The sequence below is a fragment of the Pseudomonas sp. USHLN015 genome (assembly GCF_037153275.1).
Taxonomy (GTDB): Bacteria; Pseudomonadota; Gammaproteobacteria; order Pseudomonadales; family Pseudomonadaceae; genus Metapseudomonas; species Metapseudomonas tohonis.
This window is the reverse complement of the sequence record NZ_JBBCKP010000003.1, coordinates 167,127-389,806: the sequence shown is the minus strand read 5'-3', so window position 1 is coordinate 389,806 and position 222,680 is coordinate 167,127. Positions and strand designations below refer to the sequence as shown.

At 67.5% G+C, this 222,680-nt stretch carries 210 protein-coding genes and 1 pseudogene (1 of these 211 only partly in view); 106 read left to right on the top strand and 105 right to left on the bottom strand.

Annotation, left to right across the window (positions count from 1 at the left end):
- Positions 1–75 precede the first annotated feature (75 nt).
- Positions 76–801 (bottom strand): peptidoglycan editing factor PgeF, encoded by a 726-nt coding sequence (pgeF, locus tag WFQ67_RS07990; protein ID WP_263152755.1) that lies wholly within the window; start codon positions 799–801, stop codon positions 76–78.
- Positions 801–1,772 carry a 23S rRNA pseudouridine(1911/1915/1917) synthase RluD gene (rluD, locus tag WFQ67_RS07985; protein WP_373874029.1) on the bottom strand — a complete coding sequence of 324 codons (972 nt, stop codon included), beginning with the start codon at positions 1,770–1,772 and terminating at the stop codon, positions 801–803. Before rluD ends, pgeF begins: the two co-directional genes overlap by 1 nt.
- Positions 1,773–1,920: 148 nt before the next feature.
- Between rluD and WFQ67_RS07980 the strand changes: the two genes are divergently transcribed.
- From WFQ67_RS07980 to WFQ67_RS07965, 4 genes are all read left to right on the top strand, one after another.
- On the top strand, positions 1,921–2,940 hold the full coding sequence (locus tag WFQ67_RS07980; protein WP_173173376.1) for an outer membrane protein assembly factor BamD: 1,020 nt from the start codon (positions 1,921–1,923) through the stop codon (positions 2,938–2,940).
- 180 nt (positions 2,941–3,120) lie between these two features.
- Entirely contained in the window at positions 3,121–3,357 is a 237-nt protein-coding gene (locus tag WFQ67_RS07975; RefSeq protein ID WP_213628481.1) for a PP0621 family protein, read from the top strand.
- Positions 3,347–4,939: a sensor histidine kinase gene (locus tag WFQ67_RS07970; protein WP_244862983.1), complete on the top strand. Its 1,593-nt coding sequence runs from the start codon at positions 3,347–3,349 to the stop codon at positions 4,937–4,939. The genes WFQ67_RS07975 and WFQ67_RS07970 overlap by 11 nt, the downstream gene beginning before the upstream one ends.
- A 2-nt stretch (positions 4,940–4,941) precedes the next feature.
- Entirely contained in the window at positions 4,942–6,273 is a 1,332-nt protein-coding gene (locus tag WFQ67_RS07965; RefSeq protein ID WP_213628479.1) for a sigma-54-dependent transcriptional regulator, read from the top strand.
- A gap of 12 nt (positions 6,274–6,285) precedes the next feature.
- On the opposite strand, the gene thiO is transcribed toward WFQ67_RS07965, so the two are convergent.
- Entirely contained in the window at positions 6,286–7,383 is a 1,098-nt protein-coding gene (gene thiO / locus WFQ67_RS07960) for a glycine oxidase ThiO (protein WP_337056556.1), read from the bottom strand.
- Between the two features lie 45 nt (positions 7,384–7,428).
- Between thiO and WFQ67_RS07955 the strand changes: the two genes are divergently transcribed.
- The 8 genes from WFQ67_RS07955 to WFQ67_RS07920 all read left to right on the top strand — a co-directional run bounded on the left by WFQ67_RS07955 (position 7,429) and on the right by WFQ67_RS07920 (position 15,608).
- Positions 7,429–7,938, top strand: a complete 510-nt coding sequence (locus tag WFQ67_RS07955; protein ID WP_337056555.1) for a GspH/FimT family pseudopilin — start codon at positions 7,429–7,431, stop codon at positions 7,936–7,938.
- Positions 7,939–8,052: 114 nt separating this feature from the next.
- Positions 8,053–8,571, top strand: coding sequence for a GspH/FimT family pseudopilin (locus WFQ67_RS07950; RefSeq protein WP_337056554.1), 519 nt, complete (start codon positions 8,053–8,055; stop codon positions 8,569–8,571).
- Positions 8,558–9,133, top strand: a complete 576-nt coding sequence (gene pilV / locus WFQ67_RS07945) for a type IV pilus modification protein PilV (protein ID WP_337056553.1) — start codon at positions 8,558–8,560, stop codon at positions 9,131–9,133. The genes WFQ67_RS07950 and pilV overlap by 14 nt, the downstream gene beginning before the upstream one ends.
- Positions 9,130–9,939, top strand: coding sequence for a PilW family protein (locus WFQ67_RS07940; protein WP_337056552.1), 810 nt, complete (start codon positions 9,130–9,132; stop codon positions 9,937–9,939). The genes pilV and WFQ67_RS07940 overlap by 4 nt, the downstream gene beginning before the upstream one ends.
- Positions 9,940–9,948: 9 nt before the next feature.
- Positions 9,949–10,491, top strand: a complete 543-nt coding sequence (locus WFQ67_RS07935) for a pilus assembly PilX family protein (protein WP_337056551.1) — start codon at positions 9,949–9,951, stop codon at positions 10,489–10,491.
- A 15-nt stretch (positions 10,492–10,506) separates the two neighbouring features.
- Positions 10,507–10,851, top strand: coding sequence for a hypothetical protein (locus WFQ67_RS07930; protein WP_337056550.1), 345 nt, complete (start codon positions 10,507–10,509; stop codon positions 10,849–10,851).
- Positions 10,852–10,866: 15 nt separating this feature from the next.
- Positions 10,867–15,171, top strand: a complete 4,305-nt coding sequence (locus WFQ67_RS07925; protein ID WP_337056549.1) for a pilus assembly protein PilY — start codon at positions 10,867–10,869, stop codon at positions 15,169–15,171.
- Entirely contained in the window at positions 15,171–15,608 is a 438-nt protein-coding gene (locus WFQ67_RS07920; protein WP_337056548.1) for a type IV pilin protein, read from the top strand. Before WFQ67_RS07925 ends, WFQ67_RS07920 begins: the two co-directional genes overlap by 1 nt.
- 56 nt (positions 15,609–15,664) lie before the next feature.
- Here WFQ67_RS07920 and ispH read toward each other — a convergent pair whose 3' ends face one another.
- The 6 genes from ispH to murJ all read right to left on the bottom strand — a co-directional run bounded on the left by ispH (position 15,665) and on the right by murJ (position 23,047).
- The gene (gene ispH / locus WFQ67_RS07915) at positions 15,665–16,612 is read right to left on the bottom strand and encodes a 4-hydroxy-3-methylbut-2-enyl diphosphate reductase (protein ID WP_271105043.1); all 948 of its coding nucleotides are present in this window, start codon (positions 16,610–16,612) and stop codon (positions 15,665–15,667) included.
- Between the two features lie 49 nt (positions 16,613–16,661).
- Positions 16,662–17,114, bottom strand: coding sequence for an FKBP-type peptidyl-prolyl cis-trans isomerase (locus WFQ67_RS07910; RefSeq protein WP_173173384.1), 453 nt, complete (start codon positions 17,112–17,114; stop codon positions 16,662–16,664).
- Entirely contained in the window at positions 17,107–17,613 is a 507-nt protein-coding gene (lspA, locus tag WFQ67_RS07905) for a signal peptidase II (protein WP_337056547.1), read from the bottom strand. The genes WFQ67_RS07910 and lspA overlap by 8 nt, the downstream gene beginning before the upstream one ends.
- Entirely contained in the window at positions 17,606–20,440 is a 2,835-nt protein-coding gene (gene ileS / locus WFQ67_RS07900; RefSeq protein ID WP_337056546.1) for an isoleucine--tRNA ligase, read from the bottom strand. Before ileS ends, lspA begins: the two co-directional genes overlap by 8 nt.
- A gap of 15 nt (positions 20,441–20,455) precedes the next feature.
- The gene (gene ribF, locus WFQ67_RS07895; protein WP_213628470.1) at positions 20,456–21,394 is read right to left on the bottom strand and encodes a bifunctional riboflavin kinase/FAD synthetase; all 939 of its coding nucleotides are present in this window, start codon (positions 21,392–21,394) and stop codon (positions 20,456–20,458) included.
- A 117-nt stretch (positions 21,395–21,511) separates the two neighbouring features.
- Positions 21,512–23,047: a murein biosynthesis integral membrane protein MurJ gene (gene murJ / locus WFQ67_RS07890; RefSeq protein WP_271105039.1), complete on the bottom strand. Its 1,536-nt coding sequence runs from the start codon at positions 23,045–23,047 to the stop codon at positions 21,512–21,514.
- A gap of 252 nt (positions 23,048–23,299) precedes the next feature.
- Here murJ and rpsT point away from each other — a divergent pair, with 252 nt between their 5' ends.
- On the top strand, positions 23,300–23,575 hold the full coding sequence (gene rpsT / locus WFQ67_RS07885; RefSeq protein WP_111259741.1) for a 30S ribosomal protein S20: 276 nt from the start codon (positions 23,300–23,302) through the stop codon (positions 23,573–23,575).
- Between the two features lie 118 nt (positions 23,576–23,693).
- Here rpsT and WFQ67_RS07880 read toward each other — a convergent pair whose 3' ends face one another.
- The 5 genes from WFQ67_RS07880 to rplU form a co-directional block, all read right to left on the bottom strand.
- Complete coding sequence (locus WFQ67_RS07880) at positions 23,694–24,152, bottom strand: CreA family protein (RefSeq protein ID WP_111259740.1); 459 nt, start codon at positions 24,150–24,152, stop codon at positions 23,694–23,696.
- A gap of 12 nt (positions 24,153–24,164) precedes the next feature.
- On the bottom strand, positions 24,165–25,283 hold the full coding sequence (gene proB, locus WFQ67_RS07875) for a glutamate 5-kinase (RefSeq protein WP_337056545.1): 1,119 nt from the start codon (positions 25,281–25,283) through the stop codon (positions 24,165–24,167).
- Positions 25,284–25,363: 80 nt separating this feature from the next.
- Positions 25,364–26,584: an Obg family GTPase CgtA gene (gene cgtA / locus WFQ67_RS07870; RefSeq protein ID WP_213628469.1), complete on the bottom strand. Its 1,221-nt coding sequence runs from the start codon at positions 26,582–26,584 to the stop codon at positions 25,364–25,366.
- A 141-nt stretch (positions 26,585–26,725) separates the two neighbouring features.
- Positions 26,726–26,983, bottom strand: coding sequence for a 50S ribosomal protein L27 (rpmA, locus tag WFQ67_RS07865; protein ID WP_111259737.1), 258 nt, complete (start codon positions 26,981–26,983; stop codon positions 26,726–26,728).
- Between the two features lie 25 nt (positions 26,984–27,008).
- Positions 27,009–27,320 carry a 50S ribosomal protein L21 gene (rplU, locus tag WFQ67_RS07860; protein WP_021219380.1) on the bottom strand — a complete coding sequence of 104 codons (312 nt, stop codon included), beginning with the start codon at positions 27,318–27,320 and terminating at the stop codon, positions 27,009–27,011.
- Between the two features lie 244 nt (positions 27,321–27,564).
- Between rplU and WFQ67_RS07855 the strand changes: the two genes are divergently transcribed.
- Together WFQ67_RS07855 and WFQ67_RS07850 are read left to right on the top strand one after the other, a co-directional pair.
- Entirely contained in the window at positions 27,565–28,533 is a 969-nt protein-coding gene (locus tag WFQ67_RS07855) for a polyprenyl synthetase family protein (RefSeq protein ID WP_213628468.1), read from the top strand.
- 207 nt (positions 28,534–28,740) lie between these two features.
- Positions 28,741–28,989: a PA4570 family protein gene (locus WFQ67_RS07850; RefSeq protein ID WP_213628467.1), complete on the top strand. Its 249-nt coding sequence runs from the start codon at positions 28,741–28,743 to the stop codon at positions 28,987–28,989.
- A 135-nt stretch (positions 28,990–29,124) separates the two neighbouring features.
- On the opposite strand, the gene WFQ67_RS07845 is transcribed toward WFQ67_RS07850, so the two are convergent.
- The 5 genes from WFQ67_RS07845 to WFQ67_RS07825 form a co-directional block, all read right to left on the bottom strand.
- Positions 29,125–29,742, bottom strand: coding sequence for an FKBP-type peptidyl-prolyl cis-trans isomerase (locus tag WFQ67_RS07845; protein WP_111259734.1), 618 nt, complete (start codon positions 29,740–29,742; stop codon positions 29,125–29,127).
- Positions 29,743–29,815: 73 nt separating this feature from the next.
- Positions 29,816–30,121, bottom strand: a complete 306-nt coding sequence (locus WFQ67_RS07840) for a DUF6482 family protein (protein WP_111259733.1) — start codon at positions 30,119–30,121, stop codon at positions 29,816–29,818.
- Between the two features lie 133 nt (positions 30,122–30,254).
- Positions 30,255–30,749: a TIGR00645 family protein gene (locus WFQ67_RS07835; protein ID WP_173173406.1), complete on the bottom strand. Its 495-nt coding sequence runs from the start codon at positions 30,747–30,749 to the stop codon at positions 30,255–30,257.
- Positions 30,750–30,944: 195 nt separating this feature from the next.
- Entirely contained in the window at positions 30,945–31,286 is a 342-nt protein-coding gene (locus tag WFQ67_RS07830; protein ID WP_173173407.1) for a PA4575 family protein, read from the bottom strand.
- A 211-nt stretch (positions 31,287–31,497) separates the two neighbouring features.
- Positions 31,498–34,011 (bottom strand): Lon protease family protein, encoded by a 2,514-nt coding sequence (locus WFQ67_RS07825; protein WP_337056544.1) that lies wholly within the window; start codon positions 34,009–34,011, stop codon positions 31,498–31,500.
- 265 nt (positions 34,012–34,276) lie between these two features.
- Between WFQ67_RS07825 and WFQ67_RS07820 the strand changes: the two genes are divergently transcribed.
- Complete coding sequence (locus WFQ67_RS07820) at positions 34,277–36,082, top strand: Lnb N-terminal periplasmic domain-containing protein (protein WP_337056625.1); 1,806 nt, start codon at positions 34,277–34,279, stop codon at positions 36,080–36,082.
- Here WFQ67_RS07820 and WFQ67_RS07815 read toward each other — a convergent pair.
- The 3 genes from WFQ67_RS07815 to WFQ67_RS07805 all read right to left on the bottom strand — a co-directional run bounded on the left by WFQ67_RS07815 (position 36,076) and on the right by WFQ67_RS07805 (position 39,540).
- On the bottom strand, positions 36,076–36,999 hold the full coding sequence (locus tag WFQ67_RS07815; protein ID WP_337056543.1) for an SMI1/KNR4 family protein: 924 nt from the start codon (positions 36,997–36,999) through the stop codon (positions 36,076–36,078). The two genes, WFQ67_RS07820 and WFQ67_RS07815, sit on opposite strands and share 7 nt — an antisense overlap.
- Positions 37,000–37,324: 325 nt before the next feature.
- A complete protein-coding gene (rtcR, locus tag WFQ67_RS07810; protein ID WP_213628464.1) occupies positions 37,325–38,929 on the bottom strand; it encodes an RNA repair transcriptional activator RtcR in 1,605 nt (534 codons plus the stop codon).
- A 2-nt stretch (positions 38,930–38,931) separates the two neighbouring features.
- Positions 38,932–39,540 (bottom strand): YiiX family permuted papain-like enzyme, encoded by a 609-nt coding sequence (locus WFQ67_RS07805; RefSeq protein ID WP_337056542.1) that lies wholly within the window; start codon positions 39,538–39,540, stop codon positions 38,932–38,934.
- Between the two features lie 242 nt (positions 39,541–39,782).
- Between WFQ67_RS07805 and WFQ67_RS07800 the strand changes: the two genes are divergently transcribed.
- From WFQ67_RS07800 to WFQ67_RS07750, 11 genes are all read left to right on the top strand, one after another.
- Entirely contained in the window at positions 39,783–41,333 is a 1,551-nt protein-coding gene (locus tag WFQ67_RS07800; protein ID WP_337056541.1) for a TROVE domain-containing protein, read from the top strand.
- Between the two features lie 802 nt (positions 41,334–42,135).
- Positions 42,136–43,359 carry an RtcB family protein gene (locus WFQ67_RS07795; RefSeq protein ID WP_337056540.1) on the top strand — a complete coding sequence of 408 codons (1,224 nt, stop codon included), beginning with the start codon at positions 42,136–42,138 and terminating at the stop codon, positions 43,357–43,359.
- 54 nt (positions 43,360–43,413) lie between these two features.
- Entirely contained in the window at positions 43,414–43,992 is a 579-nt protein-coding gene (locus WFQ67_RS07790; protein WP_337056539.1) for a hypothetical protein, read from the top strand.
- A 21-nt stretch (positions 43,993–44,013) separates the two neighbouring features.
- Entirely contained in the window at positions 44,014–44,811 is a 798-nt protein-coding gene (locus tag WFQ67_RS07785) for a nucleotidyltransferase domain-containing protein (protein WP_044410443.1), read from the top strand.
- A gap of 29 nt (positions 44,812–44,840) precedes the next feature.
- Entirely contained in the window at positions 44,841–45,752 is a 912-nt protein-coding gene (locus tag WFQ67_RS07780; protein WP_337056538.1) for a hypothetical protein, read from the top strand.
- 182 nt (positions 45,753–45,934) lie between these two features.
- Positions 45,935–46,960, top strand: coding sequence for an RNA 3'-terminal phosphate cyclase (gene rtcA / locus WFQ67_RS07775; RefSeq protein WP_337056537.1), 1,026 nt, complete (start codon positions 45,935–45,937; stop codon positions 46,958–46,960).
- A 112-nt stretch (positions 46,961–47,072) separates the two neighbouring features.
- Positions 47,073–47,444 carry a hypothetical protein gene (locus WFQ67_RS07770; protein ID WP_213628454.1) on the top strand — a complete coding sequence of 124 codons (372 nt, stop codon included), beginning with the start codon at positions 47,073–47,075 and terminating at the stop codon, positions 47,442–47,444.
- Between the two features lie 732 nt (positions 47,445–48,176).
- A complete protein-coding gene (locus WFQ67_RS07765; protein ID WP_337056536.1) occupies positions 48,177–49,016 on the top strand; it encodes a sugar phosphate isomerase/epimerase family protein in 840 nt (279 codons plus the stop codon).
- 14 nt (positions 49,017–49,030) lie between these two features.
- On the top strand, positions 49,031–50,083 hold the full coding sequence (locus tag WFQ67_RS07760) for an isopenicillin N synthase family dioxygenase (protein ID WP_173173420.1): 1,053 nt from the start codon (positions 49,031–49,033) through the stop codon (positions 50,081–50,083).
- A 35-nt stretch (positions 50,084–50,118) separates the two neighbouring features.
- Positions 50,119–50,919: an ABC transporter substrate-binding protein gene (locus WFQ67_RS07755; protein ID WP_173173421.1), complete on the top strand. Its 801-nt coding sequence runs from the start codon at positions 50,119–50,121 to the stop codon at positions 50,917–50,919.
- A gap of 84 nt (positions 50,920–51,003) precedes the next feature.
- Positions 51,004–52,539: an amino acid ABC transporter permease/ATP-binding protein gene (locus tag WFQ67_RS07750; protein WP_337056535.1), complete on the top strand. Its 1,536-nt coding sequence runs from the start codon at positions 51,004–51,006 to the stop codon at positions 52,537–52,539.
- 88 nt (positions 52,540–52,627) lie between these two features.
- Here the strand turns inward: WFQ67_RS07750 and gdhA are convergent, their stop codons facing one another.
- Positions 52,628–53,962: an NADP-specific glutamate dehydrogenase gene (gene gdhA / locus WFQ67_RS07745; RefSeq protein WP_337056534.1), complete on the bottom strand. Its 1,335-nt coding sequence runs from the start codon at positions 53,960–53,962 to the stop codon at positions 52,628–52,630.
- Positions 53,963–54,315: 353 nt separating this feature from the next.
- Between gdhA and WFQ67_RS07740 the strand changes: the two genes are divergently transcribed.
- A complete protein-coding gene (locus WFQ67_RS07740; RefSeq protein ID WP_173173426.1) occupies positions 54,316–54,720 on the top strand; it encodes a hypothetical protein in 405 nt (134 codons plus the stop codon).
- 84 nt (positions 54,721–54,804) lie between these two features.
- Here the strand turns inward: WFQ67_RS07740 and ettA are convergent, their stop codons facing one another.
- On the bottom strand, positions 54,805–56,472 hold the full coding sequence (gene ettA / locus WFQ67_RS07735; protein ID WP_111259709.1) for an energy-dependent translational throttle protein EttA: 1,668 nt from the start codon (positions 56,470–56,472) through the stop codon (positions 54,805–54,807).
- Between the two features lie 329 nt (positions 56,473–56,801).
- Between ettA and WFQ67_RS07730 the strand changes: the two genes are divergently transcribed.
- The 3 genes from WFQ67_RS07730 to WFQ67_RS07720 all read left to right on the top strand — a co-directional run bounded on the left by WFQ67_RS07730 (position 56,802) and on the right by WFQ67_RS07720 (position 62,058).
- The gene (locus tag WFQ67_RS07730; protein WP_337056624.1) at positions 56,802–60,923 is read left to right on the top strand and encodes a bifunctional diguanylate cyclase/phosphodiesterase; all 4,122 of its coding nucleotides are present in this window, start codon (positions 56,802–56,804) and stop codon (positions 60,921–60,923) included.
- A gap of 345 nt (positions 60,924–61,268) precedes the next feature.
- Complete coding sequence (locus tag WFQ67_RS07725) at positions 61,269–61,646, top strand: hypothetical protein (RefSeq protein ID WP_213628448.1); 378 nt, start codon at positions 61,269–61,271, stop codon at positions 61,644–61,646.
- Positions 61,647–61,686: 40 nt separating this feature from the next.
- Complete coding sequence (locus tag WFQ67_RS07720) at positions 61,687–62,058, top strand: hypothetical protein (RefSeq protein ID WP_111259707.1); 372 nt, start codon at positions 61,687–61,689, stop codon at positions 62,056–62,058.
- Between the two features lie 74 nt (positions 62,059–62,132).
- On the opposite strand, the gene WFQ67_RS07715 is transcribed toward WFQ67_RS07720, so the two are convergent.
- A complete protein-coding gene (locus WFQ67_RS07715; protein ID WP_213628447.1) occupies positions 62,133–62,777 on the bottom strand; it encodes a DUF6348 family protein in 645 nt (214 codons plus the stop codon).
- A 186-nt stretch (positions 62,778–62,963) separates the two neighbouring features.
- On the opposite strand from WFQ67_RS07715, the gene WFQ67_RS07710 reads away from it, so the two are divergent.
- The 3 genes from WFQ67_RS07710 to glyA all read left to right on the top strand — a co-directional run bounded on the left by WFQ67_RS07710 (position 62,964) and on the right by glyA (position 67,227).
- The gene (locus WFQ67_RS07710; RefSeq protein WP_337056533.1) at positions 62,964–63,659 is read left to right on the top strand and encodes a DUF4241 domain-containing protein; all 696 of its coding nucleotides are present in this window, start codon (positions 62,964–62,966) and stop codon (positions 63,657–63,659) included.
- Positions 63,660–63,992: 333 nt separating this feature from the next.
- Positions 63,993–65,873 carry a hypothetical protein gene (locus tag WFQ67_RS07705; RefSeq protein WP_337056532.1) on the top strand — a complete coding sequence of 627 codons (1,881 nt, stop codon included), beginning with the start codon at positions 63,993–63,995 and terminating at the stop codon, positions 65,871–65,873.
- 100 nt (positions 65,874–65,973) lie between these two features.
- A complete protein-coding gene (gene glyA / locus WFQ67_RS07700) occupies positions 65,974–67,227 on the top strand; it encodes a serine hydroxymethyltransferase (RefSeq protein WP_173173438.1) in 1,254 nt (417 codons plus the stop codon).
- Positions 67,228–67,632: 405 nt separating this feature from the next.
- On the opposite strand, the gene WFQ67_RS07695 is transcribed toward glyA, so the two are convergent.
- The 7 genes from WFQ67_RS07695 to WFQ67_RS07665 form a co-directional block, all read right to left on the bottom strand.
- Complete coding sequence (locus WFQ67_RS07695; RefSeq protein WP_337056531.1) at positions 67,633–70,020, bottom strand: TonB-dependent receptor; 2,388 nt, start codon at positions 70,018–70,020, stop codon at positions 67,633–67,635.
- Between the two features lie 65 nt (positions 70,021–70,085).
- Positions 70,086–71,033: a FecR domain-containing protein gene (locus WFQ67_RS07690; RefSeq protein ID WP_337056530.1), complete on the bottom strand. Its 948-nt coding sequence runs from the start codon at positions 71,031–71,033 to the stop codon at positions 70,086–70,088.
- A complete protein-coding gene (locus WFQ67_RS07685) occupies positions 71,030–71,545 on the bottom strand; it encodes a sigma-70 family RNA polymerase sigma factor (RefSeq protein ID WP_213628442.1) in 516 nt (171 codons plus the stop codon). The genes WFQ67_RS07690 and WFQ67_RS07685 overlap by 4 nt, the downstream gene beginning before the upstream one ends.
- Before the next feature lie 89 nt (positions 71,546–71,634).
- The gene (yjiA, locus tag WFQ67_RS07680; RefSeq protein WP_337056529.1) at positions 71,635–72,609 is read right to left on the bottom strand and encodes a GTPase; all 975 of its coding nucleotides are present in this window, start codon (positions 72,607–72,609) and stop codon (positions 71,635–71,637) included.
- Between the two features lie 164 nt (positions 72,610–72,773).
- The gene (locus tag WFQ67_RS07675) at positions 72,774–72,977 is read right to left on the bottom strand and encodes a YbdD/YjiX family protein (protein ID WP_021218787.1); all 204 of its coding nucleotides are present in this window, start codon (positions 72,975–72,977) and stop codon (positions 72,774–72,776) included.
- Positions 72,978–72,990: 13 nt separating this feature from the next.
- Positions 72,991–75,057 carry a carbon starvation CstA family protein gene (locus tag WFQ67_RS07670; RefSeq protein ID WP_173173448.1) on the bottom strand — a complete coding sequence of 689 codons (2,067 nt, stop codon included), beginning with the start codon at positions 75,055–75,057 and terminating at the stop codon, positions 72,991–72,993.
- A gap of 878 nt (positions 75,058–75,935) precedes the next feature.
- Positions 75,936–76,442, bottom strand: coding sequence for a DUF3015 domain-containing protein (locus WFQ67_RS07665; protein ID WP_213628440.1), 507 nt, complete (start codon positions 76,440–76,442; stop codon positions 75,936–75,938).
- A gap of 219 nt (positions 76,443–76,661) precedes the next feature.
- Between WFQ67_RS07665 and WFQ67_RS07660 the strand changes: the two genes are divergently transcribed.
- Genes WFQ67_RS07660 through WFQ67_RS07650 form a run of 3 tightly spaced genes read left to right on the top strand, consistent with a single transcriptional unit; the run spans position 76,662 to position 80,450 of the window.
- Positions 76,662–77,870, top strand: coding sequence for a DUF3142 domain-containing protein (locus WFQ67_RS07660; protein ID WP_337056528.1), 1,209 nt, complete (start codon positions 76,662–76,664; stop codon positions 77,868–77,870).
- Positions 77,857–80,028 (top strand): hypothetical protein, encoded by a 2,172-nt coding sequence (locus WFQ67_RS07655; RefSeq protein ID WP_337056527.1) that lies wholly within the window; start codon positions 77,857–77,859, stop codon positions 80,026–80,028. Before WFQ67_RS07660 ends, WFQ67_RS07655 begins: the two co-directional genes overlap by 14 nt.
- Positions 80,029–80,081: 53 nt before the next feature.
- Positions 80,082–80,450 (top strand): PilZ domain-containing protein, encoded by a 369-nt coding sequence (locus tag WFQ67_RS07650; RefSeq protein WP_173173454.1) that lies wholly within the window; start codon positions 80,082–80,084, stop codon positions 80,448–80,450.
- 3 nt (positions 80,451–80,453) lie between these two features.
- Here the strand turns inward: WFQ67_RS07650 and radA are convergent, their stop codons facing one another.
- The 3 genes from radA to WFQ67_RS07635 all read right to left on the bottom strand — a co-directional run bounded on the left by radA (position 80,454) and on the right by WFQ67_RS07635 (position 82,483).
- Positions 80,454–81,815 carry a DNA repair protein RadA gene (gene radA, locus WFQ67_RS07645; protein WP_021218793.1) on the bottom strand — a complete coding sequence of 454 codons (1,362 nt, stop codon included), beginning with the start codon at positions 81,813–81,815 and terminating at the stop codon, positions 80,454–80,456.
- 43 nt (positions 81,816–81,858) lie between these two features.
- Positions 81,859–82,140, bottom strand: a complete 282-nt coding sequence (locus WFQ67_RS07640) for a DUF465 domain-containing protein (protein WP_111259694.1) — start codon at positions 82,138–82,140, stop codon at positions 81,859–81,861.
- Between the two features lie 103 nt (positions 82,141–82,243).
- Positions 82,244–82,483: a YdcH family protein gene (locus WFQ67_RS07635; RefSeq protein WP_111259693.1), complete on the bottom strand. Its 240-nt coding sequence runs from the start codon at positions 82,481–82,483 to the stop codon at positions 82,244–82,246.
- A gap of 155 nt (positions 82,484–82,638) precedes the next feature.
- Between WFQ67_RS07635 and WFQ67_RS07630 the strand changes: the two genes are divergently transcribed.
- A complete protein-coding gene (locus WFQ67_RS07630) occupies positions 82,639–82,926 on the top strand; it encodes a DUF1272 domain-containing protein (RefSeq protein WP_173173458.1) in 288 nt (95 codons plus the stop codon).
- 63 nt (positions 82,927–82,989) lie between these two features.
- Complete coding sequence (gene mscL / locus WFQ67_RS07625; protein ID WP_173173459.1) at positions 82,990–83,412, top strand: large-conductance mechanosensitive channel protein MscL; 423 nt, start codon at positions 82,990–82,992, stop codon at positions 83,410–83,412.
- 54 nt (positions 83,413–83,466) lie between these two features.
- Here the strand turns inward: mscL and WFQ67_RS07620 are convergent, their stop codons facing one another.
- The 3 genes from WFQ67_RS07620 to WFQ67_RS07610 all read right to left on the bottom strand — a co-directional run bounded on the left by WFQ67_RS07620 (position 83,467) and on the right by WFQ67_RS07610 (position 87,465).
- A complete protein-coding gene (locus WFQ67_RS07620; protein WP_213628436.1) occupies positions 83,467–85,029 on the bottom strand; it encodes a TerC family protein in 1,563 nt (520 codons plus the stop codon).
- A 286-nt stretch (positions 85,030–85,315) separates the two neighbouring features.
- Complete coding sequence (locus tag WFQ67_RS07615) at positions 85,316–85,798, bottom strand: DUF934 domain-containing protein (RefSeq protein ID WP_213628435.1); 483 nt, start codon at positions 85,796–85,798, stop codon at positions 85,316–85,318.
- Entirely contained in the window at positions 85,795–87,465 is a 1,671-nt protein-coding gene (locus tag WFQ67_RS07610) for a nitrite/sulfite reductase (protein WP_337056526.1), read from the bottom strand. Before WFQ67_RS07610 ends, WFQ67_RS07615 begins: the two co-directional genes overlap by 4 nt.
- Positions 87,466–87,753: 288 nt before the next feature.
- Here WFQ67_RS07610 and ccoN point away from each other — a divergent pair, with 288 nt between their 5' ends.
- Positions 87,754–89,178, top strand: coding sequence for a cytochrome-c oxidase, cbb3-type subunit I (ccoN, locus tag WFQ67_RS07605; RefSeq protein WP_213628433.1), 1,425 nt, complete (start codon positions 87,754–87,756; stop codon positions 89,176–89,178).
- Positions 89,179–89,188: 10 nt separating this feature from the next.
- Positions 89,189–89,434, top strand: a complete 246-nt coding sequence (locus WFQ67_RS07600) for a cbb3-type cytochrome c oxidase subunit 3 (RefSeq protein WP_173173469.1) — start codon at positions 89,189–89,191, stop codon at positions 89,432–89,434.
- A gap of 165 nt (positions 89,435–89,599) precedes the next feature.
- On the opposite strand, the gene WFQ67_RS07595 is transcribed toward WFQ67_RS07600, so the two are convergent.
- Together WFQ67_RS07595 and WFQ67_RS07590 are read right to left on the bottom strand one after the other, a co-directional pair.
- Entirely contained in the window at positions 89,600–90,376 is a 777-nt protein-coding gene (locus WFQ67_RS07595) for a ferredoxin--NADP reductase (protein ID WP_337056525.1), read from the bottom strand.
- An 84-nt stretch (positions 90,377–90,460) separates the two neighbouring features.
- Positions 90,461–91,453: a TRAP transporter substrate-binding protein gene (locus WFQ67_RS07590; protein ID WP_173173473.1), complete on the bottom strand. Its 993-nt coding sequence runs from the start codon at positions 91,451–91,453 to the stop codon at positions 90,461–90,463.
- A 327-nt stretch (positions 91,454–91,780) separates the two neighbouring features.
- Between WFQ67_RS07590 and WFQ67_RS07585 the strand changes: the two genes are divergently transcribed.
- Positions 91,781–92,905: a class I SAM-dependent methyltransferase gene (locus WFQ67_RS07585; RefSeq protein ID WP_337056524.1), complete on the top strand. Its 1,125-nt coding sequence runs from the start codon at positions 91,781–91,783 to the stop codon at positions 92,903–92,905.
- A gap of 265 nt (positions 92,906–93,170) precedes the next feature.
- Here the strand turns inward: WFQ67_RS07585 and WFQ67_RS07580 are convergent, their stop codons facing one another.
- The 8 genes from WFQ67_RS07580 to WFQ67_RS07545 all read right to left on the bottom strand — a co-directional run bounded on the left by WFQ67_RS07580 (position 93,171) and on the right by WFQ67_RS07545 (position 102,447).
- Positions 93,171–93,317 carry a DUF2474 domain-containing protein gene (locus WFQ67_RS07580; RefSeq protein ID WP_173173477.1) on the bottom strand — a complete coding sequence of 49 codons (147 nt, stop codon included), beginning with the start codon at positions 93,315–93,317 and terminating at the stop codon, positions 93,171–93,173.
- Between the two features lie 17 nt (positions 93,318–93,334).
- On the bottom strand, positions 93,335–94,342 hold the full coding sequence (cydB, locus tag WFQ67_RS07575) for a cytochrome d ubiquinol oxidase subunit II (RefSeq protein WP_173173479.1): 1,008 nt from the start codon (positions 94,340–94,342) through the stop codon (positions 93,335–93,337).
- Between the two features lie 2 nt (positions 94,343–94,344).
- Positions 94,345–95,790 carry a cytochrome ubiquinol oxidase subunit I gene (locus WFQ67_RS07570; RefSeq protein ID WP_213628430.1) on the bottom strand — a complete coding sequence of 482 codons (1,446 nt, stop codon included), beginning with the start codon at positions 95,788–95,790 and terminating at the stop codon, positions 94,345–94,347.
- A 377-nt stretch (positions 95,791–96,167) separates the two neighbouring features.
- Positions 96,168–96,755: a nucleotidyltransferase family protein gene (locus WFQ67_RS07565; RefSeq protein WP_337056523.1), complete on the bottom strand. Its 588-nt coding sequence runs from the start codon at positions 96,753–96,755 to the stop codon at positions 96,168–96,170.
- A gap of 129 nt (positions 96,756–96,884) precedes the next feature.
- Entirely contained in the window at positions 96,885–97,856 is a 972-nt protein-coding gene (locus tag WFQ67_RS07560) for an XdhC family protein (protein ID WP_285962522.1), read from the bottom strand.
- Between the two features lie 2 nt (positions 97,857–97,858).
- Positions 97,859–99,082, bottom strand: coding sequence for a cytochrome c (locus WFQ67_RS07555; RefSeq protein WP_337056522.1), 1,224 nt, complete (start codon positions 99,080–99,082; stop codon positions 97,859–97,861).
- A 1-nt stretch (position 99,083) separates the two neighbouring features.
- Positions 99,084–99,623 carry a (2Fe-2S)-binding protein gene (locus WFQ67_RS07550; RefSeq protein ID WP_173173490.1) on the bottom strand — a complete coding sequence of 180 codons (540 nt, stop codon included), beginning with the start codon at positions 99,621–99,623 and terminating at the stop codon, positions 99,084–99,086.
- On the bottom strand, positions 99,616–102,447 hold the full coding sequence (locus WFQ67_RS07545; protein WP_337056521.1) for a xanthine dehydrogenase family protein molybdopterin-binding subunit: 2,832 nt from the start codon (positions 102,445–102,447) through the stop codon (positions 99,616–99,618). The genes WFQ67_RS07550 and WFQ67_RS07545 overlap by 8 nt, the downstream gene beginning before the upstream one ends.
- Before the next feature lie 280 nt (positions 102,448–102,727).
- Between WFQ67_RS07545 and WFQ67_RS07540 the strand changes: the two genes are divergently transcribed.
- A complete protein-coding gene (locus WFQ67_RS07540; RefSeq protein WP_337056520.1) occupies positions 102,728–103,945 on the top strand; it encodes an MFS transporter in 1,218 nt (405 codons plus the stop codon).
- Here the strand turns inward: WFQ67_RS07540 and WFQ67_RS07535 are convergent, their stop codons facing one another.
- From WFQ67_RS07535 to WFQ67_RS07525, 3 genes are read right to left on the bottom strand one after another with little or no spacing between them, the layout of a single operon-like run.
- Positions 103,946–106,153, bottom strand: coding sequence for a xanthine dehydrogenase family protein molybdopterin-binding subunit (locus WFQ67_RS07535; RefSeq protein ID WP_337056519.1), 2,208 nt, complete (start codon positions 106,151–106,153; stop codon positions 103,946–103,948).
- Positions 106,150–107,139, bottom strand: a complete 990-nt coding sequence (locus tag WFQ67_RS07530; RefSeq protein WP_213628423.1) for an FAD binding domain-containing protein — start codon at positions 107,137–107,139, stop codon at positions 106,150–106,152. Before WFQ67_RS07530 ends, WFQ67_RS07535 begins: the two co-directional genes overlap by 4 nt.
- On the bottom strand, positions 107,136–107,666 hold the full coding sequence (locus tag WFQ67_RS07525; RefSeq protein WP_043244520.1) for a (2Fe-2S)-binding protein: 531 nt from the start codon (positions 107,664–107,666) through the stop codon (positions 107,136–107,138). The genes WFQ67_RS07530 and WFQ67_RS07525 overlap by 4 nt, the downstream gene beginning before the upstream one ends.
- Before the next feature lie 292 nt (positions 107,667–107,958).
- Here WFQ67_RS07525 and WFQ67_RS07520 point away from each other — a divergent pair, with 292 nt between their 5' ends.
- A complete protein-coding gene (locus tag WFQ67_RS07520) occupies positions 107,959–109,251 on the top strand; it encodes an NCS2 family permease (protein WP_213628422.1) in 1,293 nt (430 codons plus the stop codon).
- Positions 109,251–110,345, top strand: a complete 1,095-nt coding sequence (gene trmA / locus WFQ67_RS07515; RefSeq protein WP_337056518.1) for a tRNA (uridine(54)-C5)-methyltransferase TrmA — start codon at positions 109,251–109,253, stop codon at positions 110,343–110,345. Before WFQ67_RS07520 ends, trmA begins: the two co-directional genes overlap by 1 nt.
- A 347-nt stretch (positions 110,346–110,692) precedes the next feature.
- Here the strand turns inward: trmA and ilvA are convergent, their stop codons facing one another.
- The 4 genes from ilvA to WFQ67_RS07495 all read right to left on the bottom strand — a co-directional run bounded on the left by ilvA (position 110,693) and on the right by WFQ67_RS07495 (position 114,265).
- Positions 110,693–112,219 (bottom strand): threonine ammonia-lyase, biosynthetic, encoded by a 1,527-nt coding sequence (ilvA, locus tag WFQ67_RS07510; protein WP_337056517.1) that lies wholly within the window; start codon positions 112,217–112,219, stop codon positions 110,693–110,695.
- Positions 112,216–112,632, bottom strand: a complete 417-nt coding sequence (locus WFQ67_RS07505) for a YybH family protein (RefSeq protein WP_213628419.1) — start codon at positions 112,630–112,632, stop codon at positions 112,216–112,218. The genes ilvA and WFQ67_RS07505 overlap by 4 nt, the downstream gene beginning before the upstream one ends.
- Positions 112,633–112,827: 195 nt before the next feature.
- Positions 112,828–113,649 (bottom strand): HDOD domain-containing protein, encoded by an 822-nt coding sequence (locus WFQ67_RS07500; RefSeq protein ID WP_043244530.1) that lies wholly within the window; start codon positions 113,647–113,649, stop codon positions 112,828–112,830.
- A 94-nt stretch (positions 113,650–113,743) separates the two neighbouring features.
- On the bottom strand, positions 113,744–114,265 hold the full coding sequence (locus WFQ67_RS07495) for a DUF4345 domain-containing protein (RefSeq protein ID WP_213628417.1): 522 nt from the start codon (positions 114,263–114,265) through the stop codon (positions 113,744–113,746).
- Positions 114,266–114,404: 139 nt separating this feature from the next.
- Between WFQ67_RS07495 and WFQ67_RS07490 the strand changes: the two genes are divergently transcribed.
- The 4 genes from WFQ67_RS07490 to ypfJ all read left to right on the top strand — a co-directional run bounded on the left by WFQ67_RS07490 (position 114,405) and on the right by ypfJ (position 117,526).
- Positions 114,405–114,914 (top strand): DUF4136 domain-containing protein, encoded by a 510-nt coding sequence (locus tag WFQ67_RS07490; RefSeq protein ID WP_173173513.1) that lies wholly within the window; start codon positions 114,405–114,407, stop codon positions 114,912–114,914.
- A gap of 322 nt (positions 114,915–115,236) precedes the next feature.
- Positions 115,237–115,674: a DUF411 domain-containing protein gene (locus tag WFQ67_RS07485; protein ID WP_173173515.1), complete on the top strand. Its 438-nt coding sequence runs from the start codon at positions 115,237–115,239 to the stop codon at positions 115,672–115,674.
- Positions 115,675–115,733: 59 nt separating this feature from the next.
- Complete coding sequence (locus WFQ67_RS07480) at positions 115,734–116,588, top strand: PhzF family phenazine biosynthesis protein (protein ID WP_337056516.1); 855 nt, start codon at positions 115,734–115,736, stop codon at positions 116,586–116,588.
- Between the two features lie 68 nt (positions 116,589–116,656).
- On the top strand, positions 116,657–117,526 hold the full coding sequence (gene ypfJ / locus WFQ67_RS07475; protein WP_173173519.1) for a KPN_02809 family neutral zinc metallopeptidase: 870 nt from the start codon (positions 116,657–116,659) through the stop codon (positions 117,524–117,526).
- A 136-nt stretch (positions 117,527–117,662) separates the two neighbouring features.
- Here ypfJ and WFQ67_RS07470 read toward each other — a convergent pair whose 3' ends face one another.
- The 7 genes and pseudogenes from WFQ67_RS07470 to WFQ67_RS07445 all read right to left on the bottom strand — a co-directional run bounded on the left by WFQ67_RS07470 (position 117,663) and on the right by WFQ67_RS07445 (position 124,232).
- Entirely contained in the window at positions 117,663–118,253 is a 591-nt protein-coding gene (locus WFQ67_RS07470) for an HAD family hydrolase (RefSeq protein ID WP_213628414.1), read from the bottom strand.
- 248 nt (positions 118,254–118,501) lie between these two features.
- Positions 118,502–119,281 (bottom strand): annotated as a pseudogene (locus tag WFQ67_RS30335) (spore coat protein U domain-containing protein); the annotation flags it as partial.
- Positions 119,282–119,304: 23 nt separating this feature from the next.
- Positions 119,305–121,713, bottom strand: a complete 2,409-nt coding sequence (locus WFQ67_RS07465; protein ID WP_337056515.1) for a fimbria/pilus outer membrane usher protein — start codon at positions 121,711–121,713, stop codon at positions 119,305–119,307.
- Positions 121,714–121,738: 25 nt separating this feature from the next.
- Positions 121,739–122,500, bottom strand: coding sequence for a fimbrial biogenesis chaperone (locus tag WFQ67_RS07460; protein ID WP_213630407.1), 762 nt, complete (start codon positions 122,498–122,500; stop codon positions 121,739–121,741).
- A 40-nt stretch (positions 122,501–122,540) separates the two neighbouring features.
- Positions 122,541–123,089, bottom strand: a complete 549-nt coding sequence (locus WFQ67_RS07455) for a Csu type fimbrial protein (RefSeq protein WP_213628411.1) — start codon at positions 123,087–123,089, stop codon at positions 122,541–122,543.
- Positions 123,089–123,616, bottom strand: coding sequence for a Csu type fimbrial protein (locus WFQ67_RS07450; RefSeq protein WP_337056514.1), 528 nt, complete (start codon positions 123,614–123,616; stop codon positions 123,089–123,091). Before WFQ67_RS07450 ends, WFQ67_RS07455 begins: the two co-directional genes overlap by 1 nt.
- 76 nt (positions 123,617–123,692) lie before the next feature.
- Positions 123,693–124,232 carry a Csu type fimbrial protein gene (locus WFQ67_RS07445; RefSeq protein WP_213628409.1) on the bottom strand — a complete coding sequence of 180 codons (540 nt, stop codon included), beginning with the start codon at positions 124,230–124,232 and terminating at the stop codon, positions 123,693–123,695.
- A gap of 711 nt (positions 124,233–124,943) precedes the next feature.
- Here WFQ67_RS07445 and WFQ67_RS07440 point away from each other — a divergent pair.
- Complete coding sequence (locus tag WFQ67_RS07440) at positions 124,944–125,426, top strand: BRO-N domain-containing protein (protein WP_337056513.1); 483 nt, start codon at positions 124,944–124,946, stop codon at positions 125,424–125,426.
- Between the two features lie 376 nt (positions 125,427–125,802).
- Here WFQ67_RS07440 and tesB read toward each other — a convergent pair whose 3' ends face one another.
- A complete protein-coding gene (gene tesB / locus WFQ67_RS07435; protein ID WP_173173537.1) occupies positions 125,803–126,672 on the bottom strand; it encodes an acyl-CoA thioesterase II in 870 nt (289 codons plus the stop codon).
- A 246-nt stretch (positions 126,673–126,918) separates the two neighbouring features.
- The gene (locus WFQ67_RS07430) at positions 126,919–127,476 is read right to left on the bottom strand and encodes a GNAT family N-acetyltransferase (protein ID WP_213628407.1); all 558 of its coding nucleotides are present in this window, start codon (positions 127,474–127,476) and stop codon (positions 126,919–126,921) included.
- 93 nt (positions 127,477–127,569) lie between these two features.
- Here WFQ67_RS07430 and WFQ67_RS07425 point away from each other — a divergent pair, with 93 nt between their 5' ends.
- The 3 genes from WFQ67_RS07425 (at position 127,570) to WFQ67_RS07415 (ending at position 130,526) form a co-directional block, all read left to right on the top strand.
- Positions 127,570–128,490, top strand: a complete 921-nt coding sequence (locus tag WFQ67_RS07425) for a histone deacetylase family protein (protein WP_337056512.1) — start codon at positions 127,570–127,572, stop codon at positions 128,488–128,490.
- A gap of 201 nt (positions 128,491–128,691) precedes the next feature.
- A complete protein-coding gene (locus tag WFQ67_RS07420) occupies positions 128,692–129,204 on the top strand; it encodes an NINE protein (protein WP_337056511.1) in 513 nt (170 codons plus the stop codon).
- A gap of 89 nt (positions 129,205–129,293) precedes the next feature.
- Entirely contained in the window at positions 129,294–130,526 is a 1,233-nt protein-coding gene (locus tag WFQ67_RS07415) for a TIGR03862 family flavoprotein (protein WP_337056510.1), read from the top strand.
- 1 nt (position 130,527) lies between these two features.
- Here WFQ67_RS07415 and WFQ67_RS07410 read toward each other — a convergent pair whose 3' ends face one another.
- Genes WFQ67_RS07410 through WFQ67_RS07400 form a run of 3 tightly spaced genes read right to left on the bottom strand, consistent with a single transcriptional unit; the run spans position 130,528 to position 134,146 of the window.
- Positions 130,528–131,439, bottom strand: coding sequence for a LysR substrate-binding domain-containing protein (locus tag WFQ67_RS07410; protein WP_337056509.1), 912 nt, complete (start codon positions 131,437–131,439; stop codon positions 130,528–130,530).
- A gap of 32 nt (positions 131,440–131,471) precedes the next feature.
- On the bottom strand, positions 131,472–133,682 hold the full coding sequence (locus WFQ67_RS07405; protein WP_337056508.1) for a xanthine dehydrogenase family protein molybdopterin-binding subunit: 2,211 nt from the start codon (positions 133,680–133,682) through the stop codon (positions 131,472–131,474).
- Positions 133,679–134,146 carry a (2Fe-2S)-binding protein gene (locus WFQ67_RS07400; protein WP_213628402.1) on the bottom strand — a complete coding sequence of 156 codons (468 nt, stop codon included), beginning with the start codon at positions 134,144–134,146 and terminating at the stop codon, positions 133,679–133,681. The genes WFQ67_RS07405 and WFQ67_RS07400 overlap by 4 nt, the downstream gene beginning before the upstream one ends.
- A gap of 122 nt (positions 134,147–134,268) precedes the next feature.
- Here WFQ67_RS07400 and WFQ67_RS07395 point away from each other — a divergent pair, with 122 nt between their 5' ends.
- The 12 genes from WFQ67_RS07395 (at position 134,269) to WFQ67_RS07340 (ending at position 146,424) form a co-directional block, all read left to right on the top strand.
- A complete protein-coding gene (locus WFQ67_RS07395; RefSeq protein WP_337056507.1) occupies positions 134,269–135,168 on the top strand; it encodes a LysR substrate-binding domain-containing protein in 900 nt (299 codons plus the stop codon).
- 494 nt (positions 135,169–135,662) lie between these two features.
- A complete protein-coding gene (locus tag WFQ67_RS07390; RefSeq protein ID WP_021217540.1) occupies positions 135,663–136,592 on the top strand; it encodes an amidohydrolase family protein in 930 nt (309 codons plus the stop codon).
- 4 nt (positions 136,593–136,596) lie between these two features.
- Positions 136,597–137,502: an amidohydrolase family protein gene (locus WFQ67_RS07385; protein ID WP_337056506.1), complete on the top strand. Its 906-nt coding sequence runs from the start codon at positions 136,597–136,599 to the stop codon at positions 137,500–137,502.
- Positions 137,503–137,620: 118 nt separating this feature from the next.
- On the top strand, positions 137,621–139,018 hold the full coding sequence (locus tag WFQ67_RS07380) for a UbiD family decarboxylase (RefSeq protein WP_337056505.1): 1,398 nt from the start codon (positions 137,621–137,623) through the stop codon (positions 139,016–139,018).
- On the top strand, positions 139,015–139,638 hold the full coding sequence (locus WFQ67_RS07375) for a UbiX family flavin prenyltransferase (protein WP_337056504.1): 624 nt from the start codon (positions 139,015–139,017) through the stop codon (positions 139,636–139,638). The genes WFQ67_RS07380 and WFQ67_RS07375 overlap by 4 nt, the downstream gene beginning before the upstream one ends.
- Positions 139,635–140,681: a CobW family GTP-binding protein gene (locus WFQ67_RS07370; RefSeq protein WP_337056503.1), complete on the top strand. Its 1,047-nt coding sequence runs from the start codon at positions 139,635–139,637 to the stop codon at positions 140,679–140,681. Before WFQ67_RS07375 ends, WFQ67_RS07370 begins: the two co-directional genes overlap by 4 nt.
- Before the next feature lie 103 nt (positions 140,682–140,784).
- Positions 140,785–142,125, top strand: a complete 1,341-nt coding sequence (locus WFQ67_RS07365; protein WP_213628397.1) for a nucleobase:cation symporter-2 family protein — start codon at positions 140,785–140,787, stop codon at positions 142,123–142,125.
- 21 nt (positions 142,126–142,146) lie between these two features.
- Positions 142,147–143,523, top strand: a complete 1,377-nt coding sequence (locus WFQ67_RS07360; protein WP_337056502.1) for an amidohydrolase family protein — start codon at positions 142,147–142,149, stop codon at positions 143,521–143,523.
- A 121-nt stretch (positions 143,524–143,644) separates the two neighbouring features.
- The gene (locus WFQ67_RS07355; protein ID WP_337056501.1) at positions 143,645–144,247 is read left to right on the top strand and encodes a GNAT family N-acetyltransferase; all 603 of its coding nucleotides are present in this window, start codon (positions 143,645–143,647) and stop codon (positions 144,245–144,247) included.
- A 245-nt stretch (positions 144,248–144,492) separates the two neighbouring features.
- Complete coding sequence (locus tag WFQ67_RS07350; RefSeq protein WP_173173563.1) at positions 144,493–144,858, top strand: VOC family protein; 366 nt, start codon at positions 144,493–144,495, stop codon at positions 144,856–144,858.
- Between the two features lie 87 nt (positions 144,859–144,945).
- On the top strand, positions 144,946–145,953 hold the full coding sequence (locus WFQ67_RS07345; RefSeq protein ID WP_111261460.1) for a response regulator: 1,008 nt from the start codon (positions 144,946–144,948) through the stop codon (positions 145,951–145,953).
- A 3-nt stretch (positions 145,954–145,956) separates the two neighbouring features.
- On the top strand, positions 145,957–146,424 hold the full coding sequence (locus tag WFQ67_RS07340; RefSeq protein ID WP_337056500.1) for a PAS domain-containing protein: 468 nt from the start codon (positions 145,957–145,959) through the stop codon (positions 146,422–146,424).
- A 323-nt stretch (positions 146,425–146,747) separates the two neighbouring features.
- Here WFQ67_RS07340 and WFQ67_RS07335 read toward each other — a convergent pair whose 3' ends face one another.
- The 8 genes from WFQ67_RS07335 to yedA form a co-directional block, all read right to left on the bottom strand.
- Positions 146,748–148,217 carry an aldehyde dehydrogenase family protein gene (locus tag WFQ67_RS07335; RefSeq protein ID WP_213628393.1) on the bottom strand — a complete coding sequence of 490 codons (1,470 nt, stop codon included), beginning with the start codon at positions 148,215–148,217 and terminating at the stop codon, positions 146,748–146,750.
- A gap of 18 nt (positions 148,218–148,235) precedes the next feature.
- On the bottom strand, positions 148,236–149,048 hold the full coding sequence (locus tag WFQ67_RS07330) for an ABC transporter permease (protein ID WP_263152640.1): 813 nt from the start codon (positions 149,046–149,048) through the stop codon (positions 148,236–148,238).
- A 1-nt stretch (position 149,049) separates the two neighbouring features.
- Positions 149,050–149,961, bottom strand: coding sequence for an ABC transporter permease (locus WFQ67_RS07325; protein WP_337056499.1), 912 nt, complete (start codon positions 149,959–149,961; stop codon positions 149,050–149,052).
- Between the two features lie 106 nt (positions 149,962–150,067).
- Positions 150,068–151,207, bottom strand: a complete 1,140-nt coding sequence (locus tag WFQ67_RS07320) for an ABC transporter substrate-binding protein (RefSeq protein ID WP_213628390.1) — start codon at positions 151,205–151,207, stop codon at positions 150,068–150,070.
- 86 nt (positions 151,208–151,293) lie between these two features.
- Positions 151,294–152,412, bottom strand: a complete 1,119-nt coding sequence (locus WFQ67_RS07315; protein WP_337056498.1) for an ABC transporter ATP-binding protein — start codon at positions 152,410–152,412, stop codon at positions 151,294–151,296.
- Positions 152,413–153,073: 661 nt separating this feature from the next.
- Complete coding sequence (locus WFQ67_RS07310) at positions 153,074–153,904, bottom strand: LuxR C-terminal-related transcriptional regulator (RefSeq protein ID WP_337056497.1); 831 nt, start codon at positions 153,902–153,904, stop codon at positions 153,074–153,076.
- A gap of 208 nt (positions 153,905–154,112) precedes the next feature.
- Entirely contained in the window at positions 154,113–155,438 is a 1,326-nt protein-coding gene (locus tag WFQ67_RS07305; RefSeq protein ID WP_337056496.1) for a DEAD/DEAH box helicase, read from the bottom strand.
- A gap of 88 nt (positions 155,439–155,526) precedes the next feature.
- Positions 155,527–156,432, bottom strand: coding sequence for a drug/metabolite exporter YedA (yedA, locus tag WFQ67_RS07300; protein WP_213628387.1), 906 nt, complete (start codon positions 156,430–156,432; stop codon positions 155,527–155,529).
- Between the two features lie 159 nt (positions 156,433–156,591).
- Here yedA and WFQ67_RS07295 point away from each other — a divergent pair, with 159 nt between their 5' ends.
- Entirely contained in the window at positions 156,592–157,065 is a 474-nt protein-coding gene (locus WFQ67_RS07295; RefSeq protein WP_111261469.1) for an Lrp/AsnC family transcriptional regulator, read from the top strand.
- 367 nt (positions 157,066–157,432) lie between these two features.
- Here WFQ67_RS07295 and WFQ67_RS07290 read toward each other — a convergent pair whose 3' ends face one another.
- A complete protein-coding gene (locus WFQ67_RS07290; protein ID WP_337056495.1) occupies positions 157,433–158,035 on the bottom strand; it encodes a 3'-5' exonuclease in 603 nt (200 codons plus the stop codon).
- Between the two features lie 34 nt (positions 158,036–158,069).
- On the bottom strand, positions 158,070–158,543 hold the full coding sequence (locus WFQ67_RS07285) for a LabA-like NYN domain-containing protein (protein ID WP_337056494.1): 474 nt from the start codon (positions 158,541–158,543) through the stop codon (positions 158,070–158,072).
- Positions 158,544–158,763: 220 nt separating this feature from the next.
- Here WFQ67_RS07285 and WFQ67_RS07280 point away from each other — a divergent pair, with 220 nt between their 5' ends.
- The 4 genes from WFQ67_RS07280 to WFQ67_RS07265 all read left to right on the top strand — a co-directional run bounded on the left by WFQ67_RS07280 (position 158,764) and on the right by WFQ67_RS07265 (position 161,069).
- Entirely contained in the window at positions 158,764–159,336 is a 573-nt protein-coding gene (locus WFQ67_RS07280) for a cysteine hydrolase family protein (RefSeq protein WP_173180326.1), read from the top strand.
- Complete coding sequence (locus WFQ67_RS07275; RefSeq protein WP_337056493.1) at positions 159,333–159,851, top strand: metal-dependent hydrolase; 519 nt, start codon at positions 159,333–159,335, stop codon at positions 159,849–159,851. The genes WFQ67_RS07280 and WFQ67_RS07275 overlap by 4 nt, the downstream gene beginning before the upstream one ends.
- A gap of 77 nt (positions 159,852–159,928) precedes the next feature.
- The gene (locus WFQ67_RS07270; RefSeq protein WP_337056492.1) at positions 159,929–160,591 is read left to right on the top strand and encodes a hypothetical protein; all 663 of its coding nucleotides are present in this window, start codon (positions 159,929–159,931) and stop codon (positions 160,589–160,591) included.
- A 46-nt stretch (positions 160,592–160,637) separates the two neighbouring features.
- Positions 160,638–161,069: a VOC family protein gene (locus tag WFQ67_RS07265; protein WP_213628381.1), complete on the top strand. Its 432-nt coding sequence runs from the start codon at positions 160,638–160,640 to the stop codon at positions 161,067–161,069.
- Here the strand turns inward: WFQ67_RS07265 and WFQ67_RS07260 are convergent.
- Positions 161,063–161,866 (bottom strand): substrate-binding periplasmic protein, encoded by an 804-nt coding sequence (locus tag WFQ67_RS07260; protein ID WP_213628380.1) that lies wholly within the window; start codon positions 161,864–161,866, stop codon positions 161,063–161,065. The two genes, WFQ67_RS07265 and WFQ67_RS07260, sit on opposite strands and share 7 nt — an antisense overlap.
- A 252-nt stretch (positions 161,867–162,118) precedes the next feature.
- Here WFQ67_RS07260 and WFQ67_RS07255 point away from each other — a divergent pair, with 252 nt between their 5' ends.
- On the top strand, positions 162,119–163,201 hold the full coding sequence (locus WFQ67_RS07255; protein ID WP_337056491.1) for an endonuclease/exonuclease/phosphatase family protein: 1,083 nt from the start codon (positions 162,119–162,121) through the stop codon (positions 163,199–163,201).
- 268 nt (positions 163,202–163,469) lie between these two features.
- Positions 163,470–163,910: a CopD family copper resistance protein gene (locus WFQ67_RS07250; protein ID WP_337056490.1), complete on the top strand. Its 441-nt coding sequence runs from the start codon at positions 163,470–163,472 to the stop codon at positions 163,908–163,910.
- A gap of 9 nt (positions 163,911–163,919) precedes the next feature.
- On the opposite strand, the gene hrpB is transcribed toward WFQ67_RS07250, so the two are convergent.
- Entirely contained in the window at positions 163,920–166,451 is a 2,532-nt protein-coding gene (hrpB, locus tag WFQ67_RS07245) for an ATP-dependent helicase HrpB (RefSeq protein WP_337056489.1), read from the bottom strand.
- A 129-nt stretch (positions 166,452–166,580) separates the two neighbouring features.
- Here hrpB and WFQ67_RS07240 point away from each other — a divergent pair, with 129 nt between their 5' ends.
- From WFQ67_RS07240 to WFQ67_RS07210, 7 genes are all read left to right on the top strand, one after another.
- The gene (locus tag WFQ67_RS07240; RefSeq protein ID WP_111261479.1) at positions 166,581–167,000 is read left to right on the top strand and encodes a polyribonucleotide nucleotidyltransferase; all 420 of its coding nucleotides are present in this window, start codon (positions 166,581–166,583) and stop codon (positions 166,998–167,000) included.
- On the top strand, positions 167,000–167,503 hold the full coding sequence (locus tag WFQ67_RS07235) for a DinB family protein (protein WP_337056488.1): 504 nt from the start codon (positions 167,000–167,002) through the stop codon (positions 167,501–167,503). Before WFQ67_RS07240 ends, WFQ67_RS07235 begins: the two co-directional genes overlap by 1 nt.
- Positions 167,500–168,393, top strand: coding sequence for a cation diffusion facilitator family transporter (locus WFQ67_RS07230; protein WP_213628377.1), 894 nt, complete (start codon positions 167,500–167,502; stop codon positions 168,391–168,393). Before WFQ67_RS07235 ends, WFQ67_RS07230 begins: the two co-directional genes overlap by 4 nt.
- A gap of 97 nt (positions 168,394–168,490) precedes the next feature.
- Complete coding sequence (locus tag WFQ67_RS07225; RefSeq protein WP_213628376.1) at positions 168,491–168,910, top strand: MAPEG family protein; 420 nt, start codon at positions 168,491–168,493, stop codon at positions 168,908–168,910.
- Positions 168,911–169,357: 447 nt separating this feature from the next.
- Positions 169,358–169,837 carry an Lrp/AsnC family transcriptional regulator gene (locus WFQ67_RS07220; RefSeq protein ID WP_111261483.1) on the top strand — a complete coding sequence of 160 codons (480 nt, stop codon included), beginning with the start codon at positions 169,358–169,360 and terminating at the stop codon, positions 169,835–169,837.
- Between the two features lie 189 nt (positions 169,838–170,026).
- On the top strand, positions 170,027–170,230 hold the full coding sequence (locus tag WFQ67_RS07215) for a DUF2788 domain-containing protein (protein ID WP_021221994.1): 204 nt from the start codon (positions 170,027–170,029) through the stop codon (positions 170,228–170,230).
- Positions 170,231–170,304: 74 nt separating this feature from the next.
- A complete protein-coding gene (locus tag WFQ67_RS07210; protein WP_173178501.1) occupies positions 170,305–170,697 on the top strand; it encodes a globin in 393 nt (130 codons plus the stop codon).
- 16 nt (positions 170,698–170,713) lie between these two features.
- Here the strand turns inward: WFQ67_RS07210 and WFQ67_RS07205 are convergent, their stop codons facing one another.
- On the bottom strand, positions 170,714–171,283 hold the full coding sequence (locus WFQ67_RS07205) for a pseudouridine synthase (protein WP_213630401.1): 570 nt from the start codon (positions 171,281–171,283) through the stop codon (positions 170,714–170,716).
- A gap of 152 nt (positions 171,284–171,435) precedes the next feature.
- Here WFQ67_RS07205 and WFQ67_RS07200 point away from each other — a divergent pair, with 152 nt between their 5' ends.
- Complete coding sequence (locus WFQ67_RS07200; RefSeq protein ID WP_337056487.1) at positions 171,436–172,491, top strand: MBL fold metallo-hydrolase; 1,056 nt, start codon at positions 171,436–171,438, stop codon at positions 172,489–172,491.
- 226 nt (positions 172,492–172,717) lie between these two features.
- Here the strand turns inward: WFQ67_RS07200 and amn are convergent, their stop codons facing one another.
- The gene (gene amn, locus WFQ67_RS07195; RefSeq protein ID WP_173178499.1) at positions 172,718–174,199 is read right to left on the bottom strand and encodes an AMP nucleosidase; all 1,482 of its coding nucleotides are present in this window, start codon (positions 174,197–174,199) and stop codon (positions 172,718–172,720) included.
- A 144-nt stretch (positions 174,200–174,343) separates the two neighbouring features.
- On the opposite strand from amn, the gene WFQ67_RS07190 reads away from it, so the two are divergent.
- Positions 174,344–175,069 (top strand): hypothetical protein, encoded by a 726-nt coding sequence (locus WFQ67_RS07190; protein WP_337056486.1) that lies wholly within the window; start codon positions 174,344–174,346, stop codon positions 175,067–175,069.
- Between the two features lie 58 nt (positions 175,070–175,127).
- Here the strand turns inward: WFQ67_RS07190 and WFQ67_RS07185 are convergent, their stop codons facing one another.
- The 3 genes from WFQ67_RS07185 to WFQ67_RS07175 all read right to left on the bottom strand — a co-directional run bounded on the left by WFQ67_RS07185 (position 175,128) and on the right by WFQ67_RS07175 (position 179,923).
- Entirely contained in the window at positions 175,128–176,777 is a 1,650-nt protein-coding gene (locus WFQ67_RS07185) for an acyl-CoA dehydrogenase family protein (protein ID WP_337056485.1), read from the bottom strand.
- A gap of 10 nt (positions 176,778–176,787) precedes the next feature.
- Complete coding sequence (locus WFQ67_RS07180; protein WP_213628371.1) at positions 176,788–177,423, bottom strand: TetR/AcrR family transcriptional regulator; 636 nt, start codon at positions 177,421–177,423, stop codon at positions 176,788–176,790.
- 106 nt (positions 177,424–177,529) lie between these two features.
- Complete coding sequence (locus WFQ67_RS07175) at positions 177,530–179,923, bottom strand: hybrid sensor histidine kinase/response regulator (protein ID WP_337056484.1); 2,394 nt, start codon at positions 179,921–179,923, stop codon at positions 177,530–177,532.
- A 299-nt stretch (positions 179,924–180,222) separates the two neighbouring features.
- On the opposite strand from WFQ67_RS07175, the gene WFQ67_RS07170 reads away from it, so the two are divergent.
- The 4 genes from WFQ67_RS07170 (at position 180,223) to WFQ67_RS07155 (ending at position 183,699) form a co-directional block, all read left to right on the top strand.
- Positions 180,223–181,020, top strand: a complete 798-nt coding sequence (locus WFQ67_RS07170; RefSeq protein WP_213628370.1) for a hydroxymethylpyrimidine/phosphomethylpyrimidine kinase — start codon at positions 180,223–180,225, stop codon at positions 181,018–181,020.
- Positions 181,017–181,646 (top strand): thiamine phosphate synthase, encoded by a 630-nt coding sequence (thiE, locus tag WFQ67_RS07165; RefSeq protein WP_213628369.1) that lies wholly within the window; start codon positions 181,017–181,019, stop codon positions 181,644–181,646. The genes WFQ67_RS07170 and thiE overlap by 4 nt, the downstream gene beginning before the upstream one ends.
- Before the next feature lie 38 nt (positions 181,647–181,684).
- The gene (hemL, locus tag WFQ67_RS07160; RefSeq protein ID WP_111261493.1) at positions 181,685–182,974 is read left to right on the top strand and encodes a glutamate-1-semialdehyde 2,1-aminomutase; all 1,290 of its coding nucleotides are present in this window, start codon (positions 181,685–181,687) and stop codon (positions 182,972–182,974) included.
- A gap of 176 nt (positions 182,975–183,150) precedes the next feature.
- The gene (locus tag WFQ67_RS07155) at positions 183,151–183,699 is read left to right on the top strand and encodes a tetratricopeptide repeat protein (RefSeq protein ID WP_111261494.1); all 549 of its coding nucleotides are present in this window, start codon (positions 183,151–183,153) and stop codon (positions 183,697–183,699) included.
- A gap of 201 nt (positions 183,700–183,900) precedes the next feature.
- Here WFQ67_RS07155 and WFQ67_RS07150 read toward each other — a convergent pair whose 3' ends face one another.
- A complete protein-coding gene (locus WFQ67_RS07150) occupies positions 183,901–184,230 on the bottom strand; it encodes a DUF1820 family protein (protein ID WP_111261495.1) in 330 nt (109 codons plus the stop codon).
- A 128-nt stretch (positions 184,231–184,358) separates the two neighbouring features.
- On the opposite strand from WFQ67_RS07150, the gene miaB reads away from it, so the two are divergent.
- The 5 genes from miaB (at position 184,359) to lnt (ending at position 189,748) form a co-directional block, all read left to right on the top strand.
- On the top strand, positions 184,359–185,699 hold the full coding sequence (gene miaB / locus WFQ67_RS07145; protein WP_213628368.1) for a tRNA (N6-isopentenyl adenosine(37)-C2)-methylthiotransferase MiaB: 1,341 nt from the start codon (positions 184,359–184,361) through the stop codon (positions 185,697–185,699).
- A gap of 90 nt (positions 185,700–185,789) precedes the next feature.
- Positions 185,790–186,812, top strand: a complete 1,023-nt coding sequence (locus tag WFQ67_RS07140) for a PhoH family protein (protein ID WP_337056483.1) — start codon at positions 185,790–185,792, stop codon at positions 186,810–186,812.
- Positions 186,805–187,263, top strand: coding sequence for an rRNA maturation RNase YbeY (gene ybeY, locus WFQ67_RS07135; protein ID WP_337056482.1), 459 nt, complete (start codon positions 186,805–186,807; stop codon positions 187,261–187,263). The genes WFQ67_RS07140 and ybeY overlap by 8 nt, the downstream gene beginning before the upstream one ends.
- 22 nt (positions 187,264–187,285) lie before the next feature.
- On the top strand, positions 187,286–188,125 hold the full coding sequence (locus WFQ67_RS07130) for an HlyC/CorC family transporter (RefSeq protein WP_173178490.1): 840 nt from the start codon (positions 187,286–187,288) through the stop codon (positions 188,123–188,125).
- A 102-nt stretch (positions 188,126–188,227) separates the two neighbouring features.
- A complete protein-coding gene (gene lnt / locus WFQ67_RS07125; protein ID WP_337056481.1) occupies positions 188,228–189,748 on the top strand; it encodes an apolipoprotein N-acyltransferase in 1,521 nt (506 codons plus the stop codon).
- Between the two features lie 56 nt (positions 189,749–189,804).
- On the opposite strand, the gene WFQ67_RS07120 is transcribed toward lnt, so the two are convergent.
- Both WFQ67_RS07120 and WFQ67_RS07115 read right to left on the bottom strand, forming a co-directional pair.
- A complete protein-coding gene (locus WFQ67_RS07120; RefSeq protein ID WP_213628364.1) occupies positions 189,805–190,566 on the bottom strand; it encodes a YdcF family protein in 762 nt (253 codons plus the stop codon).
- 28 nt (positions 190,567–190,594) lie between these two features.
- Positions 190,595–191,038, bottom strand: coding sequence for a hypothetical protein (locus WFQ67_RS07115; RefSeq protein WP_337056480.1), 444 nt, complete (start codon positions 191,036–191,038; stop codon positions 190,595–190,597).
- Between the two features lie 241 nt (positions 191,039–191,279).
- Here WFQ67_RS07115 and leuS point away from each other — a divergent pair, with 241 nt between their 5' ends.
- The 6 genes from leuS (at position 191,280) to lipA (ending at position 198,470) form a co-directional block, all read left to right on the top strand.
- Complete coding sequence (gene leuS / locus WFQ67_RS07110) at positions 191,280–193,901, top strand: leucine--tRNA ligase (RefSeq protein WP_337056479.1); 2,622 nt, start codon at positions 191,280–191,282, stop codon at positions 193,899–193,901.
- Positions 193,902–193,961: 60 nt separating this feature from the next.
- Entirely contained in the window at positions 193,962–194,567 is a 606-nt protein-coding gene (locus WFQ67_RS07105; protein WP_337056478.1) for an LPS-assembly lipoprotein LptE, read from the top strand.
- A 44-nt stretch (positions 194,568–194,611) separates the two neighbouring features.
- Entirely contained in the window at positions 194,612–195,649 is a 1,038-nt protein-coding gene (gene holA / locus WFQ67_RS07100; RefSeq protein ID WP_337056477.1) for a DNA polymerase III subunit delta, read from the top strand.
- Positions 195,650–195,724: 75 nt separating this feature from the next.
- The gene (arfA, locus tag WFQ67_RS07095) at positions 195,725–195,877 is read left to right on the top strand and encodes an alternative ribosome rescue factor ArfA (protein WP_044410741.1); all 153 of its coding nucleotides are present in this window, start codon (positions 195,725–195,727) and stop codon (positions 195,875–195,877) included.
- 56 nt (positions 195,878–195,933) lie between these two features.
- A complete protein-coding gene (locus tag WFQ67_RS07090) occupies positions 195,934–197,235 on the top strand; it encodes a lytic murein transglycosylase (RefSeq protein ID WP_337056476.1) in 1,302 nt (433 codons plus the stop codon).
- A 182-nt stretch (positions 197,236–197,417) separates the two neighbouring features.
- On the top strand, positions 197,418–198,470 hold the full coding sequence (gene lipA / locus WFQ67_RS07085) for a lipoyl synthase (protein ID WP_111261507.1): 1,053 nt from the start codon (positions 197,418–197,420) through the stop codon (positions 198,468–198,470).
- A 101-nt stretch (positions 198,471–198,571) separates the two neighbouring features.
- Here the strand turns inward: lipA and lipB are convergent, their stop codons facing one another.
- From lipB to WFQ67_RS07030, 11 genes are all read right to left on the bottom strand, one after another.
- Positions 198,572–199,192 carry a lipoyl(octanoyl) transferase LipB gene (gene lipB / locus WFQ67_RS07080; protein ID WP_213628358.1) on the bottom strand — a complete coding sequence of 207 codons (621 nt, stop codon included), beginning with the start codon at positions 199,190–199,192 and terminating at the stop codon, positions 198,572–198,574.
- Positions 199,192–199,473 (bottom strand): DUF493 domain-containing protein, encoded by a 282-nt coding sequence (locus WFQ67_RS07075; RefSeq protein WP_111261509.1) that lies wholly within the window; start codon positions 199,471–199,473, stop codon positions 199,192–199,194. The genes lipB and WFQ67_RS07075 overlap by 1 nt, the downstream gene beginning before the upstream one ends.
- 94 nt (positions 199,474–199,567) lie before the next feature.
- The gene (locus WFQ67_RS07070) at positions 199,568–200,731 is read right to left on the bottom strand and encodes a D-alanyl-D-alanine carboxypeptidase family protein (RefSeq protein ID WP_173178480.1); all 1,164 of its coding nucleotides are present in this window, start codon (positions 200,729–200,731) and stop codon (positions 199,568–199,570) included.
- A 58-nt stretch (positions 200,732–200,789) separates the two neighbouring features.
- Positions 200,790–201,785, bottom strand: a complete 996-nt coding sequence (locus WFQ67_RS07065) for a septal ring lytic transglycosylase RlpA family protein (protein ID WP_371921689.1) — start codon at positions 201,783–201,785, stop codon at positions 200,790–200,792.
- 12 nt (positions 201,786–201,797) lie between these two features.
- The gene (mltB, locus tag WFQ67_RS07060) at positions 201,798–202,802 is read right to left on the bottom strand and encodes a lytic murein transglycosylase B (protein ID WP_213628357.1); all 1,005 of its coding nucleotides are present in this window, start codon (positions 202,800–202,802) and stop codon (positions 201,798–201,800) included.
- Between the two features lie 14 nt (positions 202,803–202,816).
- A complete protein-coding gene (gene rodA / locus WFQ67_RS07055) occupies positions 202,817–203,920 on the bottom strand; it encodes a rod shape-determining protein RodA (RefSeq protein ID WP_173178514.1) in 1,104 nt (367 codons plus the stop codon).
- A 38-nt stretch (positions 203,921–203,958) separates the two neighbouring features.
- Positions 203,959–205,860 carry a penicillin-binding protein 2 gene (mrdA, locus tag WFQ67_RS07050; protein ID WP_173178478.1) on the bottom strand — a complete coding sequence of 634 codons (1,902 nt, stop codon included), beginning with the start codon at positions 205,858–205,860 and terminating at the stop codon, positions 203,959–203,961.
- A 9-nt stretch (positions 205,861–205,869) separates the two neighbouring features.
- Positions 205,870–206,337, bottom strand: coding sequence for a 23S rRNA (pseudouridine(1915)-N(3))-methyltransferase RlmH (gene rlmH / locus WFQ67_RS07045; RefSeq protein ID WP_173178477.1), 468 nt, complete (start codon positions 206,335–206,337; stop codon positions 205,870–205,872).
- A 12-nt stretch (positions 206,338–206,349) separates the two neighbouring features.
- Positions 206,350–206,703: a ribosome silencing factor gene (rsfS, locus tag WFQ67_RS07040; RefSeq protein WP_111261536.1), complete on the bottom strand. Its 354-nt coding sequence runs from the start codon at positions 206,701–206,703 to the stop codon at positions 206,350–206,352.
- 21 nt (positions 206,704–206,724) lie between these two features.
- Positions 206,725–207,369 (bottom strand): nicotinate-nucleotide adenylyltransferase, encoded by a 645-nt coding sequence (nadD, locus tag WFQ67_RS07035; protein WP_111261516.1) that lies wholly within the window; start codon positions 207,367–207,369, stop codon positions 206,725–206,727.
- Positions 207,369–208,634, bottom strand: a complete 1,266-nt coding sequence (locus WFQ67_RS07030) for a glutamate-5-semialdehyde dehydrogenase (RefSeq protein WP_173178476.1) — start codon at positions 208,632–208,634, stop codon at positions 207,369–207,371. The genes nadD and WFQ67_RS07030 overlap by 1 nt, the downstream gene beginning before the upstream one ends.
- Before the next feature lie 299 nt (positions 208,635–208,933).
- On the opposite strand from WFQ67_RS07030, the gene WFQ67_RS07025 reads away from it, so the two are divergent.
- Positions 208,934–210,160: an alpha/beta fold hydrolase gene (locus tag WFQ67_RS07025; protein WP_337056475.1), complete on the top strand. Its 1,227-nt coding sequence runs from the start codon at positions 208,934–208,936 to the stop codon at positions 210,158–210,160.
- A 252-nt stretch (positions 210,161–210,412) separates the two neighbouring features.
- Here the strand turns inward: WFQ67_RS07025 and WFQ67_RS07020 are convergent, their stop codons facing one another.
- A complete protein-coding gene (locus tag WFQ67_RS07020; protein ID WP_337056474.1) occupies positions 210,413–211,264 on the bottom strand; it encodes a class I SAM-dependent methyltransferase in 852 nt (283 codons plus the stop codon).
- Positions 211,265–211,378: 114 nt separating this feature from the next.
- Here WFQ67_RS07020 and WFQ67_RS07015 point away from each other — a divergent pair, with 114 nt between their 5' ends.
- Together WFQ67_RS07015 and WFQ67_RS07010 are read left to right on the top strand one after the other, a co-directional pair.
- Positions 211,379–212,089 (top strand): DNA-3-methyladenine glycosylase, encoded by a 711-nt coding sequence (locus tag WFQ67_RS07015; RefSeq protein ID WP_337056473.1) that lies wholly within the window; start codon positions 211,379–211,381, stop codon positions 212,087–212,089.
- Positions 212,086–213,405, top strand: coding sequence for a bifunctional DedA family/phosphatase PAP2 family protein (locus tag WFQ67_RS07010; RefSeq protein WP_173178472.1), 1,320 nt, complete (start codon positions 212,086–212,088; stop codon positions 213,403–213,405). The genes WFQ67_RS07015 and WFQ67_RS07010 overlap by 4 nt, the downstream gene beginning before the upstream one ends.
- 50 nt (positions 213,406–213,455) lie before the next feature.
- Here WFQ67_RS07010 and WFQ67_RS07005 read toward each other — a convergent pair whose 3' ends face one another.
- The 3 genes from WFQ67_RS07005 to WFQ67_RS06995 are packed head-to-tail and all read right to left on the bottom strand — an operon-like array spanning position 213,456 to position 215,132.
- Positions 213,456–214,046, bottom strand: coding sequence for an LON peptidase substrate-binding domain-containing protein (locus WFQ67_RS07005; RefSeq protein ID WP_173178471.1), 591 nt, complete (start codon positions 214,044–214,046; stop codon positions 213,456–213,458).
- 10 nt (positions 214,047–214,056) lie between these two features.
- Positions 214,057–214,767 (bottom strand): LrgB family protein, encoded by a 711-nt coding sequence (locus WFQ67_RS07000; RefSeq protein ID WP_337056623.1) that lies wholly within the window; start codon positions 214,765–214,767, stop codon positions 214,057–214,059.
- A gap of 2 nt (positions 214,768–214,769) precedes the next feature.
- A complete protein-coding gene (locus WFQ67_RS06995) occupies positions 214,770–215,132 on the bottom strand; it encodes a CidA/LrgA family protein (protein WP_337056472.1) in 363 nt (120 codons plus the stop codon).
- Between the two features lie 245 nt (positions 215,133–215,377).
- Between WFQ67_RS06995 and WFQ67_RS06990 the strand changes: the two genes are divergently transcribed.
- The 7 genes from WFQ67_RS06990 (at position 215,378) to WFQ67_RS06960 (ending at position 220,779) form a co-directional block, all read left to right on the top strand.
- Entirely contained in the window at positions 215,378–215,833 is a 456-nt protein-coding gene (locus tag WFQ67_RS06990; protein ID WP_111261524.1) for a MaoC family dehydratase, read from the top strand.
- Between the two features lie 115 nt (positions 215,834–215,948).
- A complete protein-coding gene (locus WFQ67_RS06985) occupies positions 215,949–216,161 on the top strand; it encodes a TM2 domain-containing protein (RefSeq protein WP_021221502.1) in 213 nt (70 codons plus the stop codon).
- A 90-nt stretch (positions 216,162–216,251) separates the two neighbouring features.
- Complete coding sequence (locus tag WFQ67_RS06980; protein WP_337056471.1) at positions 216,252–217,979, top strand: C13 family peptidase; 1,728 nt, start codon at positions 216,252–216,254, stop codon at positions 217,977–217,979.
- Positions 217,980–218,007: 28 nt separating this feature from the next.
- Positions 218,008–218,649: an oxidoreductase gene (locus WFQ67_RS06975; protein ID WP_213628350.1), complete on the top strand. Its 642-nt coding sequence runs from the start codon at positions 218,008–218,010 to the stop codon at positions 218,647–218,649.
- Positions 218,650–218,748: 99 nt separating this feature from the next.
- Positions 218,749–219,360 carry a class I SAM-dependent methyltransferase gene (locus tag WFQ67_RS06970; protein WP_173178468.1) on the top strand — a complete coding sequence of 204 codons (612 nt, stop codon included), beginning with the start codon at positions 218,749–218,751 and terminating at the stop codon, positions 219,358–219,360.
- Positions 219,361–219,419: 59 nt separating this feature from the next.
- Positions 219,420–220,286: an MBL fold metallo-hydrolase gene (locus tag WFQ67_RS06965; protein WP_337056470.1), complete on the top strand. Its 867-nt coding sequence runs from the start codon at positions 219,420–219,422 to the stop codon at positions 220,284–220,286.
- A 25-nt stretch (positions 220,287–220,311) separates the two neighbouring features.
- Entirely contained in the window at positions 220,312–220,779 is a 468-nt protein-coding gene (locus WFQ67_RS06960) for a YbaK/EbsC family protein (RefSeq protein WP_173178466.1), read from the top strand.
- Between the two features lie 132 nt (positions 220,780–220,911).
- Here WFQ67_RS06960 and WFQ67_RS06955 read toward each other — a convergent pair whose 3' ends face one another.
- The 3 genes in view from WFQ67_RS06955 to mpl are tightly spaced (at most 10 nt apart) and all read right to left on the bottom strand, a layout consistent with a single transcriptional unit that may run on beyond the window.
- Positions 220,912–221,211, bottom strand: coding sequence for a YceK/YidQ family lipoprotein (locus WFQ67_RS06955; protein ID WP_337056469.1), 300 nt, complete (start codon positions 221,209–221,211; stop codon positions 220,912–220,914).
- Positions 221,204–221,836 (bottom strand): flavin prenyltransferase UbiX, encoded by a 633-nt coding sequence (gene ubiX, locus WFQ67_RS06950; protein WP_173178464.1) that lies wholly within the window; start codon positions 221,834–221,836, stop codon positions 221,204–221,206. The genes WFQ67_RS06955 and ubiX overlap by 8 nt, the downstream gene beginning before the upstream one ends.
- A gap of 10 nt (positions 221,837–221,846) precedes the next feature.
- On the bottom strand, positions 221,847–222,680 hold the 3' portion of the coding sequence (mpl, locus tag WFQ67_RS06945) for a UDP-N-acetylmuramate:L-alanyl-gamma-D-glutamyl-meso-diaminopimelate ligase (RefSeq protein WP_337056468.1). It continues 519 nt past the right edge of the window; 834 of the gene's 1,353 nt are visible here — the last part of the coding sequence; its start codon lies off the right edge, out of view; it ends in the stop codon at positions 221,847–221,849.

The following is a 222,680-nucleotide window of genomic DNA, read 5'->3' as shown; positions in this document are numbered from 1 at the left end:
GGGCGATTCAAGCCAGCGGACCTTGACTCGGGTCAGTCCGCGACAGCCGGCGGCGGGGAGAAACGCCGGTGGGGATCAGTCGGCGAGCCAGACGAGGCTGGCGAAACGGCCGGTGCGGGAGGCGCGGCGGTAGGAGAAGAAACGCGGGTCGCTGACGGTGCACAGGCCACCACCGTAGACGGCGGTCACACCGCGCGCGGCAAGGCGGATGCGCGCCAGGGCATAGATGTCGGCGATCAGCCGGCCTTCATTGTGGCTGGGGCGGAAAGCGGCTGCGGCCTGTGGATGCTGGGCGACGAAGGTGTCGCGTACTTCCGGGCCGACCTCGAAGGCGTCGACGCCGATGGCCGGGCCAAGCCAGACCAGTACCTGCTCCGCCGGGCGGTCGAGGGCATCGAGGGTCGCTTCGAGCACGCCGTTGGCCAGCCCGCGCCAGCCGGCATGGGCGGCGGCGACACGGGTGCCGGCGCGGTCGCAGAACAGGGCGGGCAGGCAATCGGCGGTCATCACCAGGCTCGCGATGCCGGGCGTCGAGCTCCAGCTGGCGTCGGCCACCTCGACACGCGAAGGGTCGGCCTCGACCACGCGCACGCCGTGCACCTGGCTGAGCCAGGCGGGCTGGCAGCCGAGGGCGCTGACCAGTCGGGCGCGGTTGTGCGCCACGGCGGCGGGATCGTCGTCGACGTGATCGCCGAGATTGAAACTGTCGAAGGGTGCCTGGCTGCACCCGCCGGCACGAGTGGTGACGCGGGCACGAACCCGCGCGGGGGCGGGCCAGTCGGGCGTCAGCCAGTCATCCATCAGGTGAAGGACTCGTGGTCCTGGCGCAACAGGGTCAGCAGCCAGACCATGTCGTCGGGCAGCGGCGATTCCCACTTCATGCGCGCGCCGGTCACCGGATGATCCAGTTCGAGGAAGCGGGCGTGCAGGGCCTGGCGGGGGAAGTCCTTGAGGGTCTGGACCAGCGTGGGGCTGGCTGCGGGCGGGATGCGGAAGCGCCCCCCGTAGACAGGGTCGCCCACCAGCGGGAAGTTCACGTAGGACATGTGCACGCGGATCTGGTGCGTGCGGCCGGTCTCCAGCTTGACCCGGGCATGGGTGTGCGAGCGGAACCGCTCCAGCACGCGATAGTGGCTGACCGCAGGCTTGCCGCCGGCCACCACGCCCATGCGCTGGCGCTGCTGCGAGCTGCGACCGATGGGGGCGTCGACCTTGCCGCCGGCGGTGATCACGCCGACCACGATGGCCTCGTAGATGCGGCTGACGGTGCGGGCCTGGAGCTGCGCCACCAGCTTGGTGTGCGCTTCCAGGGTCTTGGCCACGACCATCAGGCCGGTGGTGTCCTTGTCCAGGCGGTGCACGATGCCGGCACGCGGCACGTTGGCCAGGTCCGGAACGTGGTGCAGCAGGGCATTCAGCAAGGTGCCATCGGCATGCCCCGCAGCGGGGTGGACAACCAAACCAGCAGGCTTGTCCAGCACCAGCAGCTGGTCGTCTTCGAAGACGATGTTCAGCGCGATGTCCTGGGCCACCCACTCGCCCTGGGATTCCTGCTCGGCATTGAGCTCCAGCAGGGAACCGCCATGGACGGTGTCGCGCGGGCGCAGCACCTGGCCGTCGACCGTGAGCAGCCCGTCCTTGATCCAGGCGGACAGGCGCGAACGCGAATGCTCGTCGAAGAGTTGGGCAGCGACCTGATCGAGGCGTTGCCCGCCCAGTTCGGACGGCACCTCGGCGCTGAGTTGAATAACCTGCTTGATGATTGGGGACATGCTCGAAAACGGCGGGGGCGCAGCCTTTGGTTTCGGCCACGCGCTTGTGGTTAAATACGGCGTCTTTGTCCTGGGGGAGCCCAGGGCGCCCATCATAACAGGACGGCTCCGCCCAAGACAGCCAGCCGTCACAGGGACGCAAGCCGCTATGCAAGTGAAACACCTGCTGCTGATCGCCATTCTCGCCCTAACCGCCGCCTGCTCCTCCAAAGAAGTGGTGGACGAGAACCTGAGCGAGTCCGAGCTGTACCAGCAGGCTCAGGCCGACCTGGACAACAAGAGCTATACCAGCGCCGTATCCAAGCTCAAGGCCCTCGAGTCCCGCTATCCGTTCGGTCGTTATGCCGAGCAAGCCCAGCTGGAACTGATCTACGCCTACTACAAGAACGTCGAGCCCGAGGCCGCCAAGTCCGCCGCCGAACGTTTCATCCGCCTGCATCCGCAACACGCCAACGTCGACTACGCCTATTACCTGAAGGGCCTGGCCTCCTTCGACCAGGACCGTGGCCTGCTCGCCCGCTTCCTGCCGCTGGACATGACCAAGCGCGACCCGGGTGCGGCCCGCGACTCCTACAACGAGTTCGCCCAGCTGACCACCCGCTACCCGCACAGCCGCTACGCGCCAGATGCCAAGCAGCGCATGATCTACCTGCGCAACCTGCTGGCCGCCTATGAAATCCATGTCGCCCACTACTACCTGACCCGCCAGGCCTACGTCGCCGCCGCCAACCGTGGTCGCTACGTGGTGGAGAACTTCCAGGAAACCCCGTCCGTCGGTGACGGCCTGGCCGTGATGGTCGAGGCCTACCAGCGCCTGAACCTGAACGACCTGGCCGCGACCAGCCTGGAAACCCTGAAGCTCAACTACCCCGACCACCCGAACCTGGTCGATGGCCAGTTCGTGCCGCGCGAGGAAGAGGCCGACAACCGCTCCTGGCTGGCCAAGGCGACCCTCGGCCTGATCGAGAGCGAGCCGCCGCTGCCCCCGGGCGAGACCCGCGCCAACCAGGACGTGATCAAGCAGTACGAAGACGCCCAGGAAGAAATCCCGGACGAGCTGAAGCCCGAGAACCAGCAGGAAGTGCAGGAAGAGCAGCACGAAGCGGAAGCCAACAGCAGCGGCGACCGCTCCTGGTTCAGCTACATGACCTTCGGCGTTTTCGACTGAGAACGCCCAACGTGATCGAAGAAGAGGCCTGCGGGCCTCTTTTTTTGTCCCGACGAAAGCGCCCCTCCCGCTCCGGGCAATGCCAGGGGACCTGACGCACAGCTCGCAGCCTCCCCGCTGTGCGCGGACCACCGGCTTGGCTAAACTGCGCTCCTTTCAATGACAAGTGAGCTCGCCGGGATGATCCGCCTGCTGTTCTGGATTGTTGTGATCTTCGCCGCTGTCTGGGTCTGGCGCCGGATGAAGGCACCACCAGCCCCGCGCCCGCAGAAACCCGCGGAGGAGGCTGCCAGCCCGATGGTGCGATGCAGCCAGTGCGGCGTGCATGTGCCGCAGGCCCATGCGCTGGCCAATGGCGAGCGCTGGTACTGCAGCCGCGCCCACCTGGAACAGGACACCACCAGCGGTGAGCGGTGAGTCGACGGTCCTGGGCGGGCAGCCGGCGCGGCGCATCTTCCGCCTCTACAACCTCTACCGGCTGATCATCGGCCTCGCGCTGGTCGGGCTGATCTCCAGCGAGCTGGACAGCGAACTGCTCGACCTCGCCCGCGCGCAACTGTTCCGCAACGCCTCCTGGTTCTACCTGCTGCTGAACATCCTGATCGCCTTGATGGTCCGCCATCCGAAGCACATGCTGCAGGTGTTCAGCCTGGCACTCGTGGACGTGATCCTGTTGTCCTGCCTGTTCTACGCGGCCGGCGGTACGCCCAGCGGCATCGGCAACCTGGTGATAGTCGCGGTGGCCATCGCCAACATCCTGCTGCGGGGCCGGGTCGGCCTGCTGATCGCCGCCGTCGCCACCATCGGCATGATCTACCTGACCTTCTACCTCAGCCTCAGCCGCCCGGAAGTCGCCAACCAGTACGTACAGGCCGGTGCGCTCGGCGCCCTCTGTTTTGCGGCCGCACTCTTCGTCCAGGGCATCAGCAAACGCCTGCAACTGAGCGAGACCCTGGCGGAAAAGCGCGCCGCCGACGTCGCCAACCTCGAGGCACTCAACGCCCTGATCCTGCAACGGATGCGCACCGGCATCCTGGTGCTCGACGCGCAACACCGCGTGCTCCTGGCCAACCAGGGCGCCCAGACCCTGCTGGGCCGCGATGACCTCGCCGGGCGCATCATCGACCCGCAGAGCCCGGAACTGGTCAAGCGCCTCCAGCAGTGGATGGACAACCCCGCCCTGCGCCCGCAGAGCCTGCAGGCCATGCCCGAAGGCCCGGTGTTGCAACCCAGCTTCGTACCGCTGCAACGGGGCGAACAACGCGACACCCTGATCTTCCTCGAAGACATCTCGCAGATCGCCCAGCAGGCGCAACAGCTCAAGCTCGCCTCCCTCGGCCGCCTGACCGCCGGCATCGCCCATGAGATACGCAACCCCCTGGGCGCCATCAGCCATGCCGCGCAGCTTCTGCAGGAGTCGGAAGAGCTGACCGGCCCGGACCGACGCCTGGCGCAGATCATCCAGGACCAGTCGCGACGCATGAACCTGGTGATCGAGAACGTCCTGCAGCTGTCACGCCGTCGCCAGTCAGAACCCCAACTGCTCGACCTGAAGTACTGGCTGCACCGCTTCGCCAGCGAGTTCCGCAATGCTTCCGGCCCCGGCCAGACACTGCACATCGAGACCAACAGCGGAACGATCCAGACCCGCATGGACCCGCACCAGTTGACCCAGGTACTGACCAACCTGGTACAGAACGGTCTGCGCTACAGTTTTCAGAAGAACAAGGTCGGACAGGTCTGGCTTCGCCTATTCCGTGATCCGGAAAGCGACCTGCCCATCCTGGAGATCATGGATGATGGAGCCGGCGTGCCGCCCGAGCAGGTGCAGCACATCTTCGAACCCTTCTACACGACTGAAAGCAAGGGTACCGGGCTCGGCCTGTATATCTCGCGCGAGCTGTGCGAGAGCAACCAGGCCCGCCTCGACTACCGCCCACGCGAAACCGGCGGCAGCTGTTTTCGCATTACCTTTGCCCACCCGCGCAAATTGAGCTGACCATGACCAGACAGAGAGCACTCATCGTCGACGACGAGCCCGATATCCGCGAGCTGCTGGAGATCACCCTCGGCCGGATGAAGCTGGATACCCGCAGCGCCCGCAACGTCAAGGAAGCCCGTGAACTCCTCGCCGCCGAACCCTTCGACCTGTGCCTGACCGACATGCGCCTGCCGGACGGCACCGGCCTCGACCTCGTGCAGCACATCCAGCAGCGCCATCCGCAGGTCCCGGTGGCGATGATCACCGCCTACGGCAGCCTGGACACCGCCGTCAACGCACTGAAGGCCGGCGCCTTCGACTTCCTCACCAAGCCTGTGGACCTCGGCCGGCTTCGCGAGCTGGTCGCTGCGGCCCTGCGCCTGCGCACCAGCGGCAGCGGCGACACGCCGATGGACAACCGCCTGCTCGGCGACTCGCCGCCGATGAAGGCGCTGCGCAACCAGATCCAGAAGCTCGCGCGCAGCCAGGCCCCCGTCTACATCAGCGGCGAGTCCGGCAGCGGCAAGGAACTGGTGGCACGCATGATCCACGAGCAGGGCCCGCGCCACGAAGACCCCTTCGTACCGGTCAACTGCGGCGCCATCCCCTCGGAACTGATGGAAAGCGAATTCTTCGGCCACAAGAAGGGCAGCTTCACCGGCGCCATCGAAGACAAGATCGGCCTGTTCCAGGCGGCCCATGGCGGCACCCTGTTCCTGGACGAAGTGGCAGACCTGCCCCTGCCCATGCAGGTGAAACTGCTGCGTGCCATCCAGGAAAAGGCCATTCGCACCATAGGTGGCCAGCAGGAAGTGGTGGTGGACGTACGCATTCTCAGCGCCACCCACAAGGACCTGGCTGCCGAAGTGGCGGCCGGACGCTTCCGCCAGGACCTCTACTACCGCCTGAACGTCATCGAACTCAGCGTCCCCCCGCTGCGCGAGCGCCGCGAGGACATCCCGCAACTGGCCGATGTGATGCTCAAGCGCCTGGCTGCGGACAGCGCCGCGGCCAGCATCACCCGCGACGCCATGGAAAAGCTCAAGAGCTATCGCTTCCCCGGCAACGTCCGCGAGCTGGAAAACATGCTCGAGCGGGCCTACACGCTCTGCGACAACGACCAGATCCAGCCCGAGGACCTGCGCCTGGCCGACGCGCCCTCCCCGTCGGAAAGCGGCGAGGCCGACCTTGCGCAGGTCAGCAACCTCGAGGATTACCTGGAAGAGATCGAGCGCAAGCTCATCATGCAGGCCCTGGAAGAAACCCGCTGGAACCGCACCGCCGCAGCCCAGCGCCTGGGCCTGACCTTCCGCTCGATGCGCTACCGCCTGAAGAAACTGGGGATCGACTGATCCCCGGCGGCATCAGGCCAGCGGCTTCAGGCGCGCTCCCGGGGCATAGGGCGCGGGATCGACGATGGGCTCGCGCCCCAGCATCAGGTCGGTGAGCAGCCGGCAGGACGCGGGCGCCAGCACCAGCCCATTGCGGTAATGACCGCAGTTCAGCCAGAGCCCATCGAAACCGGGCACAGGCCCGATGAAAGGAATGCCGTCGGGAGACCCCGGCCGCAATCCGGCCCAATGGCCGACCACCTCGGCCTCCGCCAGCGCCGGCAGCATCTCGATGGCCGACACCCTCAGGCTTTCCAGTGCGGCCTCGGTCGGCGTCTTGTCGAAGCCTTCATGCTCCAGGGTACTCCCCACCAGGATGTGGCCGTCGCGCCGCGGGATCGCATAGCGCCCCTTGGCCAGCACCATGCTCGGCAGGAAATCCTCGGCGCATTTGAACAGGATCATCTGTCCCTTCACCGGCTCCACGGGCAAGTCGAGCCCCAGCGTCGCGAGCAACTCCCCGCTCCAGGCGCCGGCACAGAGCACCACGCGATCCGCACGCACCTCTCCCTGCGAGGTACGAACCCCGACGACACGCCCGCCTTCCTGGATGAAGCCATCCACGGCGCAATCTTCCCGGAGGGTGACATTGGGCAATTGAAGCAGGGCCTCGCGCAGCGCACGGGTGAGGCGCGGGTTGCGGACGTTGGCGACGTCGGCCATGTGGATGGCGGTTGAATAACCGGCGGCCAGCGGGGGAACCGCTGCCTTGACCAAGTCGATAGATACGCGGGAAATCGGGCGCTTGCGCCCTGCGGCCCACGCCAGGGCTTGCGCTTCATCGTCGAGGTCGAGCCAATACAGACCGGTTCTGTGGACTTCGGGATCGATCCCGGTTTGCCGCAGCAATGCCTGACCAAGGGGCGGGTAGAAATCCTGCGACCAATGAGCCAGAGCCGTCACTGCATCGCTGTAACGCCACGGATAGAGCGGCGATACAATTCCACCACCCGCCCAGGACGACTCCCTTCCAACCCGTTGACGCTCGATGAGCACGACACGCTCTTGCTCAACGAGCTCAAGGGCAGTCAACAGCCCTATGGCCCCACCACCAACGATCAGGACAGACACCACAGCCTCCTCTTAGAAGCTCCAGGGAAATGGAGAGTAAAAAACATGGATGTACGCAAGCACCACGGACTCAGCCTGCTCGAACAACTCATCTGCCTGACCAGCGCAGCCACCTTGCTCACCCTCGGCGTGCCAACGCTCAATCGCATGCACCACCAGCACAAGCTGTCTTCCTTCGCCAGTGAACTCGCCCACTCCATCCAGTTCGCTCGGCACCACGCCTTCGCGCACAACATCCGCACCACCCTGTGCCCACTGGATGCCGACAATCAATGCTCCAGGGACTGGAGCGGCACCCTGAGCATTTTCGAAGACGAAGCGGGCAAGCGAGAGTTGCGTAGCGAGCAGGACCTCATGCGGATTCTCGAGCTGCCGGAGGGGCTGGAACTCACCTGGCGAGGCATGGGCGGTGGCCATGCACTTCACTTCAATGCCCAGGGACAGACCTACGTGAGCAATGGCACATTTCTCATGAAATCAATCGCATCCGGCACGAGCAGGCGAATCGTCGTTAACCGCCAAGGCCGTGTACTTCTTAAAGAGACAGAAGAATAGTCTGAATGGTCGGCCAGGAATACCGCTCGTGCCCGACTCATTGCCGACCATCCCAGGATGTTTGAGCTTGCATCCCCGGCTCGTTAGCTTACAGGCTGAGCAGAGGGAGCTTTCATGGAACGTACACGCGGGTTCAGTTTGATCGAGTTGATGGTGACCGTCATCATCCTGGGGATAGTGGCCGCCATCGCCCTCCCCAACCTTACGGGCTTCATCATCCGCCAACGCGTAGGGGGGCAGGCGAGCGAATTGATGAATGCGCTGGTTTTCGCTCGCGTGGAAGCCACCAAGCTGAATGCCAATGTGGTCGTCCTGCCAGCAGCGAACAACGAAGACGGCTGGACCAACGGCTGGTGTGTCGGCACGACCGCGATCAACAACTGCAGCGACTCTGACGTGATCCGCAGCTTCCAGGGATCACCTAGCGACGTACAGATCAACTCACCCTATCTCCAGGCCACCAACCGGCTGACATTCCGCCGCGACGGCACCCTGTTGTCCGGCATCAGCGCCCAGGCATTCAAGGTCACCTCCAGCAAACTCAAGGCCGACGACGCCACCGCACGCTGCGTCTACGTGAACGCCATGGGCAAAGCCTCCATCAAGAAGGTCAATCGCGATGCAGATTGCTAATCCCGCACGCCAGCAACTGGGCGTCTCGCTGATCGAGGTGTTGATCGCACTGGTGATTTTCGCCGTTGGCCTGCTCGGCTTCGCGGCCTTGCAGCTCAATGCGCTGCAAAGCTCCGGAGACAGCAGTCAGCGCACTCAAGCTACCTGGGTGGTACAGGAGCTTGCGGAACGCGTTCGCTCCAACCCGGAGGCTGCGCTGACGAACTACACCTCTGCGCCCAACTGCAGCAACCTCCCGGCCCAGCGCTGTGCCGACTACTACGACCCCATCAGTGGCGCAAAGGTCAACGCGACCAACTGCACAGCTGCGCAAATGGCCGCCTACGACCGCTGGGAAGCCCAGTGCCCCTACAGTGGCAACAGCACCTACACAGCCAACGCAACCGCTCGTGAGGGCCGCTATGGCAGCCGGGACTTCTTGGCGCAAGCAGCAAGCGGCACACAACCTCTGACCGTGGTTGCATCTGGAACTCAACTTACAATCACTGCGAACTGGCAAAGCAAAGCCGAGAAGAACTCCAGCGGGCAGAACCTGTCCGGAAGCGTACAGGTGCAACGATGAATCACAAGAGCATCAACAACCTACCCAAGTGCCAGGCAGGTCTAAGCTTGGTCGAACTAATGATCGGCCTGACTCTTGGGTTGATTCTCCTGCTAGGCGTCATCCAAGTGTTCATTGCCAGCAAGCAGACCTTCGCCACCAACGACGCCATGTCCAAGCTGCAGGAGAATGGCCGCTTCGGACTGGAATTCATCAGCCAGAGCGCCAGACTGGGCGGCTACCTATCTCCGGGCGCCCCGCTGGATCGTCCACTACCCATCGAGAAGGAGGGCTGTGGCGTCGGTAACTCCAGCAATAACCCTTGCGCTCTGAACGGCAGTGCCAGCGCGTCGGACATCGTCAGTTTCACGTTCGAGCCCCCGATCATCGAAGGGGTAAAACGCGACTGCACCGGAGCTACCGTCCCCGATAACAACCTGGTTACCAACACCTATTTTATTCTCGCCGCAGACGCCGATAACCCACTGCCTTCATTGGCTTGCAAGTCGTTCAACAGGACGACCAACGCCGTCCTCAGCCCGCAACAGCGGCTCATCGACGGCATCGATGCTCTACAGGTGCAGTATGGCGTGGATACCGCCGGGGACTCCAAGAGCGTCAATCAATTCGTATCCTCGGACCGCGTAACCAACTGGACCAAGGTCATCGCCGTTCGCATCGCCCTGCTAGCCAATTCGGTCGATGTCCTGAACCCGGCACCGCCGCAGCGCAACTTCTACCTGCTGGATGCGGCTCCGCTCTCATTCAACGATGGGCGGGCGCGGCAAGTGTTCACCACCACCATCCAGTTCAAGAACAACTACTGAGGCCTGACGATGAAAGCAGTCTCCCCGCTCGCCTCCCAGGCCGGCGCCACCCTCATAGTGGCCCTGGTGTTCCTGGTGGTACTGACCGCTGCCGGAATCACGGCCGTTCGCTTTGCAACGAACGATGAACGCATGGCCAGCAGCAATCAGTTCCGCAATACGGCCTTCCAGGCAAGCCAGACGGAAATCCGCGCCCAACTCCTGCGTTTCAACGTCGTAGCCAATCGTCAGCCCTTGATGTCCGCAATGGAAGCAACCGCCGTCACCAGCCCCTCCAGCTCGCCCAATGGCGAGTCCAATGCGACCATCATCGCGCGCTTCCCCAATCTTCGTGAACTGCAGACCCTGACGACGCGGACCGCGACGAGCGCGATATCTCAAACGCCCAAGCTACGCAGCATGGGTGATCTGGATTGCGCCAGTTTCGGCCAGGGCTATTCCTTCGGTAACTACACCTGCCGCCAGTATGAAGTGAGAAACGTCGCGGCCATCGGTACCAGCGGCGCCTTTTCCGACCAGACCCAGGGCCTGGTCTTCTTCAACCTCAAATAAGCTTCGGGGCCAGATATGAACCTGTACAGAACGCTGAGCACCGTTGCCTTATTGGCAGCCACCTTCGCGACATCGACCTTTGCCGATAAAACTCAAGAAGCACCGCCAAAGTACATCGAAAGCGCGGTCATCATTCTCAACCTGACCAATAAGACCGATGAAGGGGTCTCAGGCTTCCTTCTAGCGACGCCTTGCACCGGGTGCGAGCCGCTGAAGATGCAAGTGACAAGTCAGACCGCCCTTTACCTTCAAGGCAAACCCAGCAGCTTTTCTGAACTGGGCATGAAAATCGACTGGCAAGGCTCAGTGTTCTATGTGCCCGGCACGCCACCGGTCGTCACCGAACTTTTCCTGAATTAAGTCCGAGGTACCACCATGAGCATCAAGCGACAACTCAGCGTAGGCGCCTCGGCCTTTACCTATCTGGCTCTATCTCTTACTACGGCGATGGCGGATGACACCGAGATCTATACAACACGCGAATTGCCAGCGGATCAGCGTGTACGCCCCAATATTCTTTTCGTAATCGACACTTCCGGCTCCATGCAAAGCGGCGTCCCTGGTACGAACTGCAACTCCCTGACGCCCCTCGATAGGACCGCTGACGGCATACCCCGCAACTGGTGCACCAGCACAGAGGCCAGGACAAACCGCGCGAACAATGGCCAGCTCACCCGCATTCAAGTGGTGAAGGAAGTCGTCAACCAACTCGTCGACGAGCTGGCTCTATCCAACGACTCAAATATCGGCTTGGTCCGCTTCAGTTCCGACAACGAAGGCGGCTTCGTCAATGTGCCGGTACAGCAAGCTGCGACTGTGGCCAACACATTCAAAACGCAACTGAATAGCTATTACGCCAGTGGCTCCACTCCGCTGCTCGAAAGCTACCATGAGGCAGCCCAGTACATGCGTGGTGCCGCCTTGATTTACGGCAACAGCTCCCGCGGTGTCATAGAGAACGCCAAGGGCTCCAGCACACGCAACCCCTGGAACAGCGCAACGACTTCCTACTCGGGCGGCAGCTATCTGTCACCGATCCAGAACTCTTGCCAGAAATCCAACATCATCGTACTGACCGACGGCTTGCCAAACGACGATAGCAGCAGCAACACGGCAATTCGGGACCTGACCCGTACGGCAACAGCGAACACCAACTACACCTCCTGCAACCGAGGCTATCCGACCGACGGCGAAGCCAATGCCGGGTGCTGGATGCCAGGTCTGGCAGAATGGCTGGCCAACAACGACAACGGGCCGGCATCGGTCGCTGGCAAACAGACCATTTCCACTTACACCATCGGCTTCGGCAATATCGCCGACACTCGATTGCTCAGCGATACTGCAGCCTTGGGCCAAGGCAAGTTCTTCACCACCAATGACACATCTGGCCTTGTCACTTCGCTGAAGTCGATCATCGTCGACATCCTCGCCGAGAACACCACCTTCACCACCCCTACGGTATCGGTTAGCGCCTATAGCAACTTCGGCTATCGCAATGACCTTTACTATGCGCTGTTCCGCCCCGCCAAAGGTGCGCGCTGGCTAGGTAACATCAAGAAGTACAAGGCCACTTCTGACAGCAGCGGCAACCTTGTCGTGACCGATGCCAACGGCAACAACGCCGTCGACTCCAGCACCGGTTTCTTCGCTGACAGCGCGCAGAGCTACTGGAGCGCATCGGCGGACGGCAAGAACGCAGGCCTGGGAGGTGCGGCCAGCCGTTTGACGGACCCGGCCAACCGCAAGCTCTACACCTATACCGGCAGCAACCTTGAGCCGCGCACCAATGCTGGTAGCACATCGGTCAACCTGACCGGGTCCGCTCACCTGCTACTCAACAGCAACACAGCCTTGACCAAGACAATGCTGGGCGACGCGAGCATGACCGACGCCTACAAAGGCAACCTCCTCACCTGGGCACGCGGCACCAACCCAGCAGATAGCAGCATTCGCGCGCAGATCGCGGACGTACTGCACAACGCTCCCAAGGTCGTTGCATACACCAGCGATGAAGACATCGCGCGTATCTCCGCCGGCACGACACAGGACAAGCTGGCGCTGTTCTATGGCACCAATGAAGGCTTCATCGGCGCGATCAATCCCGCCAATGGCAACGAACTCTTTTCGTTCATCCCCAAGGAACTGCTGGGCAACCTGAAGTCCTACTACGACGATCCCCAGGGCAGCATCAACAAGAAGTACGGGATCGATGGCCAGTTCGACCTCAAGGTGACCTACGGCACTCGCGACACCACCACCAACCTTCGCGCCGTCAGCGGCGTCACCCTGTATGCGGGCATGGGGCGTGGCGGTCGCAACTACTATTCGCTGGATATGACGCCGACCACTGCCGGCGATCCGGCAACAATCCAGCCCAAGCTGAATTGGGTCATCCGCGGCGGCTCCGGCGGCAGCACCGGTTTTTCGCGCCTTGGCCAGACCTGGTCGACCCCCAAGGTGGCCAAGGTCAAGTGGAACGGTACAGTAACCGACGTACTGATTTTCACCGGTGGCTACGATACCAACCAGGATAACGATGCCACGCCGGACAACCCGAAAAACGACTCCTACGGCAACGCCCTCTACGTGGTGAACGCGAGTACGGGCCAAAAACTGTGGATGGCGGGCCCCAGTGGCGATACCGACGCCAACCTCACGCTTTCCAGCATGACCAACAGCATGCCGGCAGACCCGGCACTGGTAGACCTCGGCGGCGACGGCCTTATCGATACCATCTTCACCTCGGATACCCGCGGGCAGATCTTCCGTTTCGATATCAACCAAAGCAACACCAGCGCCAGCAACTTCGCGACCGGCAACCGTATCGCCAACATCGGTGGTACCGACGCGACAAACAACCGCCGCTTCTACAACCAGCCCGACGTTGCGCTGATCAAGGAGCGTGGTGGCCAGTCGTACTACACCATCAGCATCGGCTCCGGTTATCGCGGCCACCCGCTGAGCGAGGCTGCGCTGGACCGCTTCTATGTCATCCGGGACAAGAACGTATACTCGGCCCCCACTTACTGCTCCGCGACGGTCACCACCAACTGCACCGCGTCGATCACCGAAAGCAATCTGGTCGATGTAAGCAGCGTCAACCTGACCAGCGCGCAAGCCCAGGACATCCAGGACCAGATAAACACCAAGCGAGCGGAGATCGACGCACTCACGGCAGCGGAAACCAACGCGCGCAATGCATTGACCGCCTACCAGACCAGCATCGGCTATACGACCAAGCTCAACACCCTGGTGGAAACCAATACGACGATCAACCAGAAGCAGAGCGCGATCGACACCATCCTGCGGAACGATCCCTATGTGAAGGATCATGCGTCTGAAACCGACAGCCGTACGCAGTCCCACAGCCTGGTGGTATCGGCTCAGAACGCCCTGGTCCAACTCAATGCACAGACCCCGACAACCGGCGCGGCCAGCAGCTTCAAGGCTGCGGAACTGGACAATGCCCAGGGAACGGATGTTGGCGCGCTTCAGGCAAGGATCACCGCAGCGCTGAACGACAGCAACCTCTCCAGCCAGTATGCAGCCATCATCGCCAAGCAGAACCAGATCACGGCGACCAAGGCAGCGGGGGGCGATGCCAGCGCCCAGGAAAGCGACCTGAGTACCCTGACGGAGGCCTACGAATCGTCGGCGGCCTATCAGACTCGCCAGACACTGCTGACCAACCTGAACGGCATCAACGACAAGATCATCCAGATCGCGGCACTGCAGGCGCAGATCATCGCCGCCTACAACCTGGGTACTCCTGCAGGAGATAGCGATGCCGCAAGCAAGCTGACACAGCTCGACGCGGCCAAAGCATCGCTTACGAGCCTCCTGCCCAGTGGGCTCCCGGCGACTCCTGCCGGCACCACCAACGGTGATCTGATCGCTCGTACCGAAACCCAGAACCAGACCAACCTCGAGGCTATCAGCTCCCCGCTCGTGACCCAGGCCAATCTCCTGACTAGCCTCGAAGGCGAACGCCTGACCCTGGCAGGCCAGGCATCGACCCTGCAATCCGAGTTGCAAGCACTGGCCAACCAGGCTTACAGCGCCAGCAGCAACCTGCTGAACGCAACCCAACTCGCAGAGGCCACGGCGCAGGATCCAACGCCACCGCTCACCCAGTTCGACGCCTACAACTATCTGATCAGCAAGGCCCAGGCTGCAGCCGTTGCCGGTATCCCGACCAAGCGCCAGGAAATCAACACGCTGTATGCGCAACTGACCCCGGGTGATAGCTACACGCCCAACCCGACCCTGTTGGCGAACAGCAGCGGCTGGTTCATCCGATTCCCCTCGGGCGAGAAAGTCCTGTCCAGCTCGACCAGCTTCGCAGGTTCCGTACTCTTCACCACGTTCCGCCCCAGCGGCCAGCAAACGACCACCTGTGGGCCGGACGTAGGGCGTGGCCGTTTCTACGCACTGAACCTGATCGACGCCAGCGCAGTGTTCGCACAGACGGTGAGTGGCACCAAAACACCGGTACGCAGCTTCGACCTGGCCCACGGCGGCATTCCCCCCAAGCCGGCGACGATCCTGCGCGACGACAATCGTGTAGGCTTGCTCTGCGGTGCCGAAGGCTGCACACCGCCTGACACAGCATGCATGGATGGCGCTCAGATATGCGAAACCAACAAGGCGATACGCGACCTCTACTGGAGAGAGAACTGATGCTCAAGCAGAAGGGGTTCACCCTGATCGAGCTGCTTATAGTCGTGGCAATCATCGGCATCCTTGCCGGAATTGCCTATCCCAGCTATCAGAACTACGTGATGCGCACGGGGCGCAGCGACGGCCAGGCCTGGCTGATGCAGATCATGCAGGCCCAGGAGCGCTACTACTCGCAGAATCAGAGCTACACCGACAACCTGGGCACGGGCGGGCTTGCTTATCGCAACGCCGCAGGTACTGCCATCGCGGCGAATGGAGCGGTCATTTCGGAGAATGCCCGCTACAGCATCAACGCGGCAGCCTGCACCGGCACCACCATCGATAAATGCGTGATTCTCACAGCCACCCGCCAGGGAGCCCAAACTTCGGACTCCTGCGGAAACCTGACCCTGGATAGCCGTGGAAACAAAGGGGCCGCGACTGCCAACTGCTGGTAGCGCAGCTCCGATAAAAAAGCCCGGCATCAGCCGGGCTTTTTCTTGAGCGTCAGAAGCTACTTGATCTCGACGACCCGCAGCTCCTTCGGCATCGAGAACGTCACATTTTCCGGCCGGCCATCCAGCTCCATAGCAACCTCAGCGCCCCAGGCGCGGAGTTGCTCGATCACTCCCTGCACCAGTACTTCCGGTGCCGAGGCGCCGGCGGTGATGCCGACGCGGGCGACGCCTTCGAACCATGCCTGCTGCATGTCCTCGGCGCCGTCGATGAGGTAGGCCGGGGTGCCGATGCGTTCGGCGAGTTCGCGCAGGCGGTTGGAGTTGGAGCTGTTGGGGCTGCCGACCACCAGGACCACATCGCTCTCGTCGGCGAGCTGCTTGACCGCGTCCTGGCGGTTCTGGGTGGCGTAGCAGATGTCGTCCTTGCGCGGGCCACCGATGCTGGGGAACTTGCTGCGCAGGGCGTCGATGACGCGGCTGGTGTCGTCCATGGAGAGGGTGGTCTGGGTGACGAAGGACAGCGCCTCGGGGTTGCGTACCACCAGGCGCTCGACGTCGGCCTCGTTCTCCACCAGGTAGATGGCGCCGCCATTGCTGGCGTCGTACTGGCCCATGGTACCTTCCACCTCCGGGTGCCCGGCATGGCCGATGAGCACGCACTCGCGGCCGTCACGGCTATAGCGCGCGACTTCCATGTGCACCTTGGTCACCAGCGGGCAGGTGGCGTCGAAGACCTTCAGGCCACGGCGGTCGGCTTCCTGGCGCACGGCCTGGGAAACGCCGTGGGCACTGAAGATGACGATGACGTTGTCCGGCACCTGGTCCAGTTCCTCGACGAAGACGGCGCCACGGGCGCGCAGGTCCTCGACCACGAACTTGTTGTGTACGACTTCGTGACGCACGTAGATCGGCGGGCCGAAGACTTCCAGTGCGCGGTTGACGATCTCGATGGCGCGATCGACGCCGGCACAGAAGCCGCGGGGGTTGGCGAGTTTGATTTGCATGCTGTCTACCTCTGGGCCTTGCGGCCGCCCTCCCCTGCGGGAGATGAAATCAGGCCGGCTTGACCGCCAGGATCTCCACCTCGAAGCGCAGCGACTTGCCGGACAGCGGGTGGTTGAAGTCGATGGTCACGTGGCTGTCATCGAAGGCTTTGACCACGCCGGGCAGTTCGGTGTTGGCGGCGTCGTTGAAGATGATCAGCAGGCCCTCGGAAAGCTCCATGTCCTGGAACTGGCTGCGCGGCATCACCTGCACGTTCTGCGAGTTGGGCTGGCCGAAGCCCTGCTCCGGGTCGATCGGCAGCACGCGCTTGTCACCGGCCTTGAGGCCGAACAGGGCGCCCTCGAAACCGGGCAGCAGGTTGCCGTCGCCGACCTTGAAGGTAGCCGGTTGCTTGCCGAAGGTGCTGTCGACGACATCGTCGTTCTCCAGCCTGATGGCGAAATGCAGGGTGACTTCCGTGTCCGGGCCGATGCGCGAGACGCTGGCGAGAGACTCAGTCATGAGCGGGTTCTCCGGACTTCTTCGACTTGAACATATCCAGCGCCAGCATGATGGCGCCCAGGGTGATGGCGCTGTCGGCCAGGTTGAACGCCGGGAAGTACCAGCGATCCTGCCAATGCACCAGGATGAAATCGACCACGTGGCCGAGCACCACGCGGTCGTAGAGATTGCCCAGCGCGCCGCCGAGCACCATGGCCAGCGCGATGGCCAGCCAGGTTTCGTCGGCCTTCAGGCGCTTGAGCCAGACCACCAGCACGCCGCTGACCACGAGGGCGATCAAGGCGAAGAACCAGCGCTGCCAGCCGGAGCTGTCGGCGAGGAAGCTGAAGGCGGCGCCGGTGTTGTACACATGGATCCAGTCGAACCAGCCGGGGATGACGGTGATCCGCTCACGGAACGGGATCGACTCCAGCACCACCCATTTGGAACCTTGGTCCAGCAGGAACACCAGCACGCTCAGCAGCAACCAGCCGAGACGGCCAAAACGGGCCTCAGGCATAGTGGCGGACCTCACCGGCGCCTTCGATGTTCTCGACGCAACGGCCGCACAGCTCGGGGTGCGCGGCGTTCACGCCGACATCGGCGCGGTGGTGCCAGCAACGCCCGCACTTGGCGTGGACGGACTTGAGGATCTTCAGCTTCAGGCCCGGCACCTCGGTTTCCACCGCATCGGCCGGCGCTGCGGCCAGCGGCTGCACGTCGGCGGTGGAGGTGATCAGCACGAAGCGCAGTTCGTTGCCCAGCTTGGCCAGCTTGGCAGCCAGGGACTCCTCGGCGAAGACGGTAACCTCGGCCTGTAGGCTGCCGCCGATGGCCTTGGCGGTGCGCAGGTTCTCAAGCTCCTTGTTCACCGATGCCTTGACCGCGACCACGTCTTCCCAGAAGGCATTGCTCATCTCGAAACCTTCCGGCAGCTCGCTCAGGCCCTGGTACCAGGTGTTGAGCATCACCGACTCGTCGCGCTCGCCCGGCATGAACTGCCAAATTTCCTCGGCCGTGAAGGCCAGGATCGGGGCGACCCAGCGCACCAGTGCCTCGACGATGTGGAACAGCGCGGACTGGCAGGAACGACGCGCCAGGCTGTCGGCCTGGGTGGTGTACTGGCGGTCCTTGATGATGTCGAGGTAGAAGCCGCCCAGTTCCTGCACGCAGAAGTTGTGCACCCGGGAATAGACGTTCCAGAAGCGGTACTCGCCGTAGGCCTCTTCCAGCTCGCGCTGCAGCTGCAGGGTGCGGTCGACGGCCCAGCGGTCAAGCGCCAGCATATCCTCGACCGGCACCAGGTGCTGCGCCGGGTCGAAGCCGGTGAGGTTGGAGAGCATGAAGCGCGTGGTGTTGCGGATGCGGCGATAGGCATCGGCGCTGCGCTGCAGGATCTGCTGGGACACGGCGATCTCGCCGGAGTAGTCGGTGGACGCGACCCACAGCCGCAGGATATCGGCGCCCAGGGTGTCGATCACGGTCTGCGGCACCACGGTGTTGCCCAGGGACTTGGACATCTTGCGGCCGGACTCGTCGACGGTGAAGCCGTGGGTCAGCAGTTGGCGATAAGGCGCATGGCCGTCGATGGCGCAACCGGTGAGCAGGGACGAGTGGAACCAGCCACGATGCTGGTCGGAGCCCTCCAGGTACAGGTCGGCGGCCGGGCCGCTGGCGTGGGCCAGCTCCGCATGGGAGCCGCGCAGCACGTGCCAGTGGGTGGTGCCGGAATCGAACCACACGTCCAGGGTGTCGCTGATCTTGTCGTATTGCGAAGCCTCGTCGCCCAGCAGCTCGGCGGCGTCCAGCCTGAACCAGGCCTCGATGCCCTCCTGCTCGACGCGCTTGGCCACCTCTTCCATCAGCTCGACGGTGCGCGGGTGCAGCTCGCCCGTGGCCTTGTGCAGGAAGAACGGGATCGGCACGCCCCAGTTGCGCTGGCGCGAGATGCACCAGTCCGGGCGACCGGCGATCATGTTGTGCAGGCGCGCCTGGCCCCACGCGGGAATGAACTCGGTCTGCTGGATGCCCGCCAGTGCGCGCTCGCGCAGGGTGGCGCCTTCGTTGGGCTGCTTGTCCATGCCGACGAACCACTGCGCGGTGGCGCGATAGATCAACGGGGTCTTGTGGCGCCAGCAGTGCATGTAGCTGTGGTTGATGCTCTCGTGCTTGAGCAGAGCGCCTACTTCTTCCAGCTTGGCGACGATGGCCGGGTTGGCCTTCCAGATGAACTGGCCGCCGAAGAACGGCAGGTCCTGGACATAGACGCCGTTGCTCTGCACCGGGCTGAGGATGTCGTCGTTGCTCATGCCGTAGTGCTTGCAGGAGCGGAAGTCGTCCTCGCCATAGGCCGGCGCGGAGTGAACGACGCCCGTGCCGGCGCCCAGCTCGACGTACTCGGCCAGGTAGACGGGCGAGAGGCGCTCGTAGAACGGATGGCGGAAGCGGATGTGCTCCAGCGCCTCGCCCTTGGCGGTAGCGACGACCTGGCCTTCGAGGCCGAAGCGCGCCAGGCAGGATTCCACCAGTTCCTCGGCCAGCAGCAGCAGGCGCGACCCGGTGTCGACCAGGGCGTAGGTGAATTCGGGGTGGACGTTCAGCGCCTGGTTGGCGGGGATGGTCCACGGAGTGGTGGTCCAGATGACGATGGCGGCGGGCTTGGCGAGGCTCGACAGGCCGAAGGCGGCAGCGAGCTTGTCGGCATCCTCGACGAGGAAGGCGACGTCGATGGCATCGGACTTCTTGTCCTGGTACTCGACCTCAGCCTCAGCCAGGGCGGAGCCGCAATCGAAGCACCAGTTGACCGGCTTCAGGCCCTTGAACACGAAGCCCTGCTTGACCATCTCGGCCAGCGCGCGGATCTCGCCGGCCTCGTTGGCGAAGGCCATGGTCTTGTAGGGGTTGTCCCACTCGCCCAGCACGCCCAGGCGGATGAAGTCGGCCTTCTGCCCCTCGATCTGCTCGGCGGCGTAGGCGCGGCACAGCTCGCGGGTCTTGTCGGCAGGCAGGTTCTTGCCGTGGGTGGTCTCGACCTTGTGCTCGATCGGCAGGCCGTGGCAATCCCAGCCCGGCACGTAGGGGGCATCGAAGCCGGCCAGGGTCTTGGAACGGACGATGATGTCCTTGAGGATCTTGTTGACCGCATGACCGATGTGGATGCTGCCGTTGGCGTAGGGCGGGCCGTCGTGCAGGACGAACTTCGGACGACCCTCACCGATCCGGCGCAGCTTCTGGTAGAGCCCGATGGAATCCCAGCGCTGCAGGGTCTCCGGCTCACGCTGGGGAAGACCGGCCTTCATCGGAAATGCCGTTTCCGGCAGGTTGAGGGTCGCTTTGTAATCGGTCATGTCAGTCCAGGCTCATCATTGAATGGGGATGCCCTGCCAGTAGGCACGGGCGGCGGCGACGTCCGCGTCGATCGCCGACTTCAACGCCTCCAGGGAAGCGAAACGCTGCTCTTCACGCAGCTTGTGGTGGAAGGTCACGCTGATGCGCCGGTCATACAGGTCGGCGGAATAATCCAGCAGATGCACTTCCAGGTGGGCCTTGCCATCCCCCTTCACGGTGGGACGCACGCCGATGTTGGCAACGCCGGGACGACGCGCGCCATCCAGTTCGACGCTGACCAGGAAGACCCCGGAAAGGGGAACGCGCCGACGCTTGAGCTGCACGTTGGCCGTGGGCGTACCCAGCTGGCGCGCCAGCTTCTGCCCATGCAGCACCCGGCCGGTGATGGAGAACGGCCGGCCAAGGAGGCGCTCGGCCAGCGGGAAGTCGGCGGCGGCCAGTGCCTGGCGCACCCGCGTGCTGCTCACCCGCACACCATCCAGCTCGACGGTGGCTGCCGCTTCGACACTGAAGCCCTCGGCAGCACCGGCCATCTGCAGGAAGGCGAAGTCACCGGCGCGATCGCAGCCGAAGCGGAAGTCATCACCGACTTCCAGATGCTTGACCCCAAGCCCCTCGACCAGCACGGCGTGCACGAACTCGGCGGCGCTGAGCTCGCGCAGGCGGCGGTTGAAGGCCAGGCAGAGCACCCGGTCGACGCCTTCGGCTGCCAGCAGCTCGAGCTTGTCGCGCAGCCGGGTCAGGCGCACCGGCGCCGTGTCGGGGCCGAAGAATTCACGGGGCTGCGGCTCGAAGATCACCACGCAGCTGGGTACGCCCAACTCGCCTGCGCGCTCGCGCAGGCGTTTGAGAATGGCCTGATGGCCACGGTGTACGCCGTCGAAATTGCCGATAGTGGCAACGCAGCCCCCAAGTTGGGGCCGCAGGTTGTGGAGGCCTCGGACCAGCTGCATAGCACACGTCTTGTTCACAAAGTGGCCGATTATACGCACACCCGCGACCAGACAACAGGCGTCGCTGACGTGTCGCAGACGGGCCGTGACGGGAGCCTTCCTGGTGCCCGGCCAGGCTCAGAGCGCGCGCCGGGCGAAGTGACGCAAGCGGAAGCCGAGCAAGGCCAGGGTGGCGAAATAGCCGAGGGCGCCGGCTGTGACCAGCGCCCCGAGACGCAGCAGGCGCAGCAGCATGTCGCCCTGGTCCCAGGCGGGCAGCAGCCACATGCCGCCGACAAGCACCGCCGTCATCACCGCGACCGCCAGCAGCAGCTTGGCGAGGAACGTCGGCCAGCCGGGCTGCGGCTCGAACAGCTTCTGCCGGCGCAACTGCCAATACAGCAGCGCGGCATTGAGGCACGCCGCCAGGCCGATGGCCAGCGCCAGGCCGGCATGCTGCAGCGGACCGATGAAGACGAGGTTCATCGCCTGGGTCGCGACCAGGGTGAACAGCGCGATACGCACCGGCGTGCGCAGGTTCTGCCGCGCATAGAAGCCCGGCGCCAGCACCTTGACCAGGATGATCCCGAGCAGCCCCGCCGAATAGGCGATCAGCGCGCGCTGGGTCATCTCGGCGTCATGGGCGCTGAACTTGCCGTACTGGAACAGCGAGACCGTCAGCGGCTCGGCGATCAGCGCCAGCGCCAGCGCGCAAGGCAGCACCAGCAGGAAACACAGGCGCAGCCCCCAGTCCAGCAGTTGCGAATAGGCCTGGCGGTCATCGCTGGCGTAGGTCTTGGCGAGCGACGGCAGGAGGATGGTGCCCAGAGCGACGCCGAGCACTCCGGACGGCAGCTCCATCAGGCGGTCGGCGTAGTACATCCAGGACACCGAGCCGGCGGCCAGGAAGGACGCGAAGATGGTGTTGATGATCAGCGAGATCTGGCTGACCGAGACGCCGAAGATCGCCGGCCCCATCTGCTTGAGTACCCGCCAGACGCCGCTGTCGCGCAGGTTAAGGCGCGGCAGCACGAGCATGCCGATGCGCTTCAGGTGCGGCAGCTGGTAGAGCAACTGGGCCAGGCCACCCGCCAGCGTCGCCCAGCCCAGGGCCATCACCGGCGGGTCGAAGTAAGGGGTCAGGAACAGGGCGAAGACGATCATCGCCACGTTAAGCAGGGTCGGCACGAAGGCCGGCACGGCGAAGCGGTTCCAGGTGTTGAGTACCGCCCCGGCGAGGGAGGACAGGGAAATGAGGAAGATGTAGGGGAAGGTCACCCGCAGCAGCGAGGTGGTCAGCTCGAATTTTTCCGGCGTATCGGCGAAGCCCGGCGCCGTGGCCCAGATCACCCAGGGCGCGGCGAGCACGCCGAGGGCCGTGACCACCGCCAGCACCAGCGTCAGCAGGCCTGACACGTAGGCCAGGAAGGTGCGGGTCGCCTCCTCCCCCTGCTGGGTCTTGTACTCGGCCAGGATCGGCACGAAGGCCTGGGAGAACGCACCCTCGGCAAAGATCCGCCGCAGCAGGTTGGGCAGCTTGAAGGCCACGAAGAAGGCGTCTGTGGCCACGCCGGCGCCGAAGATGCGCGCCACGATGGTGTCACGGACGAAGCCGAGAACCCGCGAAAGCATGGTGATGGAACTGACGGCGGCCAGCGATTTGAGCAGATTCATGGAGGTCGGAGGCTTGTGCTCGTTGGAAGTCCCGCCAGGCGGAAAACGCTGCCGCCGGGCCGAAAGCGCCCTGCTTTCGAAGGCGGCGAGTGTAGAGCCGGCACGAAAATAAATCACGCCACGGTCCGGTATGAGGTACGCTCGTCGCCCCTTTGCAGGGAAGCCACGCCTGCCCTTGACATTGATTCATCGCATCGGCATGATTCGCGGCCTTATTTGTTTGTATCCCCCCAGTTTTCGAGGAGCTTGACGGTGGCCAATACACCTTCTGCCAAAAAACGCGCAAAACAGGCTGAGAAGCGTCGTAGCCATAACGCCAGCCTGCGCTCCATGGTCCGCACCTACATCAAGAACGTCGTCAAGGCGCTCGATGCCAAGGACCTGCCCAAAGCCCAGAACGCCTACACCCTGGCTGTTCCGGTAATCGACCGCATGGCCGACAAGGGCATCATCCACAAGAACAAAGCTGCTCGTCACAAGAGCCGCCTGAACGCCCACATCAAGGCGCTCGGCCAGGCTGCTGCCTAAGCTTTGCTTTTGATGAAAGACCGGCCCCAGGGCCGGTTTTTTATTGCCTGCGAAAAAGCCACGCCGATCGGCAGGCACAAAAAAGCCCGGCGAACCGGGCTTCGATGCGCGCCAGGGCTCATTTCGCCCAGGGCAGGATCGGGATCGCCGTGACCGCGTTCTGCGGGCTGCCTTCGATCACTCGATCGCTGTACACCAGGTACACCAGCGTATTGCGCTTCTGATCGAAGAAACGCACCACCTGCATGGTCTTGAACACCAGCGAGGTGCGCTCCTTGAACACCTCCTCGCCATCCTTCAGCTCACCCTTGAAATGGATGGCGCCGACCTGACGACAAGCGATGGACGCTTCGGCACGATCCTCGGCCAGCCCGAGCCCACCCTTCACGCCGCCGGTCTTGGCCCGGGACAGGTAGCAGGTCACGCCCTCCACCTTGGGGTCATCGAAAGCCTCGACGACGATCTTGTCGTTCGGCCCCACCCACTTGAACACGGTGGAAACCGAGCCGATCTCCTCGGCGGACGCCAGCAGAGGCGCGCACAGAGCCAACGCCACCCATCCCTTGATCATGCGCATTCGAACGCTCCTTCAGACCAGAACCAGATTGTCCCGATGCACCAGCTCGGGCTCGTCGACGTAGCCGAGCAGCTTCTCCACCTGCTCGGAGGACTGCCCGATGATCTTCTGCGCTTCCAGAGCGCTGTAGTTGACCAGCCCACGGGCGACTTCACGCCCATCCGGGCCGACGCAGACCACCATCTCGCCACGGCGGAAACTGCCCTGCACCGCCTTCACGCCGACCGGCAACAGGCTCTTGCGATCGTCACGCAGCGCCTTGACCGCACCCGCATCCAGCACCAGGGTGCCACGGGTCTGCAGATGGCCGGCCAGCCACTGCTTGCGCGCCGCCAGCATGCCGCGCTCCGGCGCCAGCAGCGTACCCAGGCGCTCGCCGGCCTTGAGGCGGTCCAGCACGCGCTCGATACGCCCACCGACGATCACCGTGTGCGCACCGGAACGCGCAGCCAGGCGCGCCGCGCGCAGCTTGGTCTGCATGCCGCCGCGCCCCAGCGCACCGCCAGTGCCGCCCGCGACCGCATCCAGGCTCGGATCATCCGCACGGGCTTCGAATATCAGTTGCGCCTCGGGATTGTGGCGCGGGTCGGCATCGAACATGCCGTCGCGATCGGTGAGGATCACCAGCAGGTCGGCCTCGACCAGGTTGGCCACCAGGGCCGCCAGGGTGTCGTTGTCGCCGAAGCGGATCTCGTCGGTGACCACCGTGTCGTTCTCGTTGATCACCGGGATGGTGCCGAGTTCGACCAGCGTGCGCAGCGTGCTGCGCGCATTGAGGTAACGCTTGCGGTCGGAAAGATCGTCATGGGTCAGGAGGATCTGCGCGGTATGCCGGCCATGCTCGCCGAAACTCGACTCCCAGGCCTGCACCAATCCCATCTGCCCCACGGCGGCGGCCGCCTGCAGCTCATGCATCGCCTTGGGCCTGGCGCTCCAACCCAGGCGACTCATGCCCGCCGCCACGGCGCCGGAAGACACCAGCACCAGCTCGACCCCCGCATTGCGCAGGGCAACCATCTGCTCGACCCAGACCGCCATGGCGTCGCGATCCAGGCCGCGACCATCCGCCGTCAGCAAGGCGCTGCCGATCTTCACCACCCAGCGCTGCGCGCCCGTCACCTTGTCCCGCATATCTTCCAACCTTAGCTAGAAAGCCGTGCGGCCCATGGCGCACAGCCTATGGCGATCATCTGCGCCGAGCGGCGCACTCATCAGGGTACGTAGAAGATTTCCGGACCGTCGCCGTCGTCTTCGTCATCCTCGAAGTCATCATCGTCATCCTGCGCACCGGCGCTCTTCAGTCCGGCGCGGCGCAGGGCCCGCTGATCGTCCAGCGCCTGCAGACGGGCACGCGCCTCGTCCTCGATGCGCTGGTCGAGCTCGGCGAGCTCCTCGGCGTAGGCCGGCTCCTCGCTGATGCGCAGGGCGCGCTCGTCGAGGTAGCGCATGATGTCCTGGGACAGCGCCTCGGTGCCCTCGCGCTCCAGCGCGGAGATCACATAGACAGGGCCTTCCCAACCCAGACGCTCGATCACCGCCTTCATGCGCGCCTCGCGATCCTCGTCGAGCAACTGGTCGGCCTTGTTCAGCACCAGCCAGCGATCACGCTCGGTGAGCGCCGGACTGAAGCGCCCCAGCTCCTCGATGATGGTGGCGGCGGCCTCGGCCGGATCACTCTCGTCCAGCGGCGCCATGTCGACGATGTGCAGCAGCAGACGGGTCCGCGCCAGGTGCTTGAGGAAACGGATACCCAGGCCGGCGCCTTCCGCAGCCCCCTCGATCAGGCCAGGGATGTCGGCCACGACGAAGCTCTTGTAGCGACCGACACTGACCACGCCCAGGTTCGGCACCAGCGTGGTGAAGGGGTAGTCGGCGACTTTCGGCTTGGCGGCGGAGACCGAGCGGATGAACGTGCTCTTGCCGGCATTCGGCAGGCCCAGCAGGCCGACGTCGGCCAACACCTTGAGCTCCAGCTTGAGATCGCGGGACTCGCCCGGCTTGCCGTTGGTGGTCTGGCGCGGCGCGCGGTTGGTACTGGATTTGAAACGGGCGTTGCCCAGGCCGTGCCAGCCACCCTGGGCGACCATCAGGCGCTGACCGGGCTTGGTCAGGTCGCCGATGATCTCCTGGGTGCCGGCATCGATGACGGTCGTTCCCACCGGCACGGGGAGAATCAGGTCCTCACCCTTGTGCCCGGTGCAATCCTTGCTGCCACCGTTCTGGCCACGCTGAGCATCGAAACGGCGGGTATAGCGATAGTCGACCAGGGTGTTCAGGTTCGGATCGGCCTCCATGTACACGGAACCACCGTCACCGCCGTCGCCACCATTGGGGCCACCCTTCTCGATGAATTTCTCGCGACGGAAACTCATCAGGCCATTGCCGCCATCACCCGCTTTTACAAAGATCGATACTTCATCGACGAATTTCATCAGGACGCCTCCCGCCACGCGGGACGGGTTGAAAGAAAAAAGAACACAAGGATACAGGGAAGCCCGCGCAAATCGGAGTTTCCATCTATCAGAAACAAAAAAGCCCCGTCGCAAGACAGGGCTTTTGCAGCGGGGTCGCGATCAGGCCGCGACGACGCTCACGTACTTGCGACCGAAAGCGCCTTTGACCTCGAACTTGACCACGCCATCCACTTTCGCGAACAGGGTGTGGTCTTTGCCCAGGCCAACGCCGTAGCCGGCGTGGAACTTGGTGCCGCGCTGACGCACGATGATGTTGCCGGCCTTGATGGCCTGGCCGCCGTACAGTTTCACGCCAAGGCGTTTACTTTCTGAGTCGCGGCCGTTGCGGGTAGAACCGCCAGCTTTTTTGTGTGCCATGAGTCAAATCCTCCAAAAAGGAAATTTAGGCCTGGATGCCGGTGATTTTGATTTCAGTGAACCACTGGCGGTGGCCCTGGCGCTTCATGTGGTGCTTACGACGGCGGAACTTGATGATGCGCACTTTGTCGTGACGGCCTTGAGCGACCACTTCAGCGACTACTTTGGCGCCATCAACGACCGGAGCGCCGATTTTCACGTCGTCGCCATTGCCGATCAGCAGAACGCGATCGAAGGTCACGGATTCGCCGGTGGCGATCTCGAGTTTCTCGATCTTCAGGAATTCACCTTCAGCGACTTTGTATTGCTTGCCGCCGGTAACGATAACTGCGTACATGGATTTTCTCCGTTAAACCTGCTCACCCGACGCTTTATAGGAAGAAGAAGGGGTCGGCATGGCTGCATGGGGCCGGAACTGGAACCCATGCAATTGCGTAAGGCAGGAAAATGCCCAAGGAAGTTCAGGGGCCGCGATTGTACGCAAGCCGTGATTGCCGCGCAAGCACCGTCGGCGCTTGCCTTGACAGCCCCCACCCTGCCCCCTAGCATGCCGCGCAACCTCAAAGGAGCACCCCTCGCTGATGCAACCCCAGGCCTTCTACCGCGTGGTGGCGGACGATTTTACCGCAGTCGACGACATCATCCGTCGGCAACTCACCTCCCGCGTTCCCCTGGTGGAAAAGATCGGCGACTACATCGTCTCTGCCGGCGGCAAGCGCCTGCGTCCGCTCCTGGTCCTGCTCAGCGGCAACGCACTGGGCTTCGGTGGTGACCAGCTGCGCCTGCTCGCCGCCACCATCGAGTTCCTGCACACCTCCACCCTGCTGCACGACGACGTGGTCGACGCTTCCGGCCTGCGCCGCGGCCGCTCCACCGCCAACGCGCTGTGGGGCAACGCGCCGAGCGTGCTGGTCGGCGACTTCCTCTATGCCCGCTCCTTCGAAATGATGGTCGAGCTCGGCTCCATGCCGGTGATGCGCATCATTTCCCAGGCCACCCGGGTGATCGCCGAGGGCGAGGTGCTGCAGCTGTCGAAGATCCGCGACGCCAGCACCACCGAAGAGACCTATATGGAAGTCATCCGCGGCAAGACCGCGATGCTCTTCGAGGCCTCCACCCACAGCGCCGCCGAACTGGCCCAGGCACCGGCCGAACAGGTCGAGGCCCTGCGCACCTTCGGTGACTACCTGGGCATCGCCTTCCAACTGGTGGATGACCTGCTCGACTACCGCGGCGACGCCACCACCCTGGGCAAGAACGTCGGCGACGACCTGGCCGAAGGCAAGCCCACCCTTCCGCTGATCGCCACCATGCGCGACGGCACCGCCGAGCAGGCCGCCCTGGTCCGCCAGGCCATCCAGCAGGGCGGGAGCCAGGACCTGGAAAGCATCCGCGCCGCCGTGGAGGCCGCCGGTGCGCTGGACTACACCGCCCGCCTCGCCCGCGACTACGCCGAGCGCGCCATCGCCTGCCTGGACGTACTGCCGGACAACGAATACCGCGACGCCCTGATCGAACTCACCCGCTTCGCCGTCGCCCGCACGCACTGATCCACCCGCCGTATCCGAAAGCCCGTCCTCGCGACGGGCTTTTTCGTTGCGCGCCCCTAAAGGCTGAGCAGGAGCAGCCTCCAGGCCAGGTTCGAGCCCGGCAACGGCATGACCTGGATCAAGCAGACGACGAAAGGCGGCGATTGCCTCTTGTTATTTTGATAATAGGAATTATTCTCATCTCACTGCTTTTCAAGGAGATGAGCCATGACCTACCTGATCGATGCCTGGCTGGATCGCCCGCACCCCTACCTGCGCATCCTCCACCGTGAAACCGGCGAAGTGTGCGCCATCCTCGAAGAGGACGCGCTCGACGAGTTGCGTGATCAGGGGGATCTCGACCTTGCCGGCCTGACATCCAGCGAGCCCGTGATACTCAAGGAGCTGGTGCGCAGCCTGTTCCTCTTCTGCTATGCGCGGGCGCTGCGTCCGCACAACGAGGTCCAGCTGCACTGAAGGGTTCGGATGACGCAGGACGCGTCATCTGCATGGCCGGCGCCCGGGGCTCCGGCCGTGTATGCGGAGGCAGAGGCGCCTCCGCCGGCTCCCGGGCCGTCAGGGACGACGCGCCCGGCGATCACTCCGAAAGACTCAGAGGATTTCCAGCAGCTCGACGTCGAACACCAGCACGCTGTGCGGCGGGATGCTGCCGACGCCCTGGGCGCCGTAAGCCAGCTCGCTGGGCACGTGCAGGCGCCATTTGCTGCCGGCGTTCATCAGTTGCAGGGCCTCGACCCAGCCGGCGATCACGCCGCCCACCGGGAATTCGGCCGGCTCGCCACGGTTGTAGGAGCTGTCGAACACGGTGCCGTCGATCAGGGTGCCATGGTAATGGGTGCGCACGGTGTCTTCAGCGGAAGGCTTGGCACCCTCGCCCGCGACCAGCACTTCGTACTGCAGGCCGGACGGCAGCTGGGTGACGCCCTCGCGCTTGGCGTTCTCCACCAGGTAGGCACGACCTTCGCCAGCGGCGGCATCGGCCTTGGCCTGGGCTTCGGCATGCATGCGCTCGCGGATGACCTTGAAGGAGGCGGACAACGCGGCACCGTCGACACGGCTCTCGATGCCGGCGAAGGCATCGCGCAGGCCGGCGACGACAGCGTCGATGCTCACGCCGGGCGGGGGATTGTCACGGATCTGGTCGCCCAGTTGGCGGCCGATACCGTAGCTGACGCGGGTTTCATCGGTGGAAAATTCGAGTTCGGACATGGCCGGGGCTCCGCTCCGGAAAAAAGGCCGGCCAGACTAGCACAGCCCCCTTCCCGGCCCTATCCCCCCGCCATCAGTGCCGGGCGCCCATCGACAACGGCACCCGCAGCGCACCGCGATCATCCGGGGCGATACCGCACATCTCGTCATGCACCGAGGCGTGCACCAGGTAGAACGGCATGCGCGGCAACTCATGCAACAGCCCCCGTGCATGCTCCACCGAGCGCAGCTGCATCGCATGGCCACGGCCATCGTCCAGGGTGTGGCAACGCCCCTCGATATGGGCCTGCAACAGGTAGATGCCCCCCTCCATGGAGATCAGGTCGAGCCCATCGACATGCCCGGCGCGGGCTTCGCTGGAAAGTGTCTGCAGGTTCATGGCGTCACCTCGGCGGGATCTGTACAGGGAAAAGTTAAATACAGTTTCCGTACAGGATCAAAACCGCCGGGCAGAAACACGACCGCCCGCGAGCGGGACGCTGACGGGCGGTCATGGTGGAGCGGCGGCGCGATCAGTGATCGTGCTTGGTCATCTTGTCCAGGTAACCCATGGCGAATGCCGAGATCACGAAGGTCATGTGCAGGACCACGTACCACATGATCTTGGTGTTATCGATGTTCTGCGCATCCATGAACACCCGCAGCAGGTGGATAGAGGAGATCGCCACGATGGACGCGGCCACTTTCATCTTCAGCGAGCCGGAGTCCATCTTGCCCAGCCAGCTGAGCTTCTCCTTGCCCTCGTCGATGTCCAGCTGGGAGACGAAGTTCTCGTAGCCCGAGATCATCACCATCACCAGCAGCCCGCCCACCAGCGACATGTCGATCAGCGACAGGAGCACCAGGATCAGCTCCGCCTCGGTCTTCTCGAAGACGTGCGGAAGGACGTGATAGACCTCCTGGAAGAACTTCAGCGACAGCGCCAGCAGCGCCAGGGACAGGCCGAAGTAGATGGGCGCCAGCAACCAGCGCGCCGCATACATCGAGTTTTCCAAAAAGCGTTCCATGAAGCCTCGCATCCAGAGTCAAAACTGGCGGCGAGTATAGCGAGCACATTCCTACAGAAAAACAGGCACGTAATGCCTCGAAATATCCCCAGGAGCTGTGGATAACCCTGTGAATTGTCTTGGGAAGGATGGCGCTGCCCAGCGTTCGCCGGGGCTCGCCGCAGGCTGCGCAAAAGCTGCACAGCCGATGCCCGCTCAGGTCTCCGGCCGGGACAGGAACGCGCCCGGGCTGCGAGGGCGCTCACCATTGAGCCGACGCAGTTCACCCTGCACATGGAGGCGCCAGATCAGCGGGTCCTCGCATGCGCAGTAGCCCAGCTCGGCCAGGCAGGAAGCAATCGCCGAAAGCACCGATTCAGCGACGAAAGGCCCGTGGAATGGGCCCTGCGCCTTGATCGCCGACGGCTGCGCTCCCGAAATCCCGGCAGCGCAGATGAGTGTCCAGAGTCCATTCCCTCCGGCCAGCGGCAGAATCACGCACTCGATGCGGGTGACCATGCCCAGGCATTGACGGGTGAGGCAGAGGTTGCGGGACATGACGACGTTCCTCGCGAAGACCTTGGGCCAGCCTACACCTGACAGGGGCCCTGGGAAAGCGAGGAAATCTTATCCACGCCAGCTGTGGATAAGCCTGTGGATGCCGTGGTGAAAAGTCTGTCGGACCAGCGCCAGCGCTGAGCGGCTCTACGCCGCTTAATGACTGACCAGCCACGGCACCCGCGCGGCGCCGTGACCGGTCATCGCCTGGTCATGCCGGGCCCTGGACCTTGTCGTCGGGCGGGGTCTTCTTGCCGGGTTCCTTCTTCGGGCCCTTGCGCGGCGGCTTGGCGGGTGCCGGCGCCTTCTCCAGGGCGGCGGCCACCTCCTTGGCGGCGTCGGGCTTCTCTTCCTCCTCCATGCCCATCTCGGCGATCTCGCGCAGGCGCTCGACCACCCGGGCGTTGACGCTGCCCTTGGGGAAACGGCCCTTCTCGTCCGGGCTGCCGGCAGCCTCGCCCACCAAGAGGCTCAGCGCCTCATCGGCCTGACGCACCGCGTAGACATGGAACTGGCCATTGCGCACGGCCTGCAGCACGCGTTCATCGAGCATCAGCGTGGCGACGTTGGCCTGCGGGATGATCACCCCCTGCTCGCCGGTCAGCCCGCGCGCTTCGCAGAGGCGGAAGAAGCCCTCGATCTTCTCGTTGACCCCGCCGACCGCCTGCACCTCGCCGAACTGGTTGATCGAACCGGTGATGGCGAAGCACTGCTTGAGCGGCGTGCGCGACAGCGCCGAGATCAGGGTGCAGACCTCGCCCAGGGACGCGCTGTCGCCGTCGACGTAGCCGTAGGACTGCTCCAGCGCGATGCTCGCCGAGATTTCCAGCGGAAACTCCTGGGCGTAGCGGCTGCCGAGGTAGCCGGTGAGGATCATCACGCCCTTGGAGTGGATCGGCTGGCCAAGGTTGACCTCGCGCTCGATGTCGACGATGCCCGAGCCCCCCGGGTACACGGTGGCGGAAATCCGCGCCGGCACGCCGAATGCCGAGTCGCCCACCTCCAGTACCGTGAGGCCGTTGCACTTGCCCACCGCTGCGCCGTCGGTGTCGATGAGGATGATCCCCGCCAGCATGTCGTCGAGGATGCGCGCCGAAACCCGGCCGGTGCGCGTGGCCTTGGATTTGAGCGCACGCTCGATGTGCTCGGCGTCGGTCACCTTCTCGCCGGCCAGCTGGCGCACGAAATCGGCTTCGCTGAGCAACTGGAACAGGTCGCCGATCTTCGCCGAGAGGCGCTTCTGGTTTTCCGCCAGGCGCGCGCTGTAGGTGGCCAGGCGCGCCACGGCAGCGGCGGAGAGCGGCGCCATGCCCTCTTCCGAGGTGCGGGTCTTGAGCAACTGGGCGAACTGCTCGAGGGTCTCCTCCGACAGCGGGATCTCCTCGTCGAAGTCCACCAGCACGCGGAACATCTCCTGGAAGTCCGGATCCAGGTCCTGCAGCGTGTAATACAGCTGGCGCGAACCGATGATCACCACCTTCAGCTGCAACGGGATCACCTGCGGCGTCAGGGTCACGGTGGCCAGGCGCCCCAGCTCGGCCAGCGGCGACTCCATCTTCAACTGGCGCGAATGCAGCGCGCGCTTGAGCGCGTCCCAGACGAAGGGCTCGCTCAGCAGCTTCTCCGCCTCCAGCACCAGGAAACCGCCGTTGGCACGGTGCAGCGCCCCCGGGCGCAGCTGGCGGTAGCTGGTGTAGAGCGCGCCCTGGTCGGTGCCGTACTCGATGCGGCCGAACAGGTTGTCGTAGGTCGGGTGCGACTCGAAGACCACCGGCGCACCGCCGCTGGCGGGGTTGCCGACCACCAGGCTCGGGCAGTACTGCTCTTCGAGCATCTCGCGGCGCTGCAGGTCCGGCTTGTCGTCGAGCATCTGGTCGACCACGGTCTTCAGCAGGTTCACCTGCATGGCCTGCAGGTAGGCGATCACCCCGGCGTTCTCCGCGTACTTCTCGGAAAGCGGCGCCAGCAGCGGCTGCAGGGCCTGGGTGATGGTCTCCTCGTTGAGCTGGCGCAGCAGGTTGCTGGACTCGCGCTTCCACTGCGGCAGGCTGGCCAGCTCCTCGTTGAGGCGCTCCTCCAGGCTGGAGATGTCCTCGTGGAAACGCTCGCGCTCGGCTTCGGGCAGCTGGGCGAAGTCGGCCTCGTCCAGCGCCTTGCCATCCTTCATCGGAGTGAAGGCGATGTTGGCGCTGTCCCGGTAGAGCGCGACGTCCTTCTCCAGCGCCAGGCGCTCGATCACATCCAGGGCGCGGTCGTAGCGCTGGTTGAAGCCACGGTCGATGGCGCTCTTCTTCTGCTGGAAGGTCGGCGTCTCGAACACCGCCGGGAAGGTGGCCAGGAGGTTATCCACAAGCTGGCCGATATCGGTACTGAAGGCGCTCGCCTCGCCGGGCGGCAACTGCAAGGCGCGCGGCTCGCGCGGCTCGTCGAAGTTGTTGACGTAGACCCAGTCCATCGGCGTGGCCAGGCGCTTGCCCTCGGCCTTGAGGTAGCGCTGCACGAAGGAGAAGCGACCGGTGCCGGGCTCGCCCATCACATAGACGTTGTAGCCCGGGCGCGGCATGGCGACGCCGAACTGCAGGGCCTCTACCGCGCGCTCCTGGCCGAGCACGCCACGGAAGGGTTCGAGATCGTCGGTGGTGGCAAAGGCGAACTGCTTGGAGTCGAAGGGGCGGGTCAGCGCATCGGGCGCCAGGCGCAGGGAGGCGACGAGAGGATCGGGCATCGGAAATCCTTATTGGCGACGCGGAAACATGGCCGCATTCTGGCGCCGCCTTCGTCCGCGTTGCAAGGCGTTCCGCCCTTGGCGGGGCGCGGCGCGAGGCGCTTCGCAAAAGCGTGCGAGGGCTTGCGCAATCGTCCTTTCTGACCTTGCTTGACACCCGTGGCGGGCATCGCCAAAGCTCGCCCATCCCACTCCAAGGCGAAAGCGAGCAGCGCTGTTGAAACGGACCTTCTCCCTCCTGGCCCTCTGTACCTGCACGCACCTGATGGCGGCCCCCGCCATCCCCCCGCAAACCCTGCAGCGCCTGGCCAAAGACCCGTACTGGATCGCCCTCGGCCACTACGAAACCGGCAAGCTCGGCGGCTGGCGCAGCTACGTCGACGACGAACGCTTCTTCCTCGCCGAGACGGGCGACAGCGACCCCGCGGCCGAACTCACCGCCACGGTCGCGGCCCTGTACCAGGACGCCAGCCTCGGCGACCGCCACCCGCAATGCCGCTACCCGGCGCGCACGCGCTGGCTCCGCGAACGGCTGCAGCTCACCGACCTGCCGGCCCCTGCCTGCAGCGAATTCGCCAGTTGGTACCACGACATCAATCCCCACAGCACGGTGCTGATCTTCCCGGCGGCCTACCTCAACAGCCCCTCGTCCATGTTCGGCCACACCCTGCTGCGCATCGACCAGCCCGACGTACAGGAGAACAACACCGCCCTGCTCAGCTACGCCCTCAACTTCGGCGCCTTCATCGAGGGCGCCGACAACAGCATCCTCTATGCCTGGAAGGGCCTGATGGGCGGCTACCCCGGGCTCTTCGCCCTGGTGCCCTACCGCGACAAGCTCAAGGAATACAGCCGCTTGGAGAACCGCGACCTCTGGGAGTACCGCCTCAACCTCAGCGCCGAGGAAACCGGGCGCATGGTCGAGCACGTATGGGAGCTGCGCCAGGTCCGCTTCGACTACTTCTTCTTCGACGAGAACTGCTCCTACCGCCTGCTGGAACTGCTGGAGATCGCCCGCCCCGGCATCGAGCTCACCGAGCAGTTCCCGCTGACCGCCATCCCCACCGACACCGTGCGTGCCATCAAGCATGCCGGGCTGGTGGAGCGGATCGACTACCGCCCCTCGCGGGAAAAGGAACTGATGGCCCGCGCGGCGCCGCTGGACAGCGACGAGCAGGATTGGGTCCTGCGCCTGGCCGACGACGAGAGCCTGCTGGACGACCCGGCCTTCCGCGCACTGCACGCCCCGCGCCGCGCGCAGATCCAGGACGCCGCCTTCCGCCTGGAGCGCTACCGCTCCACCGGCGAGGAACGCAGCGGCGCACGGGCGCAGCGCAGCTTCCAGCTGCTGCGGGCGATCAACCAGAACCCGCCCCCCGCACTGCAGGCCGAGCGCCCGCCGCTGCCCGAGGAAGGCCACGAATCACGCACCTGGCAACTGGGGCTCGGCAGCCGCGAGGACCGCGCCTTCGCCGAGTACGGCCTGCGCATGGCCTACCACGACCTCAACGACAACCTCGCCGGCTTCCCCCTCGGCGCACAGATCGAGATCCTCCAGCTCAAGCTGCGCCAGTACGAGCAGAACCACTGGCAGCTGCAGCAGCTGGATTTCGCCACCATCCGCTCGCTCACCCCGCGCACCCAACTGCTGCAGCCCTGGTCCTGGCAGGTGGCCGGAGGCCTGGAACGGGTGCCCGGCAAGGATGGCGACGAGACGCTGGTGAGCCATCTCAACGGTGGCGTGGGCGGCAGCTGGCAATGGGGGGACGACACCCTCTACTACGCTCTGGCCACCGCCCGCGTGGAACACAACCCGGACTTCGGCGCCTTCGTCGCCGGGGCCGGCGGCTTCGACACCGGGCTGCTGTGGCGCAACGGCCTGGGCACCCTCAGCCTTGAGGCGGCCGGCGACTACTTCCACAACGGCGAGGTGCGCCGGCGCCTGTCACTCAACCAGCAATGGGAGCTGGGCACCGACCTGGGCCTGCGACTTTCCGCCGAACGCTCGTTCAGCCAGCTCGGCGGCAACGACAACCAGGTGATGCTGCAACTGCGCTGGTACCACTACTGATCGCGCTGGCGCTCGGCGATGCCGTGCCCGGCGAACCAGGCCAGCAACGCTTCGCGCTTGAGCAGGCGGGCGTAGACCGGCGCATTCACCCCACCCCGGATCAGTTGCCCAAGGTCGACACCCTCGCCCGCCAGGCGCGCCAACAGCGCCTCGTCGTCGTGCTCGACCGCATGCTCAAGGGCCAGGCGCTGCAAGGCCGGCTCGACCGATAGCCGGCCGTCGTCCAGGGCGCCGCGCCAGTCCTGCACCAGCGCACTCATCCCCGCCCGCAGCCGTTGCGCCAGAGCGGCGTCCTCGATGGCCAGCGGGTCCAGCGCCTCGTCCAGCTCCAGGCCGGTGCCATCGGCACCCTCTTCGAAGGGGTCGCGGTAGTACACCAGCTGGGCGAACAAGCCTTCGAAATCATCCGCCACCCGCGTGAAGGAGTCCTCGTGCAGGCGCATGGACCAGGCCGGCGGCAAGCCCTGGCTCCAGGCATAGACGGCACCGAAATCCTCGCCCGGCTCGACACGGACGTAGATGCGCTCCAGGTACTCGAAGCCGCCCACGGGCAGGAACGCCAGCCGCCCGTCCCACTCGCGGCCCTCGTGCTCGGCGAACGCCCGGGCCCCCTCCTCCTCGTGCTCGATCCAGCCCCAGAGGTCGTTGTAGCCATCGCTGCCGGGGAAGAACAGCTCGCTCAGGGAGAAGGCGTGCAGGTGGCCCTGGTAGTCCACCTGGAAGTCGTAATCGAGCCGGCCGCCATAGGCGACACGCCACAGCCGCACCAGGGAGGGCGGCAGCGCGCGACCCAGGCGCGCCTCCACCTCCGCCAGCTCTGCATCGGTGATCGGCGGCCGCGCCTGGTGGATGATCCGCCCGGCGAAGGGCGCCAGTTCATGCTGGCGCAGGCGTTGCAGTTCGTCGTGGGTGAACATCAGGCCTGCCCTCCCAGCTGCTCGCGCGCAACCGGAACCGGAACCGGAACCGGGCCGATGCCCCGCAACGGGTCCAATGCGCGCGAGGGATAAACGCAGGGTTCTCCCACCGCGCAACAGGTGCGCAGCGGCTCGGAGGATTGGGTAAGGCTCATGGGCGGTCCTTGCTCGGCGGGGTTGCGAAAGGCGCAAAGGATAGCCGAGCCCAACTGAAGTCGCGCCTACACATGCGTCCCCACCGAATGGGCATGACCGCTGCGTAGGGTGGAGGTCGCTTTTTACCTCCACCAAGCGGAGTCGAGGCTGGCACGACGATCAAGCCACCTCAGCCGGCGGCCAGGTCCTTCCACTCCAAGCCGAACCGCCCCAGGTATTTGCGCAACCGGTCCGCGTCATTGGGCTGCGCCTTGGCCTGCCGTGATACGTCATAAAGCAGCCGCCCCGCTTCGGACAGGCTGCTCGCCTCGCGGCACACCGCGACCACCGCCGCCAGTTGCAGGCGGTCGAAGCGGTCCAGTTCCACCAGCCGCTCGCCGAGCAGCGTCGCCAGGCCGTCATCCGCCTGCCCCTGGGCGCCCCAGGCGTAGCGCAGGCGGTCGATCTCCTCCTGCACCAGCGCCTCGTCGATGCGACCGCTGTCGGCCAGGGTCGCCATGCGCGTGATGGAGGCCGACAGCTCGCGGAAGTTGCCCGCCCAGCGCGCCTCCGCCGAGCAGGCGAAGGCCAGGTAACGGCGCCGCGCCTCGGCGTTGAAGCGCACCATGCGCCCCTGCTCGCGGGCGTGGCGCTCCAGTTCGAAATCGATGTTCGGCTCGATGTCCTCGCGGCGCCCGGCCAGGCCCGGCAGCTCGAAGGTCCAGAGGTTGATGCGCGCGTACAGGTCCTCGCGGAACAGCCCCTCGGCCACCCGCGTACGCAGGTCACGGTGGGTGCCGGCGATCAGCAGGAAGTCGCTTTCCACCTCGCGGTCGGCACCCATGGGGAAGAAGCGCTTCTCCTCGATGGCCTTGAGCAGCATCGCCTGCTCGTCGAGGCCCAGCTCGCCGATCTCGTCGAGGAACAGCATGCCGCCATCCGCCGCGCGCAGCAGGCCATCGCGGGCGTTCTGCGCCCCGGTGAAGGCCCCCTTGATGTGGCCGAACAGCGCCGACATCGCCCCGTCGCCGCGCAGGGTCGCGCAGTTCACCTCGACGAAGCGGCCCTTGATCTGGTGACGCGCATCCTTCAGCTCGAAGATTCGCCGCGCCAGGAACGACTTGCCCGCCCCGGTCGGCCCCACCAGCAGCATGGGTGCGCGGGAGCGCAGTGCCACCCGCTCGATCTGCTCGATGCTGCGGTTGAACGCCGTGTTGCGCGTGGCGATGCCGGACTTGAGCAACGCCAGGCTCTCCAGCTGTTCGCGCTGGAAGCGCGAGGCGATGCGGTCGTAGCGCGACAGGTCGAGGTCGATCAGCGAGTGGGTGCCGATGGCGTGCCGGTCCTCGTCGCGACGACGGGCCGGGGAGGTCTGTACCAGGCGCGCCGGCAGGTAGCGCGCCTCGGTAAGCAGGAACCAGCAGATCTGCGCCACGTGGGTGCCGGTGGTGATGTGCACCAGGTAGTCCTCGTGCTCGGTATCGAAGCGGTAGGCGCTGACGAAGTCATGCAGCGCGCCATACACCTCCTCGAAGTCCCAGGGGTTGCGCAGCGGCATCTCGTGCAGGCGCACCTCGGTCTGCGGCGACACCTGCTCAACGTCGCCCTTGATGCGCTGGGACAGCCCCAGGTCGCGGGCATCGCTGCCGTGGATCAGCTCCAGGCGGTCCACCAGCAGGTCCGGTTGCTGGCACAGGCCCACGCTCGGGCGCCACTTGTTCCAGCGCTCGGCGCCCTTGCCCATGCGATCCAGGGTGGCGCCGACGAAGCCGATGGCGACGGTCTTGCGGGCCATGCTCACTCCTGCGCCACGGTGATCAGCTGCGGCGACTCGAAGATCGCCACCGGCGAGATCACGGTCTCATCCAGCGGGATGTCCTGGCCGTAGCGCTCGCGCATCTTCGCCTTCACCACCGGCGAGCTCAGGTCGAAGTCGCGGATGCGCTGCAGCTCGCCCAGGCGCAGGCCGAGGGTGCGCTCGTAGAGCTTCCACACCAGCTCCGAGCAGTACAGCCGCTGGTCGTTCCACTCGAAGGCCAGGTCATAGCGACGCCCGCGCATGCCCTCCGCCAGCTCGCGCATGCGCACCAGCGCGTCATGGGTCAGCAGTTCATCCGCGCGGGCCAGGCGCTTGATCACGTAATGGCCGCCCTCGCCCCGGGCGATCCAATGCTGCAGCGGCACGTACTGCACCTTCGCGCCGGCCTCGAACACCTGCAGCGTGCCGTTGCGCGCCAGCACCAGCCCCATGTGGCTGTAGCGCGAATGGGTGGCCTGCTGCACCGCCAGGCTCTGCGCCGAGCGCGACTGGTGGAAGATGATGTCGCCCTCGTGCACCTCGGGCAGTGGCGCGGCCTGGGCCAGGCAGGCGAACAGGCTGGAGATGAGGAAAAGTGAAAAGCGCATGGCATGTCCTTGTCGATGGCGCATCGGTGGCGGCGAGTTTATCTAAAAATATAAATTCGTATATCCACGAATATGGATATCTTTATCGAAGCCCGCTGGGCAAAATCCTTGAATCACCCGCCGTAAAAATAAAATCTTTAAAAATCAATTGCTTGAAAAATATTTTCATCCTCATCAACGAAACTGGCACGCCGCTCGCTATATCCCTGTCAACGAAAGGACCAACAGAGCGAGACGCCACGATGGCCAACACCGCCCTCTTCAACACCCAGGCAGCCACCCTGCCGCAAGTGGATACGTACAACCGCAGCAAGGCCGGCGCCTACGCCCTGCAACCGAAGCACAAGCTGGCGCAACTGGCGATGACCGGTTGCCTGAACCAGACCTTCTACGCCGACGCCCCCGAGCAACTGGCCGAGGTGCTGGCCCTGGTGGCCCAGCTGGACGCGGCCTTCGTGGCGAAGACCGCCGTGTACGCCCGCCGTGCCGGCCATATGAAAGACATGCCGGCCCTGCTGGTGGCCGCCCTGGCGGCACAACGCTCCTCCCTGCTGCCGGCCGTCTTCGGCCAGGTAGTAGACAACGGCAAGATGCTGCGCAACTTCGTGCAGATCCTGCGCAGCGGCGTGACCGGTCGCAAGTCGCTCGGTACGCAGCCCAAGCGCCTGGTGCAGGACTGGCTGAACAGCGCCAGCGAGCGCCAACTGCTGCAGGCGGCGATCGGCAACCAGCCGTCCCTGGCGGACGTGCTGAAGATGGTCCACCCGAAACCGAGCGAAGCCTGGCGTGAAGCCTTCTTCGCCTGGGTACTCGGCAAGCCGGCGGATGCCGACGCGCTGCCGCCGCTGACCCGCGCCCTGCTGGCCTTCCGCAGCGGCGCCAGCGACGAGCTGCCGGACGTGCCCTTCCAATTGCTGGGCGACCGCCAGCTGAGCGCCGCGCAATGGCTGGAACAGGCACAGCGCATGGGCTGGCAGGCCCTGCGGATGAACCTCAACACCCTGGCACGCCACGGTGTGTTCCAGTTGCCTGGCGCGGCCTATACGGTTGCCGCGCGGCTGGCGGACCGGGAAGCGGTGGCCAAGTCACGGGTCTACCCGTACCAGTTGCTGGCCGCCTACACGATGGCCGGCAACGACGTACCGGGACCGGTGCGCGAGGCGCTGCAGGACGCCCTGGAACTGTCGCTGGCCAACGTGCCGGCGCTGAGCGGCAACGTGGTGGTGTGCCCGGACGTGTCCGGCTCCATGCAGAGCCCGGCCACCGGCTACCGCCCGGGCGCCACCAGCACGGTGCGCTGCATCGACGTGGCGGCCCTGGTGGCGGCGGCGGTGCTGCGCAAGCAGCCGGCGGCGCGGGTGATGCCGTTCGAGAACCATGTGGTGGACGTGCGCCTCAACCCGCGTGACAGCGTGATGAGCAACGCACAGAAGCTGGCCTCGATCGGCGGCGGTGGCACCAACTGCTCGGCACCGCTGGCGCAGTTGGTGAAGGAGAAGGCCAAGGTGGACACGCTGATCCTGGTTTCGGACAACGAATCCTGGATCGACGCCAAGCGGCGCGGCGCCACCGAAACCATGCTCCAGTGGCAGCAGCTGAAGCGGCTGAACCCGAAGGCGAAGATGGTCTGCATCGACATCCAGCCCTACGGCACCACCCAGGCGCAGGAGCAGGCGGACATCCTCAACGTCGGCGGTTTCGGCGATGCGGTATTCGATGTGATCGCCCAGTTCGCCAGTGGCGAATACGGCGCGCGGCACTGGGTCGAGCTGATCGAGGCGACCGAGCTGTAGCGATACGGAGTAATCAAGGGCCCCGCAATGGGGCGGGGCCCGCAATGTGTTGAGGCGCGAGACGGCGAATGCAGCCGGGACTACATCACCGATGTCCCTGCACACCCTTGTCACCGTAGCGCGCGGCACGAATGCAGGTGGCTGTACATCGGTTGAGCCGGTTCGATTCCGGCCCGCGGCAACGCGGAACAGTCACCTTCCCTTGTCGTGCCACCTTGAGTTTTGCGACGAATGCCGGTGGAACTACACCCTTCCACGGTCGAGATGCGGGTTCGAATCCCGTCGGCTCCAATACTGCGGGGCCGTAGTTCAACGGTAGAACACGAAAACGTTTCACCACCTTTTGTCGTCGCACCTGTTTCACCACGGCCCGCAAGGGCGCCTCAAAAACGTAGGCGAGGCCGCCAGCGCAAGGCAAAAACAGGCGAAAAAGCGCAGTTTACGCGGTGTAAATGAGCATTTTGAGTGTGTTTTTAACGCCGCGATGGCAACGCAGGTAGTTTTTGAGGTGCCCGCAAGGGTCGGCAGCGAATGCAACGGGCATTACATGTGTCGCGGGTTCGAGCCCCGCCCCGGCAACGGGTAGCTCAGCGGGTAGAGCAATTCATGTCCACATCCCTTGTCGCTGCACCTCGGCCGCCCAGGCGGCCAACCGAATTTGCCCGGCGAATGCCGGTGGAACTACAGGACGTCGTGGTTGCGGGTTCGACTCCCGCCGGCTCTCCGGGGCCGTAGCTCAATCGGAAAGAGCGCGATGCCGTTTCACCTGACTTGTCGCCGTTTTGAAAGGAAAGAAGGAACCATGGAAAAGCACTACAACCTGCTGGAAGTCGCCGACGGCAAACCGATCAAGCTCTGGACCCAGGGCGTACCGGTGGAGGACGACGCGCGCAAGCAACTGATCAACACCGCGAAGATGCCCTTCATCTTCAAGCACCTGGCCGTGATGCCGGACGTGCACCTGGGCAAGGGGTCGACCATCGGCAGCGTGATCCCCACCGTTGGCGCCATCATCCCGGCCGCCGTGGGCGTGGACATCGGTTGCGGAATGATCGCCGCGCGCACCTCGCTGACCGCCTCCGACCTGCCGGACAACCTGGCCGGCCTTCGTAGCGCCATCGAGAAGGCCGTGCCCCATGGGCGCAGCGTGTCCCGCGGTGGTCGAGACAAGGGCGCCTGGGAAGACGTGCCGGAGCTGGCGGACCACGCCTGGTTGGCCCTGGCCGGGCGCTTCAAGGTGATCACCGACAAGTACCCGCGCCTGGAGAAGACCAACAACCGCAAGCACCTGGGAACCCTGGGAACCGGCAACCACTTCATCGAGGTCTGCCTGGACGAGGCCCAGCGCGTCTGGTTCATGCTCCACAGCGGATCGCGCGGTGTGGGTAACGCCATCGGCAGCCTGTTCATCGAACTGGCCCAGGCCGATATGCGCCAGCACATCGCCAACCTGCCGGACCGCGACCTGGCCTACTTCGAAGAAGGCAGCCAGCACTTCGACGACTACGTGGAGGCCGTGGGCTGGGCCCAGGACTTCGCCAAGCAGAACCGCGCACTGATGATGCACGCCGTGATCGCGGCGGCGCGTACGGTGATCAAGAAACCCTTCGAGGCCAACCTGGAAGCGGTGAACTGCCACCACAACTACGTGCAGAAGGAGCGGCACTTCGGCCAGGAAGTCCTGGTGACCCGCAAGGGCGCGGTATCGGCGCAGAAGGGCCAGCTGGGCATCATCCCGGGGTCCATGGGCGCGCGCAGCTTCATCGTGCGCGGCCTGGGTAACGAGGAAGCGTTCTGCTCCTGCAGCCACGGCGCCGGCCGCACCATGAGCCGCACCAAGGCGAAGAAGCTGTTCACCGTGGACGACCAGATCCGCGCCACCGCCCATGTGGAATGCCGCAAGGACGAGGACGTGATCGACGAGATCCCCATGGCCTACAAGGACATCGACGCCGTGATGCATGCCCAGCGCGAGCTGGTGGAAGTGGTGCACACCCTGCGCCAGGTGGTCTGCGTTAAAGGATGAAGAATGATCGGCGTTGCCCCGCCAACGCCTTTCGACCCTGAGGGAGAGCGACTGATGTTGCAGAAACTGGAAAGCCGTCGGGTGAAAGAACTCCGGGCCCGCCTCGACGAAGCCGGCAGCGTCTTCGACTTCGTCGTGCTGGGCCTGGACGTGACCGCCCGCCCCGGCGAGGCCGAGCACAAGGATGCGCTGCGGGTGCTGTTCGAAGGCATCCGCGAACGCGCCCAGGAATGGCGCCGCAAGCTGGTGGAACAACACCCGCAGTACGCCAACCATCCCTGGCCGGAGCTGATCCCGGACCTGGAGCAGGCCCGCCCGCAGGCCCTGGATGCCGCGCGCATCGAGGAACTGGCCCGCGACGACGGGCCGCTGTACCGGGCCCTGGTCGGCCCGCCCTACGGCACCGCGCTGCAGGTGGAGGACTTCCGCGAATGGCGCGAGGTCCTGCGCCTGCACGCCGATGAGGGGATGCAGGTGCTGGACTGGGTCGGCAACGCCGACGACGAACCCCAGCGCAGCGCCTGGAGCAGCTACTTCGATGACGGCAAGGAATGGTGGGGCATCTGGTGCCTCACCCTGTACAACCCGAGACGACGAACACTCAGCGCGCTGGCCGCCAGCGCCACCGATTGAAGCAGTAAGGGAACAAACGAAATGACCAGCGACCACCGCCATCCCCTCCCCGCCGCCATGCGCGAGCGGGTGCTGGAGGAACTGCAACGGGTCGAGCGCGAGCGCAACGTCACCGTGCTCTACGCCTGCGAATCCGGCAGCCGCGCCTGGGGCTTCGCCTCCAGCGACAGCGACTACGACGTGCGCTTCGTCTACGTCGAGCAGCCCGACTGGTACCTGCAGGTACGCGAGCCGCGCGACGTGATCGAGCGCCCGCTGGACGACGAACTGGATGTGAGCGGCTGGGAGCTGCGCAAGGCCCTGCGCCTGCTGCGCAACTCCAACCCCACGCTGCTGGAGTGGCTCGACTCGCCCCTGGTCTACCGCCAGGACGACGCCGCCACCGCCCGCCTGCGCGAACTGGCCGAAGCCTTCTGGTCGCCCCGGGCCGTGCGCCACCACTACCTGTCCATGGCCAAGAAGAACTTCCGCGGCTACCTGCAAGGCGACGAGGTGCGTTTCAAGAAGTACCTCTACGTCCTGCGCCCGCTGTTGGCGGTACGCTGGCTCGACCAGGGCCGTGGCCGCCCGCCGATGCCCTTCGAGGACCTGCTGGTGACCCTGGACGACCCGGCGCTGCTGGCGGAAATCGACGAGCTGCTGCAGCTCAAGCGCGCCGCCACCGAAGCCACCCACGGCCCGCGCCGCGAGGTGCTGCACGCCTTCATCGAGGCCCAGCTGGCCAGCGCCGGCGAAGCCCCGCAACTGCCACGCGGCCAGGGGGACGACGCCTTGCTGGATGAATTCATGCGGCACTGCGTGCACACCCACGCCACCTGAGGCCATCGCATCAATGGAGAACAGCTGAAATGGACTTCAAACCCTTCGCCGGCCTGCTGCTCCTGGGCCTGGCCAGCGGCCTCGCCGCCCAGGAGCGCCAGGTGCTGGACACCCTGCCTCTGGACTCGGCGACGGCCTACGAGCTGTCGCTGCCCGCCTGCACCACCGCGCCCTGCCCGTTCGAGCTGCGCCTGTTGAAAGACGGCCGCCCACACGGCACCACGGTGGTGCTGCACTGGGCAGCGACAGCGGCACCCGCCAGCCAGGCAGCGCCCGATCCCCTGTACGGCGCCGGCACGCCCCTGGGGGCTGGCGCGGCGCCCAGGGTGTGGATAACCGGCGAGGAAGAGGGGCAGGTCAGCGCGGCCGCTCGCCTGCTGCGGCTGGCAGATGGCACACCCGCGTTGCTGGTCAGCCAGATGGGCGGCTTCGAGCACCCCAAGCGCCATCACGCCCTGTACCTCGCCACGCCCCAGGGCCCGCACCTGGCCTGGTCCCACGACGAAGCCCCGGGGCCGAACCAGAGCTGGGTGCTGGCACCCACGGGCGACGGCCCGGTGCTGCTGGTGCACGAGCGTGCCGCCGCGATCGACGCAGCGGACCGCCTGGAGACGCGCCGCCTGACCTGGCACCCGGATCGCACGGCTTTCATCGAGGCGATGGCACCGCCCTCGCCGGCCCTGCGCGCCGTGGTCGCCGAACGCTACCCCAGCGCCATGGCCGCCCAGGCGGCCCGGGACCAGCAGGAAGGCTGCCTGGCAGCCTATGCGGTCATCGATACCGGCGCATCGGGAGCGGCCCGCTACGCCCTGGCACAGGTGGCGGAAAGCGACGCCGAAGCCCGGGCGGAAACCACCCGCCTGCACACATGCGCAGCGACCCTGCGCCCGGAGACCGTGCCGCTGGCACAGCTATTGACCACGCCCGCACCGACGCAGTAAGCCGGCGGGAGGCGGATGGGACGAAAGGCCCAGGTACTGGTATGTCCACGCCCCATAGAAAGCCTCGAATGGACGCAACTGGCTGACTTCTCCGGCGAGCACCCGGAACCCGTACAACCGACTGAAATGGCCATGACCTGGCCAGACAGCCAGGCAAGAACAACTGATTGGAACACCGAACCATGAAAACGGATTTCCTCGAACTCGACGGCGCCATCGGCGGTGGCCAGATCCTGCGCAGCGCGCTGAGCCTGTCGATGATCAGCGGGCGGGCCTTCCGCATCCGCAATATCCGCGCGAAGCGCAGCCGCCCGGGCCTGTTGCGCCAGCACCTGACGGCCGTGCTGGCAGCGGCCGAGGTCAGCGGCGCCGAGGTGGAAGGCGCGGAGCTGGGCTCGCAGACGCTGCGCTTCACGCCCGGCACCATCCGCGCGGGTGACTACCGCTTCGCCATCGGCAGCGCGGGCAGCTGCACCCTGGTGCTGCAGACCCTGCTGCCGGCGCTGCTGTTCGCCGAGGGGCCGAGCACGCTGGAAGTCAGCGGCGGCACCCATAACCCGCTGGCGCCGCCGGTGGACTTTCTCCAGCGCGCCTGGCTGCCATTGCTGCGCCGCATGGGCACCGAGGTGGAGCTGGAACTGCTGCGCCATGGCTTCATGCAGGCCGGGGGCGGGGTGGTGCGGTTGCGCATGGCGCCCGGCGAACTGCGCCCGCTGCACCTGGAGCCGCCAGGGGCCGTACTGAAACGCCAGGCCCGTGCGCTGCTGGCCGGGGTGCCCGGGCATGTCGGCGAGCGCGAGCTGCAACGGGTGGCCAAGCGCCTGGGCTGGCGTGACGACGAGCTGTGCCTGCAGTTCATCGACAATGACCAGGGGCCGGGCAACGCGCTGTTGCTGGAGCTCGCCTGCGAGACGCTGACCGAGGTGTTCTGCGCCTTCGGCCAGCCTCGCGTCGGGGCCGAACGGGTCGCCGACCTGGCGGTGGACGAGGCCCGCGCCTGGCTGGCCAGCGGTGCGGCCGTGGGTGAACACCTCTCGGACCAGTTGCTGCTGCCCATGGCGCTGGCCGGCGGCGGCAGCTTCAGCGCCCCGGTGCTCAGCGAGCACCTGATGAGCAACATCGAGGTGATCCAGCAATTTCTTCCCGTCCGTTGTCAGATCAGGAGCGAGCGGCAGGATTTCCACGACATCGCCATCACGGCGGTTTGACGAATCCACGACATCCTCCCGCCGATACTTGCGCCAGGCCGTCCAATCCGGGTGGCCGCCGCAATGAAATCCGCGCATGTGCGCCCAGCGAACGGGCGCACGGGAGTCGAACATGGCGTCATTCCGCGCCGCCCTTGCCATCCCCCTCGTCCTCGGCGGCGCCCTGCTGGCAGGCTGCGAGAGCACCCACCAGCACCTGATAGCCGAGGGCTACCCACCCGCCTTCGCCGACGGTTTCAGTGACGGCTGCAGCAGCGGGCGCCAGGCGGCGGGTGTGATCACCGGCGCCTTCCGCAAGGACGTGCCGCGCTACCTCAAGGAGCGCACCTACGCCGAAGGCTGGGGCGACGGTTTCGAGCAGTGCAAGGAACAGGTGCGCAGCGAAGAGCTACGCGAGTTCCACGAGCAGATCTCCAAGGACCGCGACGAGGACTGGGAGCGCGACAAGCGCCGGGCCATGGATCGTGCCTTGATCGGGCATTGAGACGACGTATCGCCCCGTCATGGGAGCCCGCCAGCCAACGCGGCAATTCCTTCGGGCCGTCCATGGCCCATCGCGGCTCTCGCGACATCCATGTCGCTCAACCCCTGAAACGACGATTGCGCTCGGCCTCCTGAAAGGGGCGTTTGGCCGCTGCTCCAACGTCGAGGCTCACGACTTCACATTGATGTGCGCATCACCACTGGGTGCTCGCTGCGGCTGACGCCTTTCGTAGGATGGTGTAGAGCGAAGCGAAACCCATGCGGTGGGCGTGACAGGGAGCCATGAATAACCGGAAGCACCGCGCTTGAGGCTTCGCATCGAGTGCACAACAGCTAGCGCAGACCGCCCCGTCCGCGCAGCACGCCGTCATCCTTTCGGCCCCCTGTTAGTTTCGGATTTCCTGAACTAAGTATTTGGCCTTTCCTATTCTTTCGCGGTCCGCGCGCGCCACAGAATCGCCCATCGCGCCGCAGAGCGCGCGGCCCCTCCCCGGGCCACACGTGATTCCTTTGACTGCCCAAGCCCGCCACAGCCGTGGCGTAACCACAAGAAAGGGTCGGCCCAGCCGCCCCGACCGAGCTTGTCAGAGGAACGCCCATGCGCCGTGCATCACGCCCCCGCCCGTTGCATCTCTCCCTTCCGGCTCCGCTGACGACAATCGCCTGACCGCCCGGCACGCCCGCCGCGCCCGTCGGCCTGCGTGCCGGGTGCGTCCCTGACCGGGATACGCCCATGCGACTCGAACTCTTCCGTACCCTCTGGGGCTACACCGCGCCCCGTGCCCAGGCCCTCGAGGAACTGCGCGCCGCCGGCTTCGACGGCATGGAAGCGCGCCTGCCGCTGGACGCTGCCGAGCGCCGCGCCTTCGCCGGCCTGCTGCGCGACAACCAGCTGGCCTACATCTGCACCCTGTTCACCGCCTACGACGTGCTGCCGAAGCAGGCCGCACAGCCCGATGAGCACCTGGAGGACCTGGCCCGCAAGCTGGACCTGGCCGCCGAGCTGCAGCCGCGTTTCGTCAACCTGCTGGCGGGCAACGACCGCTGGCCGCTGGCGATGCAGGTGGACTTCTTCGGTCGCGCCCTGGAGATCGCCGCCGACCAGGGCCTGGCCTGCTGCTTCGAGACCCATCGCGCCCGCTCGCTGTTCAATCCCTGGGTCACCCTGGAGCTGATCCGCCAACTGCCGGAGCTGCGCTTCACCAGCGACATCAGCCACTGGGTGGTGACCTGCGAGCGCCTGCTGGACGACCCCGAGGACGACCTCGCCCCCTTCGTCGAGCGTGTGCATCACATCCAGGCGCGGGTCGGCTACGACCAGGGGCCGCAGGTGCCCCATCCCGCCGCCCCCGAACACGCCGCCGCGCTGGACTTCCACGAGCGCCACTGGGAAGCGGTGTGGCGATCGCAGCAGGCGCGCGGCTACGCCGTGACCACGCTGACGCCGGAGTTCGGTCCGGACGGTTATCTGCATCACCTGCCCTTCACCGACATGCCGGTCGCCGACCTCTGGTCCCTCAACCAGTGGATCGGCCAGCGCCAGCGCCAGCACTTCCACCGCCTCTTCGGCTGACACGGAGCCACGACATGCACGCACAGGACACGGCCAGCAGTGCCTTCACCTCGATCCCGGTCATCGACATCGCCGGGCTGTTCAGCGAACGCCTGGAGGACCGCCAGGCGGTGGCGCAGGCCCTGGGCAAGGCGGCCCGCGAGGTGGGCTTCCTCTATATCCGCAACCACGGCATCGCCGCGGCACGCATCGACGGCCTGCGCCAGGCCGCACGGGACTACTTCGCCCAGCCGCTGGACGCGAAGATGCGCCACTACATCGGCACCTCCGAGAGCCACAAGGGCTTCGTCCCCGAAGGCGAGGAGGTCTATTCCAAGGGCAAGCCGGATCACAAGGAAGCCTTCGACATCGGCTACGAGGTCAGCCGCGACGACCCGCTGTTCCTCGCCGGCACCCCGCTGCTGGGGCCCAACGACTGGCCGGGCGTTCCCGGCTTCAAGGAAGCGGTGCAGGCCTACTACGCCGACGTCTTCGCCCTCGGCCGCAGGCTGTTCCAGGGCTTCGCCCTGGCCCTCGGGCTGCCGGAGGACTACTTCGATGCCATGGTCAGCCGCCCGCCGTCCAAGCTGCGCCTGATCCACTACCCCTTCGACGACGCCGCCCAGGACGCCCCGGGCATCGGCGCCCACACCGACTACGAGTGCTTCACCATCCTGCTCGCCGACAAGCCGGGCCTGGAGGTGATGAACGAGGACGGTGCCTGGATCGATGCGCCGCCCCTGGATGGGGCCTTCGTGGTGAACATCGGCGACATGCTGGAGGTGATGACCGCCGGCGCCTTCGTCGCCACCTCGCACCGGGTGCGCAGCGTGCGCGAGGAGCGCTACTCCTTCCCGCTGTTCTACGCCTGCGACTTCCACACCCAGATCCGCCCGCTGCCGCAGTTCGCCGGTGACGGCGCCCAGGCCTACGAGGAGATCGCCATCGGCGAGCACATGTGGGCCCAGGCCTTGCAGACGTACCAGTACCTGCGCCGGCGCGTCGAAGCCGGCGAGATCGCCTTGCCGGAGCGGGCACGCAAGCCCTCCAGCTTCGGCCACCTGAAGAACCAGATGCAGCCGTCCTGAGCCGCACACATCCGCTGACCAGAGGAGCACCACCCATGAAGCCTTCCACCGCCCTGCGTTCCACCGCCCTCGCCGCCGCGCTGCTGGCCACCGGCCTTGTCCAGGCCGACGTCGGCGTCACCACCCCCGGCCAGCTCAAGGTCGGCATGGACATCACCTACCCCCCGTTCGAGTCCTACGAGGGCGACAAGGTGGTGGGGTCCGACCCGGACCTGGCGCAAGCCCTGGCCAAGCAGCTGAAACTGGACGTCGCCTACGTCAACACCAAGTTCGCCGGGCTGATCCTCGGCCTCAATGCCCGCCACTTCGACACGGTGATCTCCGGCATGTACATCACCCCGGAACGCACCGCCCAGGCACTGGCCATCCCCTACGCGCAGACCGGCGCCTCGATCCTGGTCAAGGCCGACGCCGAGGCCAGGCCAGAGACCCCGGAAGAGCTGTGTGGCCTCAAGGTCGGCCTGCAGCAGGGCACCACCTGGGTCACCCAGCTGCAGGAGCTGTCCTCCAGCTACTGCACCGCCAACGGCAAGGGCGCCATCACCGTCAGCGAGTACCCCTCCGCCCCCGAGGCCACCCAGGCGATGATCTCCGGCCATATCCAGGCCCAGGTGGAGATCGCCGGTGCGGCGAAGCAGATCGCCGAGCGCTCGCGCCAGCGCGTGGTGGTCAGCACCCCGGGGCTGATCTACAAGCAGACCCTCGGCATCTACGTGCAGAAGGACAACAAGGCGCTGCACGACGCCCTGCTCAAGGCCCTGGAAGGCGCCAAGGCCAGCGGCGAGTACACCGCCATGCTGAGCAAATACAGCCTCGAGGCCCCCGCCGCCAACTGAGCGTGACGGCGGCGCCGCTTCGGGCGCCGCCCCGTTTCCCGCGATACGGGCCCGCCCTCGCAGGGCGGGTCGACCGAGGTGCCCATGCAATTCGAATGGTCGTATTTCTTCTCGCTGTTCTCGCTGGTCGATTTCTGGAAGGCCTGCGTCACGGTGATCGAACTGAGCACCCTGGCCTGGTTCATCGGCATGGTCCTGGGCTTTCTCCTGGCCAGCGCCAGGCTCTCCACGCATCCGCTGCTGCGGGTGCCGGTGGGCCTCTACATCTGGTTCTTCCGCAGCGTGCCGCTGCTGGTGCTGGTGGTGTTCGTCTACAACCTGCCGCAGCTGTTCCCGGTCACCGGCAAGCTGCTGTCCAACCCCTTTCTCGCCGGCCTGTTCGCCCTGGTGCTGACCGAGGCCGCCTACATGGCCGAGATCCACCGCGGCGGGCTGATCTCGGTGGCCAAGGGGCAGAAGGAGGCCGGCCGCGCACTGGCCATCGGCGGGCTCGGCATCCAGCGCCTGATCGTCATCCCGCAGGCCTTCCGCATATCCCTGCCGACACTGATCAACGAATACATCACGGTGGTGAAGCTGACCTCGCTGGTCTCGGTGATCTCCCTCACCGAGTTGCTGATGGTCGGCCAGCGCCTCTACGCGCAGAACTTCCTGGTGATGGAGACGCTCTGCGCCGTGGCCGCCTACTACGTGCTGATCGTCACCCTGTTCGGCTGGCTGCTGGGCGCACTGGAGCGCCGTCTCGACCTCTCCCGTCGCGCCCCGCAGACGCTGACCGCCGAGGCCGTAGCCGCCCTGCGCGGCACGGGCCAGCGCCTCGCCGCCCGGGTGGCGCGCGCCACCGGCAAGGGCACGCCACCGGCGCTGCAACTGCAGAACATCCACAAGCGCTACGGCCGCCACGAAGTGCTCAAGGGCATCGAGCTCAAGGTGGGAGCGGGCGAGGTGGTGTCGATCATCGGCCCGTCGGGCTCGGGGAAGACGTCGTTGATCCGCACCATCAATGGCCTGGAGAGCATCGACCAGGGCGAGATCGTGCTCTTCGGCGAAACCTACATCGCCTCGGGCGACAAACCCGGCAACGCCCGCGTGCGCCGGGGCGTGCAGCACATCGGCATGGTGTTCCAGAACTTCAACCTGTTTCCCCACCGCACCCTGCTCGACAACGTCACCCTGGCGCCGCGCTACCACGGCCGCCTGTCACGCCAGGAGGCGGAGGCCCGCGCCTGCGCCCTGCTGGACAAGGTCGGCCTGCTGGCGCATGCGCACAAGTACCCGCACCAGCTCTCCGGCGGCCAGCAGCAGCGTGTCGCCATCGCCCGCGCGCTGGCGATGGACCCGCAGATCATGCTGTTCGACGAGCCCACCTCGGCCCTCGACCCGGAGCTGGTGGGGGAGGTGCTGAAGGTGATCCGCGACCTCGCCAGCGAGGGCATGACGCTGGTGATCGTCACCCACGAGATGGAATTCGCGCTGTCGATCTCCGACCGGGTGATCCTCATGGAGGACGGCCTGGTCCAGGTCGACGCCAGCCCCCAGGCGATCCGCGAGAACCGTGCCGGCGAGCGCATACGCCGCTTCATGGGGTTGCAGGAAGAGAGCCAGCGGGCCAGCGCCTGATCGCCCTGTGGTGCAAACGCAAAGGGCAGCCATCGGCTGCCCTTTTCTTCGCGGCTGACCCCGCTCCCACCAGGAGAGCGGTCGCGTCTCAGACCACGCCTTGCGCCAGCATGGCGTCGGCCACCTTGACGAAGCCGGCGATGTTGGCGCCCTTCACGTAGTTGATCCGGCCGTTCTCCTCGCCGTGGGCGACGCAGGCATGGTGGATGTTCTGCATGATGCCGTGCAGGCGCTGGTCCACCTCGCCGGCGCTCCAGTGCAGGCGCATGGCGTTCTGGCTCATCTCCAGGCCGCTGGTGGCGACGCCGCCGGCGTTGGAGGCCTTGCCCGGCGCGTAGAGGATGCCGGCCTCGATGAAGATATCCACAGCCTCCAGGGTCGAGGGCATGTTGGCGCCTTCGGCGACGCAGATGCAGCCGCCCGCCAGCAGGGTGCGGGCGTCATCGGCATCCAGCTCGTTCTGGGTGGCGCAGGGCAGCGCGATGTCGCAGGCCAGATTCCAGGGGCGCTGGCCGGCGATGAAGCGCAGCCCGGCGCCCTGCAGTTCGCTCAGGCGCCCGCGACGCACGTTCTTCAGCTCCATCACCGCCTCCCACTGTTCCTGGGTGAGGCCGCCCTCGGCGAACAGGGTGCCTTCGGAGTCGGACAGGGAAATCACCTTACCGCCCAGCTCCATGACCTTCTGCGCCGCGTACTGGGCGACGTTGCCGGAGCCGGAGATGGCCACGCGCTGGCCGTCGAAACCGCTGTTGCGGCCCTTGAGCATCTCCTGGGCGAAGTACACGCAGCCGTAGCCGGTGGCTTCCGGGCGGATCAGGCTGCCGCCGTAGGCCAGGCCCTTGCCGGTGAGCACCGAGGTGAACTCGTTGGACAGGCGCTTGTACTGGCCGAAGAGGAAGCCGATCTCGCGGGCGCCGACACCGATGTCACCGGCGGGCACGTCGAGGTCGGCGCCGATGTGGCGGTACAGCTCGCTCATGAAGGACTGGCAGAAGCGCATGACTTCGGCGTCGCTCTTGCCCTTGGGGTCGAAGTCCGAACCACCCTTGCCGCCGCCCATGGGCAGCGAGGTCAGGGAGTTCTTGAACACCTGCTCGAAGGCCAGGAACTTGAGCACGCCGAGGTTCACCGAGGGGTGGAAGCGCAGGCCACCCTTGTAGGGACCGATGGCGCTGCTCATCTGCACGCGGTAGCCACGGTTGACCCGCACGCGGCCGGCATCGTCGACCCAGGGCACGCGGAACAGGATGGAGCGCTCGGGCTCCACCAGGCGCTCGAGGATGCCAGCCTGCAGGTAGCGCGGGTTGGCTTCGAGGAAGGGCCAGAGGCTGCGCAGCACTTCTTCCACGGCCTGGTGGAACTCGGGCTGGTCGGGGTCACGCCGTTTCAGGCGGGCAAGATAGTTGTCGACGGATTCGGTCATGGCGTCCTGGCCTGCTCGTTCTGTTCAAAAGGGCGCTGACTCTAACAAGGAAAACACGCCCTACAGAAGTGCAAAATGACGCTTTATTGAATCTTTTTGGTGCAATTCTATAAAAGCCGCCGAAAGCTAAAGGGATAAACCGCTCTGAAACGGCGAATTACCGACGCTTCCACTGCACCTTGTCGGAGCGGTTGCAGCCCTCATATGGCGCATCCCGGCCACACGGGCTCCGGCGAGTGCCCCGCGAGCCTGCCGAGAGCCTTTGTATCCGCGCATGTCCAGGGGAGAACCCGGCACCTTCGCACCAGTCATAGCGATGTGCCATTTCGGCACCCACTCCCAGGAGTCCTTCCATGTACAGCTCGCGCATGCGTCCTTCCATCCTCGCCGCCACCACGCTCACCGCCCTGCTGCTCGCCGGCATCGGCCAGGCGCGGGCAGGCGTCGAGATGGCGGGCTCGGCCGGCAACTACGACAACCTTGCCGCCGTGGAGCGCACCTCCAGCGGCCGGCTGACCGAGAGCAACATCAGCGTCGGCGACGTCAAGGAGATGCAGAAGCACATCAACAGGCTGAACCAGCTGACCAGCGATCAGGCCGACACCATCAGCGCCCTGAGGCGCCAGGTGGACGACCTCAAGCGCGACAGCGGCTCGGCCAGCGAACTGTCCGGCATCCAGCGCCGGCTGGAGGCGCAGGAACGCAAGACCGACCAGCTGCAACGCAGCCTGGACGACCTGGCCCGCAAGGTGAAGTGAGCCGGGAGCGGAAACGAAAACGGAGCCTTTCGGCTCCGTTTTCATGTCCGGCCCACCCGGTGTCGACCGGGGGATGACCTCAGGTCACTGGGCCAGCTTCTTGTGACGCACGCGGTGCGGCTGGGCAGCGGCATCGCCCAGGCGCTTCTTGCGGTCGGCTTCGTACTCGGTGTAGTTGCCTTCGAAGAACACCGCTTGCGAGTCGTCCTCGTACGCCAGGATGTGGGTGGCCACGCGGTCCAGGAACCACCGATCGTGGGAAATCACGATGGCGGCGCCCGGGAAGTCCAGCAGGGCTTCTTCCAGGGAACGCAGGGTCTCGACGTCGAGGTCGTTGGACGGTTCGTCGAGCAGCAGGACGTTGCCACCCTCCTTCAGGGTCAGGGCCAGGTGCAGGCGGCCACGCTCACCACCGGAGAGGTCCTTGACGAACTTCTGCTGGTCGCCGCCCTTGAAGTTGAAGCGGCCGACATAGGTGCGCGACGGGATCTCGTAGTTGCCGATGCGGATCTGGTCGGAGCCGTCGGAAATCTGCTGGAACACGGTCTTGTTGCCGTCCAGGTCGTCGCGGCTCTGGTCCACGCACGCGAGCTTCACGGTCTCGCCGATCTCGATGCTGCCGGAGTCCGGGGTTTCCTTGCCCATGATCATGCGGAACAGGGTCGACTTACCGGCACCGTTGCCACCGATCACGCCGACGATGGCGCCCTTGGGCATGGAGAACGACAGGTTGTCGATCAGCACGCGGTCGCCGTAGCCCTTGGTGACGTTCTTGAATTCGATGACCTTGTCGCCCAGGCGCGGACCGGCCGGGATGTAGATCTCGTTGGTCTCGCTGCGCTTCTGGAATTCCTGCGACTGCATCTCCTCGAAACGCTGCAGGCGGGCCTTGGATTTCGACTGGCGGGCCTTGGCGCCCTTGCGCACCCACTCCAGTTCTTCCTTCATGGCCTTCTCGTGGGCCGACTGCTGCTTGGATTCCTGGGCCAGGCGTGCCGACTTGGTCTCCAGCCAACCGGAGTAGTTGCCCTCGTACGGAATGCCGGCGCCACGGTCGAGCTCGAGGATCCAGCCGGCGACGTTGTCGAGGAAGTAACGGTCGTGGGTGATGGCCACCACTGTGCCCGGGAAGTCGTGGAGGAAGTGCTCCAGCCAGGCGACGGAGTCGGCGTCCAGGTGGTTGGTCGGTTCGTCCAGCAGCAGCATGTCGGGGGCCGACAGCAGCAGGCGGCACAGGGCCACGCGGCGCTTCTCGCCACCGGAGAGGTGCTCGATGCGGGCGTCCCAGGCCGGCAGGCGCAGCGCGTCGGCGGCGACTTCCAGCTGGCGCTCCAGGTTGTGGCCATCGCTGGCCTGGAGGATGGCCTCGAGCTTGGCCTGCTCGGCGGCCAGCTTGTCGAAGTCGGCGTCCGGGTCGGCGTAGGCGGCGTAGACCTCGTCCAGGCGGGCCTGGGCGTCCTTCACGACGCTGACCGCTTCCTCGACCACTTCACGCACGCTCTTGGTCGGGTCCAGCTGCGGTTCCTGGGGCAGGTAGCCGATGTTCAGCTCGGGCATAGGCCGTGCTTCGCCGTCGAACTCGGTGTCCACACCGGCCATGATCTTCAGCAGGGTCGATTTGCCCGAGCCGTTGAGGCCCAGCACGCCGATCTTGGCGCCGGGGAAAAACGACAGGGAGATGTTCTTGAGGATTTCCCGCTTCGGCGGAACGACCTTGCTCAGGCGATGCATGGTGAAGACGTATTGAGCCATGGGTGACCTTGGTTCTGTGATCAGGGGTAAAGGCGGGGACGCATGCGCTCCCGCGCGCGTGCGGCAAAGCTACCGGAATGGGCGAAGCAGGGCAAACGACGCTCGTCGGCCATGCTGGCACTCTGCCTCACTTCAAGGCATGCTAGCCCGCTTGTAAGCGCCGGACTACAGTTCAGTCGGCCAGCATCACCTGCCTATTTCGTCGTCATCGCAGGATTCGTCCAGTGCCCAAGCTTCGCCCCTCGACAACCCCGCGTGCGCCCGGAGAGCCGTACGGCCCGCCACTGCACCGCTCGGTCAAGGGGCTTCTACTGGTCCTCGTGCTGTCCATGCTCGGCCTGCTGTTCTGGCAGCTGCAGCAGGAATACCACCAGTTGAAGGACGGCCAGCGCCAGCGCAGCCAGGAGCTGGCCCGCGAGATCACCAGCCACCTCGAAGGCAGCATGGACTTCAAGGCCCAGGCCGGGCTCGCATTCCTTGCACAGAGCGCCCGGCAGCCGTCCCTCGAACCCGACCTGCTGGGCAACCTCAAGCGCATCTACCCAGCCATGCGCAGCGTCGCCTGGCTGACGCCGCGTGGCGGCATCCTCGCCGACAGCGACCCCGCCGCCGACGACGCGCTGTTCGTCGCCAGCCTCGCGCAACGCTCCGCCGGCCAGGCCGTGCACTTCTCCTTCAGCGCCCAGGGCGGTGGCCAGCTCTACCTGATCCTGCGGGACATCGAGGCCGGCAACGCCTGGCTGCTGCGCCTCGATCCGCAGGCGTTGCGCAACTGGATCCGCGAACAGGAGCGCGACCAGTCCGGCTGGCTGCTGGAGGACCGTTTCAGCGACCGCGTGCTGCTGCACAGCGGCAAGGTCGCCAAGGACAGCCCCATCGTGATGCCGGTGACGGCGCTGGAAGAGTCCCAGACCCTGTTCATCGCGCCGCTCGCCAACAGCGACTGGCAGCTGCGCGCCCTCTACGACGAACGCCAGGTGCAGGCCGAACTGCTGCCGGGCCTGATCGGGCGGCTGGCGCTGTTCCTCATCTGCGCCACCCTGGCGACCCTCGCGCTCCTCGTCCTGCAGCGCGAGCAACGCAACCTGCGCGAACTCAACGACGCCTCGCGGCGCTCCCTGCGCCAGGCCGCCAGCGCCCTCGGCGTGATCGAGGAGCGCGTGGTGGTGACCTGGACCGACGGCGTCGTCTGCTACCTCAACGCCCGCGCCGAGGCGATGTTCGGCATGAGCAGCGAAGAATCCCAGCAATACCACCTGCTGGCCCTGCTGCCCGGGCTGGACCCGCTGCTGCTGCACGCCACCACCTTCCCCAACGACCTCGGCCCGGACCTGGTGCCCGCCGGCGTCGATGGCGAGCAGCGCCTGTTCGCCGTGACCCGCAGCGACCTCAACGACGGCGCCAAGCTGATCGGCTACGTCTGGGTCCTGCGCGACGTCACCGAGGAGCAGCAGGCCCTGCGCGTGCTGCAGGAAACCCGCCGGCGCTACCAGGACATCTTCGAAGGCACCGGCGTCGCCCTCTGCGTGCTCGACCTGTCCACCCTGCGCGAGCACCTGTTCCAGTTGGGCCTGCGCGATACCCAGGCCCTCGCCCAGTGGATCGACACCCACCCCGGGCGCCACGGCGAGCTGCTGCAGCGCCTGCGCATCACCGAGGTCAACCAGTTCGCCCTGCGCCTGCTCGGCGTCGGCAGCAGCGAACAGGCCTGGCAGCAACTGATCGGCCACGGCCCGCTGCGCAACGGCGGCATCCGCGCCCAGCTCATCGGCGCCGTGCTCGGAAGCCAGTCGCAGATCGAACTGGAGACCCGCATCGTCACGCCCCAGGGCACCGAGCGGCATCTCTGGGTGGTGCTGCGCCTGCCGGAAATGATCCAGGACCTGCACGCCGTCACCCTCAGCATCAGCGACATCACCAGCCGCAAGCGCATCGAGCTGTCGCTGATCGAGCGCGAGCGTTTCTGGTCCGACGTGGTGCTGGCCGTGCCGGACACCCTCTACGTGCACGACATCGGCAACCGCAAGGTGATGCTCAGCAACAACCGCCTCGGCCAGCAGCTGGGCTACAGCCGCAGCGAGCTGAAGGCGATGGGCGAGCGCTTCTGGGAGCAGGTGCTGCACCCCGACGACGAAGAGCAGTACTGGCGCATGCGCAGCCTGCAGCAGGTGGTCGGCGACGGCCTGCTGCTGCAGTGCCAGCTGCGCTGGCGCCACCGCGACGGCAACTGGCACTGGTTCGACATCCGCGAGCAGTCGCTGACCCGCGATGAGAACGGCCGGGTCAGCCGCCTGATCGGCGTGGCCAAGGACATCACCGAGCAGATCGAGGCCAGCGAGCTGATGCGCGAGAGCGAGCGGCGCTACCGCCTGCTGGCCGAAAGCATCAGCGACGTGATCTTCACCAGCGACCGCCAGTTGCAGCTCAACTACGTCAGCCCCTCGGTGACGCCGGTGCTGGGCCTGAGCGCCGAGTCGGTGATCGCCAACGGCTTCAACAACGCCGTCGCCGACCCGCGCCAGATGGCCCCGCTCTACGTGCTGCTGGACCAGGTCAGCAACGCCCTGGGCAATCCCCAGCGCCTGGCCGAGCTGCGCTCGCGCCTGCCCGCCCAGTTGTTCCTCTTCGACTGCCTGCGCGCCGACGGCCGCAAGATCCCCGTGGAGCTGCGCATCATGCTCATGTGGGACGAGCACGGCAGCTTCGAGGGGCTGCTCGGCGTCGGCCGCGACATCAGCCAGCAACGCCGCGCCGAGAAGGACCTGCGCATGGCGGCGACGGTCTTCGAGCACTCCACCTCGGCGATCCTGGTCACCGACCCGGCCGGCTATATCGTCCAGGTCAACGAGGCCTTCAGCCGCATCACCGGCTACTCATCCGCCGAAGTCCTCGACCAGCTGCCGTCGGTGCTCACCGCCGACCGCCAGCAGGCCACCCAGCTCAACTACATCCTCGGCCAGCTCAACCAGCGCGGCAGCTGGGAAGGCGAGGTCTGGCTCAAGCGCCGCCAGGGCGACACCTATCCCTCCTGGATCGGCATCACCGCGGTGCACGACGAGGAAGGCGACCTGGTCAGCTACGTCTGCTTCTTCAGCGACATCAGCGAGCGCAAGGCCAGCGAGCAGCGCATCCACCGCCTGGCCTACTACGACGCCCTCACCCACCTGCCCAACCGCACGCTGTTCCAGGACCGCCTGCACACCGCGCTGCAGCATGCCGAGCGGCACCAGGAATGGGTGGTGCTGATGTTCCTCGACCTCGACCGCTTCAAGCCGATCAACGACTCCCTCGGCCACGCCGCCGGCGACCGCATGCTCAAGGACGTGGCCATCCGCCTGGCCGCCTGCGTCGACGACGACGACACCGTGGCGCGCATGGGCGGCGACGAATTCACCCTGCTGCTGCAACCGCGCACCACCCGCGAGGGTGCGCTCAACCGCGCCATCAACGTGGCCGAACAGATCCTCGCCAGCCTCGCCCGGCCCTTCGTGCTCGAAGGCCGCGAATTCTTCGTGACCGCCAGCATCGGCATCGCCCTCAGCCCGCAGGACGGCCGCGAGCTGAGCCAGTTGATGAAGAACGCCGACACCGCGATGTACCACGCCAAGGAACGCGGCAAGAACAACTTCCAGTTCTACCAGGCCGAGATGAACGCCCGTGCCCTGGAGCGCCTGGAGCTGGAGAGCGACCTGCGCCACGCCCTGGAGCAGCGCGAGTTCATGCTCTATTACCAGCCGCAGTTCTCCGGCGACGGCAAGCGCCTGACCGGCGTCGAGGCACTGCTGCGCTGGAACCACCCGACCCGTGGCCTGGTGCCGCCCAATGACTTCATCCCGGTGCTCGAAGAACTCGGCCTGGTGGTGGACGTCGGCGACTGGGTGCTGCGCGAGGCCTGTCGCCAGCTCAGGCACTGGCACCAGCAGAAGATGCGCCTGCCGAAGATCTCGGTGAACATCTCCGCCCGCCAGTTCGCCGACGGACAGCTGGTCGAGCGTATCTCCGAGATCATCACCGAGAGCGGCCTGCCGCCGGCGTGCCTGGAACTGGAGCTGACCGAATCCATCCTGATGCGCGACGTCGGCGAAGCCATGCAGATCCTCGCCAGCCTCAAGCGCCTGGGCCTGTGCATCGCGGTCGACGACTTCGGCACCGGCTACTCCTCGCTCAACTACCTCAAGCAGTTCCCCATCGACGTGCTGAAGATCGACCGCAGCTTCGTCGACGGCCTGCCCGACGGCGAACGCGACGCACAGATCGCCCGCGCCATCATCGCCATGTCCCACAGCCTCAACCTCGCGGTGATCGCCGAAGGCGTGGAAACCCACGCCCAGCTGGAGTTCCTCCGCGAGCACGGCTGCGACGAGGTGCAGGGCTACCTATTCGGCCGCCCCATGAGCCCCGAGCAGTTCGAAGCCCAGTTCGGCGGCGCCGCGCTGTTCATGCTCAGTTGACCGGCGCACGGGGCCGACATCGACCGCCGTGCCAGCCGCTGTGATGGGCGTCTGGTTGTCATACAAATGAAGTTGAATATTTCCTACAGCCCTGCCAGATTGCGCTTCGCTATTTAAGTGTTGCAAAGGATTGCAAGTACGAAGCGACTCCAAGACACCCTCGCCAGTATCTGCAAAAACCCCTGAATTAGCTGACCCTGCCGCCAAGTCGTGGCTTTTTTTCGTGGCCGGAAAACAGCGTCCCGGAGTAGCGGCCCCTCGGGCCCATCCCTTTCCGGCCGCTCGTCACAGGTAGCCAGGCGTTCCACGCACCCAACAAGAACCCCGCACAAGGATGATTGCGTCATGACCGTTTCTCGCGCCCCGAAACACCGCCCCACCCCTGCCAACCTGCTCCGCTGCGCTGTCGCACTGGGGCTCGCCGCCATGCTCGGCGGCTGCAACTCCGCCGAATCCGAAGTCCAGAAGGTAGTGATCGACAACCTGCTGGTGAAGGACGTCTACAAGTTCGGCGAATACACCGAAATAAACGGCATTGGCGCTTGCCAGACCGTCAACAGCGTCAGGGCCGATGGCCGGGAAACCGGTGACATGCAAGCCTTCGTGATGAAGAAGGACGGCACCTGGCACTTCCTGAACTTCCTCCCGGGCTCCCATGAAGAGTGCGTCACGGCGGGTGAAGAAATGACCCAGGAGCTGCTGGACAAGGGCTACAAGGGCTGAGCGGCCCACTGAATCAACGTCACCCCTCTGGAGAAGTTCAATGCGTACCAAGTTCCTGCAAATCGGCCTGATAGCCGCCATGGGCCTGCTGGCCGCCTGCGGCTCTTCGCCGCGTGCCCCGCAACAGCAGATCGTCGGCCAGATCCCGGCAGGCAGCCCCTTCGCCAAGGTGCAGCCCGGCATGTCCATGAAACAGGTGCATGACCTGATCGGCCAGCCCACCGACAGCTACAACCACATGACCGGCAAGATGTTCATCCCCTTCTACTTCGGCAGCGACGCCATGCGCATGGAAGAGCTGTACAAGGGCCAGGGTCGCCTCACCTACACCGGCGTGGGCGCAGGTGGCGCCAACTTCAACGTCTACCAGATTACCTACGACCCGAGCGAAGACGGCTACAACAACCGTTGATCCGCCGCTTCAAGACAAGAGCCCCGCTGATGCGGGGCTCTTGTCTTATGGGGGGGAATTCCAGGCGCCCGGCATCAGCCCGAAACCGGCTTCACCACCAGGAAGTGCCGCACGCTGTAGTACGCCTGGGAATCCTGCCAGCCCAGGCGCGCGAAGCTATCCATGCCGGCCTGCCAGGGGTCGTTGTCGAACAGCGCCTCCACCGTGCGCTGGTTGTCGAAGGCGCAGAAGAAATGGCGGAACCAGTGGATGCGACCATCCAGCGGCAGCGCGCGGATCTGCGCCTCGATGCTGGGGAACAGGTCGGCCGGCAGCTGCGCCACCTTGCCATCGGCGCCCCGCGTGCAGGCGTTGCCCAGGTGCGCCTCGAAGCGCTGCCCGCCCACCTGCCAGGTCTCCACCGTCACCTGGTCTTCATCGACCTGGCCCCACAGCGCCGAGAGCAGCACGTGGAAACTGTTGCGGCAGAAGTTCTCCCAGGCGTCGCGCAGGCCCGCCTCGCCCTCGCCCACACCGGCGAAAGCCTCCTGGAACTGGCGGTCGTCGTCCTCCAGCAATACGTCGACGTCGAGCCGACCGGTCTTGCCGCGGGGATACCAGGTGGCACGGATCGCCGGCAGCCGGCCTCCCGGCGCGACCCAGCCCTCGTGCACGACGAACTCGACGCCATGGGCTTCGAACAATGCAGCCAGGAGCTGCGAAACGGAGACCGGTTCCATCTTCGATCCTTATGCAATGATGGCGCGCCCGAGGCGGGCCGAAACGGCGCTTAGATTACCGCGCTTCAGCCACTGGAACGGCCCTTCCTCACATCCAATCGCCGTGTTGTGCCGTACGCCGCATACGCCCGTGCAATGGCATGGGATCGTCCCCACCACTGGCACAGAGAGGGAGCAACATCGCCCATGAAACGACACCTCGCCGGGCTCGCCCTGCTGCTGCCCCTGTCCTGGCTGCACGCTGAAGAGGCCGCCCCGATGAACCACCCGCTGTTCGACGCCGCCTTCACCGAAGGTCACCAGGTACGGGTGGAGGACTGCGATTACCGCTTCTACGCCCGAACCATCGGCGAACTGGAACTGCCCACCGGGCAACTGGTGGCCTGCGACCCCCTGGTGAGCTGCGACGGCCCCTTCACCCAGGCCGTGCCCAAGGGGCGCTACCCGCTGCAGCTGGCCATCGCCAGGATCGGCGATGACGAGCGTGTGGCCTTCGCCCGTATCGTGTTCGCCCCCGGCCCGGCGACCCGCTGGGAGATGGCGCTGGTGAAAGGCCAGGACCCGGCCACCCTGGGCCCGGACGAATTCTTCGGCTACGGGGTGGACAGCGGCACCGGCGGTTTCATGGATGCTGCCGCCCTGCGCAGCTACGAGGCCCGCCGAAACCAGGAGGGCGAGGCCTTCGACGAACGCCTGTTCGCCGAGTTGGACAAGACCTACCAGCACACCCGCAGCTGGTACCTGCTGCCGACCGACGCCGGCAATGTGGCGTTCTTCTCCAGCGGCTACGGCGACGGCGCCTACCCCAGCTACTTCGGCTACGACGCCGACGGCCGGCTGGTGGCGGTGGTGACCGATTTCCTGCTGGTGCCCGAGCGCTGACTGCAAGCTGCAAGCTGCAAGCTGCAAGCTGCAAGCTGCAAGCTGCAAGCTGCAAGCTGCAAGCTGCAAGCTGCAAGAGCCTGGGGGATCGGTGGGGAGCGTCAACATCTGGGCTTATTTGTTTCCGCAGCCCGGGCGTAGGGTGGACCACGCTTCACCGGTCCACCATTCGAGGTCATGCCGAACACCGCTCCACCATCGCCGCGCGACCGGTTTCGTGATCCCCGGCAGGCCCGCACCGGGGGCCTTGCCGTAAGATCGCGCCATCACGGCCCAGCGCCACCGCCCGACCAGCCCGCCATTGACCGGCGACGATGTGACAAGGAGCCCGCCATGTCCTGGTGGAAACGCTTTACCCGCCATACCGAAATCGCCCCGACCACCCAAGACGCCCCGGCCGCCGCACCGGAAGCCGCCCCCGGGAAGCCCGGCATCGAGCTGCGCCAGGGTACCGCCGAGTTCGAGCGGTTCATCACCGAAGCCGAGCTGGAGCAGGGCAACCTCGCCCACGGCGCCGAGCACCTGGCGGAGCTGCTCAGGTTCGCCCCGGCCAACCCCGAGTGGCTGGCCCTGGCCGAGCGCTACCTGCAACGTGCCGGCACTCCGGCCGAAGCGGTGCTGCTGCCACCCGGCGAGCAACGCTACGCGGCGACCGAAGCGCTGCGCAGCTGGATCATGGCCCGCGAGGGCCGGGTCGCCGCAGCGGTCGACCTGCTGCTGCAGGTGATCGACGCCGCCCCCGAGAGCGACTACCTCGACGCCTGGGCCCTCGATTGGCTGGAGCCGGCCGGCAGCCTGGAACAGCTGGATGCGGACCTGCAGATGCGCCTGTTCGGCCGCGTCATCCAGCGCACCCCGGAAGCCCGCGAAGCCACTGCCCGCGACCTGGCCAACACCCGGCGCTGGGCCGTGCTGGCCGGGCGCATCCGCCCAGCGGACGATTTCACCGCGCAATGGACGATGCTGCACATCGGCCTGCTGCGCCGTGCCGCCCTCTTCGACCAGGCCCTGGAACTGGCCGGGCCGGTGCAGGCCCGCCAGGATTGGCACCAGGCGACCGCGCGGGGCCTGGTGCTGCGCCAGCAAGGCCGCCCCGCCGAAGCCGACCTCGCCTTCAGCCAGGCCATGCAGCAGCAACCGGAAGAGCTCAGCACCTACCTGGAGGCCGGCGACACCTGGCTGGAGAACCAGGGCTGGGCCCAGGCGACCAGCTGGTACGACCAGGCCCTGGCGCTGCACCCCGAGCATCCCTGGGCCGCGCCGTCACGGGATTACTGCCAATGGCGCGCCAGCGGCGACGACACCCTGCTCCAACGGGTGATCGACGCCGCCAAGGCCGACAACGAGCGCGCCTACCAGTTGTGGTTCCTCGCCAGCGGCGCGCCACCCCAGCCCAACGACGCCAGCGCCAACGTCCTGCGCAAGATCCGCGACAGCCTGCTCGACGGCAGCTACGAGGGCTCGCCCGGCGACAGCATCACCCTGCGCACCTCGTCCCTGGAGGCGCCGAGCAACGTCCTGGCCATCACCCTGGAGCTCGCCGCCCACGGCCTGGCCGGCTGCAAGGTCGAAGTCACCGCCGAGAGCATCGCCCAGCCCGATCCGCGCCAGCCGCACGGCCCCGTCGAGCACCTGCTCTGGCGCTACGAGGGCGACCAGGCGCTGCCGGCCCTGCCGCCGCCTGGCGAGAAGGTCAGCGCGCTGATCGCCGGGCTCGCCGCCAGACCCTATGCCCGCGCCAACTGGGCCCAGGCCAGCCAGGTGGCCGCCAGCCTCACGGGTGACGAGCCGCTGCAGGTGCTGGCGACCCTGGTGCACCCGCCGGCGGTGCCCGACCGCTCGATCCCCGCGCTGGTCTGGCTGACCCGCGTGCAGAGCGCCGCCGCCCAGGTGCTGGCCCATCTCGATCAGGGCTGGGAAGGTTCGCGTCGTCGCGCGCTGCTGCTCAGCGCCCTGTTCGGGCCGAGCGACTGGACCACGGTGGCGGCCATCCGCGTCCTGGCCGCCATCGCCCACGACGAGCCGGCCCATGCCCTGGACATCCACACCTGTTTCGAGCGCCTGGAGGGCCGGCGACCCGACTCCGGCTACTGCTGCTGGCTGGAACCGCTCTACGAGAGCTGGCAACAACTGCCCCTGCTGTTCGATCACGAGCGCGAAACCCTGCGCCAGAAGCTCGCCGAGCTGCAGGAAGTCGATGACGAGTCCGCGTGAGCGCCGCTTGTCTGTCGCATGACCGACCTTCATGTGTCAGCCAACGACCTATGAGTTAGAATGCGCGCCTTTCCACGTACCGATCCCCGAGAGGACCGCCATGTTCAGCCGTGATTTGACCCTCGCCCGCTACGATGCCGAACTCTTCGCCGCGATGGAGCAGGAAGCCCAGCGCCAGGAAGAGCACATCGAGCTCATCGCCTCCGAGAACTACACCAGCCCGGCGGTGATGGAAGCCCAGGGTTCGGTACTGACCAACAAGTACGCCGAGGGTTACCCGGGCAAGCGCTATTACGGTGGTTGCGAGTACGTCGACGTGGTCGAGCAACTGGCCATCGACCGCGCCAAGGAGCTGTTCGGCGCCGACTACGCCAACGTCCAGCCGCATGCCGGCTCCCAGGCCAATGCCGCGGTCTACCTGGCCCTGCTGTCGGCCGGCGACACCATCCTCGGCATGAGCCTGGCCCACGGCGGCCACCTGACCCACGGCGCCTCCGTCTCCTCCTCCGGCAAGCTGTACAACGCCGTGCAGTACGGCATCACCGACGCCGGCCTGATCGACTACGACGAAGTCGAGCGCCTGGCCGTCGAGCACAAGCCGAAGATGATCGTCGCCGGCTTCTCCGCCTATTCGCAGGTCCTGGACTTCGCCCGCTTCCGCGCCATCGCCGACAAGGTAGGCGCCTACCTGTTCGTCGACATGGCCCACGTGGCCGGCCTGGTCGCCGCCGGTGTGTACCCGAACCCGGTGCCCTTCGCCGACGTGGTCACCACCACCACCCACAAGACCCTGCGCGGCCCGCGTGGTGGCCTGATCCTCGCGCGCAAGAACGAGGAGATCGAGAAGAAGCTCAACTCCGCCGTCTTCCCGGGCGCCCAGGGTGGCCCGCTGGAGCACGTGATCGCCGCCAAGGCCGTGTGCTTCAAGGAAGCCCTGCAGCCCGAGTTCAAGACCTACCAGCAGCAAGTGGTGAAGAACGCCCAGGCCATGGCCCAGGTGTTCATCGACCGCGGCTTCGACGTGGTCTCCGGCGGTACCCAGAACCACCTGTTCCTGCTGTCCCTGATCAAGCAGGACATCACCGGTAAGGATGCCGACGCCGCCCTGGGTCGCGCCTTCATCACCGTGAACAAGAACTCGGTACCCAACGACCCGCGCTCGCCCTTCGTCACCTCCGGCCTGCGCATCGGCACCCCGGCCGTGACCACCCGTGGCTTCAAGGAAGTCGAGTGCCGCGAGCTGGCCACCTGGATCTGCGACATCCTCGAGAACATGGGCGACGAGTCCGTGGTCGACCGCGTTCGCGAACAGGTCAAGGCCATCTGCGCCAAGCTGCCGGTCTACGGCAACTGATTGCCTGAGCGCTGAACGAGAAAGCCCGGCACCTGCCGGGCTTTTTTGTGCCTGTCGTACATGCCTTGGAGCCGCTACGCAGCCCTTGGCGAATGAATTCGCCCCTACAGGTCGTAGGGTAGATGGCGCTTTTCCATCCACCAACGGTGCCGAACCGGGCGCCGCTACGGTGGACCGGTGAAGCGGGGTCCACCCTACACCTGCCGGATGCAACGTGCCGGCGATATCCGGTGCGCAACGCGGCCCATGGTGAGTGAGTTAGCCCCTACAGGCACGGGGTTTTCGGGGCGTAGGGTGGATGGCGCTTTTTCCATCCACCACCGGTGTTGCCGGCAGCTCCGATGATGGGCTGAAGCCCACCCTACACTCCATCCCGTAGCCCGGGTTTCAGCCCGGGAACGCCCCTCAGAATCCGAACGTCGCCGACACCAGCCAGGTGCGCGGGGTGGAGAGGGTGAGGCCGGTGGCGGTGCCGTCGGGGACGTTGGCGGAGGCCCAGTAGGCCTTGTCCATGACGTTCTCCACGCTGGCGCGCAGGGTGACGTCCGTCTCGCCGACGCTGAAGGCGTAGCGCGCGCCCAGGTCGTAGCGCTGCCAGGCATCGGCCTTCTGGGTATTGGCCTGGTCGAGGTACTGGGCGCCGGTGTGGATGGCCCGTGCGGTCAGGGTCAGCCCCTGGACCTGGGGCAGGTCCCACTCGACCCCGAGGTTAGCGTTGAGGATCGGCGCCCCGACCGCGCGGTTGCCGTCGTTGCTGCCATTGGCGGTGCGGGTCAGCTCGGCATCCAGCAGCATGGCGCCACCGAGGAGGCGCACGCCCTCCAGCGGCTCGCCGAACAGGTTCAGTTCCACACCCTGGTTGCGCTGCTCGCCGTCGGGGCGCAGGTAGCCGTTCTCGGTGTAGTAGGCCGGTTTCTCGATGCGGAAGACGCTGAGGGTGCTGGTCAGGCTGCCCATGTCGTACTTGATGCCGGCCTCCACCTGCTTGCTGCGGTAGGGCGCGAACACCTGGCCGGCGTTGTTGGCCGTCTCCGGCGCGGTCTGGCCCTGGGTCAGCCCTTCCATGTAGTTGGCGTAGAGCGACAGCGCCTCGGTGGTACGCCAGACCACGCCCAGGGCCGGCGAGGTGGCGCGCTCGTCATAGCGCTGGTCGGGTTCGCCCGGTTCGGAGCTGTCCACTTCCACCCGTTGCAGGCGCGCCCCGAGGGTCAGCAGCACGCTGTCACCGGCGAAGCTCAGGGTGTCGGCCAGCGCCAGGCTGGAGAGCACGCTCTCGGTGTGGGTCGGGTTGTCGGCGGCCGTGGGCGTGATCGGCACTGGCAGGGTCGTCGGGTCGAACAGGTTGCTCACGCCATTGGCGTAGCGCGCACCGCTGTTGTCGAAGGTCATGTCGAAGCGGTTGAGACTGAGGTTGAGGGTGTGCCCCACCGAGCCCGTGGAAAACCAGTTGCGCAGGCCGACCGTGGCGGTGCGTACCTCCTCCTCGCGCTGGAAGGCGCGCGGGCTGATCACGAAGCGCCCGGCGTCGTTGGTCAGTTGCACCGCGTGGCGGAGGAAGTCGTAGTCGCCCCGGCGCGCGCCGGCGGCGGCATAGACCATCAGCGACTCGCTCAGATCGTACTCGCCGCGCAGGGCGCCGAAGGTGTCCTTGGCACGGGAGTAGGTCCAGGGCTGGGCGAAGTTGTGGTGGATGTCCTCGGCGTCCGGCACCTTGACCCCGGCGTTGAGGCCGACGCGCTCCATCGGCCCGTCGACGTCGCGTTCCTGGCGGCCCAGGTCGAGGGACAGGCGCACGCGCTCGGTACGCAGGTCCAGCCCGAGCACGGCGGAATCACGCTCCAGGCTCTGGTGGTCCCACTCGGTGTCGCCGGACTGCTTGACGCCGTTGAAGCGCAGGCCGAAGCGCTGGTCGTCGCCGAAGCGCCGGCCGATGTCCACATGCCCACCCAGTTGGCCGGAGGAGGCGTGCATGGCGGTGAACTCGGTGGTCGGCTCGTCGCCCGCGCGCTTGGGCTCGATGTTGACGCTGCCGCCAACGCTGCCATTGGGCGCCAGGCCGCCGAGCAAGGCTCCGGGGCCCTTGAGGATGTCGACCCGCTCGGCCATTTCCATGTCGATGGAATAGGTCGGCAACACGCCGTAGAGGCCACCGTAGGCGACATCGCTGTTGTAGAGGCTGTAGCCACGGATGGAGAACTGCTCGAAGCGCCCCGCCGACGGGTTGGTGGTGCGCACCGAGGGGTCGCTGGCGACCACGTCGGCCAGGGTACGGGCCTGCTGGTTCTTCACCGCCTCGCTGGTGTAGGAGGTGAGGTTGAAGGGCGTCTCCATGAAGTCGCGCTCACCCAGCATGCCCAGCCCGCCCCGCCGGGATACCTGGCCGCCGGCATAGTGATCGGCGCTGGCGCCGCTGCCCTGCCCGGTGATGGCGATCGGTTGCAACTGCTGCACGCGGCTCCCCTCCTCGGGCACCAGCAGCAGGGTGTAACTGCCCTCGCCAGCCGGTTGCAACATCAGGCCGGAGCCCTGGAGCAGGCGGGCGAAGCCCTCTTCCACGCCGAAGTCGCCTTTCAACCCGGCGCTGCTGCGCCCTGAGACCAGCACCGGATCGACGGACAGGCTGACGCCGGCCTCGCCGGCGAAACGGGTCAGCGCCGCGCCGAGGCTGCCGGCGGGGATCTCGTAGCTGCGGCGCGGGCCGTCATCGGCCCAGCCGGGCGCGGCAAGGCCGGCGCAGCCCAGGGCCAGGAGCAGGGGCATCGCGAAAGGACGGAAGGAGGGGGACGAGGACATCGGAGGCTCTCTTTTTTCGTTCTGTTGCCTGTGATGACAGGCGAGCCGGAAAAAAGGGACAGCCTTCAGCCAACGGAGGGCCGCGGCACCAGCGACACCCAGTAGCGGGTGCGGTAGTGCACCTCGATGGGCAGGCTGGCGGCCAGCAACGCCAGGGCCCTGTCGGTGTCTTCGAGGCGGAAGGTGCCGGTCACGGCGAGCCTCTCCAGCGCCGGGTCCCAGCGCAGCACGCCGGGGCGGTAGCGATCCAGCTCGCGCAGCACGGCGCCCAGGGCGCGGTTCTCGACGATCAGCACCCCCTGCTGCCAGTCGGGCTGGCGCGTATCGAACGCCTCCGCCCGGCCCACGCCCGATGCGCTCATGCCGGCGCGCTGGCCCGCCTGCAGGGTGACCGGGCCGCCTTGGGCGGGCTCCAGCCGCACCGTGCCACGCGCCACCGAGACCAGGCAGCCGTGGTCGAACTGGCGCACGCAGAAGCGCGCCCCGGAGGCCAGCAGGCGCCCGTCACGGGTCCGCACCCGCAGGTCGCCCGCGCCGTCCACGGCGATCTCGCCTTCGACCAGGGCGAGCCGGCGACGGCCCTCCTCGAAGTCGAGGTTCACCGCACTGGCGGTATTGAGCTGCAGCCGCGTGCCGTCGGGCAGCTCCAGCGAACGACGCTCGCCGGTGGCGGTGCGCAGGTCGGCGCTCCAGTTGGCGATGGGCATCTGCCGCCAGGCGAGCCAGCCGGCAGGAGCCAGGGCACCGAGGGCGAGCAGGCGCTTGAGGCTCTTGCGCCGCGCGAGGTCCGGCCGGTCGAGGCTGGCCAGGGCCAGGGCGCCGGGAAGCTGGGCGAAGCGCTGGCGCAACGCCTGGGCCTTCTGCCAGGCCTGCTCGTGGTCACTGCTGCGGGCCCGCCAGCGTTGCAGCTCGGCATGGTCGGCCTCGCGGGCGCCGCCGGATTCCAGCAGGGTCAGCCAGTGCGCCGCTTCCCGCGCGACCTGGCGCGCCAGGGACGATGGCTGGCCACTCACAGGTCCACCAGCAGGCAGTGTTCGTAGGCCTTGGCCATGTAGCGCTTCACCGTGCGTTCGGACACCTCCAGGCGCCGGGCGATGCTGGCGTAGTCGAGACCTTCGAGCTGCGCCCAGAGGAAGGCCCGGCGCACCGCCAGCGGCAGGCCGTCGAGCAGCTCGTCCAGCGCCTGCAGGGTCTCCAGTAGCAGCCAGCGCTGCTCAGGCGAGGGCACCTGCTCCTGCGGCAGGCTGGCGAGGGCGTCCAGGTAGGCGCGCTCCAGGCTGCGCCGCTGGTGGTGGTTGATGAGCAGGCGCTTGCCGACGGTGAGCAGGTAGGCGCGGGGCTCCTGCAGGCGCGGCAGCGGCTTGTCCTGGTGGGCGGCGAGGACGCGGACGAAGGTGTCCTGGGTCAGGTCGGCGGCATCCCAGGCGTTGCCCAGGCGGCGCCGCAACCAGCTTTCCAGCCAGCTGCGGTGTTCGCGATAGAGGGTGTTGAGGGTGGGTTCGGGTGCCGCGGCTGCATCGTTCATGGGTGGCACGCCGGAAGGTAAATGGAATCAAATGCGAGTGATTCTATTTACTTTCCATTGACATTCCAACTGCCGGGCGCACCGCTCCCTCAGGCCTGCACCTCGGCGAAGCCGGCCCGGATGCGCGCTTCCGGCAGGTTGTCGCCGATGAACACGATCACGCTCTCGCGGGCCTCGCCCTCCGCCCACTCCTTGTCCCAGTCGAAGCCGTAAAGGCGCAGCACGCCCTGGAACACCATGCGCCGGTCCTCACCGGCGATGTCGAGCACGCCCTTGTAGCGCAGCAGGGCGTTGCCGTGCTCCTCCAGCATGCCCTCCATGAAACTGCTGAGCTTGTCGAGGTCCAGCGCCTGCTCGCTCTTCAGCACCAGGGTGGCGATGCGGTCGGTGGAGCCGGCCGGGGTCAGCGGGCGCAGGCCCAGGGCCGGGCCGATGTCGGCGTTGAGGTTGAAGCCGCGCACATCGAGCAGCTCGGCCAGGTCGATGCGGCCGTGGTCGACGACACGAATCGGCGCGCGGCGGTTGATCCGCGACAGCCGCTGGCTGAGGGCCTCGAAGTGGGCGTCGTCCACCAGGTCGCGCTTGCTCACCAGGATGCGATCGGCGAACCCGACCTGGGCCTGGGCGATGGTCTCGGCCAGGTGGCGCTCGGCGTTGGCAGCGTCCACCAGGGTGATGATGCCGTCCAGCACGTAGCGCTCGCAGAGTTCCTCGTCAGCGAAGAAGGTCTGCGCCACTGGCGCCGGGTCGGCCAGGCCGGTGCACTCGATCACCAGGCGGTCGAAGGCCAGCTCGCCGGCGTCCAGGCGTTCCAGCAACAGGAACAGGGCCTTTTCCAGCTCGACGTGGATGGAGCAGCAGACGCAGCCGTTGGCCAGGGTCATCACCTGCACCGGCTCGTCGCCCAGCAGTTGGCCGTCGATGGGCGTCTCGCTGAATTCGTTCTCGATCACCGCGATCTTCAGGCCGTGCTCGGCCTTGAGGATGTGCTTGAGCAGGGTCGTCTTGCCGGCGCCGAGAAAGCCGCTGAGCACGGTGACGGGGATGGGGAGGTGTGCGGACATCAGGGCATTCCTCGATGTGGCGGAGACCCATCCGGGAAATGGGTCATGGGGATTTCAGCGGTTCGCTGAACAGAAAGAGCAGCGCCACGACGAGTCGTGGCGCGTGGATAAATCTCAACCTGTCTCGCCAGGCGCCGCGAGCGCAGCAGCCTGGCGAAGCAAGTCTAACAGCAGCGGATGGGGCGTCCTTTGCCGCCCCCGTAACGTGCTTCCTGGCGCTCGCGGAAGAACTCCTCGTAGCTCATCACCGGTTTGTCCGGGTGCTTGCCGCGCATGTGCTCGACGTAGTTGTCGTAGTCGGGCATGCCGACCAGCATGCGCGCGGCCTGCCCCAGGTACTTACCCATGCGGCTCAGGTCATTGAACATGCGCGTTCACTCCTCAGGCGTCCGGAATCGGCTGGAAGGGCGATTCCTTGTCGGTGCGCTCCGGCTTGGCCCAGGCCGCGCGTCCCACCTTGATGGCGTAGAACAGGATGCTGAGCACCACGAAGAGGAAGAGCACGGTCAGGGTCGAGTTGGTGTAGGCGTTGAAGATCACGTGCTGCATCTGCGCCATGTCCTTGGCCGGGGCCAGGATCTGGCCGGCGTCCGCGGCATCGCTGTACTTCTTGGCCAGGGCGAGGAAGCCCACCGCCGGGTTCGGGTCGAGCAGCTTGATCAGGCCCGCGGTGGTGGTGCAGATCAGCAGCCAGGTGGCCGGGATCAGCGTCACCCACACGTAGCGCTGGCGCTTCATCTTGATCAGCACCACGCAGCCGAGCATCAGGGCGATGCCGGCGAGCATCTGGTTGGAGATGCCGAACAGCGGCCACAGGGTGTTGATGCCGCCCAGCGGGTCGATCACGCCCTGGTACAGCAGCCAGCCCCACATGGCCACGCAACCGGCGGTGGCGATGACGTTGGCGGTCCAGGACTCGGTGCGTTTCAGCGCCGGCACGAAGTTGCCCAGCAGGTCCTGCAGCATGAAGCGCCCGGCGCGGGTGCCGGCGTCCACCGCAGTGAGGATGAACAGGGCCTCGAAGAGGATCGCGAAGTGGTACCAGAACGCCATGGTGTTCTCGCCCGGCAGCACCTGGTGGAGGATCTGCGCGATGCCCACGGCGAGGGTCGGCGCACCACCGGCACGGGCCAGGATGGTGTGCTCGCCGATGTCACGGGCGGTGGCTTCCAGCACTTCCGGGGTGATGGTGAAGCCCCAGTTGCTGACGGCGGCCGCCACGGCGGTGACGTCGGTGCCGACCACGGCCGGCGGGCTGTTCATGGCGAAGTACACGCCCGGCTCGATCACCGAGGCGGCGACCATGGCCATGATGGCGACGAAGGATTCCATCAGCATGCCGCCGTAGCCGATGTAGCGGGCGTGGGACTCGTTGGCCAGCAGCTTGGGCGTGGTGCCGGAGCTGATCAGCGCATGGAAGCCGGACACCGCGCCACAGGCGATGGTGATGAACAGGAAGGGGAACAGGCCGCCCTTCCACACCGGGCCGGTGCCGTCGACGAACTGGGTCAGCGCCGGCATCTTCAGCTCCGGCATGGTCACCAGGATGCCGATGGCCAGGGCGATGATGGTGCCGATCTTGAGGAAGGTCGACAGGTAGTCGCGCGGCGCCAGCACCAGCCACACGGGCAGTACGGCGGCGACGAAACCGTAACCGATCAGCATCCAGGTGATCTGCACGCCGGTGAAGGTGAAGGCCGGGCCCCAGACCGGGTCGGCGGCCACCTGGCCACCGAGCCAGATCGACAGCAGCAACAGCACCACGCCCACCAGCGAAATCTCGCCGATACGGCCCGGGCGGATGTAGCGCATGTAGATGCCCATGAACATCGCGATGGGGATGGTCGCCATCACCGTGAACATGCCCCAGGGACTCTCGGCCAGGGCCTTGACCACGATCAGCGAAAGCACCGCGAGGATGATGATCATGATCAGGAAGGCGCCGAACAGCGCGATGGTGCCGGGTATCTGGCCCATCTCCTCGCGCACCAGCTCGCCCAGGGAGCGGCCGTTGCGACGGGTGGAGATGAACAGGACCATGAAGTCCTGCACCGCACCGGCGAGCACCACGCCGGCGATCAGCCAGAGCGTGCCGGGCAGGTAGCCCATCTGCGCCGCGAGCACCGGGCCCACCAGCGGGCCGGCGCCGGCGATGGCGGCGAAGTGGTGGCCGAAGAGGATGTGCTTGTTGGTCGGGACGTAGTCCAGGCCGTCGTTGTTGAGCAGCGCGGGAGTCGCGCGGGTCGGGTCCAGCTGCATCACCTTGGTGGCGATGAACAGGCTGTAGTAGCGGTAGGCGACGAGGTAGAGGGCAACGGCCGCGACCACGATCCACAAGGCGTTGATCGCCTCACCGCGGCGTAGCGCGACTACACCCAAGGCACATGCGCCGACCACCGCCAGCACTGCCCAGGGCAGGTGGCGCGTGACGCTATTGTTATTGTTCATAGGGAACTCCGAATGGATAGACAGACAAGCTGCCGCACAAGCTTAGCCGCTCCCCGGCGAAACTGAAGTCAGACCTTGGTCTAGAGCCTTCGGCCGCTGTCACCAGAGCAGTCGGAAAGCGCCGCATGCAAGCCGAAGGATGCGTCTTTCCATGATGGGGTTCGCGGTGCTCTCCCCTCTGCGCCAGTGTTCGGCGGAGGTCCGATCGCGAATGAATTCGCTCCCACAAGGGCGGCGGTGCTGCGCACCGCTTGGCGAATGGATTGGCTCTGTCTGCGTTAAGTGTTGCTAGAGGATTTGGAACCCGGTTGATTGCCGAGTCTTGCTGATGGTTTCTGTTTCGCCTTGCCGGGCGAGTTTCTTTTGGCAGTCGTCGGGGTGCCGAACCACCCAAAAGAAACCAAAAGGGCTTGCCCCTCCATACGGGTCTGGCTGAAGCCAGACTTCCCTCGCTCCATCATCATTTCAGGGGCCCGCCGCGAAGGGCCATCCCTGGCCCATCGCGGCTCTCGCGACATCCATGTCGCTCAACCCCTGAAACGACGATTGCGCTCGGCCTCCTGAAAGGGGCGTTTGGCCGCTGCTCCAACGTCGAGGCTCACGACTTCATATTGATGTGCGCATCACCACCGGGCGAACGCAGCGGCTGGCGGCTTTCGTAGGATGGTGTAGAGCGAAGCGAAACCCATGCGGTGGGCGTATCAGGAATCCAGAATTGTCCTGAAAACACCGTTCTTGAGCCTTTTCGTTGAATCCACAACAGCTAACGCAGACAGAGCCAATGGATTCGCCCCTACAAAAAGCGTGGCCGATGTCCGTCTCGATCGACGGGCATGAAAAAGCCGGGCATCGCCCGGCTTCCTCGTTACCGCTGCCGATCAGGCCGGCTGCTTGGCGTAGCGCGCCAGTTGCTGGTCACGGCTCATCACTTCCAGGGTGTTGGCCAGTACCTGCTCACCGGTCACGTCCGGGGCGGAGAAGATGGAGGAGAAGTTCTCCTGGGCGACCTTGGCGAAGTGCGCGCGGTCGGATTGCTCGACCCCCAGCAGGGTGGCGTAGGCGTCCAGCGCCTCGCCCTGGCCCTGGGCCATGTCCTCGGCGATGTTGTCGAGCATGCCGTTCATGGCCAGCATCGAGCGGCCGCCGTAGCCGATCTTGGCGTTCACGTCGCAGCCGTTGGTGCCGGAGGTCATGCCGAAGGTGGCGTTACCCGAGGTGCCGTTGGTGGTGGTTGCCAGGAAGTGCGGGGCGAAGCCTCGCTGGCCGTCGAAGAGCATGTTGCCCCAGCCGCATCCGTTGCCACCGGCAGCGTCGGCATGTGCCGCCACGCTCCCCACGCTCAGAAGTCCCACAATCAAGCCTTTGACCAGCAGTCGGTTGTCCATTAGCTGCACTCCAGAAATCAACAAAGGGGTTAAATCGCCTAAGCAGCTTTGGCGACACTTGGCGAACTGTCAAACCGCACCGGACCGACGCGCTCCCCGAGGGTGACGCCACTTGCAGGGATGTGAACGGGTTGACGTGCGCCCCTTGCCGGCCATCGGGATTGGGAGTCTAATCCGCCGCGCACGGGCCGCGGCGCCCAGTCCTTCCCGATGACGACCATGTACGGCTCCTCCCGCCGCAGGATCGCGGCCCTCTCATGCCTACTCGCGCTGGCTGCCGGTTGCCGTGAAGAGGTGTCTCCGCCTCTCGACCAGCAGCTCTATATCTGGCAACGCCAATGGTTGCCCGCCCACGCCGATGCCCTGGCCCGCAGCCGCAGCGACTTCTCCACCCTGCGCGTGCTCGCCCTGCAGGCACACCCCGGCGCCGGCTGGTCCCGCGTGAAGGTGGACAGCGCCCTGCTGCGCCGCGATGGCCGCCCGTTGGTGGCGGTGGTACGCCTCGACGGCCAGCTGCCGCAGCTGGACGCGCAACGGGCACGCGAGGAGATCACCGCGCTGCTCGCCGAGTGGAAGGCCGCCGGCCTGGCCCCGCAAGCGCTGGAGATCGACCACGACTGCGCCAGCGCGCGCCTGCCCGGCTACATCCGTTTCCTCGCTGAGCTGCGCCAGGCCCTGCCGGCCGGCATGCACCTGGGCATCACCGCCCTGCCCGCCTGGCTTTCCAGCCCCGACCTCGACGCGCTGCTGGCCCAGGTGGACGGCAGCGTGCTGCAGGTCCATGGCGTCAGCGCGCCCGAGCAGGGGTTGTTCGACGCCGACAAGGCCCTGGACTGGGCCCGCCGCTGGAACGAACGCAGCGACCGCCCCTTCCTCCTCGCCCTGCCTGCCTACGGTGCGGGCCTGATAGCCAGCACCGGTGGCGCCCAGGTGGAAAGCGAGGCGCCCCTGGGACTGGCCGGCGAGCGCCGCGAACTCAGCGCCGACCCGCGCCAGGTCGCCGGGCTGCTGGACACGCTGCGCCGGGATCGCCCCGAACACCTGGCCGGGCTCATCTGGTTCCGCCTGCCGCTGGCCGGCGACAGGCGCGCCTGGCCCTACGCCACCTTGCGCGCGGTCGCCCTGGGCGAGCCCCTGGCCGTCGAACTCCGGGTCACCGTCGGGCAGCCGGACAACCCGGGCCCCCTGCACGAATTCAGCCTCACCAACACGGGCAACATCCCCGCGCCACTGCCGGGTCGGGTGGAGATCACCGCCCGCGACTGCCAGGCCTTCGACGCCCTGCCCGGCTATCGCATGCAACGCAGCGACACGGGCCTGGTGCTGGAACGCCAGGCCAGCACCGACCTCGCCGCCGGCCAACGCCGCGCGCTGGGCTGGGCGCGCTGCTCCGAACTCGATCAAGGAGGAATCCATGTACGCCCCTGAACGGCGGCCCGCCCGCCTGGCCCTGGCCATCGCCCTCGCCCTGCCGCTCGGCAGCGCCCTGGCCTGCGGCCCCGACTTCTCGATGCGCCTGCTGGACGACCGGGCCAACAGCCTGGCCGAGCTGCCCGAGGGCAACTTCGCCTTCGAGATCACCCGCCTGGCCCCGCCCATTCCCGGACTCAAGCCGGTCACCGAGGCCAGCCTGGTGCCACGCTGGGAAGAGGACAACAGCAGCTACCTGCAGCAGCGCGACGAGCGCGAGCAGAGCGAACTGGGCGAGGCGACCTGGAAGCGCGTTCAGGCCCTGCGCGCCCTCGACGATGCCCAGCAGGCCGAGGCCCAGGGCATGGACCTGCCCGCCGAGATCCGTCTCTATACCGCCGGCGCCGTGGCCTTCGGCAGCGACGCCCCGCTGGCCGTCGACTACTTCCGCCGCGTCCTCGCACTGCCGGAAGCCGAGCGCCGTACCCGCAGCACCTGGGCCGCCTACTCCATGGGCCGCACCCTGGCCGCCAGCAGCCGCGCCCTGCCCGCCAGCGACGAGGTGCTCAGCGACGAGGAAGCCACCCAGCGCCTGCACGCCAACGCCGAAGCCGCCAAGGAAGCCTTCCGCCTCACCCGCAAGCTGGCCGTCGAGGGCTTCGACGACCCGCTGGAACTGGCCGCCGCCAGCCTGGGCGAGGAAGCCCTGCTGGCCAGGGAGGCCGGCGACTGGGGCGAGGCGATCCGCCTCTACGCCAGCCAGGCCGCCCTGCACTCCAGCACCGGCTACAGCTCCCTGCGCCAGTTGAGCGGGGAGCTTTCGCGCATGCCCGATGAGCAACTGGTGCCGCTGCTGGCGGTGCCCGAGGTCCAGCAACTGCTGACGGTGCGCCTGGTCACCCGGATCGGCTGGTTCTATGACGAGCAGCCCAGCGGCGAGCAGCACCTGGCCGAACTGCTGATGGCCCTCGACGCCGCCGAGCTGCCCAACGCAGACCGCCTCGCCGCACTCTCCTATCGCTTCGGCCGCTACGACAACGCCGAGCGCTTCCTGGCGAAGGCCGGCGACAGCGGCCTCGCCTGGTGGCTGAGGGCCAAGCTGGCCATGCGCGCCGGCGACACCCCCCGCGCCACCGAAGCCTACGCCCGCGCCGCCAGGGCCTTTCCCGGGGACGAGCAATGGGGTGCCCGGCGCACCGAGAACTGGGAGTGGGAAACCGTCAAGCCGCGCTGCCGGGTGGAGGGCGAGAGCGCCATCCTCGCGCTGCAGCGCGGCGACTACCTGGAGGCTTTCGACAACCTCTACCGCAGCGGCGATATCTACTGGATGGACGCCGCCGCCGTGGCCGAGCGCGTGCTCACCCTCGACGAACTCAAGGACTACGTGGACGCCAAGGTGGACGCGCCGCCGGCACAGACCCAGGAAGACCGCGACGCCTATCGCCCACGCCCGGTGGCCGCCTCCCTGCGCGAGCTGCTGGGCCGTCGCCTGCTGCGCGAAGGTCGCTACGAAGAAGCCCTGGCCTACTTCGAGAGCGACGAACTGCGCGCCGCTGCCCATGAATACGGCCAGGCCCGCGAGCAGGCGCAGAGCCGCTGGACAGGCATCGGCCGCGCCGAGGCCTACTACGCCGCCGCGCGCCTGGCCCGCTGGAAGGGCATGGAGCTGCTGGGCTACGAGGTGTCACCGGACTTCCATGCGCTGGGCGGCTACTTCGCCCTCACCCAGGTCGGCCCGCTGAAGGCGGAGGGCCTGTTGTCCGAGGGAGAGGTGCAACGACAGAACGCCCATATGGCGCAACCCAACGCGCGCTATCACTACCGCTGGGTCGCCGCCGACCTCACCGAACGCGCCGCCGACGACCTGCCCCACACCAGCCAGGCCTTCGCCGCCGTGCTGTGCAAGGGCAGCGGCTGGATCCAGTACAGCGACCTGGGCCGCGCCCAGGCCATCTACCGGCGCTATGTCGAGCACGGCCCCTTCGTGGAATGGGCGGGCAACTTCGGCATGAACTGCGAGGAACCGGACTTCCAGAGCGCCCACGGCCGCCTGTGGGAAGAACGTGAACAGGCCGTGCGCGACGGGTTCTACTCCATCAGGTACGGCCTCGTCGCCGGCGCCGCGCTGTTGCTGGGTGCCGCCGGAGCCTGGTTGTGGCGCCGCCGTTCCCGATGAGCGGCAGCCCCGAGCCTTGTCTATAGTTGTGTGAATTGAGCAGGAGCCACGCCATGAGTGACACAGACAACGAGCGCCGACGCTTCCACCGCATCGCGTTCGATGCCGCCACAGAGATCGCCCAGGACGAGCGTCGCTGGAACGTCGAGCTGCAGGACATTTCCCTGAAGGGCCTGCTGGTGGAACGCCCGAGCAACTGGAACGGCGATCCGGACCAGCCGTTCCTCGCCACCGTCCGCCTCAGCGGCGACACCCAGGTGCGCATGGAAGTCGTGCTGACCCGCGTCCAGAAGGACCAACTGGGCTTCGTCTGCCAGCACATCGACCTGGATTCCATCGCCCACCTGCGCCGCCTGGTGGAACTCAACCTGGGCGACGAAGGCCTGCTGGAGCGCGACCTCGCCGCCCTGGTGGAGAAGTAGCCGCTACTCGAACAACGCGTCCAGCGCCTGCTCCAGGCGTGTCACCGCGATCACCCGCAACCCGGGCGGCGCCTCTTTCGGGGCGTTGCCCTTGGGCACGATGGCCCGCTTGAAGCCGTGCTTGCCCGCTTCCTTCAAACGCTCCTGGCCGCTGGGCACGGGACGCACCTCACCCGACAGCCCCACTTCGCCGAACACCAGCAGGTCATGCTCCAGCGGGCGGTTGCGCAGGCTCGACATGATCGCCGCGATCAGCGCCAGGTCGGAGGCCGTCTCCAGCACCTTGACCCCGCCCACCACGTTGAGGAACACGTCCTGGTCGTGGGTGGGAATGCCGCCATGGCGGTGCAGCACCGCCAGCAGCATCGCCAGGCGGTTCTGGTCCAGGCCCAGGGTCACGCGGCGCGGGTTGGCCAGGTGGCTGGTGTCCACCAGGGCCTGCACCTCCACCAGCATCGGCCGCGAGCCTTCCCAGGTGGCCATGACCACGCTGCCGGGCACCGCTTCCTGGGCGCGGGTGAGGAAGATCGCCGAGGGGTTGGAAACCTCCTTGAGGCCCTTGTCGGTCATGCCGAACACGCCCAGTTCGTTGACCGCGCCGAAGCGGTTCTTCACCGCCCGCAGCAGGCGCAGGCGGCCGTCGGACTCACCCTCGAAATACAGCACCGTGTCGACCATGTGCTCCAGCACGCGCGGCCCCGCCAGGGCGCCCTCCTTGGTCACGTGGCCGACCAGGAAGATCGCCGTGCCGCTCTGCTTGGCGTAGCGCACCAGCAACGCCGCGCTCTCGCGCACCTGGGCCACGCCGCCGGGGGCGGACTGCAGCTGCTCGGTGAAGATGGTCTGGATGGAGTCGATCACCATCACCTTGGGCTTCTCGACCCGAGCGGTGGCGATGATGCTTTCGATGCAGGTCTCGGTCATCACCTTGAGCTTGTCCTCGGGCAACCCGAGGCGGCGGGCGCGCATGGCGACCTGCTGCTGGGACTCCTCACCGGTGACGTAGAGCGCGGGGAAGCGCGAGGCGATGTTGCACAGGGTCTGCAGGAGGATGGTGGACTTGCCGATGCCCGGGTCGCCGCCGATCAGCACCACCGAGCCGTCGACCAGGCCGCCGCCGAGCACGCGATCCAGCTCGGCGGAGGCGGTGGAGAAGCGCGGCATCTCCTCGACGCTGACCTCGGCCAGGGTCTTGATCTGCGCCTGCCCGCCGGCCCAGCCGGCGCGCCCGCTGGGCGGTGCGGCGCCGTCGATCACGGTTTCCACCAGGGTGTTCCAGGCCCCGCAGTCACCGCATTGGCCGGCCCATTTGGGGAAGGTCGAGCCGCACTCGGTGCAGCCGTACATGCGCTTGGCCTTGGCCATCAGCGGACTCCGTCAGAAAAAACGAAGCCCGCATGATAGCGGATCAACCCCCGCAGGCGCGCCCGCAGCCGCAGCAGCCTTCCTTGCGTTCCGGCGCCTTGAGCGCCTGCAGGTTCTGCAGCAGGCCGTCGCGGCGCATGCGCAGGGCCTGGAGGCTGGAGCCGTCCAGCGGCTCGCTGCCCTGCTCGATGCGGCCGATGCGCTTCTCCAAAAGCTCGTACTGCTCGCGCAGGCGGGCGATGCGCTCCTCGGCGCGGCGCGCCTCGTACAGGGCCTTGCGGTCACGCTCGGGGGCGGTGCTGGGAAGGGTGTCGTAGACGGTCATGGCGACGGCTCCGGAAGGGGAAATGGGCGCCAGACTACCCAGCGCCGGCTTCCCCCGCGTTGACGCCGATCAAGCCGCCTCGCCGGCTACCGGGAACGAATCCCTAGTGGTTCTTGAGCAACTGGGCGATCTCGTCCTTCAGCGCCACCCGCTGCATCTTCAGGCTGTGCAGGGCGAGGTCGTCGAGGGCGTGCTTGCCGTCCTCCACTTCATAGATGCGTGCATCGAGGCGCTGGTACTCCTGCGCCAGGCGGGAAAAATGCACGTTGTGTTGCAGCATCTCCTGCATCGTGTCGCGATATTCGGGGAACTCGCGATTGAGGGGGTGATGTTCGAGCGGCATGGTCGGGCTCCTCTCTCCGTAAACTTCCTTGAGGCTAGACCAAGCGGGGCCGTTGTTGGTGCCGGGTGGCCCGATGGCGTGTTCAGTGAACACTCGTGGCTGTGCGCCGACCACGGGAAGTTCTAGGATTGTGCGCCTGACCGAGGAGAACCCCGATGCTGGAGCTGCGCCCTAGCTGCGAAGCCTGTTCCCGTCCCCTGCCCCCTTCGAGCACCGATGCACGCATCTGCTCGTTCGAGTGCACCTTCTGCGCTGCCTGCGCACAGCGCCTGGAGAACGTCTGCCCCAACTGCGGCGGCGGCTTCTACCCGCGCCCGGTGCGCCCGAAGGTCCTGCTGGCCCGCTACCCGGCCACCGGCGTGAAGGTGGAAAAACCCGTCGACACGAGCGTCCACGGTGACTTCTGCCGCCTCTACCGCCATGTGGAACCGCAACATCGCTGAGATGGCGCGGTCAGAACACTCGGTTACACTTTCAGCCCATAACCAGAACCCGGGGAGCGGTACATGAGCCTACTGAACGAATTCAAAGCCTTCGCAGTGAAGGGCAATGTGGTCGACATGGCGGTGGGCATCATCGTCGGCGCGGCCTTCGGCAAGATCGTCTCGTCCTTCGTCGGTGACGTGATCATGCCGCCGATCGGCCTGCTGATCGGCGGGGTCGACTTCACAGACCTGGCCATCACCCTCAAGGCCGCCCAGGGCGACGTGCCGGCAGTGGTGCTGAGCTACGGCAAGTTCATCCAGACGGTGCTGGACTTCATCATCGTCGCCTTCGCCATCTTCATGGGCGTGAAGGCCATCAACAAACTCAAGCGCGAAGAGGCCGTGGCCCCTTCCGTCCCGCCGGCACCGACGCCGGAGGAAGTGCTGCTGACCGAGATCCGCGACCTGCTCAAGTCGCAGCAGCAGGACAAGCAGCAGCCCTGAACGGACTGCTGCCATGAAGAACGGCGCCCTGAGGCGCCGTTTTCTTTTTCAGGCTCAGCCCGTCTCCTCGACCGGCCTCAGCAGCAGGCGGTTGACCCGGCGCTCGCGCACCTCGGTCACCCGCAGCTCCCAGCCTTCGACCTCGAGGCGGTCGCCGACCATCGGCAGGCGGTCCAGCAGGCTCATGGCCAGGCCCGCCAGGGTCTGGTAGTCGTCCGTGGGGCGGGCGCGGAAGCCCAGGCGCTCGCGCAGCACCGCCAGGTTCACCGCACCGCTGACCTTGTAGCCCTCGCCACTGGGCTCGATGTCCAGGCCCTCGCTCTCGCTGGCGTCGGGCAACTGGCCGGCGATGGACTCCAGGATATCGGTCATGGTCACCAGGCCTTCGAAGCCGCCGAACTCGTTGACCACGAAGGCGATGTGGGTCGAGGCCTCGCGCATCTGCTCCAGGGCGCCCAGCACCGAGACGCTTTCCGGCAGGTTGACCGGCGAGCGCAGCAGCGATTCCAGGTCCGGCTCCTCGCCGCGCAGCAGCTCCTTGAACAACTCCTTCTTGTGCAGGTAGCCCAGGGGCTCGTCCACCGCGCCGCCACGGATCACCACCAGGCGCGAATGCGGCGCCTGCAGCAGGGCCTGGTGGACCTGCTCGCGGGAGTCGTCCAGGTCGATGCGGTTGACCCGCGCGCGGTCGGTCATCACGGTGCGGATCGAACGCTCGGCCAGGTGCAGCACGCCACTGATCATCACCCGCTCGCGGCGGTCGAACACCGCGGTATCGCCTTCGCCGTCCTTGAGCATGTCGGCGATGTCGTCGCCCACCTCGCCAGCGTCAACCCCACGCCCGCCGAGCAGGCGCAGCACCGCGTGGGCGGTGCGCTCACGCAGGCCACGGCTGCCCTGCAGCTGGCGCTTGCGGCGCCAGCGCACCGTCTGGTTGGCCAGCTCGATGAGGATCGAGAAGCCGATGGCCGCGTACAGGTAGCCCTTGGGAATGTGGAAGCCCAGGCCTTCGGCGGTGAGGCTGAAGCCGATCATCATCAAGAATCCCAGGCACAGCATGATCACCGTGGGGTGGGCGTTGACGAAGGCGGTCAGCGGCTTGCTGGCGACGATCATCAGGCCGATGGAGATCACCACGGCGATCATCATCACCTCAAGGTGCTCGACCATGCCGACGGCGGTGATCACCGCGTCGAGGGAGAACACCGCGTCCAGCACCACGATCTGCGCGACCACCGGCCAGAACATCGCATAGGTGCGGCTGCCGCCCTGGTGGTGGACCCGCCCCTCGATGCGCTCGTGCAGCTCCATGGTGGCCTTGAACAACAGGAACACGCCGCCGAAGAGCATGATCAGGTCTCGCCCGGAGAAGGCCTGGCCGAACACCTCGAACAGCGGCTCGGTCAGGGTCACCAGCCAGGAGATGCTGGCCAGCAGGCCCAGGCGCATGATCAGCGCCAGCGACAGGCCGATCAGGCGTGCGCGGTCACGCTGCTCGGGGGGCAGCTTGTCGGCGAGGATGGCGATGAACACCAGGTTGTCGATGCCGAGGACGATCTCCAGCACGATCAGCGTCAGCAGTCCCAGCCAGGCGGTGGGGTCGGCTATCCATTCCATGTTCAGGCACTCCCGGGCGAAAGACGGGCAGGCGCGAAGGCTGCATCGGCGCCACGGGAGCGCTGCAGGCGGATCGGCATGCGGGAAGATCGCGCGGCGGGGTGCCACGCTCGGATCGGGCGCTCGGCGGCGCCGGGGAAGGAAGGGGCCACGCCCACGCTGCTGGGGGGTGGTTTGCTACTGTCGCTGTCCATTGGGTTCCGGATCGAAAAAACGGACGTGCATCCTAGGACATGAATGCACGCCGTTTAACTAGGGATTTTTTACCAATCGTGTACGAAGTCGCTTAGCGCCGGCGGAACAAGGGCCTCGGCTCGATCACCGAACGCCCGTAGAGCACGCTGACCCCGGCCAGCCCCTTGAGCGCATCGACGACGGACTTGTCCGCGCGCACGGCGAAGGCATCGAAGCCGCACTGGCGCATGTGCGAGAGCTGGTCGCGCAGCACATCGCCCACCGCGCGCAGCTCGCCGTGCCAGCCGAGCCGGCTGCGCAGCAGGTAGGCCTGGCTATAGCCACGGCCGTCGCGGAAGCTGGGGAAATCCACGGCGACGAGCGGCACCTCGGCCCCCAGCAATGGCCCCAGCGTCTCCACCTCGTCATCCGGTTGCAGCAGCAGGCCGTCGCGGCCATCTCGCTCGCGCCACAGGGCCAGCGGCAGGATCAACGGGCCGTCCGGCAGGCCTTCGCCCACCTCGCGCACCAGGGTCCAGGGGTCGTCCGGCACCAGGTGCGGTTCTCCATCCAGCAGGCGGATGAGGTTGTTCATGCCGGCACCTCCGCGCGCGCGTAGACCCGTTCCTTGAACGGCTCCAGGCCAATGCGCCCGACCGTATCGACGAAGCGCTCCTCCAGCTCGCGATAGTCGAGGTAGGTGGCGACGATGCGCTCGATCACCTCCGGCACCTCGGCGGCGCTGAAGGACGGGCCAATCACCTTGCCCAGCGCCGCCGCCATGCCCTGGGCGCCGCCGAGGGTGATCTGGTACCACTCGCTGCCACCCTTGTCGACGCCGAGGATGCCGATGTTGCCGATGTGGTGATGGCCGCAGGCGTTCATGCAGCCGGAGATGTTCAGGCTCAGCTCGCCCAGGTCGTGGAGGTAGTCAAGGTCCTCGAAACGCTGCTGGATGGCCTGGGCGATGGGGATCGACTTGGCGTTGGCCAGTGCGCAGTAGTCGCCACCGGGGCAGGCGATGATATCGGTCAGCAGGCCGATGTTCGGCGTGGCCAGGCCGGTGTCGCGGGCGGCGTTCCAGAGCGCGTACAGGTCACGCTTGCGCACGTCGGGCAGCACCAGATTCTGTTCGTGGGCGATGCGGATCTCGCCGAAGCCGAAGCGCTCGGCCCAGTCGGCCACCGCCTCCATCTGCGCGGCGGTGACGTCGCCCAGCGGCGCGTCGACCCCGGGCTTGGTGGACAGCACCACGGCGACGTACCCCGGCACCTTGTGCGGCTGCAGGTTGCGCGAGCACCAGCGGGCGAACTCGGCATCGGCGGCCAGCTGGCTGCCGAAGGCCAGGTCGAGGTCGTCGAGCGTCTCGTAGCTCGGCGCGTCGAAGGCGGCGGCCACGCGCTGGTACTCCGCCAGGGTCAACTGGGCCGGGCCGTCGCGCAGGTGTTCCCACTCGGCCTCCACCTCGCGGGCGAAGGCCTCGATGCCCAGCGCCTTGACCAGGATCTTGATCCGCGCCTTGTACTTGTTGTCGCGCCGGCCGTGGCGGTTGTACACCCGCAGGATGGCCTCGACGTACGACAGCAGGTGCTGCCACGGCAGGCCCTCGCGGATCTGCAGGCCAAGGATGGGCGTGCGCCCGAGGCCACCGCCCACCAGTACCCGCAGGCACATCTCGCCCGCCTCGTCGCGGTACAGGTAGAGGCCGATGTCATGCATCTGGATGGCCGCGCGGTCCTCGCCGGACGCGGAGATGGCGATCTTGAACTTGCGCGGCAGGAACAGGAATTCGGGGTTGATGGTGGACCACTGGCGCAGGATCTCGGCCAGCGGGCGCGGGTCCAGCAGCTCGTCGGCGGCCACCCCGGCGAAGGCCTCGGTGGTGATGTTGCGCACGCAGTTGCCGGAGGTCTGGATGGCGTGCATCTCCACCTCGGCCAGGCGTTCGAGGATGTCCGGCACCTCGGCCAGTTCGATCCAGTTGAACTGGATGTTCTGCCGCGTGGTGAAGTGGCCGTAGCAACGGTCGTGGTCGCGGGCGATGCCGGCCAGGGTGCGCAGCTGCCGCGACGACAGGGTGCCGTAGGGGATGGCCACGCGCAGCATGTAGGCGTGCTTCTGCATGTACAACCCGTTCTGCAGGCGCAGCGGGAGGAACTCCTCCTCGCTCAGCTCGTCGCTGATGCGCCGCGCCACCTGGTCGCGGAACTGCGCCACGCGCTCGCGTACCAGCGCGTGGTCATAGTCGTCGTATCGATACATGCAAGGCTCCTCGGTCTGGCGCCGCCCCTGCACCGGGAGCGGAACAACGAGGTGCCACTATGGGCGGCCATGCCCCTCATAAACAGCCGCAGATGTGAACTCGAAAAGCGGATCAGATTGCGCGCCCGCCCGACTTCGCCGCTGTTTCACTGGCATGCCCGCGCTTGGGATCTGATCTCTAAAAACCTCAATGATCTGAGCCTGTTTTGTTCGGACCCGGCTTCCTAGAGTGGCGGCCTGGCCAGCCCCGGCGCTGGCGCCTTCTTCCGCAATCGAAAAGGTTCCGCCATGAACACCGCACTACAGGAGCCCACCTACAACTACCGGGTGGTTCGTCAGTTCGCGATCATGACCCTGGTCTGGGGCGTGGTCGGCATGGGGCTGGGCGTGTTCATCGCCGCCCAGCTGGTCTGGCCGCAGCTCAACCTCGACCTGCCCTGGACCAGCTTCGGCCGCCTGCGCCCCCTGCACACCAACCTGGTGATCTTCGCCTTCGGCGGCAGCGCGCTTTTCGCCACCAGCTACTACACGGTGCAGCGCACCTGCCAGGCGCGACTGTTCGGCGACGGCCTGGCCGCCTTCACCTTCTGGGGCTGGCAGGTCCTCGTGGTGATGCTGCTGGTCACCCTGCCCCAGGGCCTGACCACCACCAAGGAATACGCCGAGGTGGAGTTCACCGGCGCCGTGTGGATGGGCATCGTCTGGGTCGCCTACGCGGTGGTGTTCTTCGGCACCGTGATGAAGCGCCGCACCCGGCACATCTACGTCGGCAACTGGTTCTTCGGCTCCTTCATCCTGGTCACGGCCATGCTCCACGTGGTCAACCACATGGCCATCCCGGTCAGCTGGTTCAAGTCCTATCCGCTCTACAGCGGCGCCACCGATGCCATGGTGCAGTGGTGGTACGGGCACAACGCCGTGGGCTTCTTCCTCACCACCGGCTTCCTCGGGATGATGTACTACTTCATCCCCAAGCAGGCCGGGCGCCCGGTCTACTCCTACCGCCTGTCCATCGTCCACTTCTGGGCGCTGATCACCCTGTACATCTGGGCCGGCCCGCACCACCTGCACTACACCGCTCTGCCGGACTGGGCGCAGAGCCTGGGCATGGCGATGTCGATCATCCTCCTGGCGCCCAGCTGGGGCGGCATGATCAACGGCATGATGACCCTCTCCGGCGCCTGGCATAAGTTGCGCGACGACCCGATCCTGCGCTTCCTCATCGTATCGCTGGCCTTCTACGGCATGTCCACCTTCGAAGGCCCGATGATGGCGATCAAGACGGTCAACGCCCTCTCCCACTACACCGACTGGACCATCGGCCACGTGCACGCCGGCGCCCTCGGCTGGGTGGCGATGATCACCTTCGGCTCGCTCTACCACCTGATCCCGAAGATCTTCGGCCGCGAGCGGATGTACAGCACCCGGCTGATCAACGCGCACTTCTGGCTGGCCACCATCGGCACCGTGCTCTACATCGCCTCGATGTGGGTCAACGGCATCACCCAGGGCCTGATGTGGCGCGCGGTCAACGACGACGGCACCCTCACCTACTCCTTCGTCGAGGCCCTCGAAGCCAGCCACCCGGGATTCCTGGTGCGCTTCATCGGCGGCGCCTTCTTCCTCACCGGCATGCTGCTGATGGCCTGGAACAGCTGGGTCACCATCCGCGCGCCGCGCAGCGAAACCGCCGCCATCGCGGCCCGCACCTGAGGAGGCGGCCATGGACCTGGATGGCTTCTACGGGCTGCTGTCCCTCGGCGCCCTGGTGTTCTTCTACGTCGCCACCCAGCTCAGCCTGGGCGGCAAGGACCAGCGGCAGATCGACGAAGCCACCATGCTCCCCTTCGCCGACGACGAACCCGTGGCCCGGCGCATGGAGCGCGCCACCGGGCGCAGCAGCACCGGTTGCAGCTGCCCCGGGCGCTGCGACGGCGCTTGTGCGAGTCGTGGGGATGTGGAGATGTGAGGGGTCCGCGGGCCGTGCGAAACCCTGTGTCGTAGGATGGGTAGAGCCGTGCGAAACCCATGCTGGCAGGCCGGCACCGAACCCATGCCCTACCTCGCATCGATGGGTTTCGCTTCGCTCTACCCATCCTACGAAAGATACAAAGGCTCGCTGGGCCAGCGTCTTCTACCAGTAATTCTCCACCGCCACCTGCCCGGGCCGGCGGGTCAGGGCCAGGTTCATGTCGCGGGCCTTGAGCACGGCACGGGTGTCTTCGATCATCTGCGGGTTGCCGCAGAGCATCACCCGCGAGTGCTCGGGGGCCAGCGCCAGGCCCGCGGCGCGTTCCAGCTCGCCGTTCTCGATCAGCGTGGTGATGCGCCCGTTCAGCGCACCCGGCACCTGCTCGCGGGTCACCACCGGGATGTAGGTCAGCTTGTCGGCGACGCCTTCCAGATGCTCCAGGCCCTTCAGGCCCGCGATCAACGGCTGGTAGGCCAGCTCGCGCTCATGCCGCGCGCTGTACACCAGCACGATGCGCTCGAAGCGTTGCCACACCTCCAGGTCCTGGAGGATGGACAGGAAAGGCGCGATACCGGTGCCGGTGGCCAGCAGCCAGAGGTCGCGGCCGTCATTGAAGCGATCGAGGGTGAGGAAACCGAAGGCCTGCTTGTCGACCAGCAGCGTGTCACCCACGGCGAGGCGGCTCAGCTCGCTGGTGAATTCGCCGCCGGGCACCACGATGGAGAAGAACTCCAGGTACTCGTCATGGGGAGCCGACACCATGGAGTAGGCGCGCCACACGGTGCTGCCATCGGCCCTGGTCACGCCCAGGCGGGCGAACTGGCCGGCGCGGAAGCGGAAACCGGGGTCACGGGTGGTGCGCAGGGTGAACAGGCTCGGCGTCAGGGTCTGGACGTCGAGCAGGGTCTGGCGGGTGAACTTCTCTTCGCTGGCGCTCATTGCGGGCTCCTGTCGCTGGAACCCCGCCAGTGTCCCGCAAAGCGCGCGCGGGAAACACCCGCGCGCGTTGTGGCTATAGACCGGTCAGTGCTTGCGGTTGACGGTCTGGGCCGCGCGCAGCACGTCGGCACCGATCTCCGCCTCGTAGGTCTTCCACAGCGGCAACAGGGCCTGGCGCCAGGCGTCACGCTCCTCGGGGGTGAGGGTGATCACCTTGGTCTTGCCGGCGGCGATGACGCGCTCGCGGTCCTTCTGGTTCATCGCCTCGGCTTCCTTGTTCACCGCGAAGGTGACCTCTTCGATGATCGCCTCCAGCTCGGTGCGGGTCTGGTACGGGATGCTGATCCAGAATTTCTGGTTGGTGATCAGCATGTAGTTCAGCGAACCGTGGTTGGTCTCGATGACGTAGGGCTGGACGGTGTCGATCTTCTGGCTGGCGATGTTCGACCAGGGGCCTTCGGTGCCCTGGATGGTGCCGGCCTGCAGCGCCTTGAAGGCGTCGGCGAAGGGCATCTTCACGGTCTTGGCGCCGAGCAGGCCGAACTGCGCGTCGAGCACGGAGGACGGCTGGATACGGAAGGCCAGGCCCTTGGCGTCCTCGGGCTTGCGCAACTCGCGGCTGGAGGTCAGCTCCTTCATGCCGTTGTTCCAGTAGCCCAGGCCATAGATGCCCTGCTTGGACATCGAGCGCAGCAGCTCGCGGCTCTTGTCGCGCTTCTGGAAGCGCTTCACGGCTTCGAGGTCATCGAACAGGAACGGCAGGTCGAATACCTGCAACTGCTTGGTGTACGCCTCGAACTTGGACAGCGAGGGCGCCAGCATCTGCACCTGGCCGCTCTGCAGCGCCTGGATCTCGTCGGCGTCGCCGAAGAGGCTGGAGTTCGGGTAGACCTCGACCTTCACCTTGCCCGGCAGGCGTTCTTCCACCAGCTTCTTGAACAGCAGCGCGCCCTTGCCCTTGGGCGTGTCCTCGGCCACGACGTGGGAGAACTTGATGAGGATCGGCTCCTCGGCCAGCGCGGAGCTGGAAAGGACCATGAGCGAAGCGAACAGCGCCCCGAACAGAGACTTGTACATGTATGCACCTGTGCAAATGGCAACGGCGAAGCCCGCGCCATGCGCGTCGGCTCCGTCTGGAATAAGGTTTTTTTCGGTGGAACGCCCGCTCCCAACCAGCGGGTACGCACCGTTTTTTACGGCGTACCAGGTCGTTCAGGGCAGAGAAATGCCAGATGCCTGGTTATTATTGGAGCTGTTCCGGCGCAGAGAATCGCCATGGGATGGCGGGCCGAAATCAGAGGCGCGGATTCTTAGGCAAAACTGATCAATAAACAAGCACCGCTAATCCCAACCAGCTCTCACTTCCAGCACAATCTCCGCCCTCAGCCCTTTCCAGAGTTCCCGATGCCCCAACTGCTCACCCCTTTCGGCCAGCTCGACCTGGTCCGCGTTCCCGACCAGCCGAACGACCCGCTGCAGGCCTTCGACGCCGCCGACGAGTACCTGCTCGGCCACCTGCACGAACAGGCGCCCGACGCCGCCACCCGGGTGCTGGTGCTCAACGACAGCTTCGGCGCCCTGGCCGCCAGCCTGGCGCCGCACGTGCAGGTCACCAGCAGCGGCGACTCGCACCTGGGCTTCCTCGGCCTGCAACGCAACCTCGCGCGCAACGGCCTGGCCGCCGACGCGGTGCGCTTCGTGCCGGCCAGCGAACCGATGGACGGCACCTTCGACCGCGTGCTGGTCCGCGTGCCCAAGACCCTGGCGCTGATGGAAGAGCAACTGATCCGCCTGCAGGGCCGCCTGGCGCCTGGCGCCACGGTGGTGGCCGCCGGCATGGTCAAGCACCTGCCCCACGCCGCCGGCGACCTGCTGGAGAAGTACATCGGCCCGATGCAGGCCTCGCTGGCGGTGAAGAAGGCCCGCCTGCTGGTGGCCACGGTGGCGGACCGACCGGCCGCCCGCTCGCCCTACCCGACCCGCTACCAGCTCGACGAACCGCGCCTCGAGCTGCTCAACCACGCCAACGTGTTCTGCCGCGAAGGCCTGGACATCGGCACCCGCGCCTTCCTCCCGCACCTGCCCAGGCGCCTGGACGCCACCCGCGTGGCCGACCTCGGCTGCGGCAATGGCGTGCTCGGCATCGCCTACGCCCTGGCCAACCCGGAAGCGCAGCTGACACTGGTGGATGAGTCGTACATGGCCGTGCAATCGGCTGTGGATAACTGGCGCGCGGCCCTGGGCGAGCGCCCGGTGGAAATCCGCCCCGGCGACGGCCTCGCCGAGCAGCCGGCCGGCTCGCTGGACCTGGTGCTGTGCAACCCGCCCTTCCACCAGCAGCAGGTGGTGGGCGACTTCCTCGCCTGGCGCATGTTCGTGCAGGCGCGCGATGCGCTGGTCACCGGCGGGGAGCTGTGGATAGTCGGCAACCGCCACCTGGGCTACCACGCCAAGCTCAAGCGCCTGTACCGCGGCGTCGAACAGATCGCCGCCACGCCCAAGTTCGTGATCCTCAAGGCCAGCAAATAGGGGCGCGATCAATCGGGCGCACGCCGCAGGGATTCGCCGGCCCACCCTCGGAGCCAGCCGGGCATCGCCGGTGGATGTAAAAAGCGACATCCACCCTGCCGCCCCAGCGCTCCCTGATACCGAGGGAACTCGCTCAGTCGCGTAGGGTGGACCCCGCTTCACCAGTCCACCATCGGAGCCGGGCCGGGCATCCTGCCCGTTGCAAAGAGCTTCGCGAGCAGAGCTCGCTCCTACGGGAACGAGCAGGAGTGGGTCCGAGCCCTGCTCAGGGCGTGCTCAGCCCCGCCGCATTCATGAACAGGCGCAGCAGGTAGGACACCACGCCCAGCGCCAGGACGCTGCCGGTCCAGATCGCCAGCAGCCAGCCCAGGCGCTGCCACAGGGGTTTCTTCTCGGGGTTGTCCACAGCCATGGTCGCTCTCCTGTCCACTAGTGGTAGCCCTGGTCCGGGGTGACCTTGCCGCGGAACACGTAGTAGCTCCAGGCGGTGTACACGAGGATGAAGGGGATGATGAACAGCGCCCCCACCAGCGCGAAGCCCTGGCTCTGCGGCGGCGCGGCGGCCTGCCAGATGCTCAGCGAGCCCGGCACGATGTTCGGCCAGAGGCTGATGCCCAGGCCGCTGTAGCCGAGGAAGATGAGGATCAGGGTGAGCACGAAGGGCTTGATGTTGTCGTAGTTCGCCACCGATCGCAGCAGGTAGAAGAAGGTCACCAGCACCAGCAGCGGCACCGGCAGGAACCAGAACAGGTTGGGCAGGCTGAACCAGCGCTGGGCGATCTCGCCGTGGGACAGGGGCGTCCAGATGCTGACGATGCCGATCACCGCCAGCAGCACCAGGGCCAGCGGCCGGGCCATGTCGTGCATCTGCTCCTGCAGGCGGCCTTCGGTCTTCATGATCAGCCAGGTGCAGCCGAGCAGCGCATAGGCCGCCACCAGCCCCAGGCCGCTGAAGATCGGGAACGGCGCCAGCCAGTCCAGCCCGCCGCCGGCGAACTGGCGGTTCTCCACCGGGATGCCCTCGATGAAGGCCCCCAGGGCCACGCCCTGGAAGAAGGTCGCCGCCAGGGAGCCGCCGATGAAGGCCTTGTCCCAGATGTGGCGCTTGTGCTCCTTGGCCTTGAAGCGGAACTCGAAGGCCACGCCGCGGAACACCAGGCCGATGAGCATGAAGATCAGCGGCAGGTAGAGCGCGCTGAGCACCACCGAGTAGGCCAGCGGGAAGGCCGCGAACAGGCCCGCCCCGCCCAGCACCAGCCAGGTCTCGTTACCGTCCCACACCGGCGCGACGGTGTTCATCATCACGTCGCGCTCGGAGTCGTCCTTGACGAAGGGGAAGAGGATGCCGATGCCCAGGTCGAAGCCGTCCATCACCACGTACATCATCACGCCGAAGACGATGATGATCGCCCAGATCAGAGAAAGGTCGATGCCCATGTTCAGTTCCTCGCGCCCAGGTCGTCACCCGAGTTGTCGTCGTCTTCCATATTCTCGTCGGCCGCCGAGATGGGCCGCGCCGGCGTACGTTTCTGGCCGGGACCACCGATGCCCTGCTCCTTGCCCTCGTCGGTCTTCGGTCCCTTGCGCACCAGGCGCAGCAGGTAGCTGAAACCGGCGCCGAACACGGCGAAATAGACCACCACGAACATGATCAGGGTGAGGCTCATCTGCGCGAAGCTGTGGTTCGACGAGGCGTCGGCGGTGCGCATCAGGCCGTACACGACCCAGGGCTGGCGGCCGATCTCGGTGGTGAACCAGCCGGCGAGGATCGCGATCAGCCCGGACGGGCCCATCCACAGGCACAGGTGGAGGAACGGCCGCGAGCTGAACAGCCCGCCGCGCCAGCGTAGCCACAGGCTCCAGACGCCGACCAGGATCATCAGCAGGCCCAGGGCGACCATGATGCGGAACGACCAGAAGACGATGGTGGAGTTGGGCCGGTCTTCCTTGGGGAACTCCTTCAGCGCCGGCACCTGCTTGTCCAGGCTGTGGGTGAGGATGAGGCTGCCCAGGTAGGGGATCTCCACCTTGAAGCGGGTTTCCTCGCGCTCCATGTCCGGCCAGCCGAAGAGGATCAGCGGGGTCGCCTCGCCGGGCGGGTTCTCCCAGTGACCCTCGATGGCGGCGATCTTCGCCGGCTGGTGTTCCAGGGTGTTGAGGCCGTGCATGTCGCCGATGAAGGCCTGTATCGGCGCCACCAGCAGGGCCATCCACATGGCCATGGAGAGCATCTGGCGGATCGCCGGGTTGTCCCGGCCGCGCAGCAGGTGCCAGGCCGCCGAGGAGCCGACGAAGAACGCCGTGGCGAGGAAGGCCGCGGTGGCCATGTGGGCCAGGCGATAGGGGAAGGACGGGTTGAAGATCACCGCGAACCAGTCGGTGGGAATCACCCGGCCATCGACGATCTCGAAGCCCTGGGGCGTCTGCATCCAGCTGTTGGAGGCCAGGATCCAGAAGGTGGAGATCAGCGTGCCGATGGCCACCATCACCGTGGAGAAGAAGTGCAGGCCCGGCCCGACGCGGTTCCAGCCGAACAGCATCACGCCGAGGAAGCCGGCTTCGAGGAAGAACGCGGTGAGCACCTCGTAGGTCAGCAGCGGCCCGGTGACCGAGCCGGCGAAGTCGGAGAACGCGCTCCAGTTGGTGCCGAACTGATAGGCCATCACCAGGCCGGACACCACGCCCATGCCGAAGTTGACGGCGAAAATCTTCGACCAGAAGTGATAGAGGTCGCGATAGACCTCCCGGTTGGTCTTCAGCCACAAGCCTTCCAGTACCGCCAGGTAACTCGCCAAGCCGATGGTGATGGCCGGAAAGATGATGTGGAAGGAAATGGTGAAGGCGAACTGGATTCGGGCGAGATCAAGAGCCTCCAATCCGAACATTACGACGTCCTCTAGCTGGTTCACGGGCACGGCCCTGGGCGGGTCACTCCGGCAATTGGAGCGCTGGCCCTGGGAATTCGTTCTTTTTATGTGAGGTTTCAGGGAGATGGCGGCTCGTTCAGCCGCAAGCGCAAGCCCAAGGGGCGGGCATTGACGCAGATCAATCAGCAGCTAAAGAGTAGCGCTTCGCTCGAGGGAAAATGCTGTGGTCGATTGCCACGCGGCAGGTTGCCGCAGCGAGTGGATAACCCTGGACAAACACGGAGCCGGACCGGAGCTCCGCTACAAGGTCACTGGACAGTCCTGAGCAGCCCGCCAACCCGCCTGGTGGATGGATGAAGCGTCATCCACCCGCCCCCATGGCAGCCGGTGCACGCCTACGGCCTTTCCACCTGTCCCGTATCAAGGGCCCGGGGCGTATCCACGTCCAGCACCACGCCGGGGTCGTCCACCTCCAGCGCCAACCAGGCCTCGCGATGGGCGGCGAGCACCGCACGGGCGCCCTCGTCGCCCTGGAGGCGTTCGAGCTCGGACCAGAAGGCACGGCCGAAGATCACCGGGTGGCCGCGCTGGCCCTCGTGCAGCGGGAACAGGATGCGCCGGGCGTCGGCCCGCGCCAGCAGCTCGCGCAGGGTGGCCTCGGCCAGCCAGGGCATGTCGCCCAGCAACACCGCCAGGGCATCGCCCGGGGCTGTGGATAACCCGCGCGCGCCGGCCGCCAGGCTATGGCCCATGCCCTGGTCGGCGTCCGCGCAGCGGATGATCGGGCAATCGCCGGGCAGGCCCAGTGCGGCCGGGTCATCCTCGGGGCGCAGCACCACGCGCACCTCGTCGAACACCGTTCGTGCCCGCGCCACGCTGGCCGCCAGCAGGGTGCGCCCGTCGGCCAGGCGCGCCTGGCGCTTGTCGCTGCCGAAGCGGGTGCCACGGCCGGCGGCGAGGATCAGGGCGATGACGTGGGGCATCGGGGGACCTCCTGTGGGGCGAATTCATTCGCCCGGGACCGCGCAGCGGTCCTCGTGCCAATTACCTGGGTGAAGCAATCCGTCGGGCTGCTGGGCGAATGAATTCGCCCCTACATCAGGAGCCGAAAACTAGACCCGCTCGCGCGGAATCGCATTGCGCACCCGCAGGATGTCGGCGAGCACCGCCAGGGCGATCTCCGCCGGGGTCTTGCTGCCCAGGTTCAGGCCGATGGGGGCGATGATGCGGGCCATGTCCGCTTCGCTCAGGCCGCCCACGCGGCGCAGGCGCTCCCGGCGCTTGGCGCTGGTGGCCATCGAGCCCATCACGCCGATGTAGAAGGCCTCGGTGCGCACCGCCTCGATCATCGCCAGGTCGTCGATGCGCGGGTCGTGGGTCAGCGCCACCACGGCGGTGTCGGCGTGGCAGCCGCCGTTGCGGATCACCTCGGAAGGCAGTTCGCGGCGCACCTCGACGCCCGGCAGCTCGACCCCCTCGAGCACCTCCTCGCGGGGGTCGCAGAGCACCACCTCGAAGCCCAGCGGCTGGGCGAACTCGGCGCACACCTGCGCCACCGAGGAATACCCGGCCAGCAACAGACGCTGGGCGGCGCCCACGCGCAGGCGGATCACCTGCTCGTCGCGCTCCACCCGGGCCCCCTGCTCGCGATCCTCCCGCAGGGAGCGGCTGCCGTCATCGATGCGGATCTCCCGCAGCAGACGGCGCTGCCCGGCCAGGGCGCTTTCCAGCTCGCGCAGGTGCGCCTGCACCTCGCAATCGGCCGGCAGGTTCTCCACCAGCACATCCAGGACCCCGCCGCAGGGCAGGCTGATCTTCGAACGCTCATCGCTACCGTCGCCGTAGCGCACCAGCGCCAGCGGCTCGGGGAAGGCGCCTGCGGCGACGCGCTCGAGGAAATCGTCCTCGACGCAACCGCCGGACAACGACCCCACCCACTGCCCCGCCTCGTTGGCGGCCAGCAGCGAACCCGGCGCGCGGGGCGCCGAGCCGTAGGTGGAAAGCACGGTACAGAGCCAGACACGCTGGCCGGCCCGGGACCATTCGAGGGCCTTGCGCACGACGATGAGGTCGAGGTGTTGCATGGTCAGTGAACCTTTTCGCTTCGCAGTTGGGAGACGCTCTCCATACCGATGTCCCCGGGCGATCCTCCCCAGGTCTGGCGCAGGTAGTTGAGCAGATCACGCATCCGCTCGTCATCAAGATCGTGCTGGAAGCCCGGCATCGGCTGCATGCGCTCGAAGCCGGTGAACTGCTGTTCGCGGATGCCGTCGTCGATCACCCGCAGGAGGTTGCGCGAATCCTCCTGGCGCAAGGTGGTGTTGCCGGCCATGGCCACCGCCACGTGGGGGATGCCCTGCCCTTGTGCGCCGTGGCAGCCGGCGCAGAGGTTCAGGTACTCCTGGCGACCGGCCTGGGCGCTGGCGGTCAGCTCGGCCAGCGGGCGGGTGACGACGGTTGCCGGGGCCGGCGGCTGGTCGCCCATGAGGAACACCGCCATGGCCTGGTGATCCACCTCCGGCAGGTATTGCAGGCTGTGGTGCAGCACCGGGTACATCTCGTTGAACACCGTGCCCTGGGCGCTGATGCCGTGCTTGAGGAAGGTCGCCAGGTCGTCGGTGGTCCAGCCGCGCGCGGCCAGCGCCTCGGCCTTCAGGCTCGGCGCCAGGTAGCCCAGCAGCACACCGCCTTCCATGCGCTGGTCCTGCTGCAGGGCACCGAGCGCGTTGCGCGGGGTGTGGCACTCGCCGCAGTGGCCGAGGGCTTCCACCAGGTACTGGCCGCGCTGCCATTCCTCGCTCTTGCCCTCCGCCGGCTGCATCTGCACGCGGTTCTTGTAGAGCATGTTCCAGAAGGCCAGGCCGAAGCGCAGGTTGAACGGGAAGGTCAGGCTGGTCTGCGGGCTCGCCTTGGGGATCGGCTCGCGGCTCATCAGGTAGGCGTAGAGGGCGTCGGAGTCCTCGCGGGTGATGAGGTGGTAGGAGGTGTAGGGCATCGCCGGGTACAGCTTGCTGCCGTCGGGCTTCTCGCCCTGGGTCAGCGCACGGTAGAGGTCATCGGCGGTGTAGTTGCCGATGCCGTGCTCCTTGTCCGGGCTGATGTTGGTGCCGTAGATGGTGCCGAAGGGCGACTCCAGCGGCAGGCCGCCGGCATAGGGGGCACTGCCCTCGATGCTGTGGCAGGCCACGCAGTCGGCGGCGCGGGAAATGTAGCGGCCGCGCTCGATCAGGGCCTTGTCGGCCGGTGCTTCGGGGGCGCCGGTGGCGGCCAGGGGCAGGAGCAGAGCGGCGGCGATCAGCAGTCGTTTCATCTCAACCTTCCTTCACCAGACCCAGTTCCTCGACCACATCGCGCGCGGCGCTGTAGTAGCGGACGTAACCGGTGCAGCGGCAGATGTGCTTGCCGAGGGCGTTGTCGATCTCGGTCTCCAGCTCGCTGCGTTTCACCGGCTGGCGCTGCAGCTTCTCCACCAGCACGGTGGCGGCATTGACGTAGCCCGGGGTGCAGTAGCTGCACTGGAAGGCGAACTGGTCGACGAACTTCTGCTGGATCGGATTGAGCTCGCTCACCTCGCCCTTGGCGTCACGCTTGGCGTGGCCTTCGATGGTGCGCACGTTCTTGCCGGCGAAGAAATGCGCACCGGTGATGCAGGTGCGGATCTCCTCGCTGGTGCCGTCGGGCTTGTCGAGGATGGCCACGCAGGCGTGGCATACGCCCTGGCCGCAGCCCAGGCGCGAGCCGGTGAGGTTCAGGTACTCGTGGAGGAAGTCGATCATCATCAGGTCGTCCGCCACCTCGATGGGGCCGACGGCCTGGCCGTTGATGTTCATGCTGAGCGCGCGGTTAGCCATGGAGGGCCTCCTTGATGCGGGCCGGAGTCAGGGGAAGGTCGCGCAGGCGCTTGCCGGTGGCATGGGCCACGGCGTTCACGATGGCGCCGACCACGGGGATCATCACCACTTCGGCGATGCCCTTGGCCGGGTCGCTGGGCGACAGCGGCGGCAGGATCTCCGCCGTCTGCGACCACACGGCGACGTCCTTCGCGCGGGGCAGCTGGTAGCGGTTGAAGTTCCAGGTGCCCTCGCCCGGCCCCCCTTCGTAGAGCGGCATCTCCTCCATGAGCGCATGGCCGATGCCCATGGCGATGCCGCCTTCCAGCTGGCCGAGCACCAGCTCGGGCACGATCACCCGGCCGCACTCCATCCAGGAATGGTGGTTGATCACCCGGGCCTCGCCACTGCCCTTGTTGACCTTGATCTCCACCAGGGTGGCCACCGGGCTGTAGTAGGTGACCATGGCGTTGTTGAGCTGGGTCTCCGGGTAGCTGACCGACACGCGGTCCAGCAGGTGGTAGCCGTTGCGGGTCATCAGGGCGCGCTTGCCGGCGTCGGCACCGGCGCCGTACTTCACCGCCACCGCGTCCAGCGGCAGGCTCTCGCGCACGCCGTTGATCTCGAACTCGGCCGAGGCCCACTTCCAGCGGTTGAAGCCGTGCACGCTGGCACCCGTGACCAGGCCCAGGTCGTGGGCCTTCCTGGCCAGCAGCTCGAAGGGGATCGGCGGCATGCCGCCGGCGCTCAGGGCGCCGTCCTTCCAGTGGGCATCCTCGCGGCGCACCACGTAGGGGTTGAGCGAGCCGTTGTACTCGCCGCGGCCCCAGATGCTCAGCGCCGCCGGCCACAGGCCGTGGTTGAAGAGGATGCGCGCGGCCTCGCGGGTGGCGTGGCCGGAGTAGTAGGCGGAGTTGGTGGCCGAGGACGGCGAGGCCAGCTTGCCCACCCAGCGCGGGTTCTTCAGCGCGGCGTCCTGGTCGGCCTGGCTGATGATGTAGGGGTTGCCGCTGGTGACCAGGCCCAGCTCGTTCCAGTCGGTCTCGCCGGTCTTGATCTCGTGGGCCGGCTGGCCCAGGTGGTCGGCGGCCAGCAGCGCCTGGGAGGTGGCCATGCCGGTGCCCATGTCGATGGCCACGTGGCGCAGCAGCACGCGACCGTCGGCGGTGATCTCCAGGCTCGCCAGGGGCGCCTCGGAGCCGGTGCCGAAGTCCTTCTGGCACATGGCGAAGCCGACGCCGTAGAGGTTGTCCGGGTCCTCGGCGTCGAAGCGCTGCTTGCGCTCCGCGCGGGTGCGCCAGATCTCGTGCTGGGCGGCCTTGTCGAGGATCTCGTCGAGGCGCAGCGCACCGGCGGGAATCGCGCCCTGGGTGTTCTTCATGCCGGTCTTGAAGACGTTCTTCTTGCGCAACTCGATGGCGTCCAGGCCCAGGCGGCCGGCCACCTCGTCCACCATCATCTCGGTGGCGGCCATGGTCTGCAGGGTGCCGTAGCCGCGCATGGAGCCGGCCTCGACGCCGCGCGAATGGTACGCGGTGGCGGCCAGGTCGCTCTGCGGCAGGTAGTAGATGGACTGCGCCGCCGTGGCGCCGACCGCCGCCACCGAGGAGCTGTAGTTGGCGCGGCCGCCGCCGTCGACGTCCATGTGCGCGCGGAAGATCTGGAAGCTGTGGTCCTGCTTGTTCACCGCCAGCTGGTAGTGCATGTCGAAGGGGTGGCGCTTGATGCCGCTCTGGAACTGCTCGTAGCGGTCGTTGGCCAGGCGCACCGGCACGCCTTCGCCGTACATCGCGGCGAGCGCGGCGTAGAAGACGAAGATGTTGTTGTCCTTGGAGCCGTAGCCCACGGTGTAGCCGGGGTGCAGGTTGAGCTTGGCCACCTTGAAGCGCGACGGCGCCAGCATGTGCGCGGTCTGCTCGGCCACCTCGAAGGGGCACTGGGTGGCGACCACGAAGTGCAGGGTGCCGCTCTCGGCGTCGTACCAGCCGTTGCCGTTGTCGGCCTCCAGGGCCGCCGGCTCGATGGACTGGGTGGTGAAGCGCTCGTCGAACACCAGCCAGTCCTCCGGCGGCGCCTTGAGCTGCTGCTCCATGCGCTCGGCGTAGTACAGGCCCTGCTGGGTCAGGTCGCCGTTGATCTTGGCCTGCTGGCTCCACACCGGTTTGCGCTGGCGGATGATGGGGAACAGCATGCTGTCCTTGAGGCTGGAGAACACGTCCGGCTCGAAGGGCGTCTCGCCGCCGACGCGCACGAAGCGGAAGCTGCCGTAGGGGTCGGCCTGGTACAGCTCGGCCTTGGCGCCGTAGCGCACCACCTTCTCGTTGAACTTGAGGATGTTCTTCGCCCGGCGGTAGCGGTCGAAGTCGGTCCAGATCAGCAGTGCCACCGGGTGGCCGATGAACATCGGCACCTGGCCTTCCGGCAGGAAGGGGTCGAGGTTGTGGCCTTCGGGGAAGCCGATGCCGTCACGGGCGAGGTCTGCCGCGGTGACCAGGCGATCGGGCTTGAGCTCGTCGCCGAGCATGGACAGGTCCAGGCCGGCGTAGAGGTGATCGGCGCGGGTCGCCTTGATCAGCAGCGCATGGCCCTGGCGCTGGGGCCAGCCGGGCATGTCCTGGGCGCGGATGTCACGGGCGAAGACCTTGGCCCCGCAGGCCTTGGAGACGCCGTCGATGCGCGCTCGCGCCTGGCCGCCCGGCGTGTACCAGGGCTGCGGCGAGGCGGTGACCCGGTCTTCGAACAATGCAGCAAAGGCCTTGCTGCCCAGCGGTGCCAGCGTGATGCCGATACCTGCGATGACGCTGCCCTGCAGGAAGGCGCGTCGGGATAACTCACGGTTGGACATACCCGTTCCTCGGAGCCTTGGCGGATGCCGACCCCTGTTTTCTGAGCGTAAAAACGGTTGTCGGCCACTCTCGGGAGTGGTCGATTCAAGCGTAGTCGAAAGGATTTTTTGACCTCGAAGTCAAATTCTAACCAAGGCGGTCTGGCAGAAAAAGAAAAATTTGCCCGGTCAGTCAGGAAACGAGTGCGTCGGGTCGACGACGAAATCGCGGAGGCCCCATTCACCCGCCCTCGGGCAAGGTGATAGGCTGCGCTTCCGATAGCTCCCTAAGCATTTTCCCATGCCCCAGGCCCAGCTCCTGCGTCACCACCGCCCGTTCCTCGCGTTCTGGCTCGCCCGGGTGTGCACGGCCAGCGGCTTCCAGATGCTCACCGTGGCCATCGGCTGGCACCTGTACGCCCTCACCGGCAGCGTGCTCGACCTGGGCTTGGTGGGCCTGGCGGAATTCCTCCCGCGCGTGCTGTTCATGCTGCATACCGGGCATGTCGCCGACCGTTACGACCGGCGTCGGGTCGCGGCGCTGTGCCAGACGGCCCAGGGCCTGATCGCCGCCGCCCTGGTGTTCGGCAGCGCCACCGACAACGTCAGCCGCGAGATGATCTTCCTCCTCGCCTTCGCCCTCGGCGCCGCGCGGGCCTTCGAGATGCCGGCGACCCAGGCGCTGCTGCCGAACATCGTCCCGGCACAGCTGTTCCCCCGCGCCGTGGCCGCCGCCGCGTCGGCGATGCAGGCGGCGACCATCGTCGCGCCAGCCCTGGGCGGCCTGCTTTATGCGCTTGGCAGCCTCTGGGTCTACGGCCCGGTGACGGTGCTCTACGGCATCGCCTGCTGCCTGATGCTGACCCTCGCCAGCCGCCAGCAGGTGCTGCGCAAGGAGCCCGCCTCCCTGGAGTCGCTGCTGGCCGGCATCCGCTTCATCCGCAGCCGCCCGGACATCCTCGGCGCCATCTCCCTGGACCTCTTCGCCGTGCTGCTGGGCGGCGCCACCGCCCTGCTGCCGGTGTTCGCCAAGGACATCCTGCTCACCGGCCCCTGGGGCCTCGGCCTGCTGCGCTCGGCGCCGGCGGTGGGTGCCCTGGCGATGTCGTTCTGGCTGGCGCGCTTCCCCATCGAGCGCAACGTGGGGCGGATCATGTTCACCTCCGTCGGCGTGTTCGGCGTGGCGACCATCGCCTTCGGCCTGTCCACCTCGTTCTGGTTCTCCCTCGCGGTGCTGGCGGTGCTCGGCGCGGCGGACATGATCAGCATGGTGATCCGCGGCGCCTTCGTGCAGCTGCACACCCCGGACGAAATGCGCGGCCGCGTCAGCGCGGTCAACGGCCTGTTCATCGGCGCCTCCAACCAGTTGGGCGAGTTCGAGTCCGGGGTCACCGCCGCCTGGTTCGGCACCGTGCCGGCGGTGGTGATGGGCGGCGTCGGCACGCTGCTCATCACCGGCCTGTGGATAAGGCTCTTCCCCACCCTGGCCAACCGCGACCGCCTGCACGGCGGCGACTGATCAGAGCAGCTTGTCGGGGGTGATCGGCAGGTCGCGGATGCGCTTGCCGGTGGCATGCCAGATGGCGTTGGCCACGGCCGCCGCGACCCCGACGATGCCGATCTCGCCGACGCCCTTGGAGCCCAGGGCGTTGACCACGCGGTCCTCCTCCTCGACGAAGATCACCTCGACCTCGCCGATGTCGGCGTGCACCGGGATGTGGTACTCGGCCAGGTTGTGGTTCATGTGCCGGCCCAGGCCGTGGTCGGTCTGGGTCTCCTCCTGCAGGGCCATGCCGATGCCCCACACCACGCCGCCGAGGATCTGGCTGCGCGCGGTCTTCGGGTTGACCACGCGCCCGGCGGCGATGGCGCTGACCACCCGGGCGACGCGCACCACGCCCAGTTCCTCGTCCACCCGCACCTCGACGAACACCGCCGAGTGGGTGGCGGAGGAATAGGCCTCGCGCTTCTCGTCGGGCTTGGCCTCCACCTGCGCCTCCAGCGCCGCGCTGCCGCTGGCGCGGACGATCTCGCCATAGCCCAGCGCCAGCTCCGGCGCGCCGATGACCCGCAACTGGCCGTCGACGAACTCCACCTGATCGCGCGCAAGCCCCGCGAAGGGCGAGTCCTCCATTGCCACGGCGGCCTTCAGCAATTCGTCCTGCAGCGCGATACAGGCCTGCTGCACCGCGCTGCCCACCGAGGAGACGGTGAAGGAGCCACCCTGCAGCGGGGCCTTGGGCAGGTGCGAGTCGCCCAGGCTGAAGGTCACCCGTGCCATGTCCAGAGCCAGGCTCGCGGCGGCGATCTGGGTCATCACCGTGTAGGTGCCGGTGCCGATGTCGGTGGTCGCGCTGCTCACGTGCAGGTGGCCGTCGCCGTCGATCAGCGCACGGGCGCTGGCCGGGTTCTGCATCGCCTCCCAGACGCCGGTGGCCAGGCCCCAGCCGATCAGCTCGCGGCCCTCGCGCATGCTGCGCGGCTGGTGGTCACGCGCCGCCCAGCCGAAGCGCTCGGCACCCTGGGCGTAGCACTCGCGCAGGGCCTTGCTGGAGAAGGGCTTGCCCTCGTTCTGGTTGCGCTCGGCGTAGTTGACGAGGCGCAGCTGCAACGGGTCGATGGCCACGGCGGCGGCCATCTCGTCCATCGCGCACTCCAGGGCGAAGACACCCAGGGTCGCGCCCGGGGCGCGCATGTCCAGCGGCGTGTAGACGTCCAGGGGCGCCAGGCGGTAGCCCAGCTCGACGTTGTCGCACTGGTAGAGCATCCCGGACCACTCCACCACGTGCTCGGTGAAGTCCTCGAAGCGCGAGGTCTGCGCCACCGCCTCGTGGCGCAGGGCGCGCAGCTCGCCGTTGGCGGCGGCGCCCAGGGCCAGGCGCTGCACGGTGCGCGGGCGGTAGCCGAAGCTGAACATCTGCTGCCGGGTCAGGGTCACCCGCACCGAGCGCCGTAGCTTGAGCGCCGCCATCACCGCCAGCACCAGTTGGTACTGCGGGCGCAGGCCGGAACCGAAGGCGCCGCCGACGAAGGGCGCCATCACCCGCACCCGGCCCGGCTCCAGGCCGAACACCCGCTCGATGTACTGCTGGCTGTTCTGCGTGCCCTGGGTCTTGTCATAGACCAGCAGCGCGCCGTCGGGCTGCATGACCACGGTGGCGGCATGGGGCTCCATGGGGTTGTGATGCTCGATGGGCGAGCTGTACTGCACCTCGATGCGCAGCGCCGCACCCGCCAGGGCTCCCGCGCAATCGCCGCGCGGCTCGGGCAGGGACGCCGGGGCCAGGTGGGCGTCGTCGAGGGCGGCCAGCAGGTCCGTCTGGTACGGCTCGGCCTGGTACTCGACCCGCACCAGCCTGGCGGCGTGGCGCGCCTGCTCCAGGGTTTCGGCCACCACCAGCGCCACCGGCTGGCTGTCATAGAGGATGCGGTCGTCGAACAGCGGACGGAACGGCGAACCGTCGGCGGCGTCGGCGTCCTCATAGGGCTCGTCGTAGCTGGCGATCGGCGGCCGGTTGGCGTGGGTCAGCACCAGTTGCACGCCGGGCGCCGCTTCCGCCGCACGGCTGTCGATGCCGAGGATGTGCCCGCGCGGGATGCCGGCGTTGACCACCCAGCCATGCAGCAGGCCCGGCGCGGCGAAATCAGCCGCGTAGCGGGCGCGGCCGGTGACCTTGTCGCGACCGTCCACCCGGTCGAGGGCCTTGCCCAGTGGCGACGCGCTCATACGTGGGGCCCTCCCCTGGCGGCGTCGGCCAGGGCGCGGATCACCGCGCGGCGGGCCAGTTCCACCTTGAAATTGTTGCGCCCCAGCCCCTCGGCCCCTTGCAGCAGCCGGTCGGCGGCGACGCGGAAGGCCGCCGGTGTGCAGGGGCGCCCCACCAGTGCCGCCTCGGCGTCCGGCAGGCGCCAGGGTTTGTGCGCCACGCCGCCCAGGGCGATGCGCGCTTCGGCGATGACGCCGTGATCCAGGCGCAGGGCCGCCGCCACCGAGACCAGGGCGAAGGCGTAGGAAGCGCGATCCCGGATCTTCAGGTAGGCGCTGCGGCGGGCGAAGGGCGACGGCGGCAGCTCGATCTCGGTGATCAGCTCGTCCGCCGCCAGGTGATTGTCGCGCTGCGGTTCGTCGCCGGGCAGGCGGTGGAAGTCGGCGAAGGCGATCACCCGGGTGCCGCCAGGGCCGGCGACGTGCACATTGGCCTCCAGCGCCGCCAGGGCCACGCACATGTCGGAAGGGTGGGTGGCCACGCAGTGTTCGCTGGCACCGAGTATCGCGTGGTTGCGGTTGAGCCCCGCCCGCGCCGGGCAGCCGCTGCCGGGCTCGCGCTTGTTGCAGGGCGTGGCCACGTCATAGAAGTACTGGCAGCGGGTACGCTGCAGCAGGTTGCCGCCGACCGTGGCCATGTTGCGCAACTGCGGCGAAGCGCCGGCCAGCAGCGCCTCGGCCAGCAACGGGAAATGGCTCTGCACGCGCGGGTGCCAGGCCAGGTCGGCGTTGCTCACCAGGGCGCCGATGCGCAGCCCGCCGTCCTCGCCGACCAGCACGCCGTGCAGCGGCAGCGCGGTGATGTCGATCAGCCGTTCGGGGCGCTCGACGTTCTCCTTCATCAGGTCCACCAGGTTGGTGCCCCCGGCGATGAAGCGCGCGCCGGGGCCGGCCAGCGCCAGGGCCTGGTCCAGCTCCTCGGGGCGTTCGTAGCTGAAGGGCGTCATGCGGCGTCCCCCTCGGCGGCGCCACGGCAGGCCGGCAGCGCCTCCTCGATGGCGTCGAGGATGTTGGCGTAGGCACCGCAGCGGCACAGGTTGCCGCTCATCTGCTCGCGGATGGCGTCGCGGTCGTGGGCGCGGTTCTCGCGGGCCAGGGCCACCGCCGAGCAAAGCTGCCCAGGCGTGCAGTAGCCGCACTGGAAGGCATCGTGGCGGATGAAGGCGGCCTGCATGGGGTGCAGCTCGCCGCCCCGCTCCAGGCCCTCCACCGTGGTGATTTCGGCGCCGTCCTGCATCACCGCCAGGGCCAGGCAGGCGTTGATACGCACGCCGTTGCGCAGCACCGTGCAGGCGCCGCACTGGCCGTGGTCGCAGCCCTTCTTGGTGCCCACCAGGTCGAGGCGCTCGCGCAGCAGGTCGAGCAGCGTCGTCCAGGGCTCCACCTGCAGCCGATGGGGTTCGCCGTTGATGACCAGTTGGATCGGGTGGCCGATGGCAGCGGGGCCTCGGCTTGGGCTGGATAGGGCACTCATGTCGACCTCGGGCTCGTCTCGTCCGGCCCCGAAGGGCGGTGCGCGGGTGTGGATACCCGCATCTTTGAGGTGGACTGGCCGGTCTTCCCGAGGTTCAGGGTTTCTGCCCCGGCGGGCGTGCCGACGAAACCGAAGCTGCCCGTCTGGTCATAAATTCACCGCCCCCGGGGGAGCTGGTATGATGCGCGCCTTTTTTGCCGGGCTGGCAGAAACGGCGCCCAACCGCAGGCGCTGTGCTTGACTGCTATCCAGTCCGGGCCAACACGACGCGCAGACGTCACGGGGAGCACACATGCTGGAAAAACTGTTCCAACTCAGAGCGCACGACACCAACGTACGCACCGAAGTCCTGGCGGGGATCACCACCTTCCTGACGATGGCCTACATCCTCTTCGTGAACCCCGACATCCTCGGCGAGACCGGCATGGACAAGGGCGCGGTGTTCGTCGCCACCTGCCTGGCGGCCGCCATCGGCTCGGCCATCATGGGCCTGATCGCCAACTACCCCATCGCCCTCGCCCCGGGCATGGGCCTGAACGCCTTCTTCACCTACACCGTGGTGCTGCACATGGGCCACACCTGGCAGGTGGCCCTGGGCGCGGTGTTCATCTCGGCGTGCATGTTCTTCGTGCTGTCGATCTTCCGCATCCGCGAATGGATCATCAACAGCATTCCCCTGGAGCTGCGCTCGGCCATCGCCGCCGGCATCGGCCTGTTCCTGGCGCTGATCGCCCTGCAGAAGGCCGGCATCGTCGCCGCCCACCCGGTGACCATGCTGACCCTGGGCGACCTGGCCAAGCCCGAGCCCGTGCTGGCGGTGCTCGGCTTCTTCCTGATCGTCGCCCTGGAGGCGCGCAAGGTGACCGGCGCCGTGCTGATCGGCATCCTCGCCGTCACCCTCGCCGGCATCGGCCTGGGCGTGTCGAAGTTCGGCGGCATCGTCTCCATGCCGCCGTCCCTGGCGCCCACCTTCTTGCAACTGGACATCAAGGGCGCGCTGGAGATCGGCCTGGTCAGCGTGATCTTCGCCTTCCTCTTCGTCGACCTGTTCGACAACTCCGGCACCCTCATCGCCGTGGCCAAGAAGGCCGGCCTGATGCGTGCCGACGGCCACATGCCGAAGATGGGCCGCGCGCTGATCGCCGACTCCACCGCGGCCATGGGCGGCTCGCTGCTGGGCACCTCCACCACCACCAGCTACATCGAGTCCGCCGCCGGCGTCAGCGCCGGTGGCCGCACCGGCCTCACCGCCATCGTGGTCGCCATCCTGTTCCTGCTGGCGCTGTTCCTCTCCCCGCTGGCCGGCAGCGTGCCCGCCTTCGCCACCGCACCGGCGCTGTTCTTCGTCGCCGTGCTGATGGCCTCGGGCCTGGCCGAGATCGACTGGAACGACCTGACCACCGCCGCCCCGGTGCTGATCACCGCCCTGGCGATGCCCTTCACCTACTCCATCGCCGACGGCATCGCCTTCGGCTTCATCGCCTGGGCCGCCATCAAGACCCTGGCCGGCCGCTACAGCGAGCTGAGCCCGGCGCTGGTGATCCTCGCCGTGCTGTTCGTGATCAAGATGGGGTTCTTCCACTGATGAGCCGCCCGCAGTTCGATCCCGCCGGCTACGCCGCCCAGCTCGCCGAGAAGACCGAGCGCCTCAAGGCCCTGCTGGCACCCTTCGACGCGCCGCAACCGGCGGTGTTCGACTCCCCCCGCAAGCACTACCGCCTGCGCGCCGAGTTCCGCCTGTGGCGCGAGACCGGTGGCGAGACCCGCCACTACGCGATGTTCGAGGCCGGCGACAAGTTCACCCCGGTGCTGATCGAGGACTTCCCCATCGCCAGCCGCCGCATCAACGAGCTGATGCCGCGCCTGAAGGCCGGCTGGCAGGCGAGCCAGGTGCTGTCGTTCAAGCTGTTCCAGGTGGAGTTCCTCACCACCCTGTCGGGCGATGCGCTGATCACCCTCTGCTACCACCGCCCCCTGGACGATGCCTGGAAGGCCGAGGCCGAGACGCTCGCCGCCGACCTGGGCGTGAGCCTGGTGGGCCGCTCCAAGGGCAAGCGCATCGTCATCGGCCGCGACTACGTGGAAGAGGAACTGACCGTCGCCGGCCGCGCCTTCCGCTACCGCCAGCCCGAAGGCGCCTTCACCCAGCCCAACGGCGAGGTGTGCCAGAAGATGCTGGCCTGGGCCTTCGAGGCCATGGGCGAGCGCCAGGACGACCTGCTGGAGCTGTACTGCGGCAACGGCAACTTCACCCTGCCCCTGGCCACCCGCGCCCGCCAGGTGCTGGCCACCGAGATCAGCAAGACCTCGGTCAACGCCGCCCTGGCCAACCTCGCCGACAACGGCGTGGACAACGTGACCCTGGTGCGCCTCTCCGCCGAGGAGCTGACCGAGGCCCTAAACGAAGTGCGGCCCTTCCGCCGCCTGGCCGGCATCGACCTCAAGGGCTACGCGTTCGGCACCGTGTTCGTCGACCCGCCCCGCGCCGGCATGGACCCGGACACCTGCGAGCTGACCCGCCGCTTCGAACGCATCCTCTACATCTCCTGCAACCCGGAGACCCTGGCCGCCAACATCGCCCAGCTGCACGACACCCACCGCATCGAGCGCTGCGCCCTGTTCGACCAGTTCCCCTACACCCACCACATGGAATCGGGTGTGCTGCTGGTGCGTCGCTGATTCCGGCCGGGGTCACCGCCTGGTGCCCCGATCGCGAATGAATTCGCTCCCACAAAAAACCTGCCGCCGCGCGGGCATGACCGCTGTGTAGGGTGGAGGTCGCTTTTTACCTCCACCAAGGCAGAGGTGAGGCTCGCTCGGAAACGAGCTGGACACCGAGCCGACCGGGGAAGAGCGGTGGGCTGAAGCCCACCCTACGGCCTGACTCCGGCCGGGGTGACCGCCTGGGGTCCCGATCGCGAATGAATTCGCTCCCACCAAGCCGGCGGCGCTGCGCGCCGCTTGGCGACTGAAGTCGCCCCTACAGGACGCCGCGCCAGGCCCCATACGCGCGGCCCCTCCACCCATCACCCCACGAACAACCGATACGCCGGGTTGTCGCTCTCGTCCCACCAGGGGTAGCCGATGGCGTCCAGCGCTGCGGGCAGCAGGTGCAGTTCGTGGTCGGGCACCTGCAGGCCGGCCACCACGCGGCCGTCGGCGGCGCCGTGGTTGCGGTAGTGGAACAGGCTGATGTTCCAGCGCCCGCCCAGCTTGTCGAGGAAGTTCAGCAACGCACCGGGGCGCTCGGGGAATTCGAAGCGCAGCAGGCGCTCGTGCAGGGCGCCGTCCGCGCGCCCGCCGACCATGTGGCGGATGTGCAGCTTGGCCAGCTCGTTGTCGGTCAGGTCCAGCACCGGGAAGCCCTGGTCGCGCAGGCCCTGCACCAGGGCCCCGCGCGGGTCGTTCTCCGGGTGGGTCTGCACGCCGACGAAGATGTGCGCCTCGGCGTCGCCGTGGTAGCGGTAGTTGAATTCGGTGATCTGCCGCCGCCCCAGCGCCTCGCAGAAGGTGCGGAAGCTGCCCGGCCGCTCGGGGATGGTCACCGCGATGATCGCCTCGCGCTGCTCGCCCAGCTCGGCGCGCTCGGCCACGTGGCGCAGGCGGTCGAAGTTGATGTTGGCGCCCGAGTCGATGGCCACCAGGGTGCGCCCCTCGCAGCGCTCGCGGGCCACGTACTTCTTGATCCCGGCCACGGCCAGCGCACCGGCCGGCTCGGTGATGGAGCGGGTGTCGTCGTAGATGTCCTTGATCGCCGCGCAGATTTCGTCGGCGCTGACGGTGAGCACCTCGTCCACGTACTGGCGGCAGACCTCGAAGTTGTGCGCGCCGATCTGCGCCACGGCCACGCCGTCGGCGAACAGCCCGACCTGCTCCAGCACCACGCGCTCGCCGGCGGCCATGGCGGCCTGCAGGCAGTTGGAGTCGTCCGGCTCGACGCCGATCACCTTCACCTCGGGGCGCAGGTACTTCACATAGGCGGCGATGCCGGCGATCAGCGAACCGCCGCCCACCGGCACGAAGACGGCGTCCAGGCGCCCGGGATGCTGGCGAAGGATCTCCATCGCCACCGTGCCCTGCCCGGCGATCACGTCCGGGTCGTCGAAGGGCGGCACGAAGGTCAGCCCGCGCGCCTCGGCCAGTTGCAGGGCATGGGCCAGGGCCTCGGGGAAGGCGTCACCGTGCAACACCGCGCGGCCACCCCGGGCGAGCACGCCCTGGACCTTGAGCTCGGGGGTGGTGCGCGGCATGACGATGGTCGCCTCGATCCCCAGGTGCCGCGCCGCCAGGGCCAGGCCCTGGGCGTGGTTGCCGGCGGAGGCGGCGATCACGCCCCGCGCACGCTGCTCGGCGCTGAGCTGGGACACGCGGTTGTAGGCACCCCGGATCTTGAAGGAGAACACCGGCTGCAGGTCCTCGCGCTTGAGCAGCACGGCGTTGCCGAGGCGTTGGGCCAGGCGCGGCGCCGGCTGCAGGGGCGTCTCGATGGCGACGTCGTAGACCGGCGCGCGGAGGATCTTCTGCACATAGCCTTTGAGCAGGGCGTCGGTCATGCCACGGCCTCCCCGGTGACGGCGTCGAGCAGGTCGGTGCCGTAGGAGTTGTCCACGGCGCAGCGCCAGCTGTCGTCGGCCTGGCGGCGGAACACGTAGGTGGCCTTGCGTTCGAGGAAGGACAGGAAGCCGTCGGCGGACCGCCACTGGATGCGTGCACGCCCCATGACCAGCGCGGTGTCGCCGGTCTCCACCACCTGCAGGTCGCGCTGGCTGACCCAGAGGCTGTGCTGGAAATGCGCGGCGATGGCATCGAAGGCGCGGCGGATGCCGTCACGGCCCTGGACATTGAGGCCCGGGCGTACGACGAGCACGGCATCGTCGGTGTAGAAATCCATCAGCGCATCGAAGCGCCCGGCATTGATCAGCTGGTCCGCCCGTTGCACGGCCTGGACGAGAGGGGATGGTTGCATGGCGTCTCCTGAGGTTCGCTTGGGGCCCAGGAGACAGAAAGAAGAAACCCGCCTCGAGGGCGGGTTTCTGTGTAGGTACTGGTCAACCCGCCAAGTATCGAATGGCGGTAATAATCTGTTGGCGCAGCATCTGGGTGGTCGATTTCATGGTTCTGGAAATTATTCCTGCCGCTGCGCCAAGTCAAGCGGCGGTTTTCAGGTGAGCAGTTCGGCGAAGGCCTTGTCCGCCTCCAGCACGGCCGGCAGCGCGGCGAACAGCGCGTCCAGGTCCACGCCTTCCACCAGCGGGCCCTCCAGGGATTGCCGCGCCTCCTCGGTGGCACCGCCATGGGCCTGCAACGCTTCGCTGACCAGCACCGCCTGGGCCAGGATGCGCGGCAGCAACGCATCGGCCGGCGCCTGCATCGGTCGCGCCTGGTAGGCGATGGCCTGCTGGATCACCGCCGGCAGCTGCCAGCGACGCGCCAGCTCCGCGCCCACTTCCGGGTAGCCGAACCCCAGTTGCAGCGTCTCGCTGGCGGCACGCCCGGTGGCGCCGCCCTTGCCGCTGTTGAGCTTCTCGGCGAACTCCGGGGCACCGGTCTGGATCAGCAGCTCGCCGATGTCGTGCATCATCCCGCAGGTGAACGCCGTGTCCGCGTCCACGCCCTTCTGCTTGGCCAGCAGGCGGCTGATGCTCGCCACCTGGAAGCTGTGCAGCCAGAAGCCCTTCAGGTCGTAGTTGGGCGAGGCCTTGAAGGCGCCGGTCACGGCCGAGGCCATCACCAGGGTGCGCAGGGTGTTGAAGCCCAGGCGCATGGCCGCATCCTCGATGCTGGTGGACTCCCGCGCCCCGCGAAAACGCGCGGAGTTGGCCAGGCGCAGCACCTTGGCGGCGATCACCGGGTCAAGGGCGATATTGCGCGCCACGCCATCCAGGCTGGAGGTCGGGCTGTCGAATTGCTGGATCAGGTCCTGCGCCACCTTGGGAATGCTGGGCAAGGTGTGCAGGTTGGAAAATAGGGCGTCTATATCCATGGGACCACCTCCTTCATCGGCTTGAAAACCCAAGGATAGGCAAGTTTCCCAAGCCTGCCCGGTAGACTGTCGCCGCGCAGGCGAAGGCTCTGTTTCAGGGCCTTTCAGGCGGCAGCGGTGCAGGCTCGTCGATGCGTTCCACCAGGCCTTCACGCACGCCGCCCCGGCGCAGCGGCTCGTTGACCTCGTCGTCCAGGTCGCCGATCAGCGCGGTGTCCGGCTCCGGTTCCCGGTAGCGCGCCAGCTGCACCAGGGCCACGCCGGCCAGCAGCGCGGTGGCCACCTTGTAGGCCAGGGAGCTGATATCGAAGTTCTGCAGGGTGCCGTCGTCCAGCCACAGCGAACCGATGCGCGCCAGGGCCAGGGCCGACTGCACCAGCAGCAGCATCATCAGCGCCGCCCGCATCAGCTCGCGCCCGCGCAGGGCCCACAGCAGGAACAGCGCCAGGCCGACCTGCAGGCCGCCGTAGTAGACGCGCACGTTGCTCACCGAGGCGGTCTCCATCAGCAGCATGCCGCTGAGATTGGCCATCTCGTAGGGGCGGAACCAGTAGGCCAGGCCGAAACCCGCGAACACCAGGATCTGGACCACCAGAATCAGCCGGGCAAGTAGCATCGCCTTTCTCCTCCGATCGGCAGCGATCTGCAAAAGACCCGTCGCGGATCGTTTCGTTCGCCCAACCCATCGCAAGGTCGGGGCACCCCGGCAACACCGCGGCTAGGCTCTGGAAAGACCCATCCCAAGGAGTTCACCCATGCTGCCGCCCCGCCTCAGCCTGCCGCTGCTCGCCATGCTGCTGGGCGCCTGCGCCGCCCCGCACGACGACCAGGTGACCATCGCCCCCGCCGCGCGCGACAACCACTACATGACCTTCACCATCCAGCCGGTGCGCGCTCCGGGCCACCGCCAGGACCTGGAGGAACGCTTCGACAACGCCCTGCACAAGGCCATGGAAGCCAAGGGCTACCGTTACCAGGAAAAGGGCAGCGACCTGACCATCATCTACGCCCTGGGGCTCTCCCCCGAGCCCGGCGTGACCATGCGCCCGGTGATCACCCCCGGCGGCGCCGTCTACAACCAGACCGAACTGACCCAGGACGAACGCGCCCGCCTCGCCCTGCGCATCCTCGACGGCTTCGACGAACGGGTGCTGTTCGAAGCCCAGATCAGCCGCCAGCTGCAAGACCCCAAGCTGACCCAGCAGGGCTTCGACAAGGCCGTGGCCGAGCTGCTGCAGGGCTTCCCCGCGCGGCCGGCGCCCTGAGCAGGCGAGCCTTTTCGCGAATGAATTCGCTCCCGCAAGAGCGGCAGCGCTGCGTGGACATGACCGCTGCGTAGGGTGGAGGTCGCTTTTCACCTCCACCAGGCGGAGTCGGGAGCGGCACGTCGCCAGATCCGTAGGATGGGTCGGGCGGCGTTCCGCGAGCGAAGCGAAACCCATGCTGTACAGGCCCCTGGAAAACAGCGGACCGAAACCGGAAAAAATGACCCGCATCAACCCACGTACATCCCGTAACAGCCCCGCCGCGCAACGCACCGGCCACAGGACTAAGCTGTGCCCATTTTCCCCTCCAGGAGCCCCCACCATGCGCCGTGCCCTTCTCGCTTCCCTGTTCTTCGCCCCGCTGTTCGCCCAGGCTGCGGAAACCGTCTCCATGGACGTCTACCGCGACCCCAACTGCGGTTGCTGCAAGGCCTGGATCAGCCACCTGCGTGACAACGGCATCCAGGTCAACGACCACGTCGAGAACGACATGGCCTCGGTCAAGGCCCGCCTCGGCGTGCCCCACCGCCTGGGCTCGTGCCACACCGGCGTGATCGACGGCAAGTTCGTCGAGGGCCATGTGCCGGCCAAGGACGTGCTGGCACTGCGCGCGCGCCAGGACCTGGTCGGCGCCGCCGTGCCCGGCATGCCCATGGGCTCGCCGGGCATGGAAATGGACGGCATGCAGGACGCCTACCAGGTGATCGGCGTCTCGGCCCAGGGCGGCGAGAGCGTGCTGGCCGAATATCCGGCACACTGAGCGCCCCTTTCCCAACGCGGCCGCCCCAGGGCGGCCGCGTGCATTTCACGGAGCCGAAAATGGATTACTGGCAGGTCGATGTATTCGCCGAACGCGTACTGGCAGGCAATGGCCTGGCCGTCTTCCCCGACGCCCGCGGCCTTTCGGGCGCGGCCATGCAGGGCCTGACCCGCGAGCTGCGCCAGTTCGAGTCGATCTTCCTGGAGCCGGGCACCCGGCCCGGTGAATTCGCCGCACGGGTGTTCACCGTGGAAGAGGAGTTGCCCTTCGCCGGCCACCCCATCCTCGGTGCCGCCGCCCTGCTGCACCACCTGCACGCCCCCGGCGAGCACGCCGAATGGGCGCTGCAGCTGCCCGAGAAGCGCGTGACCCTGGGCACCCGCCGCCAGGGCGAGGGCTTCTACGCCGAGATGAACCAGGGCGTCGCCCAGTTCGGTGCCGAGCTCGACGCGAAGGCCGCCGAGGCCTTCGCCGCCGCCTTCTCCAGCGAGTGGGACCGACGCCATGCGCCCCGGGTCGTCAGCACCGGGCTGCCCTACCTGCTGCTGCCGGTGACCGCCGCCGGCCTGGCCCATGCACGCCAGCAGCGCGGCCTGGACGAGGAGCTCGCGGCCATCGGCGCCGCCTTCGTCTTCCTCCTCGACGTCGACGCCCGCGAAGGCCGCACCTGGGACCCCCTCGGCGTGGTCGAGGACATCGCCACCGGCAGCGCCGCCGGGCCGGTCGCCGCCTGGCTGGTGGACAAGGGCCTGGAGCCGCGCGGCCCGGGCTTCGCCCTCAACCAGGGGCGCTTCCTCGACCGCCCCAGCCGGCTCGACGTGCGCGTGGACGAACGCGGCCAGGTGCATGTCGGCGGGGCCGTGCAGCTGCTGGCCCAGGCCCGCCTGCTGGTGGCCCCCGCCCGGCTCGCCTGACGACCGGGCTGGCGCCTCCCGCCGTCAGCTACGACACTCAAGGCCTCGACGAAGACAAGGATCGGCAGATGCGCTGGCAACGGGCGAGACGCAGCGACAACGTGGTGGATGCGCGCGGCAGCGGCGGCGGCATGCGCCTGGGCGGTGGCAAGAGCATCGGGCTCGGCGGCATCGCCCTGGTCGTGGTGATCGGCATGCTGATGGGCGAGGACCCGCTGACCATCCTCGGCCAGATCGTCGGCCAGGGCGGGCTGTCCACCGCGCCCCCGCACAGCGGTGCACCGCCGGGCGACGACCAGGAAGCGGAGTTCGTCCGCGCCGTGCTCGGCGACACCGAGGACACCTGGCAGGCGATCTTCCAGCAGGGCGGCCGCCAGTATCAGGACCCGAAGCTGGTGCTGTTCAACGGTGGCGTGCAGTCGGCCTGCGGCTTCGCCTCCTCGGCGGTCGGCCCCTTCTACTGCCCCGGCGACCGCCAGGTGTACCTGGACCTCGACTTCTTCCGCGAGATGGCCCAGCGCTTCTCCGCCGCCGGCGACTTCGCCCAGGCCTACGTGATCGCCCACGAGGTCGGCCACCACGTGCAGACCCTGCTCGGCGTCTCGGCCAAGGTGAACGCCGCGCGCCAGCGGGGCGAGAAGGTGGAAGGCGCGGACGGCCTGCTGGTGCGCCAGGAGCTCCAGGCCGACTGCCTGGCCGGCGTCTGGGCCTTCCACGCCCAGCAGCGCCTCGACTGGCTGGAGCCAGGCGACCTCGAAGAAGCCCTCAACGCCGCCAACGCCATCGGCGACGACCGCCTGCAGAAGCAGGCACGCGGCCAGGTGGTGCCCGACTCCTTCACCCACGGCACCTCGGCGCAGCGGGTGAAATGGTTCCGCACAGGCTTCGAGCGCGGCGACATCAACCGCTGCGACACCTTCACCGCGCGCAACCTGTAGCCACCCGCTCCGTGCGAGGCCTTTGGCTACCTGCCCGCGAGTGATGGGTTTCGCTTCGCTCTACCCATCCTACGGAGAAGTGCTTCGTAGGATGGGTAGAGCCGTGCGAAACCCATCGATCACCGCACGACGCCCGCTACCGCGCCAACAGCAGCAACTGCGCGCAGTCCTCGGCGTACCAGTCGGTGAGCGCCGGCCAGGGGTTCTCCGGCAGGTTGACCAGCACCGTGGCGGTCCCGGCGGCGCGTCCGCAATCGAGGTCGAAGCGGTAGTCGCCCACCATCACCATCTCGCTCGCCGCCACGCTCCAGCGCGCGGCCAGGTGCTGCAGCCCGCCGGGGTGCGGCTTGGGTGGCGCCTCGTCGCGACCGAGGATGTCGGCGGTGGCGAAGCAGTCGTCCAGGCCGATGGCGGCGAGCGTCAGCAGCGCCAGCTCGCGGGCGTTGCGGGTGAGGATGCCGAGGCGCACGCCGCGTTCGTGCAGCTCGCGCACCAACTCGACGGCGCCGGGTGCCGGGCGGGCGTTCACAGCCAGTTCGCGCTCGTGCTCCAGCAACCAGGCGTGCTTGGCGCGCGCCACCTCGGCGGGCAGCGCGGCCAGGTGATGGAGGATGTCGTCTTCCGGCGGGATCGCCAGCTCACGGCGGATCGCGGCGAAATCGTGGACGGCGACGGTGAGGGTGCCGTCCATGTCGAACACCCAGTGGCGGAACTGCGCCAGGCCCATGTCTCTACTCCGTTGGGTTCGGGAACAGCGCGCAAGGTTACACCGTCACCGCCCGTCAGTAGTTGATGATCAGGGTCACGTTGTCGATGTAGGTGCCCACCGGCACGTTGGCCTGCGTGGGGTCGACGGTCACCTGGAAGTTCACCGTCTGCTGCAGGCCCGTGCCTTTCTGCGACAGGTTCTGCGTGGTGTTCCACACGGTCGTGGTGTTGGGGAAGTAGATGTTGTAGCCCAGTCGGTTGGCGCCGCTGGCCTATGCGTCGCCAGGGCGCCTGGTAGTTCTGGCCGTTGTCGAAGCTGACCAGGTAACCCTCGTCGCTGGTACAGGTCAGGGTGATGGCGCGGGTCACCGAGGTGAACTGGCTGACCAGCGCCTGGCTGCCGAGGTCGACGTTCTGGTAGCTGTTCAGGGCACAGGCCTTGGTCACCACCAGGGTCACGGTGCTGGTGGCCGTCACCCCCGTGCCCCAATTGGTCGGCGCGCCGCACAGGCCCGCCGGGCAGTTCTGGGTAACGCCCGGGCTGCGTTGCCAGCTGCACAGGTTGAGCACGCCGGATTCGCAGATCGCATAGCGCCAGGTGAACACCACCGAGGCGGTGTAGGTGCCGGCGGGCACGTTGGCGGCCTGGGCCTGGAAGTACAGATTGATGCCGGTGGTGGCGTTGGTCAGCAGCGCCAGCACCGCGAGGCTGCTCAGCTGCACCGTCGAGCCCGGAGTGATCTCGGCGCCGCCATTGGTGACGAACACCTTCAGCGGGATGCTGTTGCCATTGCCGTCGCTGAGCACCGGCGCGGCGGACTGCAGGGTGACCTGCACGTAGTTGGCCGCCAGCAGGGCGAGAAACGAACCGCAGGTCAGCCCCGCACCTCCCAGGTTGCCCTGCGCGGAAGCGTTGAGGGTGAAGGAGCTCACGCTGCCCAGGCTCACCGCCGGGTTGACCGTGGTGCACGCCGCCCAGGCGCGGCCCGCCCCCAGCCAGAGCGCCAGCAGCAACAGGAAGGGGACGATCGTGCGCTTCGCATCCATGGCTCGCTCCTCGTTCGGACGGATCAGCGGCAGGTCAGCGGGCCGACCTGCGACAGCTCTTCGTCCAGCGTCTTCAGTTCCACCGTCACCGCGCACCGGCTGCCATCGGGCAGTTCCACGCGCAGGGCGTTGCGTTGTTCCAGCCCCTCGAAATACACCAGCCCATCCCAGCCCACGTAGGCCTCCAGGGCTCGCCCCTCGACCCGCGCCAGGCTGCCGCGCGGCAGCACCTCGCCGCGCACGTCGATGAGCAGGATGCTGGCCGCCACCACGCGCTCCATGGGGAACTCCAGCAGCGCGCCGCTGCCCTGGTGCACGGCGATCTCCTGGGAAACCTCGGCGATGCGCACGTTGCCCGGCAGCCCCAGCGGGTCGATCTCGTAGTTGGCGCGGTAATAGGACGGCACCCAGGGCACCAGCAGGTGGCCACGGCTGTCGGTGCGGCCCAGCGACTGGTGTTCGAAGTTCACCGGCACGTCGGCGTAGCCCGAAGTGCTGACCAGGACGAAGGCGTCGTTGATGCGGTTGCTGGGGAACACCCCGCCGTCCATCCACACCAGCGAGCCGCTGAGATCGCCCCACTGGGTGCGCTCGCCGTCGTTGTCGTACAGGCCCACCTGCAGCTGGGTGTAGGGCGTGCGCCAGGTCAGGTCGGCCTGCTTGTAGCTGCCACCGCCGGCGGCGTAGCTGAGGTTGTAGCCGACGCCACCCTGGCTGGGCGCGGTGCGCCCGTAGCGGACGCGCTCGCGGTACTGGCCGCCGGTGTCGCGCTCCACGCTGGCGCTGAAGGTGGAGAGCATGTCGAACGGCATGATCAGCTGCACCAGGGCCGAGTAGCCCGAGGTGCCCAGCTCGCGGTTCATCGAGACATACAGGCTGCTGTTGGCCCACAGGCTGCGCGACCAGGACAGGTTGAGCACGCGGGTGCGCTCGCCGCTGCGGGTCTCGCTGGAGAAGTAGCCCACACCCAGGCTGCCGATCTCCTCGGGGCTCACCGAGAAGGTCACCTGGTCGGTGCGCCGCGCCAGGCCCAGCTCCTCGCGCCCCAGCTCCAGGGCACTGACCTGGCTGACGTCGACGAAGCCCGAGCTGCGCTGCACGCGCTGGAAGGCGAAGCCGAACCACGGCGAGTAGTAGCTGTAGCCGAGGCTGGCCTGGCGGCCGCGCAGGCCGTCGTAGACGCTCTCGGAAACCGAGGTGCCGAGGGTGCCCCAGTTGCCCAGCCCGAAGGTGCCGCCGAGCCCGCCCAGGCGCAGCGCCTCGCCCAGCTCGGCGTGGGTCTCCAGGGTGAAGGCGTCGCTGATGCCGTAGCGGAAGGTGCCGGTGCCCACGCTGCTGCCATAGGAGAAACTCTCCAGCCCGTAGTCCTCGCGCAGCTTCCCCGCCCCCAGGGAATAGTCGTAGAGGCCCTTCTGCAGCAGCGTGTTGGTCACGTAGAAGGGCACGTCGGTGGAGACCTGCCGGCCGAGGGCATCGGTGGTGACCACCGTGGCGGTGCCCGCGCCGCTGATGTACGGCACGTTGCTGACGGTGAAGGGCCCGGGCTGCAGGTCGTCGCTGCTGACCCGCGCATTGTTGATGAACAGGTCCACCGTGCTCGGCACCGCGGCGTCGCCGCTGAAGCGTGGCAGCGGGTAGGTGACCAGGTCCGGGCGCAGGGCGAAGTTGCGCGAGACCTGCACCCCACCGACCCGCACCGCGCTGTTCCAGGTCAGCGCGCCGGTGACCAGGTCGCCCACCTGCAAGCTGCGCAGGCTTTCCTGGTCATTGAAGGTCCACAGCGTGTCGTAGCGCACGTAGCCCTCGCCCTCGCCCTCGCTGTCGCCGAAGCTCTTGCGATAGACGCCGGTATTGCCCAGGGTGCCGAAGCCGCCGAACAGGCGTTGCTCCAGCCAGGTGTTGGCGTAGCGCTGCCCGGCATCGCTGTCGGTGTAGTAGAGGTCGTAGTTGAACAGCGCCCCGAAGTCGGCGCGGGCCGGCGTGCGCGCATACACGCTGGTGTCGCCCACCTCCTGGCGCGGCAGCCACTCGCTGGGCAGCGTCAGCTTCAGGCGTTGCAGCTCCTGGTCGTACTTGCTGCCCAGGCCCTCGATGGCATCCAGCGCCTGCGGCCCGCTGGCGCCCTCGGGCAGGCGCACGCCGGCGCCGCGCAGGTCCTCGGCATCGACGAAGTAGCGACCATCGCGGACGATCACCGGCACCACCCTGTCGGTGGCCATCTCGTTGACCAGTAGCTCCAGGTAGAGGGTGTATTCCCCGGGCACCGCGCCGGGGTCGATCGCCGTGGGTCCGGCCGGAGCGGCGTCGACCGGAGGCGGGTTCGGCTCGGCCGCCCAGGGCGCGCCACCGAGCAGCAGGACGAAGACGAGTCCGCACCACGGGCACCTGGCCCGCGTGATGGTGTTGCGCCCGAGCCCCCCGTTGCGCGCCATCCCTCGACGACCGGCCTGCGGCGGATCACTGCAACGGGATCGGCTGGGGCTCGGCCTGTTCGTTGATCCGCGCCTCCAGCACGAAACTGCCGCCGGGCACCGTATCCGGCAGCTGCCAGCGCATCTGCGCGCCGGGCAGCACGTAGCCCAGCAGGCCGTCGGCGATCAGCGTGCGAGCGCTCCCCTGGCGCACCGAGACCTTGGACAACCGCGCATGGGCCGCCCCCTGGTTGCTCAGGAACAGGTAGTGCCGCCCGCCTTCCTGGCGCACCTGGTAGCTGAGTTTCGGCTGCAGCACCTGCACGCCCTCCCGGGGCTTGGCCCCCGGGACCGGCGCCGGCGCCACGCCCGTGCCGAAGACGAACAGCGGCACCGAATAGCGCATCTGGAACTTGACCCCCAACTGCGGATCGGCCACCGCATCGGGCTGCAGCATCTCGTCCACCAGCACCCGGTAGGCCTGCTCGGTGCCGGCCGGCGCAGGCTGGGTGGCGATCAGGCGGATCATCTGCCGCTTGCCCGGCGCGATGGTCACCACCGGCGGGCTGCCGATCACGCTGCGTTGCGCATCGAGCCGGTCGTCGAAGTCGCCCTGACGCCAGGCCATCACCCGCACCTGCAGGCCCACCGGCTGCTGGCCACGGTTCTCCAGCCACAGCGCGGCGGCCTTCTGCTCGGCCTCGATGGTCGGGTTGATCGGCCAGATCAGCACCGAGCTGGCCGCATCGGCATTGCTTGCCGCCGTCAGGGCGAGTCCCAGCAGGGCGGCGCGGGCGCCGGTGCGCAGGCCATGTCCATGGGCGGTTCGCTGCATGGGTGTTCCCCCTTCAATAGCTGACGGTGACCGTCACCGTGTCGTTGTAGATGCCGGCGCTGGGCATGCTGCCCACGGCGAACAGCCGCGCGTAGATCGGGTAGGACTGGGTGCCGCTGGTGGCGCTGTAGTTCACGCTCAGGGCCGTGGCGCCGTTGCTGCCGTCGCCCCACACCGCGCTGTAGCCGGCGTCCTTGTACAGCTGGTAGCGCAGGGTCTCGGCGCCCTTGATCATGTAGCGCCCGCCGCTGACGCTGGCGGTGTTGAGCCCGGCATTGATAGCGATGGTCAGCGCCGTGCCGGGCGTGCATTGCAGCTGGATCGACCCGTTGCCCACGGTGCTCACGCGGGTCACGTCGCTGGGCAGGGTGCTGACCTGGCCGAAGTTGATGCTGCCGTAGGTGGTCACGTCGCTGCTGCCGCTGCCCAGCACGCAGCCGGCGGTGACCGCGGCCTTGATCTCGAACAGCTGGGTGATCTGCAACTCGTTGGTGCCCGTATCCGCGAGGCACGGCAGGCCCGGCAGCAGCGCCAGGCAGGTGAACGCCGGCAGGCGCCCCATCACCAGCTCACCGTGACGGTGACCGTGTCGGTGTAGGTGCCCGACAGCGGCGTCGCCTGCACCGGCACGCGGCCGTACACCGGCAGCAGCTGGTCCTGCCCGTTGCCGGTCCCGGTGACGCCGATGCTGTTGTCCCAGACGGTCGCGTAGGTGGCGGAGGTGTAGAGGTTGTAGCTGACCTGGGCGGCAGAGGGCCCGGTCATGCGCCGTGCGTTGACGTTGCCGCTGCCGCCGGCGCTGATCAGCACGCGATAAGGGGTGTTGGTGAGGCAGTTGACCCGCAGCGCACCAGCCCCCGCCTGGCCGACCACGGTGACCTGGGCCGCGAGGTCGAGGTGGGTGCCGAAATCCAGGGTGCCGAACTGGCCGAGGGTCGCGGGGACGGTGCTTCCGGCAGTGCAGGCCGGCAACACTTCGGCGGTGATCCCTACGGTGGCGCTCTTGCTGGCGGCATGGATCGACGGGCTGGCCGCCGTCGAAACCATCAGCACCAGCCATATCCACTTGCTGTCGCAACGGCAGACCATGGCGGTTCCTGGTGTTGATTCCTACTTCCTTGTCGCAATGATCATCGGCGGCGGAGCATCGGCTCCGGCGCGCCCGCTACCAGGTGATTGTCACCTGGACGGTATCGGTGTAGGTGCCGGTGGCGGGTGTCGTCTGCGGTGGGACGCGGCCGTAGACGACCAGTTCCTGGTTGGCGCCGGTGCCGGTGCCGGCCAGGGCCGTGCCGCCGTTGCTGCCGTTGCCCCAGAGCGTCGTGCGCGCCGCCTCCTTGTAGAGGTTGTAGGCGATCACGTCGGTGGCGCCGGCGCTCATGTTGCGCTGGTTGCCGGTGGCGTGCAGGCCCGAGTCCAGGGCTACCGAATAGTTGGTGCCGATGTTGCAGGTGACCCCGAACGAACTGCCCGCCGAGGAGCCCACGGACTGCGCCTCGATGATGCTGTTCAGGCTGGGGTAGGTACCGAAGGCGATGCTGCCGAACGTGTTCGCACTGCCGTTGTTGCTGCCGTTGTTCACGGTGCAGCCGGCGCCGATGACGAGTTGTATACCCAACTGCCCCTGGACCGTCCCCGCAGCCTCCAGAGACGACGACAGAGGCAGAAGCACCAGGGACGAAATCAAAAACTGAGCGCGGTTCATTATGAAAACTCCTACAACACCCAAGACTCCATGAGTACTTGTGTACCAATGAAAGGGACCGTAGTAGAAATTTTGCGCCCTTCAAAAGCCCGGGAATGCCAGCTGTCCTTCACACCCTGCCACCACCCTGGCGCCACTGGTTCAAGCCGCTGAATACAATGGATTTTCCGGGTTTTGTAAGAAATACGCCCAATTGAATAATGGCGATTTTCTTACGAAATAAAGAGCAAATAGCCAGCATGCATCCTTATGCCTGGCGCGCCATGAAAGCCCCCCTGGAAATTTCGATTGGCGATAAATCGCTTCATCGTTTCCTACAGCCTGCTTGCCAGGCCTCTGCGGATTGCATATCGGGCTGAGGGAATTCCTACAGGGCAACTGCATTGCCGTCCTACAAAACCTCTGAGTAGCTTCTCGCCCCGTCGTGGCCTTGGTCATGACCGGGAGTGAGACCCCGATCTCCAACTGGATAAAAATCGCCATAGCAGAAAGACGGACCTCCGGGCTCCGGCTTCCTGGCCGTCTATGGCGGACCGTACAGGACGGGCGTCTGCCCCTCCGGTTTGTCTAGTTGCCGGTGTCTCAAGCCTTGTACGGTCCGCCACCCTCATGCCGGTGGCGGCTCCTCTTCCAGAAAGGAGTCCTGGGATATGAGAGCCGTCCAGTCGCAACACCCCGTCACCCAACGCACCGCCCGCCCGGAGGTGCGCCATGACTGACTACCGCACCGCCACCCGCTTCATCCGCTTCCGCCGCCCCCTCCACGTCGTGCTGATCGACGGCCTGCCCTGGTTCTGCTGCCGCGACCTCGCCCGCCTCACCAACAGCCGCCTCGACATGCGCATCACCGCCAAGCTGGACGCCGACCAGTGGCGCCAGGAAACCCTGCATCACGAGGCCGGGCAATTCACCGAAGAGCTGCTGGTGAACGAAAGCGGCCTGCACGCCCTGCTGCTGGTCAACTTCTACCACCCGGAAAACAGCAGCCTGCGCCAGTGGATAACCCAGGAAGTGCTCCCCGCCCTGCGCGACGGCCAGCGCGCGCCCGACACCCAGCCACGCCGCCACCTGCTGAAATGGCAGGGCCACCACCAGGTCAACCTCATGGAGTGGCAGGGCCAGTGGTGGATTCGCTACGACGACATGCCCCGGGTGCTCGGCCAGGGCGATGCGTTGAAGCAGCAGTTGCCCTGAGGCTGGCCCTGGGGATACCCGGGGTGCAGGCCGGAAACACCAATAGGTGGATGAAAAGAGCGTCATCCACCCTACGCAGGCCCGGCCGCCGTGGGGCACTTGGGCATTCCGGGCGTAGGGTGGACATCGCTTTTCATGTCCACCAGCGGAGTCGAGTACGGGTCGACCAGGGTGCAGGCCGGGAACACCGATCGGTGGATGAGAAGAGCGCCATCCACCCTACGCAGGCCCGGCCGCCGTGGGGCACTTGGGCATTCCGGGCGTAGGGTGGACATCGCTTTTCATGTCCACCACAGCGGAGTCGGGCCCTACGCTGTGCCCCGGTGGGCTGGACGCTTCGCGAGCAAAGCTCGCTCCTACGGGTCGGCGCGTGGGGTCATTTCCAGTCTTCGCGCACCCGCGTCAGCCCTTCCTGGGCCACCGAGGCCACCAGCTGGCCGGCGCGGTTGAAGATGCTGCCGCGCGAGAAGCCGCGGGCGTTGCCGGACCAGGGGCTGTCCATGGAATACAGCAGCCAGTCGTCCGCGCGCAGGTCACGGTGGAACCACAGCGAATGGTCGAGGCTGGCCACCTGCATGAACTTCTGCCACACCGAAACCCCGTGGGGCAGCATCGAGGTGGTCAGCAGGCCGAAGTCAGAGGCATAGGCCAGCACGTACTTGTGGATGGCGCGGATGTCCGGGAGGTTGCCGTCGGCGCGGAACCAGACGTGCTTCACCGGCTCGCCCGGCTTCGGGTCGTAGGGATTGTTGGCGGTGACCGGGCGGATCTCGATCGGCTTGTCGCAGAGGAACTTGTCGCGCATGCGTTCGGAGATCAGGTGGGCGTTCTGCCGGGTGATCTCCAGTTCCGAAGGCAGGTTCTCCGGGCCGGGCACCTCGGGCATGGTGATCTGGTGCTCGAAGCCGCCCTCGTCGGACTGGAACGACGCGCTGCAGGTGAAGATCGGCTGGCCCTTCTGGATCGCCGTCACCCGCCGGGTGCTGAAGCTGCCGCCATCGCGTACCCGGTCAACGGTGTAGACCACCGGCAGGCCGGCATCGCCCGGGCGCAGGAAGTAGCCGTGCAGGGAGTGCACGTGGCGCTCGTCCTCCACCGTCTGGCTGGCCGCCGAGAGCGACTGGCCGAGCACCTGGCCACCGAACAGCTGGCGGAAGCCCAGGTCCTGGCTGACGCCACGGAAGAGGTTCTCCTCGATGGATTCGAGGCTCAGCAAGGCGACCAGATCGTCCAGCACCTGGGTCATGGCGGTTATCTCCTCTGCAAGGCGGCTGCCCCGTTCAGGGTCGGGGTCGAGTTCATTCAGGATAGGCCGGTGCCGTCGTCAGGCGCTCGTCCCGGCGGGCGCGGCCAGGGGTGGAATGGTAAAGATTTTGCCAGCGGCTGTCGGCAGCTCATGCACCGCTTCGTCGAAATGGCAGCCGATGCGGAGCATCGCCCTCCCGCTCGCCGGGCGAAGCCTGGCGTGCGTGGCAGGCGCGGAGCCCGTCGCTCATGGCCGCTCCAGCCAGTCCTGGCGGTGGATGCGGTAGAGAATGTGCTGGCGCAGCGGGTGGCCGACCGCGACCTTCGGGTGCTCGAAATCACCAGCCTCGTCACGGGTCATGCCGATGCGTTCCATCACTGCGCTGGAATTCCTGTTGGCAGGCACGGTGAAGGCCACGACCTGGGCCAGTTGCAGGGTGTCGAAGGCGCAGGCCAGGGCCGCGCGGGCGGCCTCGCTGGCGTAGCCCTGGCCCCAGTGCGCGCGGGCCAGCCGCCAGCCGATCTCGGTGGCCGGGGTGAAGGGCGCCTCGAAACCGACCTTGCCCAGCCCGGTGAAGCCGATGAACTCGCCGTCGTCCCGGCGCTCCAGGGCCCAGAGGCCGAAGCCGTGCTCGGCGGCGTGGTCACGCGCGCGCTGGATCAGCGCGGCGGCCTCCTCGCGGCTCAGGGTGCCGGGGAAGTAGCGCATCACCTCGGGGTCGGCGCAGAGCGCGGCGAAGGGGTCGAGGTCGTCGTCGCGCCAGGCGCGCAACAGCAGGCGCGGGGTCTGCAGTTCGAGGGGCATTTCCGGTTCCTCCCAAGGGTGGCGGTGCTTACGAGATGGACAGCCGCCGCGTTACTCTCTGCGACCCGGCCGACGAAAAAACAGCTCCGCATTATGCCCTTGCCGCTGGTCTACCACGACGACTACAGCCCGCCCTTCCCCGACGGACACCGCTTCCCCATGGAGAAGTTCCGCCTGCTGCGCGATCACCTGGTGGCCAGCGGCCTGACCCGTGACGACCAGCTGCGGCGCCCCGAGCTGTGCCCGCCGGAGGTGCTCGCCCTCGCCCACTGCCCCGACTACATCGCCCGCTACCAGCAGGGCGAACTCTCCCGCGAGGACCAGCGTCGCCTCGGCCTGCCCTGGAGCGAGGCCCTGGCCCGACGCACCGCGCGCGCGGTGGGCGGCTCCCTGCTGGCCGCCGAGCTCGCCCTGGAGCACGGCCTCGCCTGCCACCTGGCCGGCGGCACCCACCACGCCCACTACGACTTCCCGGCGGGCTTCTGCATCTTCAACGACCTGGCGGTGATCAGCCGCTACCTGCTGGCGGCCGGCCGGGTCGGGCGCGTGCTGATCTTCGACTGCGACGTGCACCAGGGCGATGGCACGGCGCGCATCCTCGCCGACACGCCCGACGCCATCACCGTCTCTCTGCACTGCGAGAAGAACTTCCCCGCACGCAAGGCCGAGAGCGACTGGGACATCCCCCTGCCGATGGGCATGGGCGATGGGGACTACCTCAAGGTGGTGGACGACGCCCTGAACTACCTGCTGCCGCTCTACCAGCCCGACCTCGTGCTCTACGACGCCGGCGTCGACGTGCACCAGGACGACGCCCTGGGCTACCTGCAACTCACCGATGCCGGCGTCGCCGCCCGCGACGAAGCCGTGATGCGCCACTGCCTGGGCCGCGACATCCCCGTGGTCGGCCTGATCGGCGGCGGCTACAGCAAGGACCGCGCTGCCCTCGCCCGCCGCCACGGCATCCTCCACCACAGCGCCGCCCGCGTCTGGCAAAGCGAAGGCCTGGCTTAGGTGAGGCACAGGGTGGGCGTAGGGTGGGCTTCAGCCCACCGAGTACACCTAACCCACAACTCCTCCCATACATTCCCTCATCCCTTCCCAAACACCCCACAGCCCCCAATCCACGCCGCCTTAACAGAATCATGGCCACCTGCTAGCAGTCGTTTCGAGGCACTGCTAGAGTCGCCGCTTTCCCTCCACAAGGATGTCCCCATGGAAGTCCATGCCTACCAGGCGCCCAGCGCCAATCTCGAAGTCGAAAGCGTGTTCTGCCGCAACTGCGGCTCCTCCATCGCCCCGACCGCACAGGCCTGCCCGCGCTGCGGCGCCGACCAGAACCTGAACCCCAAGAACAAGATCGTCGCGGGCTTTCTCGCGCTGTTCCTCGGCGGCCTCGGCTTCCACCGTTTCTACCTGGGCCAGTGGTGGGGGCTGTTCTACCTGCTGTTCATCGGCACCGGCATTCCCAGCCTGGTCTCGCTGATCGAGGCCATCGTGTTCTTCTGCACCAGTGACCAGAAGTGGAACGCCAAGTACGGCCGCACCAAGGGCAGCGCCTGGGTGGCCGGCCTCATCGGCGGCATCGCACTGATCTTCGTGATCGGCATGCTCGCCTCCATCGCCATCCCCGCCTACCAGGAATACGTGAAACGGGCCAAGGCCCGCGCCGAACTGCAGCACCAGCAACAGCCGCAAGCCGAGCCGCAACTGCGCCAGCAGCAGTGAGCCCGCCGGGCGCCGCCCCGCGCGGCGCCCATGCCCCCCGGCGAGGCCTGCGCTAGAATGCGCGCCAGCCCAACCTCGCCAAGCCCGCCATGACCCAGAACCCCTCCCGCGTCGCCATCATCGGCGGCGGCCCCGCCGGCCTCATGGCCGCCGAAACCCTGGCGCTCGCCGGCGTGCGGGTCGACCTCTACGACGCCATGCCCTCGGTGGGCCGCAAGTTCCTCCTGGCCGGTGTCGGCGGGATGAACATCACCCACTCCGAGCCCAGCGCGGCCTTCCTCTCCCGCTATGCCGAGCGCCGCGACGCTGTCGCCGCACTGCTGCACGGCTTCGGCGCCGAGGAGCTGCGCGCGTGGATCCACGGCCTGGGCATCGACACCTTCGTCGGCACGTCCGGGCGTGTGTTCCCCACCGACATGAAGGCCGCGCCGCTGCTGCGCGCCTGGCTCAAGCGCCTGCGCGAGGCGGGCGTGGCCATCCACACCCGTCATCGCTGGCTGGGCTGGGACGCGCAGGGCCACCTGCGCATCGCCACGCCGGAAGGCGAGCGCAGCATCGAGGCCCGCGCCACCCTGCTCGCCCTGGGCGGCGGCAGCTGGGCGCGCCTGGGCTCGGACGGCACCTGGGTGCCGTTGCTGGAAGGACGTGGCGTGGCCATCGCCCCCTTGCAGCCGGCCAACTGCGGCTTCGAGGTGGACGCCTGGAGCCCGCTGCTCAGGGAAAAATTCGCCGGCGCGCCGCTGAAGACCGTGGCCCTGCGCCTGGACGACGAGCCGCCCCGGCCGGGCGAGTTCGTGCTCACCGCCGGCGGCATCGAGGGCAGCCTGGTCTACGCGCTCTCCGCCCGCATCCGCCAGCGCATCACCCGCGACGGCAGCGCCACCGTGCACCTGGACCTCTTGCCCAACCACCCGCCGGAGAAGGTCATCAAGGCCCTGGCCAAGCCACGCGGCGCGCGCTCCATGGCCAAGCACCTGCAAAGCCAGCTGGGTATCGACGGGGTCAAGGCCGGCCTGTTGCGCGAGCTCACCCCCGCCGAGGTGTTCACCGACCCGGAACGCCTGGCCGCTGCGATCAAGGCGCTGCCCATCACCCTGGTGCGCCCGCGCCCGCTGGACGAGGCCATCAGCTCCGCCGGCGGCGTGCCCTTCGAGGCGCTCGACGAAAACCTCATGCTCAAGGCCCTGCCCGGCCTGTTCTGCGCAGGCGAGATGCTCGACTGGGAAGCCCCCACCGGCGGCTACCTGCTCACCGCCTGCTTCGCTAGCGGCCGCCGCGCCGGGCTCGGCATGCTGGCGTGGCTGACCGCCGCAGGCCGCTGATTCAGGCCGGCAGCGGCTGGGCCATGCCGCGCTCGGCGGCGCTCTGCTCGCGCAGGGTTTCGAGAAAGCGCTGCAGCACCGCCGAGTCGTCGCCCGCGCGGTAGATGGCGTACAGCGGCACCTCCGGCAACGGCGGCTGCAGGCGGCGGAACACCACCCCCGCCGGCGCCAGCTGCTCCAACGACGCCGGTAGCAGCGCCACCCCGAACCCCGCCTGGACCAGCCCGAGCAGCGTCTGCACCTCGATCACCTGCTGGCGGATCAGCGGGCTGAAGCCCACCTGCACACAGCACTGCACGAGGAAGTTGGCGAAGCTCGACTGGTTCAGCTCCAGGGTGACGAAGAACTCGCCGGCCAGGTCGACCGGCGCCAGGGACGCCTGCTGGGCCAGCGGGTGCTCCGCCGGCAGCACGGCACGCAGGGGCTCGTAGAGCAGCAGTTCGTTGCGCAGGCTGGGGTCGTCATGGCCGACGCGGAACACGCAGACATCGATGCGGTGCTCCTTCAGCGCCATCAGCTGCGCCGCCGGGGTCATCTCGTGCAGGCGCCAGCGCACGTCCGGGTAGTGGACGCGGAAGCGGTTCAGCGCCCGGGGCAGCACGCCGACCATCACCGAGCTGATCATGCCGATCTCCAGCTCGCCCAACTGGCCGCGCGCGGTCTGGCGGGTGAGGTCGAGCGCCCGGTTCAGTTGCTCGAACACCAGCGGCACCTGCTGCTTGAGGGTGCGGCCGGCCTCGGTGAGCTCCACCCGGTGGTGGCTGCGCTCGAACAGGCGCGTGCCCAGGGCCTCTTCCAGCAGGCGTATCTGCTGGCTCAGGGGCGGTTGCGACATGTGCAGCCGGGTGGCCGCACGGCCGAAGTGCAGTTCATCGGCGAGCACCGAGAAGTAACGCAGCAGTCGTAAGTCCATGCGGCCTCCGCAGCCCGTTCAGATCACCCCGTTCAACCCAGCCCATCCAGCGCCAGCGGCGTGTCCCGCAGGCGCTTGCCAGTGAGACGGAACACCGCGTTGGCGATGGCCGGCGCCACCGCCGGGCTGGCCAGTTCGCCGACGCCGCCGGGCTTGTCCCGCGCGCCTTCGAGCACCTGGATGTCCAGCGCCGGCATGTCCGACATGCGCGCCACCCGGTAGTCGTGGAAGTTGCTCTGCAGCACCTGGCCCTGGCGGATGTCGAGGCGGTCGAACAGCGCGTGGCCGAGCCCCCACATCAGCCCGCCCTGGAGCTGCTCCTCGACCCCGCCGGGCGAGACCGCCAGCCCGCAGTCCACCACGCAGGTGAGGCGCTCCACCTGCACCGTGCCGTCGCGCCGGGCCACCTGGGCGATCACCGCGATGAAGCTGCCGTAGCCCTGGTTGGTGGCGATGCCCAGGGCCGAGTCCGGCCCGGGCGCGGTGCCCCAGCCGGCACGTCTGGCCGCGCTGCGCAGCACCTCCACATGGCGCGGGCGTTCATGCATGTGCGCCAGGCGGAAGTCCAGCGGGTCGCGGCCAGCGGCCTGGGCCAGCTCGTCCATGAAGCTCTCCACCGCGAAGACGTTGGGGATGAAGCTCACCGAGCGGTACCAGCCGCTGGGGATGCCGCTCTCGTGGCGCAGCCAGGCCAGGTCCAGGTGCGGCGCGCGGTAGGCGAAGTCGAACGGGCTGATGGCTTCGGTGGTGCTGTAGTCCATGCGGTCCGGGCGCTCGAAGTAGCCCGGCTCCCACATCTCCGGCGAGGCCGGCGCCACCGCGCGCAGCCGCAGCGCCTGCAGGCCGCCCTCGCCGTCCAGCGCGCCCTCCAGGCGGTGCAGGGTGGCCGGGTGGCCGTACAGCGCGCGCATCTCGTCCTCGCGGCTGTTCATCAGCTTCACCGGCACCTTGGCCTGGGCGGCCAGGTAGGCGACCTCGAACAGCCAGTACTTGGCCTCCCGCGCGCCGAAGCTGCCGCCGGAAACCATCTCGTCGATATGCACCTTTTCCGCCGGCAGGCCGCAGACCACCTCGGCCGCCTCCATGGCGAAGGACGGCACCTGCACGCCGCCCTTGAAGGTGATCCCGCCCGCATCCAGCCAGGCGATGATGCACACCGGCTCCAGGGGGTTCTGCATCTTGCCGGGCATGCGGTAGTCGGCCCTGACCACCCGCCCGGCGCCTTGCAACGCGGCCCCGGCATCGCCGGCCTGCAACGTCGGCACCGGCTTGGCGGCGGCGTCTTCCAGGGCCTTGGCCTGGACCTCGGCCAGCTGCGCGCTGTCGAAATCCACGGCGCCGCCCTGCCACTCCACCACCAGCACGGCACGCCCCTGCCTGGCCGCCCAGTAGTCGTCGGCGAGCACCGCCACGCCTTCCTGGTTGCCGCCGAGCACCTTGTCCTGCGCGGGGATGCGGATGACCCGGTGCACGCCGGGCACCTTCAGCGCCGCCGCATCGTCGATGCGCGCCACCCGGCCGTTGACCACCGGGCTGCGCTGCACCACCGCCACCCACATGCCCGGCACGCGGGCATCGATGCCGTACTCGAAGCGCCCGCTGACCTTGTCCGCCGCATGCCGCTTGTGGCGCAGCTTGCCGATGTACCTGAACTGCTCCGGGTCCTTGAGCTTCACCGCCCTGGGCGCCGGCAGCTGCGCGGCGGCGTCGGCCAGCTCGCCATACCCCGCGCGGCGCCCGCTGGCGGCGTGCAGCACCTGCCCGCCGCCGGTGCTGCAATCACCCGGCGCCACGCCCCAGCGCAGCGCCGCGGCCTCGACCAGCAGGGTGCGCGCGGTGGCGCCGGCCTCGCGCAGGCGCCCGTATTCCAGAGCGACGCTGGTGCTGCCGCCGGTGGAAAACACCTTCCACAGCGGGTGCCGGTAGGCCTCGAAGAAGGGGTTCTCGGGAGTGATGACCTCGACCGCCAGCGGGTCCAGGTCCAGCTCCTCGGCGACGCAGGCGGCCAGCGCCGTGTGGGTACCGGTGCCGGAATCGTGCTTGTGCACCACGATCCTCACCGTGCCGTCGGCCAGCACCCGCACCCAGGCGTTGGGCTCGAAGGGCGCCGTGGCCCCGGCGGCGCTGCCCAGCTCGCGTCCGGCCTGGGCACCGCCCAGGTGGAAGCCGATGGCCAGGCCCGAGGCCAGGGTCGCCGAATGCTTGAGGAAGGTGCGCCGCGCCAGCGGCCGGGCCAGGCTCATGACGCCTCCCCGCGCTCGGCGGCGACGCGCTTGATGGCCTTGGCGATGCGTGGGTAGGTGCCGCAGCGGCAGATGTTGCCGGCCATGGCCGAGCGGATGGCGTCGTCGTCGAGGGCGCGGCCGGAGGCCAACAGCGCCGCCGCTGACATCAGCTGGCCGGACTGGCAGTAGCCGCACTGCGGCACGTCCTCGGCGATCCAGGCGAGCTGCAGCGGGTGGTCGCCTTCGGCGCAAAGCCCTTCGATGGTGGTGATCGCATGCCCCGCCGCCGCCGCCAGGGGGAACTGACAGGAGCGGATCGGCGTACCGTCCAGGTGCACCGTGCAGGCGCCGCAAAAGCCTCCGCCGCAGCCGAACTTGGTGCCGGTCAGGTACAGGCGGTCGCGCAGTACCCAGAGCAACGGCGTGGACGCCAGCGTTTCTTCCAACTGATGGCGCGTGCCATTCACCACGATCTCGATCATGCCGGGCGCTCCTTGAACTGAGGCGAGAATTCGCGTGTAGTCGTGCCGCCCCATAGTGGGTACGACCGGTTGCGCCAGCCAGCGACGATTTCCGCCAACCCGTGTAAGCAGGACTAACAGCCATGTACAAGCGATACCCGTCGCTGCAGTCGATGAGCGCGTTCCTCCAGGCGGCCCGCACCGGCAGCTTCTCCCAGGCCGCCCGCGACCTGGACCTCAGCCACAGCGCCGTGAGCCAGCAGATCCGCACGCTGGAGGAGTTCGTCGGGCAGCCGCTGTTCCTCCGCGAGAAGGGCCGCAGCAGCCTCACAGACGCCGGCCAGCTGTTCGCCGGGATGCTCGCCGACGGCCTGATGCAGATCGACAAGGCGCTGTCCTCGGTGAGCAACCGCGAGCTGCCCCGGCGCATGACCCTGGATGTCGACGCCGAGCTGGCGCAGAGCTGGCTGAACGCCCGGTTGCCGGCGCTGCTGGCGCTGTTCCCCGGCCGCGAGATCCTCTTCCTCTCCATGCCGCGCCTGGAGCGCCAGGCGTTCGAGCGCGTCGACCTGAGCCTGCGCTACGGCTACGGCGAGTGGCAGGACTGCGAGTTCGCCCCCCTCTGCGACGACCGCGTCACCCCGGTCGCCTCCCCGGCGCTGCTGCGTCGCCACGGCCTGGTCGCGCCCATCGAGCCGGCCGAGGTGCTGAAACTCCCGCTGCTGGGCTACTCGCGCCGGTCGTGGATTCCCTGGCTGGACGCCGCCGGGCTGGAACCGATGGAGCCCCAGGCGACCATGGTCTTCGACAACGTCGCCAACCTGCTGGCCGCCGCCGAGGCCGGCACCGGCGTGGGGCTGGTGCGCGGCCTGCTCTCCGCCGACGCCCTGCGCGAAGGCCGCCTGGTGCGCCTGACCCGCACCAGCATTCCCGCGCACTACAACCTCTACGCCCTCTGGCCCCACGGCGGTGGCGAGAAGGTCGCGCCCATGGTCGATGCGATCCGCGAGATGGCGGCGCAGACGTTCGGGGCGACCGGGTGAGCACCTGGAAGCCTGATCGCGAATGAATTCGCTCCCACAGGAAAAGCGGCAACACACCGGCAGAGACATGACCGCTGTGTAGGGTGGAGGTCGCTTTTTACCTCCACCGGGCGGAGTCGGACCGGGCACGTCGTTACCCCTGAGGCTCCGCATTGATGGGTTTCGTACCTCGCGGAACGCCGCCCGCCCCATCCAACGAAGGTCCGATCGCGAATGAATTCGCGCCCACTGCGGGCGGTGGCGTTGTGGATAACCCCTTTCAAATCATCCCCTTGCGGCGCCGATATCCAGCGCATATCAACCCGGCGGCCAAATAGTATTGGTCGCGCTCCGAGGCCCCTCCCGATACTGCGGACCAAGCGACAGCTCAGGTCCTGTGCGCCCTGCAAGAGGCGCGGGAAGGTGCTGCGAGGCACCTAGCAATGGCCATTGCACAGGTCGATCTGTTGCGAACCGGAAGGTCTTCCTTCCCCGCACTATCAGGAGATCGAACTGTGATCATCGATATCAGTTGCTACCCCACCGACCTGGTGGATCTCGCCTGGAGGCACGACGGTGACCCCTTCACCGGCGAGCGCCTGCTGGAGATGATGGATGGCCCCTACCTGGTCAACGGCAAGCCGCGCCGCATCGACAAGGCCTTCATCCAGCCGCCCCAGGGCAACACCATCTACACCTGGACCGACGGCGAGCTGTCGGGCCGCGAATCCATCGACGCCTACATGGCCTACACCCTGAAGATGGTCCAGACCTACCCGGACCGCTTCATCGGCTGCTTCGTCTACAACCCGCGCTGCGGCGTGCAGAACGGCGTCGAGGCCATCGAGCGCTACGTCACCGAGCACGGCTTCAAGATGGTCCAGATGCAGGCCAACATGCACGCCTACCGCCCGGACCGCGCCCTGGACTGGGTCCGCCCGGCCTTCGAGAAATGCGCCGAGCTGGGCGTGCCGGTGAAACTGCACACCGGCGACGGCCCCTACAGCATCCCCTCCGAGTGGGTGCCGATGATCAAGGAGTTTCCCAACGTCGATTTCATCATGGCGCACTTCGGCGTGCAGACCGGTGGCGTCTACGTGTTCGAGCCCATGCAGTGGGCCATGGAACTGCCCAACGTCTACTGCGAGTCCGGCTGGTGCCTGCAGTCGCGCATCGTCGAGTTCGCCAAGGTGCTGCCGACCCACAAGATCCTCTTCGGCACCGACACCCCGCCGAACGAGCCGGGCATGTGGCTGCGCCTGTTGGAGGTGCTGTGCATGGAGCCGCCCCAGGGGCTGGACCTGGACGAGGACACCCTCGAGGACTACCTCGGCAACAACACCGCCCGGATGATCGGCCTGGAGCCGACCCCGCCGCCGCGCAGCCTCGCCGAGGCCGAGGCGCTGCTGAAGAGCCCCGTCACCACGCAACTGGCCAGGAGCTGACGCGATGATCATCGACACCCACCTGCACCCCACCAACCTGGTCGACGAGGCCTGGCGCCACACCGGCACGCCCTTCACCGGCGAGCGCATGCTCAAGCTGATGGACGGCCCCTACATGATCAACGGCAAGCCGCGCCGCATCGACATGGGCTTCATCCAGCCGCCGCCGGGCAACACCGGCTACCGCGACGGCAACCGCCGTGGCCGCGAGGGCGTGCGCGACTACATGTCGTACATCGCCGAGCTGTGCGTGAACTACCCGGACCGCTTCATCGGCAACTTCACCTTCAACCCGCGCTGGGGCCCGGAGAACGGTGCGGCGGAGCTGGAATTCCACGTCAAGGAATACGGTTTCAAGATGCTCAAGCTGCACGCCAACATGCACGGCTACCGGCCCGACCGCGCCCTGGACTGGCTGCGCCCGGCGATGAAGGTCTGCGCCAAGTACAACATCGTGGTGCTGATCCACACCGGTGACGGGCCCTACACCATCCCGACCATGTTCTACCCGATCATCCGCGAGTTCCCGATGGTGAACTTCATCATCGGCCACTTCGGCATCCAGACCGGCGGCAACTATTCCTTCGAGGCCTTCTGGATGGCGATGGACACGCCCAACGTGTACTGCGAGTCGGGCTGGTGCTTCCAGTCGCGCATCGTCGAGTTCGCCAAGGAGCTGCCGCGCCACAAGATCGTCTTCGGCACCGATTCGCCGCCGAACGAGCCGGGCATGTGGCTGCGCGAGCTGGAGGTGCTCTGCTCCCCCGCCCCGCAAGGGCTGGGCATCGACGAAGACCACCTGGAGGACTACCTGGGCAACAACATCGCGCGCCTGGTGGGCATCGACCCGACGCCGCCGCCCAGGGACCTGGCGGAGGCGGAGATCCGCCTGACCACCACCTACCTCTAGGGTTTCCACTGCGGTACTTACAGGCTCCCGGAGACCGCGCGCGGTCGGCCAGCCGGCCGGCTGCGCGCAGGGCTCGGACACCCGCGCCCCGGGACGCCTGCTTTTCGAGAGGTGCGACATGACCCTGCCGAGCTTTGCCACGACCCAGGATTTCCACGCGTTCATCGAGGCCTACCGCGAGCGCTTCGCCGACGACGTGCTGACCATCGCCGAACCCCTTTCCAGCGACCAGGACGTCACCGCCCTGGTCGACGCCCTGGCCGCCCGGGGCCGCCACCCGCTGCTGATCTGCGAGCGGGTGGGCAACCTCGGCGTGCCGGTGGCGACCAACCTGTTCGCCTCGCGAACCCGCATCGCCCGGCTCTTCGGCACCACCCCGGCGAAGCTCCACGAGGTGTTCCAGGCCCGCGCCAACGCGCCCATCCCGCCGGTCTACCTGGACAGCGGACCGGTGCTCGACGAGGTGGTCGAGGGCGAGGCGCTGGACCTGGCGCTGCTGCCGATGCTCAAGCATTTCGACAGCGACCGCGGCCCCTACATCACCAACGCCATCATCGTCGCCCAGGACCCGGTCACGGGCGTGGCCAACATGAGCTACCACCGTTCCATGCGCCATGCCCGCCAGGCCCTGGCCACCAGCCTGCATTCGCGCGGCCACCTGTGGCGCATGCTGCAGGCCGCCCGCGAGCGCGGCGAGGAGCTGCCGGTGGCCATGGTGGTCGGCGCCCACCCGCTGTTCATGCTCGCCGCCGCCGCGCGCCTGCCCTATGGCGCCGACGAGCGTGCGGTGGCCGGCGGCCTGTTCGGCGCGCCCCTGGAGCTGGTGAAGACGCCGCGCTACGGCATCGGCGTGCCGGCCCACGCGGAGTTCGTGCTGGAGGGCGCCATCGACCCCACCGCCTATGCCGAGGAGGGCCCCTTCGGCGAGTTCAGCGGCTACTCCTCCGATCGCTCCACCAACAACGTGCTGCGCGTCGACACCCTGCTGCGCCGCCGCGACGCCTGGCTGGTGGACGTGGTCGGCGGGCGCTACGCCGAGCACCTGACCCTGGCGCGCCTGCCCCGCGAGGCGGAGATGAGCGAGAAGCTCAAGGCGCGCTTCCCGGCGGTGACCGCCGTGCACTACCCCAACTCGGGCACCCACTTCCATTGCTACGTGGCGCTGGACCAGAGCCGCGACGGCGAGGCGCGGCAGATCATGCTCGCCCTGCTCGGCTGGGACCCGTACCTGAAGACGGTGATCGCGGTGGACAGCGACATCGACATCAGCGACGACAGCCAGGTGCTCTGGGCGCTGGCCACGCACTTCCAGCCGCACCAGGACCTGTTCACCATCGACGGCCTGCCGGGCAGCCCGCTGGACCCCTCCTCCTCGGCCAACGGCACCACCTCGCGCATGGGCCTGGACGCCACCCGCAGCGCGGGCTTCGACGGCATCCGCGCGCAGCTCGACCCGCGCATCCAGGGGCGCATGCGCCAGCTGCTGAAGGGCTACCTGCCGGGGAGCCCGTCATGACGGCCCCCCGTCGCCTGGTGGTGGGCATCAGCGGCGCCTCGGGCTTCGTCTACGGCGTGCGCCTGCTGGAGCTGCTGGAACAGCTGGGCATCGAGAGCCACCTGGTGCTGAGCCGCGCGGCGCAGCTGACCATGGCCCACGAGACCGACTACAAGCTGGCCGACGTCATCGCCCGCGCCAGCCACCACCACCGCGCCGAGGACGTCGCCGCCGGCATCGCCAGCGGCTCGTTCCGCTGCCTGGGCATGGTGGTGGCGCCCTGCTCCATGCGCACCCTGGCGGAGATCGCCAGCGGCGCCTCCTCCAGCCTGCTGACCCGCGCCGCCGACGTCACCCTCAAGGAGCGCCGGCCGCTGGTGCTGATGGCCCGCGAGACGCCGCTGACCCTGGCGCACCTGCGCAACATGACCACCGTCACCGAGATGGGCGGGATCATCGCCCCGCCGGTGCCGGCCTTCTACGCCCGCCCGCAATCGCTTTCACAGATGGTCGACCACAGCCTCGGCCGGGTGCTCGACCTGTTCGGCCTCGACGCCGGCACCGCGCTGCGCTGGGGCGAACCCGCCCCGGACGCCAACGCCGCCGGCGACCACTCCGCAACCCCGAAGGAGCTCGCATGAACACTGCATTCAACGCCCCGACGCCCAACCGCAAGATCCCGGTGACCATCCTCACCGGCTTCCTCGGGGCCGGCAAAACCACCCTGCTCAACTACATCCTCAAGGAGAACCACGGCCACAGGATCGCCGTGATCGAGAACGAGTTCGGCGAAGTCGGCATCGACGGCGACCTGGTGCTCAGCTCCGAGAGCGAGGAGATCTACGAGATGGTCAACGGCTGCGTGTGCTGCACCGCCGAGGTCCGCGAGGACCTGGTGCGCATCATCCGCGAGCTGGTGAAGCGCCCGGTGCGACTGGACCGCATCCTCATCGAGACCAGCGGCCTGGCCGACCCCTACCCGGTGGCACAGAGCTTCTTCATCGACGACCCGATCGCCGAGGAAGTGGAACTGGACGCCATCGTCACCCTGGTGGACGCCAAGCACGTCGCCCAGCACCTGGAAGACCTGCAGCTGGACGGCGTCGACAACCAGGCGGTGGACCAGATCGTCTGCGCCGACCGCATCATCATCAACAAGGTGGACCTGGTGGGCGGCGAGGAACTGGCCGACCTGCAGGGCAAGGTGCGCAGCCTCAACGCCACCGCCGAGCTGGTGACCTCCAGCTACGCGCGCATCGACCTGGACGGCATCCTCGGCGTCGGCGCCTTCGAGGCCACCCGCAAGCTGATGGAGATCGGCGCGGAGCACCACGACCTTGACCACGACCACCACGGGCACGGCGCGGACGACGGCCACGAGCACGACCCCAGCGTCAGCTCGGTGGGCATCGCCGTGACCCGGGAGATCGACCTGATGGCCTTCCACCGCTGGATCAGTGACCTGCGCCAGCGCCAGGCCGACACCCTCTACCGCATGAAGGGCGTGCTCGCCGTGCAGGGCGAGGACCAGCGCTACGTGCTGCAGGGCGTGCACAGCCTGGTGGAGTTCCGCGCCTCTACGCCCTGGGGCAACGAGGTGCGTACCAGCAAGATCGTGTTCATCGGCCGCGACCTCGACCGCGCCGCCCTCAACCAGGGGTTCGCCGCCTGCCTCGCAGGCTGACCACGCTCCGGGCTGCCGCTACGCCCGTGAGCCGGGCGACGGCCCTGGGCACACTGAACGGGTTCCCTCAGCAACAAGAACAATTCGCCAGAGGACTAGCACCATGAATTCAGCCGTGCACCCGGTAGACCAGGTTCTGCCGCTCCGTCAGATGCTCACCCTCGGCCTGCAACACATGGCCGTCTCCTACATCGGCGCCATCGCCGTCCCGCTGATCGTCGCCAGCGCCCTGAAGATGTCCCAGCCGGACACCGTGCTGCTGATCAGCACCACGCTGTTCTGCTGCGGCATCGCCACCCTGATGCAGACCCTGGGCTTCTGGAAGTTCGGCGTGCGCCTGCCGATCCTCCAGGGCGCCGCCTTCAGCAGCGTGGGGCCGGTGATCGCCATCGGCAGCAACCCCGATGTCGGCGTCGCCGGCATCTGCGGCGCGGTGATCGGCGCCGGCCTCTTCACCATGCTGGTGGCGCCCTGGGTGGGTCGCCTGCGCCGGCTGTTCCCGCCCGTGGTCACCGGCTGCATCGTCACGGTGATCGGCCTGCAGCTGTTCCCCATCGCCTACGAATGGGCCGGCGGCGGGCGCAACCACAGCGACTTCGGCGCCCCCGGCTTCCTGCTGGTGACGCTGGTGGTGCTGGCGGTGATCCTACTGGTGACCCGCTACGGCAGCCCGCTGCTGCGCAACATGTCGGTGCTGATCGGCATGCTGGTGGGCGGCGGCCTGGCCTACGCGCTGGGCATGGGCAACTTCCATGGCGTGGAAGAGGCGCCCTGGCTGACGGTGCCGGTGCCCTTCCACTTCGGCGTGCCCACCTTCGCGCTGATCCCCATCGCCACCCTGGTGGTGGTGATGATCGTGCAGATGGTCGAGTCCATGGGCCTGTTCGTGGCCATCGGCGACATCGTCGAGCGCCCGGTGGAAGACCGCCAGGTGGTCGCCGGGCTGCGCGCCAACGGCCTGTCCAGCGCCATCGCCGGGATGTTCGCCGCCTTTCCCTTCATCGCCTTCATGGAGAACGTCGGCCTGGTGATCCTCACCGGCGTGCGCAGCCGCTGGGTGGTGGCCGTCAGCGGCCTGATGATGTGCACCGTGGCTCTGATCCCCAAGGCCGGCGCCATCATCGCCTCGATGCCCACCGCGGCCCTGGGCGGCGCCGCCGTGGCGATGTTCGGCGTGGTCGCCGCCGCCGGCATCCAGACGCTGGCCAAGGTCGACTACGAGCGCAACCGCTACAACGTGCTGATCGTCGGCTTCACCATCGCCGCCGCCCTGGTGCCGGTGCTCTCCCCCGCCCTGTTCCATCAACTGCCCGCGTGGAGCCAGCCCTTCCTGCACAGCAGCGTGGTGATCGCCTGCCTGGTGTCGGTGGGCCTCAACGCCGCCCTCAACGGGGTCGGCGTGCCGGACGCCGCGAACGGCAAGACCCTGCACGACGTGCTCTGACCGCAACCACGGGAACCTTCCATGAACGACATCCTGATCAAGAATCCCCAGGCCGTGATGACCGGCCTGCGCGGCGAACGCGCCCGCGCCGGCAGCCTCGACATCCGCATCCGCGACGGGCGCATCGCCGAAATGGCCAAGGGCCTGCAGCCGGGCGCCGGCGAGCGGGTGATCGACGCGCGCCGCTGCCTGGTCTACCCGGGCTGGATCAACACCCACCACCACCTCGCGCAGAACCTGCTCAAGGCCGTGCCCGCCGGCCTCAACCAGGACCTGCAGGGCTGGCTGGCCAGCGTGCCCTACCCGCGCCTGTCGCGCTTCACCCCCGAACTGGTGCGCATCGCCGCGCGCCTGGGCATGGCCGAGCTGCTGCTGTCGGGCGTCACCACCTGCGCCGACCACCACTACCTCTACCACGCCAACGGCAGCACCGAGAGCGGCGACGCGCTGTTCGACATCGCCGAGGAGTTCGGCATGCGCTTCGTGCTCTGCCGGGGCGGCGCGCTGGAGTCGGCCAACGCCCACCCGGGCTTCTCCAAGACGGCCCTGCAGCCGGAGAGCCTGGAGCAGATGCTCGGCGACATCGAGCGGCTCAAGGCGCGTTACCACCAGGACACCCCGGATGCCCTGCGCCGGGTGGTGGTGGCGCCCACCACGCCGACCTTCTCGCTGCCGCCGACGCTGCTCCGCGAACTGGCGCAGAGCGCACGCCGCATGGGCCTGCGCCTGCACACGCACCTGTCGGAGACGCAGAACTACGTGAACTTCTGCCGCGAGAAATACAACTGCCTGCCGGTGGAGTTCGTCGCCGAGCACGAGTGGCTGGGGCCGGACGTGTGGTTCGCCCATATGGTCCACGCCCAGCCCTCGGAGATCCGCCTGCTGGCGCAGACCGGCAGCGGCATCTCCCACTGCCCGGTGAGCAACGCGCGCCTGGGCAGCGGCATCGCCCCGGTGCCGCAGATGGCGGAAGCCGGCGTGCCGATCTCGCTGGGGGTGGACGGCGTCGCCTCCAACGAGTCCGGGAGCATGGTGGGCGAGGCCAACACCGCCTGGCTGATCCACCGTGCGAACCAGGGCGCCTCGGCCACCCTCGCCGAGGACGTCATCCACTGGGGCACGGCCGGCGGCGCCAGGGTGCTGGGCCTGGGTGCGGTGGGCACCCTGGAAGTGGGCCAGGCCGCCGACCTGGTGCTCTACGGCCTGGACCACCCGCGCTTCTTCGGCTTCCACGACCCGGCCCTCGCCCCGGTGCTGGCCGGCGAGCCGATGGCGGTGCGCTACAGCCTGGTGGGCGGGCGCCTGGTGGTGGACGACGGGGTGATCCCGGGGCTCGATCTTGAGCGTCTGCGCCGCGAGGCACTCGACGGCGTGCAGCAACTGCTGCAGGGGGACTGAGGCCCGGAGGCCGCGCCGCCCGGGACTCCCGGCGGCGCGGCTTACCCGCCCGGAAAGGCACTCGCGAAACATGGTACGCAAGTGCTAATTTCGCCTTTCCCTGCCCAGCCGAGCCCCGCCCATGCCGCTGACCTTCCGCCCCGCGACCCCCGCCGACGCCCCGGCCATCGCCCCGCTGGTGTACCGCTCCGGCCCCGCCGCCTTCGACCATGCCTTCGCCCGCAACGGCCACAGCGCGGTGGATTTCCTGCGCTGGACCCTGGCGCGGGAAGCCGGCGAGTTCGGCTACAAGGCGCACTGGGTGGGCGAGCAGGACGGCCGCATCGTCGCCACCGGCACCGCCTTCAGCGGCGAGGCCAACCTGCGCAACAGCCTCGCGGCGCTGGGGCAGATCATCGGCTTCTACGGCCTCGGCGCCGCGTCGGTGATCCGCCGTGGCCTGCAACTGGAACGCATCATCCAGCCGCCACCGGCCGCCACCTGCTACCTCGCCCACCTGGGTGTGGAAGACGGCCTCACCGGCCAGGGCATCGGCCGGCAACTGATCGACCACCTCCTGCAACAGGGCCGCCACGCCGGCCTGCAACGCGCCGCCCTCGACGTCTCGGCCGCCAACCCCCGCGCCCAGGCGCTCTACGAACGCCTCGGCTTCGTGGTCGAGCACGAGCGCCCCTCCACTATCCCCGGCGTCGCTGCGCATCGGTTCATGACACGGGGGATTTGAGGAGGCCGGTTGTCGTCGCGTCATCAGGAAAGCCCGATCGCGAATTAATTCGCTCCCACAAGGGCGGCGGCGCTGCGCGCCGCTTGGCGACTGAAGTCGCCCCTACCGATCATGCGCAGGCGCGACCGTCGTGCTCCCGACGGGCTACCGGAGCGGGTATTGCTGGGTTTAGGATGCGGCAGCAGGCGCCCGCAGAGGCGCCGACCTGACCGCGACGGCCTGTTCACCGACCATAGGGATAGCCCATGAGCACGCTGGAAACCGTTGAACTGAAGGCCTTCGTCCCCGCGAAGGACTACGAGCAGAGCCAATCCTTCTACCTAGACCTGGGCTTCAGGCCCGGCGGTGTCTCCGACGAGATCGCCTACTTCAGCCATGGCGACTGCGCCTTCCTGCTGCAGAACTTCTACGAGCCGGCCCTGGCCGAGAACCTGATGATGCACCTGCTGGTGAAGGACGTTGAGGCCTGGTGGCAGCACGTGCAGGCCAGCGGAGTGATCGAGCGCTACGGGGTGCGCGCCATCGCGCCCCAGGACCAGCCCTGGCGCATGCGCGACTTCGTGCTGTTCGACCCCAGTGGCGTGCTCTGGCGCATCGGCCAGAACATCTGAGCGCAACCCCGCCGGCACCTGGTGTCGGCGGCCACCGGGCCAGCGTCTATGCTTGCTCTGACCCTGAAGTGACGGCGGTGCCGCTAAGTGATCCCCCTCCTCGTCTGCGATGACTCGATGATGGCGCGCAAGCAATTGATCCGCGCCCTGCCCCAGGACTGGCCGGTGTCCATCACCCAGGCCACCCAGGGCGAAGAAGCCATGGTCGCCATCCGCCAGGGCCTGGGCCAGGTGGTGCTGCTGGACCTGACCATGCCGGTGATGGATGGCTACCAGGTGCTCGCCCAGCTGCGCGCCGAAGGCCTGGTGGCCCAGGTGGTGGTGGTGTCCGGCGATATCCAGGAGGAAGCCCAGCGCCGGGTGATGGAGCTGGGCGCCCTGGCATTCATCAAGAAGCCCGCCGACCCGGCCGAGCTGCGCGCCGTACTGGTGCGCCTGGGCCTGCTCAAGGTGCCGGCGCCAGGCGTGCCCGCCGAGCCGGTGCCCTCCCGCGAGGACCTGGTCCTCAAGGTCAACTTCCGCGACGCCCTGCGCGAGGTGAGCAACGTCGCCATGGGCCGCGCCGCCGCGCTGCTGGCCAAGGTGCTGGATGTCTTCGTGCAGTTGCCGGTGCCCCAGGTGAACATCTTCGAAGTCAGCGAATTGCACATGACCCTGGCCGACGCCCAGCGCGGCGAGCGGCTCAGCGCGCTGTGCCAGGGCTTCATCGGCGACGCCATCGCCGGCGAGGCGCTGCTGCTGTTCCACGACTCCGAGATCGCCGACATGGCCAACCTGCTGCGCTGGCAGCCGGCCGACGACAAGGAGACCTCGGAGATGCTGCTGGACCTGGCCAGCATCATCATCGGCGCCTGCCTGGCCGGCATCGCCGAGCAGATCGACGTGCGCTTCTCCCAGGGCCACCCGCAACTGCTCGGCCAGCATGCGTCCATCGAGCGACTGATCCACCTCAACCGCACCCGCTGGAAGAAGACCCTGGCGGTGGAGATCAGCTACAGCGTCGAGGCCCACGACGTGCACTTCGACCTGCTGCTGCTGTTCACCGAGGACTCGATCCCGCGCCTGACCCACAAGATCCGCTACCTGATGGACTGACCCATGCCGGCACAGATCGATATCAAAGAGGTTCACTGGTTGCTCGACATCGTGCAGTGCATCGACGTCGGCGTGGTGGTGCTCGACCGCCAGTACCGCGTGGAGGTGTGGAACAGCTTCATGGAGAACCACTCCGGCCTGGGCCCGGACGAGGTCCACGGCAAGGTGCTGTTCGAGCTGTTCGAGGAGATCGACGAGACCTGGCTGCGGCGCAAGGTGGACAGCGTGGTGCAGCTCGGCACCCGCGCCTTCAGCCTGTGGGAGCAGCGGCCTTACCTCGTGCGCTTCAAGAACTACCAGCCGATCACCGGGGAGGAGGACTTCATGTACCAGAACGTCACCCTGCTGCCGCTGATGGGTGCCAGCGGCAGCGTGGAGCACCTGTGCGTGGTGATCTACGACGTCACCGAGGTGGCGCGCTACAAGAAGCAGGTCGCAGCCCTGCGCGCCGGCGGCGGCGGCCCGGCATAGCCTCCAACCACGCACGCCCCGTGTAGGGGCGGATTCATTCGCCCAGCTCCGCCGTCCCCGTGGGAGCGAATTCATTCGCGATCGGATGATCGGGCCGTGCACCCACAGCGAAGCCTCAGGCATGACGCCGTGCCGGGGCCCGACTCCGCATGGTGGAGGTACAGAACGACCTCCACCCTACGCAACGGTCACGCTTGTGCGGCGGGGGCCGGCTGCTTTTGTAGGAGCGAATTCATTCGCGACCGGCCGATCGGGCATGCACCCACAGCACCTTCGCGCATCGGCATTCGGTGGGCTGAAGCCCACCCTACGGGCGCTGGAGGTCACTTGAGGTACCACCCCCAGGGTTCCTGGCTGCGGTATTCGGTGACCTGCTTGACCTCCAGGTAGTTGTCCAGCCCCCAGCGGCCCAGCTCGCGGCCGATGCCGCTCTGTTTCATGCCGCCCCAGGGCGCCTGGGTGAAGGTGGGTTGCGAGCAGTTGACCCAGACGATGCCGGCGCGCAGGCCGTTGGCCACCCGGGCGGCGCGGTCGAGGTCGGCGCTCATCACGGCGGCGGCGAGGCCGAAGCGGCTGTCGTTGGCCATGCGCAGGGCGTCGGCCTCGGTCTTGAAGCGCTTGACGCAGAGCACCGGGCCGAAGATCTCCTCGCGCCAGATGCTGGCGTTGTCGGCCGGCTCGTCGAAGATCGTCGGCTCCAGGAAGTAACCGTGGGACAGGTGCGCGGGGCGCTTGCCGCCGCTGATCAGGGTGGCCTCGCGGGTGCCCTGTTCGATCATCCCCAGCACCTTCTGGTACTGCCCGGCGCTGACCAGCGGGCCCAGCAGCACGCCGCGCTCCAGGCCGGGGCCGATGGTGATGCGCCGCGCCTCGGCGACCAGGCGCTCGAGCAGGCGCGGGGCGATGCCTTCCTGCACCAGCAGGCGCGAGGTGGCGCTGCACACCTGGCCCTGGTTCCAGAAGATGCCGAACAGGATCCATTCCACCGCCGCCTCGACATCGGCGTCGTCGAAGACGATGAAGGCCGACTTGCCGCCCAGCTCCAGGCTGATGTTCTTGATGTCGGCCGCTGCCGCCGACATGATTTTCGACCCCGTCGGCACGCTGCCGGTGAAGGCCAGCTTGTCCACGCCCGGGTGCTGGCTGAGCGGCCCGCCGGCATCGCCGCCAAGGCCGGTGACCACGTTGAGCACACCGGACGGCAGGCCGATGCGGTCCGCCGCGCTGGCCAGTTCCAGGGCGGTGAGCGGGGTCAGCTCCGAGGGCTTGAGCACGCAGGTGGCGCCCGCTGCCAGGGCCGGGGCGACTTTCCAGGCGGCCATCAGGAGCGGGTAGTTCCAGGGGATGATCTGCCCGGCCACGCCCACCGGCTCGTGGCGGATGCGGCAGCGAAAGCGCGCGTCCGGCAGCTCCAGCGCCTCGTCCTGGCGGCCGTCCAGCTCGCGGGCCAGCTCGGCGTAGTAGCGGAAGCAGCCGATGGCATCGGCGATGTCCCATTGCGCCTCGGGCAGCGGCTTGCCGTTGTCGCGCACCTCCAGCACCGCCAGGGCGTCCTGGCGGCCTTCCAGTTCGCTCGCCAAAGCCTCCAGCCAGCCGGCGCGCTCGGCGCCGGTGGTCTGCCCCCAGCCGCGGTTGAAGGCCTGGCGCGCAGCACGCACGGCGTGGTCGATGTCCTCCTCGGTGGCCGCCGGCACGCGCTGGATCAGGTCGCCACTGCTCGGGTCGAGCACGTCGAAATGGCCGCCCAGGTCCGGGCGTACCCATTGGCCGTTGATATACAGCTGGTCACGCATGGTGGCTCTCCAGGGTCGTCAGGCGCCGGTGCGGCGGTTCTGCAGGTAGCGGGAGGTGAACAGCAGTGCCAGGGAGGCGCAGATGATCACGGTCGAGATGGCGTTGATCTCCGGGGTGATGCCCCGGCGGATGGACGAGAAGATGTAGATCGGCAGCGTGGTTTCCGAGCCGGCGACGAAGAAGGCGATGATGAAGTCGTCGAAGCTGAAGGTGAACGCCAGGAGGAAGCCGGCCATGATCGCCGGCGCGATCTGCGGCAACACCACGCGGCGGAAGGTTTCCAGCGGCGGCGCGTAGAGGTCGGCGGAGGCTTCCAGCAGGGCCTTGTCCAGGGACTCGACGCGGGTGCGGACGATGACCATCACCAGCGCCATGGTGAACAGCGAGTGGGCCGCGACCACGGTGATGAAGCCCATGCGCAGGCGCGGCAGGCCGGCGCCGAGGAGCAGGTCCAGCAGCGGGTTGAGCACCTCGAACAGGCTGATGAAGGCGATCAGCGTGGCGATGCCGATGACGATGCCGGGGATGATGATCGCGCAGTAGGTCAGGGCGTCGAAGACCATCCGCACGCGCCGCCCGACCCGCTGCAGGCCGAACACCGCGAGGGTGCCGAACAGGGTGGCGATCAGCGCCGAGCACAGGGCGATCAGCGCGCTGTTGCCGAGGGCCTCCATGATGAAGGGGTTGCCGAAGGCACGACCGAACCACTGCACCGAGCAGCATTCGAAGGACAGCCCGCTGCGCCCGGCGTTGAAGCTGAACAGGATGATCAGCGCGATGGGCGCATAGAGGAACAGGTACAGCGAGGTGGAATAGCTGCGCAGCCACATGTCAGAGCATCCCGTCGGTGGAGCGCTTGCCGTAGCGCGCCACGAGCTTGAGGTAGATGAAGATGATCACCAGCATCATCGCCACCAGGGTCATGGCCACCGCGCTGCCGAAGGGCCAGTTGCGCGATTGCAGGAACAGGTCGACCAGCGCGTTGCCGACGAAGAACACCTTGCCGCCGCCGAGGATGGCGGGGATGAGGAACTCGCCCATGAGCAGGATGAACACCAGCATGGCGCCGGTGATCACGCCCGGCGCGGAGAGCGGCAGGGTCACCCGGCGGAAGGTCTCGAAGGCGCTGGCGCCGAGATCGGAGGAGGCCTCCAGCAGGCGCTTGTCGAGCTTCTCCAGGCTCACGTAGATGGGGAACACCATCAGCGGCAGGTAGCCGTAGACGATGCCGATCAGCACCGCCGTGGGGGTGTTGATCAGGCGCACCTCCTCCAGGCCGACGCTGGCCAGCAAGGCGGGGATGCCCTTGCCGCCGAGGATGAAGATCCAGGCGTAGGTGCGGATCAGGAAGCTGGTCCAGAACGGCACGATCACCAGGGTCAGCAGCAGCGAGCGGTTGCGCTGCACCTTCACCGCCAGGAAGTACGCCAGCGGGTAGGCCGCCAGCAGGCACACCAGGGTGCCCAGCGGGGCGAGGAACAGGGTGTTGGCGAAGGCCTTGGCCCGCGAGCCGAGGTTGAGGTAGTTGTCCAGGGTCAGCGCGGCGGCGTAGCCACCCACCGGGCTGCGCTCGCCGAGGCTGAAGACCAGGATGATCACCAGCGGCATCAGCAGCATCAGCAGGAACCACAGGGTGGACGGCAGCAGCAGGAGCAGCGTCACGCGGCGGCCGAGGCTGCGGCTTTCGACCGGCGCGGCCTGGCCCGCAACGACCGGTGCGGGAGCGCTGAGAGCGACGTTCATGGAAGAGTCCCTACGATTCATGGAGGCGACCAGGGTAGGAGCGAGCTCTGCTCGCGAATGCGGCGTCGCGATTCACGGCGGAGCTCGCCCCTGCGGCCGATGAGGGTCAGGCAGCCTTGAAACGCGCCATCAGTTCGGCACGTTCCGGGCTGGTGAGGGTGGCGGCGGCGCCGAACTCCAGGGCGCTGAGCAGCTCGGCGGCCGGGTACATGATCGGGTCGTCGAGCATCGCCTTGGGCAGCAGCGCGTCCACGCGCTTGTCGCCGCTCGGGTAGCCGTGGGCTTCCACTTCCAGCTTGTTGACCTGCGGGTCGAGGAGGAAGTTGATCAGCGCGTAGGCGGCATCGGGGCGTTCGGCGCCCTTGGGGATGGCGAAGAAGTCGCTCCACAGCTCGCCGCCTTCCTTGCCCAGGGTGAACTGCATGTTCGGCAGGTCGCGGTGCAGCTGCGAGCCGTCGCCGGTCCAGCACATGGACATCCAGGCGTCGCCGTTGCGCATCGAGGGCTGGTAGTCGGAGTTGATGGCGAACAGGTGCGGCTTGACCTCCAGCAGGAGCTTCTCGGCGTCGGCCAGCTCCTTCGGGTCCAGCGAGTTGAAGCTGTAGCCGAAGGACTTCAGCGCATTGCCGATGGCGGTGAGCTGGTAGTCATGGACCATCACGCGGCCCGAGGCTTCGCCCTTGGCCAGCTCCCAGAACTCCTTCCAGCTGCTGGGCTTGGATTTGATCCTGTCGCTGTCGTAGACGAAGCCGGTGGTGCCCCAGTTCTTCGGCACGGCGTAGAGCTTGCCGTCGACGATGCCCTGCTCCATGAAGCGCTTCTCGTAGCTGGCGGCATCGAAGTTGGGCAGGCGCGAGAGATCCAGCGGCTCGATCAGGCCCAGCTCGACGTAGGTGCTGATGGTGTAGTTGGTGGGCACGAAGAGGTCCCAGCCGCTGCCGCCGGCCTGGAGCTTGGCGAGCATCTCCTCGTTGGAGCCGAAGACGTTCATCTGCACATGGGCGCCGGTCTTCTCGGCGAAGGCCGCGAAGTTCTCGGCGTTGTGGTAGTTCGGCCAGGTGGCCAGCACCACGCGATCACCGATGGCCTTGTCGGCGCCGTAGGCCTTGCCGGTGAGCAGGCCGGGCATGTTGGTCGCGACCACCGCCGCCGCCAGGCCCAGGCCGGTGCGGCCAAGGAATTCACGTCGGGTGATGGAGCCGTTCTGCCAGCTGCGCATCTGTTTGATGAAGTCTTTACGGTCCATTGCCTGCTACCCCGCCTGTTGAGTGTTGGTTTTCTTGTCTGCCCTGCACTGCAAAAGCCCCTGCGATGCCTTGCCGGGGGGATGAACTAGAGCGCCATGGCCAGGCCGGCGGCCTGGTCCCAGCCGATGCGCACCGGCGCGCCATGCTCGAAGGCCGCCTTGTCGCGCCCGGTGTGGCCCGGCACGCGCACGCAGACGATGCCGAAGGGCTCGGTGCGCACGCGGTATTCGGTGAGGTTGCCCAGGTAGATGCGGTCCACCACCTCCCCGGCCAGGCTGATCTCCCGGGCCAGGGCGTCGGCGGCATTGCCGATGGCGATCTGCTCCGGGCGCACGGCGATGCAGCCCGGCTCGCTGGCCGCCAGGCGCGGGCCGGTGGGGGTGGCCGGGCTGGCCAGTTGCAGGCCCTGGGGCATGTCCAGCAGCACGCGGTCGCCGTCCACCCGGCGCACGGTGCCGGTGAACAGGTTGGATTCGCCGATGAAGTCCGCCACGTAGCGGCTGGCGGGGGTTTCGTAGAGCTGCTCGGGGGTGGCGGTCTGGATGATGCCGCCGTCCTGCATGACGCTGATGCTGTCGCTCATCGACAGCGCCTCTTCCTGGTCGTGGGTGACCAGCACGAAGGTGATGCCGACCTCGCGCTGCAGGCGCAGCAGTTCGGACTGCATCTCCTTGCGCAGCTTGCGGTCCAGCGCCGCCAGGGGCTCGTCCAGCAACAGCACGGTGGGCTTGTTGACCAGGGCGCGGGCCAGGGCCACGCGCTGCTGCTGGCCCCCGGAAAGCTCGTGGGGCTTGCGCTGGCCGAAACCGGTGAGGCGCACCATCTCCAGGGCCTCGTCGGCGCGGCGGCGCTGCTCCTCGCGGTCGGGCCGGGGGTTCAGGTAGCGCAGGCCATAGGCGATGTTTTCCGCCACCGTGAGGTGGGGGAACAGGGCGTAGCTCTGGAACACCATGTTCACCGGCCGCTGGTGCGCCGGAATGCCCGCCACGGGCCGGCCGCCGAGCCAGACTTCGCCGGCGCTGGGCTGCTCGAAGCCGGCGATCATGCGCAGGGTGGTGGTCTTGCCGCAGCCGGAGCTGCCGAGGAAGGAGTGGAAGGCGCCCCGCCGGACCTTGAAGTTCAGCCCGCTGACCGCGCGCACCGAGCCGTAGCTCTTTTCCACGTTGCGGAATTCGATATCGAAGACAGCTTCTGCATCGCTCACGACCAGCCCCTTTTCCAGGTGTTCCTGCTTGTGTGGCCACGCTATCAACCGCTGTTTCGGACTGTATATATCCCTCCGGGAATAGGGCCTGGCGCCGCCCGGCGGCCCGTCGAACTCCTGGGGAGCTATTCACAGAAGCTGTGGATAACTTTGTGGACAGCGAGTGGATGGGCGCGTGCGCACCGCTCCTGACAGGGGCCGCCACGAACTGTTCATTTTTTGATCAAACACGAGGTGGCGAAGATCGCCTCCGGCTAGCAGATCAGCCCCCTCGGGGCAAGCGTCCGTGTGCCCACAGAAACGGTGGATGAAGCTGTGGATAACTCGTCTATAACCTCCCACAGGCCAGCAACGACGGGAGCCCTGCGAATATGTACAAAAAATGAACAGCGGTGCAAAAGTGCGATTTCACGTCGCACCGGCGACGAAAAGCGCCTGCCACCGGAGCTGCGCCAAGGCAAGCCTTTTTTCTGCATAAAAAGGCTTGCCGCAGGGTCTGAAATGTCGCAGGGGGTGGGATTTCCCGCCCACATTATCTGTGGAGCGGACTGTGGATAAGTCGTGGACAGGCGGCTCTGGACCTTGAGCCACGGGGGTTGCAGACCAATGGTTGGTTATTGATCAGCGCCGCTAAATTCCCGTTGGCGATAAGGCCCTGCGCTCAGATCGCGGTACGCAATACCGGATCGATGGAGGCCTCGCGCTGCCCGGCGAGGTCACGCACCAGCAGGCCGAGCAACTCCGACTGGCTGCCGATACCGAGCTTGGCGTAGATGTTCTTGCGGTGGATCTTCACCGTGCCGGGGCTGATGGCCAGGTGCTCGGCCACCGAGGCACTGGAGTGCCCGCGCAGGAGCATCTGCACCACTTCCTGCTCCCGGGCGGTGAGCAGGTGGGCACCGAATTGCTCGAAGGTCTCGCGGATCTTGTAGTCCAGGTCCTGGGCCGGACGCGGCTGGTGGGCGCGGCGCTGTTCCCAGGCCTCCCCCACCACCTGTTCGACCACCGCCTGGACGCAGTCGAGCAGCTGCATCTCGTCGCGGCTGTAGGCCGGGCTGCAGGCGCTGCGCATCAGCGAGAGCACGGCCTTGGCGCCGTCGGCGAGGTCGACGAAGAAGGCGATCTCCTCGGTGAGGCCGGTCTGCTGGTAGTAGGTGACGTAGTACTCGCCCAGGTAGAAGTGGTCCGGCGCGAACTGGCGCAGGCGCCACAGCCCGGGCGCCTGGTTGCGGGTGCAGGCGAGGTAGAAGGGGTCGAGCAGGTAGGGGCCGACCTGGTAGTCCTCGACATAGACATGGCGCTTGTCCGCCGGGAAGGTGTCGAACAGCGCCAGCGGTCGGTGGTTGCCCTCGTAGACGAAGAGCACGAAGTGATCGACGTGGCAGATCTGCTGCAGCCATTGGGCGAGACCGAGCAGGCGCGCGCGGCCGGCGGGCAGTGACAGCAGGTGGGCGACACCGGTGGTCCAGTGCTTGAGTTCCTTGGGACGCATCATGGAATCGTCTGACGTGGGACTGCGCTTCGAACGCACTAGGCGTTCATCATTTCGCACAGAAATGCACGATCTGCGCCATTATTCCGAACTCTCGCCAATCCCGCGCCAGGCCCCGTGCCGCCGGTTCTGGCGACACGGGCGCTGCACCTCGATGGTTCGTCACGCCCCGCGTTGCGTCACCCGATGCCACACCGGGCGGTAGCAGTCAGCCCTTCTTCGCCTTGCCGAAACCCGGGCCCTTGCGCACGGCCTTGGTCTTCGGCGCCTCGCTGTCGATCCAGTTGCCCAGGCGCGACGGCTTGCCACCCTTGCCGCCGGCCTGGGGCTCCTTGGGTTTCTTCGGCTTCTTGGGTTTTTTCAGGATGGCGCCGGTGGCGTCGGTCTGCGGCACCCGGTGGTCGGGGACGAAGCCGGGCTCCTCGCGGCGCTGCAGGGTCTGCTTGATCAGCACTTCGATGGCCGAGAGCAGCTGCACCTCGTCGGCACAGACCAGGGAGATGGCCTCGCCGGTGGCGCCGGCACGCCCGGTGCGGCCGATGCGGTGCACGTAGTCCTCGGCCACGATGGGCAGGTCGAAGTTGACCACCAGCGGCAGGTCGTCGATGTCCAGGCCACGGGCCGCGACATCGGTGGCGACGAGGATCTGCACCTCGCCGGCCTTGAAGCGCTCCAGCGCGCGCAGGCGCGAGGGCTGCGGCTTGTCGCCGTGGATGGCGTCGGCGGAGACGCCCACGCGCTGCAGGTCATCCACCAGTTCGTCGACCCCCTTGCGCGTCTTGACGAACACCAGCACCTGGCCCCAGCGCCGCTCCTGCAGCAGGTGCAGGAACAGTTCGGACTTGCGCTTCTTGTCGACGGTGATCAGCCACTGCCTGACGCTGCGGGCGGCGGCGTTGCGCGGGCTGACCTCGATGGACAGCGGGTCGCGCAGCAGTTCGCGGGCCATCTGGCGGATGGCGTCGGAGAAGGTGGCGGAGAACAGCAGGGTCTGGCGGCGGCGCGGCAGGGCGGAGAAGACGTCGTCCAGCTCGCGGGAGAAGCCGAGGTCGAGCATGCGGTCGGCCTCGTCCAGCACCAGCGCCTGCAGCTGGTTGAACTTGACCGCGTTCTGCCGGTACAGGTCGAGCAGGCGGCCGGGAGTGGCCACCAGCACGTCGATGCCCTTGCGCAGCTTCATCATCTGCGGGTTGATGCTGACCCCGCCGTACACCGCGTAGGTGCGCAGCGGCAGGTTCTGCCCGTAGACGCGGAAGCTCTCGTGGACCTGCTCGGCCAGCTCGCGGGTGGGCACCAGCACCAGGGCGCGCACCGAGTTGGCGGCCACCTGCGGGCCTTCCATCGTCAGGCGTTGCAACAGCGGCAAGGCGAAGCCGGCGGTCTTGCCGGTGCCGGTCTGCGCCGCGGCCATCAGGTCGCGGCCCTTGAGCACGGCGGGGATCGCCTCGGCCTGCACCGGCGATGGGGTCTTGTAGCCGAGCGTGTCGAGCGCGCGCAGCAGGGGGTCGATCAGGCCAAGGGAAGCGAAGGTCATGGGGCGGAACCGGAGGTGGAAAAGGCGCAATTCTATCAGGCCGCCGCAAAACTACCTGCGTCGCCGTCGCCCGGGTTCCGGCCTCCCGTCAGCTCGTCTGCTGCAGCACCGGCTCCTTGGGCTTGCGCCACTGCGGCAGGCCGATCAGCACCACGGCGCTGATGATCACCAGCATCGCCAGGCCTTCCTCGCCACCGATGTGCTCGCCGGCGAAGAGCACGCCGAGCAGCACCGCCACCACCGGGTTGACGTAGGCGTAGCTGGTGGCCGCCGCCGGGCGCACGTTCTTCAACAGGTAGAGGTAGGAGCTGAAGGCGATGATCGAACCGAACACCACCAGGTAGGCCAGGGCCGCCCAGCCGGCGGGGGTGGGCAGGCTCTCCATGCGCTCGCCGCTCAGGGCGCTGCCCAGCAGCAGAGCGACGCCACCGGCGAGCATCTCCACGGCGCTGGCCATGGGGCCGGCGGGCAGCGGCAGGTGCTTGCTCCACATGGAGCCGAAGGACCAGCTGGCGGCAGCGAAGATGATCAGGGCGGCGCCCAGCGGGCTGGCCTGGAGGTTGGAGCCGAGGTTGAGCAGGCCGATGCCGATCAGCCCGAGCACGATGCCGGCCCATTCCAGGCGCGTGGTGCGCTGGCCCCAGATGAGGCCGAACAGCAGGGCGAACAAAGGCACCGTGGCCACCGCCAGGGCGGCGACGCCGGAGGCCACGCCCAGGTGCTCGGCCAGGGTCACGCCGCCGTTGCCGCAGCTGAGCAGCAGCACGCCGACCATCGCGCCGGCCTTCCATTCGCGCAGGGTCGGCATGGGCGCGCCGCGCCAGCGCAGCCAGGCGAACATCAGGCTGCCGGCGATGACGAAGCGCACGCCGGCCATGAGCAGCGGCGGCCAGGATTCGACGCCGATGCGGATCGCGAGGTAGGTGGACCCCCAGATGATGTAGAGGGCGAAGAAGGCGCCGATCAGCAGGAGGGGAAAACGTTGCGCAGGCATGGGGGGCTCGACGATCCGGTTGGCAGGGTGTTTATTCTATGCAAGGCCATATAGGGAAAATAAGCGATTAAACCTGCTTCAATGGCCACTTAACTTTCGAATCAACGCCAATAAGCGCTGTTTGCCTTGTTTCCTAAATACCCTGCGTGGAGACCACCGATGGACAAGTATGATCGCCTGCTGCTCTCGGCGCTGATGGAGAACGGCCGTGCCTCGTTCGCCGAACTGGCGCGCCGGGTCAACCTCTCGCCCCCGGCCGTGGCCGACCGCGTGGCCAAGCTGGAGGCCAGCGGCGTGATCACCGGTTACCACGCCGCCGTCGACCCGGCGAAGATCGGCCTGCCGATCGAATGCGTGATCGAGCTGCGCCTCGCCGACCATGATTCCAAGCGCGCCCTGGAGGCCCTGGAAAAGATCCCGCAGATTTCCCTCTGCCACCGCATCACCGGCGACGCCTGCGTGCTCATGAAGGCCGCCGTGGCGACGATGCCGGAGCTGCAGGACCTGATCGACCGCCTCAGCCAGTACGGCGCGAGCAAGACCTCGCTGATCCTCTCCACCCCCTTCGAGCGACGCATCCCGGCAGAACTGCAGGTGCACGGTGGGAAGGTCGAGGCGTTGCGCAAGGTGTGAAGAGGTTCCAGGCGCCGTAAACGCCGGGTTGCACCCGACCTGCAGGCTGCGCGATCCCTGTAGGGGCGAATTCATTCGCCAAGCAGGCCGCAGGGCTGCCACCACTGGTTCTCCCGGACGCATCGCCGCGTGGGACTCCGTAGGTTGGTGCCGAGCACAGCGAGGCCCAACGCAGCGATATTCGGCCTCGCTGTGGGCAATCCTGTGGGAGCGGCTTCAGCCGCGAAAGACCCGCCGCCGGTACTGAGCTACGGGTGGCCGGACACTCCATCGCGAATGAATTCGCTCCCACCAGGCGGTGTGGGACTCGGCATCGCCTGGTGGATGAAAAGAGCGTCATCCCTACGCTGGGCTCACCGCGCCTGATCTACAGGCGCTTCAGCGCCTCCAGGATCTTCGCGGCAGGGACCTTCTGCAGGCGGCAGAACAGTTCGTGGCTCACCTGGCGCACACCGTGGCGTTCGCGCAGGCGGTCGGCGATGTGCAGGGTGAGGTTGGCCGCCATCTCGGCATCGGCCATGGCGCGGTGGGCCTGGCCGGTGTCGGGCAGGCGCGCCCAGCGGTTGAGGGTGCCGAGCTTGTGGTTGGGCGCCTCCGGCAGCAGGCGGCGCGACAGCAGCAGGGAGCAGGCGAAGGCCTGCCGGCGACGGCGCCCGAGGCGTGCCAGTTCGGCGTCCCAGAACTTCTGGTCGAAGGAGGCGTTGTGCGCCAGCAGGGGAATGTCGCCGACGAAGTCCGCCACCTCCCCCATCACCTGCGCCGCCGGCGGGGCGGCACGGACCATGGCGTTGCTGATGCCGGTGAGGCTCTCGATGAAGGGCGGCACCCAGACGCCGGCGTTCATCAGGCTCTGGTAGCGGTCGACGATGCGGCCCTGGTCGAGGATGACGACGCCTATCTCGGTGGCGCGGCAGTTGTCCCCCGGCGTGACGCCGGTGGTTTCGAAGTCGATGACGGCGATGGGGTCCACGGGGTTTCCACTGTTCTGCAGGGGCGGCGGGCTGTCACTTGAGCAGCAGGCCGCCCTCGATGGGTACGTAGCGGCTGGCGGCGCGCACCAGCGATTGAGCCGTGAGGCCCGGCACGCCATAGGCGACGGCCTCGACGCCACGGTCGCGGACGCGGTCGAGCAGCAGGTCGAAGTCGCCATCGCCGGAGGCCAGGACGATCTCGTCCACCCGCGCGGCGGCGTCGAGGATGTCGATGGTGATGCCCACGTCCCAGTCGCCCTTGGCCGAGCCATCGGCGCGCTGGATGAAGGGCTTGAGCTTCACGGTGAAGCCGAGGTTGCGCAGGATCTGCTGGAACTGCTGCTGGCGGGCGTCGCCCCGGTCGATGGCGTAGGCATAGGCCTCGACGATCTCGCCACGGGCGGCGACGTCCTTCCACAGCGCGGTGTAGTTGAAGTGACAGCCATAGGCCTGGCGCACCGTGTAGTAGAGGTTCTGGACATCGGCGAACACTGCGATCTTCTTCACCGGGTTTCCTCGGGGTGGCGGGCGTGGGTTTCTGGCTGCGAAAAAACGTAGGCGAGGCCGCCAGCGCAAGGCAGGAACAGGCGAAAAAAGCGGAGTCTACACACTGTAGATGAGCATTTTTGAGCCTGTTCCTAATGCAGCGATGGCAACGCAGGTAGTTTTTCGAAGGTCTGCTAGAGTCGGCGCACAGTATGCCAGCCCCGAGGAAAGGACACTCGACATGCCGCTGAACGACCCACTCCACTCGCCTCCCGCCCTGATCATCATCGACATGCAGCAGGGCATCGCCCGCGTCGCCACGCCACGTAACAACCCCCAGGCCGAAGGGCGCATCGCCGCCCTGCTCGCCCACTGGCGCGGGCAGGGCTGGCCGCTGGTGCATGTGCGCCACATGTCCCGCGAGCCGGGTTCGGTGTTCGCCCCGGGGCAGGACGGCGCGCTGTTCCAGCCGGAGCTGGCCCCCAGGCCGGACGAGCAGGTGCTGGAGAAGAACGTCACCGACGCCTTCACCCACAGTGCGCTGGAACGCTGGCTGCACGTGCGCGGCATCCGCCGCGTGGTGATCACCGGGGTCGCCAGCGAGAACTCGGTGGAAGCCACTGCGCGCAGCGCCAGCAACCTGGGCTTCGCCACCACCGTGGTGGCCGACGCCTGCTACACCTTCGCCAAGGCCGACTGGTCGGGCCGCCCGCGCAGCGCCGAGGAGGTGCACGACATGGCCATGGCCAACCTCGCCGGCGAGTACGCCGAGGTGCTGGAGAGCGAGGCCCTGCTGGCCGGGCTGATGTCGTGATCGTCGCCCACCTGCCCACCGGCTACCTGATCGGTGGCCTGCTGGAACGCCACCTGCGCCCCGCCACCTGCAGCTCGCGCCTGTGGATGGCGGTGGCGCTGCTCGGTGCCTTCGCCCCGGACCTGGACATGCTCTATTTCCACCTGGTCGATGGCCGCCAGCATCACCACCACAGCTACTGGAGCCACTGGCCGGTGGTGTGGTTCGGCACCCTGGCGCTGGCCCTCACCTGGCGCCAACTGGCGCGCCGCGCGCTGGCGCCGGTGATGCTCTCGCTGTTCACCCTCAACGGTTGCGTGCACCTGATTCTGGACAGCGTGGTGGGCGACATCTGGTGGCTGGCGCCCTGGGTCGACCAGCCTTTCGCCTTGGCCACCGTCACGCCGCGCTACCAGCCCTGGTGGCTGAACTTCCTCCTGCATTGGTCTTTTCTGCTCGAGCTCACCTTGCTGGGGGCTGCGCTATGGCTTGCCCGGCGCAGACGCCGCAACACGGCAGCGCAGGTCGCGATCTAGGTCGAGCGGCGCCTTGGAGAGGGCGCGCGGCATCGACTAGAGTTGCTTCACAGCCCTGCATTCCTATGGCGCCGTCAATGAATCCCCTGCTCCTGCTGCGTGACTCCTGGTATTTCTTCAGCCGCCACTTCGGCCCGATCGCCTCGCTCTGCCTGCCGGTGATCCTGCTCGAGGCACTGGCCCTGCAGGTGGCCTCGGCCTGGCTGGGGGAGGCCTCGTCGTCGGTTTCCGACCTGCTCATCCGCCTAGTGTTCTACCCCCTCTATACCGGCGCGCTGATCGTCTTCCTCGACAGCCGCAGCAGCCGCATCAACCTGAAGAAGAAGCAGATCTGGAGCCTGGCCCTGTTGCGCTGGCCGTCCTTTGCGGTGCTCGCGGCCTTCAGCACGCTGCTGATCATGCTCGGGGCTTCGCTGCTGATCCTGCCGGGGCTGTGGATCATGAGCCGGCTGGTATTCGCCGAGTACCTGCTGGTGCTGGACGGCCTGTCGCCGATGGAGGCGATGAAGGAGAGCTTCCGCATGAGCGATGGCCATTTCCTCACCATCCTCTGCTGCATCCTGCTGGCGATGGGGCCGGTATGGGCCTTCGAGTGGTGGGCCTATGGCGAGCTGGGCGAGCGCCCGGACAGCGTCGCCAGCGTCTTCGTCGACTGCCTGGACGGCTTCCTGCAGCTGTTCACCTGCGTCTTGATATTCCGCCTGTTCAGCCTGCTCGGGGAGCCCGCAGCGGAGCGCTGAAAGCCGGCTAGTCTTGTCGGGGCCATCGCACAGGGAGATTCATTCCATGGCCGAAAACCCCAGCATCCTGTCCCATATCTCGCTCGGCACCAACGACTTCGAGCGGGCCGTGGCCTTCTACGACAAGGTCCTGCCGGCCCTCGGTTGCCGGCGCATCATGGAGCACCCCGGCGCCGTGGCCTATGGCCGCCTTTACCCGGAGTTCTGGGTGCAGAAACCCATCGACGGCCGGCCCGCCAGCATCGGCAACGGCACCCACGTCGGTTTCTTCGCGGCCGACAAGGACGCGGTCCGAGCGTTCTACCAGGCTGCCCTGGACGCAGGCGGCACCTCGGACGGCGAGCCCGGGCCGCGTGCCGAATACGGCGCGCCCTACTTCGGCTGCTTCGTCCGCGACCCCGACGGCCACAAGATCGAAGCGGCCTTCTGGGACCTGGCCCTGGACTATGAACTGGTGGTCGAGCCCCACGCTCACTGAGACCCGGGCTGGTAGCGCCTGGCCGCCTCTTTCACCCAGCCCTCGTCGAGCATCTGCTGCAGGGCGCTGGCGATCCTGTCCTTCTCCTCGGCCAGCGACTGCTGCTGGGTGAAGCCGATGAACAGCTCGGTGCGGGTATCGGGCTGGTAGCCGGTCCTCACGATGCGTCCGGCCAGGCGCGGATCGCGCAGTTCGTAGTCCACCTGGCAATCGGTACCGATCACCAGCTGCAGGCGCCCGCGCAGGAGCATTTCCAGCAGTTGCTGCTCGTTGCTGACCCCGGACTTGTGCAGGCCGGCATCGGAATCGAAGGGCTGGAAGTAGGCCGACTCCAGCACGTAGCCGATGGTGGGCCCGCGCAGCTGCTCGTAGCGGGTGATGCGCCTGGCCAGTTCCGGCGTACCGTACAACCGTGGTGCGCAGGCGTAGTAGGGAGTGGGCAGGTAGTCGATATAGCGCTCGCGTTCGGGCGTGCGTGCCAGGCCGGTCATCAGGTCCGCCGAGCCGCTCTGCAACGCGGCCAGACCGCGCGCCCAGGGCGCCCGTTGCACGTCGAAGCGCAGGCCCGTGCGCCGCGCGATCTCGTTCAGCAGGTCGATGTCCAGCCCGTGCAGTGCACCGCCCTCGCCTTCCATGCGGAACGGCGGCCAGTAGTCGGTCATCACCCGCAGCGGCGGGCGCTCCTCGGCGCTGGCGCAGGTGATGCCGAGCAGCAGCCACAGAAGCCCGGACAGCAGCGCGCCGGCACGACCGCTGCCGGGCGATGCCGCGGGACTGGCTAACGACTGGCGATGCATGCCTGCTCCTGGAAGTCGGGACCGAGGGGTTGATCCTGCAAGACCCTTGCCGATCTGGGTGCCGGGCATGTTAGGGCAACCCGAGGGATGCGCAAACCAGGGTGCCGGGCCCCAATAGCGATCCGTCGCGACAGAACAAGAATAGCGCCACTGCCGGCATCCAGCCGCCTCGCTTGCGCACGCGTTTGGGCCGGGCCGCCCGCTCAGGTATGCTCGCCCATTCCCCGACCCAGCCAAGCACCGTTCCAGCCGATGCCCCTCCTACTGCGCCGCCTCCTGCTCTGCCTGCTGATCGTCTCCGTCGCCCTGGTCGCGCTGGTCTACAGCCTGACCTGGCACCCCGCCCCGCGCGAGGAGGAGCCCGTGGCCTGCGTCGCCGAGGCCCCCCTGCTGCAACCCGGCCAGGCGCTGAAGGTGATGACCTGGAACGTGCAGTACCTGGCCGGCAAGCGCTACGTCTTCTACTACGACCTGCCCGACCGCGAAGGCCCGGACGAGCGCCCGACGCCGGCGGACATCGCCTACAGCCTCGACGAGGTGGTGCGCGTGCTGCGCGACGAGCAGCCGGACCTGGTCTTCCTCCAGGAGCTGGACGAAGGCGCCCGCGCCACCGACTACCAGGACCAACTGGCGCTGCTGCGCGAGCGCCTCGCCGATGTGTACCCGTGCAGCACCCAGGCCTTCTACTGGAAGGCCGCCTTCGTGCCGCGAGCGCACATCCTCGGCAGCGTCGGCATGAAGCTGGGCACCCTCAGCCGCGTGCGCATCGACAGTGCCGAGCGCCTGCAACTGCCCCTGGCGGAAGGTGACGTGCTGCACCGCCCCTTCGAACGCAAGCCGGCGCTGCTGGTGAGCTACCTGCCGGTGCGCGACGGCGGCCGCCTGGCGGCGATCAACACCCACCTCGATCCCTGGACGCCCGGCCAGGACACCGCGCAGCGCCAGCTGGCGATGACCCGCAGCCTGCTCGACGAGCTGGAACGCGACCGCACGCCCTGGGTGCTGGGTGGCGACTTCAACCAGCTGCCGCCCGGCCAGTACCTGCGCCTGGACGCCGTGCAGCGCAGCCGCTTCGCCCGCGACAGCGAGCTGGAGGCCCTGGCGACCTACCCGAGGGTGCCCGCTGCCGAGGAAACCGACGGCACCGAGCGCGCGCGCTGGTTCACCCAGTTCCCCAACGACCCGCGGGTGTCGGGGCCGGATCGCACCGTCGACTACCTGTTCCACAGCCCACGGCTGACGCGGATCGATGCGCGGGTGCGGCAGGGCGATACGTTGCGCATCTCCGACCACCTGCCATTGATCGGCCGGTTCCTGCTGCCGCCGGTGCACTGAGCCGGCACGTCTGATGCAGGGGCAATGTAGGGCGATGTAGGGGCGACTTCAGTCGCCAGGCAGCGCGCAGCGCTGCCAGCTTTGTGGGAGCGAATTCATTCGCGATCAGATGCTCAGCCACGTGCCTCGCGCCTCGCCAACGCCTCCTGCGGTCCGCCACGCACCTCCCTTACCCACAGCTGACGCAGGTCAGGGCCCGCTTCGCGGCAAGCGGCATGATCGGCGACGGGCCTCGTGCCCCTCGCCATCCGCCGCCCGGGAGCCCGCCATGCATTTCCTGCTGCTCAAGTTCATCCACCTGACCGCCGCCGCGTTCTTCATCGGCGGGGTGTTCTTCGAAGTGATGATCCTCAGCCGCGCCACCCCGGCGCTGGAGGCCGAGCCACGCGAGCGCTTTTCCAAGGCGTTGGGGCAGCGGGCGCGCCGGGTTATGCACTGGGTGGTACTGGCGCTGTTCGGCGCCGGGCTGGGGCTGGGCTGGCACTACCGCGCGGCGCTGCACGCGCCCCTGGCCAGCAGCTTCGGCACCTTGCTGATGCTGAAGATCATCCTGGCGCTGAGCATCCTCGGGCACTTCCTGCTGGTGGTGGTGCTGATGCGCAGCGGGCGGATGACGCCACAGCGCTCGCGGCGCATCCACGTCAGCGTGCTGCTGCACATGCTCGGCGTGATCTTCCTCGCCAAGGCGATGTTCCTGATCAGCTGGTGAGCCCGGCACTCAACGACGCGGCTTGGCCCGGGCGGTGGGCTCGGCGATCAGCGGGTCGTCCGGCCAGTAGTGCTTCGGGTAGCGGCCCTTGAGGTCCTTCTTCACCTCGACATAGGTATTGGCCCAGAAGCTGGCCAGGTCCTGGGTCACCTGCACCGGGCGGCGCGCCGGGGACAGCAGGTGCAGCTTGACCACCTGGCGGCCCTCGGCGATGCGGGGCGTGTCGGCCAAGCCGAAGAGCTCCTGCAGGCGTACCGCGAGCACGGGCGTGTCTTCGCTGTAGTCGAGGCGGATGGCCGAGCCCGACGGCACGGTGATCGCGCGCGGCGCCAGTTCGTCGAGGCGCTGGGGCAGCGGCCAGGGCAGCAGGCCGGCGAGGATGCCCGGCAGGTCCAGGGCGGAGAAATGGCTGAGGCGGCTGACCTTGCCCAGCCAGGGCGCGAGCCAGTCTTCCAGGGAGTCGAGCAGCGCGGCGTCGGACAGGTCCGGCCAGTCGCTGCTGCCCTGCCGCGCCAGGTCGAGGCGCCGCAGCAGCGCCACGCGGGCCTGCCACTGGCGCAGCTCCGGCGTCCAGTTCAGCAACTCCAGGCCCTTGCGCCGCACGAGGGCGACCAGTGCGCGGGTGCGGGCGTCTTCGTCCAGGCTGGCCAGGGGCTCGCGGTCCAGCACCAGCTCGCCGATGCGCCGCTGCCGCTCGGCCCGCAGCACGCCTTCGCGTTCGTCCCAGTCCAGCAGGTCCAGCACGCTGAGCTGTTCGGCGAGGGGGCCGTCGAACAGCGTCGGGTCGAGGTCGGCGGCCAGGTAGATGCGCTCCTCGCGCTGGCCCTGGCGGCTGCCCAGGTCGGCGACCACCAGCCAGGGCTCCTTCATCAATGCATCGGGCTCGGCGAACAGCGCCGCGCGGCCATTGGCCAGGCGGTATTCGGCGCCACCGGGGCGGCGCTGCTGGGCGATGCGGTCGGGGTAGGCGAAGGCCAGCAGGCAGCCGAGCCAGCGCGGGTGCTCGGCATCGGCCACCGCTTCGGTGGCGCCGCCGCGCAGGTAGGAACGCAACTGCCGGGCCAGTTGGCGGGCCCGTTGCACACCGCCCTTGGCGCCACGGGCGGCTCCGGCCTCGCCGCTGAGCAGGGCGATGCGGCTGTGCAGGTCGGCGCCGCCGCCACGGAGGATGTCGCGCTCGCCGAGCAGCGCGGCCAGGTCGCAAGCCAGGGCGCCGAGCCCGAGCGCCTGCCCGCGCAGCAACAGGTGGGCGATGCGCGGGTGCGCCGGCAGCTCGGCCATGGCCTGCCCGTGGGCAGTGAGCGCCAGGCCGCCATCGCCGCGCGGGGCCAGGGCTCCCAGGCGACGCAGCAGGTCGCGGGCCTGGGCATGGGCGGCGGCGGGCGGCGGGTCGAGCCAGGCCAGCTCGCCGGGCTCCACGCCCCAGCGCGCCAACTGCAGGGCCAGGCCGGCGAGGTCGGCCTGGAGGATCTCGGCGCTGCCGTGGGCGGCGAGCTGCTGGTGCTGTGCCTCGGACCACAGGCGATAGCAGACGCCGGCCTCCAGGCGCCCGGCGCGGCCGGCGCGCTGGGTGGCGGAGGCACGGGAGATGCGCTGGGTGTCGAGGCGGGTCATGCCGCTGGCGGGGTCGAAACGGGGTACGCGTTCGAGGCCCGCATCCACCACCACGCGCACGCCGTCGATGGTCAGGCTGGTCTCGGCGATGTTGGTGGCCAGCACCACCTTGCGCTTGCCGGCAGGCGCGGGCTCGATGGCGGCGCGCTGGGCGGCGAGGTCGAGCTCACCGTGCAGCGGGCAGAGCAGGACGTCATCGCGCCCCAGCAGCTGCTCGCCGAGCTGTTCGGCGACGCGGCGGATCTCGGCCTGCCCGGGGAGGAACACGAGCAGGCTGCCGGGCTGTTCGGCGAGTGCCTGGAGCACTGTCTGCAGCACGCGGGGCTCGATGTACTCGCCGCTCTGGTGAGGCCGCCCCCAGTGGATATCCACAGGGAACATGCGCCCTTCGCTGCGCACCACCGGGGCCTCGCCGAGCAGGCTGGAAAGGCGCTCGCCCTCCAGGGTGGCGGACATCAGCAACACCTTCAGCGGCGGTTCGTCACGCAGAAGCGCACGACCGTTGAGGGTCAGCGCCAGGGCCAGGTCGGCATCCAGGCTGCGCTCGTGGAATTCGTCGAAGATGACCAGGCCGACGCCCTCCAGCGCCGGGTCGTCCTGCAGGCGGCGGGCGAGGATGCCCTCGGTCACCACCTCGATGCGCGTGCGCGGGCCGACCTTCGACTCCAGGCGGATGCGATAGCCCACGGTCTCGCCGACCTTCTCGCCCAGCTCGGCGGCCAGCCTTTCGGCGGCGGCGCGGGCGGCCAGGCGGCGGGGTTCGAGCATGAGGATGGTCTGCCCGGCGAGCCAGGGCTCGCCCAGCAGCGCCAGGGGTACGCGGGTGGTCTTGCCGGCGCCGGGAGGCGCTTCGAGCACCGCTTCATGGCGCCGCACGAGGGCTTCGCGCAGCGCGGGCAGGACGGCATCGATGGGTAGCGGATTCATGGTGGCTCCAACGCGGGGTGGCGATTATAGCGGCGAACTGCCAGCCCTTTCGTGTGGTCTCAACACTGCCGTGCGTTTTGCAATGAACGCCTTGGTATAGTGACGCCATTTCCCCGCCTGGAGCCGCATATGCGCATGTCTTCCCGTTTGATCGGTGGCGCCGTCGCCGCCGCCCTGCTCACCCAGCTGACCGCTTGCGGCACGCTGTTCTTCCCAGACCGCCGCGGCCAGATCGAAGGCAAGATCGACCCCGTGGTGGCCGCGCTCAACGCCGTCGGCATCCTCTTCTACGTGATCCCCGGCCTGATCGCCTTCGGCATCGACTTCGCCACCGGCGCCATCTACCTGCCGGACAACGAGACCGCCCAGGTCGACCCGGCACTGCTCAAGGACGCCATCGACGCCGACGGCAAGGTCGACAACGCCCGCCTGAAGGCGATCATCGAGCGTGAAACCGGCCGCAACCTGCCGCTGGACGACCCGCGCCTGATCCAGCACAGCGGCAGTGCCGAACAACTGGCCGCCTACGGCCTGAAGCCCGCCGCCTGATGAGCGCGCTCGCCAGCCATTTCGACCGGCTCCTGGCCTACCACGGCTGGGCCTACCGGCAATTGCTGGCGAGCCTCGCGTCGCTCGACGAGACCCGCTACCGGGCCGATCGCGGCCTCTACTTCGGTTCCATCCACGGCACCCTGAACCACCTGGCGGTGGTGGATCGCATCTGGTTCTCGCGGGTCCTGCACCTGCCCCGCCCCTTCGAGAAGCTGGACGCCGAGGCGGCCCCCGACCGTGCCGCCCTGGCCGCCGTGCTGGCCGAGGGCATCGGCCTGTGGCGCGCCTGGCTGGCCGGGCAGGACGACAGCGCCCTGGCCGCGCCGCTGGAATACCAGAACATGCGCGGCGACGCCTTCCGCCGCCCCCATGGCGAGATCCTCACCCACCTCGTGAACCATGGCACCCCCCACCGGGGCCAGGTGACTGCGGCGATGACCGCGATGGGGCTGGAAAGCCCGGCACTGGACTTCATCTACTACCAGCCGAGCCGCCCATGAGCACTTCGGAGCAGCATGCGCGCCTGCTGCGGCTGGCCACCAATGCATCGCTGTCCGTCGCCCTCACGCTGGTGCTGGCCAAGGCCGTCGCCTGGTGGCTGAGCGGCTCGGTCAGCCTGCTGGCGGGGCTCACCGACTCGCTGCTGGACAGCGCCGCGTCCCTGCTCAACCTGCTGGCGGTGCGCTTCGCGCTGAAGCCGGCGGACGATGACCATCGCTTCGGCCACGGCAAGGCGGAGTCCCTCGCCGGGCTGGCGCAAGCCATGTTCATCGGCGCCAGCGCCGTGCTGGTGGGGGTGCAGGCCGTCGAGCACCTGCGCCAGCCGCACCCCCTGGGTGCCCAGGGGCTGGGGATCGCGGTGATGGTCCTGTCGCTGGCGCTGACCCTGGCCCTGCTGGCGCTGCAGAACCATGTGGTGAAGATCACCCACTCCACGGCGGTGCGCGCCGATTCGCTGCACTACCGCTCCGACCTGTTGCTCAACGGCAGCATCCTCGTGGCCCTGGCGCTGGCCAGCCAGGGTTGGGAACGCGTGGACGGCTTCTTCGGCCTGGGCATCGCCCTCTACATACTCTGGAGCGCCGTCAGCATCGCCCGCGAATCGGTGGCGGTGCTGATGGACCAGGAAGTGTCGCCACAGGTGGGCGAGCACATGCACCAGCTCGCCTGCGCCGTGCCCGGGGTGCTGGGTGTACACGACCTGCGCACGCGCATCTCCGGCAGCCACTGGTACGTGCAGTTGCACCTGGAGTTGCCCGGCGAGCTGCCGCTGTCCCAGGCCCACGCGCTCAGCGAGCGCGTGGAGCAGGCGATCATCGAGGCCTACCCACGGGCCGAGGTGCTGGTCCACGCCGACCCCATCGAGGTCGTCCAGGCAGCGCGCCACTGAGGCCCCTTTCCTCCTCGTCGGTTGGCTTCGCGCAATAGAGCAATTGCTCTAGAATCGCCGCGCGCCATCCCACAACAACAAGTCGAGGAGCCTTTCCATGTCGCAATCCCCCACCGCCATCGCCCTGCTCGGGCTCGTCGCCTGGAGCCTGCTGCTGGTCTTCCTGCTGGTGAACCAGCGCGGCCTGTTGGTCATGGCCGGGCGCATGAAGGTCAACGCCTTCGCCCCCGACGGCAGCAACACGCCCGGGACTCTCGGCCAGCGCCTGGTCCGCGCTCATGCCAACTGCCTGGAGAACCTGCCGATGCAGGCAGCGGTGCTGCTGTTCGCCCTGGCCACCGCGCAGACCGCGATCACCGACCCGCTGGCCCTGGTGCTGCTGGGCGCGCGCGTCTTCCAGAGCCTGGTGCACCTGACCAGTACCAGCGCCCTGTTCGTCTGGCTGCGCTTCGCAGGCTTCTTCGTGCAGCTGGCCGTGCTGGCCTGGTGGCTGCTGAGCCTGGCCGGCCTCGTCTAAGGCATCCCACAAGCACCCATGGTTTTCCGCGCGCGGTCTCGATGGGTTTCGCCGAGCTCTACCCATCCTACAAAGCGACGCGTCAAGCCCGTGCGCCACGCCTTCGACCGCGGGCTTCTTTCGGGCAATAAAAAAGGGGGGCCCCAATTTCGGGCCCCCCCTTCGGGGAATCTGTCCGGTACTGACGATTTTGTCGCCGCGTTCATCGCCTGCCTGATTGGGCAGCGCGGACCCGGGGGCCGGCTCGAACCGGTGGGTTCGGCGGCGCCGACGCACCTGATTGGGCGGGTCGGTTGGACATGCTGTCCGGGCCGTGAAACTGGAAACAATCTTAAGTCGACAGGCGCGACAGATGATTGCAAAGATTGCTGTTCAGATTGCCACTTGCGCAATTTTTCACTAATAAAGCATCATTCCTGGCAATACACACGGAATCCAGGTGCAAAGATGGAAAGACTCGACCGCTACGACCTGAAGATCCTCGCCGAACTGCAACGCGATGCGCGCATCTCCAACCAGGAGCTGGCCGAGCGCATCGGCCTGTCGCCTTCGCCCTGCTCGCGGCGGGTGAAGCAGCTGGAGGACGACGGCTACATCGTGCGCCAGGTGGCGCTGCTCGACCGCAAGAAGCTGGGGCTGAGCCTGACCGCCTATGTGCTGATCGGCATGGATCGCCACACCCCCGAGCGCTTCGAACATTTCCAGTCGGTGATCGGCCAGTGCCCGGAGGTGCTGGAGTGCTGCCTGGTCACCGGCATGGAGGCGGACTACCAGCTCAAGGTGGTGGTGCCGGACATGGACCACTACCAGCAGTTCCTGCTGGGCCAGCTGACCCGCATCGAAGGCGTCACCAGCGTGCGTTCGAGCTTCGTGCTCAATCAGGTGCTGAGCACCACGGAGCTGCCGCTGACCCATCTGCGCGGCTAATACGGAGGTGGTAGTGGCGAGGCCCTGGGCGCGGCGTATAATCGCCGCGCCTTTGCTGTGCCCCGCGTGGTTTCGCCAATAAAGAGCCTCAGGCTCGCAGAACAACAACCGCAGCCCCCGCCCTCACGGCATCACTGCCCGGCGCCCTCTCGCGCCAGGCCTGATTCGTTTCGCTGCTAGAGGTTGAGAATGAGCCCCGAGAAATTCGAAGAGTGGATGATGACCGCAATGATCGCCGGCCTCGTGCTGTTCATGGCGTTCATCGTCTGGGACCTCGCTAAGAAGTCCAAGGCCGGCCGCTTCGGCACCTTCATCCTGTTTCTCGCCCTGGGTCTCGGTGTACTCGGCTTCGTCATCAAGTCCCTGGTGATCGGCGGCCTCGAAGGCATGTAAAAACCTCACCCGCGCCTCCCGTGCCGGCAAGGTCGCCTGCGCGGGCGGCTTCGTTTTTCCTGCCTGGAGACAACATGAACGCCACCGATCGCGTCATGCAGAGCTATGGACGCTGCTGTGCCAATCCCGACTTCTTCGATGCCTTCTACCGGCGCTTCCTCGACAGCTCGCCGCAGATCCGCGCCAAGTTCACCGAGACCGACATGCCGGCACAGAAGGCGCTGCTGCGCCAGGGCATCCTCAACCTGGTGATGTTCGCGCGCGGCATGCCCGATACCAAGCTGCGTGCGCTCGGCGCCACGCACTCCCGCGAGGGCTTCGACATCCGCCCCGAGATGTACGACCTGTGGGTGGAGTCGCTGCTGCTGACCATCGCCGAGCACGACAAGGAACACAGCACCGAGGTGCGCAGCGCCTGGCGCGAGGTGCTGAACAAGGGCATAGAAGTGATCAAGTCCTTCTACTGACCCACCTCGCCGGCGCTCAGTCCAGACGCGCCGGCACTTCCTTCCATTGCCCGAGCCCCAGCCCATCCAGGGCGAAGGGGCCGATGCGCACGCGTACCAGGCGCAGGGTCGGCAAGCCGACGGCCGCCGTCATGCGCCGCACCTGGCGGTTGCGCCCCTCGCGGATCACCAGCTCCAGCCAGGCGGTGGGCACGCTCTTGCGAAAGCGCACCGGCGGGTCGCGCTCCCACAGTTGCGGAGTCTCCAGCAGGCGCGCCTCGGCCGGCAGGGTCGGGCCGTCGTTGAGTTCGACGCCGTCCCGCAGGCGCTGCAGCTGTTCCTCGCTCGGCTCCCCTTCCACCTGCACCCAGTAGGTCTTGGCCAGCTTGTGCCGGGGGTCGGCGATGCGCGCCTGCAGGCGGCCGTCGTTGGTCAGCAGCAGCAGGCCCTCGCTGTCGCGGTCCAGGCGCCCGGCAGGGTAGATGCCGGGGATGTCGATGAAATCCTTGAGGGTGGCGCGCCCTTCCCCGTCGCTGAACTGGGTGAGCACGTCGAACGGCTTGTTGAACAGCACCAGGCGCGGTTCGGCCGGCGGCGCCTTGGCCACACGGCGTGGAGCGGCGGGCTGGGGACGGCGGGCGGGAGGACGTGCAGGGCGCGGCGGGCGGGACGACATGGCTGGTTACGAGCGGCAGTGGACAGGGTATCGGAAGCGCATGCTAGGTTGAGCGCCCCACCACCGCAAGAGCGAGGACCGCCATGCCCCGTGCGTTACGCCCCACCTGGCTGATCAGCCTGATGACCCTGGCCGGCTGCGCGGGCACGCCCTACCAGGGGCCGGCCACGGACCATTTCGACGGCCAGCGCTTCCACAACATCGACCCCAAGCCGCACAAGGACCTGTGGTCGGTGCTGAAGTGGCAGTTCAACCGCGAGAAGCAGGCGCCCTGGGTGGAAGAGCCCGCTGCCGAGGCACCCGAGGTGGTGGCGCGGGTGCAGGGCGACGAACTGCGGGTCACCTACATCAACCACGCCACCGTGCTGATCCAGCACCGCGGGCTCAACGTCGTCACCGACCCGGTGTGGTCGCAGCGCGTCAGCCCCTTCAGCTTCATCGGCCCGCGCCGCCACCAGCAGCCGGGCCTGAGCCTCGACCAGCTGCCGCCCATCGACCTGATCCTGGTCAGCCACAACCACTACGACCACCTGGACCTGGACAGCCTGCGCGGCCTGGCCGAGCGCTTCCCCCTGGCCACCGTCGCCACCGGGCTGGGCAACGGCCCGCTGATCCGTGAGACCGGCTTCGCCCGCGTGGTGGAGCTGGACTGGTGGCAAGAACTGCCGCTGAACGACGAACTCACCCTGCACTCGGTGCCGGTGCAGCACTGGTCGGCGCGCACCCGCAGCGACACCAACCAGACCCTGTGGATGGGCTTCGTGATCACCTCGCCGGACGGCCCGCTGCTGTTCCCCGGCGATACCGGGCTTGGGCCGGAGTTCCGCCTGATCCGCGAGCGCTTCGGGCCCATGCGCTTCGCCGCGCTGCCCATCGGCGCCTACGCGCCACGCTGGTTCATGCGTGACAACCACATGAACCCGGATGATGCGGTGCAGGCCCACAAGCAGCTGGATTCGCGCAACAGCCTGGCCATTCACTTCGGCACCTTCAACCTCACCGACGAAGGCCAGTACGCACCGCCCCGGGACCTGGCCAAGGCGCTGGTGGACTGGAACGTCGACGCCGACAACTTCCGCGTGCCGACGCCGGGCTACCAGTGGCAGGTGCCGGTGATGGCGCCGGCAGGGGCGGAGTGAGGCCCATCGCGAACGAATTCGCTCCACAGGGATAGCGACGCTGCGCGCGCAAAGGCAGGCCCACTCACGGACGTGATCGCTGCGTAGGGTGGAGGTCGCCTTTCACCTCCACCAAGCGGAGTCGAGCCCGGCCCCCCGACGTGCAACGAACGGCCGGGACCGGTCGCCCCGCTTCCATAAACGACAAGGGCCGCATCATGCGGCCCTTGTCGTTATCCACAGCCGATCAACGGAACGGTGGCTCGTCGAAGCTGCGCAGCTTGCGCGAGTGCAACGAGTTGAGCTGGTTGCGCAGCAGGTCCAGCGCGGCGATGCCGATGCGCAGGTGCTGGCTGACGGCACGCTGGTAGAAGGCGCTGGCCGAGCCCGGCAGCTTGATCTCGCTGTGCAGCGGCTTGTCGGAGACGCACAGCAGCGTCCCGTAGGGCACCCGCAGGCGGTAGCCCTGGGCGGCGATGGTGCCGCTCTCCATGTCCACCGCCACCGCCCGCGAGAGGTTGATCAGCGGGCGCTCCTGGGCCCAGCGCAGCTCCCAGTTGCGGTCGTCGTAGGTGAGCACGGTGCCGGTGCGCAGGCGCCGCTTGAGGTCTTCGCCGCGCTCGCCGGTGACCAGCGCCGCGGCGTCCTGCAGCGCCTGCTGCACCTCGGCCAGGGCCGGCAGCGGGATGTGCGGCGGCAGCACCCGGTCGAGGATGCCATCGCGGCGCATGTAGGCGTGGGCCAGCACGTAGTCGCCGATGGTCTGCGACTGCCGCAACCCGCCGCAGTGGCCGATCATCAGCCAGCAGTGCGGACGCAGCACCGCCAGGTGGTCGGTGATGTTCTTGGCGTTGGAAGGGCCGACGCCGATGTTCACCAGGGTCACGCCGTGGCCGTCGGCGGCGATCAGGTGGTAGGCCGGCATCTGGTAGCGGTGCCAGACCACGCTGTCGATCACCGCCTGCATGGTCTCCTCGTTCATGTCGCGCTCCACCAGCACGTTGCCGGGCAGCACCATGCGCACGAAGCGCGGGTCCTCGCGCAGCTGGGTCACCCCGTGCTGGATGAACTGGTCGACGTAGCGGTGGTAGTTGGTCAGGAGGATCCAGGGCTGCACATGGCGCCAGTCGCTGCCGGTGTAGTGCACCAGGCGGCGCAGGGAGAAATCCACCCGCGCGGCGTCGAACAGCGCCAGGGGCAGCGGGTCGGCCTGCTCCCAGTCGTAGAGCCCGTCGGCGACACCGTCGGTCGCGGCGGACAGGTCGGTGCTGGGGAACACCCGCGCCAGGGCGGCGGCGGTCACGTCGGTGCCGGCCAGCTCATCGCCCTGCTCCACCACATAGGGGTAGGGGATGTTCTGCTGGCTGACGCCCACCTCCACCTGCACGGTGAAATCGCTCATCAGCGGGCGCAGTTGCTCCAGCAGGTATTTACGGAAGGCGGCGGGGTGGGTGACGGTGACGCTGTAGGTGCCCGGCACCTGCATCTTGGCGTAGGCGCGAACGGTGGAGGGCACCTCGCCCTGGCAGCGGTAGGTGATGCGCAGCTCCGGGTAGCGGAACAGCGCGCGTTGGCTGGCGTCCGGCTCGACCCGCTCCTTGAGGTAGAGCTTGAGGGCCTGGCTCAGCGCGGAGGTGGCGCGGCCATGCAGTTCGGCCAGACGGTCGACGGCCTCTTCGGCGGTACTGGCGATGAGAAACTCGGCGGAATCCTGGGTCACGGTCGGCATCCTGTCTGTGCGAACAGGTTCTATCTTGCCGCTGTCCGGGCCTGCGGCATAGAGCCTTCGACGCATTGCACGACGATTGTTCTCCCGTGGCGCCGCTGCGGGCCTGCAACTAGGCTTGAGCCACCCACCCGACGAGTCACCGCCATGCGCCCTTCGATCGCCCTGCTGCTGCCCGCCCTGTACTGCACCACCCTGGTGGCCGGCGAACTGGATGGCCGTTACCAGGCCAACCTCGACGGCCAGCCCACCGAACTGGTGCTGCGCCAGGATGGCCAGGCGGTGCAGGGCCAGTACGTGGAGAACGGCAGCCTGCAACTGGACCTTGCGGGCAGCTTCGACGGCCAGGTGCTGAGGGCCCAGATCAGCGTGCCGCAATCCGGGCAGGTGGTCGCCACCCTCGCCGCCCGCTACGCCGACGCGCAGCTCAACACCCGCATCGCCGCCCGCGACCCACGCAACGGCCAGGTGCTAGAACGCCAGGCGCTGTTCCAGCGCGCCGGGCAGGCGACCGCACCGGCTCAGGCTGGCGGCGGCCTGGACCCGGCCCTGGTGGGCGACTGGGTGCACGAGAAGATCATCAACAGCAGCGGCGGCACCGGCTTCGCCTCCTTCAACACCGTGATGACCCTGCGCCTGGGCGCCGACGGCAGCGTGGCGCAATGGACCCGCTCCGCCGGCGGTGGCGGCGACTGGAGCTACGACAGCCCCGGCGAGCTCCAGTACAGCGGCCAGTGGCGCAGCGACAACGGCGTGCTGCTGGTGCGCCAGCAAGGCGCCGCCGACTACCAGCCCGCCGCCCGCTACCGCTTCAGCGCCCCCTACCTGGTCACCGAGGGCACGGGCGGGAAGATGATCTGGCAGCGGCGTTGAACCGCTGCCCGGAGAGATCGCCGGGCTTCACCCGACTCAAGCAATCACGCATCGAACCTTACGCCAGATGCGGCGAACTCCGCGCCACCAGCGCCTCGACATCCACGCCGCGCGGCAGGGTGCCGTAGACGCGGCCGCCGTGGCCGAGGCGGCTGGCGATGAAGGCGTCGGAGACGGTGGCGTTGCCGGCTTCCAGCAACAGCTTGGCCTGCAGGCCCACGGCGACGTCTTCGGTGAGCTGGCGGGCGCGGTACTGGATGTCGGCGGTGTCATGGAACGCGGCCTTGAGGTTGCCGATATGGGCGGCCAGGCGGGCGTCGCCGTGGCCGTCGCCCAATTCGACGAACAGCGCATCGAGCACGCCCGGCTCCTTGGACAGGGCGCGCAGCACATCCAGGCACTGGACGTTGCCGGAGCCTTCCCAGATGGAGTTCACCGGTGCCTCGCGGTAGAGGCGCGGGAGGATAGTCTCCTCGACGTAGCCCGCACCGCCCATGCATTCCTGGGCTTCGTTGATCATGGCGGGGGCACGCTTGCAGATCCAGTACTTGCCCACGGCGGTGACCAGGCGGGCGAACTTGTCTTCCTGCTCGTCGTGGGCGTGGTCCAGGGCGCGGCCCATGCGCATGGTCAGGGCCAGCGCGGCCTCGCTTTCCAGGGCCAGGTCGGCGAGTACGTTCTGCATCAGCGGCTGCTCGGCCAGCACGCGACCGCCGACCTTGCGGTGGGCGCAGTGGTGCGCGGCCTGGGTGAGGGCCTGACGCATCAGCGAGCTGGAGCCGATCATGCAGTCGAAGCGGGTCAGGGAAACCATCTCGATGATGGTGGGCACGCCGCGCCCTTCCTCGCCGATCATCCAGGCCAGCGCGCCGCGGTATTCCACCTCGCTGGAGGCATTGGCCCAGTTGCCCAGCTTGTTCTTCAGGCGCTGGATGTAGAACTGGTTGCGGGTGCCGTCCGGGCGATGGCGCGGCAGCAGGAAGCAGGACAGCCCCTTGTCGGTGTAGGCCAGGGTCAGGAAGGCGTCGCACATGGGCGCCGAGCAGAACCACTTGTGCCCGACCAGCTCGTAGGCCTGGCCCGGGCCGGGGATGCCGACGGGATGGGCGCGGGTGGTGTTGGCGCGCACGTCGGTGCCGCCCTGCTTCTCGGTCATGGCCATGCCGATGGTGACGCCGCTCTTCTGCTCCATGGGCAGGTTGCGCGGGTCGTACTGGGTGGAGAGGATCTTCGGCAGCCATTTCTCGGCGATGTCGGGCTGCAGCTTCAGGGCCGGAACACTGGCGTAGGTCATGGTCAGCGGGCAGGCGTTGCCGGCCTCGGGCTGGTTGTGCAGGTAGTTGAGGGCCGCGCGCGCCACCTGGGCGCCGGGGCGCGGGTCGGTCCAGGGCAGCGAGGGGATGCCGGCGGCGATGGCCGAAGCCATCAGCTCGTGGTAGGCGGGGTGGAACTCCACCAGGTCGATGCGGTTGCCGTAGCGGTCATGGCTCTTGAACACCGGCTTGTTCTCGTTGGCCAGGAAACCCGCGGCCATCAGCGCGCCGCCGGCGGCAGCACCATAGCGATCGAGTTGCGCCTCGGCCCAGCCACCGTCGTAGCGGCGGGTCCACTCCTGCAGCGGCAGGTCGAGGCGGTAGAGGTTGGCGCCGTCCAGGGACGGCACCTGGTTGAGCACGTCATGGGTCTCGGCGAACTGGTGCAGGTTCATGGCGATTCTCCTAGGCAGGGGTGGCGGCGCCCACGGCGCGCAGGCAGAAGAAGACGAGGTTGCGGCTGACCAGGTCGAGGTCGGCCTGGGACTGCCCGGGCTCACGGGCGGCTCGGGCGGGCGGTGACAGCGGGCCGACCAGAGCTTCGGCGATGGCGCCCACCAGGCAGGCGGCGGTAAGGGGCGTGGACAGGAGGTCGAACTCGCCGCTGGCACGGCCCTCCTCCAGCAGCTCGATGAAGAGCTCGGCATAGGACTCGCGGTAGAGCAGGCGCTGCTCGTCCACTTCCTGGTCGACCGGCTCGGCGATCAGGGCGAAGGCCAGGCGCCGGCTGTTCCAGGCCCGCGCGGCGAACTGGCGGAGGCCCTCGGCGAGGCGCCAGGTGGCGGTACCGGGGCCACGCAGCAGCTGGGCCAGGGTGTCCACCTCGATCTGGCTGGCGAGGGAAAAGACTTCGGCGGCCAGGTCGCCCTTGTTGCGGAAATGCCGGTACAGGCTGCCGGTGGCGACCCCGGCGTCCTCGGCAAGGGCCTGCATGGTCAGGGCGGCGAAGCCGCCTTCGACGACGCGCGCCAGGGCGCAATCGAGAATGCGCCGGCGCAGTTCCTGATCACGGTCGATACGGGTGGCGGTGACTCGGTACATGGTCTGAATCCTGATTCATCTCTTCCCAGTGAATCAGGATTCAGTTTTTGCAGGAAGCGGGATTAGCGCCGAGAAAAAGGGGAAAAACGCCGCAATCGGGTGGGCATCAGGCGTTGGTTTCCACCGGACGGCAGAGCAACCAGTCATGCAGCAGGGTGCGCAGCTCTTCGAATTTCACCGGCTTGGCCAGGTAGTCGCTCATCCCCGCCGCGAGGCAGCGCTCGCGGTCACCGGTGTGGCTGTGGGCGGTGATCGCCAGCACCGGCAGGTCGGCGCAGGTGGGCATGCCGCGCAGGGCCCGGCAGGTGGCGAAGCCGTCCATCACGGGCATCTGGCAGTCCATCAGCACGCCGTCCACGGATTCGCGCCGCAGCAGCTCCAGCGCCTCGGCGCCGTTGTCGGCAGTGCGTACGCGGTAGCCGAGCTTGAGCAGCATGCCGCGGGTCACCAGCTGGTTGATGGCGTTGTCCTCCACCACCAGCACGGTGCATTGCTCGGGCCGTCGCTGGGCCTGGCCGGCAGCACGACGCGGCGGCGCCACCTGCAATGGCGGCTGGGCCGGCCGGGTCAGTTGCACGTCCAGGCGGAAGCAGCTGCCCTGGCCTGGCTCGGATTCATGGGAAAGGTCGCCGCCCAGCAGCTCGACCAGTTGCCGGGCGAGAGCCAGGCCGATGCCCAGGCCGCCATATTCGCGGGTCATCGAGCCATCGATCTGGCGGAAGCGACGGTAGAGGGAGCCGTCGGCGGGGGTCTGGAAGCCGATGCCGGTGTCTTCCACCTCGATGCGCAACGCCAGGTCGTCGCCGCTGGCGTTCTCGCGCTCTACACGCAATGTCACGCCGCCCTGGTGGGTGAACTTGATGGCGTTGTCCAGCAGGTAGCCGAGCGCCTGGGCGAGCTTGCCGGCGTCGCCTTCGAGCATGTCGGGCAGGCTCTCGTCCAGTTCCAGGGCGAAGCTCAGGCCCTTTTCCTCGGCACGCGGGGCGAACTGGGCGCGCAGGCTGTCGAACAGGCCGCGCAGGCTGAAGGTCTCGCGGCGGGGGTAGAGCTTGCCGGCCTGGAGCTCGGTCATGGCGAGGATGTCGTTGACCAGGCGCATCATGTCCCGCGCCGAGCTGGCGGCGGTCTTCTGGTACTGCTCCAGCTCGACGTCGAGCTTGACCGTCTGCATCAGCTCCAGGGAACCGATCACGCCGTTCATGGGGGTGCGCAGTTCGTGGGTCACGGTGGCGAGGAATTCGTCCTTGAGGCGGTTGCTGTTGGCCAGCTCCTGGTTGAGCGCCTCCAGCTTGCGACCGGCTTCCTGGAGGATGCGCGTGCGCTCCTCCTTCATGGCGTTGATGCGGTCGGCCAGGGCCAGGGACAGCAGCCCGACCTCCAGCGCGGAGCCGATCTGGCTGGCGTACATGGTGAGGAAGATGTTGGGCAGGTAGCCCAGCACCATCAGGGTGTTGATGGCGCCACCGATGAGGAAGGTGGTCCAGGCGAAGATGAAGTAGCGCGCCACGCGCATGCCGCGCAGCCAGGCGAGGACACCGGCGGTGAAGATGACCACGGTGAAGATCAGCGCCAGCGAGGTGGCCAGGCGCAGGGCGACGCCGTAGCTGGCCGCCAGCGACAGGACCATCACCAGGCCGCCCATGGCCATCAGGCCGAGCAGGGTCCGGTCCATCCACGGGCTGTGCTCGGCGGTGTGCAGGAAGCTGCGGGCGAACTGGCAGCCGAACAGCGCCGCAGAGCCGATCAGGAAGGGGGTCGCGGCGTTAGCCCACCAGGGGCTGTCGGGCCAGAAGAACTCGATGCCGGCCCCGTTCACCGAGATCTGGTAGAGCCCGAACGAGGCGATATAGAGGATGTAGTAGAGGTAGCTGGTGTCGCGGACGCTGAGGAAGATGAACAGGTTGTAGATCAGCATCACCAGCAACACGCCGTAGATGATACCGAGGACGTAGATGCGCCCGGGCTGCTCTTCCAGGTAGGCCTGCGGCGACCACAGGGCCAGCGGCGCCTGGATCGAGCCCTGGCTCTGCAGCCTCAGGTAGAGGCGCTGGGGCTGGTTGGGCTGCAGGTTGAGGCTGAACAGGTAATTGTTCTGCTTGATCTCGCGGCTGGCGAAGGGCAGCGCATCACCGGTGCGCTGGGCCAGGCGATAGCCACCCTGCCCGTCGGGCAGGTAGAGCTCGAGGTGGTCCAGTGGCGGATAGGCCAGCTCCAGCAGCCAGGGCTGCTGGCCGCCCAGTGAGCGCGGGCGATAGTCCAGGTCGACCCGCAGCCAGAACACCGAGCGCGAATAGCCGGCATTGAGCACGGGCTTGTCATGGCGACGGAAGCTGTCTTCCAGGGCAGGCGAGGTGATATCGGCCAGGCTGGCGTCGCCGCGCACGTCCTCGAACACGTCCATGTGCCGGCCGAGAGGCAGTTGGCGGGTGTGCTCGTCGAATTCGACCGCCAGCACGGACGTGGAAAACAGGAGGAGGAAGAGAAGGAAGACGCGCCGCATGAGGCCCCGCAAAGGCCTGTCGCGCGCGTCGGGAAGTCCCTTCTTCCCGGGATGACGCGCCACGCGGGGCCTGGTTGTTCGAATTCGCTCACTCTAGCACAGCCGAAGGCCTGACGAAGAGGCACTCTGCCATCTCGAACGAACCGCTCTAGAACGGCCATTACAGGCAAACCATGAGACCGACGGAACGGCACTTGGGCAGGCTCCGTCGGGGCAAGGGGCCACCGAGGCGATTTGTCCGACAATGCGCGGCGCCCGGGCCGGCTCCGGCAGCGGGAAAAGTGATAAGCTCGCGCACCATGAAAAAGCCCATCTCCCGCCCCATCGTCCTCTGTCTTTCCGGCCACGACCCCAGTGGCGGCGCCGGTCTCCAGGCGGACATCGAAGCCCTGATCGCCCAAGGTTGCCACGCGGCTCCCGCCGTGACCGCCCTTACCGTGCAGGACACCGTCAACGTCTCCGACTTCCGCGTGCTCGATCGCGAATGGGTATTGGCCCAGGCCCACGCCGTGATCGCCGACCTGCCCATATCGGCCGTCAAGCTGGGCATGCTCGGCTCGGTGGAGATGGTCGAGACCGTGCTGGAGATCATGCAGGCCCTGCCGGGCGTGCCGCTGGTCTGCGACCCGGTGCTGCGCGCCGGCGGCGGCGGAGCCCTGGGCAAGGACGAGGTCGGCTTCGCCCTGCGCGAGCGCCTGCTGCCCGTCGCCACCCTGGCCACCCCGAACCTGCCGGAGGCGCGCATCCTCGCCGAGCTGCCCGAAGGCAGCGCCGACCAGTGCGCCGAGAAGCTGCTGCCGTTCGTCCAGCACCTGCTGATCACCGGCGGCCACGGCGACGAGACCGAAGTGCACAACCGCCTCTACTCACGCGACGGCGCCCAGCACACCTTCACCTGCCAGCGCCTGCCGGGCAGCTACCACGGCTCCGGCTGCACCCTGGCCAGCACCCTGGCCGGTCGCCTGGCTCTGGGCCAGGACCTGGTCAGCGCGGTGGAAACGGCCCTCGACTACACCTGGCGCACCCTGCGTGACGCCGAGCAACCCGGTCACGGCCAGTTCGTGCCGCGTCGCCTGCCCCTGGATTTCTGCTCATGAAACTGCGCGGCCTCTACGCCATCACCGACAGCGCCCTGCTCGCCGAGGGTCGCCTGCTTCCCTATGTCGAGGCGGCGCTGAAAGGCGGCGCGCGACTGCTGCAATACCGCGACAAATCCGCCGACGAAGCCCGTCGCCTGCGTGAGGCCGAAGCCCTGCGCGAACTCTGCGCACGCCACGGCGCGCAGTTGATCATCAACGACGACGCCGAGCTGGCCGCACGCCTGAGCGTCGGCGTGCACCTGGGCCAGACCGACGGCTCCCTCGCCGCCGCACGCGCCCTGCTCGGCCGCAACGCCATCATCGGCGGCACCTGCCACGCCAGCCTCGAGCTCGCCGCAGCCGCCAGCGGCGAAGGCGCCAGCTACATCGCCTTCGGCCGCTTCTTCAACTCCCACACCAAGCCCGGCGCGCCTGCCGCCACGCCCGATCTGCTGGAGGAAGCCAAGCGCCGCTTCAACCTGCCGCTGGTCGCCATCGGCGGCGTGACCCAGGACAACGCCCCGGGGCTGATCGCCCGTGGTGCCGACCTGGTCGCCGTGATCCACGCCCTGTTCGCTGCCGACAGCCCCGCCGAAGTCGAGCGCCGCGCGCGCGCCTTCAGCGCGCTGTTCAACCCGGCCTGAGCCCCGTACGTACACCCGTTTTCCAGAGAGAGCCCGACATGTCCCGTTCCGAAACCCTGTTCGCCAACGCCCAGAAACACATCCCCGGCGGCGTCAACTCGCCGGTCCGCGCCTTCCGGAGCGTCGGCGGCACACCGCTGTTCTTCAAGCACGCGGAAGGCGCCTACGTGACGGACGAGGACGACAAGCGCTATGTGGACTACGTCGGCTCCTGGGGCCCGATGATCCTCGGCCACGGCCACCCGGACGTGCTCGACGCCGTGCGTCGCCAGCTGCAGCACGGCCTCTCCTACGGCGCACCGACCGCCATGGAAACCGAGATGGCCGACCTGGTCTGCTCCCTGGTGCCGTCCATGGAGATGGTGCGCATGGTCAGCTCCGGTACCGAGGCCACCATGAGCGCCATCCGCCTGGCCCGTGGCTATACCGGGCGTGATGCGATCATCAAGTTCGAAGGCTGCTACCACGGCCACTCCGACAGCCTGCTGGTCAAGGCCGGCTCCGGCCTGCTGACCCAGGGCGTACCGAGCTCGGCCGGCGTGCCGGCGGACTTCGCCAAGCACACCCTGACGCTGCCCTTCAACGACATCGGCGCGGTCGAGAAGATGCTCGCCGAAGCTGGCGCCGACGTGGCCTGCATCATCGTCGAGCCGGTCGCCGGCAACATGAACTGCGTACCGCCCGCCCCCGGTTTCCTCGAAGGCCTGCGCCGCCTCTGCGACCAGCACGGCGTGGTGCTGATCTTCGACGAGGTGATGACCGGCTTCCGCGTCGCCCTCGGCGGCGCCCAGGCCCACTACGGCGTGACGCCGGACCTCTCCACCTTCGGCAAGATCGTCGGCGGCGGCATGCCGGTGGGCTGCTTCGGCGGCAAGCGCGAGATCATGTCGCAGATCGCCCCGCTGGGCCCGGTCTACCAGGCCGGCACCCTGTCGGGTAACCCGTTGGCCATGGCCGCCGGCCTGACCACCCTGAAGCTGATCAGCCGTCCCGGCTTCCACGCCGAGCTGAGCGACTACACCAGCCGCATGCTCGACGGCCTGCAGCAACGCGCCGATGCCGCCGGCATCCCCTTCGTCACCACCCAGGCGGGCGGCATGTTCGGCCTGTACTTCAGCGGTGCCGACGACATCGTCACCTTCGACGACGTGATGGCCAGCGACGCCGAACGCTTCAAGCGCTTCTTCCACCTGATGTTGCAGGGCGGCGTGTACCTGGCGCCCAGCGCCTTCGAAGCGGGCTTCACCTCGATCGCCCACGGTAACGCCGAACTGGCCATCACCCTGGACGCCGCCGAGCGCGCCTTCGCCGAACTGAAAAAGGCCTGACCGCCTTTACGCGGCCGTTACATCCGGGAGCCCGGCCCAGGGGTGGGCGCCCGGATGCAAGGAAATCCGCGCAAAGACTTTGTAAGAAGCGCCTTGCTTATTTCATAATGTGACGGTCGGCGCGTTTCGCCGGCCGGGCCCGTCGCCCGCACTGCTTTTCGAGGCGTTGTGATTTCATGAACCGCACCGGCCGCATCCTGACCCTGGGCAGCCTGTTGCTCCTCTCCCCGCTGCTGGCCGAAGCCGGCGGTAACTCCCTGCTGATCCCGGCCACCGGGCGCTGCAGCCTGAATACGCAACCCGAAGACCAGCAGGAAGCCCTCTCCAACTGCCAGCAGGCCGCCAAGGCCGGCGACACCGAGGCGCAGTACGAGCTGGGCGAATTCTATTACGACGGCAAGCGCACCCCCCGCGACCTGCACCAGGCGCTGAACTGGTTCGAGCAGGCCTCCCTGAAAGGCAACGCCCAGGCGCAGTTCCGTCTCGGCAACATGTTCTTCCGTGGCGAAGGCGTACCGGCCAGCAATGTGCAGGCCTATATCGTGCTGAAGATGGCTGCGGTGAACGGCTCGGACGAAGCGATGGACACCGCCGACATGGTCTCCGGCCAGATGCGGGCCGACGAGCTGGAGATCGCCACCCAAGTGCTGGGCCAGATCTTCCGCAACTACCTGATCGAACTGCAGACCGCCGACGGCGGCTCGCCTTTCGCGCCGTTGCCTTAGGGGCAGCTGGAAGCTGGAAGAGCCTGGGGGGGTCGATGATGGTCGTCAACTCCAGGCTTCCTTGTTTTCGCAACCTGGACGTAGGGTGGACCACGCTTTACCGGTCCACCATTCGGAGTCACGCCGAACACCGCTCCGCATGGGTTTCGCTACGCTCTACCCATCCTACACACGACACTTCCAACTTCAGACCTCAGGCTTTCAGCTGCTCTTATCCGGCATCGGCATGGGAAACGGCATGACGTTGCCGGTGACCTTGGCTTCGCTGATCTTCGGCGTGCCAAGGCGCTCGACTTCGTCGATGCGGATGATCGCGTGCATGGGCACGAAGCTGCGTACCACGCCTTCGAACTGGGCCTTGAGCTTTTCTTCGCTGGGGTCGACCACCACCTGGGTGCGCTCGCCGAAGACGAATTCCTCCACCTCCAGGAACCCCCACAGATCGCTCTGGTAGATCTGCTTGGCGTACATCTCGTACACCTGGCCCTGGTTGAGGAAGATCACCTTGTAGATGGGTTCGCGCTTGGTCATGGAGGGGGCGGCAGGAGGGGGAAGTTCGAGGGGCGCGAAGCATAGCACGGCTCCGGACGGTCAACGCTAGGAAGCCGGGGCCCTGCCGACTATAATGCGCGGTTCTTCGAACCACCCGACGAACGTGCATGGCCAAGAAGCTTTACATCGAGACCCACGGTTGCCAGATGAACGAGTACGACTCCTCGCGCATGGTCGACCTGCTGGGCGAACACCAGGCGCTGGAAGTGACCGAGCGCGCCGAAGACGCCGATGTCATCCTGCTCAACACCTGCTCCATCCGCGAGAAGGCGCAGGACAAGGTGTTCTCGCAGCTCGGCCGCTGGCGTGACCTGAAGCAGCAGAATCCGCACCTGGTGATCGGTGTCGGCGGCTGCGTCGCCAGCCAGGAAGGCGCGGCCATCCGTGATCGCGCGCCCTACGTCGACGTGGTCTTCGGCCCGCAGACCCTGCACCGCCTGCCGGAGATGATCGACGCCGCACGCAGCACCCGCACGCCCCAGGTGGACATCAGCTTCCCCGAGATCGAGAAGTTCGACCGCCTGCCGGAACCGCGCGTGGATGGCTCCAGCGCCTTCGTCTCGGTGATGGAAGGCTGCAGCAAGTACTGCACCTTCTGCGTCGTGCCCTATACCCGGGGCGAGGAAGTCAGCCGCCCCTTCGACGACGTGCTGGCCGAGGTCATCCACCTCGCCGACAACGGCGTGCGCGAGGTCACGCTGCTCGGCCAGAACGTCAACGGCTACCGCGGCACCACCCATGACGGGCGCATCGCCGATTTCGCCGAGCTGATCCGCGTGGTCGCCGCCGTCGACGGTATCGAGCGCATCCGCTACACCACTTCGCACCCGCTGGAGTTCTCCGACGCGCTGATCCAGGCCCACGCCGAGGTGCCGGAACTGGTCAAGTTCGTCCACCTGCCGGTACAGGCGGGCTCCGACCGCATCCTCGCGGCGATGAAGCGCAACCACACCGCACTCGAGTACAAATCCCGCATCCGCAAGCTCAAGGCCGCGGTGCCGGACATCTGCATCAGCTCCGACTTCATCGTCGGCTTCCCCGGCGAGACCGAGAAGGACTTCGAAGCGACGATGAAACTGGTGGAAGACGTCGGCTTCGACTTCTCCTTCTCCTTCATCTACAGCTCGCGCCCCGGCACACCGGCCGCCGACCTGGTGGACGACACGCCGGACGAAGTGAAGAAGCAGCGTCTGCAGATCCTCCAGGGGCGCATCCACCAGCAGGGCTTCGAGATCAGCCGACGGATGGTCGGCAGCACCCAGCGCATCCTGGTGAGCGACTTCTCCAAGAAGGACCCGGGCATGCTCCAGGGCCGCACCGAGAACAATCGCATCGTCAACTTCCGCAGCGCCAACCCGCGCCTGATCGGCCAGTTCGTCGACGTCCATATCGACGACGCCCTGCCCCACTCGCTGCGCGGCACCCTGATCGAAGGGACCCTGCACTGAATTCCAAGGTGCCCGAGCTTTCACAGTCGGGCACCTGGGTTTATTCTTCCTTTCCTATCCCTGCCGTTCGGCGGCCACATACAGACGACATTGAACGCACCCCTGGATTTGCACCGTTTCACCCTGGACCCCTTTGAAGCCCGTCGCTTCGCCAACCTGTGCGGCCAATTCGACGAGCACCTGCGGCTGATCGAACAGCGCATGGCCATCGAGATACGCAACCGTGGCAACCAGTTCGAACTGGTCGGCGAGCCGCAGCGTACCCAGGCCACGGAAAACCTCCTGCGCCGTCTCTACCGCGAAACCGAAGCCACCGAGCTGTCACCGGACATGGTCCACCTGTTCCTCCAGGAAACCGGCATGGAGCAGCTGGCCACCCCCGCCAAGGCCGACACCGGTGTCGCCCTGCGCACGCGCAAGGGCATGATCCGCCCCCGTGGCGCCAACCAGCAGCGCTACGTGAAGTCGATCCTCGACCACGACATCAACTTCGGCATCGGCCCGGCCGGCACCGGCAAGACCTACCTCGCCGTCGCCTGCGCCGTGGATGCGCTGGAGCGCGAGCAAGTGCGCCGCATCCTGCTGGTGCGCCCGGCGGTCGAGGCGGGCGAGAAGCTCGGCTTCCTGCCCGGCGACCTGTCGCAGAAGATCGACCCCTACCTGCGCCCGCTCTACGACGCCCTGTACGAGATGCTCGGCTTCGAGCAGGTGGCCAAGCTGATCGAAAAGCAGGTGATCGAAGTGGCTCCGCTGGCCTACATGCGCGGCCGCACCCTTAACAACAGCTTCATCATTCTCGACGAGAGTCAGAACACCACCCTCGAGCAGATGAAGATGTTCCTCACCCGCATCGGTTTCGGCTCCACGGCCGTGATCACCGGCGACATCACCCAGGTCGACCTGCCGCGCGGCACCCGCTCCGGCCTGACCCACGTGATCGACGTGCTGCGGGATGTGCCGGGCATCGCCTTCACCAACTTCAAGTCCCAGGACGTGGTGCGCCACCCGCTGGTGCAGCGCATCGTCGAAGCCTACGACCGCTACGACAATCGCAACCAGCCCAAGCCCAAGCCTGCCGACAACGACCCGGGTGCGATCGACGCCGATGCTTGAACTCGACCTGCAACTGGCCAGCGAAGCCCCCGCGCTTCCCGCTGAAGCCGACTTCCGCCGCTGGTGCGAACTGGCCCTGCGCCAGCGCAGCGCCGACTCGGAGCTGACCATCCGCCTGGTGGACGAGCCCGAGGGCCGCGAACTGAACCACACCTGGCGAAACAAGGACTACGCCACCAACGTGCTGTCCTTCCCCGCCGACGTACCCGACGAGTTGCTGGACATCCCGCTGCTCGGCGACCTGGTGATCTGCGCCCCCGTGGTGGCACGTGAAGCCGCCGAGCAGGGCAAGTCGCCTGAAGCCCACTGGGCGCACCTGGTCATCCACGGCTGTCTGCATCTCCTCGGCTACGACCACATCGAGGACGAGGAAGCCGAGGAAATGGAAGCACTGGAACGGGATTTGCTGGCTGAACTGGGCCACCCCGACCCCTATCGCGATGACGAATGAGAAAGGCACCGAGCAAGGACATATGAGCGAAGATCGATCGAGCAACGGGCACAGGTCCTGGCTGGAAAAGCTGACCCAGGCCTTTGCCCATGAGCCGAAGAACCGCCAGGAGCTGCTGGAGCTCCTGCGCGAAGCGCACCAGAACAAGCTGCTGGACAGCGAAGCCCTGTCGATCGTCGAAGGTGCGATCCAGGTCGCCGACCTTCAGGTACGCGACATCATGGTGCCGCGCTCGCAGATGATCAGCATCAAGGCCAACCAGAGCCCCAAGGAATTCCTCCCGGCGATCATCGACGCCGCGCACTCGCGCTATCCGGTGATCGGCGAAGGCCTGGACGACGTGATGGGCATCCTCCTGGCCAAGGACCTGCTGCCGCTGATCCTCCAGGACCCGGAGCGCCCCTTCAACATCAAGGACATGCTGCGCCCGGCGACCTTCGTCCCCGAGTCCAAGCGCCTCAACGTCCTGCTCAAGGAGTTCCGCGCCAACCACAACCACATGGCCGTGGTCATCGACGAATACGGCGGCGTGGCGGGCCTCGTGACCATCGAGGACGTGCTGGAGCAGATCGTCGGCGACATCGAGGACGAGCACGACGTCGAGGAAGACAGCTACATCAAGCCGCTGCCCAGCGGTGACTTCATCGTCAAGGCGCTGACCCCGGTTGACGCCTTCAACGAGTTCTTCGAGACCGATTTCTCCGAAGACGAGTTCGACACCGTCGGCGGCCTGGTGATGGGCGCCTTCGGCCACCTGCCCAAGCGCAACGAGATCACCGAGATCGGGGGCTTCCGCTTCCGCGTGCTCAACGCCGACAGCCGTCGCCTGCACCTGCTGCGCCTCACCCCGCTGTCCCGCTGATGCGCCACCACGCCCGCCGCTTCCCGGCGCGGGCGTGGCCCGGCTAGACTGCGCCGCGACGAACTCCCGGGCGCCCCGCGCCACCAAGCCCAAGGACTGTGCATGAACTGGATCACCCGCCCCGGCTGGCCGGGCAACCTGCTGGCCCTGGCGGCCGGCGCGCTCACCCCGCTGGCCCTCGCGCCCTTCGATATCTGGCCCATCTCGCTGCTGTCCCTGGCACTGTTCTACCTGGGCCTGCGCGACCTCGCGCCCAAGGCGGCCTTCGTCCGCGGCTGGTGCTACGGCTTCGGCCTGTTCATCGCCGGCACCAGTTGGATCTACGTCAGCATCCACGACTACGGCGCCGCCTCGGTGCCGCTGGCAGCCTTCCTCACCGGCGGCTTCAGCGCCGGCGTGGCCCTGTTCTTCGCCCTGCCCGCCATCGTCTGGGCGCGCTGGTTCCGCCGCAGCGAAGCGCCCCTGGCCGACGCCCTGGCCTTCTCCGCCCTGTGGCTGGCCCAGGAAGCCTTCCGCGGCTGGTTCCTCACCGGCTTCCCCTGGCTCTACGCCGGCTACAGCCAGCTCGACGCGCCCCTGGCCGGGCTCGCCCCGGTGGGCGGCATGTGGCTGGTGTCCTTCGTCCTGGCGCTGACCGCCGCCTTGCTGGTCAACCTCGTGCGCCTGCGCGCACGCCCGGCCTTCCTCGCCGCCGGGGTGGTGCTGCTGGTCGGTCCCTGGATCGCCGGCCAGGCCCTGAAGGGCCACGCCTGGACCAGGCCCGCCGGTGAACCGCTGAAGGTCGCGGCCCTGCAGGGCAACGTCGAACAGAACATGAAATGGGACCCGGCCCAGCTCAACGCCCAGCTTGCGCTGTACCGCGACATGACCTTCAGCGCCGAGCAGGCCGACCTGATCATCTGGCCGGAAACCGCCGTGCCGGTGCTCAAGGAATACGCCGAGGGCTACCTGTCGGTGATGAACCGCTTCGCCCTCGAACGCAAGGCCACCCTGATCACCGGGGTGCCGATCCGCCAGGCCAACGAGCGCGGCGAGAAGCGCTACTACAACGGCATCACCGTGATCGGCGAAGGCGAAGGCACCTACCTCAAGCAGAAGCTGGTGCCCTTCGGCGAATACGTGCCCCTGCAGGACGTGCTGCGCGGCCTGATCGCCTTCTTCGACCTGCCCATGTCCGACTTCGCACGCGGCCCGACCGACCAGGAGCCGCTGCTGGCCAAGGGTTACCGCATCGCGCCGTTCATCTGCTACGAGGTGGTCTACCCCGAGTTCGCCGCAGGGCTCTCCGCCAACAGCGAGCTGCTGCTGACCGTGAGCAACGACACCTGGTTCGGCACCTCCATCGGCCCGCTGCAGCACCTGCAGATGGCACAGATGCGCGCGCTGGAAGCCGGCCGCTGGATGATCCGCGCCACCAACAACGGCGTCACCGCGCTGATCGACCCCTTCGGCCAGATCACCGAACGCATCCCGCAGTTCGAGAAAGCCACCCTCTACGGTGAAGTGGTGCCGATGCAGGAGCTAACGCCCTACCTCAAATGGCGCGCCTGGCCGCTGGTCATTCTTTGCGGCCTGCTGTTCGGCTGGGCCCTGCTGGCCAGCCGCATCGCCAAGACGGTGTGACCCGGCAGATCATGGCGGCTGCGTAGCCCGGGCTTCGGCCCGGGAACGACGCCACTTCAGCGATAGGCCAGCGGATAGGCGAGCAGCCCGATCCATTCGTTGAACAGCATGCCGTTCTTCCACACTGCCGGCGCCTCGGGCAGCCAGCCGCCGAACGGGTCGCCGGGGGGAACCCCATAGGCGCCCATGGGCGCCGGCACCACCTCCAGGCCGACTTTCTCGAAGCACCAGCGCGCCCGCTGCATGTGGAAGGCCTGGGTCACCAATACCACCTTGTCGATTCCCTCGGCCTTGAGGATGCGCGCACTCTCCACGGCGTTCTCCCAGGTTGTGCGGCTGCTGCCTTCCTGCCAGCGCACCGGCACCGAGAGCTCCGACTCCAGGGTCCGCGCCATGATCGCCGCCTCGCTGGGCGGGGTGCCGTAATGCAGCCCGCCGGAGGTCAGCACCGGCAGGCCGCTGGCCCTGGCCAGGCGCGCCGCATAGCGCACACGCTCGGTGGCCAGCAGGCTGGGCTGGTCCTCGCCCCAGGCGGGATCGCCGCGCATGCGCCCCGCGCCGAGCACGACGATGGCCTGGGCACGGGCGGGCAGGTCCTTGAGCTCGCTCTCGGCCAGGGGCTTTTCGGTCTCCAGCGCGCGTGCCGACCATTGCACCACCACCGGCAGGCTCATCGCCCACAGGCCACCGAAACCAAGCACGAAGCAGCACAGCGCCAGGCGCGGGCTACGGCGGCGCAGCCACCAGCCGGCCAGCAGGAGCAGCAGCAGGCCACCCGGCGGCAGCAGCAGTTGCTTGAAGAAATAGCGAATGGGCATTCGAGCACCTCCAGAAGGTGCGCGAAGCCTAACGGGGATTACCGGTACGGAAAAGCTGCGAGCCGCAGGCCGGGCAGGCCTGCACACCCTGGCCACGCTGCCAGCTGGCGGCTGCCCCGCAAAGGGCGCAGACCAGTTGCTGGCGACGCTTGAACAGGGGCTTGGCTACGCGAACAGGCGCGGCCGGGGGCTTGGCGGCGGAGCGGGTGAGCTTGGGCCTGGCCGGTTGCTGCTCGATCAGCGCGAGCTCTTCGGCCGCCGCGTGCCAGCCGCGCAGCCAGTGCAGGTCGTTGTCGAGGTAGGCGCGGATCAGCTCGAGCTCGGCGGGGCTGAGCCCCTTCAGCTCCAGCTCGCGGGGGTCTTCGTCACGCAGGCGGATGGCGGTGTCGGCTTCGTCCAGCGCGAGCGCCAGGCGATGCAGCAGCCGCTCGTAGAGCCCGCTCGCCGATTCCGCTCGCCGCATCTCGCCCATCCAACGACACCTCGTTACCGCATCCGACTTTTGCAAAGCTAATGAATAGCTTAGCGCCAGGCGTCGAACCTACAGGGTGCCGCGACAAACGGTGGGCCGGGGCCTGGCGGCGGTCAATCAGGGTTTCCCTCAGCCAAGGGGGGTCATGTATGCTACGGCGCTTGAATTTCCTTTTCAGATCAGGCCTACCGGTCCCCGGACAGCGACCCTTCTGAATGCCCATTTCTCAGCGCAAGTAGCCATGCACGAAAACTACCAGCCCCGCGAAATCGAAGCCGCCGCGCAATCCCACTGGGATTCGCAGAAATCCTTTGTAGTCAGCGAACAGCCCGGCAAGGACACCTTCTATTGCCTGTCGATGTTCCCCTACCCGAGCGGCAAGCTGCACATGGGGCACGTGCGCAACTACACCATCGGCGACGTGATCGCCCGCTACCAGCGCATGCAGGGCAAGAACGTGCTGCAGCCCATGGGCTGGGACGCCTTCGGCATGCCGGCGGAAAACGCCGCCATGAAGAACAACGTCGCCCCCGCCAAGTGGACCTACGAGAACATCGCCTACATGAAGTCCCAGCTGAAAAGCCTGGGCCTGGCGATCGACTGGTCCCGCGAGGTCACCACCTGCAAGCCGGATTACTACCGCTGGGAACAGTGGCTGTTCACCCGCCTGTTCGAGAAGGGCGTGATCTACCGCAAGAACGGCACCGTGAACTGGGACCCGGTGGACCAGACCGTGCTGGCCAACGAGCAGGTCATCGACGGCCGTGGCTGGCGTTCGGGCGCGCTGATCGAGAAGCGCGAAATCCCGATGTACTACTTCAAGATCACCGCCTACGCCGATGAGCTGCTCTCCAGCCTCGACGAACTGCCGGGCTGGCCCGAGCAGGTCAAGACCATGCAGCGCAACTGGATCGGCAAGTCCCGCGGCATGGAAGTCAGCTTCCCCTACGACCAGGCCAGCATCGGCCAGGCCGGGGCGATGAAGGTCTTCACCACCCGTCCGGACACCCTGATGGGCGCCACCTACGTGGCCGTGGCCGCCGAGCACCCGCTGGCCGCGATCGCCCTGCAGAAGCTGCCGGCCGACAAGGCCGCCGAACTGCAAGCCTTCATCGACGAGTGCAAGCGCGGTGGCGTCGCCGAAGCCGACATCGCCACCCAGGAAAAGAAGGGCCTGCCGACGCCGCTGCTCGTCGATCACCCGCTGACCGGCGAGAAGCTGCCGGTTTGGGTCGCCAACTACGTCCTGATGAACTACGGCGAAGGCGCCGTGATGGCCGTGCCCGCCCATGACGAGCGCGACTTCGAGTTCGCCGCCAAGTACGGCCTGCCGGTCAAGCCGGTGGTGCGCACCAGCGCCGGCGACGAAACCCCCGCGCCCTGGCAGCCCGCCTATGGCGAGCATGGCCAGTTGATCAACTCCGGCGAATTCGACGGCCTGGATTTCCCCGGTGCCTTCGACGCCATCGAAGTGGCCCTGCAGAAGAAATCCCTCGGCCAGGCCCGCACCCAGTTCCGCCTGCGCGACTGGGGCATCAGCCGCCAGCGCTACTGGGGCTGCCCGATCCCGATCATCCACTGCCCGAGCTGCGGCGACGTACCGGTCCCCGAGGACCAGTTGCCCGTCGTCCTGCCGGAGGACGTGGTGCCGGACGGCGCCGGTTCGCCGCTGGCCAAGATGCCCGAGTTCTACGAATGCAGCTGCCCGAAATGCGGCGCTGCGGCCAAGCGCGAAACCGACACCATGGACACCTTCGTGGAGAGCTCCTGGTACTTCGCCCGCTACGCCTCGCCCACCTACGACAAGGGCATGGTCGACCCCGCCGCCGCCAACCACTGGCTGCCGGTGGACCAATACATCGGCGGCATCGAACACGCCATCCTGCACCTGCTCTACGCGCGCTTCTTCCACAAGCTGATGCGTGACGAAGGCCTGGTCAGCTCCGACGAGCCGTTCAAGAACCTGCTGACCCAGGGCATGGTGGTCGCCGAGACCTACTACCGCACCACCGCCAACGGCGGCAAGGACTGGTTCAACCCGGCCGATGTCGAGGTCGAGCGCGACGCCAAGGCCAAGGTCATCGGGGCGCGCCTGAAGAGCGACGGCCAGCCGGTGGAAATCGGCGGCACCGAGAAGATGTCCAAGTCGAAGAACAACGGCGTGGACCCGCAGGCCATGATCGACGCCTACGGTGCCGACACCTGCCGCCTGTTCATGATGTTCGCCTCGCCGCCGGACATGAGCCTGGAGTGGTCCGACTCCGGCGTCGAAGGGGCCAGCCGCTTCCTGCGCCGCGTCTGGCGCCTGGGCCAGGCCCACGTCAACGCCGGCCTGCCGGGCAGCCTGGACAAGGCCGGCCTGAACGACGCCCAGAAAGAGGTGCGCCGCGCCATCCACCTGGCCATCAAGCAGGCCAGCCAGGATGTCGGCCAGCACCACAAGTTCAACACCGCCATCGCCGCCGTGATGACCCTGATGAACGTGCTCGAGAAAGCCGCCCAGGACACCGACCAGGACCGTGCCCTGCTGCAGGAAGGCCTGGAGACCGTGGCCCTGCTGCTGGCCCCCATCACCCCGCACATCAGCCACGAGCTGTGGCGCGAGCTGGGCCATGCCGACCCGGTGATCGACGCCAGCTGGCCCAAGGTCGATGCCGACGCCTTGGTGCAGGACAGCCTGCAACTGGTGGTGCAGGTCAACGGCAAGCTGCGCGGTCACATCGACGTACCGGCCGACGCCAGCCGCGAAGCCGTCGAGGCCACCGCGCGGGAGAACGAGAACGTGCTGCGCTTCACCGAAGGCCTGACCATCCGCAAGGTCATCGTGGTGCCCGGCAAGCTGGTCAACATCGTCGCCAACTGATTGAGCCCGGGGCCGCGTGTGGAGCGCGGCACCGGTACGTTCGCCAAGGGGAAAACAGAAATGAAGAAACGGAATCTACTGGTCGTGGGTCTGGCCGTGATGCTCAGTGCCTGCGGCTTTCAACTGCGCGGCACCGGCGACACCCGGTTCGCCCTGAAGGAAATCGACGTCACCGGCCGCAACAGCTACGGCGAGACCGTCAAGCAGGTCCGCGAACTGCTGGAGAACAGCGACGTCAACGTCCACGCCGGCGCGCCCTACACCCTGGTCCTCACCCGCGAGAAGGAAGACCAGCGCACCGCCACCTACACCGGCTCCGCGCGCAGCGCCGAGTACGAGCTGAACGTCACCCTCGACTACGAGATCCGTGGCAACAAGGACCTGCTGCTGCTCAGCGACCGCATGGACATCCAGCGCTACTACACCCACGACAGCAACAACCTGATCGGCTCCGACCAGGAGTCCGGCCAACTGCGCGAGGAAATGCGCCGCGAGCTGGTTCAGCAACTGGCCATGCGCCTGCAACTGATCACGCCCGAGCGCCTGGATCAGCTGCAGGCCGAAGCCGAAGCCAAGGCAAAGGCCGAAGCCGACGCCCTGGAAGCCGAGCGTCGCGCCGAAGAAGCCAAGCCGCAGCAATCCCCGCTGCAACTGCCCGTCCAGTAAGGTGCACGGGGCCGCTATTGCGGCCCCGGTCATTTCCCCTGCCCATGAAGCTCAACGCCGCCCAACTCAGCAAGCACCTGCAAGGCACCCTCGCCCCTGTCTACATCGTCAGCGGCGACGAGCCGCTGCTGTGCCAGGAAGCCTGCGATGCCATCCGCACGGCCTGCCGCGAGCGCGACTTCAACGAACGCCAGGTCTTCAACGTCGAGGCCAGCTTCGACTGGGGGCAGCTGCATGAAGCCGGTGCCAGCCTCTCGCTGTTCGCCGACAAGCGCCTGATCGAATTGCGCATTCCCAACGGCAAGCCCGGGGACAAGGGCGCCGCCGCGCTGCTCGAATACCTTTCGCGGCCGCCGGAAGACACCCTGCTGCTGGTAAGCCTGCCCAAGCTGGACGGCAGCACCCAGAAAACCAAATGGGCCAAGGCCCTGATCGACGGTCCCAACGCCCAGTTCCTGCAGATCTGGCCAGTGGACGCCCACCAGCTGCCGCAATGGATACGCCAGCGCCTGGCCCAGGCCGGTCTCGCCGCCAACCAGGAGGCGGTCGACCTGATCGCCGCCCGCGTCGAAGGCAACCTGCTGGCCGCCGCCCAGGAGATCGAGAAGCTCAAGCTGCTCGCCGAAGGCGGCCAGATCGACGCCGCCACCGTGCAGGCCGCAGTGGCCGACAGCGCCCGCTTCGACGTCTTCGGCCTGATCGACGCCGCGCTCAACGGCGAGGCCGCGCATACCCTGCGCACCCTCGAAGGCCTGCGCGGCGAAGGCGTGGAAACCCCCGTGATCCTCTGGGCGCTGGCCCGCGAACTGCGCCAGCTGGCCGGCATCGCCCAGCAGTACGCCCAGGGCGTGCCGCTGGAGAAAGCCTTCGCCTCCGCCCGCCCGCCGGTGTGGGACAAGCGCCGCCCCCTGGTCAGCCGTGCCCTGCAACGTCATCCCGCCTCGCGCTGGAACCAACTGCTCAGCGATGCCCAGCGCATCGATGCACAGATAAAGGGCCAGGCCGCCGGCGATCCGTGGATCGGCCTCGCACACCTCGCGCTCAGCCTCGCCGGCCAGCGCCTGCCCATCCCCGCCGCCTGACACTGGACATCGCCCGCACGCGGGAGCAAGATGCGCGCGCCTGCAACCCCGCAGGCGCCCAGTGGAGAGTCGGCCATGGCCAAGCAACGCAAGAAACCCAACAAGGCGAAGAGCATCGTCGCCCAGCCCCTGTTCCGCAGCCGCCAGGAACAGCCACTGAAAGGCAAAGGCAGCTACCGCCGCGAAGCCTCCCGTAACTGGGAGGCTTCTTCGCTTCTGGCCGCCTGAAAAGAGTCATCCGTGTTAAGGTCGCGGCTTGTTTTTGCAGCTGTCGAGACCGCCCCATGCTCCTCGCCCCCGTACCCGGCCTGATCCTCCGCAGCCTGGCAGTGGCCACCACCCTCGCAGTCCTCAGCGCCTGCGCCGACACCCCGAACACCTCCGCTCCCCTGGCCAGCGCCCCGGCGCAACCCGCCGCCCAAGCCTCCCCTGCCCAGCCGCCGGTCGCACCCGAAGTGCTGCCCGAGGAGACCTTCGAGCAATGGCGTGCCCGCTTCCGCCAGGAAGCCCTGGCCGCCGGCATCCGCGCCACCATTTTCGACCAGGCCTTCCAGGGCGTCGAACCGGACCCTGCCGTGGTCACCGCCGACCAGAGCCAGCCCGAGTTCACCCGGCCGGTCTGGGAATACCTCGAAGGGGCCATGTCGCCGTACCGCGTGCGCAAGGGCCAGGTCCTGCTGGCGGAACACGCGCGGATACTCGACGCCATCGAGCAGCGCTACGCCGTTGACCGCCAGACCCTAGTGGCCGTCTGGGGCATGGAAAGCAGCTTCGGCCAGTTCATGGGCGACAAGTCGGTGATCCGCTCCCTCGCCACCCTGGCCTACGAAGGTCGCCGCCCGGCCTTCGCTCACGCCCAGCTGATCGCCGCCCTGGAGATCATCCAGCACGGCGACATCAAGCCCTCCGGCATGCGTGGCTCCTGGGCCGGCGCCATGGGCCAGACCCAGTTCATCCCCACCACCTACAACACCCATGCGGTGGACTTCGACGGCGACGGCCGCCGCGACATCTGGAACTCCACCGCCGACGCCCTGGCCTCCACTGCCCACTACCTGCAGGCCTCGGGCTGGAAGAAGGGCAAGCCATGGGGCGCCGAAGTGAAGCTGCCAGCCGGCTTCGACTACGCTCAGGCCGACACCGACACCCGCAAGACCGTGGCCGAGTGGCAGGCGCTGGGCGTGCGCGTACCGTTGCCCGCGCACCTGGCCCAGGAGCGCGGCTACCTGCTGCTGCCGGCCGGCTACCGCGGCCCGGCATTCCTGGTGCTGGACAACTTCCGCGCCATCCTCAAGTACAACAACTCGTCTTCCTACGCCCTGGCCATCGGCCTGCTGTCCCAGCGCTTCGACGGCCAGGGGCTGATCGCCGGCACCTGGCCCAAGGGCGACAAGCCCCTGAGCCGCACCGAGCGCATCGAACTGCAGGAAGCCCTGGCCAGCGGTGGCTACAACCCCGGTGCCGCCGACGGCATCATCGGTGCCAACACCCGCAAGGCCATCCGTGGCTACCAGCAGCAGCTCGGCTGGCCGGCCGACGGCTACCCCAACCAGCAGCTGCTCGAGCAATTGCGCAGCGCACGCTGAAGCGCCCCGCCTGAACGGAGCTACGGGTCGCCCGGCCACAGCCGGGGCCCCTCCGGACCGTACAGGCGGGCAGCTGACCATCCGGTCATTTCGCTCCAGCCGACACAGGCCGCTGTGTTACACTGCGCCACCCCTTTTTGCCCCCGTGGCAGCCAACTGAGCCTCTAGCGGAGCCAGTTCCGATGTCCGATTCAGCCCCGTCCAAACCCGTCGCCAGTGGCGAGAAGTTCCGTAATGCCCAGGGCATCACGGCGATCAAGGATGGCCAGAAGCGCCGCGCCTCGGCCGAACCCCAGGTATTCGAACCCAAGCCCAGCTGGTTGCGGGTGAAGGCTCCCGGCGGCAGCCGTTTCGAGGCGGTCAAGCGCAACGTCGGCGAGCACCGCCTGAGCACCGTGTGCCAGGAATCCCATTGCCCGAACATGGGCGAGTGCTGGTCCAACGGCACCGCCACCATCATGCTGATGGGCTCGGTGTGCACCCGCGCCTGCCGCTTCTGCGCCGTGGACACCGGCAACCCCAATGGCTGGCTGGACCAGGAAGAGCCGCAGAACACTGCCAAGTCCGTCGAGCTGATGGCGTTGCGCTACATCGTGCTGACCTCGGTGGACCGCGACGACCTCGACGACGGTGGCGCCAGCCACTACGCGGCCTGCGTGCGCGCCATCAAGGAACGTACCCCCAATGTGGTGGTGGAAGCCCTCACGCCCGACTTCGACGGTGACCTCCAGGCCATCGAGCGCGTGGTCGACTCGGGCCTCGAGGTGTTCGCGCAGAACGTCGAGACGGTCAAGCGCCTGACCCACGAGGTGCGCGACCCCCGCGCCGGCTACGAGAAGACCCTGAATGCCCTGGCGCACGCCAAGCGCCACCGCCCTTCCGTACTGACCAAGACCAGCCTGATGCTCGGCCTGGGCGAGACCGACGAGGAAGTCATCGAGGCCATGGACGACCTGCGCGCCATCGGCGTCGACATCCTGACCCTCGGCCAGTACCTGCAACCGACCCGCAACCACCTCAAGGTCCAGCGCTGGGTCAGCCCCGAGGAGTTCAACCGCTTCCGCGACATCGGCCTGGAGAAGGGCTTCATGGAAGTCGCCGCCGGCCCGCTGGTGCGCTCCAGCTACCGCGCCGACCGGGTGTTCGAGAAGAACAACCTGGGCCTCGCCGCGCCGGTACCGGTGCCGGGCCAGCCCCAGGACACGAGCCTCATCCCTGCCCTCAACCTGGGTTGAGCGACCACGGCAAGGCCGCCCCGGGAAACCGGGGCGGGTTGCGATGAAGGAAGACCAGGCTTATGAAAAAGGCGCCCACCGGGCGCCTTTTTCGTACCCGTCTAGCGCGGGTACAGCCGCTCGCGCAGGATCCGCTCCAGGCGCTGCGCCACCTCGTCGAGGGACGGCGCCGGTGCGACCAGTTCCTTGAGCTGCACCATCTTCAGGCCGGCGTAACCGCAGGGGTTGATGCGCTGGAAGGGCGACATGTCCATGTCCACGTTGAGCGCCAGGCCGTGGAAGGAACAGCCGCGGCTGACCCGCAGGCCCAGCGAGGCGATCTTGTCGCCCGCCACGTAGACCCCGGGCGCATCCGCCCTGGGCGCCGCCTCGATGCCGTAGCCGGCCAGCAGCTCGACCAGGCTCAGCTCCATGGTCGTCACCAGCTCGCGCACACCCAGGCCCAGGCGGCGCAGGTCGAGCATCAGGTAGCCCACCAGTTGGCCGGGACCGTGGTAGGTCACCTGGCCGCCACGATCAACCTGCACCACCGGGATATCGCCCGGTGCCAGCAGGTGCTCGGCCTTGCCGGCCTGCCCCTGGGTGAATACCCGGGGGTGCTGCAGCAGCCAGATTTCGTCGGGGGTGGTGTCGTCGCGCTCGGCGGTGAGCCGGCGCATCGCCTCCAGGGTCGGCAGGTATTCGGCCAACCCCAGGTGACGCACGATGAGCTCGGGCGCCACTAGAGCACCATGTGCACGCGGCCGGTAGCGCGCAGGTCGACGTGAATCGCCTGCAACTGGTCGACGCTGGTGGCGGTGATCAGTACCTGCACGGAGAGGAAGCGGCCGTTGCGGCTGTCGCGTGCCACCAGGGTGGTGACGTCGAGGTCCGGCGCATGGCGCTGAATGATCTCGACGACCAGGTCGGAGAAGCCCTCGCCGGCATCGCCGATCACCTTGATCGGGTAGCGCTCGCAGGGGAATTCGATTTTTGGGGCTTGTACGTCGGTTTCGTCGGTCATGGCGGCGGCGGACTCGTGGTCCGCGATGCGGACGCCCCGCCACCCGGGTGGGGTGCGGGGCGCCGGCTCAGTAGGTCGGTTGGTACGGCTCGGCTCAGTTGAACAGGCCGTAGAAGAACAGGCGGATGCTATCCCACAGGCGGCGGAAGAAGCCACCTTCTTCGACGGCCTCCAGGGCGACCAGGTCGGCGCTGTGCACCACCTTGTCGTCCAGCTTGACCTCGACCTTGCCGATCACGTCGCCCTGCTTGATGGGCGCGACCAGTTGCGGGGACAGGGTCATGGCGGCCTGCAGTTTCTGCAGCTGGCCCTTGGGCAGGGTCATGGTCAGATCGCTGGCCAGGCCAGCCTTCACTTCGCGCGAAGCGCCCTTCCAGACCTGGGCTTTGGCCAGCTCGGCGCCCTTCTGGTAGAAGGTCTTGGTCTCGAAGAAACGGAAACCGTAGGTCAGCAGCTTCTGGGTCTCGGCGGCACGGGCCTGCTCGCTGTTGGTGCCGAACACCACGGCGATCAGGCGCTGGTTGTCACGCACGGCGGAGGCCACCAGGCAGAAACCGGCTTCCTCGGTGTGGCCGGTCTTCAGGCCGTCCACGGTCTTGTCGCGCCACAGCAGCAGGTTGCGGTTGGGCTGCTTGATGTTGTTCCAGAAGAACTCCTTCTGCGAGTAGATGGCGTAGTGCGCCGGGTCCTCGTAGATGATCGCGCGGGCCAGGCGGGCCATGTCGTGCGCGGTGGAGTAGTGCTCCGGATTGGGCAGGCCGGTGGCGTTCATGAAGTGGCTGCCGGTCATGCCGAGCTTCTCGGCGGTGGTGTTCATCATGTCGGCGAAGGCGTCTTCGCTGCCGGCGATGTGCTCGGCCACGGCGACGCTGGCGTCGTTGCCGGACTGGATGATGATGCCGTGCAGCAGGTCGCTCAGGGACACCTGGGTGTTGACCTGGACGAACATGCGCGAACCGCCGGTGCGCCAGGCGTGCTCGCTGATGGTCACCGGGTCGTTCTCGCCGATCTGGCCCTTGCGGATCTCCAGGGTGGCGATGTACGCGGTCATCAGCTTGGTCAGGCTCGCGGGCGGCAGGCGCTCGTCACCGTTGTTCTCGACCAGGACCTGGCCACTGGCGGCATCCATCAGCACATAGGCCTTGGCAGCCAGTTGCGGCGGCGATGGGACGATCTGCTCGGCGGCCAGGGCGACCGGCGCGGCGATGAGCAGGGCTGCTGGCAGTAGAAGGCGTTTCGCAAAGCTGATGATGTTCATCCGTCTCTCTGAAGTTGCTAATGGTCTAACAGGCCCTCGCGGGCAAAGAACGAAGCCGTCAGTCCGGCTTCACCAGGGTCGGCTGGCCGAGGTTGGCCAGGCGAACGCTGTCCTGCAATTGCTGCGCTTCACCCTGCGTGTCGATCGGCCCCAGGCGCACCCGGTGCAGGATCTGCTGATTGCGCACGACCGAGCTGATGAATACCGGGGCACTCACCATCCCGCTCAGCTTGTCCTTGAGGAGCTCCGCAGCGTCCGGATTGGCGAAGGCGCCCACCTGGAGATACAGGCCAGATGCTCCGAGTGAACCGTTTTTTTTTGCGTCGATCTGCACGGGCAGCACGGCGGCCGCGTGCTGCGCGGGCGGCGGGGTGTACTGCTCGACCGGGGCGCTGGCGACCTGCACGGGCGCGGGCGCCGGCTGGGGCTTGGCCACCTGCTGCGGCTGCGCCAGCACCATCGGCACCGGACGGCCCTGGGCGGCCCACCACTCGTTGGGGTCGATGCCCTCGACCTTGACCCGCGCGGTGCCGGTCTCGGCATAGCCGAGCTTCTTCGCGGCGGCGAAGGACAGGTCGATGATGCGGTCGGAGTAGAACGGGCCACGGTCGTTCACGCGCAGGATCACCGTGCGGCCGTTGTCCAGGTTGGTCACCTTGACGTAGCTCGGCAGCGGCAGGGTCTTGTGCGCGGCGGTCATGCCATAGAGGTCGTAGGCCTCGCCGTTGGCGGTGGCCTGCCCATGGAACTTGGTGCCATACCAGGAAGCGGTGCCGGTGGCCTGGTAGCGGCGCGCATCGCTCATCGGGTAGTAGGTCTTGCCCAGCACCGTATAGGGGTTGGCCTTGATCGAGCCGTAGTGCGGCATCGGCACCGCGTCGGGGATCCGCGAGACGTCGACGTCCCACCAGGGCGCGCCGTCCTTGTGCGGACGCGAGTAGTCGCCAGGACCGGAGATCGGCCCGCCTTGTTGTACCGGCTGCGGGGAACGGCTGCTGGAGCAGCTGGCGAGCAGCAGCACCAAGGCACCGTAAGCTGCGAATCTGATCGGCATCTGCCGCATGTGTTAACGCCCGCCCCGCGCATTGACCAAGGATTCTGAAAGCTGATGCACCGCCATGGAATACATCACGCTGCGATTGTAGCGGGTGATCACGTAGAAGTTGGGCAGGCCCATCCAGTACTCCATGCCGTCCGCGCCATCCAGCCTGAAGGCCGTGACGGCGAGATCATCGCGCAAGGCATCCCCGCTTGCCCAGCCCAGGGCACGCAGTTCGCCGACATTCTTCACCGGGTCCAGGCCTTCGGTGAGGCCCTGCTCGGCATTCTCGCCACGCACCTGGGCGCGGCTGACCACCGGCTCGCCGGCCACCCAGCCATGGCGCTTGAAGTAGCTGGCCACGCTGCCGATGGCGTCCACCGGGTTGGTCCAGATATCGATGTGGCCGTCGCCGTCGAAGTCCACCGCATAGGCGCGGAAGCTGCTGGGCATGAACTGCGGCAGCCCCATGGCGCCGGCGTAGGAGCCCTTCAGAGTGAGCGGGTCGACCTGCTCCTCGCGCGCCAGCAGGAGGAACTCCTTCAACTGCTTGCGGAAGAATTCGGCACGCGGCGGGTAGTCGAAGCCCAGGGTCGACAGGGCATCGATCACCCGGTAGCTGCCGGTGTTGCCGCCATAGAAGGTCTCGACGCCGATGATCGCCACGATCACCTGGGCCGGCACGCCGTACTCCTTCTCGGCACGGGCCAGGGCGTCGGCGTGCTGGTTCCAGAAGGCCACGCCTTTCTGGATGCGCGCATCGGTGATGAAGATCGGGCGGTATTCCTTCCAAGGCTTGACCCGCTCGGCCGGCCGCGAAATCGCATCGAGGATCGCCTGCTTGCGCTCCACCTCGCGGAACAGGCTGACCAGTTGCTCCCCGGCGAAGCCATAGTCACGGGTCATCTCCGCAACGAACTCGGCGACCTGCGGGCTGCCTTCGTAGTCCCCCGCCAGGGCCGGCGCGGCGGCTCCCAGCACGCCGCCGAGACCCAGGGTCCCCCGCACCATCCAGCTGCGCAGTATTTTCAAATTATTCACTCGTATCAAACCTGGGCGATCCACTTGCGATGGGTATGGATGGCCATCAAAACCCCAAACCCTGACAGCAGCGTAACCAGCGAAGTTCCGCCGTAGCTAATGAAGGGAAGGGGCACTCCCACCACCGGCAGCAGGCCACTGACCATGCCGATGTTGACGAACACGTAGACGAAGAAGGTCATGGTCAGGCTGCCCGCCAGCAGCTTGCCGAACAGGGTCTGTGCCTGCGCGGTGATGACCAGGCCGCGGCCGATCAACAGCATGTAGACCAGCAGCAGGATGCACACGCCGACCAGGCCGAACTCTTCGCCGAGGACGGCAATGATAAAGTCCGTGTGGCTTTCGGGCAAAAAATCCAGGTGCGACTGGGTGCCCAGCAGCCAGCCCTTGCCGAACACCCCGCCCGAGCCGATCGCCGCCTTCGACTGGATGATGTTCCAGCCGGTGCCCAGCGGGTCGCTTTCCGGGTCGAGGAAGGTCAGCACCCGCTGCTTCTGGTAGTCGTGCATGACGAAGAACCACATCCCCACCGCGACCGGCACCACCGCCGTGACCGCGCCGAGTATCCAGCGCCACTGCAGCCCGGCCATGAACAGCACGAAGGCCCCCGAGGCGAGGATCAGCAGCGCGGTGCCGAGGTCCGGCTGGCGCACCACCAGGATGAAGGGCACCACGATCAGCGCCAGGCTCACCACCACATGCTTGAGCTTGGGGGGCAGCGTTCGCTTGGACAGGTACCAGGCGATGGTCGCCGGCATGAGGATCTTCATGAACTCCGCGGGCTGGAAGCGGATCACCCCCGGGATGTTGATCCAGCGCGTGGCGCCCATGGCGTTGTGGCCCATGATGTCGACCACGATCAGCAGCGACACGCCGCCGACGTAGCCCAGGGGCACCCAGCGGGCGAGGAAGCGTGGCTCGAACTGGGCGATGACCACCATCGCCACCAGCCCCAGGCCGAAGGACGACGCCTGCTTCATCAGCAGGTCCCAGTGCTTGCCGCTGGCCGAATAGAGGACGAACAGGCTGCCGGCGGCCAGCACCAGCAGGAGCAGCAGCAACTGGCCATCGATGTGCAGGCGCTGCAGCAGGCTGGCGCGGCGGCGCATCACGTCCTCGTTGGACAGGGTGCGGTCGAAGTTGCTGTTCATCGGCTCGGGCTCTTCTCGGCGGTCAGGGGCGCCTGCGGCGACTGGAACTCGGGCTTGAGCTGCCCATCGGGGCCCAGCAGCCAGGCATCCATCACCTGCTTGACCACGGGCGCGGCGACACCGGAGCCGGACTCACCGTTCTCCACCATCACCGCGACGGCGATCTTCGGGTTGTCGGCCGGGGCGAAGCCGATGAACAGCGCGTGGTCGCGGTGGCGCTCCTGGACCTTCGAGCGGTCGTACTTCTCGCCCTGCTTGATCGCCACCACCTGCGCGGTACCGGACTTGCCGGCGATGCGGTAGACCGAGGTATCGCCGACCTTGCGGGCGGTGCCCCGCGCGCCGTGCATCACCTGCTCCATGCCGGAGCGCGCGTAGTCCCAGAACTTCGGGTCGCGCAGCGTGATGTCCGGCATCGGGTTCGGATCTTCCGGCGGCTTGCCCTCGATGGTCTTGGCCAGGTGCGGGCGGATCCACTTGCCCCGGTTGGCCATCAGCGCGGTGGCCTGGGCCAGTTGCAGCGGCGTGGCCTGCATGTAGCCCTGGCCGATGCCGAGGATCAGGGTCTCGCCCGGGTACCAGGCCTGGCGGTAGCGGGCGCGCTTCCAGTCGCGCGACGGCATCAGCCCGGTGGTCTCCTCGAACATGTCCAGGGCCACCTTCTGGCCGAAGCCGAAGCGGCTCATGGAGGCATGCAGGCGGTCGATGCCCATCTTGTGGGCAAGGTCGTAGAAGTAGGTGTCGTTGGACCGCATGATCGCGGTCTCCAGGCTCACCCAGCCGTCACCGGTGCGGTTCCAGTTGCGGTACTTGTGATCGTAGTTGGGCAGTTGGTAGAAGCCCGGGTCGAACACCCGCGACTCGGGGGTGACCACGCCGGCTTCCAGCCCCGAGACCGCCACCATCGGCTTGACCGTCGACCCCGGCGGATAGAGCCCGCGCAGCACGCGGTTGTACAGCGGCCGGTCGATGGAGTCGCGCAGCTCGGCGTACTGCTTGAAGCTGATGCCGGTGACGAAGGGGTTCGGGTCGAAGCTCGGCTGGCTGACCATCGCCAGCACATCGCCGCTGGACGGCTCGATGGCCACGATGGCGCCCCGGCGCCCGCCAAGCGCCGCTTCCGCCGCCTCCTGCAGGCGCGTATCGATGGTCAGCACCAGGTCCTTGCCCGGCTTCGGATCGGTGCGCTTGAGCACCCGCAGCACACGGCCACGGGCGTTGGTCTCGACTTCCTCGTAACCCACCTCGCCGTGCAGCGTGTCCTCGTAGAAGCGCTCGATGCCGGTCTTGCCGATGTGGTGGGTGCCGCTGTAGTTGATCGGGTCGAGCTCCTTGAGCTCCTTCTCGTTGATGCGCCCGACGTAGCCCACCGAATGGGCGAAGTGCGCGCCCTGCGGGTAGTGGCGCACCAGTTGCGCGACCACCTCCACGCCCGGCAGGCGGAACTGGTTCACCGCCACGCGGGCGATCTGTTCCTCCGACAGCTCGAAGAGGATGGGCACCGGCTCGAACGGGCGACGCCCCTGCTTCATGCGCTTCTCGAACAGCGCGCGGTCATCCGGCGTCAACTGCAGCGCCTCGACGATCACGTCCAGCGTCTGCTCCCAGTCGCCGGCGCGCTCACGCGTCACCGTCAGGCTGAAGCTCGGGCGGTTGTCGGCGATGATCAGCCCGTTGCGGTCGTAGATCAGGCCACGGGTCGGCGGGATCGGCTGGACGTGGACGCGGTTGTTCTCGGAGAGCGTCGAGTGGTACTCGTACTGGATCACCTGCAGGTAATAGAGGCGGGCGATCAGCACGCAGGTCAGCAACAGCACCAGCACCGCGCCGACGACGACGCGACGACGCACCAGGCGGGCGTCCTTCTCGTGGTCTTTCAGGCGGATCGGCTGCGGCATCGGTACGGCTTACTTGTGATAGGGGTGGCCGGACAGCACGGTCCAGGCTCGATAGATCTGTTCGCCCACCAGGATCCGCACCAGCGGGTGCGGCAGGGTCAGCGGCGACAGCGACCAGCGCTGTTCGCTGCGCGCGCAGACCTCCGGTGCCAGCCCTTCCGGGCCGCCGACCATGAGGTTCACGGTGCGCGCGTCGAGGCGCCAGCGGTCCAGCTCCACCGCCAGTTGCTCGGTGCTCCAGGCGCGGCCTTCGACTTCCAGGGTGACGATGCGTTCCCCGGGCTGCACCTTGGCCAGCATCGCCTCCCCTTCCTGGCGGATCATCCGCGCCACGTCGGCGTTCTTGCCGCGCGTGGTCAGGGGGATCTCCACCAGTTCCAGGGAAAGCTCGGAAGGCAGGCGCTTGGCGTACTCGTGCCAGCCCTCCTCCACCCAGCGGGGCATGCGCGAGCCGACGGCGATCAGACGCAGACGCAAGGCGGTGCTCCGTTATTCCTGGGGATGCTGGGCGCGGCTCTGCTCGGCACCCTGCCACAGGCGCTCGAGGTCGTAGAACTGGCGGGTGGCGACCTGCATCACGTGCACGACCACATCGCCCAGGTCCAGCAGGGCCCACTCGCCGCTGTCCAGGCCTTCGCTGCCCAGCGGGCGCTGGCCCTGTTCCTTGACCTTCTCCAGCACGTTGTCGGCGATCGACTTGACGTGGCGGCTGGAGGTGCCGCTGGCGATCACCATGAAGTCGGTGACGCTGGTCTTGCCGCGCACATCGATGGTGGTGATGTCCTGGGCCTTCATGTCTTCCAGGGCCGCGATGGCGACCTTGACCAGTTCTTCGTTTTGCATCGGTTCTTCTACCTCGATCAATCAGTTCGTCGCACGGTACAGGCCGTGCTCATGGATATAGGCCAGCACCGCGTCGGGTACGAGGAAGCGTACCGAGCGCCCGGTGGCCAGCAGCTGGCGGATCTGCGTGGCGGAAACCGCCAGCGGCGCCTGCCATACAAAGGAAATCTGTCCGCCCCGCCCGGCCAGGGCCAGGGGATCGGCGATGCTGCGCGCCGCCAGCAGGTCGCGCAGGGCTTCCGGTGGTTCACTGTCGGCGTCCGGCCGTTGCAGCACCAGGATGTGGCAGTGCTCCAGGAGCTCCTCCCAACGGTGCCAGCCCGGCAGGCCGCAGAAGGCATCCCAGCCCAGCAGCAGGTACAGCGAGTCGTCGGCGCCGAGTTCGGCGTGCAGCGACTCCAGGGTGTCGATGGTCCAGGACGGCCGGTCGCGCTTGAGCTCACGATCGTCCACCACCAGTGGCGGCAGGTCGGCCACCGCGCGCTGGACCATTTCCAGGCGATCGGCCGCGCTGACCTGCGGCGTCTCGCGGTGCGGCGGCCTGGCGCTGGGGATCAGGCGCAACTCGTCGAACCCCATCAGCTCGGCGACCTCCAGCGCACCACGCAAGTGGCCGATGTGCACAGGATCGAAGGTACCGCCGAACAGACCGATGCGTTTGCCCATCAGGTGCGCACGTGACCGTCGCCGAACACCACGTACTTCTCGCTGGTCAGGCCTTCCAGGCCGACCGGTCCACGGGCGTGCAGCTTGTCGGTGGAGATGCCGATCTCCGCGCCCAGGCCGTACTCGAAGCCATCGGCGAAGCGCGTCGAGGCGTTGACCATCACCGAGGCGGAATCCACTTCGGTGAGGAAACGACGGGCGTCGCTGAAGTTCTCGGTGATGATCGCGTCGGTGTGCTGCGAGCCGTAGGTGTTGATGTGCTCGATCGCCTCATCCAGGCCCGCGACGATGCGGATCGACAGGATCGGCGCGTTGTACTCGGTGCGCCAGTCTTCCTCGGTCGCCTCCAGCACGTCGCCACCCAGCAGCGCGCGGGTGGCGGCGTCGCCACGCAGTTCCACCTGCTTGTCGCGGTAGATGGCGGCCAGCGGCGGCAGCACGCGCTCGGCGATGCCGGCATGCACCAGCAGCGTCTCCATGGTGTTGCAGGGCGCGTAGCGTTGGGTCTTGGCGTTGTCGGCGACGCGGATCGCCTTGTCCAGGTCGGCGGCGATGTCGATGTAGACATGGCAGATGCCGTCCAGGTGCTTGATCACCGGCACCTTGGCCTCGCGGCTGATGCGCTCGATCAGGCCCTTGCCGCCGCGCGGGACTATCACGTCGACGAACTCCGGCATGCTGATCAGCGCGCCCACGGCGGCGCGGTCGGTGGTCTCGACGACCTGCACCAGCTCGGCCGGCAGGCCGGCGTCGGCCAGGCCCTTCTGGATGCAGGCGGCGATGGCCTGGTTGGAATGGATAGCCTCGGAGCCGCCACGCAGGATGGTGGCGTTGCCGGACTTCAGGCACAGGCTGGCCGCGTCGATGGTCACGTTCGGGCGCGACTCGTAGATGATGCCGATCACGCCCAGCGGCACGCGCATCTTGCCCACCTGGATGCCCGAAGGCAGGTAGCGCATGTCGCGGATCTCGCCGATCGGGTCCGGCAGGGTGGCCACCTGGCGCAGGCCCTCGATCATGTCGTCGATGCGTGCCGGGGTGAGCGCCAGGCGATCCAGCATGGCTGGCTCCAGGCCATTGGCCCGGCCGTTGGCCAGGTCCTGCTCGTTGGCGGCGGACAGCTCGGCGCGGGCGGCGTCCAGTGCATCGGCGGCGGCCAGCAGGGCGCGGTTCTTCTGCGCGGTGCTGGCACGGGCGGCCACGCGCGAGGCGGCGCGCGCGGCGCGGCCCAGGCGGGTCATGTAATCGAGAACGGACTCGGTCATGGTCTCGGCGGTCTGGCAGTTGGGAAAAGTGGGCGATTATAGCCCGCGCGCCCCGCCACGCCCAGCGGCGCCGGGCGGATGGTAGACAGCACGTCCCGCGGTGCCGGCGCGGCACCGCCACAGCCGCCAGGGCCCGCGCTTGCAGGGGATACGGTGACACCCGGCGGAAAATACTGGCCTTGTGCCGCCCGAAGGTTGGGTAAACAAAATCGTCACCGATGTTTACCTTGAGCTCGTGCCACCGCGCCCCGACTCGCGGCGAGAACAACAAGAAGGCGCCCGAGCGCCGGAGGATCGCCATGCACTATCGCACCGGATACAGCGCAGACCTGCTCGCCTCGCCCCCCGAGATGCTCCACATAGGCCCCTGGTGCCTGCACTACCAGGCCTGGTCCCGCCACCCCGACGACACCCGCCCGCCCGTGCTCATGCTCGGCGGAGCGTTCCAGAGCTTCCGCTCCTTCGCCGCCGAGGTGGAAGAGCTGCTGGACGAACACCCGGTCATCCTCCTCGACCTGCCCGGCCAGGGCGGCAACCTGCAGCTGGCCCCGGAACTGGGGCTGGAGCAGCTCGCCGACCTGATCGCCGACTTCGCCGAGGAACTGGCCCTCCCGCCCCTGATGCCCATCGGCCTGTCCTACGGCTCGGCCCTGGCCGCGCTGTTCGCCAGCCGCCACCCGCAGCGTTGCGAGCGCCTGCTGCTGGCCGGCATCACCGCCTTCGGCCGGGACGGTGCCCGCGCGCTGCTGGAGGAAGGCCTGCTGATGCTCGCCGAAGGCAACCTCGCGGCCTTCGCCCAGGGCGTGCTGATCGGCCTGATCAACCCCCTGCGCCTGGACGCCACCGGCATCTCCCCGGGCTTTCGCAAGGCCATGCTGCGCCAGTTGCAGCGCCTGTCGCCGGTGGAGCAGGAGCGCTACCGGCAGAACAGCCGGCGGCTGCTGGACTTCGGCGGCTTCACCCGGCACCCGGACTGCCCGACCCTGGTGCTGGCCGGCGAATACGATCACTTCACCCAGCCCTGGGAGCACGCACAGTTCGCCGCCGCCTGCGCCGACGCCGACTGCGCACTGATCGAGCACGGCGACCACCTGGCCCAGTTCGAACGCCGCGACGCCTGCTCGCGCCTCTACGTCCCCTTCTTCGAGGGCCGCCCGCTGCCGCAACTGGCCCCCGGCTCCACCCGCCTCGCGCGCGGCATGCTCGGCAGCCTGGAAAAACGCCAGGAACCCCGGCTCGCCCCGCGGGATCGCAACGGCCGCCTGTTCCACCCGCAACTGGGCGAACTGGCCGTGGAGATCAGCGAGCTGGGCTTCTTCGGCGGCCTGCTGCATGGCGACCTGCCGGCGGACCTCCCCGCGCGGGGCTGGCGCCTGCGCGCCGGCGAGCTGCCGGACCTGGAGCTGCTGCCCCTGCGTCGCCAGGGCGATGCGCTGTCGCTGGTCTTCACCCATGTCGATGCCGACGCCAGCGCCGCCCTCGCCGCTCAGGTCGGCCCCTGGCAGATGGCGGCGGCAGCGGCCTGAAAGCTGGAAGCTGGAAGCTGGAAGCTGGAAGCTGGAAGCTGGAAGCTGGAAGCCAGGAGTCTGCTTGAAGCTTCTGGCTTCTGGCTTCTGGTTTGTCACTTGTGGCTTGCCGCTTGTCACTTGCCACTCACGCCCCGAAACGTAGGCGAGGCAGCCAGCGCAAGGCAAAAACAGGCGAAAGGGCGGAGTTTACGTGCTGTAAATGAGCACCTTGAGCCTGTTTTTAACGCCGCGATGGCAACGCAGGTAGTTTCAGATGGAGGCTTCGACCACGCGGACCAGCGTGGGCCACCGCCCCATGCGCAGGCCCAGCTCGGCGCCGTCCACCTGCGGGTCCAGCACCTGCACCCGGGGGAAGCCGCAGCGGTTGAAGCCATCGGTGATGGCGGCGCTGTCGCGGTAGTGCAGCGGGTAGTTGCCGCGGGTGAAGCGCCCCACCAGGTCCACGCCCCAGCGCAGCTGGCGGTAGCGCGGATGCTCGCGCAGGTCGGGATAGAGGTCGGTGAGGTAGGTGGCGGCGGGAAAGGCGCGCAACTGGTCGGCCAGGCGCCGCCAGAAGTCCTCGATCACCGGTAGTTCGAAGTAGTTCACCAGCCCCTCGGTGATCACCACCACCGGTCGCTGCCGGTCCAGCCCGGCGAACAGCGCCTCCAGCCCCTGCCCGCCCTCACTGGCGAGGATGTCCACCGCGCGCACCTGGTGGCGGCTGTTGAGCCAGCCCTCGCTGTGCAGCAGCAGGCGCTTGCGCGCGGCCATGGATGGCAGGTCGGCCTCCAGGTAGCGCAGCTCCGGGTAGCGCTCGCAGAAGCGCCGCCCCCGGGGGGACAGGCCGCAGGCGATCTCCACCACCTGCGGCGTGCCGTTGCCGATGGCCGCGTCGAGGCGGGCGTCGATCAGCAAATGGCGCTGCAGCAGGAAACTCTCGATGTCCAGGCCGAAGCCCACGCGCGCGCCCCAGGTGATGGGGCTGAGCAGGCCATGCACCCAGCGCCCGAAAGAAGTGGCGAACGCCGGGTCGGCCAGGTGGTGGCGGTACCAGACGTAGCCGGTGTAGTGGGCGCTGGGCGTGATGTGGGCGCTGTCGGCCCGGGCGGCTCTGGACATGGCAGGACTCTTTATTGTTTTTCTTGGTATTTCCCATCCAGCCGTTCAGCTGCCGGCCGGCGAGGCTTACGTATAATCGCCAGCCTAAGCCGCCGAGGACGCCCAAGACAGCCCATGCCGACCGTTCCCACCCTAAGTTTGCCCTGGCCGGGCGCCCGCCCGCTGGACGATGGTTTCTTCGATCGTGACGCTCAACTGCTGGCCCGCGACCTGCTCGGCAAGGTGATCCGCCATCGGGTCGGCGAGCACTGGCTGTCGGCCCGCATCATCGAGACGGAAGCCTATTACTGCGCCGAGAAAGGCAGCCACGCCTCCCTTGGCTACACCGAGAAACGCCGGGCGCTGTTCCTCGATGGCGGCCACATCTATATGTACTACGCACGCGGTGGCGACTCGCTGAACTTCAGCGCCCAGGGCCCCGGCAACGCCGTGCTGATCAAGTCCGCCCACCCCTGGCAGGACGCGATCTGCGGCCCCGAGGCGCTGCTCGCCATGCAGCGCAACAACCCCGACGCCAACGGCATCCCCCGCCCGCCGGAGCGCCTCTGCGCCGGCCAGACCCTGCTGTGCAAGGCGCTCGCCCTGCGCGTGAAGGAGTGGGACGCGCAACGCTTCGACCTGGCGCGGCTGTTCGTCGAGGACGTTGGCGAGCGCCCCGGGCAGATCATCCAGACCACCCGCCTCGGCATACCCCATGGCCGCGACGAGCACCTCCCCTACCGCTTCGTCGACGCCGGCTACGCCCGCCACTGCACGCGCAACCCTTTGCGGCGCGGGCAGGTCCAAGGGCAGCACTATCACCTGATCGAAGGAACGACCCCATGAGCGAATGGCTCGACGCCGTCACCACCTGGCTCGGCGCCCACCCCCAGTGGCTGGGCCTGGCCATCTTCATCATCGCCTGCGTCGAATGCCTGGCCATCGCCGGGATCATCGTGCCCGGCACCGTGCTGCTGTTCGCCGTGGCCGCCATGGCCGGCAGCGGCGCGCTGGGCCTCTGGGAAACGCTGCTGCTGGGCTACTTCGGCGGCCTGCTGGGCGATGCCATTTCCTATGGGCTGGGCCGCCGCTTCCACCAGAACATCCGCCGCCTGCCGGGCCTGCGCCACCACCCGGAATGGCTGGCGGGGGCGGAGAGCTACTTCAACCGCTACGGCGTCGCCAGCCTGCTGGTGGGCCGCTACATCGGCCCGCTGCGACCGATGCTGCCCATGGTCGCCGGCATGCTCGACATGCCGCTGCCGCGCTTCATCGCCGTGAGCCTGGTCGCTGCGGCGGGCTGGTCGGTGGCCTACCTGCTGCCCGGCTGGGCCACCGGCGCCGCCTTCCGCCTGCCGTTGCCGGAAGGCTTCTGGAAGGAAGCCGCCGTGGTGGTGGTCGCGGTGCTGGGGATGCTGCTGCTGATCCTCCAGGGCAGCCTGCGCGAGAAGCGCTGGGCGACGCCCCTGGCCGCCGGCCTCAGCCTGGTACTGCTGGCGGGGCTGTTCTTCGGCTGGTCGTACCTGCACGACTTCGACCAGGGCCTGATGGCGCTGGTGCAGGAGCAGCGCAACGACACCCTCGACAGCTTCATGGTGCTGGTCACCCGCCTCGGCGACTTCCGCACCCAGCTGATCGTCGGCGCCCTGCTCACAGGCGTGCTGCTGGTGGCCCGGCAATGGCGCCACGCGGTGTTCGCCGGCGCCACCCTGCTGTGCACCGCACTGGCCAACGGCGGCCTCAAGCAACTCTTCGCCCGTGCCCGCCCCGAGGTGCTGGCCGAGCCGCTGGGCACCTTCAGCTTCCCCAGCGGCCACAGCTCGGCGGCCTTCGCCTTCTTCCTCGTGCTCGGTGTACTGGCCGGGCGCTCGCAGCCCGCGCGCATGCGCCTGACCTGGCTGCTGCTGGCGTGCCTGCCGGCGCTGGCGATCGCCCTGTCGCGGGTCTACCTGGGGGTGCACTGGCCCACCGACATCCTCGCCGGCGCCCTGCTGGCCGGCTGCATCTGCGCCGCCTGGCTGGCCATCCTGCAGCGTGACCAGCCGATGCCGGCGATGAGCGCGCGGGTCTGGTGGCTGGTGCTGCCGGCCTGCATCGCCCTGCTCGGCGGCATCGCCACCTGGGCGCTGCCCGAAGCCCTGGCCATGTACCGCTACAAGTGACCGGGAGCCGGTAGCCCGGGCTTCAGCCCGGGAAAGGAGAGGCGCACGGCTCAGGCGATCATGTCGCCCTGCAGCTTGTCCAGCAGCCCCTGCAGGTGGCTCAGGCGCTGCTCGGGGTCGCCCAGCGTGAGCAGCTCCAGCTTCTCCTTGAGGGAAAACGGCAGCAGGTAGGACAACTGGTTGGCCAGCTCCTGCTGCCCATTGGACAGCCCACCCATGCCCAGCCCCTGCACCAGCGGGTGCTCGGCCAGGGCGTTGAGCAACGCGGCCAGGTCGGCGTGCTCGGGCAGCAGCGGGCGCTCCTCGGCCTCGTCCAGCCATTGGACGTCGGCGACCGTGAGCTGGTCCGGCCGGACTTCGGCGCGGGTCACCCGGAAGCGGCGCCCGCCTTCCACGCGGATACCCAGCAGGCTGTTGGGCAGTTGCTGGAAATCACGGATGACCGCCTCGCAACCCGTGCCCGCGAAACGGCTCGCCGCCTCGCCCACCTCCTCGCCCTCGAGGATGCAGACCACGCCGAAACCGGTGCCCTGCTTCATGCAGCGGCCGATCATGTCCAGGTAGCGCGCCTCGAACAGCTGCAGGTCGAGCGCGCAGCCGGGGAAGAGCACGGTATTGAGCGGAAACAGCGGCAGATTCATCGACACGACCTCACACGACCATCGCAACGGCCAGCGGCAACAGCACCGCGGTGGCCACACCCATCAGGCTCATCGCCAGCGCTGCGAAGGCGCCACATTCCTCGCCCTCCTGCAACGCCCGCGCAGTCCCCACGGCGTGAGCGGTGATGCCCAGCGCCATGCCCTGCGCCGCCGGATGGCGCACGCCGATACGACGCAGCAGCTCCGGCCCCAGGGTCGCGCCGATGACGCCGGTGATCAGCACGAACACCGCCGCCAGCGCCGCCACCCCGCCGATCTGCTCGGCCACCAGCATGGCGATGGGCGAGGTCACCGACTTCGGCGCCATGGTCATCAGCATCATGTGCTCGGCACCGAAGGCCCAGGCCAGGCCCACACCCATAACCGTAGCAACCAGGCCGCCGATGGACAGGGTGATCAGCGTCGGCCAGAACAACTGGCGGATGCGCTTGAGGTTGAGGAACAGCGGCACCGCCAGCGCCACGGTGGCCGGCCCGAGCAGCAATGTCAGCAGCGTGGTGCTCTGGCGGTACTCCTCGTAGCCGATGCCCAGGGGCACCAGCACCGCGATCACCAGGGCCATGGACACCAGCACCGGCTGCAGGAACATCAGGCGGGTCTTCTCGTACAGGGAGATGGACAGCTGGTAGGCCGCCAGCGTCAGGCCGACGCCGAACAGCGGATGGTGGGCGATGGCCTGCCAGGCCCCGTGCCAGTCGATGCTCATGGGCGATCCTCCTGGCGAGCCTTGCGGTCGATCAGGTGCTGCATCAGCCAGCCCACGAACAGCATCGAGAAGAACACCGACAGCGCCAGCGCGCCGACCACCGCCCAGAAGTCGGCCCAGATCGCCTGGGCATACACCATCACCCCCACCGCCGGCGGCACCAGCAGCAACGGCAGGTAGCGCAGCAGGCTGCTGGAAGCCACCGACAGCGGCTCACCCACCTCGCCACGGGCGACGAGGAACAGGAGCAGCAGCACCAGGCCGATGATGGGCCCGGGCAGCATGTGCAGGAAAAGGGCGTTGATCCCGGTGCCGAGCAACTGGAACAGCACCAGCCAGGTCAGGCCGCGCAAAAGCATGAAAATCTCCGGATAGGTCAGGTAAGCCCTGGGCGAGACGCGTGCAAGGCCCGCTGCAGAGCGGTCGTTGCCAGGATCGCGCCATTATAGGCCCGCTCGCCACCCTCGCTATAACCCGCCATTCGCAGGGGCCATGCCTGCTTGACCCCTGCCCCGTGCCCATGCTGATCTAGACGGCGATGAATCCAGGGTCGGCCAAAGACCCGGCAAGAAGAACAACAAACCACGTCCACGGAGGATGAAGCATGCCGTTCGTACCTGTATCCGAACTGAAGAACTACATAGGCAAGGACCTGGGCCACTCCGAGTGGCTGACCATCGACCAGCAACGCATCAACCAGTTCGCCGAATGCACCGGCGACCACCAGTTCATCCATGTCGACCCGGAGAAGGCCAAGCACACGCCCTTCGGCACCACCATCGCCCACGGTTTCCTCACCCTGTCGCTGATCCCGGTCCTCACCGAAGGCCTGCTGGTACTGCCCGAAGGCATGAAGATGGGCATCAACTACGGCCTGGACAGCGTGCGCTTCATCCAGCCGGTGAAGGTGGACTCCCGCGTCCGCCTGGCGCTCACCATCATGGACGTCACCGAAAAGAACCCCGGCCAGTGGCTGATCAAGGCCCGTGCCACCCTGGAGATCGAAGGCCAGGCCAAGCCTGCCTACATCGCCGAATCCCTGAGCCTCTGCTTCGTCTGAAACAACGCCGGCGGCCCGCCGCCGGCCTCTCTCCCGCCACTCGCCTCGGCAGCACCGCGTTCGCTAGAATGCCGCCCGCCAATCGGCACCCTCTTCTCCCAACAAGGACAGTTTCATGACCGAAAAACGCATCCTCCCGGCCTTCCTGCTGTGCTTCTTCCTGGGCACCTTCGGCGCGCACCGCTTCTACGCCGGCAAGATCGGCACCGCCATCCTGCAGATCCTCACCCTCGGCGGCCTGGGCATCTGGACCCTGATCGACTTCATCATGATCATCGTCGGCGCCTTCACCGACAAACAGGGCAACAAGATCACCCAGTGGACCTGAGCCCCGTTACGGATGAAAAGAAAAGCCCGCGATAGCGGGCTTTTTTACGCCACACTTGCAACAGCCGTATCCACCCTCAAGGGACTGTCGATGAAACCGCTGCTGCCCCTCGCGCTCGCCCTGCTCCTCTCGGCCTGCGGAGACGGAGAACCCCTCACCCCGCCGGACGCCCGCCTGCCCGATGGCTCGCGCTACCGAGGCGCCGTGGTCGACGGCCTGCTGCAAGGCCCGGGGCGCCTGGACTACAGCAACGGCACCTGGTTCGAAGGTGAATTCAAGGACGGCCAGCCCAACGGCCATGGCACCTGGCACGCGCCCAATGGCGTCGACTACCAGGGCGAGTTCCGCAACGGCCTGTTCGAAGGCAATGGCCGCCTCACCTACAGCGACGGCACCTCCTACGACGGCGCATTCAAGGCCAACCAGTTCAGCGGCGAAGGCACGCTCAGCCGGGAAGGCATGGTCTACAGCGGCACCTTCCGCGACGATCGCTACCACGGCCAGGGCAAGCTCGAACTGCCCGATGGCAGCAGCTACCAGGGCCAGTTCAAGCGCGGCGAGCAGACCGGTCGGGGCGTACGCACCGACGCCGACGGCTCGCGCTATTCCGGCCCCTTCAAACAGGGCCAGCTCGAGGGCGAAGGCGACTACCAGGGCGCCGACGGCGGCTTCTACAGCGGCGGGTTCAAGAACGGCCTGTTCGATGGCAAGGGCCGCTACCAGAACGCCGAAGGCTCGGTGTGGAGCGGTGAGTTCAAGAGCGGCGCCCTCACCGGCAAGGGTGAGTACAAGGGCGCGGATGGCGAGCGCTACGTCGGCGCCTTCCGCAACTGGCGCTACCAGGGCGAAGGCACCCTGACCCTCGCCGATGGCAGCCGCTACCAGGGCGGCTTCGCAGGCGGCCGCTACAGTGGCGAAGGCACCCTCGCCCTGGCCGACGGGGGCCAGGAAAAGGGCACCTGGCGTGGTGGCCGGCGCGTGCGTGACGAAGCCGGCAAGGCACTGCCCAACCCGCTGGAAGTCGGCCTGCTGGAACAGGGCCGCCTGCTCGACGCCGCCATCGATGCGCTGCCCGCCTCCACCCCGGCGGTGGAGCTGTACTCCCTGAGCCTGGGGGGCGACGGCCGCCAGGGCGTGTTCCTGCGCGAGGCCGACTACGTCGCCAACCTGCTCGACCAGCGCTTCGGCGCCCATGGCCACATCACCCTGATCAACCACCGCGACCACATGGCCGACCGTCCCATGGCCACCCGCGAGAGCCTGTCCCGGGCGATCCAGGGCATCGCCCAGCGCAGCGGCCCGGAGGACCTGGTGTTCATCTACCTCACCAGCCACGGCTCCGCCGACCACCAACTAGCCCTCGAGCAACCCGGCCTGCAGCTCGCCGACCTGCCCGCCAGCGAGCTGGCCTCGGTGCTGGCCCCGCTGAAGGATCGCCACAAGGTGGTGGTGATCTCCGCCTGCTATTCCGGCGGCTTCATCCCCGCGCTCAAGGACGACAAGACCCTGGTGATGACCGCCGCGCGTGCCGACCGGGTGTCCTTCGGTTGCTCCGACGACAACGAGTTCACCTACTTCGGTCGCGCCCTGCTGGCCGACGCGCTGAACCAGACCGACGACCTGGAACATGCTTTCGAACTCGCCCGCAGCGAGGTTGCCGAATGGGAGAAGGCCGACGGTTTCGAACCGTCCGAACCACAGATCTGGGCCCCCGAACCGGTGCTCGCCCACTGGAGCAAGCTGCGCGCCGGGCAGGCCCGGCAAGCGCTCGCCGCACAATCTGCAACGGCCGCCGGCAAAACCGCCGCCAGCCACTAAGCTCAAGCTGTAACAGCGGAGAAACAGCATGCATCTGACGCCCCAGCACATCCTGCTCGCCGGCGCCACGGGCCTGACCGGTGAACACCTGCTCGACCGACTGCTCAACGAACCCACGGTGGAGCGTGTGCTCGCACCGACCCGTCGCCCCCTGGCCGACCACCCACGCCTGGACAACCCGGTGGGCGAGCTCGCCGCGCTCCTGCCGCAACTCCAGGGGCCGGTGGACACCGCCTTCTGCTGCCTCGGCAGCACCATCCGCCAGGCCGGCTCCCAGGAAGCCTTCCGCGCCGTCGACCTCGACCTGGTGCTCGCCGTTGGCGCCCGCGCCCGCGAGCTCGGTGCCCGCCACTACCTGGTGATCAGCGCACTGGGCGCGGACGCCAACTCCTCGGTGTTCTACAACCGCACCAAGGGCGAGATGGAGGAAGCGCTCAAGGCCCAGGACTGGCCGCAGCTGACCCTGGTGCGCCCGTCCCTGCTGCTCGGCCCGCGCAGCGAATTCCGCCTCGGCGAACGCCTGGCCGCGCCCTTCATGCGCTGGCTGCCGGGCAAGTACCGCGGCATCGGCGCCTGCACCCTGGCCCGCGCACTGTGGCGCCTGGCCCTGGAGACCGACCAGGGCACGCGCGTCGTGGAGTCGGACGAACTGCGCCGCCTGGGCCGCTGACCCCGGGCGGGAATCCTCCCGCCATTGGCCGAAATCCCCGCGCCACGCGGGGATGCCCCTGCTACCTTGGACGCCTCGCCACCACCACGGGCCGCCGCCATGGGTTTCTACGATCGCCACGTCCTGCCCCGCCTGATCGACTACGCCTGCGGCATGGGCGAGGTGATGAAGACCCGCTCGAAGATCGTGCCCCAGGCCGAAGGCCGGGTGCTGGAGATCGGCATCGGCACCGGTCTCAACCTCGGCTTCTACGACCCGGCCAGGGTGCAGGTGGTGATCGGTGTCGACCCCGCCGCGCAGATGCAGGCCCTGGCCCGCCAGCGCGCCGCCGCCATCGCCATTCCGGTGGAAACCATCGCGCTGGAGCTGGGCGAGATCCAGGCCGGCGACGCCAGCTTCGACAGCATCGTCTGCACCTTCACCCTCTGCACCATCCCCGACGCCGCTGCGGCATTGAAAGAGATGCGCCGCGTGCTCAAGCCCGGCGGTCGCCTGCTGTTCGCCGAACACGGCCTGGCCCCGGACGCACCGGTGGTGCGCTGGCAGCACCGCCTCACGCCCCTGTGGAAGCCGCTGGCCGGCGGCTGCCACCTCAACCGCGACATCCCGCGCCTGATCGAAGCCGGCGGCTTCGCCATCCGCGAACTGCACACCGGCTACCTGCAGGGCCCGCGCCCGATGACCTTCGTCTATCGCGGCTGGGCGGATTGACCAGAGCCCCCGCAACCGGGTTAGCCTTGGCCGCTTGAAAGCCAGCCCGGAACCGCCCCATGCGTACCCTCACCTCGCTCACCGGCAACAGCCAGAAACTCGACGGCGGCGCCATGTTCGGCAACGCCCCGCGCGCCCTCTGGGAACGCTGGATGCAGCCGGACGCGCAAAACCGCATCGACCTCGGCTGCCGCGCGCTGCTGGTGCAGGAAGACGAGCGCAACATCCTCGTCGAGACCGGCATCGGTGCCTTCTTCTCGCCCGAGCTCAAGCGCCGCTTTGGCGTGCAGGAAGACCGCCACGTGCTGCTCGACAGCCTCGCCGAGGCCGGCCTGTCCGATGCCGACATCGACATCGTGCTGCTCACCCACCTGCACTTCGACCACGCCGGCGGCCTGCTCGCCGCCTGGGAACAAGGCCAGCCCGCACGCCTGCTGTTCCCCAACGCGCGCTTCGTCACCGGCCGCCGCCAGTGGCAGCGCGCCTGCAACCCGCACCCGCGCGACCGCGCCTCCTACATCCCGGAAATGCTCGAACTGCTGGAGGCCAGCGGCCGCCTGGTGCTGATCGACGAGCAGCCGGGCGCCGAGGTCCTCGGCCCGGACTGGCGCCTGCACTGGAGCGACGGCCATACGCCCGGCCAACTCCTGCCGGAGATCGCCATGCCCGAAGGCCCGGTGGTGTTCAGCGGCGACCTGATTCCCGGCGCGCCCTGGGTGCACCTGCCCATCACCATGGGCTACGACCGCTTCCCCGAAGGCCTGATCGAAGAGAAGGAAGCCCTGCTCGCCAGCCTGCTGGAACGCAATGGCCGGCTGCTCTTCACCCACGACCCGGACGTCGCCATGGGCCGCGTGACCCGCGACGACAAGGGCCGCTATGGCCTCGACGACAGCCTCGCCGCCGTGCACCAGCTGGCCGCCTGAGCCGACAGGAAACCAAGGAGACTTCATGAGCCTCGAATCCGTTCGCGCCTTCCTCGCCGAGAAGGCTCCCGAACTCACCATCATCGAACTGGAAACCAGCACCGCCACCGTCGCCCTCGCCGCCGAGGCCCACGGTGTCGAACCGGGGCGCATCGCCAAGACCCTGGCCTTCCGCGTCGGCGAGCAGAACCTGCTGGTAGTGGCACGGGGGGATGCGCGCATCGACAACCGCAAGTTCAAGGAAGCCTTCGGCGCCAAGGCCAAGATGCTCGACGCCGAGACCGTGCAGGCACTGACCAGCCACCCCGTCGGCGGCGTCTGCCCCTTCGGCCTGGCGACCCCGCTGCCGGTCTATTGCGACCTGTCGCTGCAGGCCTTCGACGAAGTGGTCCCCGCCGCCGGCGCCATCCACAGCGCCGTGCGCATCGCCCCGCAGCACATGGCCGAACTGGTCGCCGCGCAATGGGTGGACGTCTGCCAGGAACCGGCCTGAGACCGAGCCCCCTGTGGGCTCACCTGTAGGGGCGAATTTATTCGCCAATCGGTCCGCCGGGCCGACCTGCGGACCTGTGTGTTGCGGATGCTGCGCATCCTTGGGCGAATGAATTCGCCCCAACAGAGCGCTTCAATTCCCCCCGGTCACGCCCAACCCGACGCCCAGCTCCGCCGCCACCGCGAAGGGCAGCAGCAAGGTCTCCAGCAACGCGCTGAACGGCAGGTCGAACGCCGCCCAGCCCGGCGCCTCGGCGCCGAAACGGTCCATGGGGCAGCAGCCGCCATTGAGGGAGTACCAATCCAGCCGGGTGCCGGAATAGATGATGGGCGCGCCGGGCTTGGCCGCGTCCAGGGTGCGCACGGCGGCGCAGCCCTGGAGCGCCAGCAGCAACGCAACGACGCCGAGTCGCAGAGTCCGGCGCTCAGTCATCGCTGCTCTGCAGGTGATGCTCGCCCCAGCGCGGCAGCATGTCCTGGGGGATTTCCAGCAGGTTGAGGATGCGCGCCACCACGAAGTCCACCAGGTCATCGATGGTCTGCGGCTGGTGATAGAAGCCAGGGGATGCCGGCAGGATGATCGCGCCGAGGTTGGAGAGCTTGAGCATGTTCTCCAGGTGAATGCTGGAGTAAGGCGCCTCGCGGGGCACCAGGATCAGCTTGCGCCGCTCCTTCAACGCCACGTCAGCGGCGCGCTCGATCAGGTTGTTGCAGGCACCGGTGGCGATGGCCGAAAGCGTCCCGGTGGAACAGGGCACCACCACCATCGCCCCCGGCGCGCCGGACCCGGAAGCCGCCGGGGCCATCCAGTCCTCCTTGCCGTAGACGCGGATCTGCCCCGGCGCCGCGCCGGTGTACTCGTTGAGGAAAGCCTGCATCGACTGCGGCTTGGGCGGCAGGGTGACCTCGGTCTCGGTGGCCATCACCAGCTGAGCGGCCTTGGAGATGAGGAAGTGCACCTCGCGATCCTCCTGCACCAGGCAGTCCAGCAGGCGCAGGCCGTACTGGGCGCCGGAGGCGCCGGTCATCGCCAGGGTGACGCGTTCGGGTCCGCTCATGTCGTCGTCCTCAGCCTTCCAGCGCCTTGGCCAGCTTGCCGTGCAGGCCGCCGAAACCGCCGTTGCTCATGATCACCACCTCGGTGCCCGGGCGTGCCTGGCCCTTGACCCGCTCGATGATCGCCTCCAGCGAATCGCAGACCACCGCCGGCACCGGGCAGGCGGCGGCCGTGGCGGCCAGGTCCCAGCCCAGGTTCGGCGGCGCGTACCAGATCACCTGGTCGGCCTGGGCCACGCTCTCCGGCAGGCCGTCGCGGTGGGCGCCGAGCTTCATGGAGTTGGAGCGCGGCTCGATGATGGCGATCACCGGCGCCTCGCCCACGCGCTTGCGCAGGCCGTCGAGGGTGGTGGCGATGGCGGTTGGGTGGTGGGCGAAGTCGTCGTAGATCGTCACGCCGTTGACCTCGGCGACCTTCTCCATGCGCCGCTTCACGTTGCGGAAGGCGCTCAGCGCGGCGATGCCCAGTTCCGGCACCACGCCGACATGGCGCGCGGCGGCGAGGGTCGCCAGGGCGTTGGCCACGTTGTGCTGGCCGGTCAGGCTCCACTCCACGGTGCCCTGCACCTTGCCGTCGAACTGCACCTCGAAGCGCGAGCCATCCTCGCTGAGCAGGCGCACCTGCCACTGGCCACCTTCGCCGGTGGTCTGCACTGGGGTCCAACAGCCCATCTCCAGCACCCGCACCAGGGCCGGCTCGGTGGTGGGGTGGATGATCAGCCCCTCGCCGGGGATGGTGCGCACCAGGTGGTGGAACTGCCGCTCGATGGCCGCGAGGTCGGGGAAGATATCCGCGTGGTCGAATTCCAGGTTGTTGAGGATCGCCGTGCGCGGGCGGTAGTGGAC

Bases quoted from the DNA above. Each gene is read 5' to 3' on its own strand.
- pgeF (WP_263152755.1), bottom strand. From the start codon at position 801: ATGGATGACTGGCTGACGCCCGACTGGCCCGCCCCCGCGCGGGTTCGT.
- rluD (WP_373874029.1), bottom strand. From the start codon at position 1,772: ATGTCCCCAATCATCAAGCAGGTTATTCAACTCAGCGCCGAGGTGCCG.
- WFQ67_RS07980 (WP_173173376.1), top strand. From the start codon at position 1,921: ATGCAAGTGAAACACCTGCTGCTGATCGCCATTCTCGCCCTAACCGCC.
- WFQ67_RS07975 (WP_213628481.1), top strand. From the start codon at position 3,121: ATGATCCGCCTGCTGTTCTGGATTGTTGTGATCTTCGCCGCTGTCTGG.
- WFQ67_RS07965 (WP_213628479.1), top strand. From the start codon at position 4,942: ATGACCAGACAGAGAGCACTCATCGTCGACGACGAGCCCGATATCCGC.
- WFQ67_RS07955 (WP_337056555.1), top strand. From the start codon at position 7,429: ATGGATGTACGCAAGCACCACGGACTCAGCCTGCTCGAACAACTCATC.
- WFQ67_RS07950 (WP_337056554.1), top strand. From the start codon at position 8,053: ATGGAACGTACACGCGGGTTCAGTTTGATCGAGTTGATGGTGACCGTC.
- pilV (WP_337056553.1), top strand. From the start codon at position 8,558: ATGCAGATTGCTAATCCCGCACGCCAGCAACTGGGCGTCTCGCTGATC.
- WFQ67_RS07940 (WP_337056552.1), top strand. From the start codon at position 9,130: ATGAATCACAAGAGCATCAACAACCTACCCAAGTGCCAGGCAGGTCTA.
- WFQ67_RS07935 (WP_337056551.1), top strand. From the start codon at position 9,949: ATGAAAGCAGTCTCCCCGCTCGCCTCCCAGGCCGGCGCCACCCTCATA.
- WFQ67_RS07930 (WP_337056550.1), top strand. From the start codon at position 10,507: ATGAACCTGTACAGAACGCTGAGCACCGTTGCCTTATTGGCAGCCACC.
- WFQ67_RS07925 (WP_337056549.1), top strand. From the start codon at position 10,867: ATGAGCATCAAGCGACAACTCAGCGTAGGCGCCTCGGCCTTTACCTAT.
- WFQ67_RS07920 (WP_337056548.1), top strand. From the start codon at position 15,171: ATGCTCAAGCAGAAGGGGTTCACCCTGATCGAGCTGCTTATAGTCGTG.
- ispH (WP_271105043.1), bottom strand. From the start codon at position 16,612: ATGCAAATCAAACTCGCCAACCCCCGCGGCTTCTGTGCCGGCGTCGAT.
- WFQ67_RS07910 (WP_173173384.1), bottom strand. From the start codon at position 17,114: ATGACTGAGTCTCTCGCCAGCGTCTCGCGCATCGGCCCGGACACGGAA.
- lspA (WP_337056547.1), bottom strand. From the start codon at position 17,613: ATGCCTGAGGCCCGTTTTGGCCGTCTCGGCTGGTTGCTGCTGAGCGTG.
- ileS (WP_337056546.1), bottom strand. From the start codon at position 20,440: ATGACCGATTACAAAGCGACCCTCAACCTGCCGGAAACGGCATTTCCG.
- ribF (WP_213628470.1), bottom strand. From the start codon at position 21,394: ATGCAGCTGGTCCGAGGCCTCCACAACCTGCGGCCCCAACTTGGGGGC.
- murJ (WP_271105039.1), bottom strand. From the start codon at position 23,047: ATGAATCTGCTCAAATCGCTGGCCGCCGTCAGTTCCATCACCATGCTT.
- WFQ67_RS07880 (WP_111259740.1), bottom strand. From the start codon at position 24,152: ATGCGCATGATCAAGGGATGGGTGGCGTTGGCTCTGTGCGCGCCTCTG.
- proB (WP_337056545.1), bottom strand. From the start codon at position 25,283: ATGCGGGACAAGGTGACGGGCGCGCAGCGCTGGGTGGTGAAGATCGGC.
- cgtA (WP_213628469.1), bottom strand. From the start codon at position 26,584: ATGAAATTCGTCGATGAAGTATCGATCTTTGTAAAAGCGGGTGATGGC.
- rpmA (WP_111259737.1), bottom strand. From the start codon at position 26,983: ATGGCACACAAAAAAGCTGGCGGTTCTACCCGCAACGGCCGCGACTCA.
- rplU (WP_021219380.1), bottom strand. From the start codon at position 27,320: ATGTACGCAGTTATCGTTACCGGCGGCAAGCAATACAAAGTCGCTGAA.
- WFQ67_RS07855 (WP_213628468.1), top strand. From the start codon at position 27,565: ATGCAACCCCAGGCCTTCTACCGCGTGGTGGCGGACGATTTTACCGCA.
- WFQ67_RS07850 (WP_213628467.1), top strand. From the start codon at position 28,741: ATGACCTACCTGATCGATGCCTGGCTGGATCGCCCGCACCCCTACCTG.
- WFQ67_RS07845 (WP_111259734.1), bottom strand. From the start codon at position 29,742: ATGTCCGAACTCGAATTTTCCACCGATGAAACCCGCGTCAGCTACGGT.
- WFQ67_RS07840 (WP_111259733.1), bottom strand. From the start codon at position 30,121: ATGAACCTGCAGACACTTTCCAGCGAAGCCCGCGCCGGGCATGTCGAT.
- WFQ67_RS07835 (WP_173173406.1), bottom strand. From the start codon at position 30,749: ATGGAACGCTTTTTGGAAAACTCGATGTATGCGGCGCGCTGGTTGCTG.
- WFQ67_RS07830 (WP_173173407.1), bottom strand. From the start codon at position 31,286: ATGTCCCGCAACCTCTGCCTCACCCGTCAATGCCTGGGCATGGTCACC.
- WFQ67_RS07825 (WP_337056544.1), bottom strand. From the start codon at position 34,011: ATGCCCGATCCTCTCGTCGCCTCCCTGCGCCTGGCGCCCGATGCGCTG.
- WFQ67_RS07820 (WP_337056625.1), top strand. From the start codon at position 34,277: ATGGCGGCCCCCGCCATCCCCCCGCAAACCCTGCAGCGCCTGGCCAAA.
- WFQ67_RS07815 (WP_337056543.1), bottom strand. From the start codon at position 36,999: ATGTTCACCCACGACGAACTGCAACGCCTGCGCCAGCATGAACTGGCG.
- rtcR (WP_213628464.1), bottom strand. From the start codon at position 38,929: ATGGCCCGCAAGACCGTCGCCATCGGCTTCGTCGGCGCCACCCTGGAT.
- WFQ67_RS07805 (WP_337056542.1), bottom strand. From the start codon at position 39,540: ATGCGCTTTTCACTTTTCCTCATCTCCAGCCTGTTCGCCTGCCTGGCC.
- WFQ67_RS07800 (WP_337056541.1), top strand. From the start codon at position 39,783: ATGGCCAACACCGCCCTCTTCAACACCCAGGCAGCCACCCTGCCGCAA.
- WFQ67_RS07795 (WP_337056540.1), top strand. From the start codon at position 42,136: ATGGAAAAGCACTACAACCTGCTGGAAGTCGCCGACGGCAAACCGATC.
- WFQ67_RS07790 (WP_337056539.1), top strand. From the start codon at position 43,414: ATGTTGCAGAAACTGGAAAGCCGTCGGGTGAAAGAACTCCGGGCCCGC.
- WFQ67_RS07785 (WP_044410443.1), top strand. From the start codon at position 44,014: ATGACCAGCGACCACCGCCATCCCCTCCCCGCCGCCATGCGCGAGCGG.
- WFQ67_RS07780 (WP_337056538.1), top strand. From the start codon at position 44,841: ATGGACTTCAAACCCTTCGCCGGCCTGCTGCTCCTGGGCCTGGCCAGC.
- rtcA (WP_337056537.1), top strand. From the start codon at position 45,935: ATGAAAACGGATTTCCTCGAACTCGACGGCGCCATCGGCGGTGGCCAG.
- WFQ67_RS07770 (WP_213628454.1), top strand. From the start codon at position 47,073: ATGGCGTCATTCCGCGCCGCCCTTGCCATCCCCCTCGTCCTCGGCGGC.
- WFQ67_RS07765 (WP_337056536.1), top strand. From the start codon at position 48,177: ATGCGACTCGAACTCTTCCGTACCCTCTGGGGCTACACCGCGCCCCGT.
- WFQ67_RS07760 (WP_173173420.1), top strand. From the start codon at position 49,031: ATGCACGCACAGGACACGGCCAGCAGTGCCTTCACCTCGATCCCGGTC.
- WFQ67_RS07755 (WP_173173421.1), top strand. From the start codon at position 50,119: ATGAAGCCTTCCACCGCCCTGCGTTCCACCGCCCTCGCCGCCGCGCTG.
- WFQ67_RS07750 (WP_337056535.1), top strand. From the start codon at position 51,004: ATGCAATTCGAATGGTCGTATTTCTTCTCGCTGTTCTCGCTGGTCGAT.
- gdhA (WP_337056534.1), bottom strand. From the start codon at position 53,962: ATGACCGAATCCGTCGACAACTATCTTGCCCGCCTGAAACGGCGTGAC.
- WFQ67_RS07740 (WP_173173426.1), top strand. From the start codon at position 54,316: ATGTACAGCTCGCGCATGCGTCCTTCCATCCTCGCCGCCACCACGCTC.
- ettA (WP_111259709.1), bottom strand. From the start codon at position 56,472: ATGGCTCAATACGTCTTCACCATGCATCGCCTGAGCAAGGTCGTTCCG.
- WFQ67_RS07730 (WP_337056624.1), top strand. From the start codon at position 56,802: ATGCTCGGCCTGCTGTTCTGGCAGCTGCAGCAGGAATACCACCAGTTG.
- WFQ67_RS07725 (WP_213628448.1), top strand. From the start codon at position 61,269: ATGACCGTTTCTCGCGCCCCGAAACACCGCCCCACCCCTGCCAACCTG.
- WFQ67_RS07720 (WP_111259707.1), top strand. From the start codon at position 61,687: ATGCGTACCAAGTTCCTGCAAATCGGCCTGATAGCCGCCATGGGCCTG.
- WFQ67_RS07715 (WP_213628447.1), bottom strand. From the start codon at position 62,777: ATGGAACCGGTCTCCGTTTCGCAGCTCCTGGCTGCATTGTTCGAAGCC.
- WFQ67_RS07710 (WP_337056533.1), top strand. From the start codon at position 62,964: ATGAAACGACACCTCGCCGGGCTCGCCCTGCTGCTGCCCCTGTCCTGG.
- WFQ67_RS07705 (WP_337056532.1), top strand. From the start codon at position 63,993: ATGTCCTGGTGGAAACGCTTTACCCGCCATACCGAAATCGCCCCGACC.
- glyA (WP_173173438.1), top strand. From the start codon at position 65,974: ATGTTCAGCCGTGATTTGACCCTCGCCCGCTACGATGCCGAACTCTTC.
- WFQ67_RS07695 (WP_337056531.1), bottom strand. From the start codon at position 70,020: ATGTCCTCGTCCCCCTCCTTCCGTCCTTTCGCGATGCCCCTGCTCCTG.
- WFQ67_RS07685 (WP_213628442.1), bottom strand. From the start codon at position 71,545: ATGAACGATGCAGCCGCGGCACCCGAACCCACCCTCAACACCCTCTAT.
- yjiA (WP_337056529.1), bottom strand. From the start codon at position 72,609: ATGTCCGCACACCTCCCCATCCCCGTCACCGTGCTCAGCGGCTTTCTC.
- WFQ67_RS07675 (WP_021218787.1), bottom strand. From the start codon at position 72,977: ATGTTCAATGACCTGAGCCGCATGGGTAAGTACCTGGGGCAGGCCGCG.
- WFQ67_RS07670 (WP_173173448.1), bottom strand. From the start codon at position 75,057: ATGAACAATAACAATAGCGTCACGCGCCACCTGCCCTGGGCAGTGCTG.
- WFQ67_RS07665 (WP_213628440.1), bottom strand. From the start codon at position 76,442: ATGGACAACCGACTGCTGGTCAAAGGCTTGATTGTGGGACTTCTGAGC.
- WFQ67_RS07660 (WP_337056528.1), top strand. From the start codon at position 76,662: ATGTACGGCTCCTCCCGCCGCAGGATCGCGGCCCTCTCATGCCTACTC.
- WFQ67_RS07655 (WP_337056527.1), top strand. From the start codon at position 77,857: ATGTACGCCCCTGAACGGCGGCCCGCCCGCCTGGCCCTGGCCATCGCC.
- WFQ67_RS07650 (WP_173173454.1), top strand. From the start codon at position 80,082: ATGAGTGACACAGACAACGAGCGCCGACGCTTCCACCGCATCGCGTTC.
- radA (WP_021218793.1), bottom strand. From the start codon at position 81,815: ATGGCCAAGGCCAAGCGCATGTACGGCTGCACCGAGTGCGGCTCGACC.
- WFQ67_RS07640 (WP_111259694.1), bottom strand. From the start codon at position 82,140: ATGACCGTCTACGACACCCTTCCCAGCACCGCCCCCGAGCGTGACCGC.
- WFQ67_RS07635 (WP_111259693.1), bottom strand. From the start codon at position 82,483: ATGCCGCTCGAACATCACCCCCTCAATCGCGAGTTCCCCGAATATCGC.
- WFQ67_RS07630 (WP_173173458.1), top strand. From the start codon at position 82,639: ATGCTGGAGCTGCGCCCTAGCTGCGAAGCCTGTTCCCGTCCCCTGCCC.
- mscL (WP_173173459.1), top strand. From the start codon at position 82,990: ATGAGCCTACTGAACGAATTCAAAGCCTTCGCAGTGAAGGGCAATGTG.
- WFQ67_RS07620 (WP_213628436.1), bottom strand. From the start codon at position 85,029: ATGGAATGGATAGCCGACCCCACCGCCTGGCTGGGACTGCTGACGCTG.
- WFQ67_RS07615 (WP_213628435.1), bottom strand. From the start codon at position 85,798: ATGAACAACCTCATCCGCCTGCTGGATGGAGAACCGCACCTGGTGCCG.
- WFQ67_RS07610 (WP_337056526.1), bottom strand. From the start codon at position 87,465: ATGTATCGATACGACGACTATGACCACGCGCTGGTACGCGAGCGCGTG.
- ccoN (WP_213628433.1), top strand. From the start codon at position 87,754: ATGAACACCGCACTACAGGAGCCCACCTACAACTACCGGGTGGTTCGT.
- WFQ67_RS07600 (WP_173173469.1), top strand. From the start codon at position 89,189: ATGGACCTGGATGGCTTCTACGGGCTGCTGTCCCTCGGCGCCCTGGTG.
- WFQ67_RS07595 (WP_337056525.1), bottom strand. From the start codon at position 90,376: ATGAGCGCCAGCGAAGAGAAGTTCACCCGCCAGACCCTGCTCGACGTC.
- WFQ67_RS07590 (WP_173173473.1), bottom strand. From the start codon at position 91,453: ATGTACAAGTCTCTGTTCGGGGCGCTGTTCGCTTCGCTCATGGTCCTT.
- WFQ67_RS07585 (WP_337056524.1), top strand. From the start codon at position 91,781: ATGCCCCAACTGCTCACCCCTTTCGGCCAGCTCGACCTGGTCCGCGTT.
- WFQ67_RS07580 (WP_173173477.1), bottom strand. From the start codon at position 93,317: ATGGCTGTGGACAACCCCGAGAAGAAACCCCTGTGGCAGCGCCTGGGC.
- cydB (WP_173173479.1), bottom strand. From the start codon at position 94,342: ATGGGCATCGACCTTTCTCTGATCTGGGCGATCATCATCGTCTTCGGC.
- WFQ67_RS07570 (WP_213628430.1), bottom strand. From the start codon at position 95,790: ATGTTCGGATTGGAGGCTCTTGATCTCGCCCGAATCCAGTTCGCCTTC.
- WFQ67_RS07565 (WP_337056523.1), bottom strand. From the start codon at position 96,755: ATGCCCCACGTCATCGCCCTGATCCTCGCCGCCGGCCGTGGCACCCGC.
- WFQ67_RS07560 (WP_285962522.1), bottom strand. From the start codon at position 97,856: ATGCAACACCTCGACCTCATCGTCGTGCGCAAGGCCCTCGAATGGTCC.
- WFQ67_RS07555 (WP_337056522.1), bottom strand. From the start codon at position 99,082: ATGAAACGACTGCTGATCGCCGCCGCTCTGCTCCTGCCCCTGGCCGCC.
- WFQ67_RS07550 (WP_173173490.1), bottom strand. From the start codon at position 99,623: ATGGCTAACCGCGCGCTCAGCATGAACATCAACGGCCAGGCCGTCGGC.
- WFQ67_RS07545 (WP_337056521.1), bottom strand. From the start codon at position 102,447: ATGTCCAACCGTGAGTTATCCCGACGCGCCTTCCTGCAGGGCAGCGTC.
- WFQ67_RS07540 (WP_337056520.1), top strand. From the start codon at position 102,728: ATGCCCCAGGCCCAGCTCCTGCGTCACCACCGCCCGTTCCTCGCGTTC.
- WFQ67_RS07535 (WP_337056519.1), bottom strand. From the start codon at position 106,153: ATGAGCGCGTCGCCACTGGGCAAGGCCCTCGACCGGGTGGACGGTCGC.
- WFQ67_RS07530 (WP_213628423.1), bottom strand. From the start codon at position 107,139: ATGACGCCCTTCAGCTACGAACGCCCCGAGGAGCTGGACCAGGCCCTG.
- WFQ67_RS07525 (WP_043244520.1), bottom strand. From the start codon at position 107,666: ATGAGTGCCCTATCCAGCCCAAGCCGAGGCCCCGCTGCCATCGGCCAC.
- WFQ67_RS07520 (WP_213628422.1), top strand. From the start codon at position 107,959: ATGCTGGAAAAACTGTTCCAACTCAGAGCGCACGACACCAACGTACGC.
- trmA (WP_337056518.1), top strand. From the start codon at position 109,251: ATGAGCCGCCCGCAGTTCGATCCCGCCGGCTACGCCGCCCAGCTCGCC.
- ilvA (WP_337056517.1), bottom strand. From the start codon at position 112,219: ATGACCGACGCCCTGCTCAAAGGCTATGTGCAGAAGATCCTCCGCGCG.
- WFQ67_RS07505 (WP_213628419.1), bottom strand. From the start codon at position 112,632: ATGCAACCATCCCCTCTCGTCCAGGCCGTGCAACGGGCGGACCAGCTG.
- WFQ67_RS07500 (WP_043244530.1), bottom strand. From the start codon at position 113,649: ATGGATATAGACGCCCTATTTTCCAACCTGCACACCTTGCCCAGCATT.
- WFQ67_RS07495 (WP_213628417.1), bottom strand. From the start codon at position 114,265: ATGCTACTTGCCCGGCTGATTCTGGTGGTCCAGATCCTGGTGTTCGCG.
- WFQ67_RS07490 (WP_173173513.1), top strand. From the start codon at position 114,405: ATGCTGCCGCCCCGCCTCAGCCTGCCGCTGCTCGCCATGCTGCTGGGC.
- WFQ67_RS07485 (WP_173173515.1), top strand. From the start codon at position 115,237: ATGCGCCGTGCCCTTCTCGCTTCCCTGTTCTTCGCCCCGCTGTTCGCC.
- WFQ67_RS07480 (WP_337056516.1), top strand. From the start codon at position 115,734: ATGGATTACTGGCAGGTCGATGTATTCGCCGAACGCGTACTGGCAGGC.
- ypfJ (WP_173173519.1), top strand. From the start codon at position 116,657: ATGCGCTGGCAACGGGCGAGACGCAGCGACAACGTGGTGGATGCGCGC.
- WFQ67_RS07470 (WP_213628414.1), bottom strand. From the start codon at position 118,253: ATGGGCCTGGCGCAGTTCCGCCACTGGGTGTTCGACATGGACGGCACC.
- WFQ67_RS07465 (WP_337056515.1), bottom strand. From the start codon at position 121,713: ATGGCGCGCAACGGGGGGCTCGGGCGCAACACCATCACGCGGGCCAGG.
- WFQ67_RS07455 (WP_213628411.1), bottom strand. From the start codon at position 123,089: ATGGGGCGCCTGCCGGCGTTCACCTGCCTGGCGCTGCTGCCGGGCCTG.
- WFQ67_RS07450 (WP_337056514.1), bottom strand. From the start codon at position 123,616: ATGGTCTGCCGTTGCGACAGCAAGTGGATATGGCTGGTGCTGATGGTT.
- WFQ67_RS07445 (WP_213628409.1), bottom strand. From the start codon at position 124,232: ATGAACCGCGCTCAGTTTTTGATTTCGTCCCTGGTGCTTCTGCCTCTG.
- WFQ67_RS07440 (WP_337056513.1), top strand. From the start codon at position 124,944: ATGACTGACTACCGCACCGCCACCCGCTTCATCCGCTTCCGCCGCCCC.
- tesB (WP_173173537.1), bottom strand. From the start codon at position 126,672: ATGACCCAGGTGCTGGACGATCTGGTCGCCTTGCTGAGCCTCGAATCC.
- WFQ67_RS07430 (WP_213628407.1), bottom strand. From the start codon at position 127,476: ATGCCCCTCGAACTGCAGACCCCGCGCCTGCTGTTGCGCGCCTGGCGC.
- WFQ67_RS07425 (WP_337056512.1), top strand. From the start codon at position 127,570: ATGCCCTTGCCGCTGGTCTACCACGACGACTACAGCCCGCCCTTCCCC.
- WFQ67_RS07420 (WP_337056511.1), top strand. From the start codon at position 128,692: ATGGAAGTCCATGCCTACCAGGCGCCCAGCGCCAATCTCGAAGTCGAA.
- WFQ67_RS07415 (WP_337056510.1), top strand. From the start codon at position 129,294: ATGACCCAGAACCCCTCCCGCGTCGCCATCATCGGCGGCGGCCCCGCC.
- WFQ67_RS07410 (WP_337056509.1), bottom strand. From the start codon at position 131,439: ATGGACTTACGACTGCTGCGTTACTTCTCGGTGCTCGCCGATGAACTG.
- WFQ67_RS07405 (WP_337056508.1), bottom strand. From the start codon at position 133,682: ATGAGCCTGGCCCGGCCGCTGGCGCGGCGCACCTTCCTCAAGCATTCG.
- WFQ67_RS07400 (WP_213628402.1), bottom strand. From the start codon at position 134,146: ATGATCGAGATCGTGGTGAATGGCACGCGCCATCAGTTGGAAGAAACG.
- WFQ67_RS07395 (WP_337056507.1), top strand. From the start codon at position 134,269: ATGTACAAGCGATACCCGTCGCTGCAGTCGATGAGCGCGTTCCTCCAG.
- WFQ67_RS07385 (WP_337056506.1), top strand. From the start codon at position 136,597: ATGATCATCGACACCCACCTGCACCCCACCAACCTGGTCGACGAGGCC.
- WFQ67_RS07380 (WP_337056505.1), top strand. From the start codon at position 137,621: ATGACCCTGCCGAGCTTTGCCACGACCCAGGATTTCCACGCGTTCATC.
- WFQ67_RS07375 (WP_337056504.1), top strand. From the start codon at position 139,015: ATGACGGCCCCCCGTCGCCTGGTGGTGGGCATCAGCGGCGCCTCGGGC.
- WFQ67_RS07370 (WP_337056503.1), top strand. From the start codon at position 139,635: ATGAACACTGCATTCAACGCCCCGACGCCCAACCGCAAGATCCCGGTG.
- WFQ67_RS07365 (WP_213628397.1), top strand. From the start codon at position 140,785: ATGAATTCAGCCGTGCACCCGGTAGACCAGGTTCTGCCGCTCCGTCAG.
- WFQ67_RS07360 (WP_337056502.1), top strand. From the start codon at position 142,147: ATGAACGACATCCTGATCAAGAATCCCCAGGCCGTGATGACCGGCCTG.
- WFQ67_RS07355 (WP_337056501.1), top strand. From the start codon at position 143,645: ATGCCGCTGACCTTCCGCCCCGCGACCCCCGCCGACGCCCCGGCCATC.
- WFQ67_RS07350 (WP_173173563.1), top strand. From the start codon at position 144,493: ATGAGCACGCTGGAAACCGTTGAACTGAAGGCCTTCGTCCCCGCGAAG.
- WFQ67_RS07340 (WP_337056500.1), top strand. From the start codon at position 145,957: ATGCCGGCACAGATCGATATCAAAGAGGTTCACTGGTTGCTCGACATC.
- WFQ67_RS07335 (WP_213628393.1), bottom strand. From the start codon at position 148,217: ATGCGTGACCAGCTGTATATCAACGGCCAATGGGTACGCCCGGACCTG.
- WFQ67_RS07330 (WP_263152640.1), bottom strand. From the start codon at position 149,048: ATGTGGCTGCGCAGCTATTCCACCTCGCTGTACCTGTTCCTCTATGCG.
- WFQ67_RS07325 (WP_337056499.1), bottom strand. From the start codon at position 149,961: ATGAACGTCGCTCTCAGCGCTCCCGCACCGGTCGTTGCGGGCCAGGCC.
- WFQ67_RS07320 (WP_213628390.1), bottom strand. From the start codon at position 151,207: ATGGACCGTAAAGACTTCATCAAACAGATGCGCAGCTGGCAGAACGGC.
- WFQ67_RS07310 (WP_337056497.1), bottom strand. From the start codon at position 153,904: ATGCGTCCCAAGGAACTCAAGCACTGGACCACCGGTGTCGCCCACCTG.
- WFQ67_RS07305 (WP_337056496.1), bottom strand. From the start codon at position 155,438: ATGACCTTCGCTTCCCTTGGCCTGATCGACCCCCTGCTGCGCGCGCTC.
- yedA (WP_213628387.1), bottom strand. From the start codon at position 156,432: ATGCCTGCGCAACGTTTTCCCCTCCTGCTGATCGGCGCCTTCTTCGCC.
- WFQ67_RS07295 (WP_111261469.1), top strand. From the start codon at position 156,592: ATGGACAAGTATGATCGCCTGCTGCTCTCGGCGCTGATGGAGAACGGC.
- WFQ67_RS07280 (WP_173180326.1), top strand. From the start codon at position 158,764: ATGCCGCTGAACGACCCACTCCACTCGCCTCCCGCCCTGATCATCATC.
- WFQ67_RS07270 (WP_337056492.1), top strand. From the start codon at position 159,929: ATGAATCCCCTGCTCCTGCTGCGTGACTCCTGGTATTTCTTCAGCCGC.
- WFQ67_RS07265 (WP_213628381.1), top strand. From the start codon at position 160,638: ATGGCCGAAAACCCCAGCATCCTGTCCCATATCTCGCTCGGCACCAAC.
- WFQ67_RS07260 (WP_213628380.1), bottom strand. From the start codon at position 161,866: ATGCATCGCCAGTCGTTAGCCAGTCCCGCGGCATCGCCCGGCAGCGGT.
- WFQ67_RS07255 (WP_337056491.1), top strand. From the start codon at position 162,119: ATGCCCCTCCTACTGCGCCGCCTCCTGCTCTGCCTGCTGATCGTCTCC.
- WFQ67_RS07250 (WP_337056490.1), top strand. From the start codon at position 163,470: ATGCATTTCCTGCTGCTCAAGTTCATCCACCTGACCGCCGCCGCGTTC.
- hrpB (WP_337056489.1), bottom strand. From the start codon at position 166,451: ATGAATCCGCTACCCATCGATGCCGTCCTGCCCGCGCTGCGCGAAGCC.
- WFQ67_RS07240 (WP_111261479.1), top strand. From the start codon at position 166,581: ATGCGCATGTCTTCCCGTTTGATCGGTGGCGCCGTCGCCGCCGCCCTG.
- WFQ67_RS07235 (WP_337056488.1), top strand. From the start codon at position 167,000: ATGAGCGCGCTCGCCAGCCATTTCGACCGGCTCCTGGCCTACCACGGC.
- WFQ67_RS07230 (WP_213628377.1), top strand. From the start codon at position 167,500: ATGAGCACTTCGGAGCAGCATGCGCGCCTGCTGCGGCTGGCCACCAAT.
- WFQ67_RS07225 (WP_213628376.1), top strand. From the start codon at position 168,491: ATGTCGCAATCCCCCACCGCCATCGCCCTGCTCGGGCTCGTCGCCTGG.
- WFQ67_RS07220 (WP_111261483.1), top strand. From the start codon at position 169,358: ATGGAAAGACTCGACCGCTACGACCTGAAGATCCTCGCCGAACTGCAA.
- WFQ67_RS07215 (WP_021221994.1), top strand. From the start codon at position 170,027: ATGAGCCCCGAGAAATTCGAAGAGTGGATGATGACCGCAATGATCGCC.
- WFQ67_RS07210 (WP_173178501.1), top strand. From the start codon at position 170,305: ATGAACGCCACCGATCGCGTCATGCAGAGCTATGGACGCTGCTGTGCC.
- WFQ67_RS07200 (WP_337056487.1), top strand. From the start codon at position 171,436: ATGCCCCGTGCGTTACGCCCCACCTGGCTGATCAGCCTGATGACCCTG.
- amn (WP_173178499.1), bottom strand. From the start codon at position 174,199: ATGCCGACCGTGACCCAGGATTCCGCCGAGTTTCTCATCGCCAGTACC.
- WFQ67_RS07190 (WP_337056486.1), top strand. From the start codon at position 174,344: ATGCGCCCTTCGATCGCCCTGCTGCTGCCCGCCCTGTACTGCACCACC.
- WFQ67_RS07185 (WP_337056485.1), bottom strand. From the start codon at position 176,777: ATGAACCTGCACCAGTTCGCCGAGACCCATGACGTGCTCAACCAGGTG.
- WFQ67_RS07180 (WP_213628371.1), bottom strand. From the start codon at position 177,423: ATGTACCGAGTCACCGCCACCCGTATCGACCGTGATCAGGAACTGCGC.
- WFQ67_RS07175 (WP_337056484.1), bottom strand. From the start codon at position 179,923: ATGCGGCGCGTCTTCCTTCTCTTCCTCCTCCTGTTTTCCACGTCCGTG.
- WFQ67_RS07170 (WP_213628370.1), top strand. From the start codon at position 180,223: ATGAAAAAGCCCATCTCCCGCCCCATCGTCCTCTGTCTTTCCGGCCAC.
- thiE (WP_213628369.1), top strand. From the start codon at position 181,017: ATGAAACTGCGCGGCCTCTACGCCATCACCGACAGCGCCCTGCTCGCC.
- hemL (WP_111261493.1), top strand. From the start codon at position 181,685: ATGTCCCGTTCCGAAACCCTGTTCGCCAACGCCCAGAAACACATCCCC.
- WFQ67_RS07155 (WP_111261494.1), top strand. From the start codon at position 183,151: ATGAACCGCACCGGCCGCATCCTGACCCTGGGCAGCCTGTTGCTCCTC.
- WFQ67_RS07150 (WP_111261495.1), bottom strand. From the start codon at position 184,230: ATGACCAAGCGCGAACCCATCTACAAGGTGATCTTCCTCAACCAGGGC.
- miaB (WP_213628368.1), top strand. From the start codon at position 184,359: ATGGCCAAGAAGCTTTACATCGAGACCCACGGTTGCCAGATGAACGAG.
- ybeY (WP_337056482.1), top strand. From the start codon at position 186,805: ATGCTTGAACTCGACCTGCAACTGGCCAGCGAAGCCCCCGCGCTTCCC.
- WFQ67_RS07130 (WP_173178490.1), top strand. From the start codon at position 187,286: ATGAGCGAAGATCGATCGAGCAACGGGCACAGGTCCTGGCTGGAAAAG.
- lnt (WP_337056481.1), top strand. From the start codon at position 188,228: ATGAACTGGATCACCCGCCCCGGCTGGCCGGGCAACCTGCTGGCCCTG.
- WFQ67_RS07120 (WP_213628364.1), bottom strand. From the start codon at position 190,566: ATGCCCATTCGCTATTTCTTCAAGCAACTGCTGCTGCCGCCGGGTGGC.
- WFQ67_RS07115 (WP_337056480.1), bottom strand. From the start codon at position 191,038: ATGGGCGAGATGCGGCGAGCGGAATCGGCGAGCGGGCTCTACGAGCGG.
- leuS (WP_337056479.1), top strand. From the start codon at position 191,280: ATGCACGAAAACTACCAGCCCCGCGAAATCGAAGCCGCCGCGCAATCC.
- WFQ67_RS07105 (WP_337056478.1), top strand. From the start codon at position 193,962: ATGAAGAAACGGAATCTACTGGTCGTGGGTCTGGCCGTGATGCTCAGT.
- holA (WP_337056477.1), top strand. From the start codon at position 194,612: ATGAAGCTCAACGCCGCCCAACTCAGCAAGCACCTGCAAGGCACCCTC.
- arfA (WP_044410741.1), top strand. From the start codon at position 195,725: ATGGCCAAGCAACGCAAGAAACCCAACAAGGCGAAGAGCATCGTCGCC.
- WFQ67_RS07090 (WP_337056476.1), top strand. From the start codon at position 195,934: ATGCTCCTCGCCCCCGTACCCGGCCTGATCCTCCGCAGCCTGGCAGTG.
- lipA (WP_111261507.1), top strand. From the start codon at position 197,418: ATGTCCGATTCAGCCCCGTCCAAACCCGTCGCCAGTGGCGAGAAGTTC.
- WFQ67_RS07075 (WP_111261509.1), bottom strand. From the start codon at position 199,473: ATGACCGACGAAACCGACGTACAAGCCCCAAAAATCGAATTCCCCTGC.
- WFQ67_RS07070 (WP_173178480.1), bottom strand. From the start codon at position 200,731: ATGAACATCATCAGCTTTGCGAAACGCCTTCTACTGCCAGCAGCCCTG.
- WFQ67_RS07065 (WP_371921689.1), bottom strand. From the start codon at position 201,785: ATGCCGATCAGATTCGCAGCTTACGGTGCCTTGGTGCTGCTGCTCGCC.
- rodA (WP_173178514.1), bottom strand. From the start codon at position 203,920: ATGCGCCGCCGCGCCAGCCTGCTGCAGCGCCTGCACATCGATGGCCAG.
- mrdA (WP_173178478.1), bottom strand. From the start codon at position 205,860: ATGCCGCAGCCGATCCGCCTGAAAGACCACGAGAAGGACGCCCGCCTG.
- rsfS (WP_111261536.1), bottom strand. From the start codon at position 206,703: ATGCAAAACGAAGAACTGGTCAAGGTCGCCATCGCGGCCCTGGAAGAC.
- nadD (WP_111261516.1), bottom strand. From the start codon at position 207,369: ATGGGCAAACGCATCGGTCTGTTCGGCGGTACCTTCGATCCTGTGCAC.
- WFQ67_RS07030 (WP_173178476.1), bottom strand. From the start codon at position 208,634: ATGACCGAGTCCGTTCTCGATTACATGACCCGCCTGGGCCGCGCCGCG.
- WFQ67_RS07025 (WP_337056475.1), top strand. From the start codon at position 208,934: ATGCACTATCGCACCGGATACAGCGCAGACCTGCTCGCCTCGCCCCCC.
- WFQ67_RS07020 (WP_337056474.1), bottom strand. From the start codon at position 211,264: ATGTCCAGAGCCGCCCGGGCCGACAGCGCCCACATCACGCCCAGCGCC.
- WFQ67_RS07015 (WP_337056473.1), top strand. From the start codon at position 211,379: ATGCCGACCGTTCCCACCCTAAGTTTGCCCTGGCCGGGCGCCCGCCCG.
- WFQ67_RS07010 (WP_173178472.1), top strand. From the start codon at position 212,086: ATGAGCGAATGGCTCGACGCCGTCACCACCTGGCTCGGCGCCCACCCC.
- WFQ67_RS07005 (WP_173178471.1), bottom strand. From the start codon at position 214,046: ATGAATCTGCCGCTGTTTCCGCTCAATACCGTGCTCTTCCCCGGCTGC.
- WFQ67_RS06995 (WP_337056472.1), bottom strand. From the start codon at position 215,132: ATGCTTTTGCGCGGCCTGACCTGGCTGGTGCTGTTCCAGTTGCTCGGC.
- WFQ67_RS06990 (WP_111261524.1), top strand. From the start codon at position 215,378: ATGCCGTTCGTACCTGTATCCGAACTGAAGAACTACATAGGCAAGGAC.
- WFQ67_RS06985 (WP_021221502.1), top strand. From the start codon at position 215,949: ATGACCGAAAAACGCATCCTCCCGGCCTTCCTGCTGTGCTTCTTCCTG.
- WFQ67_RS06980 (WP_337056471.1), top strand. From the start codon at position 216,252: ATGAAACCGCTGCTGCCCCTCGCGCTCGCCCTGCTCCTCTCGGCCTGC.
- WFQ67_RS06975 (WP_213628350.1), top strand. From the start codon at position 218,008: ATGCATCTGACGCCCCAGCACATCCTGCTCGCCGGCGCCACGGGCCTG.
- WFQ67_RS06970 (WP_173178468.1), top strand. From the start codon at position 218,749: ATGGGTTTCTACGATCGCCACGTCCTGCCCCGCCTGATCGACTACGCC.
- WFQ67_RS06965 (WP_337056470.1), top strand. From the start codon at position 219,420: ATGCGTACCCTCACCTCGCTCACCGGCAACAGCCAGAAACTCGACGGC.
- WFQ67_RS06960 (WP_173178466.1), top strand. From the start codon at position 220,312: ATGAGCCTCGAATCCGTTCGCGCCTTCCTCGCCGAGAAGGCTCCCGAA.
- WFQ67_RS06955 (WP_337056469.1), bottom strand. From the start codon at position 221,211: ATGACTGAGCGCCGGACTCTGCGACTCGGCGTCGTTGCGTTGCTGCTG.
- ubiX (WP_173178464.1), bottom strand. From the start codon at position 221,836: ATGAGCGGACCCGAACGCGTCACCCTGGCGATGACCGGCGCCTCCGGC.